This window comes from Spirosoma validum, from assembly GCF_014699035.1.
GTDB lineage: Bacteria > Bacteroidota > Bacteroidia > Cytophagales > Spirosomataceae > Spirosoma > Spirosoma validum.
Genome location: NZ_JACXAA010000001.1, coordinates 1037737 through 1225383 on the forward strand (window position 1 = coordinate 1037737; position 187647 = coordinate 1225383).

The 187647-nt window shown below is 47.7% G+C and carries 152 protein-coding genes, 1 tRNA gene and 1 rRNA gene (1 of these 154 only partly in view); 94 read left to right on the forward strand and 60 right to left on the reverse strand.

Annotated features, from left to right (window positions below):
* Nucleotides 1-973, reverse strand: partial view of a 4-alpha-glucanotransferase gene (gene malQ / locus IC230_RS04120; RefSeq protein ID WP_394355465.1) — the 5' portion only. It extends 632 nt beyond the left edge of the window; only the first 973 of its 1605 coding nucleotides appear in the window; the start codon lies at nucleotides 971-973; the stop codon falls past the left edge of the window.
* A 277-nt stretch (nucleotides 974-1250) separates the two neighbouring features.
* On the opposite strand from malQ, the gene atpD reads away from it, so the two are divergent.
* From atpD to udk, 4 genes are all read left to right on the forward strand, one after another.
* Nucleotides 1251-2777 carry a F0F1 ATP synthase subunit beta gene (gene atpD, locus IC230_RS04125; protein ID WP_191037683.1) on the forward strand — a complete coding sequence of 509 codons (1527 nt, stop codon included), beginning with the start codon at nucleotides 1251-1253 and terminating at the stop codon, nucleotides 2775-2777.
* A 111-nt stretch (nucleotides 2778-2888) separates the two neighbouring features.
* Nucleotides 2889-3575 (forward strand): hypothetical protein, encoded by a 687-nt coding sequence (locus IC230_RS04130; RefSeq protein WP_191037684.1) that lies wholly within the window; start codon nucleotides 2889-2891, stop codon nucleotides 3573-3575.
* A gap of 84 nt (nucleotides 3576-3659) precedes the next feature.
* A complete protein-coding gene (gene atpC / locus IC230_RS04135) occupies nucleotides 3660-3905 on the forward strand; it encodes an ATP synthase F1 subunit epsilon (RefSeq protein WP_191037685.1) in 246 nt (81 codons plus the stop codon).
* 138 nt (nucleotides 3906-4043) lie between these two features.
* Nucleotides 4044-4664 carry a uridine kinase gene (gene udk, locus IC230_RS04140; protein ID WP_191037686.1) on the forward strand — a complete coding sequence of 207 codons (621 nt, stop codon included), beginning with the start codon at nucleotides 4044-4046 and terminating at the stop codon, nucleotides 4662-4664.
* A 102-nt stretch (nucleotides 4665-4766) separates the two neighbouring features.
* On the opposite strand, the gene IC230_RS04145 is transcribed toward udk, so the two are convergent.
* Nucleotides 4767-5810, reverse strand: a complete 1044-nt coding sequence (locus IC230_RS04145; protein ID WP_191037687.1) for a 2Fe-2S iron-sulfur cluster-binding protein — start codon at nucleotides 5808-5810, stop codon at nucleotides 4767-4769.
* Nucleotides 5811-6004: 194 nt separating this feature from the next.
* Here IC230_RS04145 and nadA point away from each other — a divergent pair, with 194 nt between their 5' ends.
* Both nadA and nadB read left to right on the forward strand, forming a co-directional pair.
* The gene (gene nadA, locus IC230_RS04150; RefSeq protein WP_191037688.1) at nucleotides 6005-6994 is read left to right on the forward strand and encodes a quinolinate synthase NadA; all 990 of its coding nucleotides are present in this window, start codon (nucleotides 6005-6007) and stop codon (nucleotides 6992-6994) included.
* 95 nt (nucleotides 6995-7089) lie between these two features.
* A complete protein-coding gene (gene nadB, locus IC230_RS04155; RefSeq protein ID WP_191037689.1) occupies nucleotides 7090-8700 on the forward strand; it encodes an L-aspartate oxidase in 1611 nt (536 codons plus the stop codon).
* Nucleotides 8701-8916: 216 nt separating this feature from the next.
* Here the strand turns inward: nadB and IC230_RS04160 are convergent, their stop codons facing one another.
* From IC230_RS04160 to IC230_RS04190, 7 genes are all read right to left on the reverse strand, one after another.
* Nucleotides 8917-9600 (reverse strand): LytR/AlgR family response regulator transcription factor, encoded by a 684-nt coding sequence (locus IC230_RS04160; RefSeq protein ID WP_191037690.1) that lies wholly within the window; start codon nucleotides 9598-9600, stop codon nucleotides 8917-8919.
* A 1-nt stretch (nucleotide 9601) separates the two neighbouring features.
* Entirely contained in the window at nucleotides 9602-9787 is a 186-nt protein-coding gene (locus IC230_RS04165) for a hypothetical protein (RefSeq protein ID WP_191037691.1), read from the reverse strand.
* A 5-nt stretch (nucleotides 9788-9792) separates the two neighbouring features.
* The gene (locus tag IC230_RS04170; RefSeq protein WP_191037692.1) at nucleotides 9793-10893 is read right to left on the reverse strand and encodes a sensor histidine kinase; all 1101 of its coding nucleotides are present in this window, start codon (nucleotides 10891-10893) and stop codon (nucleotides 9793-9795) included.
* A 535-nt stretch (nucleotides 10894-11428) separates the two neighbouring features.
* Nucleotides 11429-11731, reverse strand: a complete 303-nt coding sequence (locus tag IC230_RS04175) for a hypothetical protein (protein WP_191037693.1) — start codon at nucleotides 11729-11731, stop codon at nucleotides 11429-11431.
* 12 nt (nucleotides 11732-11743) lie between these two features.
* Nucleotides 11744-12925: a sensor histidine kinase gene (locus IC230_RS04180; protein ID WP_191037694.1), complete on the reverse strand. Its 1182-nt coding sequence runs from the start codon at nucleotides 12923-12925 to the stop codon at nucleotides 11744-11746.
* A gap of 14 nt (nucleotides 12926-12939) precedes the next feature.
* Nucleotides 12940-13692, reverse strand: a complete 753-nt coding sequence (locus tag IC230_RS04185; RefSeq protein WP_191037695.1) for a hypothetical protein — start codon at nucleotides 13690-13692, stop codon at nucleotides 12940-12942.
* Nucleotides 13693-13740: 48 nt separating this feature from the next.
* Complete coding sequence (locus tag IC230_RS04190) at nucleotides 13741-14076, reverse strand: hypothetical protein (protein ID WP_191037696.1); 336 nt, start codon at nucleotides 14074-14076, stop codon at nucleotides 13741-13743.
* 335 nt (nucleotides 14077-14411) lie between these two features.
* On the opposite strand from IC230_RS04190, the gene IC230_RS04195 reads away from it, so the two are divergent.
* The 7 genes from IC230_RS04195 to IC230_RS04225 all read left to right on the forward strand — a co-directional run bounded on the left by IC230_RS04195 (nucleotide 14412) and on the right by IC230_RS04225 (nucleotide 22554).
* Nucleotides 14412-15785 (forward strand): glutamine synthetase family protein, encoded by a 1374-nt coding sequence (locus IC230_RS04195; RefSeq protein ID WP_191037697.1) that lies wholly within the window; start codon nucleotides 14412-14414, stop codon nucleotides 15783-15785.
* Nucleotides 15786-15828: 43 nt separating this feature from the next.
* The gene (locus IC230_RS04200; RefSeq protein ID WP_191037698.1) at nucleotides 15829-16869 is read left to right on the forward strand and encodes an aminoglycoside phosphotransferase/kinase family protein; all 1041 of its coding nucleotides are present in this window, start codon (nucleotides 15829-15831) and stop codon (nucleotides 16867-16869) included.
* 335 nt (nucleotides 16870-17204) lie between these two features.
* Complete coding sequence (locus IC230_RS04205; protein WP_191037699.1) at nucleotides 17205-18053, forward strand: TIGR01459 family HAD-type hydrolase; 849 nt, start codon at nucleotides 17205-17207, stop codon at nucleotides 18051-18053.
* 203 nt (nucleotides 18054-18256) lie between these two features.
* On the forward strand, nucleotides 18257-18496 hold the full coding sequence (locus IC230_RS04210) for an acyl carrier protein (protein ID WP_018617787.1): 240 nt from the start codon (nucleotides 18257-18259) through the stop codon (nucleotides 18494-18496).
* A gap of 151 nt (nucleotides 18497-18647) precedes the next feature.
* Entirely contained in the window at nucleotides 18648-19898 is a 1251-nt protein-coding gene (gene fabF / locus IC230_RS04215; protein WP_191037700.1) for a beta-ketoacyl-ACP synthase II, read from the forward strand.
* 3 nt (nucleotides 19899-19901) lie between these two features.
* Nucleotides 19902-20663 (forward strand): ribonuclease III, encoded by a 762-nt coding sequence (gene rnc, locus IC230_RS04220; protein ID WP_191037701.1) that lies wholly within the window; start codon nucleotides 19902-19904, stop codon nucleotides 20661-20663.
* A 367-nt stretch (nucleotides 20664-21030) separates the two neighbouring features.
* Nucleotides 21031-22554, forward strand: a complete 1524-nt coding sequence (locus tag IC230_RS04225) for a Do family serine endopeptidase (RefSeq protein ID WP_191037702.1) — start codon at nucleotides 21031-21033, stop codon at nucleotides 22552-22554.
* 93 nt (nucleotides 22555-22647) lie between these two features.
* Here IC230_RS04225 and gmd read toward each other — a convergent pair whose 3' ends face one another.
* Together gmd and IC230_RS04235 are read right to left on the reverse strand one after the other, a co-directional pair.
* Nucleotides 22648-23760, reverse strand: a complete 1113-nt coding sequence (gene gmd / locus IC230_RS04230) for a GDP-mannose 4,6-dehydratase (protein WP_191037703.1) — start codon at nucleotides 23758-23760, stop codon at nucleotides 22648-22650.
* Between the two features lie 83 nt (nucleotides 23761-23843).
* Nucleotides 23844-24275, reverse strand: a complete 432-nt coding sequence (locus IC230_RS04235; protein ID WP_317171756.1) for an SPOR domain-containing protein — start codon at nucleotides 24273-24275, stop codon at nucleotides 23844-23846.
* Between the two features lie 284 nt (nucleotides 24276-24559).
* On the opposite strand from IC230_RS04235, the gene murB reads away from it, so the two are divergent.
* Nucleotides 24560-25585, forward strand: coding sequence for a UDP-N-acetylmuramate dehydrogenase (gene murB / locus IC230_RS04240; protein ID WP_191037705.1), 1026 nt, complete (start codon nucleotides 24560-24562; stop codon nucleotides 25583-25585).
* Between the two features lie 69 nt (nucleotides 25586-25654).
* Here murB and IC230_RS04245 read toward each other — a convergent pair whose 3' ends face one another.
* Nucleotides 25655-26569, reverse strand: coding sequence for an ROK family protein (locus IC230_RS04245; RefSeq protein WP_191037706.1), 915 nt, complete (start codon nucleotides 26567-26569; stop codon nucleotides 25655-25657).
* Between the two features lie 149 nt (nucleotides 26570-26718).
* Nucleotides 26719-27393 carry an SDR family oxidoreductase gene (locus IC230_RS04250; RefSeq protein WP_191037707.1) on the reverse strand — a complete coding sequence of 225 codons (675 nt, stop codon included), beginning with the start codon at nucleotides 27391-27393 and terminating at the stop codon, nucleotides 26719-26721.
* Between the two features lie 164 nt (nucleotides 27394-27557).
* Between IC230_RS04250 and IC230_RS04255 the strand changes: the two genes are divergently transcribed.
* Nucleotides 27558-28289, forward strand: a complete 732-nt coding sequence (locus tag IC230_RS04255) for an MlaE family ABC transporter permease (protein WP_191037708.1) — start codon at nucleotides 27558-27560, stop codon at nucleotides 28287-28289.
* Between the two features lie 65 nt (nucleotides 28290-28354).
* Entirely contained in the window at nucleotides 28355-29101 is a 747-nt protein-coding gene (locus tag IC230_RS04260; RefSeq protein WP_191037709.1) for an ABC transporter ATP-binding protein, read from the forward strand.
* Here IC230_RS04260 and IC230_RS04265 read toward each other — a convergent pair.
* From IC230_RS04265 to IC230_RS04275, 4 genes are all read right to left on the reverse strand, one after another.
* Entirely contained in the window at nucleotides 29079-30710 is a 1632-nt protein-coding gene (locus tag IC230_RS04265; protein WP_191037710.1) for a hypothetical protein, read from the reverse strand. The two genes, IC230_RS04260 and IC230_RS04265, sit on opposite strands and share 23 nt — an antisense overlap.
* Nucleotides 30711-30782: 72 nt before the next feature.
* Nucleotides 30783-32351 carry a helix-hairpin-helix domain-containing protein gene (locus IC230_RS04270; RefSeq protein ID WP_317171757.1) on the reverse strand — a complete coding sequence of 523 codons (1569 nt, stop codon included), beginning with the start codon at nucleotides 32349-32351 and terminating at the stop codon, nucleotides 30783-30785.
* Nucleotides 32352-32420: 69 nt separating this feature from the next.
* Entirely contained in the window at nucleotides 32421-32876 is a 456-nt protein-coding gene (locus IC230_RS34575) for a ComEA family DNA-binding protein (RefSeq protein WP_317171758.1), read from the reverse strand.
* Between the two features lie 171 nt (nucleotides 32877-33047).
* Nucleotides 33048-34382: a hypothetical protein gene (locus IC230_RS04275; protein ID WP_191037711.1), complete on the reverse strand. Its 1335-nt coding sequence runs from the start codon at nucleotides 34380-34382 to the stop codon at nucleotides 33048-33050.
* Between the two features lie 197 nt (nucleotides 34383-34579).
* Here IC230_RS04275 and IC230_RS04280 point away from each other — a divergent pair, with 197 nt between their 5' ends.
* From IC230_RS04280 to IC230_RS04295, 4 genes are all read left to right on the forward strand, one after another.
* Nucleotides 34580-35209 carry a thymidine kinase gene (locus IC230_RS04280; RefSeq protein ID WP_191037712.1) on the forward strand — a complete coding sequence of 210 codons (630 nt, stop codon included), beginning with the start codon at nucleotides 34580-34582 and terminating at the stop codon, nucleotides 35207-35209.
* Nucleotides 35206-37503 (forward strand): type IX secretion system anionic LPS delivery protein PorZ, encoded by a 2298-nt coding sequence (porZ, locus tag IC230_RS04285; RefSeq protein WP_191037713.1) that lies wholly within the window; start codon nucleotides 35206-35208, stop codon nucleotides 37501-37503. The genes IC230_RS04280 and porZ overlap by 4 nt, the downstream gene beginning before the upstream one ends.
* 180 nt (nucleotides 37504-37683) lie before the next feature.
* Nucleotides 37684-38664, forward strand: coding sequence for a pyruvate dehydrogenase complex E1 component subunit beta (locus tag IC230_RS04290; RefSeq protein WP_191037714.1), 981 nt, complete (start codon nucleotides 37684-37686; stop codon nucleotides 38662-38664).
* Nucleotides 38665-38909: 245 nt separating this feature from the next.
* The gene (locus IC230_RS04295; RefSeq protein ID WP_191037863.1) at nucleotides 38910-39230 is read left to right on the forward strand and encodes a hypothetical protein; all 321 of its coding nucleotides are present in this window, start codon (nucleotides 38910-38912) and stop codon (nucleotides 39228-39230) included.
* Between the two features lie 11 nt (nucleotides 39231-39241).
* On the opposite strand, the gene nadC is transcribed toward IC230_RS04295, so the two are convergent.
* Nucleotides 39242-40075, reverse strand: coding sequence for a carboxylating nicotinate-nucleotide diphosphorylase (gene nadC, locus IC230_RS04300; protein WP_191037715.1), 834 nt, complete (start codon nucleotides 40073-40075; stop codon nucleotides 39242-39244).
* Between the two features lie 76 nt (nucleotides 40076-40151).
* On the opposite strand from nadC, the gene IC230_RS04305 reads away from it, so the two are divergent.
* From IC230_RS04305 to IC230_RS04325, 5 genes are all read left to right on the forward strand, one after another.
* The gene (locus tag IC230_RS04305) at nucleotides 40152-40538 is read left to right on the forward strand and encodes a hypothetical protein (RefSeq protein WP_223860259.1); all 387 of its coding nucleotides are present in this window, start codon (nucleotides 40152-40154) and stop codon (nucleotides 40536-40538) included.
* A 124-nt stretch (nucleotides 40539-40662) separates the two neighbouring features.
* Complete coding sequence (gene secDF / locus IC230_RS04310) at nucleotides 40663-43746, forward strand: protein translocase subunit SecDF (RefSeq protein ID WP_191037716.1); 3084 nt, start codon at nucleotides 40663-40665, stop codon at nucleotides 43744-43746.
* Nucleotides 43747-43888: 142 nt separating this feature from the next.
* Entirely contained in the window at nucleotides 43889-45388 is a 1500-nt protein-coding gene (locus tag IC230_RS04315; RefSeq protein ID WP_191037717.1) for an APC family permease, read from the forward strand.
* 110 nt (nucleotides 45389-45498) lie between these two features.
* Complete coding sequence (locus tag IC230_RS04320) at nucleotides 45499-46296, forward strand: sulfite exporter TauE/SafE family protein (protein WP_191037718.1); 798 nt, start codon at nucleotides 45499-45501, stop codon at nucleotides 46294-46296.
* A gap of 24 nt (nucleotides 46297-46320) precedes the next feature.
* A complete protein-coding gene (locus IC230_RS04325) occupies nucleotides 46321-47721 on the forward strand; it encodes an MBL fold metallo-hydrolase (protein WP_191037719.1) in 1401 nt (466 codons plus the stop codon).
* Nucleotides 47722-47814: 93 nt separating this feature from the next.
* Here IC230_RS04325 and IC230_RS04330 read toward each other — a convergent pair whose 3' ends face one another.
* From IC230_RS04330 to IC230_RS04340, 3 genes are all read right to left on the reverse strand, one after another.
* Nucleotides 47815-50655 carry a M16 family metallopeptidase gene (locus tag IC230_RS04330; protein WP_191037720.1) on the reverse strand — a complete coding sequence of 947 codons (2841 nt, stop codon included), beginning with the start codon at nucleotides 50653-50655 and terminating at the stop codon, nucleotides 47815-47817.
* A gap of 122 nt (nucleotides 50656-50777) precedes the next feature.
* The gene (locus tag IC230_RS04335; RefSeq protein ID WP_191037721.1) at nucleotides 50778-51173 is read right to left on the reverse strand and encodes a hypothetical protein; all 396 of its coding nucleotides are present in this window, start codon (nucleotides 51171-51173) and stop codon (nucleotides 50778-50780) included.
* A gap of 140 nt (nucleotides 51174-51313) precedes the next feature.
* A complete protein-coding gene (locus IC230_RS04340) occupies nucleotides 51314-52288 on the reverse strand; it encodes a phytanoyl-CoA dioxygenase family protein (protein WP_191037722.1) in 975 nt (324 codons plus the stop codon).
* A 157-nt stretch (nucleotides 52289-52445) separates the two neighbouring features.
* Between IC230_RS04340 and IC230_RS04345 the strand changes: the two genes are divergently transcribed.
* From IC230_RS04345 to IC230_RS04360, 4 genes are all read left to right on the forward strand, one after another.
* Complete coding sequence (locus tag IC230_RS04345; RefSeq protein WP_191037723.1) at nucleotides 52446-53291, forward strand: AraC family transcriptional regulator; 846 nt, start codon at nucleotides 52446-52448, stop codon at nucleotides 53289-53291.
* Between the two features lie 255 nt (nucleotides 53292-53546).
* Nucleotides 53547-54608, forward strand: a complete 1062-nt coding sequence (locus IC230_RS04350) for a glycoside hydrolase family 43 protein (protein WP_191037724.1) — start codon at nucleotides 53547-53549, stop codon at nucleotides 54606-54608.
* Between the two features lie 116 nt (nucleotides 54609-54724).
* Nucleotides 54725-56263, forward strand: a complete 1539-nt coding sequence (locus tag IC230_RS04355) for a TolB family protein (RefSeq protein WP_191037725.1) — start codon at nucleotides 54725-54727, stop codon at nucleotides 56261-56263.
* Nucleotides 56264-56300: 37 nt separating this feature from the next.
* A complete protein-coding gene (locus tag IC230_RS04360) occupies nucleotides 56301-56939 on the forward strand; it encodes a hypothetical protein (protein ID WP_191037726.1) in 639 nt (212 codons plus the stop codon).
* 94 nt (nucleotides 56940-57033) lie between these two features.
* Here IC230_RS04360 and IC230_RS04365 read toward each other — a convergent pair whose 3' ends face one another.
* From IC230_RS04365 to cobA, 6 genes are all read right to left on the reverse strand, one after another.
* Nucleotides 57034-57507, reverse strand: coding sequence for a nitrate reductase associated protein (locus IC230_RS04365; protein WP_191037727.1), 474 nt, complete (start codon nucleotides 57505-57507; stop codon nucleotides 57034-57036).
* Between the two features lie 53 nt (nucleotides 57508-57560).
* Nucleotides 57561-59018: a rubredoxin domain-containing protein gene (locus tag IC230_RS04370; RefSeq protein ID WP_191037728.1), complete on the reverse strand. Its 1458-nt coding sequence runs from the start codon at nucleotides 59016-59018 to the stop codon at nucleotides 57561-57563.
* Nucleotides 59019-59092: 74 nt separating this feature from the next.
* Entirely contained in the window at nucleotides 59093-62620 is a 3528-nt protein-coding gene (locus IC230_RS04375; protein ID WP_191037729.1) for a nitrate reductase, read from the reverse strand.
* A 108-nt stretch (nucleotides 62621-62728) separates the two neighbouring features.
* A complete protein-coding gene (locus IC230_RS04380) occupies nucleotides 62729-64033 on the reverse strand; it encodes a NarK family nitrate/nitrite MFS transporter (RefSeq protein ID WP_191037730.1) in 1305 nt (434 codons plus the stop codon).
* A gap of 165 nt (nucleotides 64034-64198) precedes the next feature.
* Nucleotides 64199-65731 carry an alginate export family protein gene (locus IC230_RS04385; protein ID WP_191037865.1) on the reverse strand — a complete coding sequence of 511 codons (1533 nt, stop codon included), beginning with the start codon at nucleotides 65729-65731 and terminating at the stop codon, nucleotides 64199-64201.
* A gap of 276 nt (nucleotides 65732-66007) precedes the next feature.
* Nucleotides 66008-66766 (reverse strand): uroporphyrinogen-III C-methyltransferase, encoded by a 759-nt coding sequence (cobA, locus tag IC230_RS04390; protein WP_191037731.1) that lies wholly within the window; start codon nucleotides 66764-66766, stop codon nucleotides 66008-66010.
* A 279-nt stretch (nucleotides 66767-67045) separates the two neighbouring features.
* Here cobA and nirB point away from each other — a divergent pair, with 279 nt between their 5' ends.
* From nirB to IC230_RS04410, 4 genes are all read left to right on the forward strand, one after another.
* Nucleotides 67046-69565, forward strand: a complete 2520-nt coding sequence (nirB, locus tag IC230_RS04395; protein ID WP_191037732.1) for a nitrite reductase large subunit NirB — start codon at nucleotides 67046-67048, stop codon at nucleotides 69563-69565.
* 131 nt (nucleotides 69566-69696) lie between these two features.
* A complete protein-coding gene (gene nirD, locus IC230_RS04400; protein ID WP_191037733.1) occupies nucleotides 69697-70050 on the forward strand; it encodes a nitrite reductase small subunit NirD in 354 nt (117 codons plus the stop codon).
* A gap of 151 nt (nucleotides 70051-70201) precedes the next feature.
* Nucleotides 70202-71680, forward strand: coding sequence for an ATP-binding protein (locus tag IC230_RS04405; RefSeq protein WP_191037734.1), 1479 nt, complete (start codon nucleotides 70202-70204; stop codon nucleotides 71678-71680).
* Between the two features lie 2 nt (nucleotides 71681-71682).
* Nucleotides 71683-72354, forward strand: a complete 672-nt coding sequence (locus IC230_RS04410) for a response regulator transcription factor (protein ID WP_191037735.1) — start codon at nucleotides 71683-71685, stop codon at nucleotides 72352-72354.
* A gap of 16 nt (nucleotides 72355-72370) precedes the next feature.
* On the opposite strand, the gene IC230_RS04415 is transcribed toward IC230_RS04410, so the two are convergent.
* From IC230_RS04415 to IC230_RS04445, 7 genes are all read right to left on the reverse strand, one after another.
* Nucleotides 72371-73525, reverse strand: a complete 1155-nt coding sequence (locus tag IC230_RS04415; protein ID WP_191037736.1) for an acyltransferase family protein — start codon at nucleotides 73523-73525, stop codon at nucleotides 72371-72373.
* Nucleotides 73526-73572: 47 nt separating this feature from the next.
* The gene (locus tag IC230_RS04420; RefSeq protein WP_191037737.1) at nucleotides 73573-74346 is read right to left on the reverse strand and encodes a hypothetical protein; all 774 of its coding nucleotides are present in this window, start codon (nucleotides 74344-74346) and stop codon (nucleotides 73573-73575) included.
* A gap of 131 nt (nucleotides 74347-74477) precedes the next feature.
* A complete protein-coding gene (locus IC230_RS04425; protein WP_191037738.1) occupies nucleotides 74478-75140 on the reverse strand; it encodes a transposase in 663 nt (220 codons plus the stop codon).
* A gap of 67 nt (nucleotides 75141-75207) precedes the next feature.
* Nucleotides 75208-77190 (reverse strand): glucosamine-6-phosphate deaminase, encoded by a 1983-nt coding sequence (gene nagB, locus IC230_RS04430; RefSeq protein WP_191037739.1) that lies wholly within the window; start codon nucleotides 77188-77190, stop codon nucleotides 75208-75210.
* 144 nt (nucleotides 77191-77334) lie between these two features.
* Entirely contained in the window at nucleotides 77335-78477 is a 1143-nt protein-coding gene (locus tag IC230_RS04435) for a Gfo/Idh/MocA family protein (protein ID WP_191037740.1), read from the reverse strand.
* Nucleotides 78478-78552: 75 nt separating this feature from the next.
* Nucleotides 78553-79152: a GNAT family N-acetyltransferase gene (locus IC230_RS04440; protein WP_191037866.1), complete on the reverse strand. Its 600-nt coding sequence runs from the start codon at nucleotides 79150-79152 to the stop codon at nucleotides 78553-78555.
* Between the two features lie 13 nt (nucleotides 79153-79165).
* On the reverse strand, nucleotides 79166-79573 hold the full coding sequence (locus tag IC230_RS04445; protein WP_191037741.1) for a ketosteroid isomerase-related protein: 408 nt from the start codon (nucleotides 79571-79573) through the stop codon (nucleotides 79166-79168).
* Nucleotides 79574-79757: 184 nt separating this feature from the next.
* Between IC230_RS04445 and IC230_RS04450 the strand changes: the two genes are divergently transcribed.
* The 7 genes from IC230_RS04450 (at nucleotide 79758) to IC230_RS04480 (ending at nucleotide 86440) form a co-directional block, all read left to right on the forward strand.
* Nucleotides 79758-80264, forward strand: coding sequence for a (2Fe-2S)-binding protein (locus tag IC230_RS04450; RefSeq protein ID WP_191037742.1), 507 nt, complete (start codon nucleotides 79758-79760; stop codon nucleotides 80262-80264).
* Nucleotides 80261-82480, forward strand: coding sequence for a molybdopterin cofactor-binding domain-containing protein (locus tag IC230_RS04455; protein ID WP_191037743.1), 2220 nt, complete (start codon nucleotides 80261-80263; stop codon nucleotides 82478-82480). The genes IC230_RS04450 and IC230_RS04455 overlap by 4 nt, the downstream gene beginning before the upstream one ends.
* Before the next feature lie 131 nt (nucleotides 82481-82611).
* Entirely contained in the window at nucleotides 82612-83778 is a 1167-nt protein-coding gene (locus tag IC230_RS04460; protein ID WP_191037744.1) for an XdhC family protein, read from the forward strand.
* A 4-nt stretch (nucleotides 83779-83782) separates the two neighbouring features.
* Nucleotides 83783-84394 (forward strand): nucleotidyltransferase family protein, encoded by a 612-nt coding sequence (locus tag IC230_RS04465; protein WP_191037745.1) that lies wholly within the window; start codon nucleotides 83783-83785, stop codon nucleotides 84392-84394.
* A gap of 97 nt (nucleotides 84395-84491) precedes the next feature.
* The gene (gene ruvX / locus IC230_RS04470; protein ID WP_191037746.1) at nucleotides 84492-84905 is read left to right on the forward strand and encodes a Holliday junction resolvase RuvX; all 414 of its coding nucleotides are present in this window, start codon (nucleotides 84492-84494) and stop codon (nucleotides 84903-84905) included.
* Nucleotides 84906-84982: 77 nt separating this feature from the next.
* Nucleotides 84983-85555 carry a peptide deformylase gene (def, locus tag IC230_RS04475; protein ID WP_191037747.1) on the forward strand — a complete coding sequence of 191 codons (573 nt, stop codon included), beginning with the start codon at nucleotides 84983-84985 and terminating at the stop codon, nucleotides 85553-85555.
* 99 nt (nucleotides 85556-85654) lie between these two features.
* Nucleotides 85655-86440 (forward strand): amidohydrolase, encoded by a 786-nt coding sequence (locus IC230_RS04480; protein ID WP_191037748.1) that lies wholly within the window; start codon nucleotides 85655-85657, stop codon nucleotides 86438-86440.
* On the opposite strand, the gene IC230_RS04485 is transcribed toward IC230_RS04480, so the two are convergent.
* Nucleotides 86424-87125, reverse strand: coding sequence for an HAD family hydrolase (locus IC230_RS04485; protein ID WP_191037749.1), 702 nt, complete (start codon nucleotides 87123-87125; stop codon nucleotides 86424-86426). The two genes, IC230_RS04480 and IC230_RS04485, sit on opposite strands and share 17 nt — an antisense overlap.
* 167 nt (nucleotides 87126-87292) lie before the next feature.
* On the opposite strand from IC230_RS04485, the gene IC230_RS04490 reads away from it, so the two are divergent.
* Nucleotides 87293-88825: a DUF4301 family protein gene (locus IC230_RS04490; RefSeq protein WP_191037750.1), complete on the forward strand. Its 1533-nt coding sequence runs from the start codon at nucleotides 87293-87295 to the stop codon at nucleotides 88823-88825.
* A gap of 91 nt (nucleotides 88826-88916) precedes the next feature.
* Here the strand turns inward: IC230_RS04490 and IC230_RS04495 are convergent, their stop codons facing one another.
* On the reverse strand, nucleotides 88917-89378 hold the full coding sequence (locus tag IC230_RS04495; RefSeq protein WP_191037751.1) for an RrF2 family transcriptional regulator: 462 nt from the start codon (nucleotides 89376-89378) through the stop codon (nucleotides 88917-88919).
* Between the two features lie 491 nt (nucleotides 89379-89869).
* Here IC230_RS04495 and IC230_RS04500 point away from each other — a divergent pair, with 491 nt between their 5' ends.
* Nucleotides 89870-93097, forward strand: a complete 3228-nt coding sequence (locus tag IC230_RS04500; RefSeq protein ID WP_191037752.1) for a TonB-dependent receptor — start codon at nucleotides 89870-89872, stop codon at nucleotides 93095-93097.
* Between the two features lie 123 nt (nucleotides 93098-93220).
* On the opposite strand, the gene IC230_RS04505 is transcribed toward IC230_RS04500, so the two are convergent.
* The 3 genes from IC230_RS04505 to crcB all read right to left on the reverse strand — a co-directional run bounded on the left by IC230_RS04505 (nucleotide 93221) and on the right by crcB (nucleotide 97999).
* Nucleotides 93221-95734: a DUF5686 and carboxypeptidase-like regulatory domain-containing protein gene (locus IC230_RS04505; RefSeq protein WP_191037753.1), complete on the reverse strand. Its 2514-nt coding sequence runs from the start codon at nucleotides 95732-95734 to the stop codon at nucleotides 93221-93223.
* Nucleotides 95735-96138: 404 nt separating this feature from the next.
* Nucleotides 96139-97563 (reverse strand): M14 family zinc carboxypeptidase, encoded by a 1425-nt coding sequence (locus IC230_RS04510; RefSeq protein ID WP_191037754.1) that lies wholly within the window; start codon nucleotides 97561-97563, stop codon nucleotides 96139-96141.
* Between the two features lie 46 nt (nucleotides 97564-97609).
* The gene (gene crcB / locus IC230_RS04515; RefSeq protein WP_191037755.1) at nucleotides 97610-97999 is read right to left on the reverse strand and encodes a fluoride efflux transporter CrcB; all 390 of its coding nucleotides are present in this window, start codon (nucleotides 97997-97999) and stop codon (nucleotides 97610-97612) included.
* A gap of 136 nt (nucleotides 98000-98135) precedes the next feature.
* On the opposite strand from crcB, the gene IC230_RS04520 reads away from it, so the two are divergent.
* Both IC230_RS04520 and IC230_RS04525 read left to right on the forward strand, forming a co-directional pair.
* Nucleotides 98136-99434 carry an APC family permease gene (locus IC230_RS04520; protein WP_191037756.1) on the forward strand — a complete coding sequence of 433 codons (1299 nt, stop codon included), beginning with the start codon at nucleotides 98136-98138 and terminating at the stop codon, nucleotides 99432-99434.
* Between the two features lie 4 nt (nucleotides 99435-99438).
* Complete coding sequence (locus IC230_RS04525; protein WP_191037757.1) at nucleotides 99439-100518, forward strand: GNAT family N-acetyltransferase; 1080 nt, start codon at nucleotides 99439-99441, stop codon at nucleotides 100516-100518.
* A gap of 16 nt (nucleotides 100519-100534) precedes the next feature.
* On the opposite strand, the gene IC230_RS04530 is transcribed toward IC230_RS04525, so the two are convergent.
* From IC230_RS04530 to msrB, 3 genes are all read right to left on the reverse strand, one after another.
* A complete protein-coding gene (locus IC230_RS04530; protein ID WP_191037758.1) occupies nucleotides 100535-101806 on the reverse strand; it encodes a D-alanyl-D-alanine carboxypeptidase in 1272 nt (423 codons plus the stop codon).
* A gap of 46 nt (nucleotides 101807-101852) precedes the next feature.
* Entirely contained in the window at nucleotides 101853-104471 is a 2619-nt protein-coding gene (locus tag IC230_RS04535; RefSeq protein WP_191037759.1) for a T9SS type A sorting domain-containing protein, read from the reverse strand.
* 176 nt (nucleotides 104472-104647) lie between these two features.
* On the reverse strand, nucleotides 104648-105055 hold the full coding sequence (msrB, locus tag IC230_RS04540; protein WP_191037760.1) for a peptide-methionine (R)-S-oxide reductase MsrB: 408 nt from the start codon (nucleotides 105053-105055) through the stop codon (nucleotides 104648-104650).
* A 168-nt stretch (nucleotides 105056-105223) separates the two neighbouring features.
* Between msrB and IC230_RS04545 the strand changes: the two genes are divergently transcribed.
* The 24 genes from IC230_RS04545 to IC230_RS04660 all read left to right on the forward strand — a co-directional run bounded on the left by IC230_RS04545 (nucleotide 105224) and on the right by IC230_RS04660 (nucleotide 128521).
* Entirely contained in the window at nucleotides 105224-107137 is a 1914-nt protein-coding gene (locus tag IC230_RS04545) for a RecQ family ATP-dependent DNA helicase (RefSeq protein ID WP_191037761.1), read from the forward strand.
* 231 nt (nucleotides 107138-107368) lie between these two features.
* Entirely contained in the window at nucleotides 107369-107836 is a 468-nt protein-coding gene (locus IC230_RS04550) for a DUF2141 domain-containing protein (RefSeq protein ID WP_191037762.1), read from the forward strand.
* A 202-nt stretch (nucleotides 107837-108038) separates the two neighbouring features.
* A complete protein-coding gene (locus IC230_RS04555) occupies nucleotides 108039-108905 on the forward strand; it encodes an SDR family oxidoreductase (protein ID WP_191037763.1) in 867 nt (288 codons plus the stop codon).
* Nucleotides 108906-109022: 117 nt separating this feature from the next.
* Nucleotides 109023-109628: a gluconate 2-dehydrogenase subunit 3 family protein gene (locus tag IC230_RS04560; RefSeq protein WP_191037764.1), complete on the forward strand. Its 606-nt coding sequence runs from the start codon at nucleotides 109023-109025 to the stop codon at nucleotides 109626-109628.
* 73 nt (nucleotides 109629-109701) lie between these two features.
* Nucleotides 109702-111246, forward strand: a complete 1545-nt coding sequence (locus IC230_RS04565; RefSeq protein WP_191037765.1) for a GMC family oxidoreductase — start codon at nucleotides 109702-109704, stop codon at nucleotides 111244-111246.
* Between the two features lie 71 nt (nucleotides 111247-111317).
* Nucleotides 111318-112658 (forward strand): family 1 glycosylhydrolase, encoded by a 1341-nt coding sequence (locus IC230_RS04570; protein ID WP_191037766.1) that lies wholly within the window; start codon nucleotides 111318-111320, stop codon nucleotides 112656-112658.
* Nucleotides 112658-113455 carry an alpha/beta fold hydrolase gene (locus tag IC230_RS04575; protein ID WP_191037767.1) on the forward strand — a complete coding sequence of 266 codons (798 nt, stop codon included), beginning with the start codon at nucleotides 112658-112660 and terminating at the stop codon, nucleotides 113453-113455. The genes IC230_RS04570 and IC230_RS04575 overlap by 1 nt, the downstream gene beginning before the upstream one ends.
* Before the next feature lie 30 nt (nucleotides 113456-113485).
* Nucleotides 113486-113578 (forward strand) — tRNA-Pro (locus tag IC230_RS04580).
* A 181-nt stretch (nucleotides 113579-113759) separates the two neighbouring features.
* On the forward strand, nucleotides 113760-115193 hold the full coding sequence (locus IC230_RS04585; protein ID WP_191037768.1) for an anthranilate synthase component I family protein: 1434 nt from the start codon (nucleotides 113760-113762) through the stop codon (nucleotides 115191-115193).
* Between the two features lie 89 nt (nucleotides 115194-115282).
* Entirely contained in the window at nucleotides 115283-115849 is a 567-nt protein-coding gene (locus IC230_RS04590; RefSeq protein ID WP_191037769.1) for an anthranilate synthase component II, read from the forward strand.
* A 3-nt stretch (nucleotides 115850-115852) separates the two neighbouring features.
* Nucleotides 115853-116839, forward strand: coding sequence for an anthranilate phosphoribosyltransferase (gene trpD, locus IC230_RS04595; RefSeq protein ID WP_191037770.1), 987 nt, complete (start codon nucleotides 115853-115855; stop codon nucleotides 116837-116839).
* A 108-nt stretch (nucleotides 116840-116947) separates the two neighbouring features.
* Nucleotides 116948-117766, forward strand: coding sequence for an indole-3-glycerol phosphate synthase TrpC (gene trpC / locus IC230_RS04600; protein ID WP_191037771.1), 819 nt, complete (start codon nucleotides 116948-116950; stop codon nucleotides 117764-117766).
* Between the two features lie 3 nt (nucleotides 117767-117769).
* The gene (locus IC230_RS04605) at nucleotides 117770-118414 is read left to right on the forward strand and encodes a phosphoribosylanthranilate isomerase (protein WP_191037772.1); all 645 of its coding nucleotides are present in this window, start codon (nucleotides 117770-117772) and stop codon (nucleotides 118412-118414) included.
* A 48-nt stretch (nucleotides 118415-118462) separates the two neighbouring features.
* Entirely contained in the window at nucleotides 118463-118678 is a 216-nt protein-coding gene (locus tag IC230_RS04610; protein WP_191037773.1) for a hypothetical protein, read from the forward strand.
* Complete coding sequence (locus IC230_RS04615; RefSeq protein ID WP_191037774.1) at nucleotides 118675-119067, forward strand: PIN domain-containing protein; 393 nt, start codon at nucleotides 118675-118677, stop codon at nucleotides 119065-119067. The genes IC230_RS04610 and IC230_RS04615 overlap by 4 nt, the downstream gene beginning before the upstream one ends.
* Before the next feature lie 5 nt (nucleotides 119068-119072).
* Nucleotides 119073-120272, forward strand: a complete 1200-nt coding sequence (trpB, locus tag IC230_RS04620) for a tryptophan synthase subunit beta (RefSeq protein ID WP_191037775.1) — start codon at nucleotides 119073-119075, stop codon at nucleotides 120270-120272.
* Between the two features lie 68 nt (nucleotides 120273-120340).
* The gene (gene trpA, locus IC230_RS04625) at nucleotides 120341-121126 is read left to right on the forward strand and encodes a tryptophan synthase subunit alpha (protein WP_191037776.1); all 786 of its coding nucleotides are present in this window, start codon (nucleotides 120341-120343) and stop codon (nucleotides 121124-121126) included.
* Between the two features lie 31 nt (nucleotides 121127-121157).
* Nucleotides 121158-121460, forward strand: coding sequence for a DUF6922 domain-containing protein (locus tag IC230_RS04630; protein WP_191037777.1), 303 nt, complete (start codon nucleotides 121158-121160; stop codon nucleotides 121458-121460).
* A gap of 8 nt (nucleotides 121461-121468) precedes the next feature.
* Complete coding sequence (locus IC230_RS04635) at nucleotides 121469-122029, forward strand: nucleotidyl transferase AbiEii/AbiGii toxin family protein (RefSeq protein WP_191037778.1); 561 nt, start codon at nucleotides 121469-121471, stop codon at nucleotides 122027-122029.
* An 8-nt stretch (nucleotides 122030-122037) separates the two neighbouring features.
* Nucleotides 122038-122640: a bifunctional phosphoribosyl-AMP cyclohydrolase/phosphoribosyl-ATP diphosphatase HisIE gene (gene hisIE / locus IC230_RS04640; RefSeq protein ID WP_191037779.1), complete on the forward strand. Its 603-nt coding sequence runs from the start codon at nucleotides 122038-122040 to the stop codon at nucleotides 122638-122640.
* Nucleotides 122641-122722: 82 nt separating this feature from the next.
* On the forward strand, nucleotides 122723-123058 hold the full coding sequence (locus IC230_RS04645) for a phage holin family protein (RefSeq protein ID WP_191037780.1): 336 nt from the start codon (nucleotides 122723-122725) through the stop codon (nucleotides 123056-123058).
* A 234-nt stretch (nucleotides 123059-123292) separates the two neighbouring features.
* Entirely contained in the window at nucleotides 123293-123667 is a 375-nt protein-coding gene (locus tag IC230_RS04650; RefSeq protein ID WP_191037781.1) for a RidA family protein, read from the forward strand.
* 104 nt (nucleotides 123668-123771) lie between these two features.
* The gene (locus tag IC230_RS04655) at nucleotides 123772-125016 is read left to right on the forward strand and encodes a GDSL-type esterase/lipase family protein (protein ID WP_191037782.1); all 1245 of its coding nucleotides are present in this window, start codon (nucleotides 123772-123774) and stop codon (nucleotides 125014-125016) included.
* A gap of 10 nt (nucleotides 125017-125026) precedes the next feature.
* Nucleotides 125027-128521, forward strand: coding sequence for a PVC-type heme-binding CxxCH protein (locus tag IC230_RS04660; RefSeq protein WP_191037783.1), 3495 nt, complete (start codon nucleotides 125027-125029; stop codon nucleotides 128519-128521).
* 71 nt (nucleotides 128522-128592) lie between these two features.
* Here IC230_RS04660 and IC230_RS04665 read toward each other — a convergent pair whose 3' ends face one another.
* Nucleotides 128593-135036 carry an alpha-2-macroglobulin family protein gene (locus IC230_RS04665; RefSeq protein WP_191037784.1) on the reverse strand — a complete coding sequence of 2148 codons (6444 nt, stop codon included), beginning with the start codon at nucleotides 135034-135036 and terminating at the stop codon, nucleotides 128593-128595.
* Nucleotides 135037-135183: 147 nt separating this feature from the next.
* Here IC230_RS04665 and IC230_RS04670 point away from each other — a divergent pair, with 147 nt between their 5' ends.
* On the forward strand, nucleotides 135184-135771 hold the full coding sequence (locus tag IC230_RS04670) for a peptidylprolyl isomerase (RefSeq protein ID WP_191037785.1): 588 nt from the start codon (nucleotides 135184-135186) through the stop codon (nucleotides 135769-135771).
* 166 nt (nucleotides 135772-135937) lie between these two features.
* Here IC230_RS04670 and IC230_RS04675 read toward each other — a convergent pair whose 3' ends face one another.
* The 4 genes from IC230_RS04675 to IC230_RS04690 all read right to left on the reverse strand — a co-directional run bounded on the left by IC230_RS04675 (nucleotide 135938) and on the right by IC230_RS04690 (nucleotide 141736).
* Nucleotides 135938-136405: a GNAT family N-acetyltransferase gene (locus tag IC230_RS04675; protein WP_191037786.1), complete on the reverse strand. Its 468-nt coding sequence runs from the start codon at nucleotides 136403-136405 to the stop codon at nucleotides 135938-135940.
* 87 nt (nucleotides 136406-136492) lie between these two features.
* Complete coding sequence (locus IC230_RS04680; protein ID WP_191037787.1) at nucleotides 136493-137452, reverse strand: gliding motility protein GldB-related protein; 960 nt, start codon at nucleotides 137450-137452, stop codon at nucleotides 136493-136495.
* 177 nt (nucleotides 137453-137629) lie between these two features.
* The gene (locus tag IC230_RS04685) at nucleotides 137630-140788 is read right to left on the reverse strand and encodes a PVC-type heme-binding CxxCH protein (protein ID WP_191037788.1); all 3159 of its coding nucleotides are present in this window, start codon (nucleotides 140786-140788) and stop codon (nucleotides 137630-137632) included.
* A 90-nt stretch (nucleotides 140789-140878) separates the two neighbouring features.
* Nucleotides 140879-141736: a sugar phosphate isomerase/epimerase family protein gene (locus IC230_RS04690; RefSeq protein WP_191037789.1), complete on the reverse strand. Its 858-nt coding sequence runs from the start codon at nucleotides 141734-141736 to the stop codon at nucleotides 140879-140881.
* A gap of 160 nt (nucleotides 141737-141896) precedes the next feature.
* On the opposite strand from IC230_RS04690, the gene IC230_RS04695 reads away from it, so the two are divergent.
* The 9 genes from IC230_RS04695 to IC230_RS04735 all read left to right on the forward strand — a co-directional run bounded on the left by IC230_RS04695 (nucleotide 141897) and on the right by IC230_RS04735 (nucleotide 149310).
* Nucleotides 141897-142451, forward strand: a complete 555-nt coding sequence (locus IC230_RS04695) for an RNA polymerase sigma factor (RefSeq protein ID WP_191037790.1) — start codon at nucleotides 141897-141899, stop codon at nucleotides 142449-142451.
* Between the two features lie 15 nt (nucleotides 142452-142466).
* Nucleotides 142467-144053, forward strand: a complete 1587-nt coding sequence (locus IC230_RS04700) for a hypothetical protein (protein WP_191037791.1) — start codon at nucleotides 142467-142469, stop codon at nucleotides 144051-144053.
* Between the two features lie 160 nt (nucleotides 144054-144213).
* Nucleotides 144214-145464, forward strand: coding sequence for a serpin family protein (locus IC230_RS04705; protein WP_191037792.1), 1251 nt, complete (start codon nucleotides 144214-144216; stop codon nucleotides 145462-145464).
* Nucleotides 145464-145910 (forward strand): META domain-containing protein, encoded by a 447-nt coding sequence (locus IC230_RS04710; RefSeq protein ID WP_191037793.1) that lies wholly within the window; start codon nucleotides 145464-145466, stop codon nucleotides 145908-145910. Before IC230_RS04705 ends, IC230_RS04710 begins: the two co-directional genes overlap by 1 nt.
* Nucleotides 145911-145918: 8 nt before the next feature.
* Entirely contained in the window at nucleotides 145919-146374 is a 456-nt protein-coding gene (locus tag IC230_RS04715) for an META domain-containing protein (protein WP_191037794.1), read from the forward strand.
* 2 nt (nucleotides 146375-146376) lie between these two features.
* Nucleotides 146377-146808, forward strand: a complete 432-nt coding sequence (locus IC230_RS04720; protein WP_191037795.1) for a hypothetical protein — start codon at nucleotides 146377-146379, stop codon at nucleotides 146806-146808.
* Nucleotides 146809-146941: 133 nt separating this feature from the next.
* The gene (locus IC230_RS04725) at nucleotides 146942-148237 is read left to right on the forward strand and encodes an LVIVD repeat-containing protein (protein WP_191037796.1); all 1296 of its coding nucleotides are present in this window, start codon (nucleotides 146942-146944) and stop codon (nucleotides 148235-148237) included.
* An 8-nt stretch (nucleotides 148238-148245) separates the two neighbouring features.
* Complete coding sequence (locus tag IC230_RS04730) at nucleotides 148246-148824, forward strand: hypothetical protein (RefSeq protein ID WP_191037797.1); 579 nt, start codon at nucleotides 148246-148248, stop codon at nucleotides 148822-148824.
* Between the two features lie 294 nt (nucleotides 148825-149118).
* A complete protein-coding gene (locus IC230_RS04735) occupies nucleotides 149119-149310 on the forward strand; it encodes a hypothetical protein (protein WP_191037798.1) in 192 nt (63 codons plus the stop codon).
* An 87-nt stretch (nucleotides 149311-149397) separates the two neighbouring features.
* Here the strand turns inward: IC230_RS04735 and typA are convergent, their stop codons facing one another.
* Nucleotides 149398-151212 carry a translational GTPase TypA gene (gene typA, locus IC230_RS04740; RefSeq protein WP_191037799.1) on the reverse strand — a complete coding sequence of 605 codons (1815 nt, stop codon included), beginning with the start codon at nucleotides 151210-151212 and terminating at the stop codon, nucleotides 149398-149400.
* Nucleotides 151213-151407: 195 nt separating this feature from the next.
* Nucleotides 151408-151614, reverse strand: a complete 207-nt coding sequence (locus IC230_RS04745; RefSeq protein ID WP_191037800.1) for a hypothetical protein — start codon at nucleotides 151612-151614, stop codon at nucleotides 151408-151410.
* 81 nt (nucleotides 151615-151695) lie between these two features.
* On the opposite strand from IC230_RS04745, the gene IC230_RS04750 reads away from it, so the two are divergent.
* Entirely contained in the window at nucleotides 151696-152109 is a 414-nt protein-coding gene (locus IC230_RS04750; RefSeq protein WP_191037801.1) for a gamma-glutamylcyclotransferase family protein, read from the forward strand.
* A gap of 81 nt (nucleotides 152110-152190) precedes the next feature.
* Here the strand turns inward: IC230_RS04750 and IC230_RS04755 are convergent, their stop codons facing one another.
* The 9 genes from IC230_RS04755 to recF form a co-directional block, all read right to left on the reverse strand.
* Nucleotides 152191-152514, reverse strand: a complete 324-nt coding sequence (locus tag IC230_RS04755) for a hypothetical protein (RefSeq protein ID WP_223860264.1) — start codon at nucleotides 152512-152514, stop codon at nucleotides 152191-152193.
* An 87-nt stretch (nucleotides 152515-152601) separates the two neighbouring features.
* The gene (locus IC230_RS04760; RefSeq protein WP_191037802.1) at nucleotides 152602-153036 is read right to left on the reverse strand and encodes a hypothetical protein; all 435 of its coding nucleotides are present in this window, start codon (nucleotides 153034-153036) and stop codon (nucleotides 152602-152604) included.
* Between the two features lie 144 nt (nucleotides 153037-153180).
* Complete coding sequence (locus IC230_RS04765; protein ID WP_191037803.1) at nucleotides 153181-154056, reverse strand: dienelactone hydrolase family protein; 876 nt, start codon at nucleotides 154054-154056, stop codon at nucleotides 153181-153183.
* 166 nt (nucleotides 154057-154222) lie between these two features.
* Nucleotides 154223-155521 (reverse strand): metallophosphoesterase, encoded by a 1299-nt coding sequence (locus tag IC230_RS04770; RefSeq protein ID WP_191037804.1) that lies wholly within the window; start codon nucleotides 155519-155521, stop codon nucleotides 154223-154225.
* Between the two features lie 124 nt (nucleotides 155522-155645).
* On the reverse strand, nucleotides 155646-159080 hold the full coding sequence (locus IC230_RS04775; RefSeq protein ID WP_191037805.1) for an efflux RND transporter permease subunit: 3435 nt from the start codon (nucleotides 159078-159080) through the stop codon (nucleotides 155646-155648).
* Between the two features lie 67 nt (nucleotides 159081-159147).
* On the reverse strand, nucleotides 159148-160275 hold the full coding sequence (locus IC230_RS04780) for an efflux RND transporter periplasmic adaptor subunit (protein WP_191037806.1): 1128 nt from the start codon (nucleotides 160273-160275) through the stop codon (nucleotides 159148-159150).
* Nucleotides 160276-160293: 18 nt separating this feature from the next.
* Entirely contained in the window at nucleotides 160294-161949 is a 1656-nt protein-coding gene (locus IC230_RS04785) for a TolC family protein (RefSeq protein WP_191037807.1), read from the reverse strand.
* A complete protein-coding gene (locus tag IC230_RS04790; protein WP_191037808.1) occupies nucleotides 161936-162568 on the reverse strand; it encodes a TetR/AcrR family transcriptional regulator in 633 nt (210 codons plus the stop codon). Before IC230_RS04790 ends, IC230_RS04785 begins: the two co-directional genes overlap by 14 nt.
* A gap of 172 nt (nucleotides 162569-162740) precedes the next feature.
* Nucleotides 162741-163856, reverse strand: a complete 1116-nt coding sequence (recF, locus tag IC230_RS04795; RefSeq protein WP_191037809.1) for a DNA replication/repair protein RecF — start codon at nucleotides 163854-163856, stop codon at nucleotides 162741-162743.
* Between the two features lie 167 nt (nucleotides 163857-164023).
* On the opposite strand from recF, the gene pdhA reads away from it, so the two are divergent.
* The 8 genes from pdhA to gldJ all read left to right on the forward strand — a co-directional run bounded on the left by pdhA (nucleotide 164024) and on the right by gldJ (nucleotide 173961).
* Nucleotides 164024-165082 (forward strand): pyruvate dehydrogenase (acetyl-transferring) E1 component subunit alpha, encoded by a 1059-nt coding sequence (gene pdhA / locus IC230_RS04800; protein WP_191037810.1) that lies wholly within the window; start codon nucleotides 164024-164026, stop codon nucleotides 165080-165082.
* Nucleotides 165083-165253: 171 nt separating this feature from the next.
* Nucleotides 165254-166192, forward strand: a complete 939-nt coding sequence (locus IC230_RS04805; protein ID WP_191037811.1) for a ring-cleaving dioxygenase — start codon at nucleotides 165254-165256, stop codon at nucleotides 166190-166192.
* Nucleotides 166193-166291: 99 nt separating this feature from the next.
* Nucleotides 166292-166936 carry an alpha/beta hydrolase gene (locus tag IC230_RS04810; RefSeq protein ID WP_191037812.1) on the forward strand — a complete coding sequence of 215 codons (645 nt, stop codon included), beginning with the start codon at nucleotides 166292-166294 and terminating at the stop codon, nucleotides 166934-166936.
* A 22-nt stretch (nucleotides 166937-166958) separates the two neighbouring features.
* Nucleotides 166959-167255 carry a muconolactone Delta-isomerase family protein gene (locus IC230_RS04815; protein ID WP_191037813.1) on the forward strand — a complete coding sequence of 99 codons (297 nt, stop codon included), beginning with the start codon at nucleotides 166959-166961 and terminating at the stop codon, nucleotides 167253-167255.
* A 196-nt stretch (nucleotides 167256-167451) separates the two neighbouring features.
* Nucleotides 167452-167895 carry a barstar family protein gene (locus IC230_RS04820; protein WP_191037814.1) on the forward strand — a complete coding sequence of 148 codons (444 nt, stop codon included), beginning with the start codon at nucleotides 167452-167454 and terminating at the stop codon, nucleotides 167893-167895.
* 97 nt (nucleotides 167896-167992) lie between these two features.
* Nucleotides 167993-169129 carry an ATP-binding protein gene (locus tag IC230_RS04825; protein ID WP_191037815.1) on the forward strand — a complete coding sequence of 379 codons (1137 nt, stop codon included), beginning with the start codon at nucleotides 167993-167995 and terminating at the stop codon, nucleotides 169127-169129.
* Between the two features lie 101 nt (nucleotides 169130-169230).
* Nucleotides 169231-172584, forward strand: coding sequence for a transcription-repair coupling factor (gene mfd, locus IC230_RS04830; RefSeq protein WP_191037816.1), 3354 nt, complete (start codon nucleotides 169231-169233; stop codon nucleotides 172582-172584).
* A gap of 117 nt (nucleotides 172585-172701) precedes the next feature.
* Nucleotides 172702-173961 (forward strand): gliding motility lipoprotein GldJ, encoded by a 1260-nt coding sequence (gene gldJ / locus IC230_RS04835; protein WP_191037817.1) that lies wholly within the window; start codon nucleotides 172702-172704, stop codon nucleotides 173959-173961.
* Nucleotides 173962-174106: 145 nt separating this feature from the next.
* Here gldJ and IC230_RS04840 read toward each other — a convergent pair whose 3' ends face one another.
* Nucleotides 174107-174817: a ComF family protein gene (locus tag IC230_RS04840; RefSeq protein WP_191037818.1), complete on the reverse strand. Its 711-nt coding sequence runs from the start codon at nucleotides 174815-174817 to the stop codon at nucleotides 174107-174109.
* A 66-nt stretch (nucleotides 174818-174883) separates the two neighbouring features.
* Here IC230_RS04840 and IC230_RS04845 point away from each other — a divergent pair, with 66 nt between their 5' ends.
* The 5 genes from IC230_RS04845 to IC230_RS04865 all read left to right on the forward strand — a co-directional run bounded on the left by IC230_RS04845 (nucleotide 174884) and on the right by IC230_RS04865 (nucleotide 183822).
* Nucleotides 174884-175228, forward strand: coding sequence for a hypothetical protein (locus IC230_RS04845; protein ID WP_191037819.1), 345 nt, complete (start codon nucleotides 174884-174886; stop codon nucleotides 175226-175228).
* 19 nt (nucleotides 175229-175247) lie between these two features.
* Nucleotides 175248-178556 carry a DUF4175 family protein gene (locus IC230_RS04850; RefSeq protein ID WP_191037820.1) on the forward strand — a complete coding sequence of 1103 codons (3309 nt, stop codon included), beginning with the start codon at nucleotides 175248-175250 and terminating at the stop codon, nucleotides 178554-178556.
* 154 nt (nucleotides 178557-178710) lie between these two features.
* Entirely contained in the window at nucleotides 178711-180570 is a 1860-nt protein-coding gene (mnmG, locus tag IC230_RS04855; RefSeq protein ID WP_191037821.1) for a tRNA uridine-5-carboxymethylaminomethyl(34) synthesis enzyme MnmG, read from the forward strand.
* Nucleotides 180571-180586: 16 nt separating this feature from the next.
* Complete coding sequence (locus IC230_RS04860) at nucleotides 180587-181525, forward strand: class I SAM-dependent methyltransferase (RefSeq protein ID WP_223860266.1); 939 nt, start codon at nucleotides 180587-180589, stop codon at nucleotides 181523-181525.
* 488 nt (nucleotides 181526-182013) lie between these two features.
* A complete protein-coding gene (locus IC230_RS04865) occupies nucleotides 182014-183822 on the forward strand; it encodes a tetratricopeptide repeat protein (protein WP_191037822.1) in 1809 nt (602 codons plus the stop codon).
* Between the two features lie 74 nt (nucleotides 183823-183896).
* Here the strand turns inward: IC230_RS04865 and thrC are convergent, their stop codons facing one another.
* Nucleotides 183897-185207 (reverse strand): threonine synthase, encoded by a 1311-nt coding sequence (thrC, locus tag IC230_RS04870; protein ID WP_191037823.1) that lies wholly within the window; start codon nucleotides 185205-185207, stop codon nucleotides 183897-183899.
* A gap of 205 nt (nucleotides 185208-185412) precedes the next feature.
* Here thrC and pruA point away from each other — a divergent pair, with 205 nt between their 5' ends.
* Both pruA and IC230_RS04880 read left to right on the forward strand, forming a co-directional pair.
* Nucleotides 185413-187044: an L-glutamate gamma-semialdehyde dehydrogenase gene (gene pruA, locus IC230_RS04875; RefSeq protein WP_191037824.1), complete on the forward strand. Its 1632-nt coding sequence runs from the start codon at nucleotides 185413-185415 to the stop codon at nucleotides 187042-187044.
* Between the two features lie 339 nt (nucleotides 187045-187383).
* A 16S ribosomal RNA gene (locus IC230_RS04880) occupies nucleotides 187384-187647 on the forward strand; the annotation flags it as partial.

Here is a 187647-nt window from a genome sequence, read left to right on the forward strand (position 1 = left end):
GTGACATTTGATGCCGCAACCGATGCATCCACCAGGCAAAGCCAGTACGTTCGTGTTCAGTCCAGTCGTAGATAGGATTACCCCAACGCTGGCCGTATTCACTAAAATAATCGGGCGGGGCTCCAGCGACAAACAGCGGCTGTAGATTCTCATCGAGCTTGAATAAGGTTGGATTTGCCCAGACATCAGCGCTGTTGAATTGAACATAAATCGGAATATCACCAACCATATGAATTTTCCGCTCAAAACAATAAGCTGTTAGTTCATTCCACTGACGCAGAAAAAAATACTGAAGCACTTTTACTACGTCAATTCGACTGTGCAGCAGTTTAGCCTGACGAGCCAGCGCTACCGGGTCTCGACGGACGAGTTCCGTTGGCCAACGTATCCAGTTTGGTTCGCCGGTTTCTTCCTGCAAAGCTGTGAAGAGAGCATAGTCGTTTAGCCAGTCGGCCTGCCAGACACAAAAACGATCGTAATCACTACGTTGGGCAGGCGTTGCGTCGCGCAGGAAAGCTTCTGCTGCCTGCTGGAGAAGCGGCCTTTTTTTTATCCAGGCCGCATGCATCGTGTTAGGAGCCAGTATGAGCGGCCCGGCCATGATTGCTGGCGTTGTATCGCCCGATGTGGTGGGGGGTTCGGTTATCGTTACGTCCTGGATGGGTTGTTCGTTAAATACGTCCAGTTCATCCTGAGTCAGCAACTTTTCCTCGACCAGTTTTTCCAAGCTGATCATCAGAATATTGCCAGCGAAGGCCGATGGGCTGCTATACGGGGAGAAACCGGCACCAGGATCAACGGGAGTCAGTGGTAAAATCTGCCAGTACGTTTGGCCAGACGCTTCCAGAAAATCAGCGAAACGATACGCTTCGGGTCCTAAATCACCGATGCCATGCGCCGATGGAAGCGACGTAATATGAAGCAATAAACCGCTTGAGCGTTGTTGAAGCATGTAAAGAAGTCTTGAGTAAATAACTGCAGGTTGCCAGTCGATAGCAATCAATACGTATAAGCCATCCGCTTACTATTGAATGAAGACTAGCGACTAGCAACCGTCAACTAACTTTTGTACAAATCCGCTCCAGACGGTTTTTGTTTACTTTTTGCCGTAAAAACCTAATTGCCAAAGGTATTCTGTCCGTATTCAGTCGGAAAATGAGTAACATGTTCCTTGACCTTACGCTGTTTTTCTCCTAATTTTGCAGTCCCAAACAATGGGCAACTTTTCAAATAAGCTACAGTATATACAAATGACAACGGCAACGGCAGTCAATACAGGTAAGATTACGCAAATAATCGGGCCGGTTGTGGACGTGAGTTTTGAGGGCGAAGGCTCACGAATTCCCGCCATTCTGGACGCTCTCAAAGTAACGAAAGCTAATGGACAGGTAGTAATTCTGGAAGTTCAGCAGCACCTCGGCGAAGACCGCGTTCGGGCTATCGCTATGGACTCAACGGACGGATTGTATCGTGGTTTAGACGTAATTGACCTTGGCGCTCAAATCACCATGCCTGCGGGTGAAGGCATCCGGGGGCGTCTGTTCAACGTAGTTGGCGAGGCCATTGATGGTATTCCTCAACCAAAATCTACCGGCGTTGGTCTGCCCATTCACCGTAGCGCGCCAAAATTCGAGGATTTAGCTACGTCCACCGAAGTACTTTTCACGGGTATCAAAGTCATTGACCTGCTTGAGCCTTACGCAAAAGGTGGTAAAATCGGTCTTTTCGGTGGTGCCGGTGTTGGTAAAACCGTATTGATTCAGGAGTTAATTAACAACATCGCGAAAGCGTATTCGGGTCTATCCGTATTTGCGGGTGTAGGCGAACGTACTCGTGAAGGAAATGATCTGCTACGTGAAATGATCGAGGCCGGTATCATCAAATACGGTGAAGGCTTCAAGCATTCGATGGAAGAAGGTGGCTGGGATCTGACCAAAGTCGACCTGGAAGAAATGACGAAAAGTCAGGCAACTTTCGTATTCGGTCAGATGAACGAACCGCCGGGAGCCCGCGCTCGCGTTGCTCTGTCAGGTCTGACGATTGCAGAACACTTCCGCGATGGGGATGGCGAAGGCGCTGGCCGTGATATCCTGTTCTTCGTTGATAACATTTTCCGCTTTACGCAAGCAGGTTCAGAGGTATCGGCTCTGTTAGGTCGGATGCCATCGGCCGTAGGTTACCAACCAACGCTGGCTACCGAAATGGGTGTGATGCAGGAACGTATCACGTCGACCAAACGGGGTTCTATTACGTCGGTACAGGCGGTTTACGTACCTGCCGATGACTTAACTGACCCAGCTCCAGCAACTACGTTTGCTCACTTGGACGCGACAACGGTATTAAGCCGGAAAATCTCTGAGTTAGGTATCTATCCTGCGGTGGACCCACTTGATTCAACCTCACGGATTCTGAGCGCTGAAGTCCTGGGTGATGAGCACTACAATACGGCTCAACGCGTGAAAGAGATTCTGCAGCGTTACAAAGAATTACAGGATATTATTGCTATTCTGGGTCTGGAAGAACTTTCTGAAGAAGATAAACTTATTGTAAGCCGCGCTCGTCGCGTACAACGCTTCCTATCGCAGCCGTTCTTCGTGGCCGAGCAGTTCACTGGTTTGAAAGGCGTTCTGGTTCCGATTGAAGATACCATCAAAGGCTTCAATGAAATCATCGATGGCAAATACGATCACCTTCCCGAGGCCGCTTTTAACCTGGTTGGTACAATTGAGGATGCCGTTGCGAAAGGAGAGAAACTGATGAAAGAAGCTGGTCAATAACAAAATTTCTGGTATACGATTATGGAATTTAATCTTTCGTTAATCGTATACCAGAAACTTGTATTCTTATCTTAAGTCTAATAGTTTGACAATAAAAACGTACTTAGTTTTATGAAAACGATTCGATTTAGGGTAGGAGTTGCCCTTACTTCACTCAGCTTGGTAGCCGCAACGATCTCGTCGGCTCAGGTCACAACGCCATCCGAGTCAAATACGCTGGCAAAACCTACTGTAATAGGGGCTATCAAAGACACGTCTATTACACCAGGTGCGTCGGCAACGACAGGACAGGATAATACAGCAACCGCTCATCTAGACAATGCTGTAGCAGCTCTGAACAAAGGTGATAAAGCAGCAACAACCGAGGAATTAAAGTCGGGTATTGCGGGTCTGGAAGCCGAAGCGCAAAGCAAGCCAACGTCATTCAAGGACAAGATTTTAGCTCAGGCGGGTAAGCTAAAAGCATTATTACCATTGATTCCCACAGGTGCTTTAGGTAATGGCGTGTTAGGCAAAGCAGTTAGCTTGGCTAAACTAGCTTCAGGCGGCAATCAACTTGAAGGCATTCTGGCTGCTGGCTCCTTACTTGGCAAAGGCAGTCAATTAACAAGTGGTCTGTCAGGGATTGGTAGTGCTCTGGGTGCCTTGGGAGGCCAGTCCTCGGGTCAATCGCTGATTTCGACTGCCTTATCAACGGTTGGCAAACTCGACCAGGGAGGCTTAGTGGCTAAAGCTGCCGAACCCGCTGCCAAAACACAAATTGGCAGCGTTCTGAACATGGTAAAAGGAATTTTATAAAATGATGAGTTATAAATGATGAATGTAGTTACTAGTCATTTATAATTTATCGTCGCACCGGCGACCCGGTCATCATTAGATAGCATGACACTAGATATTATTACTCCCGATCGTAAGGTATTTTCCGGCGAAGCCAGTGCTGTTACGTTTCCGGGCAGCGAGGGCCAATTTCAGGTTTTAAACGACCATGCGCCCATGGTTAGCACATTGGATCGGGGACCGATTATTGTTCAGACGTCTTCGGGGCAGCAAACCTTTACTGTTGACGGGGGCGTAGTGGAAATTCTCCAAAACAAAGTGCTGGTATTGGCTGAAGCCATAGTAGCGTAAACTGTAGGGTTAAAATCTGCTTATTTGCATTAAGAGCGGTTTGTTCGTTAGGAACATGCCGCTTTTTTATTAGCTATCCCTACTTGTTTTCTCATTTCGTACTTTCCTGTTTTCTTTGTTCTTTCAGCTTACTTCATCATGGCCACTAAACCATTTATTGTCGGAATCACGGGCGGTAGTGCTTCCGGTAAAACTTCATTTCTAAAAGACATTTTAAATGCTTTTTCAGAAGAGCAGATTTGCCTGATTTCGCAGGATAATTATTACCGAACGCTCGATCTTATTCCAATTGACCAGAACGGCGTTTATAATTTCGATCTGCCCGGTACGATCAACCATGAGCTGTTCGCAGAACATTTAAGCCTGTTACACGCTGGAAAAACAGTCGAAACACCAGAGTACACATTTAACAACCCAAACGCTGTTGCCCGAACGTTAACGTATCGTCCGACACCTATCATTATCGTTGAGGGCTTATTTGTTTTTCATTTTCCAGATGTCGGCAGTCAGTTAGATCTGAAGGTGTACATTACCGCTAAAAACAGAATCAAACTGGATCGACGCCTTAATCGGGATCAGGCAGAGCGAGGATTAACCGAAGAGATTATTAACTATCAATGGAAGCACCATGTTCGCCCGGCTTACCGTGAATTTGTAAAACCCCACAAAGACGAAGCGGATATAGTCATCCCTAACAATCATAATTACCAGAGAGGACTGGACGTACTACTGGCCTTTTTGAAGACGAAAGTGATGTAGCATGGACAGCCATGTCCGCGTAGCCTTAGGCTGCTAGGTTGTATCTGTATTTTTTAGCCCGTCGTACCTTAACCTACGGCTACGCAGGCATGGCTGTCTACGCTACGTTAGTTCAATCACTACGCCATCACTTTCCGGATAACCTGTACAGGTAAGAACCCAGCCTTCGGCGAGGTCGTGGTCGGTCAATACGTCGTTGATAGTCATGTGAATACGGCCAGACACGCATTTTGCAGCACATGTAGAGCAGCGCCCACCCCGGCAACTGTAAGGCAAAGCGACACCTTCGTCCAGAGCCGCTTGTAGAATGGATTTATAAGCTGGAACCTGAATCTCGATTTCACGTCCCCGGTAATGTAATAAAACTGCCCGGTCTTCTGCCGAAGCAGGTGACGGAGCCAGAAAAATTGGCTCAACGACAAAATTCTCGCGACGAATCTGATTCAGTTGAAAACCACTGAACACAAGCGTAAACTGAACCATTCGCATGTAGTCGCCAGGACCGCATACATAAAAGCGTAACGTTTCTGGATTTGAGGCTCCTATCAAGTCTGGTAGCAGTCGTTCAAGCATTACGTTATTTAATCGACCTCGCAGGCCGTTCCATTCGTCAGAAGCATTGCTCAATAAATACAGCAATCGGAATCGATCCGGAAACTGGCTTTGAAGCGCATCCAATTCTTGCCGAAAAATAATGCTACGTTCATTCGGGTTACTATACAGCAACGTTACGTGCCGAGTAGGCTCTTCGTATAAACTCTGTTTAAGCAAGGCAAATAAAGGTGTAATGCCGCTTCCGGCGCCGAGCAACACTACGTCGCCTGCTTGATTTTCATCGAGCGTAAATCGCCCGGCGGGATGCAAACTCGTTAAAACATTGCCAACACGTAACGTATCGTGCAGATAACGCGAGATTTCTCCGTTCTGAACACGCTTTATCGTTAATCGCAGTATTTCGCCGGGAGCCGAGCTAAGTGAATAAGATCGACGCACTTCGTGACCATTATGTGATAAGATCAGCGTTAGAAATTGACCAGCGCGATACGTAACAGACTGTCCGTTGGTAGGTTCTAAAAAATAACTATTGGCATCGGACGATTCTGGCTGAATCCGAACGATACGTAATCGAAGAAAATCATCAGTCATGAATACTATTGCTTTTTGCCAAAACTAATTAAATAGCGTACGTTGTTTGAAAGCATAAGACGTTTCCTGAAATTCGCTCCGCGTGGATTCGCCCGGCGTGGATTCGTTCAGCAAAGCATTTCATTAAACACCCTGACGTAGTGACATTTCGTACTTTACGTCGTTACTATATATAAACTGCCACTACACAACCAATGGAAGCACTCCTTGACGAAGTTCAGCGCGTGGGTTACGTTAATAAACCCGTTGCTGAGGATATAGATTTGGTAGCCGAAATCAACCGGCTCAAAAAAGAGAAAAATGCCGTTATTCTGGCGCACTACTACGTTGATGGAGCCATACAGGACTTAGCCGATTACATTGGCGATAGCCTCGGACTGAGTCAGCAGGCAGCCGCTACGCCCGCTGATATGATTGTCTTCTGTGGCGTGCATTTCATGGGCGAAACGGCTAAAGTGTTGTCGCCTGAGAAAAAAGTTGTCATCCCTGATCTCAATGCGGGTTGTTCGCTCGCCGATTCTGCTCCGGCGGATAAATTCGCAGCCTTCAAAGCGCAGTATACTGATCATATTGTGCTTTCCTATATCAACTGCTCGGCGGAGATCAAAGCCTTATCGGACATCATCGTTACGTCGTCGAATGCGCTGAAAATTGTTGAAAGCCTACCAAAAGATCAGAAAATAATCTTTGCTCCTGACGCTAACCTAGGCCGTTTTGTCTCGAAAAAAACGGGACGTGATATGGTACTCTGGGATGGTGCCTGTATCGTTCATATTGATATTTCGCTCGAAAAACTGCACAAGTTGCGGACAGACTATCCAGAGGCAAAGTTCATTGCCCACCCCGAATGCCAGGAACATATTTTGAGTGAAGCCGATTTTGTGGGTTCGACAACAGCGCTGCTGAAATACGTAGTAGATAGTCCTGAACAAACCTTTATTGTAGGAACTGAAGCGGGTATTCTGCATAAAATGAAACAGGCGGTGCCGCACAAGAAAATTATTCCGGCTCCGGCTACTCAGAACAACACCTGCGCCTGCTCAGAATGTCCGTATATGAAGATGAATACGCTCGAAAAAGTGTACAATTGCATGCTCTACGAACAGCCGGAGATTATTGTACCAGAAGACGTTCGGGTAAAAGCCTATGAGTCGGTAGCTCGAATGTTGGAATTAAGCAAATGATAAGTATTTGCTGCTATTCACGATTAAGTTAGAAAATTAGCTCTCATTTGCTTTTCGATATTTTAAAAAGTTGAGTTCTTTCAATTGATATTCTAATGCCCCACCAATTCGATTTCTTGGTTATTGGCTCCGGTATTGCGGGCCTGAGTTACGCTACCAAGCTGGCAATGCACTTCGAAAAATTGCAGCAGACGATACGTATCGGTGTCATCACGAAGGTACAGGCTGACGAAACCAACACTAAATACGCACAGGGTGGTATTGCGGCTGTCTGGTCGGAAGATGACTCGTTCGAAAAGCACATCGAAGACACGATGATAGCGGGTGATTTCCTGAGCGATCGGCATATTGTGGAGATTGTCGTTCGTGAAGCGCCCGGCCGGATTCAGGAGTTAATCGATTATGGCACCCGTTTCGATAAAGAACATGGGGGTACGGATTATGACCTGGCAAAAGAAGGTGGGCATTCTGATTATCGAATTCTGCATTTTAAAGACATTACCGGGGCAGAGATTGAGCGGGCTTTACTCGATAAAGCTAATTCGCTGAAGTCTATTGAGATTTTTACGCATTTCTACGCCGTTGAACTCATTACACGCCATCAACTTGGTGAAACCGTTCATCGCTACGATACCGATAACAAATGCTTCGGGGCATACGTACTGAACACACAAACGGGTCAGGTAGAGCAGTTTCTGGCTAAAACGACGCTGCTGGCAACGGGTGGTATTGGCAATATCTATCAGAATACAACTAACCCCAGCATTGCTACCGGCGATGGCATTGCGATGGCTTACCGCGCTAAAGGAATCGGTAAAGACATGGAGTTTATTCAGTTTCACCCGACGGCTTTGTATGAACCGGGCAAGAAACCAAACTTCCTGATTTCGGAAGCCGTACGTGGTTTTGGGGGCGTATTACGCACCCGAAAAGGCGAGACATTCATGGAAAATTATGACCCTCGCTTATCGCTGGCTCCACGCGATATCGTCGCTCGCGCTATTGACTCTGAGATGAAAAAATCGGGTGATTCGTGCGTGTATTTAGACGTAACGCACTGCGATTATGAGCGATTCGTTGAACACTTCCCAAACATAACAGCCTATTGCCGCGATCATCTGGGGCTGGATTTACGGAAAGATTATATTCCAGTCGTACCGGCGCAACATTATCTATGTGGGGGTGTTCGTGTGAATGAATGGGGGCAAACGAATATTCAGTTCCTGTACGCCGTTGGCGAGTGTTCCTGTACCGGACTGCATGGCGCTAACCGACTGGCCTCTAATTCGTTGCTCGAAGCGGTCGTCTTTGGCCACCGAGCTTATGAAAAAACGGTTGAATTACTCGATCAGGCCGTTATACCTGATAATATTCCTGCCTGGAACGATGCGGGTACGACGCACCCTGAAGAATTGGTTCTGGTGACGGAAATGAAGAAGGAGCTAGAGTCAATTATGTCGAACTACGTCGGGATCGTCCGTACGAACCGACGGTTGAAGCGGGCAATGGACCGGCTTGAACTGATTTATTTAGAGCACGAAGAACTTTACCGCCAGTCGAAAGTCTCGGTACCGATTTGCGAACTACGTAACATGATTGAGGTATCTTATCTGGTTATTCGAATGGCGATGGCCCGACGTGAAAATACAGGACTACATTTTAATCTGGATAATGTAAAGCAGGATGACGCAGTGCCCCAAGTGTAGCTCTACTAACATTATGGCTCCGCTGAAGCCAATCACATCAGACGCCGGAGTAACGTATATTAAGATAACTGAGCCTAAAACTGGAACTCTGCAAATTAGAGCTACAGAAAGCGCTGAATTCCGGGTGTCGATTTGTGGGAACTGTGGTTATGCTGAACACTACGTTGAGGACGTAGCACGACTTTGGAAATACTGGCAAAAAGGGTATCGATAGTCTTACTTCACTCGTTCCAGTAACTCATCACGATAGGACCCACTAAGCGGCACCTGTACCTTACCAATGGTAAGCTGGTGCCGCTCTATTTTCTCAATGCGGTTAAGCGCAACGATATAGGATTTGTGAATACGCATAAATTGGTCGTTGGGCAGCATTTCGGCGGCTTCGCTGATTGTCATGCGGGTAAGCGCTTTCTTGCCAGTCTCCTGAAATGTTAAATAATTTCCCTCTGACTCAACGTATTGCAACTCATCGAGATTAATCCGAACCCAATCGTAACCATCTTTCACGAAAACGTAGGGCGACTTTTTAGAATCGTCAGACAACCGTTCGTACGCTTTGTTGGCGGCTTGCATAAATCGGCCAAAGGCGATAGGTTTTAAGAGGTAATCCAGCGCACTGAGTTCAAAACCCTGCAAGGCATACTCCGGGTAGGCCGTCGTAAAGACAACCAGCGACTTATTCCCTACAACCTGGGCGAAATCCAGCCCAGTCAGATCGGGCATGTTAATATCCAGAAAAATCAGATCGATTTGCTCTGTTTTCAGAAACGTCAGCGCTTCAATGGCATTAACGAACGTACGTTTCAAATCCAGAAATGGAACTTTACGGGCGTGAGCTTTAATAATGTCGAGCGCAATAGGCTCATCATCAATGGCAATGCAACGGAGCGTTGAGGGCATGTTATTCAATAGGTGATTTAATACGTAGCAGACCAATTCCGGTCAATAGTGAACTGGCGCTGATTACATACATTCCCCAGTCCGTTGGCTCATTGTGCGTGTGTTTGTAGACTATTGCGGCAAGTATAACGATACCGGCAATAATGGTTATCATTCCCAAAAAACGGGGATTAGTAAATTGCCTCATACAAGTTAAAGGTTAATTGTCAAATCAATTAAAAATGTGCCGTTCCCTTCCTCCACACGTAGCGTATGCCGTTCAGGATAAGCCAGCGCGAGCCGTTGACGAACGTTGACCAGCCCTAAGCCTGTTCCTTTCTCTAATCGCGTTCGAGGCAAAATACTGTTCTCTACTGTGAGATAGAGCGTACCGGTCTTTACTTGTAATCGGATATGTACGAAGCACGGATGCTGAATGCTAATACCATATTTAAAGGCATTCTCGATGAGCGGATTCAGGAGCAGCGGCACAATCTGAGCGGGTTGCTCATCCCAGTCGATTTCTGTTTTAATACGGATGGTGTCGGTACGAGGCAGACGCATCTGATGTAGCTCGACAATATCTCCGACAAAACGCAATTCCTGATCTACGGGAATAAAATCCCGATGCGACGCTTCGGTAACGTGGCGCATCACAGATGAAAGCTGCTCAATGCCAGCAGCGGTACGATCCGCGTCACCCGACAGGGCCGTACCATACAGGTTGTTGAGCGTATTGAACATAAAATGCGGATTAACCTGTGCTTTTAGCGCCTGAAGTTCAGCCTGTATTTTCTGCTTTTCCAGATCACGCTGCCGACGCCGATTCTCACGATAAGCACGAACGGTAATAAATACCAGGGTGTATGCCCAGATTAAAAAAATAGTAGCAAGCGCTTCTTCTCTCTCCAGAGGTAAGCTAAAGTAGCCCACTACCATCCCGGTTAGAACGGATAAAATCAAAGCGTAACTAATAAAATAGAGCACGAATAGCACGATGCTCCACGTTTTCCCCTTTCCAATCAAAACCTTATACAGCCAATAGCTGGCATGAACAGGCAGAACGTACAGAAGATCAGCGATTAGAGATAGTCTCACATAGCCGCCCCAATCGTTTCGATATTTTACTATTGTGGGACTTATTTTTTGAAGTGTATCAGCGGATAGATACGTAGACTCGAACCAGACGAATAGAAGGCTGACCACAACCCAGATTCCATAATGAATCAGGAGGAGTCTTAATTCACGATTCCAGAACCAGCGTGTTAACACAGATGACCAAGAAGATGATGAAATAGCCGAAGCAGATGGCATAGGTTTCAGTAGAGTAAGCATTTTTGTTCGGCCCGTTTTTGAAGCATTAAGCGGATGGCATAGCCAAGCCCCATACTGAAAATCGGCAGTAAGGCAAAGGGTATAAAAGAGTCGGTTTGATGTGCCCGAAGGCAAACAAGCAGAAAAGCAAGGAGCAACCCAGTACCTCGGCCTTGTTTCTCATAGCTCTCTTTCGATTTAAGATAAAAGGCTTTTTTCTGTTTCGCTAATAAATTGGGCGCTCCGCTTGATCAAAAGACGTAGGTGGCTTTGATACTGAAGGCAATCAGAATGCATTTGTTGCAGAATATCATCTAATTTTTTCTCCGTTTCACTGGCGACCGGCAGCGTAGCCAGTTTAGTCAACAAACGACGTAGTACCGGAAATTATAAGGAACCACGCAGTTCCAGATGAATATATTTCTGCTTTTCCTCCAGTGAAGTGAGGTAGTCAAAACAATTTTGTGCAGGCATGATACAGTGGTCTCTTTAGTGGCAATGTTTGACAGAAGCCGCTTTGACTAGACGTAACGCTTTAATTGTCTGTGCCGGGATCTAAGTACTTTTTATATTCTTTTTCAGCACGCTGCCACTGGTATAGCCCAGTGCCCAAGCCCATCGTTAATGAGAATATTACCTTTTTCATCCACCAACTGATCGGCGCTGTGTTTGCTAACACCGTATATAGATCAGCGCTTTTTAGTATAGGCCATAATGGACCAAACAAGATACTTATCAGTAAACAGATAGCTGCTAATTTCAGTGTATACGAGGTAACAAAACGAACTTGACCCTGTGTGCGCTGCCGCTCCCATTTCGATAATTCTTCCGGATTCATAGTTACGTCTGATTACAAATTGATGGTTAATTCTACCCGAAACTGCTTATCATTTTCTTCAACACGTAGCGTATGCCGTTCGGGGTAAGCCAGTGCGAGACGCTGCCTTACGTTTGCTAAGCCCAAACCAGTTCCTTTCTCCAGGTCAGTCCGAGGGAGAATACTATTTTCGGTTATAAGCTTTAGTGTACCTTTCTGAACCTGCAACCGAATACGTACGAAGCAGGGGTATTGAATACTGATTCCGTATTTGAACGCATTTTCAATAAGTGGATTCAACAGCAGAGGAACAATTTGGGCAGGTTTCTCATCCCATTCAATAGTCGTGCTGATGTCAATATTGTCCTGATTCGGAAGTCGAATGCGCTGAAGCTCCACAAAATCATCAATAAACCGCAGTTCGCGCTGAATATTGGTCGTTTGCAAACGCGACTCCTCCATGACGTAGCGTACGATACCCGACAGCTGCTGGATGCTCTCAGCCGTACGTGGACTATCTTCCAGAAGAGCTGTGCCGTAGATGTTGTTGAGCGAGTTGAACAGAAAGTGTGGATTGACCTGTGCCTTCAGCGCATCGAGTTCAGCCTGGGTACGTTGCTGGATAAGAGTGAGCTGACGACGACGCGACTTACCCCACGACATTAGTAAACTATAGCCAATATTAAGTAGAACAAAACTGTTCGCTAATGTCCATTGATATCCCTGTTGACTTCCTTTTTTTCCAATCCATACGGCTAGAAGTACTTCCAGCATTAACCAGATTCCAATCATCAATAACCAATATACTCGCTGGCCAAGTGCGTCCCGCTCAAATAAGACTTGAAAAAGATAGCGATACTGAAGCTGTAAAAGAGCAATCAGTAGCAGAGAAGTAGCTAGTAAAAACAGCGGATTTCCTGTTGCGATTAAGGTCAATTTGCCGAGTGCATAACCCACGCGATAAGAAGAATCTGAATTTGTTTTTGGCCCTACTTTTGATACACTGCTGGCCTCATTAAATCGCTCGATATTTCGATTAACCCTATCCTCTAAAGAGCTTTTTGTGAAGAACCAAATCATATAAGCCGGACTAATAACCAATATAATCCACATCCACCAACGTATCACAAATGGTCTCGCTACTTCTTTGAGCCAAGCCGCAGGAGCGGATAAACTCGTTGATTTGTATTCACTTGTTTCCAACGTAATATTCATCTGTTCTTTCAAAGTTACAGCGTGCGAATCATTTCTACCGCTAGTGGAGTAGCTATCAACAGAATGTGAACCGCTACGGCGTACCAGAAACCATATTTCATGCGGATGTAGCCAAAGTAAAAACCACTTAGCAAGCCCGACAGGAGCAGTATAGGGAGCAATAGACCTTTCCAGTCAGCCAACGTATCGAGGTGATTAACCGTAATTCCAGTAGCGTATAAGAACGTAAAACCATAGAAAATCCAGCGGAAGTTCGTTTGCCAGAACTGATTGATTCGCTCAAACACGACGGGGCGCTTTAGATAACGAACTGCCAGAATCACAGCAACAATCCAGACGGACATCATCACCACTAAGGCCGCCTGCATATTGGCTGATTTATTCAGGCTGTGAACATAGTAACAAATCGGAATACACAAGATCAGAATGCCTATTCCTTTGAGTCGTTTGGGTGTCAGGTACAAAATAGACCGAAAGATTTTTTCCTGAATAATGATGGCCAGTGGCAGAGCAAGTAGTAGTATAATTGGCGATGAGTGCGTGCGTTGCATAAGCAGCGTAAATAGATTCTGGCCAGTGATCAATTCTTCCAGAACAATACTGCCAACCGATAGAAGCAGTAAACCCAACAGCAGCGGATATTCAGTCAGAAATTGACGTAGCGTCGTTGCAATTGATTTATTAGGTTGATTAGCCAGCGGAAGTCGGTATATGGGCCGAAAAATATAATTCTGAAAGTTAGAAAAGCTGGTTGGCAAGGTATTCATGTTGATAGACAAAAATGAGTTTACAATGATTTAGAAAGTGTTGGTGGGTTAGTTGATTCCAGCCTCCAGTTGTTCAATCGGCATTACGTCTAAGTGAGGCTTTGGGTAAGGAGTAGCGATGGGCGCGGTATGCGGAGTTGGTTCTACGATTACTTTGGGTTGAGGAATGTCCTGATTTATCTCGTCACTGATCATCATTTTACCATGCAAACTTTTTCTGGACTGTTGATAGTCTTCCGTAGTGATTTGGCTCGTAGTATCTGGCCGAATAGCGCTGGACTGCGATGGTGTAGTTGGGCGCATAGGTTCGATGGATTGGTTCGTACAGGCGGTGAAAGCAACAGAAGCAACCAGGAGGGCGAGGGATTTGATACTATTTTTCATGGCAATGTGTCGGTTAAGAGTTAGTTTGATTTTTATGACTGACAGTACGTCTGCCGTTCCGATGATTCAAAACAAGCATATGGCTACCGCCCCCTAAAATCGGTGTGACCAACAGGACATACTATGGGAGCAAATGGGCAAAGTTTGGGATTTGACCGTTCAACGTTGGTAGTAATCCGGATGGTTTTCACTGAAATCTAACTTATCTTTTCGCATGGAGATAGCGTAGGAATAAGTAGCTTTACCCGCCAAAATCCGGCGTATATACATTAGCTGATATTAACAAAAGCCGTTGTCGTATTTCGGTCAGCGTTCCGTAGAAGATGCCTCACGCTATGAACCAGCAAGACATTATCGACTTTATCAACCAAAGCGATAGCCCCAAAATCAAATATGCGTTCACTGATATTGATGGAGTGTTACGTGGTAAAATCATCCATCGTCAGAAATTTCTGGACGGACTAACGGATGGCTTCGGGTTTTGTGATGTTGTTTGGGGATGGGATTCGAACGATATGCCGTACGACAATGGGCAAACAACTGGTTGGCAATCTGGCTATCCCGACGCGCCGGTCCGAATCGACGTATCGACGTTCCGACAACTTCCCTGGGAAGATAATATTCCGTTTTTTCTGGCTGATTTTAGTCCCGGTCCCGATGCGCAGCCGAGTACGTATGCGTTAGCCGCCTGTCCACGCAGCTTACTGAAACGTATTGCCAGCCAGTGTCGGGAAATGGGCTTTCACGCGGAATTCGCCCAGGAGTTTGAGTGGTTCAATTTCCGAGAAACGCCCCAGAGTTTGCAACAAAAAGCCTTTCAGCAACTGGAACCGCTAACACCGGGCATGTTTGGCTATTCCATTCTACGACCTTCACTCGAAAGCGCTTTTTACCACGACCTGTTTGATCTGCTGGCTCAATTCGATATACCGCTTGAAGGATTGCATACAGAAACCGGCCCAGGCGTTTATGAAGCGGCCATTATGCACGATGAAGTTGTCCGGGCAGCCGACAAAGCCGCTTTGTTTAAAACTGCTGTAAAGGAAATTGCGTATCGGCATGGCGTGGTCGCTACGTTCATGGCCAAATGGAACGCCGATCTGCCGGGCTGCAGCGGCCATATTCACCAAAGTCTATGGACGCCGGAGCAAACGCAGAATCTATTTTACGACCCCACCAAACCCGACCGCATGAGTGAATTGATGCAGCAATACGTAGCGGGTCAACTGTACTGTATGCCGCACATTACGCCCATGTTTGCGCCGACAATCAATAGCTATAAACGTCTGGTCGAGGGCGCCTGGGCACCAACTACTGTAACGTGGTCGGTAGATAATCGTACAACTGCCCTTCGGGTATTGAATCATAAGGAAGCGTACGCGCGCGTCGAACACCGCGTGTCGGGGGCCGATACGAACCCTTATCTGGCTCTTGCGGCTTCGCTGGCTTCTGGCTTGTATGGTATTCGCCATAAGCTAACCCTCGACATTCCGGCTTCGGTTGGAAATGGATACGCTGACAAGCGAAATGGTACGTTACCTACGGATTTGGACGAAGCCACGCGGGCGATGGCCAATTCGCCGGTTGCCGCCGAACTGTTTGGAACTGAATTTGTTGATCACTTTACGCGTACCCGCGACTGGGAATGGCGACAATACCTGCGCCAGGTCAGCGACTGGGAATTGAAGCGATATTTTGAAATTATTTAATATGTAGAGATGCAAAGTACTACGTCTCTATATACCTTGAATTATGCGTCTCGTTGATTACCCTACTATCATAAAAAAAGCCTGGTCGGAATTTGATGCTTCCATACAGATTCAGCGAATTGAAGACATCAGCGCTCGAGTTTCTACCAATCACGTTTTCAGAGTTACATTTGAAGATGGAAGCCACATTATTGCCAAGCTGTCTTACTTCGGCAAATACGAGCACTTTCTTGAAGATCACCGTATTATCCATGCACTAGCCAACAACCTGTTATATCCTTTTGAGAACGTACTGGCTAAATCGCTGGTGCGTGATGGGCAGGTCTATACGTACCGGTACAAAAACGGCTTTATTGATGCCTGGGTTGTGTTTTATAACCCAATTCGTAGCCAGATGAAGTTACCTCGCCGGTTAGAAGATCATCAAATTCAGATGCTTGGTCGACAAGTCGCTAAATTCCATAAGGCTTGTTCCCGCGTAAGCACGGTACTTCCAAAATCCATCAAAACACTACGTTCGGATATCTGGGATTTGCTTGATATGCTGGATACAGAAGTAGGGCAGTTTGAACACCGTCTGCATATAGAGGAATTAAAACGTCAGTGCGATCTATTTCTCACTAATCGCCAGAAACTCGTAGCCGGTACTGTCGAAACCATGCCTGTATTCGTAGACTGGAATATTGGTAATTTTTCTGTTACGCAGAACTTTGAGCTATACTCGCGTTGGGATTATGACTGGTTCAGAGTCAGTTATCGGGTTCTGGATTTTTACTTTTTTAGCCGGGTTGTTTCAAACATTGGCGACCGAACGGTATTCAGTTATGTGATCGGTCCGTTAATGGAAGACCGCTTTCTCCTGTTTCTGAAGGAGTACCATACCGTGTATCCGCTAACCGAAAACGAAATTCGATTTCTGCCCGAAGCGTACCGATTCTTTATTTTAAACTACGTAATAAAATACGGTCGGTATTTTTTCCATCGCACCTATGCGACTAAGCTTCAGCGCGAGGCCTATCAGACTTACTTTCCGTCTATCGATGAGTTTGATGCGGATAAAATTCTAAAGGTGCTGGGAATATAGTGATCTAACGTTCTAATCAGGCATGAATGACCCCCACACTTATCGGAAAATGAGGCCGAATTTACGAACTCGCTCGTCGTTCGTATTTTTCTGAAGAAGCAATCGGTTTCATAAAGAATTTCACTGATTTTTACATGTAGAGCATGTGCTAGTAGTCAATCAAAACCGTCGTATCCGAGAAGTTTATAATGGCACAGTGGCGCTGGATATTGATAAGCTAATTCTGGATATACAGACACTAGTTAAAGAAAACTGATTGAAAATTCTGCTTCGGTCGTACTTTTACCAATAAAAATATCGGTAAAACCAGTACGTACCATCTATTCATTTCCTCTATGCAGATTGCCGATTTCAAAACTATAGCGGCTGACTATCAAGTAATCTTCTTTGACGCATTTGGCGTTTTGAAAAATTCAGAGGGTATTTTGCCAGGCATTGAAACAACGTTTGATTGGCTTCGGGATAACGGCAAAACTTTTTACGTACTAACTAACGATGCCTCACGCGGTCCACACGAATTGGCCGAATCGTATTATCGGCAAGGTTTCTATGCAATTACGCCGGAACGAATTATTTCGTCAGGAATGCTGGCACGCGAATACCTTGATCTGAAAGTACATCATGGAACAGTGGCTTATTTAGGTACCGAGAAATCAGCCCATTATCTCGAAACTACAGGCTTAAAAACCTTGCCAATTAGTCAGGTAGATCTCAAAGACGTAGCAGATATTAATGCATTGGTGCTACTTGACGACGAGGGTTTCGACTGGAACACTGACTTGACTAAAACAGTCAATCTCCTTCGGAAGCGTAACATTCCGGTTATTGTAGCGAATACCGATGCAACTTATCCTGTCTCGAAGACCCGCATTGCCATTGCCATTGGCGCCGTGGCTAAGATGATCGAGACGATTGTTGGCAAAAAATTTATTCGATTTGGGAAGCCCGACGCTCAGTTATTTATGTTCGCCTATGAGCGTCTGGAAAATGCCGTCCACGTTAGTAAACGGGATATTCTGATGGTGGGCGATACGTTACACACAGATATCTTAGGCGGGAATAAGTTCGGCTTGGATACAGTATTGGTGTTAACGGGTAATACCCAGCCACAGGATGCAGAAATTTTAATCCGAAGTACTGGCATTATTCCCACCTACGTCTGCAAATCCGTTGTGATTCGGTAAATCATGCTGATTTCATCGGTGGCGTATCCGTATTATCCAAGCAGACATAAAGCACCATTTTCTTTCTCAACTAATTGGCTATCAATAGTATATACCTTTAAACAAAAGAACTTGAAACGATTTATACTTCAAAAAATTGTTTGATAATACAAAGGTAAATACGTTTCTTTGCGCAGTTTTTTAATCTACAACGGACTACTAAAATGTCGGACATTGCACAAAAAGTTAAGAATATCATTGTTGAGAAACTGGGTGTTGAAGAGTCAGAAGTGACGCCGGAAGCAAGCTTCACCAATGACTTGGGTGCTGATTCACTCGATACGGTTGAGTTAATTATGGAATTTGAAAAAGAATTCAACCTGCCTATCCCCGACGATGAGGCTGAAAAAATCTCAACAGTTGGTTTAGCCATTGAGTATCTGGAAAAACACATCGGTAAGTAATTTTTTGCTGATGCTCAATTCGGTATGGAAGTCAGTAGACTAAGAAGCCAATCACTACCGTAATTGACTAAGCTATGTAGTACCTGGAAGCCAGCGCCAACAAAAGTAGGCTCGGCGTTGTTTTTCAATTTTCATTACGCAGTTTCGCTGTATGACATTCAAACGAGTAGTAGTGACCGGCCTCGGTGCGTTGACACCTATTGGCAATGATGTAACCACCTATTGGAACAACTTAGCCGCTGGTGTAAGCGGGGCCGGTCCCATTACGAAGTTTGACGCCAGCAAGTTTCGTACGCAATTCGCTTGCGAAGTAAAGGGGTTGGACGTAACGCAGTTCATTCCCCGGCAGGAGGCCCGTAAGATGGATGCGTTCACGCATTATGCACTTATCGCCACTGATGAGGCCATTCGTGACGCTGGTATAAACCTTGATACCATTAACAAAAATAAAGTTGGTGTTATTTGGGGGTCAGGTATCGGTGGTCTAAAGTCCTTCGAGGACGAGATGATCGATTACGCGAAAGGCGATGGGACTCCACGTATCAATCCGTTTTTTATTGTTCGCATGATTGCCGATAGCGCATCGGGGCAAATTTCGATGCGTTATGGTTTTCGAGGGACAAACTACGTAACAGTTTCTGCCTGTGCTTCTACTAACAATGCCATTATCGATGCTTTTAATTACATTCGCTTAGGCCGTTTAAACATGTGCGTTGTGGGTGGGTCAGAAGCTGCCGTTACGAAAGCTGGTATTGGTGGTTTCAACGCGAACCGCGCTTTGTCGGAACGTAATGACTCTCCCGAAACAGCGTCAAGACCGTATGATAAGGATCGTGATGGATTTGTATTAGGCGAAGGTGCGGGATCGCTCATTCTGGAAGAATATGAGCATGCTCAATCACGCGGTGCCAAAATTTATGCGGAATTAATTGGTGGAGGTATGTCGTCAGATGCTTATCACATTACGGCTCCCCATCCTGAAGGCCTGGGAGCTTTTCTGGGTATGCAGGACGCGCTTGATGACGCTGGCATTGCTCCAACTGAGATTGATTACATTAATACGCATGGTACCTCAACACCAATTGGCGATCCACAAGAACTGAAGGCAATCCATCAATTATTCGGTGAGCACTCATTCAATATAAATATCAGCTCAACCAAATCAATGACTGGCCATTTGCTGGGTGCCGCAGGTGCCGTTGAAGCTATTGCCTGTATTAAAGCGCTCGAACACCAGATCGTTCCACCAACGATAAATCACTTCACAGACGACGAAGAAATTGATTCGCGCTTTAATTTAACGTTTAATACTGCCCAATCGAGACCAATGACTACTGTGATGAGTAATGCATTCGGGTTCGGTGGACACAATGCCATCGTCATTTTCCGTAAACTTAGCTGAGCCGTGCAACTCGCTCTGCCTCGTAGTTTGTCTAATCCTTTTAGCTGGTTCCGATCTGGTAATTCTGGGTCGAGTAAGAATCTACGCCGGTCAATTGCTCATATTATTGGAGCACGCCCTTCTAACTTAGGAGTGTATCAATTGGCGCTACGTCATACATCAGCGTCAAAAGCCACGGCTATTGAAGGGTTTCGGGAATCAAACGAGCGTCTGGAATATCTCGGTGATGCGGTGTTAGGTATGGTCATTGCTGAATTTCTCTTCAAAAAATATCCTTATAAAGACGAAGGCTTTTTAACTGAAATTCGCTCTCGAATTGTCAATCGAGAGACCTTGAATGGTATTGCACGTAAAATTGGTCTCGATCTATTGATCGAGTATGACGGAAGCCGGACACGTAGCATGCCTGCCCGTACGTCCATGTATGGCGATGCGCTTGAGGCTCTGGTGGGGGCGGTTTATTTAGACAAAGGATTCCGATTCACTCGTCGGTTTATTCTTAAGGATTTATTATCGCATTACGATATCGAGTCAGTCGTACAGACAAACGGTAACTTCAAAAGCCGTCTGATTGAGTGGGCACAGAGAGAGGGGAAAGAAATTCGTTTCGAAATTATCTCCGAAAAAGGAAATAGCCATTTCCGTGAGTTCATTGCCCAGGTATTAGTCAATGATGAGCCTTTCGCAACAGGCAGCGGTTATAGCAAGAAAAAAGCTGAGCAAGCGGCTGCAGAGAAAGCTTTTGATTTACTTGCTATAAAATAGTCCCCTTTCTGCCTTCAATTTATTCATTTCTGTAGTGTATCCACCGTATTGGTATGGTCTATATATTTCACCTTACTGCAGCTATTCTGGCATATTTCTTTATATTTAAGTAAGGAATAATGACAAACCGTCGTTATTTTAGCTGCTATTATTCTTGGTATAAGAATTGCTCAATCAGTACATAGAATGAACGTTCCACAAGTAATATGGGCGGGAAAAGGTAATGCTAAACCGCGCTAACAAAGCCCTGTTAAATTTTGTTAAGGACTAGCATTACCTGGATTTTTCGGAAGGCACTTTCCGTTATACCAACAGAGTGAAATTTGACTCCAACACAAAAAAAGCAATTAGATTTTCCCAATTAACCATGAAAAGTAACTGGAAATTATTGGCGTTGATGGCACTACTATCGAGTGTAATAACGCTGGCCGCTTACAACCTGTTGGGATTTAACAACCGGGATGTAATTTTTAATGAATCGTCGCCAATACCGACGATTACAGGTCGTCTGGCATCCATGCCGGGTGGACCATCGGCTGTGCCGGGTGATTTCTCTACGGCTGCTGAAGCCGTGACGCCAATGGTTGTTCACATACGTACTACAATGACCCGTACGGTACGTCAACAACAGCAAATGCCCGATATTTTTCGGGAGTTCTTCGGAGATGAGTTCGGTGGTAATCAACGGCAGCCTCGTCGTCAGCAAGGGCAAGCCTCTGGATCGGGTGTTATCATCAGCAAAGATGGCTATATCGTCACCAACAACCACGTCGTTCAGGATGCCGATGAAGTAGAAGTCATCATGACCGACAAACGTAGCTTTAAGGCAAAAGTGATTGGTACAGATCCGTTGACAGACTTAGCTGTTATCAAAGTTGATGCTAACAACCTGCCTTTTATTACGCTTGGTGATTCAGATGCCCTGAAATTAGGTGAATGGGTATTAGCGGTTGGTTACCCTCTCGATCTGGAATCAACAGTTACAGCTGGTATTGTTAGTGCGAAAGGTCGCCGGATTGGTATTCTTGACCAGAATATAAATAAAAACGATGCTAAACCCGACTCACCTGTAGAAGCTTTCATTCAAACGGATGCTGCTATTAATCCAGGAAACTCTGGCGGTGCATTGGTAAATCTGCGTGGTGAATTAATTGGCATTAATTCTGCAATTGCATCAGCAACAGGATATTATAGTGGTTATGGATTCGCTGTCCCTGTGTCACTCGTAAAAAAAGTATCGGCTGACTTGCTCAAATATGGTAATGTTCAACGTGGTTACATTGGTATTCTTCCTATTGAGTTGAACAGCACGGTAGCCAAAGAGAAAGGGGCGAAAATAGGTCGCGGAATCTATGTCGAAAACGTTGTTGAAAAAGGTGCTGCTGAGGCTGCCGGTTTGAAAAAAGGCGATGTTATCGTGAAAATGGAAGGCCAGGCGCTTGATTCTGACGCACAGATGCGTGAAATCATTGGTCGTCGTCGTCCGGGTGATATTGTAAACGTGACGGTAAATCGTGACGGCTCGGAGCGGGATTTCAAAGTTGAACTTCGTAATCGCAATGGTGGCCGTGATGTCATCAAAAAATCGGATATCACCGCAGCGAATACGTCCCTAAATACATTGGGTGCTAGCTTTGAAGATCTTTCTGCTCAAGATGCGAAACAATTGGGCGTGACGGGTGGCGTTCGGGTTAAGAAAATCACGGATGGTAAACTGGCAGAAACCGACGTCGAAGAAGGGTTCATCATCGTTAAAGCGAACGGTAAGAACGTTAAAACGACCAAAGACTTACAGGCGATTATGTCATCAGTAAAAGAGGGAGAAGGGCTCATGCTGATCGGTATGTATCCCAATAGTTCCCGGATGTATTACTACGCCGTACCCGTGTAATTGATCACGGTTTGATAAATGAAAAGGCCCGCCAAAAACTTGGCGGGCCTTTTCATTTATCAAACCGAATTACTTGTTAAACCGTGTCCATTTCTACTCATAATAATTTAACACCTGATGACCACTCTTTACCAACAGTTGGTCACGCCGGAAGAGATCGATATCGGCCGTCATCATATCTTTTACCAGAGCAGCCAGATCGTATTTTGGCTGCCAGTTTAATTGAGTCATCGCTTTAGTCGGATCGCCAAGTAAGAGATCCACTTCTGTTGGACGATAATACCTAGGATCGACACATACTACTGTTTTCCCAACTTCAACCGGGAAGTCTGGGTTCGTTGAACTTGACACAATACCAACTTCCGAAGAGCCTTCACCAGAAAACTCAAGCTCAACGCCGATTTCAGCAAAAGCCATTCTCACGAAATCCCGAATACTTGTCGTTACACCTGTTGCAATGACAAAATCTTCAGGTTTTTCCTGCTGTAGAATCAGGTACATTGCTTCAACGTAGTCTTTAGCATGTCCCCAATCACGTAATGAGTCAATATTTCCAAGATATACTTTATCCTGCAAACCTAAACCGATTCGAGCGGCAGCACGGGTGATTTTACGTGTAACGAACGTTTCACCACGTAAAGGTGATTCATGGTTGAATAGAATCCCATTACAGGCGTACATGTTATAAGCTTCACGGTAATTGACTGTAATCCAGTAGCCGTATAATTTGGCAACAGCGTAAGGCGAACGTGGATAGAATGGGGTCGTTTCGGACTGAGCATGCCCCTGAACACCACCATACAATTCTGACGTCGAAGCTTGATAAATCCGGGTTTTTTCAGTCAAGCCTAGCAAACGAACAGCTTCCAGAATACGTAGCGTGCCAATACCATCAACCTGAGCCGTATATTCAGGCTCTTCAAAACTTACCCGTACATGCGACATAGCGCCGAGGTTGTAGATCTCGTCAGGCTGTACTTCTTGTATAATTCTAATAATATTAGTCGAGTCGGAAAGATCGCCATAATGAAGCTTGAAGTGCACATCTTTTTCATGTGGATCTTCATACATATTATCAATCCGTTGCGTGTTAAAAAGGGAGCTCCGGCGTTTTATACCATGTACTTCATAACCTTTTCCTAATAGTAGTTCAGCCAGATAGGCCCCATCTTGTCCGGTTATTCCGGTAATCAGCGCTTTCTTCATAATGTGCTAACTTGGTCAATACCAAGACATCAAATTGTATAAAACTTATTCAAATGTAAGGTCTGACGACCAATTTATATAATTTATTTTATTAACAGGCTTCGTCTAATATCAACTTTATCGGGCTGTAATTGCGCTGATGAAATCAATCGGCGAATCGAGGTGTAATATCGTTCGGCATCCATTCGGCGCATGAAATCACCAACTTTAAGTTTATACGTTGGCTGATTATAGCTTAAGTAAGGACTTAGTTCCGGAAAATTCTGGTAGATTAATAGTTTGGCAGCATCGACTTCCTGACGTTGATTTCCGACATAAATCTGGACGCGATAGCCGGGAGCATACCGTATAGATCGATTTTGGGTGGCAATGGTATCAAGCACTAAGTCGAGTCGTCGGTTAACGTGCATGGCCTCAACAGGCGCATTCACTTTACGCGTTTCATTTTTACGAGGTGCCGTTGTAGAGGGTTTTGCTGGTGTATTAGAAGCATTAGATTTGCTGGTAGTAGCCATATTGGCCGATGTAGCATTATATACCGGTCTTACTAAAGATAAATCTTCAGTATAGCTGTTGTAATCTACTACTGTCCGACTTGATACAATTGGTTTGTTGCTAGCACATCCGGTCATTATCATCAAGCCTAATACAAAAAATTTAGCTAAGTCTACACGCATGTTTGTTGTTCACCAAGACACAAAAATAACCTTTTTGTCATTTTATTAAGTCAATCTAGTGAAATCGAACACGATGCAGGACTGGATTTTGGTTAATTTTGAGCATTCACTGCGCACAATACATGCTGAATATACAAAGCTACGTATCGCTTAAACCATATAATACATTTAGGATTGGTGCCACCACACGGTATTGGGTTGATATTAATCACGAAGAGGACCTTCAAACGCTTTTACAGTTAACTGAATTTGCTGATTCACCAAAACTGATTCTTGGCGGAGGAAGTAATATTTTACTTTGCCAAAACTTCGATGGCTTAGTCATCAAAATGAATATCCAGGGAATCGAAATGCTTCGAGAAGACGATTCCCATATTTATTTAAAAGCTGGTGCGGGAGTTAACTGGCATGAATTAGTCCAGTTCTGCGTGCAACAAGGCTACGCAGGAATGGAAAATCTTTCGCTCATACCCGGTACGGTTGGCGCTGCTCCTATGCAGAATATTGGGGCTTATGGTGTAGAGCTAGAACAGGTGTTTGAGTCACTTACCGCTATGCATATCGTTACGGGTGAAAAGCAGACATTCAACCACAGCGATTGCGCCTTTGGCTATCGGGAAAGTATTTTTAAGCGAGAATTGAAAGGGCAATACATTATCACCAGCGTTACGTTTCAGTTAGATAAACACCCTACGTTTCATACGCGCTACGGAGCCATTCAGGAAACCCTTTCTGAAATGGGCATAACAGACAGCAATTTGTCCATTAAATCGATTAGTGAGGCCGTTATTCGTATACGACGTAGTAAACTCCCCGATCCCGCTCAGATTGGAAATGCAGGAAGTTTTTTCAAAAACCCAGAGATTTCAAAAGATCAATTCGAAGCAATTCAAAACCAATACCCGACTTTACCCGGTTATCCTATTGGTGATAACATCGTAAAAGTTCCGGCAGGATGGCTGATTGAACAGGCTGGCTGGAAAGGGTACCGCTCTGGCGACGCGGGCGTTCATGCAAAACAAGCGTTGGTTTTAGTGAACTATGGCAACGCTACTGGCAACGAGATTATAGATCTTGCCAAGCAAATACAAGAATCAGTACTTGCGAAATTCGGGATATCTATATCTCCAGAGGTGAATGTGATATAAAAGGGGAAAAGGAAAATCAGCAGTTGAGTATGTATCAACTGCTGATTTTCCTTTTCCCCTTTATACATTTTACTCAAAACAGAGTGAAGCAGCTCCTAACAAGCCCGCGTCGTTTCCTAACGTAGCGCGTTTAATATTCAGGCCATTTTTGTAGTAATCATTTAGCCAATAATCCAGTGTTTTTTCAACAGCTGGCAATATATAATCAAACGAGGCTGATAGTCCACCACCAATCAACACCTGCTTAATATCAAGGATTTTAATAAGGGCTGCCAAACCTTCGCCTAGTATTTCCCCAACTTCAGTCCAAATTTTTATCGCCAGTTCATCCCCTTCAGCAGCAGCGGCTACCAGGCCCGTTGTCGATATATTTCCATCGGCGGGCAGATGAGTTTCTCCTTTGTATTCACTGCGCCGTTCATTGGCCAGATCCAGCAGTTCTTTCTTACCGATGTTGCGCTCCAGCACCCGGCCATTTCGCGAAGGAATGTGGCCTGGTTCCATAGCATTCCCATCACCGCCTGTAAATATTTTTTTGTTGATAATTGCGGCTCCACCTACACCTGTACCCAGCGTAATGAAAATGTAGTTTTCCGTAATTTTTTCTTCCGCAAAATAATACTCCCCCAAAGCAGCTGCGTTAGCATCGTTTTCCAGAAAAAATTGTGTTCCGGGGAAACGTGTCGTCAACTGTTCTACCATAGGTATACCGTTGATTTCGGGAATGGCAGTGATTTCGAGCGGAACAGTACGTTCCCGATTTAGCATGCCCGGCAGACCGATACCGACCTGTTTAACGTCTTTGTTAGCAAGTAGTTGTAAGGCAACAGCGTCGCCAAATCGCTCGATGAAATGTCCCGATTGCCGCCAGCTGATGGTATCGTGACTATAAAAATTGGAGATTTTACCGGTATTGGCATCGACAATGCCCATTTTGACGTTCGTGCCGCCTACGTCAATACCCAGATACTCAACGGAAGCCATTCGTTAGCAATAATTAGTTATCAATGAAATAGTTGTCAGGTCAGGAACGGATGAAGTAGGCCGCAAGATACAAAAAAGTCGTTATGGGGCGGCATTAGCCATCCGATGCCCCGTCGAACAGCCCTTATAAATCATTCGTTATTTTTCCATTAGATGTCGCCCAATTGTGGTCGAATGAGAATTTCTTCCATAACGGCACTCTTGGAAAGAGAATAAGCAGCCCAGGCGCTAGCTGCTACGTCATCAGCTTTCATAAATCGCTCTTCGGGCAAATCAGTACCTTCCCAACTGCCTGTCAACGTAGCGCCGGGTAGCAATGCCGTTACTTTTACACCGTGCGGCTTCAATTCCTCACGCAAAACGCGGCTCATGCCCAGCAACGCAAATTTAGAGATACAATACGATCCACCATTCGTGTAGGCTGTGATGCTAGCGGTTGAGCACATCATAAAAATATGCCCTTTACGGCGGGCAATCATATCGCCAACTAATCCACGGGTTAGATGATAGGCACTCGCTACGTTTGTATTCATCACCTGTTCAAATGTCCCCTCGGCTTCATTGTGAATCTGACCGGGCAGAAATATACCGGTATTGTTAACCAGCACATCAACGGGCCGTTTCAGTGACTGAACGTAATCAAGCAAGTGTATAACACCATCGCGTGTTGAAAGGTCTGCAACAACGGGTAAGAGACCATCGCTTTGTATGCCCTCTATCGAACGGGCACAGACAACGGCCTCGAAACCCTCTGCTATAAATCGGTCTGCTATAGCTCGCCCAATGCCTTTTGTACCCCCCGTGACGACAATTAATGGTTTCATGTGAAGCTTTTCTAGTTTTAAACCTTAAAAAATTTGCACTCGAGATAAGGTTTAATTTGTGGCACAAGTTACGTCAGAAACCATTCTATCTTTACCGGGGTTCTCCCGAGTAGAGAATACCGACCTGACTAAAGCAAAGTCGGTTTGTTCCACTACACGCTTCTATGTCACGATTAGGTAGTTATTTGATTTTTCTGGGCACCCTCTTTCGTAATCGGGAGAAAATCGGTGTCTATCTGAAGCTTATTCTGAACGAGTGTACGTCGATAGGCGTCGGCTCTATTTTTATCGTAGCGCTCGTTAATACGTTCATTGGCGCCGTCACCTGCGTACAGACGGCTTATAATCTGACCAACCCCTTTGTTCCAAAAAATATAATCGCGCTCATTGTGCGTGATAGTTCTATTCTTGAATTAGCTCCTACGCTATCGTGTATCGTTCTGGCAGGTAAGGTAGGCTCTAATATTGCGAGTGAACTAGGTACGATGCGAATTACTGAGCAGATCGATGCGCTGGAAGTGATGGGGATCAATTCGAGTTCCTACCTGGTATTACCTAAGGTGATTGCTTCGGTTCTGATGTTTCCGCTGCTGGTGATTATGGCTGGCTTTCTGTCTATTCTGGGCGGTTACATTGCCGGAACGCTAGCCGGAGTCATCTCTCCCGAGGAGTACGTATCGGGCCTCCGCGTCGATTACAAGCCATTTGGTGTTGTGTTCGCGCTCATTAAAACGGTCGTATTTGCGTTTCTGATCTCAACAATTTCGGCGTATCGGGGCTATAACGTCAGTGGTGGAGCCTTAGAAGTAGGAGCAGCGTCGACGGCCGCCGTTACCAACAGTTGCGTCGCTATTGTAGCCGCTGACTTCATTCTGACGCAATTATTACTCACGTAACGAACGCAGGCGCGGAACTGGCACGTGAGTCATTCGTTCAGTCCTTCGCTCTTTCGATTTTTACAATGATTGAAATTAAAAATATAGAAAAAACATTCGGAGATCGACAAGTGCTGGCGGGCATCAGTGGATCGTTCAAGCCGGGCGACACAAGCCTGATTATCGGTGGCAGTGGTACGGGCAAGAGTGTATTACTGAAGTGCATGATCGGCCTGATCAAACCTGATTTGGGCGAGGTTCTTTATGACGGACGCGACTTTTTGACGACGGACCTGAACGAGCAGAAAACCATTCGTCGCGAAATGGGGGTTTTGTTTCAGGGGTCAGCCTTATTCGATTCAAAGACAGTGCTGGAAAACGTTCGGTTTCCGCTCGACATGCTGACAGACCAGCCAGAGAGCGAAAAAGTAGACCGGGCTCAGGAGTGCTTACGTCGCGTAGGGCTCGAGAATGCTGCCGACCGGATGCCATCGGAAATCAGTGGAGGAATGAAGAAACGGGTTGGTATTGCCCGCGCCATTGTCTTGAATCCCAAGTATTTATTTTGCGATGAGCCAAACTCTGGCCTTGACCCCTTAACCTCCATTAAGATTGATCAGCTCATTTCTGAAATCACAGATGAGTATCAGATTACAACCGTCGTTATTACGCACGATATGAACTCAATGATGGAGATCGGCGAGAAAATCATGTTTCTCTACCAGGGCAAAAAGCTGTGGGAAGGCACAAGTGCTACGTTAACCCATTCAGGCGTAGACGAATTAAACGAGTTTATTAACGCCAATAAGCTTATTCGAGAGATGGAGAAATGATCCTTTGTGTACTTTTTGCTTTATCTTCTGACGACAAATCGGACAATTGTCCGGCTGATGGATTGAATTTATAAATTGTGTAATCTCCTATGGATTTAATGGGACGATAATTGCCCAGATAAACGGGTGGCGATAAGGGGGCGTCTGTTTCTCCATTTCTACTGATCACAAATTGAACGCGACCATCCTGTGCAGCTCGATCAAGGTCGGTATAATCAAACGATCGCAATGGATATGCCGATCCAATCATTAAATCCTGCTGGGGCACAATACAGTGACGAAACAAAAATGCATTCAAATAGCTGCTATTATACAGGGTGCTATATACTAAGCCATTATTATGTTTTGTTAACTCGTTCTTAACGTACTGCGCCACCGCCTGCTCTTGTTGATACTGAGTCATATCAACCGGCTTATTGAACGATCGCTCCCAATTAAAATTCATAGCATTAACTGGTACAACCCAAATAACTGCCAGCAGTAAGGCCAGGCGGCCTACATTCGCCCAATCAGACAATTTGCTTCGAAATAGCCTAATAGTATCGGCAATCAATAAAAAGGATAAACCGGTAAATTCTGTGAAATAATTTAAGGCCGAACCCCACTTTAAACCGGTTGCCATTGCAAACAGAAATAAGCCTAAAACCGACAATCCAATAAACTGGCGAGCTCCTTGTTCAAATATACTATAGCGAATACTAATGGCCAGACTTGGTATAACCAACCACGCGAAAGGACGTAAGTAGTGGTCGACCAGGTTATGCTTAAAGTTAGCTAGATCAATTCCGTTGCTTACACCCTGAATCACATTAGCGTATATAAGTGTAGCGTCTTGCCAAAAGAGGCTATAATAGAGCAACCCTATAAATAATGCGTACCAGCCTAGAAAAGGGAAAATCTGACGGGAAATTGGGCTAACGAAGATGAGATAACCGCCGATAATAATCGGCAGGCAAAGGCCAGACTGTTTAGAAAATAAAGCTAGAGCAGCCAAACAAGCCGTTAGAGCTGCGCCATAGACCAGCGATTTAGCGGAATCAGAACTGATCCAGCCTAATACCGCCCATAGAGTCCAGATAACGAGTGCATTGTATAAACTATCTGGCCTGCCATACGATTGGGGAGGTAGCAGTATAAAAGCCAGAAGACCAACTAGTATGGCAACTGAGGTAGTTAATTGTAAACGCCGGGCAAGCCAGACAATTCCCCAGACATAGAATACATTAGCAACCAGTGAAATGCATCTACCAACGGCATAGACGTCATATACATCATCAGCGGTAAGCCCAACAAGCCGAGATACACCTACGGTCAAATAGTAATAGATTGGACTATACTGCGTGATCGCATACGGCGCTTGTTCAGGGTTTTGGTAAAGAGGGAATCCCGCAAGCATACGTAGTACACTATAAATTACGTTGCTCTCAACACCGCCAATATCAGGATTAACCAAGAAAATTACTTTACTACGAACATATAAAGTAACTAAACTAAAAATCCCGACACTACACCAGATAATTAAATAGGCATTTTTAGTAATTATTTGATATAAAATACGTAAATATTTAACCATTTCGCCGTGATCATATAGTATAAAGAGGATAAACAAATATAAAATAAATTTATCTCCTGTATCGGCTTAGATACGTTGAGTTATTATTCGGTATTGTGGCAAATTGGTTTAGAATTTCCAACGAGTCTGTACCTTTACCTCTGTCTTGTGCGGAGCAGTTATTTGATCAAGATCTGAGCCGACAGTAGCCTGATTCGTCAGATCTGTGCGCGCCCAACGCACCCAAATTGCCAGATGACGACTTGGACTGTACTGCATCAATAGATAGTGACGAATGCCTTGGTTGAAGTAAGCTGGGAACGAAAACGCATAAAGTACGTCCCGTTCGTAAACGTACTGACGGCTGTCGTAATCGTCGGTGCCGAATAAGGCGACTCGTCCGCTTAGACTTAACCGGCGGTAATCGAACGTAGCATCCTGAACAAGCGCAAATCCACGTGAAGGCGTTTGACCGGCATACGCAAATGCTCCCCACTGAGCCCGCGAACGTAGTGAAAGCGATCGTGTTAGTTTATAGTCAGCGTTAAGCGCAAAACTTCGGCGCGTTGTTCCAACTACATCCTTTACTTTCCCAATCGTTAGGTTTTTCTGTTTGTGTTCTTCGTGATAAACTGCATAGAACGCCGTTTGCCGGTTAGGCGTATACCGTGCCTGAAGTAGGTAATCGAATCCACGTGAGGGTTTATCGACCAAATATTTTAACCAGGGGAAGTTGACATAGTCAACGAAACCACCTAAAGTCAACTTACGATAAACGGTATATTTTAAACCGATATAGGTTCCCGATTCATTAATCGTTCGTGTTCCCTCGCTGAACCCATTACTGTAAAAACTATGAAAATTACGATCATAATGGCGACCTACCAGCGCTAGATCAAGCTTTTTCGTCAGGCTGACTAACGCACCAACCACAGCTCCTACCCCGCCCGAATTGGTTTCTGAGCCATTACTCCTGGCTACTTCTCCAAACAAATTCCAGTTACGCCAGACATAACCACCGTGGATACCGATAACCAGGTTATGTTGACCTGTAAACTCATACTGGTTATACGCCTGATCACGCTTGCGAAAGAACGTATCATACGTAGTGTTCAGAACCGTCAACCCGAGTTGTAGCTGGCGACGAGTATGATAAAGTAAGTGCGCGCCAAAATTGGTTTCCAGCAAACTACCTCGATCATCTAATTCTGATAAGGTACGATGCAAACCAGATGTTTGCAGCGATGTAGCAATACGAGTACCTGTGCTATCGGTTGCACTGTTTGCATCTCGTCGGTTATGAGCACCCCATAGCGTTAAATCCAGAGTCGGGCATAGAGCATACGTAGCGGTTGCACCCCGAAAATAGCCATATTCCGTGAGTGAGGTATAAGGGCGGGCACCTAACATTGGCCGTCGGACAGTCTGTACGGTTTCAGCACTTTTACCCAACACAAATCCCGCCGATACTATTAACCCCTGCCCGATCTGTAACTGATAATCGCCCAGTATAATATTCCGCCATTTGCCCCGATTCTGTAGTTGAGCGTGGAAGGAAATATAGTCAGCCCCATATCGACGGCTCGACGGCTGCCAGACCAATTGTTCACCAGGGTCTTTCTCTATGGTTAATCCAAAACTGAAAGCACGGGGGCGACTATATCGGTAGCGGGCATACCACTGTCCGGAATTGCCCAAATAGCGAGTCGGAAGGTTGCCCTTTTTATCAGGTATTGCTTCAGAAAAGCCTTTTTGCTGCTCCAGCACCTACTCATAACGCACGATCAGATAGTTATCCGTCGGTGTTGGTAAGGTCCCAAACAAACCCGACGCTCCTCCTACTGTAACAAAGGGTAATAGTCTACGAATTGTCGGTAAGTCAAAATCGGGTACAGCCTGAAGTTCATAAATGGACAATAGATCGCCAACTTCAGCCCGATACGTAGCTAAACTGCTTAGTTGGCGTTCCGACAATAGATACGTAGCCGCTAACTCATCCCGCGTAGCACGATTGAGATCGAGTGGATTCGCATAAAGTTGGGCTAACGCATCGTACACAGACTCGTAGTCAATCCCTTCGGTTTGTACCGGAAACAAGTCTTGTATAGACCGGCTGATATCAGCGGCCCGATCAGTAGATCGGCCTAATGAAGCGTCTGTCTGGGAAAAGGCGGGAAAAATAGCTAGCCACCCAATCAGAGTCAGGGGGTAAATGGTACGCAATAGTCTCTTCGTTCAAGTGATACAGCTTTGGACGTTGTTCCGCCCAAAACGATACATTCAACGAAGAAACAGACACATAAAAAGACACTTGTGCTTTCAGTACCGTAGTATGAGGTAAGTCGTATTAGTCAATACACTGCCTCGTTAAACCTCTGGTTAAAACTGGATTGCTTATGCAAATCGCCGTTTCAGAATTTCGACTAACTCACTGACTTCATCGCTATCCATATCCCACAGATACTGTGAAGCATACTGATCAGAGATTAAATCGAGTGCTTCGCCATAGCTCTGCAACGTATCAATCTCTTCAACGGCTTGGTTATAAGCGCTTGCATTTCCGTTAAATAACTGATTGATAAACCGAAACTTCTGATTCAGCGAAATACTACGGGCAATACTCTCAATGGGCGCTCGGTGGAATGTTTCTGCAACGGTAGTAACCTGACTGTCTGGAGACTCAGCAGACGCCGTTTCCCGCAACGTATCATTCAACGTGGTAACTGGCTCAACAGAAGTGATTTGTTGAGTTGACTCAGACACGGTAGGCTGCGAAATAGCACCGGTCGGTAACTGCGATGGCTGGCTGATCGGCGCAACGGGTTCCGGCCCCGGTTCTCCACTCAAAAACTTAGGCCCACTCGACGCCGACATATCGGCGGTTTCGGGTTTCGGATGGTCCGAGATTTCTTGAAGGGCTTCGCGTACTTCCTCTTTAGACGTACTCGTTTCTACTATTGGCTCTGGCTGCGGAGGAATAGCAGGCTTACCGGTATCGGGCGTAGCTTCAGCCGGAACCAGGGGAGCTGGTGGAACAGCCGGTTCGGCAACTGTATCAAAAAACGATCGTGTTGGCGCAGTCGGTATACTGTCTGGAACGTGACTCCGCAGTAAAGCCGATACGTCCATTGGTAATTTTTCCGAAAACAGGGCTACGTATTTATCGTAATGTTCTAACTCATGACCCCGCTGAGCCAGCGCTTCATCCAGATAACCAATGGCCTGATTGGCATAGACAAACGGCTTATCTTTAGTACGTTGGGTTATGTGAGCCGGAATAAACTGATTGATTTTTGTGAAACGCGTGATCTGCTTCAGAGCAGCAGCTGTCAGCATAAACTCGGGCTGACTCCGTAGAATTTCATCGAAATATGCCCGAGGATCAAAAATCATGATAATCGTCCGGCGCGTAGCATCCGCTAACAAGGGTTCGAGATGTTCACGCCGAACCGAAATATGCTGCGACACTACGTTCATGAAATGTTGCAGAGCTTCCTGGACGTCGGCGTGAGCAAAATCAAAATAATGGCTACGAAACTTCTCTGCGTCCGCTTTCCACTTGTCTGATAAGCTACTAATAACCAACAGATTTATCTGAGTAATCGGTGTCAGCGACAGAATTTGTTCTCCGTTGATAGTAGCATGCTGCTGATAGAAATCAGTAGCAACCCGACGGGCGTATGACTTGCTATATTCGGTAAGCGCGTTGGCATTAAACTTGTTCGACATCAGGAAAAGCCTTTGTTTTGTATAACAGGACCTTCATTTCGAACCTTTCTAGGATTCTAAGGAAAAGTCTTCGTAAAGATAAAGTTTTCGATCGCAAACCTCTTTTGGCTAATCGATAAATCAAAAAACAAGGCACGATAACGCGGCCTTCTAATTCGTTTCTATCAATTACCGGCCTTTACAACGACCGACATCCGATGTTTATTGAACCCAACCGCCGACGCGAACCGCCCCATCTCCGCACTGGCTGGATCGAAGTAATCTGCGGCTCGATGTTCTCGGGCAAAACCGAAGAATTAATTCGTCGTCTTAATCGGGCACGTATTGCCAAGCTCAATGTTCAGATTTTCAAGCCTGCGTTAGATACCCGCTATCACGAAGAAAATATTGTTTCGCACTCTGCCCTTACCATTCGGTCAACACCCGTGCAGTCAGCCGATCAGATTCCTGATCTGGCTGGTAATTGCGACGTAGTGGGTATCGACGAAGCGCAATTTTTTGATAAAGACATTACGAATGTTTGCAATATACTAGCCAATCAGGGCCAGCGAGTCATAGTAGCTGGCCTGGATATGGATTTCTCCGGGAAACCATTTGGCTGTATGCCCCAGCTTATGAGTATTGCTGAATACGTAACAAAAGTCCATGCGATTTGTGTTGTTTGTGGCGACATTGCCCACTATTCATATCGGCTGGTTCCTTCCCAATCACGAGTTTTACTGGGCGAGACTGACAGCTATGAAGCCCGTTGCCGACGCTGTTTTCATCTCGGTGACCACGCGGGTCCGAAAGAATGGGCTTATGAAGACGTTAAGAATGAGGAATGAGGAATTGTATAAAACATATACAGGAATACTGGTGGCGAACTAGAAAATCGCCTAAGGCTTTTTGGCATTCGTTCTTCCTGGTTTGTTTATCATTCAGCATTCAGCATTCAGCATTCGCCCAAATTGGCATCTGGCAATCACATGTCAGCTACCAATCGGGCCAGTCAGTGGCTGTAGTCGGGAGTAAAGTGTATGCAGCTACACGTAATGGTTTTTTCTACTACGATAAGGCGACGAATGAAACGGTTACGCTTGGAAAAGCCTCGGGATTAAGTGACATTGGCATTAGTCGACTGCTCTATCTCTCTGACCAGAAGCGATTACTCATTGCTTATCAGAACGGCAACCTGGATTTTCTAACGATATCGACCTCCGATGAACCCGGTACGATCAAAAATCTCAACATTATCCGCTCAACGTCAACGCTCCCTTCTTCCCGCGGTATCAATCATCTGAATCGCATTGGCAACAATGCTTATCTCAGTACTGACTTTGGCCTGGTTGTACTGGATGTTGTGAAAGATGAGATTCGGGATACGTATTTCAGCGTACGTCCCGACGGCACTCCATTAGCGATCTATCAAACGACTGTAACGGCTGATAGTCTGTATGCGCTAACGGCCCCGCTACGTTCAACTGACACGGGCAAGCAATTACGAGCGGTGCGTTTTGCCTCAAACGTCAACATCGTAGATCCAGCCAACTGGCGAACCGTGGACGTACCAGGCTTACAAACCGAGTCGATCAGTACCAATCAGGGACGATTATCGGCTACGGTGAATGGGCAAGGCGTTTATGAACGACAAACTGGAAAATGGAATTTAGTCCAGTCGCTAATCAGTACAGTTATTCGGCAATTCCCAACCTCAACGGGTTTGATCACCGCCACAAATCAATCAATTACTTTACCGGGGGCCAGTACATTTACCGGTCCTTTGCTAACTAATCCGCGTGAAGTCGTAGCTGATGCCAATACGGTATGGGTTGCCGACACGCAGAACGGCTTGTTGTTAGGTAATGCGGGTACGTTTCAACGTATTGCGCCCGATGGCCCGACGCAGGATCGCTTTGCCAGTTTATATGCTTATGCACAAAACCTTATAGCCTTGCCGAGCGGTCCACAGGAGGCCACAGCTAGTGTATCACCTTTTGAACTGCTTTCCGTGCCTGATCAGCGCTGGATTAGCCGTCCCGTTTCAGGCACAATGCTTAGTTTTAACTCAGCAGTCTATTTACCGGCCGAACAAAAACTTTATTTCAGCAGCTTTGGCAGTGGTCTCTGGAGTCAAAGCGAAGGTCAGGCCCCCAGCGTTGTTACGCTACCGGGTACGATTGGCAATTATATAACGAGCCTGGCCACTGACATTGAGGGTAATCTGTGGATGGCTACGTCCAGCGTAAATTTTCAGCGGGCTTTACTGCACGTTCGTCGGCCAGATGGCCAGTTTCAGTCCTTTTCGGCGATCAACACGGTTGATATTCGTCAGATTATTCCGGATGAATATGGCTTTTTGTGGCTGCGGTTGGGCAATTCCACAGGCATCCTGGTTTTTGATCCACAAACTAATCGAAGTCGGTCTCTCGGCACAGGAAGTGGACAGGGCGGCTTATTGACCAATGACGTACGCGCTTTAATGAAGGATCGGAATGGAGCAATTTGGGTCGGAACGGCCTTGGGACCAATGGTTTTTGATAATCCTGCGGGTGCCTTCGACAATACTGTTGACGCGCAAACACCCTTAATTAATCGACGGCGGCTCCTGGCAAATGAAGTGATTACAGTTCTTGCCGTTGACGGCGGTAACCGAAAATGGATTGGCACCCAAAATGGACTCTACCACGTTTCCCCCGACGGTTCGCAACTGATCGATACGTTCACGGGCGATAACAGCCCATTACCGAGTAATCTTATTCAGGCATTAGCGATTGAGCCTGTCAGCGGTAACGTATTTATTCAGACCACCTCATCAGATGGCCCTAGGGGTATAATTTCCTATCGAGGTTCGGCAACAGAACCCACCGATGTACTTAGTAAACTGACAATTTTCCCCAATCCAGTTCGTCCGGATTTTGCGGGTACGGTTGGCATCAATGGCCTGACTGACAATGCAACGGTTAAAATTCTTGATGCTGGTGGTCAGTTGGTGTATGAAACGCGCTCGCAGGGCGGCACGGCAACCTGGAATTTGCGGGACTACCGGGGGCGCCAGGCACGAACAGGTATCTATTTAGTGGTTGTTGTTACGTCCGATGGATTAGAGGGATTAGCGGGTAAACTGGCGGTAGTACGATAAAAAGACAATTTTCTGTTATTGATGGTTATATAATCGGAATCAGGCTATAGTTAAAAAAAGCCCTGATTGACAGTTTGATGAATCAGGTCATTTTGCCTAATTTTGACCAGTTTTCCGCCACCTTACCAAACGGGAATAAATCGTTGGGTAAAGTAATTAACCGAAATTAATACACTCAGCATGAGAGAAATACAGTTCCGCGAAGCCCTACGTGAGGCCATGACGGAAGAAATGCGCCGAGATCCACTGGTTTATCTAATGGGCGAAGAAGTTGCCGAATACAATGGTGCTTACAAAGTCAGTCAGGGAATGCTGGACGAATTTGGTCCGGAGCGGGTCATTGATACGCCCATTGCCGAACTAGGCTTTGCGGGTATTGGTGTTGGCTCAGCGATCAATGGCTTGCGGCCTATTATTGAGTTCATGACCTTTAACTTTTCGCTGGTTGCGATTGATCAGGTCATTAACTCAGCGGCTAAAATTATGTCGATGTCGGGCGGGCAATATTCCTGCCCGATTGTGTTTAGAGGCCCAACGGGTAACGCCGGGATGCTGTCTTCGCAACACTCGCAAAACTTCGAGAACTGGTTTGCCAATACGTCAGGCCTGAAGGTTGTTGTCCCCTCTAACCCCTATGATGCCAAAGGCTTATTAAAATCCTGTATCCGCGATAACGACCCCGTTATTTTCATGGAGTCGGAATTGATGTATGGCGATAAAGGGCAGGTTCCCGAAGAAGAGTACCTGATTCCAATTGGACAGGCTAACATAGTTCGGGAAGGTAACGACGTAACGATTGTTTCATTTGGCAAGATTATGAAAGTAGCGCTCGCAGCTGCCGACGAACTGGCTAAAAATGGCGTGTCTGCTGAAGTGATTGACTTACGTTCGGTTCGGCCGATTGATTACGCAACCATCATCAACTCAGTGAAGAAAACCAATCGTTGCGTGATTGTAGAAGAAGCGTGGCCACTGGCAGCGATTTCGTCGGAGCTGACGTACAATATTCAGCGTAACGCGTTCGATTATCTGGATGCGCCGGTTGTTCGGGTAAACAGCATGGATTTACCGCTTCCTTACGCCCCTACGCTTATTGAAGCCATTCTGCCCAACGTGAAGCGTACGTTACAGGCAGTCGATACGGTAATGTACAAAAAATAGGCGTCACAAGTAAAAAGCTGTATAAACAAAAAGCGTCGATCTGTACAGATCGACGCTTTTTGTTTCGCTATAAAAAACGCTTGACTACTTGAAGTGTCTGGCGTTGATTGACGCGATTGTAGGTAAAACGCTGTATCTCCTATTTTAGTTTAGCCAATGAAAAATAGTTCTATTATTTTCCACTAAAAAAGTTTTCTGCATAAACTTGCAGAAAACTACTAAAGACATTGCCTAAAAGTACCGTAATGCGGCCTACGGGTCGTACTATTTACGAAGTCTCTATCCAGTCGGTTGGCTCCTTAACGGCGCTTCGTCATCGCGAACCAACAACCACATTTTTTTCCAATCTTCGCAAGGCAGTAGATGCCATTACGGCCGAATTAGCCTTTAATGGGTGGCCACCGAAGGTTAATTATACCGCCGTTTATCGAGGCATAAAACTTCGGGGCGTTTATGGCTGTGATTTCGACGTAGCCGGAACGCGTGTGTTTCGTATCAAAGTCGTTCCAAGAATTCTAAACCCAGCTCTCCCAAGGTTAGGCATTGACGAAAGCCCCGTTAAATAAACATGGAATGATTAATAGGCTTTCAGGCTCAGATCCAGGCTTTTAATCTGATGCGTCAATGCGCCAGAGGAAATGAAATCAACGCCTGTTTCGGCGTAAGCCCGCAGATTCGTTTCGTCAATCCCGCCCGACGCTTCAGTGATGAATCGGCCATTGATAAGCCGTACCATATCGCGGATGCCGTCGGGCGAGAAGTTATCCAATAAGATTACGTCCACCTGCCCCACACGTAGCACCTCTTCCACTTCGGCAAGATTGCGCGTTTCTACTTCAATACGCAACTGGCGACCCGTTTCACGCAGATACGTAACGGCTTTGGTAATAGCCGCTTCGATTCCCCCGGCATAATCGATATGATTGTCTTTGATCAAAATCATATCATATAAACCAAAGCGGTGATTGACAGCTCCGCCAATTTTCGTTGCCATCTTCTCGCAAATACGAAAGTTCGGCGTGGTCTTACGGGTATCTAATAGCTTAGCCCGAGTTCCTTCCAGCAGGTTGACTAATTCACGAGTATGCGTAGCAATGCCGCTCATCCGCTGCATACAGTTTAGCACCAGTCGTTCGGCAGTCAGGATATTGCGAGCATTTCCGCTGACAGTCAATACAATATCGCCGGGTTTGATGCTGGCTCCGTCGTGCAGGAGAACGTCAACAACAAATGTCGGGTCAACTTCAGCGAAAATGGCCTGGGCCACCTCAACGCCAGCCAGTACTCCAGCTTCTTTGACTAATAGCCGGGCACGTTTCTGCGCGTCAGCCGGAATGGTGGAAAGAGACGTGTGGTCGCCATCGCCGATGTCTTCATCTAAGGCCAATTGGATAAACTCATGTAAATTCATAGGACGAAAGTAGGTAAATATTCTATTTGCTTTCTATCTAAAATGATGCGAAATTTGTCATCCGCTAAGGAAATTTATGAAGCAACCGCGCGTCATCCAACGTCTTTCAAGCCTGATGCTGGCCACCTTACTGCTGTTTACGGCCGTTTGGGGATACAGCAACGTAGCGCAGCAGAAGACTTTGGCGATAAAAAAGGCTGTCGCTGAACAGACAAAATCGGGTAAGACGTCGAATCAGGATTCGGAAGATGTTCAACTAAGCACAGCCCAATTCGAAGCGGTCGTAACCCCTGCGGTTCAGCTAGGTGATTCGGGTCAAACGGCCTTTCTGCTACCTGCCCCCACGCTTCTTATTCTATTACTGCTGAGCACCCCGCTGCTTCGGCATTTTACAATTCCGCATTTCTATTTTTCTTATTTCAAGCACGTTTTTGGGCACCACATAGCCACGAATGCGCCCTAACGCTGTATCAGGCTTTTAGTCGATACGTGCCGGTAGAGATCAAACTCTATCCCCGTCTACTACCGTTTCTTTACTTTTTAAATCCATCAAATTTTCTTTAACGGTCTTCTGACCGTTATCACTCATGCAAAACAGAACCGGAATTCTCATTCTGACGGGTGTCATTGCAGCGATCTGCATTTACTTCCTGTCGTTTACGTTTGTCTCGAGGAGCATTAAGACCGATGCTGAGGCTTACGCGACAAACAAACAAGGTCAGGTTGACCGTGACAAAAAGCAACATTACCTCGATTCGCTCTGGAAAGAACCCGTTTATCTGGGAAGTACGCTTCAGCAGGTTAGCGAACGGGAATTAGGACTAGGCCTTGATTTACAAGGCGGTATGCACGTAGTACTGGAAGTATCACCGGCCGACATTCTGCGTAGCTTATCGGGCAATAACCGTGATCCTAAATTCAATCAGGCGCTGAAGCAAGCCATTGAAGATCAGAAAACGAGCAACACGAGCTTTGTTGACCTGTTTGCGAATGCCTTTAAAAAGCTGGCGCCAGATACCAAATTGGCAACCGTATTTGCCACCAGTGCAAACCGCAGTAAGATTAACTTCCAGTCGTCAGACACAGAAGTACGCAAGTTGCTGAATGATGAAGTAAACGGCGCTACTACGCGTGCCTTCCAGATTATTCAGGCACGGGTCGATAAGTTCGGGGTAGCCAACCCGAACATCCAGCGTTTACCAGGTTCGGGCCGAATTCAGATTGAATTACCAGGGGTTGACAATCCAGAACGTATCCGTCGTCTCTTGACCGGTGCCGCTAAACTCGAATTCACGGAAGTCTATCGCCTGAATGAACTGGCTCCTGCCATTGAAGGAATGGGCGCTTATCTATTACGCGAAGAAGCCGCTCGTAAAGCCGCACTGAAAACGACTACGCCAACGGCTGGCACTGCTGCGAAAGGCACATCGAGCCTCGAATCGCAACTAGCACAAGGGGGCAAAACCGATTCGACGGGTAAAGCTAAAACGGACACGGCTGCTGCAGCGGCTCAGGGTAACGCACTTACTCAATTGTTTTTACCAGTTGGCCAGGATCAATTAGGCGTTTATTTGAAGGATACGGCCCGGGCAAACGAAGTGCTAAATGCTCCTGAAGTACGCAGCTTATTTCCAGCTGACGCTGTATTCTCCTGGGATCGTAAGACCTTCAAAGCAACAGACGGCAAAGAGATTCTACCCCTCTATTTCCTGAAAAAACCATCAGGACGCGCTCCCTTGGAAGGTGATGTTATTACGGATGCTTCTAATGATTACGACGATCGTGGTCGGCCTGAAGTGACGATGAACATGAACCCCGAAGGTGCCCGTAAATGGAAAAACCTGACAGCAGCAAACGTAGGTCGTCCAGTAGCTATTCTCCTCGATAATCTGGTCTACACGGCTCCGAACGTACAGAACGAAATTCCGAATGGTCGGTCAAGCATCTCGGGTAACTTCACGGTCGAAGAAACCAAAGATATGGCCAACGTACTGAAAGCGGGTAAACTACCTGCGCCAACGAACATCGTGGAAGAGAGCGTTGTGGGTGCTACGTTGGGATCAGAAGCGGTTAGTGCCGGGGTTCTTTCCTCGTTGGTTGGTATTCTGCTGGTATTGGGTTTCGTCGTTTTCTATTACAACCGCGCTGGTTTTATTGCCGACATTGCGCTGCTCGTTAACCTGTTCTTCCTGCTGGGTGTAATGGCCTCGCTTGGTGCTGTGCTGACCATGCCTGGTATCGCCGGTATCGTTCTTTCGATTGGTATGGCCGTCGATGCCAACGTACTGATTTTTGAACGTATCAAAGAAGAGCTAGCGGAAGGGAAGACTTTCAAAGTAGCCGTTGCCGACGGATTTAAGAACGCCATGTCGTCGATTATCGACTCGAACGTAACAACTTTCCTGACCGGTATCGTCCTGTTTATGTTTGGTACGGGTCTGATTCTGGGGTTTGCCACAACGCTGATCATTGGTATCCTGACCTCGTTGTTCGCGGCTATTTTCATTACCCGGTTGTTGCTGGAGTATTACATTCGTAATGGCAAAACATTGACCTTTAGCTCGTCCTGGGCTAAGAATTTGTTCGCCGATTCCAACTTCGATTTCGTGTCCCGCCGGAAGCTGTACTATACCGTATCGTCGGTGATTATTGCCGCAGGTATTATCTCGGCTGTTTTCAGAGGATTCGGCTTGGGCGTCGATTTTAAAGGCGGTCGTTCCTACGTAGTACGTTTCGAAAAAGCGGTCAGCACGGACGACGTTCGGAATTCGCTGGAAACGGTATTGGGTTCATCTCCCGAAGTGAAAACGTATGGCGGTACGGGTATTGGCTCGAATCAGGTCAAAGTAACGACGCCATACCTGATTGACGATAATTCACAAGGTGCCGACAAGAAAGCGGAAGCGGCTATTTACAAAGGATTAAGCACCATTCAGGGCAATCTGGCCAAAATTGAAAGTTCGCAGAAAGTTGGCCCAACCATTGCCTACGATATTCTGACATCAGCGCTGTGGTCAATTCTGCTGGCAGTAGCGGTCGTGTTTGCATATATCCTGCTCCGCTTCAAAAAGCTGGCATTTGGCTATGGTGCGGTGGTAGCCATGTTCCACGACGTATTGATCATCCTGGCGATTTTCACGTTCTTCAACGGTATTCTGCCTTTCTCACTCGACGTCGACCAGGCGTTCGTGGGCGCGTTGTTAACCATCATGGGTTACTCGATGAACGATACAGTCGTAGTTTTCGACCGTGTGCGGGAGTATCTGGCGGAGAACAAAGGCAAGAAAGAAAGTATCCCGACAATTATTAACAACGCGTTGAATAGTACGTTGAGCCGCACGGCCGTGACCGGTTTCTCGACCATTCTGGTTCTGTTGGTACTGTTCATCTTCGGTGGTGAAACCATCCGGGGCTTCTCGTTCGCCATGTTGATCGGTGTCATTGTTGGTACGTATTCGTCGCTGTTCGTTGCCACGCCAATTGTGGTCGATGCCCTAAGCCGCGATCAGGAAAACGGAGATCTTGCTGCCATTGCTACAGCTGAAAAGAAAACCGGTTTTGATGCGATTCCAGCCGACTTCACAACGAAAGCGGCTGCTACGCCGGAGGAGTTTACAGCGAAGAAGGAAAAGAAAGAGAAAAAGCCGCTTATTCGCCCCTCTCAGTCCTAGTTGATTAAACCAGAAAAAGCCGGATAGCGTGAAAACTATCCGGCTTTTTCTGGTTCATGTCGCAGAATTTAGTATCTTTCCCAACGTTTTTGCCCAAGATTATTTCTCGGAACGACACTTTCACCAAACTCTGTTTCTCTTCATGGAAACCCAAATAAAGTCAGTTGATACAAGCGTAATGCGCAAAAAGCCGCTCTCGGCCTATGCAGCAGATATGCAAAAGAGCCAACTAAACCGTGTGCTAACCCGCTGGGGCTTAACCTCGCTGGGTATCGGTGCGGTCATCGGTGGTGGCGTCTTCGTTTTGACGGGTATTGCCGCGAACCAATGGGCTGGGCCAGCCCTGGTTCTCTCCTTTATGATGGCAGGTTTAGCCTGTACGTTTGCCGCTCTTTGCTACGCTGAATTTGCCTCCATTCTACCCGTTGAAGGCTCTGCCTATGCGTATTCATATGGTACGGTAGGCGAGATTTTTGCCTGGTTCATTGGCTGGAATCTCGTTCTGGAATACATGATGGGGGCAACAACCGTTGCGGTTAGCTGGTCTGGTTATTTCGAAAAACTGCTGCACCTGTTCCACATCGATCCACCGATCTGGTTAATGAATGACCCCGTAACGGCGCACGAAAAAGCCGATATGCTCCGGGCAGCCGGTCAGGCTGTACCTGATTTTACATTCGCCATGAACCTACCCGCGTTCCTGATCGTGTGGGTCGTTACGTATATTCTGGTAAAAGGCATTAAAGAAGCGGCCAGCACGAATAACTTAATTGTCATGATAAAAGTGGCGGTGGTAATCTTCGTCATTATCGTTGGGGCTTTCTATATCGATACGGCTAACTGGACACCGTTTATTCCGGAAGCCGTCATGAAAGATGGTCAGCAGCATTACGGGTTCAACGGGATGGTTACAGCGGCCAGTATCGTTTTCTTTGCCTACATTGGTTTCGATGCTGTTTCTACCCAGGCGGGAGAAGCCATCAATCCCCGCAAGGACGTACCATTCGCTATTATTGCTTCCCTGATTATCTGCACCGTACTCTATATTCTGGTAACGCTGGTCTTAACGGGCATGGTGAATTACAAAAACCTTGACCTGAAAGCACCGGTTGCTCAGGCTTTTGCTGATATTGGATTGACCTGGGCCGTATATATCATCACGATTGCCGCCATTGCTGGTCTGACGTCTGTAATGCTGGTGATGATGCTTGGCCAGACTCGCGTTTTCCTGGGCATGGCGAAAGATGGTCTTTTACCTAAAGGCTTGTTTGCGTCCATTCATCCGACGTTCAAAACACCCTGGAAAAGTACAATTCTGGTGGGTAGTATTGTCTCGGTTGTCGCTGCCTTGACCCCTATTGATAAAGTGTCGGAATTATGCAGCTCGGGTACGTTGCTGGCATTCGCCATGATCTGCGGTGCAGTATGGTTACTACGTGTCCGCGAGCCCAACCTGGAACGGCCCTACCGAACACCAGCGCTGCCAGTAGTCGCTACGCTGGGTATCCTGGCTAATTTGTATCTGATGTGGAACCTACGGGTTGATACTAAAATTGCCTTTTTGGTTTGGGGTACGTTAGGAATTATTGTATACTTCCTGTACAGCCGTAAGCATAGTAATTTGAATAACCCTGAAGACTAGTTCGTCTGTAAACAGGTGTTATGCACTGAAACCCCTTGGCAATAAGTCAGGGGGTTTTTGCTTATCTATAGATTATACATCTCGCTGGAGAAGTGTAGTTTTGTAACTGAATGAGTATAGAGGAGTTATTTGGATACGTGTCGGCCATTGTGGTTGGCTTAGTGATTGGATTGGCTGGCGGAGGAGGCTCTATTCTCACCGTACCTATCTTTGTCTACGTCTTCCATATACCGACTGTTCTGGCAACCACCTACTCCCTTTTTGTGGTAGGTTCAACGTCCTTTGTAGGCTCCATAAATCATCTCTGGAAAAGGCGTGTTAACCTGCGCGTTACGTTGGCCTTCGCTCTGCCCTCATTCGTATCCGTTTATTTAAGTCGCCGATTTTTGGTACCCTTCCTGCCTGATCCGCTGGTTCAGACTGGAACCTTTGTATTGCCAAAAAGCGACGCTATTCTTTACTTTTTTGCTCTCGTCATGATCATTGCCGCCCGAGCCATGATACGTAGTGACCGGCCGGAACAGGGTGAAGCGGCTGATGGTCGCCCACGCTATAGGAGTCTGTCTCTTGACGGTTTAGCCGTTGGGTTACTGACCGGCACAATCGGCGCAGGTGGAGGTTTTCTGATTGTACCTATGCTTGTTTTAATGGCAGGCTTACCTGTTCATCGGGCGGTGGCTACGTCGGTCTTCATTATAGCCATCAATTCATTCGTCGGATTCTTAGGGGATATTCATCATACAACGCTCGACTGGAATTTTCTGCTGCCCTTTACGGGTTTATCTATCAGTGGTATTTTCGTTGGGATGTATTTGGCAAACTTCGTAGCACCCGATAAACTCAAGAAAGGATTTGGCTGGTTTGTGCTGATCGTGGCACTTTATATGATTTCGAAAGAAATTCTATAACACGGTCAAAAATTCAAATTACGTATGGTTATTGAACAATTGTATACAGGCTGTCTGGCTCAGGGAGCTTATTATATTGAAAGCAACGGCGAAGCGGCTATTATTGATCCGCTCCGGGAAACTACTCCTTATATCCGAAAAGCAGAGAAGGCCGGAGCCCGAATTAAATACGTTTTTGAGACACATTTCCACGCCGACTTCGTATCAGGTCATTTGGATTTAGCCAAAAAAACGGGCGCGACGATCGTTTACGGTCCCAACGCTAATACAAGTTATGACGCTTACCATGCCAAAGACGGGGAGACATTCGGCCTGGGCAACGTAACGATTAAAGTCCTGCACACGCCCGGTCACACGCTTGAATCGACTACTTACTTACTCATCGACGAAACCGGCAAAGCCAAAGCTATTTTTACGGGCGATACGCTCTTTATTGGCGACGTTGGCCGACCGGATCTAGCGATCAAAGGTGAACTCACCGAACATGATCTAGCAGGGATGCTCTACGAGAGCCTGCAAACTAAAATCATGCCGCTGGCCAACGATGTGATTGTTTATCCGGCTCATGGCGCAGGCTCCGCTTGCGGTAAAAATATGAGTAAGGAAACGACCGATACACTGGGCAATCAGAAACGGTTTAATTATGCCTTGAGGGCAACATCGAAAGACGAGTTCGTTGAGAAAGTACTCGACGGACTAACCGAAGCACCCGCTTATTTTGCCGAAAACGCCCGACTTAACAAAGAAGGCTCCGAACCGCTTGATCGGGTACTTCAACGAGGCAGTCAGGCATTATCTCCGGATGCGTTTGAGGTTGCGGTTAATGAAACAGGGGCGTTGGTACTGGATGTACGTAATGCCAATGAGTTCGCCCGGGGATTTATTCCAAACTCAATTAACATCGGCTTAGATGGCCAGTTTGCGCCCTGGGTTGGCGCGCTGGTTCCTGATTTAACCCAACCGATTGCATTGATTACCCCTGCAGGACAAGAGGGCGAAACAGTTTTGAGACTGGCCCGGGTTGGTTATGACAACTGCATTGGGTTTCTGGATGGAGGCTTTTCGGCATGGCAGCAAGCAGACAAAGAGATCGACATGGTTGAATCGATTTCGGCGGAAGAATTTGCTAAACGCTGGCAACAGAACAATGAGCTGGACGTAGTGGACGTACGTAAGTCTGCTGAGTTTGCCGATGAACACGTCGAAGGGGCCCAAAATCTACCTTTAGACGACCTCAATGACCACATGGCTGAGCTTCAACGTAACGAACCCGTTTATGTGCATTGCGCCGGAGGTTATCGCTCCATGATTGCCAACTCCATCCTGAAGGCTCGTGGCTTCGACAATGTCGTGAATGTAGAAGGTGGTATGTCTGCCATCAAAAAAACAAACATACCAATTGAGTCATCTGTTGAGAGCCATTAGTGTTAATGAAATCGGTTAGTGATCAGTTAAGAGTCGTTAGCAATCCACCTAATGAGACACTAACGACTCTTAACTGATTACTGAAAACTCCATTTACTGTTTCTTCTCTGGCATCAGCACCAGCCGAATAAAATTTGTGCCAAAATACGTATTGGCAGCTTCTTTTGTGCTTTCGACGGTTACTTTGGCTAAATGCTCGTTTTCGCGCAGAACTTCGTCGGGCGCATCGCCATTGTAGTACTGATTCTGGAGATAGCCGAGCCAGAACTGATTGTCTTTCAGTTGAACTTCGGTTTCTCGGCGTGTTTCGGCTTTAAATTTGGCAATGTCAGCGGGCAGGGCACCTTTCTGTTTCAGGTCATTGATTAGCTCCTGCGTTTTGGCAATGAGTTTCTCGACGTTTTCTGGCCCACAACCAAAGTTGATACGGAACGTATAGCGTGGCACTGGGTATTTAGCGTAGGCAGCACTGGCGCTAACGCCATATACACCGCTCTCTTCTTCCCGAAGCTTTTCGATCAGCTTGATTTCTAACACTTCCGCTAGTGCATCTAACTGCGTCGATGTCTCAGGTGACCAGCTAATATCCCCGCTATAAATCAATTGCACTGAGGCTTTTGGATCGAGTCCTTTGTAAACGGTTTTGCTAACCTGCCCTTTTGGAGCCCGGATACCCAGATCGTTGAATTTTTCCGAGGTATCCGTTGCGGGTAAGCCGCCGAGGTATTTTTCAACTAATGGTTTTAGCTGCTCTTCTTTAAAGTTCCCAACAAAGTAAAACCTGAAATCTCCGGCGTTGGCGAAACGTTCCTGATAAATTTTCAGCGCACGATCGAGATCAATTTTGTCTAAATCTTCTGGTTTGAGCGGTTGCCGGCGAGGGTTATTGTTGCCCAATGTTACCGTTACCGTATCCTGAAATACCCCCTGTGGTGTAGGCGTATTCAGTCGGTTTTGCAAGGCGCTACGCTGATTGGACAGAAAGCCTTTCACTACGTCGGCATCTTTGCGCGGTTGTGTAAAATAGCTATACAGCAATTGCAACGCTGTTTCCAGATCTTTCGGAGCCGCACTGCCGTTGATGCCTTCGCTCAATTCACCCACAAACGGATACACGCTGACCTGCTTGCCCGACAAAAATTTACCGAGTTGAATCTGGTTGTATTCACCTGTACCACCCATGGCCGCTAAGGTCGATGAAAACCGTGCCGACTGGAAATCCTTTAGGTCGTAAAGCGACGTACCGCCAAAACTGCTGGCCGAGAACAGAATCTGATCGTTCTTAAAATCCGTCGGTTTTAAGACCACGTGAACCCCATTTTTGAGTGTCCACTCCGTTACGCCAATGTCCTTGATTTTCTTCTCATCGACAACTGGGGAAGCCACGGGTTGCCTGGTCAGTAGAGGACTGTCGAGCGTCTTGTCCTCGTAAGCCGTCAGTCCTTTACCAGCGTCATCGACGTAGCTCAGAATTTGTGCGACAGTCGGGAGTTTGGCTTTATCTTTTTCGGGTGCCATCACGATAACGGCCCGGTTATCATTGTGGATAAACTGATCGACTAAGGTATTAACCTCCGTCAGCTTGATACCATCCTGCTCTTTCTTCAGAAAATCGTAATAGAACTCAATACTCGTATAAGGCTCTTTGTTCGTGAAATTCTGAACGTATTCATTCACGAAATTAACCGAGCGGGTTTTGTTACGTTCGCTATAGGCCTGCTCTACGTTCGTCATGAATTCCTGCTTGGCCCGAGCCAGCTCGGTGGGTGTAAACCCAAACTGTTTCACCCTGGCGTTCTCGTCTAAAACGGCCCGAATGGCGCGCTCCACATTCCCTTCCTTCGCTACGGCGATGGACGTAAACGCATCCAGATTACCCAGGAAATCACTGTAGTTGCTATAGCCACCCAGAAATGGCGGATCTGCCCGTTGGGTTAGTTCCTGAATCCGGTTGCCCAGCATCGTGTTGAACAGACCCCGCTTGATACTCTCGCGCAAATCGTTCAAGTTCTTCTCCTTGATTTCCGGACGCTTGTAGATAACCTGAATCACCGTGTTGGGCTGCTCGGGATCGGTTACGATAACTACCTTCGTGTCTTTATGGGCTGGAATGTCAAAGGCAGTACGTGGTTTTGGATTCTTTACGGCTGGAATCCGTGAGAATTTTTCACGAATAATCCCTTCTACTTGCTTTACATCGAAATCGCCAACGGCAATAACTGCCATCAGATCAGGCCGATACCAATCTTTATAAAATTGACGTAGCGTTTCAGGCCGGAACGTAGTGAGGACCTGTTCCGTACCGATCGGCAGTCGTTTCGAATACTGCGAATTATTCAGCAGAAGCGGGAAATACTGATCGCGCATCCGCTGACCAGCGCCACGACCGAGCCGACGTTCTTCCAGCACAACCCCGCGCTCCTTATCGATTTCGGTTGGATCGAGCGTAGCGTTGTGCGCCCAGTCTTCCAGGATCTGAAACGCATTTGTGAATACGTTAACCGAATCAGTTGGAACGGGCAATTGATAAACCGTTTCGTCGAAGCCGGTGTAGGCATTCAGGTCAGCCCCGAACCGGACCCCTGCCGATTGCAGAAAATTTACTAACTCATTCTTCGGAAAATTCTTGGTACCGTTAAACTCCATGTGTTCCATGAAGTGCGCCAAGCCCTGCTGATTATCCGTTTCCAGCACTGAGCCCGCCCGGATGACCAATCGCAATTCGGCCCGGTTCTTCGGCTCCTCATTTTTACGAATGTAGTACGTCAGTCCATTCGGTAGTTTGCCAACTTTTACAGCAGGATCAAGTGGAATCGGGTTACTGAGATTGAGGGAGGTTGGCTTTGCCGGAACTGATTTAGTTTTGGGTGCTGGCTGTGCCAGCACTAACGTTGCGCTGAGCAACAGGCTCAGGCTTAAGGGGAAACGTACCATTCGGTCGCTTGAAATTAGGTTGTGGTTTTACTCGGAACGACGACCGTAAGAGGATGACAGATCCAGGGGTTCTTCTTACGGTCAATATCGTGGATTAATAACGAGTTAGAGTACAGAATCGTTTATCGCTTCCATACCAATAAAATACCGATGACCACCGATACAATAATTGAAAACCAACAGATACCAATAACCCAGCGTACTGGAATTTCCCACATGGGTGCGTGAAGCAATTCTGTTTCGTCGTCGTGCTCCATAACGCCGTAAAAATTACGGTCACAGAAATCATTCCAATCGACGTAATCTGCGAATTGGGCAAGCGTATCCAGAAAAACAGGTGACGTAACCGCTGACGATTTCCAGAACGCCTGCAACTCCTGCGCATCGACGTACTGACGGGTGTGGGTACGTACCAGCTCACTCAGAGATACAAAATCGCGCAACCGCCAGTGCGACGACGGTTCCCAATGAAGGATACGTTCAATTTGCTGTTTGAGATCGTCAGTATATCGGCCCACATCTACCTATTTTTCTCTAATATACAGATAGAATAGAAATTGAAAAACAGACAAAAACGTATCACAAAGAGCATTAGCCGGATAGCACTCTTTATGATACGTCCTTGCGTGTGCTTATTAATTACTTAGCAGTTTACTGATTACCAGTTACGTAATCCTAACAATTTCTCGCCTAATTCGGATAGTTCTGCCCGTTCGTAACGCGTTTGCTCCCAGTTGCGTGGATCACCGGGAAAGGCGTATCCTTCGGGAGCTTTCCGATCCCGCCAGGACGTAATACGCCACTGCCGCAGGGCTTCGTTGTCTTCTTCGGCGGGCATCATCGAAATGTACTGTGCCAGACGAACTTTGTCTTTCGTTAAGTTCGGTCGGATACCGTGGGGTTGCGTACTGTTGAAAATTAATAAATCGCCCGCTTCCATTTTTACTTTCACCAGCTCGAAACCAGTTGTATCGGGCTTGAAATGGTTACGGTCGGCGGGTTGGGTTAGTTTCCAGGTATCATACGTCCGGTACAGTTCGGGAATGCACTGAAAGCCGCCCATGTTTTCGTCGGTTTGATCGGCCAGCGCCAAAACGCCCTGTACGTTCTGCGGCTTGGTTTCCGGATCGTAGTCCCAATGAATGAAGCCTTTAAACTCAAAACCCGGCTGAACAGGTAGATTTACGTTGGCCCGGTCAATGGTCACCCATAATTTTTCGGTTCCCCAGATGTCCACAAACGCATCGTAAACGCGTGGATATTGGCGATTGTCCCATTCATACTGGTGATTGTAAAGTTCAACCATGCCGCTGTTGGTCAACTCCTTCATTTTCATCTCAGCACGAGGTGGCGCATACCAGGTAGCAGGATCGTTAGGATCTTTTTCTTCGAATTCCCACAGAAGTTTGGCCAGTCGTTCGGCGTTTTCCTTAGGTACTGCCTGTTTAATGACGATGTAGCCGTTGTCTTTCCAGAATTTCCAGTCTTCTTCCGACAGCACACGTAACGGTTTCCCACCGGAACGATCGTTTAAGTTGATTTTGCTACTGGTTGCCGTAGAGGGATTACCCGGAATGTCTTTGTGCGCATTATCCGGAATCATTACGGGAGCCATTGTTTGTGTCGCTTCCATTGCCTGATTAGAACTTAAAGATGATTTTGTTGAAACAAAATTAACACGATCAAGCCGACAGCTGTTAGAACAGAAATAGCCAGTTTTTGCACTATATTGCTCTTAAGTTAATCAAAACCTACGTACTACGTCATTTATCAACAAAATAGACGAATCTATGAAGCTTGCCTATGAGCAGATCAGTCCCGATGTGAACAGTTCGTTTCATTTGTTACTAACGCCCCATTTGAGCGATGTTTTCCTCTGGCATTACCATCCTGAATACGAAATCGTGTATATCGAAGGCGCTAATGGCACGCGTCACGTAGGCGATCATATTTCCCGCTACGAAGGCAGCGATCTGGTCTTTATTGGGCCGAATATTCCCCACCTCAATTTCGATTATGGTGTCAAAACCGATCACGAGAAAGTGGTCGTCCAGCTAAAAGAAAACTTTCTGGGTGATGCATTCTGGCAGGCTCCAGAATTTGCCGCCATTACGCAGTTGTTTGAGCGCGCTCGTTCCGGCATTTCATTTCATGGACAAACTAAAAAAATCGTTGGCGAACGACTACGTCAATTGGTTTACCTCCCTCCTTTCGAGCGACTCATGACGCTACTGGCTGTCTTTCAGCAGTTAGCAACCAGCAGTGAATACACACCGCTGCATGGCGAAGCGGTTGCCAGTGCCTATAACATCAAAGAACAGCAGCGACTCAAACGCGTAAATCAGTTCATTGCGGATCAGTATTCCCGTAAAATTGAGATTTCGGAAGTGGCTGCGCTAGCCAATTTGACGGAAGCAGCTTTCTGTCGCTATTTCAAACGCATGACTCGCCTAACCTTCACGCAGTTTTTGAACCAATACCGGGTCAATCAAGCACAGAAATTATTACTTCTGGACAATACCGTAACGGAAGCCTCCTTTGCGTGTGGTTTTGAGAGCTTATCCTACTTCAATAAAATCTTTCGGCGGGTCACGGGCGAAAACCCGCTTGAGTTCAAGAAACGACACCGCAGTTGAAACTCTATTTTTAAAACTTCACTACGTCCCAATCCGTTTTTGGGCTTGTAGATTGATCCCGAATAGGAGATGATAGTCTGCATGAACCGACATCCAGCAAGCAATAGGCGTACGAAATCCAGAATTATCATCAAGGCGAACGGGATAGACTAGCGCTCCAGCGTAACTTACGTCGGCAACGTATCCATGTTGACCTTTTCAGGTATCGATACAGTCTTTCTATTTCAACTAATCAACTTTTTTCATCATAACTCTATGTTTACCAGTAAAAAATTCATGCTTGCCGTTGTCGCTCTGATTGGCTTCGCTGCAAAACCCAGCTTAGCTCAGAGTTCGACAACCAAGTCAGACCCAGATAAACCGAAACCATTAGTCAGCCATATTTATACAGCAGACCCGTCGGCACATGTATTTAACGGCAAAATTTACATTTACCCTTCCCACGATATCGACGCGGGCGTACCGGAAGATGATCAGGGAGCCCATTTTGCCATGCGCGATTACCATATTCTATCGATGGATAATGTCAATGGGAAAATTACCGATCATGGGGTTGCGCTGGACCTGAACGATATTCCCTGGGCCGGACGGCAATTGTGGGCACCCGATGCGGCTTACAAAAACGGCACGTATTATCTGTACTTCCCGGTTAAAGACAAACAGGATGTATTTCGCATGGGCGTAGCGACCAGTAAATCTCCAACCGGTCCATTTAAAGCCGAACCCAAGCCGATTGATGGTAGCTATAGCATTGACCCGGCTGTTTTTACGGACACAGACGGAAAGTCGTATATGTATTTTGGTGGCATCTGGGGCGGGCAGCTTCAACGCTGGGCTACAGGAACGTATAATGCCAGCTTGAAAACGGATCTGGAGAAACCTGATGAGCCAGCGTTGAGCGCTAAAATAGCTCGTCTGAGCAACGACATGCTACGTTTCGATGAAGCCCCGAAAGATGTAAAAATTGTCGATAAGGATGGCAAACCGCTACTCGGCAAAGACCATGACCGACGTTTTTTCGAGGGTGCCTGGATGCATAAGTACAAGGGCACTTACTATTTCTCGTATTCAACTGGCGATACGCATTTTCTAGCCTATGCCACCAGCCAATCACCCTATGGCCCGTTCACGTATCAGGGCGTTATCATGAATCCGGTAAAAGGCTGGACCACGCACCATTCGATTATTGAATTCAAGGGAAAGTGGTACATTTTTTACCACGACGTTGAGCTCTCCGGTAAAACGCATCTGCGGAACATCAAAGTGATGGAATTGACGCGTAGACCAGATGGCTCCTTCGAAACCATTACTCCGTAAGTGACTTTTCGTTTTATGGGTGTTTGATCGGTAGATTATCAACCAACTGACTTCTATAACCAGTTGATTGGTAATCTACCGATCAGCATTTACACAGTCTCCTAAAGACATTTTCGATGAAGACCTCTCCTACTCTTATCCTGGCTTATCTAGTCGGCTTTCTGTTCATAGGCAGCGCTGACAGTCTGGCGCAAAAACTATCGCTTGGTGTCTTTGAAGACCATGGTGATATTGGCAACGTACTGAAGAAAGGTTCAGCCAGCTATAATCCGAAAACTCGGGAATATAATCTATCAGGTTCGGGCTATAATATCTGGTTCGACCACGACGAGTTTCACTTTCTGCATAAACGCATGAAAGGCGATTTCATCCTGTATACGCGGGCAGCACTCGTTGGTAAAGGCGTCGATCCCCACCGAAAAGTTGGCTGGATGGTACGTAGCAGTCTGGATGGCAAATCGCCCCATATTAATGCTGTCGTACACGGCGATGGGCTGACTTCGCTTCAATTCAGACGTACGGCCGGAGCAAATACAGACGAAGTGAAGTCAACGTTAACCCATGCTGATGTGATTCAGCTTGAGCGGAAAGGTAATACGTATACCATGCGCGTCGCCAAATTCGGTGAGCCATTTGTAACAGAGCAAGTCGCCGATCTGAATCTGGGAGAAGAGGTATATGTCGGATTATTTGTTGGCTCCCATAACAAAGATGTACTGGAGCGGGGTGTCTTCCGCGATGTACGGATTAGCGCACCTGCCCCTGAAAGCCTGGTCCCTTATAAACAATATTTAGGCAGTAATCTGGAGATTTTAGACGTAACAACGGGAAGCCGTCAGGTCATCTACAATTCGCCGAAGTCGCTTCAGGCGCCCAACTGGACGCCCGATAATAAAACCCTGATCTACAACAGCGATGGTTTGATCTATGCGTTCAATTTGGCGAAAGGCCAGCCTACGCAATTGAACACGGGCGACGTGAAGAACAATAACAACGACCACGTTCTCTCCTTCGACGGCAAGATGCTTGGTCTGAGCAGTGGCGTACAGGCATTAGGTGGCTCGATCATTTACACCGTTCCAACGAAGGGTGGTACCCCTAAACAGGTTATTCAAAAAGGGCCATCGTATCTGCATGGTTGGTCGCCCGATAAAAAACACCTCGTGTTCACCGGACAGCGTGATAATGAGTTCGATATTTATCGCATGCCGTCGGAGGGTGGTTCCGAAGTGAAGTTGACTGAAGCCAAAGGCCTCGACGATGGCCCCGAATACACGCCCGACGGAAAGTATATCTATTTCAACTCCGCTCGTACCGGCACGATGCAAATCTATCGCATGAAAGCCGACGGCAGCGAGCAGACAGCTATCACAAATGATGAATTTCACGACTGGTTTCCGCACATCTCACCCGATGGTAAATGGATCGTGTTCCTGTCTTTTCTGAAGGAAGAAGTGAAGGCTAACGATCATCCGTTTTATAAGCATGTTTACCTGCGCATGCTCCCAATTTCGGGCGAAGGCCAGCCCAAAGTAATTGCTTATATCTACGGTGGTCAGGGTACAATCAATACGCCATCCTGGTCGCCGGACAGCAAACGGGTTGCCTTTATCAGCAATTCGGAAATCAGCAGCATTAGCCCGGTTGAAAAATAGAAATTTTACCCTTTCATCTCCTTTATTAACCCCATTCATGCGTACTCTGGGCTTTTCGCTTTTCATTGTTGCTACGTTCCTCGCCGTTAGTTTTATGCCAGCCAAACGGATTGGTGATTTTCAGCAAAGTATGGATATTGGCAATCCTAAACTTGCCGGTTCGTCAGAATACAATAAAAAGACAAAAGAATACACGCTGAAAGGCTCTGGCTATAACATCTGGTTTGAACGGGATGAGTTTCAGTATTTATTCAAAAAACTAAGCGGAGATTTTACCGTAACCGCTGACTTCGAATTCGTTGGAACGGGCACCGATCCACACCGAAAAGTGGGTTGGATGGTACGTGAATCGTTAGACGATAATGCCTCACACATCAGCGCGGTAGCTCACGGCGACGGCTTAACCGTTTTTCAATGGCGAGTGACCAAAGGCATGGCCATGCGCGATCCGGAGGACGAAATTTTCAGCAAAGAAAAAAACGTTCAGACCATTCAGATTGAACGGAAAGGAAACGACTATACGATGCGGGCGGCTAAAAAAGGTGAAACTCTGCAAACAATCGGGTCGCACACAATGGATAATTTACCCAATCAGGTTTACGTCGGACTTTACATCTGTTCGCATAATCCGGCCAAAGTTGAGGAAGCGATTGTACGTAATGTTCAGATTAAATGAGATAGCCTTTCACCTCAAACCCCTAAATCCCCTGAAGGGGACTTTGCTCACTCGCAGACAAAGTCCCCTTCAGGGGATTTAGGGGTTTTAACAATCATAAGCTTCCAAAAAACTCCCGAATTGCGCGGGGGAAGTTCCTGCCTTCGTGGCCCGACCGGCTCAGCTTAACCAGGGCGAAGCGTTGCAAAACGTCGAGCTGAAGCCATTGCTGAATTGTTAAGGGGTTACACGCCCATTCAACCGCCTTTTGTTGAACCTCGTCCGGTACCTGATTTAATACGTCCCAGGTAGCGTCGACTACGCCTAGTTCGCTAACCCGGTGCTGACAACGTAGCAAAACAAGCTCAATCAGATCAAGGCGGTACTGATTAATTTCGGCAGATGTATGACAGAGTTGTTCAGCCAGGCGGGCTTTGTCGGCGACGGTGAGTTTAACCCATTCGGGTAGTTTTAATTTGATCCCGCACGTATCAAGTTTATACCGAACCACCATCGGAATACAACGTAATGAATCGACAAAGTCGCTCTCGAAGGCGAAGAAAACAGGGGCAACAGCGACGGGTTTCATTGACTGCACGGTTTATAACGTATCAACTGGTTGTTGGTTGATTTTGGTTTTATCTAATTCGCAAATTCTACCTGTACGGCCCTGAATTCTTCCTTTGGCGCATCGCAGGTAGGGCACGTATACGTAGCGGGTAGATTGCCGAAAGTGGTTCCTGCCGGAATATCATTCAGTACGTCTCCATACTGTTCATCATACACGGTAAAACAATGTGGACATTGATGTACCATAATCAGCTCGTCAGAAACGGGTTCTGGTTTGTCTGGTTCCAGCCGAACCATTTCCGTAATTTCCTGCACTCGTCGGGCGCTGAATTTTCGGCACAGTCGATTGATCTGGTTTGGTACGTGCACTTTAAATAATCCCCGCTCAAACAGGTGATATGTCCGGCTGTTCGGGTTGAAATTCTCCGTGAAGTACAGATCATACACACTGAACAGCGATAACCGGCCAATCTGAACAAGCGGGCGTTTCCGGATCAGTACCGAGCCAAATACCTCCGATTTAGGCAGCGTCTGAACGCCAAAACAAAGACCGAACGTGCGGGTGTCGTTTTTCTCGAAGTACCGCATTACGTAACGTTTGAGTTCAGCGCCGTCGTCGGTGTTATCTTCCGTTTGCCAGGCTAACTCGTTGGCCGCGTGACGAACATTCACATTGTGCTTACCCAGAATATACGACCAGGCCGCACGATCTTTTTCCTCAATCCCTTTGATAATGAGCGATTTCCATGGCGTTGTACACAACTCGCCGATACGTGTCTTTAAACATAAGGCGCAGACATCCAGCAGAAACGCAATCGAGAACTGTTCGTCCCGACGATAGAGGCCAAGCCATGACCGTTGCCCATAGCGGTTGAAACCTTCATAATAAGGCAGCGAAAATTCGGGCAAATCGACCTCCTCCGTAACGGGTTGCGTAATAAATGCCTGACCCGACGTAACAGCTTTGTACAACGATTCTTCCTCGCGATGCCCCTGATCCAGCATGGCTTCTTCAACCGCTCTGGCGAGTCGGCCCAGGTCATTCGTATAAATCAATTCCGGCCAGTGAAATACCGTATTGCTTTGTTTCGGCCGAACATAAAGATGCCAGAAATGAGGGTCTGACGAAGCAATAAAATTGAGGTTTCCGGTAAAGAAAGGCGTAAAACTCTGGTTAGCGTCCGACAGATTGACTTTCAATCGAGGCTGATAATCAAGCTGATCCAACACGGTATGGTATTCACTTTCACGCAACCAAGCACCCGTCCGAAACACTTCTTCGCCACAATACGAGCTGATGATGTTCGGGTACTGCTCCGTGTTGACTTCATACGTAATCTGGTGTTGTTTCAGATCTTTTTCCAGAAAACGCATGTCTTCGTAATGCACCGTCATCAGCAATTGCTGACGTGCGCCAAACCGTACGGTCCTGACTTTAGCCTCAGAAGCCAGTTTTAGTACGTTCTGCAACGTACCAGGCGACACAATCCCGGCAGGCAGGTTGACTTTTACGTTATAGTAATCGCGCATTTTCAGGGAGTGAAGAATTAAGAGTGTAGAATGAAGAATAAAATCTATTGATAATTCTTTTTTTATTCTTCATTCTACACTCTTAATTCTTCACTAATCAAAGCCATTTTCTCCAAAATACTCCGAATTTCTGGTCGGCAGGAGCCACAGCCAGTTCCGGCACCCGTTTTCTGACAGAGTTGGTGAAAATCGGTGCAACCGGCCTGAATGGCACGTTCCAGATTGCCCTGGCCGACGGTGTTGCAGGAGCAAACGAGTTTACCTTCTACGGGATCAATTTTTTTGCTGGAACGTAGCAACTGAAGTCGTTTATCCGACAGTTCGAGGCCACCGGCGATGAGTTCGCGGAATTCTGCAAATTCGTTTTTATCACCGATCAGAATCGCTCCCACCAGTTTATCGCCCTGAACGATACATTTTTTGTAATACCGTTTTGCTTTGTCGATGAAGACAATTTCTTCATAACTGGATGCCTGACCGGCAGGTACTTCACTGATACCGATACTGCACAGGTGTAGGCCTTCCATTTTCAGGATATTCATCGACAGACTACCACGGTAGGGTTGCGAAATATCACCAGCCAAAAAACGGGCGGCTGTTTCGGCCTGTTGTTCGGCCGCCAACGTAACGCCCCACATCTGCCCGTTCCACTGAGCCACTTCGCCAGCCGCAAAAACATCGGGATCAGAGGTTTGCAGGTAATCATTTACGACGATGCCCCGGTTGCAGCTGAGTCCGGCCGTGCGGGCCAGTTCAATGTTCGGCTCCGTTCCGATGGCCATGACAACCACCTGACAGGGAAGCTTTCGACCCGATTTTAACGTAACGCCTTCGAGTTGGGTAATTCCGGCGAACGTCTGAATTTCTTCGTTTAAATAAATATCAATGCCGCGATCCAGCAGTTCCTGATAAAGCAACTCACTGGCCAATGCGTCAAGCTGACGCTCCATAAACCGACCCGACCGATGAATTAGCGCAACGCGAACACCAATCTGACGTAGCGAAGCGGCCAATTCCAATCCTAATAAACCACCGCCCACAACCACCGCACGGGGCGCATCGCGATCAAGGAATGGCAACAGTGAATCGGCATCGAGTCGGGAACGCATATTGAAAATACCCGGCAAACGGGGTACGCCTTTGGGCATAAATGCGCGACTTCCGGTACCTAACAACAACTTATCGTAGTGATGCTCAACCCCGTTGGTATCTGTGACAACTTTAGCCTGCCGATCAATGTGCGCAACGCCAACGCCTTTGTGAACAATGATACTGGCTTCCTCAAACTGATCTTCGCGTAGCTTGACGAGTTGTTCCCACGTCTGCTCACCACTGATATAATCGGGCAATAAAACCCGATTGTAAAAGGGATAAATCTCTTTTGAAAAGACGTGAATTTCGTCCTCACTGTTCAGTGCCCGATACGTATTGATAAAACCTAAACCTGCCGAACCCGCACCGATGATGATGATTTTCTCAACGGGTTTCCGATACGGTACAACCTCAACCGCCGTAAACTTAAAATCCGGCTCTTTCGAGCGCGGGTCCACCAGCGAATTGGTCAGGTTATTGGCCCGATTCAGATTGCTATTCAAGAGTTTACCCCAGTGCATCGGTAGAAAACAGAGTCCGGGTCTGACATCATCAGTCAGTTGCACTTTTACCCGCACTTCACCCCGTCGGCCTCGAATTTCCACTAACTGGCCATCCTGAATACCGCGTGCTTTGGCATCGTCGGGATGCAGGTGCAGGAACGGCTGCGGAATGTGCTGATTCAATTTAGCCACCCGACCCGTCTTGGTCATGGTGTGCCACTGATCGCGAATACGTCCTGTGGTCAACACAAGCGGAAAATCCTCATCCGTTGGCTCTGACGTATTTTCATCAGGTACGGCATGAATCTGCGCCCGCTGATTCGGTGTATAAAACTGATGATCCGTAAACAGCCGTTTCGTCCCCGTTTCCCCTGCTCCCTGCTCCTCACTCCCTGCTGGATACGGCCACTGAACGGTACGTTTCTTTTTCAGCAATTCATAACTAACGCCCATTACGTCGACGTTCGTCCCGGCAGTTATTCGCGTGTATTCCTGATAGACTTCGGATGCATTGGCGTAATTAAAATCGTCGCCGAAACCCATTTTCTGCGCAAACTGCCAGATGATTTCAACGTCGGGCAGGGCTTCGCCGGGTGCATCAAGCACTTTGGGCAAATACGCGATCCGACGTTCGGCATTGGTCATTGTGCCTTCCTTTTCAAGCCAGGCAGCGGCAGGCAGCACGACATCGGCAAATTGAACCGTATCCGCCCGGTTCGATACGTCCTGCACGACCACAAAACGAGCATTTTTCAACGCTTTTTCGGCGACATTTACGTCCGGCATACTCACCAGTGGATTCGTGTTGATAATCCAGATGGCTTTTAATTTATCATCAGCCAATGCCTCAAACATTTCAGTTGCCGTGAAACCAGGCTTTGACGCAATTTTGACCGGGCTGTTCCAGAACGCTTCGACTTCGGCGCGGTGGGCGGCATTCGTTACGTCGCGGTGGGCGGGTAATACGTTCGCCAGCCCACCCGTTTCGCGGCCACCCATGGCATTGGGCTGACCCGTGAGCGAAAACGGTCCGTTTCCCGGTTTGCCGATACGTCCGGTAATCAGATGCAGGTTAATTAGTGACAGGTTTTTGTTCACGCCAATCACGGACTGGTTCAGGCCCATCGTCCAGAGCGACAAAAACCCTTTCGAGCGACCAATCCACTCAGCGGCTGTGCGAATCCCGTCAGCAGAAACGCCACAAATCTCGGCGGCTTCCTCCACCGAACGTAGCATTACCTGGTCACGGTATGCCAGAAAACCATCCGCATGATTGGTAATGAACTCATTATCAATATACCCTTGCTCAATCAGCAAGCGGCCAATGGCATTGTTCAGCACAATATCGGTGCCGGGACGTAGTGGTAAGTGTAGATCTGAGGAACGAGCCGTGTCGGTTTTGCGAGGATCAATGCAAATGATTTTGACGTTCGGATTAGCCGCTTTGTGCGCTTCGATACGTCTCCACAGAATTGGGTGGCACCAGGCTGGATTGGCCCCTTCCACAAAAAACAGATCGGCTTCTTCGATATCGTCGTAACAAACCGGCACGGAGTCTTCGCCCAGCGATAGTTTGTAGCCAACAACCGCCGAACTCATGCAGAGCCGGGAGTTGGTATCGATGTTATTCGAGCCGATGAACCCTTTAATGAGCTTGTTGACCAGATAATATTCTTCCGTCAGGCATTGCCCCGATACGTAAAACGCGACAGAATCGGGGCCGTATTTCTGGATAAAGGTTTTAAAAACAGCGGCAGTACGTTCCAGAGCCGCATCCCAGCTGACCCGCTGCATGGGCATCGACCGGTTCATCCGCATCTGTGGATACAGCAAACGGTCCGACTGGTCCATGACCGTGTAATGCAAATTCATCCCCTTCGAGCAAAGCATCCCCTTGCTGGACGGATGTTGTTTATCACCTTCCAGGCTTAGTCGCCCGTTCTGCTCCTGTTTGACTACGATTCCACAGCCAACGCCACAATAACAACAGGTAGTTTGGTGAGTCATGATTTTAAGGAGAAAGGGAAATAAAGGGAGGAGAGGGAAGAAAGGGACGAAGGGGAGGCAGTAGCAACACGCCTTCTCCTCCCTCTCTTCCCCTTCTTCCTTTCTCCCTTAGTTCAATTGCAATTCAGATTCGGCTGGTTCGACCACGACGGCTTTACCAAAATTAACCAGGAATAGTAAGACACCGACGACCGCTACGATGCAGCCGATGTAAAGAAAAGCCTGTCCGTACGTAATGGATTGCGATTTGAACAGGAAGCCCATCAGCATACCACCAACGTTTCCGCCCGCACCGACAACGCCCGAGATAACACCCACGGCTTTCGGATTCACAAACGGAACGATGGCATACGTACTGCCATTCGACATTTTCAGGAACAGGGCGAAGGTGACCATCGCCAGAATCGCCATCGGCAGGTTGCCCGCCTGGGCGAACAGCATGATGCCGACGCCTTCCAGCAGCAGCATACCGGCTAAAAGAACACCTTTGCCGCGCATACCGTATTTATTTCCCACTTTATCGGCTACGATTCCGCCGAGCGCGCGGGCAAAAATGTTCATGCCACCGAACAACATCGCCCAGAAACCCGCTTCGGTTTCGGCCATCTTGAAGTTATCGAAGAAGTACAGTGCCGCCACACCGTCGAACGTAATTTCCATGCCAAAGCAGCACCCATAAGCCAGCGCCAGCGCCCAGACACGAATGTCAGAAACGGCTTTTCCGAAACTTACTTTCTCGCCTGTTGCAACCGAACGATCAATTTCGTCAAAGTTTCCATTTGGTGTGTCTTTCGTGTAGCGGTAGTAAACAAATGCCATAATGAGCATCAGAACGCCCGGAAAAATCATGGCCAGGCGCCAGGCTTCGGGTTTCGTGTACCCGAATCCAACGATCATGGCCATGATAACCGGCATGGCCAGTTGGGTGATACCACCGCCCAGATTGCCCCAGCCACCGGCTACGGCATTGGCCGTACCTTTGATTTTCGGGGCAAACATCATCGACGTATGAAACTGCGTGATCACGAACGATGCGCCAATAGTACCAATCGCCAAACGGAACAGCAGGAACGTAGTATAATCATGCGCTAAACCAACGAACATGACGGGAATGGAACCCAATACGAGCAGCGCTGTATAGGTTTTACGCGGTCCCCACGTATCGCAGAGTTTACCGACGATTAAGCGGGCAAAAATGGTTGCCGAAACCGCGGCAATGATGATATTACCAATCTGGGGTTTGGTCAGACCGAGATCAGCGCGGATGGCAGGCATCAGTGGTGCTAGGCCGAACCAGCCGAAAAAGCAGACGAAGAAAGTTAACCACGTAATGTGAAAGGTACGCATCTGAATACCTTTGAAACTGAAAATATTCAGGGATTCAAGTGGTTTATTGGTTGTAGTTGCATTCATGATTGTGACAGGTTTGCAAGAGTTGAAAATGAGTTTTTGAATAGTTTTTGTCGTGCTGAAAACACCCCTAAATCCCCTGAAGGACGGTCGGCCGCTGCCGGACTTTGTCTAAGAGTGAGCTTAAGTCCCCTTCAGGGGATTTAGGGGTATTTTAAAAATTCTTGATCACTTCTTCACCGCGAAAAAATCCGGGCGAATGTTGATCATCAGGTAGGCCCACGTACCGATTTTATCTTTCTGGTTCATGGTGCCCTGCTTGGTGTATTCGAGCGTATTAGTTCCGTTCATGATCGCGTAGCCAGCCTCCAGCGTCGTGAATTTGTTGAGGCTGTAGTTCGCGATCAGATCGTATTCCATGCCCAGTTTCGAGGCCAGGGGGGTAGCCGCCGGAGCATCAGGCATTTTGTTGTAGGTTGTACTGGCCAGCGCGAAATAGTGAATATCGAACGTAGTACTCAGCCGTTTACCCGTGTATTTGAACTTCAGATACGCATCTTTCAAGCCACCCGAGGGTGATCCCGTACCCGCGTAGAAATAATCCATCAAACCCCAGAATTTGTGGGGCGTACCGTACAATGGATCGAAACGGCTGGTTTGGCCTGCCTGAATGGTAGCGTCGTTATTGCCCGACAGGATTTCATACCCCGGTCCGGCGCTAAGCGCTCCTTTCTGAATCATGAAGTTCGCCCCGTAGTGATGCGCACTTTTGATTTGAAGGCCGTCGCGGTCTTTGCCGTTCTGCCAATACCCAAATGCCTGCCAAAGAATCTGCGTTGGCTTAGCCGGAACGCCCAGTTGACCTGTCAGCATCGCGCCATACGTAACGCGGGAGTTTGTACCGGCTACGTCGTAACGTCTCCCATATACGTAACCCGCCGTGGCCGAGCCAATCGAGTCGATCCGGTATTTTTGAAAATCATCTTTGAAAACCAGCGCCGAGAATTTCGTCTGCTTAAACTTGCGCGTCAGATACGCCATCTGAAACGATTTGAACTGCTGGTTCTGCCCGTTTGTGCTAACGGCATTCGCAACAACCGGCGCCCCGCCTTTCGTCGCTGTTGGTAGAAAGCCTGACGGAATCGCCAGCGTAACGTTTTGGGTCGATAAAGCAGACGTCGGTACGTTGGCGGGCGTATAATACGTACCGGCTACGCCAAACGCATCGGTGTTCTGGTTGAAGCCAAAGCCTAGATCCAGTGCCCAGCCTTTGTGCTGCGCTTTCAGTAAGGCTGCATCAAATCGGCGTCCCTGCTGGAGCCAGTCCAGATTGCCGATCAGGCGCGAATCGTCGTATACCATTTCCTGACGACCGATTTTCAGGGACAGATAATCAATGGCTTTGGTCGCAATCGTCGAATCGGCCCGGTTGAGCAGCGTAATATCCGCCCAGGCTTCGTGAACCATCAGTTTGTTACCATCGGCATTGGAGATGGTCGAGGCATCCTGCCCCCAGACGCGCACATCCTGAATAGCCAGACCGAACGTAACGCGGTCCATTTTATAGCCAAATGTCAGGCGTGCCCGTTGCGACGTGAAGGCAGCCCGTGGTGCATTCAGCACGGGTAAATTGCCTAAACCGTTACGTAGTTCGGTACGGGTGCGAAGCTGACCAATTAAGGAAAATTGTGCTTTAAGCTGAGTCTGTACACTCAGGAATACTATACCCAAAAGCGATAACCGCGTGAGGTAAGATTTCATCATTGATAGGTTTTTAAACGAGAAAATGAACCGTGTAGACAACAGGTGCCCAACCCACGCAGAGGTGGTATAGCACAGACAGTTAGCGGACGAAGAAGCGAGCGTTGGGCGAAGAAAATCGGAATGTTACGCTGAACATCCAGCCCAATCGGAACGAAAGGCAGATTTGCTTTACGTGTTTTTTTTCATTTTCTTTGAAGCGTTTGTGTTTTTCGCATAAACAAAACCCTGTTGAGCCGGTCCAAAGGTGCCCCCACACCGGATCGGCTTTTTTTGTTAGTAGGCCATGGAAACGTTACGTAAGCACTCCGCCAGATACGACGGATGTAACGAAACGACTTCCCCAATGATCAGCACAGCGGGCGCCCCCACGCCTTGCTCTGCCACCAGTTGCGGAATGTTCCAGACCTGACCTAATACGCACTGTTCATCAACGCGCGTTCCGTTCTGCACGACCGCCATCGGCAAATGACCACGTCCGGCCTGGCAGTACATCGCGCATATCTCACTTACTTTACTAAGTCCCATCAGCACAACCACCGTCGCTTTCGACTGAACCGCCAGCCGTAAATCGTCGGACAGTTCACCGTTACGGGTTGTGCCGGTAATGACCCAGAAACTTTCGCTTACGCCCCGGCTTGTGACCGGAATACCCTGTGAAGCCGGTACTGCAATACTACTCGATACGCCGGGCACTACTTCGCACTGAATGCCGTACTGCCGCGCATACTCATACTCCTCAAATCCACGGCCAAATACGTACGGGTCGCCCCCTTTGAGTCGTACTACGTGGCCATGCTCCTGCGCCAGCCGCACGATTAACGTATTGATTTCGTCCTGCGTGAACGACACTCTCCCTGCCCGTTTTCCAACGTAGGTTTTCAGCGCGTGTTCGGGCGCAAATTCTAATAAGGAGTCATTAGCCAGGTCGTCATATAAAACAACGTCTGCCTGCCGAAGCGCCCTGATCCCTTTTAGGGTGATCAATTCGCCGTCGCCGGGACCCGCCCCCACGAGTGTTAGCTTTGGCTGCATATCGATACTGTCTTGATTGATTAAATAGTGATAATGTACTATTTATAGTTAAATACAACTATGTCATATCTTGGTTCAAAATTAGAGCCTAAATTCTTAAAAACAAGTGTTTTTCAAAAAAATATGTTTCAATATCAACCATTAGCCGAATATAAAGTTAGGAATTAAGAAAAATGCCTTTTAATTTTGACATGTCTTTATCGGGGGAGAAAAGACCAATTTCTTAGATTAGTACAATAATAAAACGGGGTTTTAACAATGTTATAGTTACCATTAACTATGAACACAAACACAAACACGCGTGTCGTCGTCATTGGCAACGGCATGGTCGGCTACAAATTCTGCGAGAAATTAGTAGCCAAAGAAAAAAATAGCGGACGCTTTACACTGACGGTTTTTGGGGAAGAACCGCGTGTAGCCTACGATCGCGTGCATCTGAGCGCTTATTTTGCGGGTAAAACAGCCGAGGATCTTACCCTGGCACCCACAGAATGGTACGCTGAGAACGGCATCAACCTGTACCTGACCGATCCGGTGGTCGACATTGACCGGGATCGGAAAGAAGTACGTTCACACCACGGCGTCGTAGTGCCCTATGACTATCTGATCATGGCTACGGGTTCCGGCGCGTTTGTGCCCCAGGTAGCGGGTGTTGAGAAAGACGGCGTTTTCGTGTATCGTACCATCGAAGATCTTGATCTCATTCAATCGTACGCGCGTAAAGCAAAAAAGGGGGCTGTATTGGGTGGTGGACTGTTGGGTCTCGAAGCTGCCAAAGCCCTGCTGGATTTAGGTCTGGAAGAAGCACACGTAGTAGAGTTTGCCCCGCGCCTGATGCCCCGGCAAATTGACGACGCGGGTTCGGGGATTCTGCAACGGCAACTGGAATCGCTGGGGCTGAATATTCACCTCTCGAAAAGCACGCAGGAAATCACCGGCGACGAGTGCATCACGGGGATGCAGTTTGCCGACGGTTCGTTATTAGAAGTCGATATGCTGGTAATTTCGGCGGGGATTCGTCCGCGCGATGAACTGGCGAAATCGGCTGGTCTCGATACGCATCCGCGCGGGGGAATTATCGTCGATAATTCGCTGCAAACTTCCGATCCATCCATCTTTGCCATTGGCGAATGCGCCGTGGCGCACCATATGATTTATGGGCTGGTAGCACCGGGTTATGAGATGGCCGAAGTTGTGGCGTCGCAGTTGATGGGCGAAACCAAAGAGTTCAAGCCGTACGACATGTCGACCAAACTGAAACTGATCGGTACCGATGTCGGCTCATTCGGCGATCCGTTTGCCAGCGAGCCTGCCTGCCGGACGATTGTCTATGAAAACAAAGCGAAAGGGGTTTACAAGCGGATTAACGTATCGGCCGACGGCAAAGAACTGTTAGGCGGTGTGCTGGTGGGCGATGCCGATCAGTATAACATGCTGTTGCAGACCTGCAAAAACAAAACCATTCTGCCGCCCGATCCGGAAGATGTGATCTTAGGGTCACGCGGTGGCGAAGAAGCGGGTGCGGGGGTAATGAGTCTTCCCGACGATGCGCTGATTTGCTCCTGCGAAGCTATCACGAAAGCCATGCTCTGCCACGAAATCGGCGAAAATGGCCACACTACGGTCGACGCACTGAAAAAAGCGACCAAAGCCTGCACGGGATGTGGGGGTTGTACGCCGATGGTAAAAGACATCATTCAGGGCGTGATGAAGGAGAAGGGTGTCTACGTCCGTAACATTATCTGCGAACATTTCGACTACACGCGGCAGGAACTGCTGGATCTGGTCAAAATGAACGGCCTGAAAACCTACACCGACGTACTGAATACGTTCGGGCATGGTGATGGCTGTGAAGTCTGTAAACCGGCTACGGCTTCGATTCTGGCTGGTCTCTGGAACGAAAATATTCTGGCGAAAGACCGCGCCCCCATTCAGGACTCGAACGACCGGTTCCTGGCCAACATTCAGCGGGGCGGTACGTATTCAGTGATGCCGCGCGTGGCCGGTGGCGAAATCTCGCCCGAAAAACTGATTGTACTGGGTCAGGTCGCGCAGAAATACGGTCTCTATACCAAAATCACGGGTGGACAACGTATCGATTTGTTTGGCGCCCATGTCGGCGATCTACCGAAAATCTGGGAAGAATTAATAGTCCACGGCTTCGAGAGCGGTCATGCGTACGGGAAATCGTTACGTACCGTAAAAAGCTGCGTTGGAACAACCTGGTGTCGGTATGGCGTACAGGATTCCGTTACGTTCGCGATTGAGCTGGAAAACCGGTACAAAGGACTTCGATCTCCCCACAAGCTAAAATCGGGCGTATCGGGCTGCACCCGCGAATGCGCCGAAGCGCAAAGTAAGGATTTCGGGATCATCGCGACCGAAAAAGGCTGGAACGTCTACGTATGCGGCAACGGGGGTACCAAACCGCAACACGCTCAGTTATTGGCTTCCGATATTGATAAAGAAACGGCCGTCAAATACCTCGACCGGTTCCTGATGTTCTACGTCAAAACCGCTGATCCGCTCACCCGGACTGCTACGTGGCTGAACAAGATGGAAGGCGGCATGACGTATCTGAAAGCCGTCGTGATCGACGACGTACTGGGTATCGGCGACGAACTGGAACGCGAAATGCAACTGATTGTGGATACGTACTTCTGCGAGTGGAAAGAAGTGGTCGAAAACCCTGAACTCCGCAAGCGGTTCACGCACTTCGTCAATGCACCGGAAGTAAAAGATCCAACCGTCCAATTCGAACCCATGCGCGATCAAATCCGCGCAAAGGAGTGGGCATAGCAGTCTTTTTGTCATGCTGACGCAGGAAGCATCTTCTGATGTGGCAAACAATTGTAGCTACTGAAGATGCTTCTTTCGTCAGCATGACAAAAGCAGCCTGATAAAAACGGTCAACAAAAGCATTCAATCCAATGGAAACTCTAGCTATAAATACAGACAAACACACCTGGCACGCAGCGTGTCGGGTTGAGGATATTCCCGAAGACGGTGGCGCGTGTGCGTTGATCGAGGGAAAGCAAATCGCCATTTTTAACTTTGCCCGTCGGGGTGAATGGTACGCTACCGACAACGAATGCCCGCACCGCCAGCAAATGGCCCTGGGACGTGGCATGATTGGCAGCCTTGGTGAAGAACCCAAAGTGGCCTGTCCATTTCACAAACGGACGTTTTCGCTCAAAACGGGCCAATGCCTGAACGACGATGGGTATCAGATCAATACGTTCCCAATTAAAGTCAGTGAGGGGATTGTGTATGTAGGCGTGTGATTGTTTTTTGTCATGCTGACCGGTCCGCCGGTGCGGCAGGAAGCATCTTCACTAATAGCAATTATTGCCTATTCCGAAGATGCTTCCTGCCGCACCGGCGGACCGGTCAGCATGACAAAACTATTTTTATTTGTTTCTAATCGTTTTCAGTGTGAATCAACTTGATCAACAGGTAGCCCGCCGGTTAACCCGATTTTACGTGATGGCGCTCACGGTCATTGCCGTATTGTCGATTAGTGGGCTTCTGTTTATCCGGCGTACCATCAGCAATCACGACGACGATAGCCGGGTGGTCAACGTAGCCGGTCGCCAGCGGATGCTGAGTCAGCGACTGACAAAACTCGCCGTGTTACGCACAACGGGACTCTCGGCGGCTGATACCGTTTCGTTCGATTCATTGCTGCATACCTGGAGCCAGACGCACATCCAGCTACGTAATGGCGGGCTCCAGATGGAAAAAAGCTACACGGTTCGTAAAAGTGCTACATTAGACAGCATGTTTACCCGAATCGAGCCGTTTTTCCAATCGATTAATCAGGGCTTTAGCCGCATTAATAACCCGAACGCCACGGAGGCCGACAAAAAAGACGCGCTCCGAATCATTCTGCGCGATGAGTTTCCGTTCCTGCAGCGGATGAACGACATCGTTTTTCAGTTCGATACCGAAAGCTTTGAGCGGGTACGAACGCTCGAACGTATTGAATGGTGGCTAACGATTGCTACGTTGCTGACGCTGTTGATTGAAGGCTTATTTATTTTCAGACCCGTCGTCAGCCACACCCGAAACATCATTCGTCGGCTCGACCGCTCCGAAAAAGCCCTTCAACTGGCCAATAACCATATGGAGATTGCCAATCGGGAGTTGGAAGCTACCAACCAGAATCTGGCCGAATCGAACCGTATGCTGGTTGACACGCAGGCCGAACTGCTACGTGCCACCGAGGAAAAATACCAGCTACAACTTTCCGAAGATACGGTGCGTTCGGCGGCTTTACTCGAAGGTCAGGAAGAGGAACGGAAACGCTTTGCGCGCGAACTCCACGACGGCATTGGCCAGATGCTGACCGGACTAAAACTCCACGCCGAGAAACTGAAATCCACCGCCGTACTGGACGAAAAACAGCGAACGCGCTTTGCCGAGCTCTGCGATTTGATCTACGATATTATCCAGACAACCCGTCAAATTTCGTATAATTTAATGCCCTCGACCTTGGGCGATTTTGGTTTAGGTGCTACATTGCGGTTATTGGCTCAGCAAACTGCCCGTTCGTCGGGCATCAATGTTGTTTTTGACGGGCCACGTGATGGGGAGCGGCTGAGCCCGGCGATGGAAATTGGGTTGTACCGAATTGCGCAGGAAGCCCTGCACAATGCCGTTAAATACGCGGGTGCCCAAACCATACAGATTACTTTACAGCAGGATAGCCGGAAACTTCTCCTAGCCGTTGAAGATAACGGAAGAGGATTTTCTGTAAAGAATTTGCTCAAAGACGGAACACCGTTGGCCATCGTCAATGGTCTTACGAATATGCGAACCCGAGCCCGGTTGCTCAACGGCGAGCTAACGATTACCTCTACCCCCAAAAAAGGAACAACGGTTAAAGTTAGTGTCCATCTATCTGATAATTAGCTATGTCGATACGCATTCTTGTTGCCGATGACCACTCTGTCGTACGAAAAGGGATTCGGATGTTATTGGAAGACGAAGCCGATATGCAAATCATAGGGGAAGCTTCGGATGGCGACGAAGCCATCGAAATGCTTTCCAACATAGAACCCGACGTACTCTTATTGGATATCACCATGCCCCGCATGTCGGGAATCGAAGCGCTAAAAGTTATTTCGCAGCAGTATCCCAAAGTGCGGACACTGATGTTCAGCATGCACAACAATCCGGATTACATTCTGAAAGCCGTACAGAACGGTGCCGCTGGCTATCTGCTCAAGGACACGGGGCAGGAGGAAATATTGCAGGCAGTACGTAGTGTGGTCAATGGTGATTTATATTATCCAGCCAATGCGTCGTCGGTTATCATTCAGCACTTCATTTTACTGAATAATTCTCATAAGAAGGAATCGGTGGTTTTAAGTCCGAAGACGCCATCCGTTTGGAATAAAATTACCTCCCGGGAAGCTCAAATTCTAACCTGTTTAATCGACGGCATGAGCAGTCCCGAAATTGCGGAAAAGTTTGGCATCAGCGCCAATACGGTGGCTAATCAGCGCGCGAGCATTATCCGCAAAGCAGGCGTCAAAAACACGGTTGATCTAATTCGAAAAGCGCTGGAAGATAAAAATCGGTAAAAGTTATTGGCGGCTATTAGACTTTGATGATAACATTCTTCCGATACATCCACCACAAAATTACGAACCAGATCAGCACGAACGTTAACGCTCCCGCCAGCGATGCATTCTTCGGATCGGCGAACGGTGGCGCAATAAATGTTCGATATAAATACTCTTTTGAACCGATTTCACTACCATCGGGCTGGGCAATATGAATCAGGTTCATAATGCGGGGGATTAATCCAGATAGAAAGAAAACGGTAATGGGATTCACCCCAAATACGACGAATAGCGTTACGCCCCGGCGGTAGTTATTGACGTCAATCAGCCAATAGCACAAAGCAAGGCCCAGCATCGCCAATCCACCCGCCAGCAATACGTATGAACTGGTCCAGAGCGCTTTATTAATGGGAAAGAATCCATCCCAGATCAACCCGCCAAGCGTTGTCAGGCAACCCGCTGCAAAGAGCCAGGCTATTTTCTCCGCTGCTGGGCGAGTGCTACGTAACCACGTTCCGGTTAACATTCCGATTAATCCTGTACCAATAGCGGGGAGTGTACTCAGTAACCCTTCAGGATCCCAGACTTTAGCTACTTTGTAAACGTGCGCTGGCGTTATAACTGTCCGGTCAATCCAGGCCGCCAGATTAGTTGTAGGCTCTAAGTTGGCAAAGCCGACACCCGGCACTGGCACAATCGTCATCAGCATCCAATACCCAACGAGCAGCCCGCAAAGGATATAAAGTTGTTGACGTGAGGTTGTCTTCAGGAAGATGAGCGAACAGACCAGATAGACTAGTGAAATGCGCTGTAAAACACCCGGAATACGTACCGTCGTAATATCAAACTTTGGGAAGAAATTCAGGAATAGGCCTAGCAAAAATAGCGTCGCGCTACGCCTTACAATTTTCCCTACCACTCCATGCCCTCTGCCCTTTGCCCCTAACGCAAACGTAATCGACACGCCAACAATGAACAGGAAGAAGGGAAAGATCAGGTCTGTAGGTGTCCAGCCATGCCAGGGCGCGTGTTCGAGGGGGGCGTAAATATGTCCCCAATCGCCAGGGTTATTGACCAGAACCATAGCAGCCACCGTCAGACCACGGAAAAAATCAAGTGAGAGCAGACGCTTCGAAACTGTTTCAGTACGTTGTTGTTGGGGATTATTCGGTAGAACAGACGTCTGCATAGGTTTCGGGAAGGTTTCCCGAAGATACAATAAGTTAGACGTACGAATCAACTAAATACCTTCGCCAGTTTCTTCTCCAGATCCTTCTCTAATTTCAACAAGCCTTCTGCATTGGGCAAATAGGTTAACGCGCGGTGGTGGCGCAAATCGAAAGGAATGTCATTGGCTGATTGCGTGATGGGAACGACGAGTTTTCCGAGCGTGTGGGCAACGCCCGTTTCGTAGAACACATTGGGATTCCGATCCGTAAAGTCGGTGATAACGGCCCTCGACATAAAAATCAGGTCGAACACATCCTGAATCAGAATACTGTTATCCCATATATCATCAGCCCGTTTGCAGTCGATTCCCAATCGGGCGCACACATTACGTATAGCCAGATACGTACCGGAGAATTTACTTTCGAACGGCATCATCACCGATAGAACATTCGTTTCGACGGGCTTATTCGGGATACGAAATACGTCTGGTGCGAACGTAATGACCCGCTCAGGCGCAATGGACTGGACCGTAGAAACAAACTCCGGAACATCCCGAACAGGTCGATTCATCGTCGCTTTTTTCGCTTCGACAAACCGTTCTATTTCGTATAAATTCGTATTGCTTTCGCTAATTAATTTCGACAAGACCTGTAAGCTATTACCTTCATAATCGTCATCTTTAAAATCCAGACTACGTAACAATCGGGGATGGTCTTCGATCAATTCGAGACTATCGGTTAGATACGCCACTTTAATCCAGTCCGATTTCGTAAAATGATCCTGAATAAATTCATGCAACGCAAATAGACGTAGCGTTTTTTGTCTGTTTTGGCCGATCATTAAGAAGACGTTGAATGCAAGTATATAATACAAGTGCAATACTATTCAATTTTTATATTATAGTAAATAAGAAGATACATTTTTTAATAGGTATCACGGACTTTAGTCCGTTCTGTTATCATAAAAACGGACTAAAGTCCGTGATACCGGGGACTTAGGTAAGTATGAGGCCAATCCTGCCAATTTTCTGTTAATCCAGCTTTTACAGGATTTTGAAGCACATAGTTGATAATCCGGTTTAACTCCGCCGAATCACGAACGTAGTGGTCGTAATATTCTGGTTGCCAGAAAGCACCTGTGCGATTAAGAAACAGATTAGCGACCCTTGCGGAGCCGCCTTTGATACGTTTGAGCACGAGAAATAATTGTGTATAATTCTCGGCGTGAATCGCTTCAGAGGGATTAAGCAAGTCCAATTGGATAGCCATATCCACAACAATATGAACATGATTGGGCATGATGCAGTATGCCAATAATTCATAATGGATGTTGTCAAACTCGTGGAGTTTAGTCTTTACTAGATCAGCAACTTCAGCGTGAGCCAACCAGTTGGGTCCGTGTTGGCAAGTATCTAAAATATGATCGACCCGCGCGAAATGGCGTATGTGTTCTTTATAAAGCTGATCAGTGTTGCTGCCTGATTTTTCTATACGGGAAAATGCCAGCTCTTTTTCTTCCTGTAAGCGTTCGTATACGTCATGAGGAATGGCCCCTCTCAGATTAAACGTCACGAAAAAAGTGGCTCCAATGTGTTGCCAGTGTGGGAGTTGTCTGTAATATTCTGTTGTAATCATGCAGGTACCACGGACTTTAGTCCGTTTTTCCTTTGAGACGGAAAAAACGGACTAAAGTCCGTGGTACCTAAAAGCGCCAGCGGACGAAGGCTTCCATGGCTTCGTATTCGGCTAATCCGAGTCGGTTATAAATTTCAGCGGTTCCACGGTTACGTTCTTCGGCACGCTGCCAGAACTCACGAGAATCGGTGCCTTGATACACAACGCCGTCTTTCTGCGACTGGTGCTTGAAAATACCCAAGCGCTTTTTCGTCACCTGATCGGGTGACATTGGTACGGCCATTTCGATTTCGCTGACGTCCCACTCGGCCCAGGCGCCCCGGTAAAGCCAGACCCAGCAGTCTTTCATAAAATCCTTATCCTTCAGGCGACGAACCGATTCCAGCACGGCGTCTAAGCAGACTTTGTGGGTGCCGTGCGGATCGGCAAGATCGCCAGCCGCGTAGATTTGATGCGGTTTGATCTCCTCGATCAGCGCCATTGTAATCAAAATATCTTCTTCGCTCAGCGGTTTTTTCGCTACAGTCCCGGTTTCGTAGAACGGCATGTTCATGAAATGCGCATTCTCGACCGGAATCCCGACAAACCGACAGGTTGCTTTGGCTTCGCCCATCCGAATCAAGCCCTTCACGTAGCGTACTTCGGTGGTGTCCATCTCAGAATCCTTTTTCTCCCGTAAAGAGGCAGCGGCATCCTGGAAAATCCGGGTCGCTTCGGGACTGTCGATGCCAAATTTCGTATTGAAATCCACTACGTAGTCCGCGAAACGTAACGCTTCATCATCGGCAACGGCAATGTTACCGGAGGTCTGGTAACCCACGTGAACTTCGTGGCCCTGATCGCGCAGACGCTGGAACGTACCGCCCATCGAAATGATATCGTCATCGGGGTGGGGGCTGAAAATCAGGCAGCGTTTGTGCGCAGGCAATGCCCGTTCGGGGCGATTTGTATCATCGGCATTCGGTTTGCCACCCGGCCAGCCCGTAATGGTATGCTGAAGCTGGTTGAAAACGTCGATGTTAATATCGTATGCCTGACCGTACTGCGCCAGCAGATCGCTCATCCCGTTGTCGTTGTAATCGCGGTCGGTCAGCTTGAGAATTGGCTTGCTGAGGGCCATCGACAGATACGTGACGGCCTTTTTCTTCATCTTGTTGTCCCACTCAACCGAATCCACCAGCCAGGGTGTTTTCATGCGGGTCAACTCCGAAGCAGCCGCTTCATCAATCACAAACAATGCATTCGGGTGCGTTTGCAGATACGAGGCCGGGTTCAGTTCGGTTACGAGGCCCTCTACAGCACCACGGATCACTGGCGCTTTTCGTTCACCCCAGGCCAGCAATACCACCCGTTTAGCGCTAAGAATACTTGAAACCCCCATCGTAATCGCTTTACGAGGGGTTTTAGGTAACCCACCAAAGTCAACTGAAGCAGCCGCCCGCGTCGAGTTATCGAGCATCATCAGGCGGGTGTGCGAGTTGATCAGCGAGCCCGGTTCGTTGAAACCGATGTGACCGTTCCCACCAATCCCCAGCAACTGAAAATCCAGCCCACCAGCGGCTTCAATTTCGGCTTCGTATTTCTTCGTAAACTCGGCAACTTTATCCGTCTGAAGCGTACCGTCAGGAACGTGGTAATTTCCCTGCGGAATGTCCACATGGTCGAACAATTGTTCCCGCATGAATCGCCAGTAGCTCTGTAGCGAATCCGGCTCCATTGGGTAGTATTCGTCCAGATTGAACGTAACAACGTTATGGAAACTAAGGCCTTCTTCGCGGTGCATCCGAATCAGTTCGGCATAAACCGTTTTGGGCGAAGAGCCCGTCGCTAAACCCAGAATGCAGGGTTTACCTTCGTTTTGTTTCTGACGAATCAGGTCAGCAATTTCCTGCGCTACGGCTCGTGATGCCGCTTTAGCATCCGCGTAAATGTGCGTAGGGATTTTTTCGTACGTAATGGCCGACTGAATCGGGCCGCCTGTCGATACGACACCTGCCGGGGCTTCACTTAATCCGCCTGGGTTGTCGAGTATGGAAGACTCCGTGATCATGCGCTATGAGGAGGAGAGATGGTTTTGAGACAGCAAATGTCGCAAAAAATCAGGGAGTTCGCACAAATTCAGTCAGTCACTACGGCCAAAACGACAACATTTTTAAAATTTTTTATTAATTGGTCTCAAATCTCCCTCTTCTACTTATTGACGGGCCAACTCATCGGCGATCACCGCGGTCTCAAGCGATTCCAAGCCATTCTCTTCGCGAATGATTCGGTGCGTACCGGGATAATGAATCGCGCTAACCTGATCGCGGAACATTAACCGCAGTAATTCGCTGTAGATATGTTGTTTCTCATCGCCAAAGCCGAAGCGCAGTTCAATCTGCTGATACGCTTCAAATTCTTTATGACGACCACGTATTACTCGGTCTTTGCCGCCGATATTGGCCGTTACGTTCAGTTGAGCCGCCGGGAACAGATCCATCAGCGCCCGGGTCGTTTCCTCATCGGCTACGCAACGCAGAATCATCCGGGTTGGCACCCACTCAAACAACGTAATATCACCCCGCTCGAACACCAGCCGCATTTCCTGGCGGTCCATGCGCCCGGTCTGCGTAAACCCGTGGTAGAAGTTGACTAACTTTTTGCCCGTTTCATCGTCACCGTATTCGACGGTTGCCTGTACCTGATCTTCTATATCGTTACTGTCGGGTCGTTTTAAAATCTGGGACGATTTCACTGTTCCCTCACCAAGCCAGCCCGCAAACATGTCGAAGAAGTGAACGCCGTGCTCAATGAAAATACCACCACTTTTGCTACGGTCCCAGAACCAGTGTTCGGGCGAAAGACCTTCGTCACCCGCGTAATTCTCGAAATAACCGTGCAGAAATTCACCAAGCAGTTTTTTATCGATCAGGTGTTTAACGCGGGCATACATCGGGTTGTAGCGCTGCATCAGGTTCGTAACCATCAGCAAGCCCTTTTCTTTCGCCAGCGCGATCATCTCGGCACCCTGTTCGGGGTTCATCGCCAGCGGTTTTTCACAGATCACGTGCTTACCCGCATTCAGCGCCAGCATCGACTGCTCGTAATGCAGAAACGGGGGCGTAGCAATGTAAATCAGATCGACATCTGGGTGATTCACCAATTCTTCGAGGCTTCCCAGTTGCTCGGCGCCAAACCGCTTGGCTACGGTAATGGCTTCTTCCCGCTTAGACCCGGCAATGGCCACTAGTTTTGTATGGGGTGTTTGTAAAAATTGCTGAACCGCGAACAGGCCAAAACCGCCCATTCCGATTACGCCAAGCCCAATTGTCCGATCTTCCGACGCGTTTGCTTCCATGATTTGTGTGTTGTATCCACAGAAACAACCGTCTGCATAGCACTTATGTTGGCAGAAGTTGGCCCCGACGTACCATTAGCTCAGCTGGCGCGTCCAGTAAATCATTGGTTTAGCCGTTTCAACAGCCTCCGTACGGTCGAGCCAGGTAAACGCACTTTTCAGACGGGTATCCTGCTGATACCCACGCTTAATCCAGAATGCATCGAGCGGTTTATAGCCTTCGGGACGTAATGGATGGGTATCGGGCCGCTGAACAGCACAAAAACAAGCGGTCGTATATTGACCAAACTGGCGAGCGTGGGCTTCCCGTTCGTCGAAGAATGTATGCCCTAAACCCATGCCTCGATAATCGGGCAACAGAATACTCTCACCAAAGTAAAAGATCGTGTCCAGATCGTAGCCCCGTTGCTCAAAAGGGTAGCGCACCTCGTCGGTTTCGTCCCGCAAAGGCAAGGCTGTGGTTGCCCCAATCATCCGGTCGCCATCGTAGGCAGCAAACAGGAACGACCGTTCGGAGCGGGCGTAGGTTTCCAGGTAGTTTTTTTCATAGGCCACCGTTCCTTCGTAGAGATACGGAAAGTCATAGAACACGGCGATACGTAGCGCAGCTAGGTCGTCAAAAACAGTCTGGAACGCCCGCCCGGTCAGCCGGACGAACGTAAGGGATGGTGCTATCTCTGCCAAGATTTTATTGATTTCCCAAAACCAGCGATTCCCAGAGGGGCAAATTGTAATACGTAGTGATTCGGGTAATCTGTCCGTCTGCCACTTCAAGAAAAGCACCGGCAGGCAATACGTAAGTTTGACCGGTAGCCGCTGGCAAATCGCCGTCGGTGCTTTTATAGACGCCGTTTACGACGAACTCACAAGCTACCCGACGATCGGTTGGCTCAGTCATGATTACCATGTCGGTCAGCGTCTCGTCGTAGCAGTCGTCCATGTGCTGAACGAACTGGCTGAAGAGGTCTTTGCCAACGCGCGTTGCGCCCTGATTACTATCGTGTTGAATATCGGCATGAACGAGGCTGAGCATAGTAGCCCAGTCTTTGCGGTTAAAAGCGTCGTAATAGCGGGTAACGGTATCGAGCGAAGTCATGAACAAACGTTTTCAGATTGATCGGGCAAAGATAAGCCATCCGTTTGTAGTCAGGCACGTAGCATATTATATCGCTACAGACACATAACGTATCATCAACTGTGGAATTCGGTGAGTATAAGGAGCTTGAGACTGAAAATTCTCGTTTTATCTGATTAACTTTCGGTACTAAAAACCGCTCACCATGGCTTCGGTAAAATTAACGATTAATAATCAGGCGCATACGCTGGACGTCGATCCGGAAATGCCGCTACTCTGGGCGATCCGCGACGTGGTTGGCCTGACCGGCACTAAATTTGGCTGTGGCATTGCCCAGTGTGGTGCCTGCACCGTGCATTTAGACGGCAACCCAACGCGTTCGTGCAGCATTCCCGTTTCGGCTGTGGTTGGCCAAAAAATAACAACCATCGAAGGCATTTCTAAAAATGCCGATCATCCGGTCCAGAAAGCCTGGGTTGAGCATCAGGTGCCGCAGTGTGGCTATTGCCAGTCGGGACAAATTATGTCGGCGGTCGCGCTGTTGAAGCAAACGCCCAAACCAACCGATGCCGACATCGACACGGCCATGCAGGGTAACATTTGCCGTTGCGGTACGTATAATCGCATTCGGCAGGCTATCCACACGGCGTCTGCCGAAATGGGTTCTTCGCCTAAAATGCCTAAATCCAACCCTAAAATCGGTAAGCGATGAGCCAGAAACCACAAAATCAAACAGGTACGTCTCGTCGGGATTTCCTGAAAGCGGCCAGTCTGACCGGAGCCGTTTTTGCGCTGGGTTTGCCTAAAAGCGAAATCCTGGCTAGTCCCATCCTGAATCTGAGTTCCCAGCCTGGATTGGTGCTACCCGAAACGGCTGAACTCACACCCTATATTCTTATCGAAAAATCGGGCCGGATTACGATCATGAATCCCCGGCCTGAAATCGGTCAGGGAACGTATCAATCCGTTCCCGCTTTGATTGCCGAAGAGCTGGAAGTTTCGTTAGATAAGGTAGTTATCCGGCAAACCGGTGGCGAAACCAAGTTTGGCGGCATGTGGTCGCAGGCGGTGGGCGGTAGCGGTTCCATCCGGGGCGGCTACACGCAGATGCGGAAAGTGGGGGCGTCGGCCCGCGAGATGCTGATCAAAGCCGCCAGCGATCAGTGGAACGTACCGGTTGAGGAATGTTACGCTGAAAACGCAACCGTCGTTCATAAACCGACCGGCAAAAAATTAACCTATGGTCAACTGGCCGAGCCAGCCGCGAAACTTCCCGTTCCGAAAGAGCCGAAACTGAAAGATCCAAAGCAGTTTACGATGCTCGGCAAGTCGATGCCCCGTCCCGACGTACCACTCAAGGTATCGGGTCAGGCTACGTTTGGGATCGATGCCAAAGTGCCGGGTATGGTTTACGCGTCCATTGAGCGCTGCCCGGTTCTGGGCAGTAAATTAGTGAGCTTCGATGCATCTCAGGCATTGAAAGTCAAAGGCGTTCAGAAAGCGGTAAAAATTGAGCGGGTCGTTGGCAAAAATCATTACGAAGGTGTGGCCGTGATCGCCAGTAACTACTGGGCTGCTTTACAGGGCCGTAAAGCGCTCAAAGTCAAATGGGATCACCAGGGGCACGATACGTTCAATTCCGCCGATTTCGAAAAAAGCCTACGCGATTTAGCGAAGTCGGATGGTGTCGTCGGTCATAATGCGGGCGATTTCGACAAAGCGTTTGCGGACTCACCCAATCAGCTTGAAGCGTTCTACGAAACGCCCATCGTAACCCACTCAACGATGGAGCCGATGAATGCCCTGGCGCATTACCAGCCCGGCGTGGATTCGCCTGGAAATAAAGTCGAGCTTTGGGTATCTTCCCAGGGTGGCGATTTGGTTAAAGATGAAGTGGCGAAGGCATTGAAAGTCCCTGCCGACAACGTAGCGGTACACATTCTGTTCAATGGTGGCGGTTTCGGTCGGCGGCTCACGCAGGATTTCGCGACGGAAGCTGCGATGTTATCAAAAACCATTGGCAAACCCGTCAAAGTCATCTGGACACGGGAAGATGATACGTTACTCGGGCCATTCCGCCCCATGACCTTCTCGGCCATGCGCGGAGCTTTGTCGGCTGATGGCAAAGCCGTCGCGTTTCAACATAAGGTCATTTCGCCGTCCATCGACGCGACAATGAACGAGAAATACGACAAAACCAAGCCCGACGGCACGATGCTCGAAGGAACGGGTGAACAGAAATACGAAATCCCAAACCTGAACACGCGCTACGTTAACGCCGACATTCATATTCCGCTAACGTACTGGCGTTCCGTAACGAGTTCGACCGTGGCGTTTGCTCATGAGTGTTTCATTGACGAACTGGCGCACAAAGCGGGTAAAGATCCACTGGCATTCCGGCTGGCTATGCTGGCGAAAGACACCGATGCCAAACGCGTACTGACGAAACTGAAAGAAGTTTCGGGCTGGAACAAATCCCTGCCTGCCGGAAAAGGCCGTGGCATTGCGCAATGGGAATTTTTCGCCGGACTGGCCGCTCAGGTAGTGGAAGTATCGAAGAATACAACCGGGGGTGTAACAATCGACAAGGTTTATTGCGTGATTGATCTGGGCACCGTCGTTAATCCAGATACCGTAAAAGCGCAGGTTGAAGGCGCGATTGCGATGGCGATAACGGCGGCCACTAAGGATGGTATTACGTTCGAGAATGGGCAGGCGAAACAAGCTAATTTCGACGCCAATCGGATGCTACGTATCAACGAGATGCCTCAGGTCGAAGTCCATATTCTGGCCGAAGGCGGACCTACTATAAAAGGAGTCGGTGAGCCGGGTTTACCGCCCCTCGCTCCTGCGCTGGCCAACGCCGTTTTTGCAGCCACAGGCAAGCGAATTCGACGGTTACCGTTTGATTTAGAAAAACTAGCGTAGTCCGGGTACCACGGGTTTTGACCCATTTTTTAGTGAATCTTCAGACGGGTTAAAACCCGTGGTACCTATTAACTGATCATAATTGAACAGATTCTTTTGGCTGTCGTTGTAAGAGTATAGAGTAAGATCAGATGAAAGAAATTAGCCGCATTGTTGAGGTTTTTGAGCAGGTCGATTTCACGCAGCGCAAAGCCGCTCTGGCAACCGTTGTGTGGGTCGAGGGTTCGTCGTATCGTCGGCCGGGCGCACGCATGCTCATCACGGACGATGGTCGCTGGGAAGGGGCCATCAGTGGTGGCTGTCTGGAAGGCGATGCACTACGAAAAGCCCGTCAGGTTATGCTCGATGGTCAGCCTATTGTTGTTACGTATGATACGATGGATGACGGCGCCAACAGTTTCGGCGTGGGACTGGGCTGTAACGGCATTATCGACGTACTGATCGAACCCGTTAATCCCGATAACGAGCAGAATCCGGTTGCCTTACTGAAAGAGTTTACCCAGAAACGTGATGTTCGGGTACTGGCTACGGTCCTCAAAAGTGACAACTTTACGGGTCATACCCCCGGAGATCGGTTTATTCTGGTCGACGCCGACACGGACGCCATACCCAACTGGTTGCAGGACGATATGCAGGACGTATTCGCAACCAGCAAACCATTAACCAAAGCATATACTGTTCAGTCGGGAACCGTTGAGGTCTTTATCGAACGGATTGATCCTGGTATTGAACTGGTCATTTTCGGCGCTGGCTACGACGTTATTCCGGTGGCCAAACTGGCTCGTGAACTCGGCTGGCAGGTGACAGTCACCGACGATTGCATCGCGCATCTCTCGCCAAAACGATTTCCGGTGGCCACCTGCGTATTGTACGCCGACCGCGAGGCCGTTCTTGATAAACTGACCATTACCAGTCGAACAGCGGCTGTATTAATGTCGCACAATTTCAACTACGACCGGGCAGTTTTGCAGGAGCTGATCAAAACAGACGTTCCTTATATCGGTATGCTCGGCCCGCGCAAACGATTCGATAAAATGCAGATCGAGTTCGAAAAAGACGGGCAGTACGTTACCGAAGCGGACTTACTACGTGTTCACGCGCCCATCGGCCTCGATTTGGGTGCCGAAACGCCCGACGAAATTGCGCTGTCGATCATTGCCGAAGTGAAAGCGTTTTTCACGAAAGGCGCGGGTGGTTTCCTGAAAGACAAACCTGGCCCAATCCACGAACGACTTTCTGGGAATGCAGCATTTCATAGTCGTCAAGCCGATGCGGCTGACTTAGATGTCCTCGGATAGACGTATGCCTATTGCCACCATCATTTTAGCCGCGGGAAGTTCGACCCGTTTAGGCGGTACGCCCAAGCAATTACTGACGTATCAAAATGAGACGTTAGTCAGACGTATCGCGAATACAGCTTTATCGCTGGAAGTTGGCCCAGTAATCGCCGTATTGGGAGCTAACGAGAATATGATACGTAGTGAACTGGCTGATTTACCAATCCATATCACGGTAAATCCCGATTGGCAGGAAGGCATGGCTTCCTCTTTACGAATTGGTCTGAACGCCTTGTCCGATGAATCAGTCGACGCTTTTTTGGTTGTTTTAACTGACCAGCCCTACGTAACGTCTGATCTACTGCGGCAATTAATTACCACCCAGGAACAAACGGTCAAAGGTATTGTGGCCTGCCATTACGGCGAAAAAGATAATCTTGGTGTACCGGCCCTATTCGATATTCGCTACAAAGCCCATTTCTTAAACCTATCCGGCGATACGGGTGCCCGCAAATTTATTCAGCAATACCGGAACGACTGCGCTGAGGTTTCCTTTCCATTAGCCAACATCGATTTAGATACGTGGCAGGATGTGGAAAAATGGCAGGGAGCAAGGGGTAAGGAGCTGGGGGCATAGAGTAATTAAATTATACGTCATTTTTATTTCCTTGCGCCTTGCCCCATCCTCCGCGCTCATTGCCCCATCCCCTTAACTTCGTACCTTTGCCGTCGAAATGGCGCGACTTTTAGCAATCGACTATGGCATGAAACGTACTGGCATCGCCGTTACGGACCCGCTGCAATTAATTGCGTCGGCGCTGGAAACGGTGCCTTCGCACGAGGTGCTGAAGTTTTTAAGAGCCTACGTAGTGCGGGAACCCGTCGAAGCGTTCATTGTTGGCCTTCCGAAAGGATTGAACGGCGCCGATACGGATAATACACCCCGCGTTCGGAAGTTCGTAACCCATTTGCAGAACGCTTTACCCGACATTCCGGTTTATTGGCATGACGAACGCTTTACGTCCGTAATGGCCTTACAAGCCATGATTGCGGGCGGAAGCACCAAAAAGGATCGACGCGAGAAAGGTAACATCGACAAAGTCAGTGCGGCCATTATTCTCCAATCGTATATGGAAAGCAAAAAGTAGTGAAGAGTGAGGAATGAAAAGTGAAGAATAATTGCTCTTCACTTTTCATTCCTCACTCTTCACTCTTCACTAAACTTATGATTCTCCCAATTATTGCCTACGGTGACCCGGTTTTGCGGAAGCGGGCCAAAGATATTGAACCCGGTAGCCTCGACGTGAAAAAGTTGAGCGAAAACATGTACGAAACGATGTACGCGGCCTCGGGCGTTGGGTTGGCAGCTCCGCAGATCGGGCAAAGCATCCGAATGTTCATAGTCGATGGTGAACCCCTGAATGAAGATGAGCCGGAAGAAGACATCGACCAAACGCTGATTGGCTTTAAGAAGGTATTCATTAACCCCGAAATTATTGAAGAAGCGGGCGACGACTGGGGTTTTGAAGAAGGCTGTTTAAGTATTCCGGGCATTCGGGGCGAGGTGTTCCGGCCCGAAATCATTGTCATTCGTTACTTCGATACCGACTGGAACGAGCACGAAGAAGAGTACGAAGGGATGGCCGCCCGCATCATCCAGCACGAATATGACCACCTCGACGGTAAGCTCTTCACCGATTACCTACCTTCGCTCCGCCGGACGCTCATTAAGAAAAAGCTATCCGATATCTCGAAAGGTAAGACCGATGCCGAGTATAAAATGAAGTTTCCAAAGTAAAGGAGGAAAGGGAGTAAAAGGAAGAAAGGGACAAAGGATTTAACAGCTTTTCCCTTTCCTCCCTTTCCTCCCTTTCCTCCCTTTCCTCCCCTCCTCTCTATGCATATCACCCTCCTCCAACCCAACTTATATTGGCAGGCTCCTGTGGCGAATCGGGCTATGTTGGAGGAACACCTATTTAACCTGCCAGAACCAACCGATTTAATTGTTCTTCCCGAAATGTTTACGACGGGCTTCACAATGGACGCTCGTGCAGTGGCAGAACCGCTGAACCTCACTACGTTTCGCTGGCTGAAACAGATGGCTTCGCAAACAGGGGCTGTCGTAACGGGTAGCTATGTCGTGCAGGAAGGCGGTACTTATTTCAATCGACTCATCTGGATGCAGCCCGATGGACAGTTTGATACGTATGATAAGCGTCACCTATTCCGTATGGCGGGCGAAGATGGCATTTATACTGCCGGAACAACCCGAATCATCAAAGAGTGGAAAGGCTGGCGTATTTGTCCGCTTATCTGCTACGACCTCCGCTTTCCCGTCTGGAGCCGCAACCGTCAGACCGAATCGCCAGATTTTGCGTACGACCTTCTACTCTACGTAGCGAACTGGCCTGCCGCCCGACGTAACGCCTGGAACGTATTGCTGCAAGGTCGCGCTATTGAGAATCTAAGCTACGTAGTGGGCGTTAACCGCGTTGGAACAGATGGTAATGGACATCCCTATACGGGTGATTCAGCCGTTATCGACTTTAAAGGTGACGTAGTATTCCGGCATTCTGATACGGAGATTGTTCATCAACAGACGATTTCGCTGGATGAATTACGGTCGTTTCGGGAAAAATTTCCGGCGAATCTGGACGCCGACGGATTTACGATCCCTGGTTGACCTTTCCCAGGAGTGCCAGTAGTTCTCGTGCACTTGCCAAAGCCATAAATGATTTACCGACCAGTTGTTCATCCGCTACGTGCTCATGCGCCCACGTAATTGCGTACGGAATGTGTATAGCCCGACCACCAATGTGCACGACGGGTAGTATATCAGATTTTAGCGAGTTACCAATCATCACAAAATCAGCGGGTTGCACACCATATTTTTGCAGAATACGTTGGTAGGCCTGTTCATTTTTTTCGCTGACGATTTCGACGTGTTTGAAATACTGGCCCAGCCCTGAGCGCGCAATTTTACTTTCCTGATCGAAAAGGTCGCCTTTCGTTAGCACCATTAAATCGAAGTCCTTAGACAGCGTCTTAAGCACATCCGGGATACCATCAAGCACCTCAATCGGAAAATCCAGCAATTTTCGTCCCGTGTCGATGATCTGCTGAATCTCGGCTCCTGTTATGGCACCATTGGTCAGTTCGATGGCCGTTTCGATCATAGCGAGGATAAAACTCTTGGCCCCATAACCAAACAACTCAAGGTTACGCATCTGCGTCTCATAAAATCGGCTCGATAGCGTCTCCTGATCGATGTGATGAGAGAGCAGCTCACACAATTTTTGCTTAACATCTACGTAGTTTGGTTCGTTTACCCATAAGGTATCGTCGGCATCGAAGGCGATCAGTTTCATGGTAGGTTAGCCAGCTAGTTTGATCGACAAAAATAAGGTAGGTTGCCCTAACCTTCGCAAGAGACCCAAACTTTGACATAGCATAAACTACCTAAAAATTTGATTTGCGTGAGATTACTGAAATACCCAATTTGCCACTTGTTCCTAACCCTGTTTTTTTTATCCCTATGCAATTTACCGAATACGATCAGGACCAGATTTTAGCGCAGGGCGTGTCCCTCGATCAGATCGACCAACAAATAAATCATTTCGTTCAGGGTTTCCCCTATCTCAATGTCATTAAAGCGGCTACCATTGGCGACGGTATCGTGCGCGTGAATGAAGACCAGATACCCACTTATATTCACCGCTTCGACGAAGCAGCGCACCAGCGCGAACTGGTTAAGTTTGTCCCGGCGTCGGGAGCCGCCACCCGTATGTTTAAATCGCTGTTTGCCGCGCTGGACAGCAAATCCGACAAATCGGTCGATGAGGTATTTGCCCGTCTACAGGATTTTGCCTTTTACGAAGATCTTAAAGCCGCTATGGCTGCCAAAGGACAGGATTTAGAGAAAGCCGTTGCCGAGAACGATCGCAAGACCGTCCTGAAATTTATACTGACCGATGAAGGTTTGGACTACGGCAGTTTGCCCAAAGGCTTACTTAAGTTTCATCGGTACGCTGATGGTCCCCGAACACCCGTTGAAGAGCATTTGATTGAGGGAGCGGCTTACGCTAATTCCGATGGCTTGGTGAAAATTCACTTTACGGTTTCTCCTGAACACCGTAGTCGCTTTGAGAAATTAATTGACGAGCAGAAAGCCGACTACGAAGCCTGGCTTGGCGTTACGTTCGACATTAGTTTTTCGGAACAGAAAAAATCGACGGATACCATTTCGGTCAATCCAGACAATTCGCCTTTCCGAAACGCTGATCGCGACGGTCAACCGGGTTCATTGCTTTTCCGGCCAGCAGGTCACGGTGCGCTGATCGAAAACCTCAACGACATCGACGCCGACATCGTCTTTATTAAAAATATTGACAACGTTGTTCCCGATGAGATCAAGGAACCAACCATTACGTATAAAAAGGTATTAGCTGCGGTTCTGCTCGATGCGCAACAACAGATTGCCAGGTTGCAGGGTTTGCTGGAGGGCAGTGAAGTAAGCGACGGTTACCTTGCCGAAGCCGACGAACTCTTCCGACGGACCCTCTATACGTTACCTCCCGAAGGATTTGACAAGTTGTCGAAAGCAGAGAAACTGGATTACTACCGTCGGAAACTAGATCGGCCTGTGCGTGTGTGCGGCATGGTTAAGAACGTTGGTGAACCGGGCGGTGGACCTTTCTGGGCTAAAAACCAGGATGGCTCCGTATCACTGCAAGTAGTTGAGTCGGCGCAGATCGATCTGACAAACGCTGGCCAAAAAGCCATTTTCGATGAAGCGACGCACTTCAATCCGGTTGATCTGGTTTGTGGGCTGAAAGATAATCATGGCAAAAAATACGACCTCCCCGCTTACCGCGATCCACAAACGGGCTTCATCACGGCCAAGTCGAAAGATGGGAAAGATCTCAAAGCGCAGGAATTACCTGGCTTATGGAACGGTGCAATGGCTGACTGGAATACGATTTTCGTAGAAGTGCCACTCATTACCTTCAACCCGGTTAAAACGGTAAATGATTTGCTGCGAAAGGAACACCAACCCATGGAAGAGTAAGCAATAATCTTAAAAATAAGCGAGGTTGTCGAGTTGGCTAGTACGCCTAAAACCCGACAACCCCGCTTATTTTTAATTCGTTACAAACTCGTTATGCCGTTATTTGATTCACGGAGGCATCTTTTGGGGATTCCAACGTAGCCGGATTCTGAAATGTCAACAACGTAGTGTTTTCGTAAACACTGAGATTCGCATCCCGAACGCGCTCCATAATTGGACGTAGTGCACAGGTTACCTCATCGTTACAGTCGTCGCACTTTACATAAAAATTGAACGAAACGCAGGGCGTAGGGGCGATTGGTCCGTCAATAACCCGTAATACCTGTGCCAGATTAACCCGGGCTGGATCAACACGCAACAGATAACCTCCGCCCTTTCCTTTCTGGCTCTGTAGAATACCATGATTGCGTAATTCAAGCAGAATAGCCTCCAGAAATTTTTTCGGAATATTCTCCCTGGCTGAAATATAAGAGATCAACACGGGGCCTTTTCCGTATTCTTCTGTCAAAACTTTGAGGGCTTTGATGGCATATTTGGCTTTCTTTGAGATCATTGTTACGGGGTTTAAGTGCGTTGGTGTTTATAAATGGTGGTGTTTCTTATTTTTTTATTTTATAACCTTTTAGTAAGCAAATTACTAAGTACTAGACAATCAGCCAAGAGATTAATACACCTACTAGAAAAAGCGTTGACTAATTTTCGGTGGTTAATCGGCCAGGATTTATTTTCGAACGTGGGTAAACTACCTAAAAGTTCATCGACTTAGTCGAGTAATAGACGAATGAGCACCATAGAAGTAACGCAGAGTTGACAAATTCATATGAAATAATCGCAGAATTTTACGGCAGGTTGTCGCCGTTGCTTAGTATCGCCTTCGCTCCAAACCAAAAAGTTAGTAGCAGGTCGATTCAGCAATCCGACTGCTTTGTGGAATAATAAGCTTAACAAAAGCTTAACGTATGCTATCCATTTCATAACATTTGCCTAACAGATGGCGCTCGGATTTCGCCCAATTTTGCACCGAAATCACCTCGCTATCAGCAAATGAAGTTTTTTTCCTCGTTATTTTTCCTGGTATTACTTGTCTTGGCTAATTCGTCTGTTTCTCAGGCCCAAGTAACAACTAGCGGTTTGAGCGGCCATATTATCGATGTAAAGAAAGAAGGCTTACCGGGCGCTACCGTTCAGGCCGTATATACCCCAACCGGTACTAAATACGCAGCCGTTACTGACGGCGATGGACGTTTTCGTATTAATAGCATGAATGCGGGCGGCCCCTATCAGGTAGTTGTTACGTATGTTGGGTACACGACTGAAACGCTATCGGACGTAACGCTGCAATTAGGCGAAACGACAAACCTGAATATTACGCTGAAAGATGCCAGCGCCCAACTGACCGAAGTTGTCGTAAAAGGGAACCGCGAAGGTGAGCGTCAGGGAGCAGGGGTTAGCATTGGCAGCGAATCCATTCGTCGGTTACCAACCATTTCGCGCAGCCTAACCGATATGACCCGTCTGTCGCCCCAGGCGAACAATAACAATTCCTTTGCCGGTACAAACTTTCGCTATAACAACGTAACGGTTGATGGTGCTATCAATAACGATGCCATCGGGTTCAGCCCGTCATTGGGCGGAGCAACCGGTTCTTCAGGTCAACCGGGTTCCAGTACACGTACCAACCCAATTAGTCTGGACGCCATTCAGGATATTCAGGTGGCCGTCGCGCCGTTTGACGTACGACTGGGAAACTTTCTGGGCGGTTCGGTCAATGCCGTAACCCGCAGCGGAACCAACGACGTAACGGGTGCGGTATATGGGTTTGGGCGGAACGCTACGTTAACGGGTTCCTGGAATGGCGCTTCAGATGCAAAAGAAAAATTGCCCAGTACGTTCTATGAATACCAGACGGGCGTTCGGGTGGGGTTTCCGTTGATCAAGAACAAGTTGTTTTTCTTTACGAACGAAGAAATCACGCGCCGACAGGACCCGATTCAGTTTCAGGCCGGGTCGCCAAGTTCGCTGATCAAAGATGCGTCGGTGGCGCAGCAAATCAGTACGTTCGTTAAAGAAAACTATGGCTTTGACGCAGGCGCAACCGGCGACTACTCGATCTATTCGAAGAGCACCAAGTTTTTCAACCGTCTGGACTGGAATATCAGCGACAAACATCAGCTGAGCATTCGGAACAACACGGTTTTTTCGGAAGCCACGAATCTGGAGCGTGATGGAGCCAACTTCCGGTTCGGTAGTATGGACTTTAAGCAAACGAACAACCAAAGCAGTACGGTGGTTGAACTAAAAAGCCAGTTTGGCGGTCGGTCGTCGAACAGCCTGATTGTGGGGTATTCCAGCGTTCATGATTACCGAAATCCGTTGTCGAATAACCTGAATTTTCCTCAGGTTGAAATCGGCTACAACGGCGGTACGATTTTCGTAGGGAATGACCGGGAAGCATCGGTGTTTAACCTGAAACAGAAGACGTTTGAGATCACCGACAATTTCACGTTTTATAAAGGCATTAATACGTTCACAATCGGTACGCACAACGAATTTTACGGGATCGATTACGGGTTTGTGAACTCGCCCAACGGTCGGATTTCGTACCGGACACCGGCCGAATTTCTGGCTAAATTACCCAACCGGGTGCGGGGTTCGTATGCCTTCAATGATACACAGAACAATCTGGATTACCAGTTCAACAATCCCTACGCGCACTTCAACGTCAATTTGCTGAGCGTCTATGCGCAGGATGAAATTCAGATCAGCGACCGTGTTAAACTATCTCCGGGTATTCGCTTCGATTATACGGGTCTACCAACTAAACCGACGCTGAATTCGCAGGTTACGTCTTCGACAGATGATCGCAACTACGGCAATACATATGCTTATACGCCCCTACGCCAGATCACGAACAAATACCTGGATAACGTGCAGATTTCGCCCCGCTTAGGCTTTAACATCGACGTGAAAGGCGACAAAAGCGTTGTGATTCGGGGTGGAACGGGCCTCTTTACCGGTCGGATTCCGTTTGCCTGGTTAGGGTATGCGTTCTATAACGATGGTGTGGGCTATGGCGCATACGACTACAACAACAATGCAACGGCCACCCGAAAATTAGTAGGTGACCCGCTTAATCAAGCTACGGGTGGTGCCATTGGCGTGAATGCGAATCCGGCAAACGGTGGTGTTCGGCGAACGCAGGTCGATTTATTGGACAACAATTTCAAGATGCCACAGATGTTCCGCAGCAACGTAGCGGTGGATTACCTAGTGGGTGGCTACAAACTCACGTTCGAAGCCCTGTATACGAAAGTGATCCATGACCTGAAATTTCAGCAGGTTAACACGAAAGATACGATTCGGTATTACAGCTACGACACGCAACGCCAGCAGCCTATCTACGTAGCGGCCAATGGGACGTCGGGGGCGCAGCGGATTGACAATAACTTCGCCAACGCGTATCTGCTCTCGAACACAAACAAAGGCTACCGATATAGTCTGACGGCCCAGATTCAGCGCAATTTTCCGATGGGATTTGGTTTCTCAACGGCCTATACCTACGGCAAATCGTTTGACATCACCAACGGGATTCGGAACTCGATGGAATCGAACTGGCAGTTGAATCAGTCATTGACGCCCAACGATCCGCAGTTGGGTTACTCGAATTTCGATATTCGCCACCGCATCGTGGGTACGGTTAACTATCGGCAGATCTGGAATCCACGGAATGCAACAACCGTTACGTTGTTTTACTCACTGCAATCAGGAACGCCATTCTCCTGGGGCTATGTTAACTCAACGGTGGATGGAACCGGACAGGCAAACAGTCTGGCTTATATCCCCAAAGATCTAAGCGAAGCCCAGCGCCTATTACCAACCGAAACGCAGGCAGCTGATTTCATGGCTTTCGTTGAGGCTGATTCGTACCTCAAAACGCGTAAAGGTGATTTCACCGAACGTAACGCCGGGCGTACTCCCTGGAATAATACGCTGGACCTGCGCTTCCTGCACGAGTTTAAGCTGAAAGGCCGTCAGTCGATTCAGATCAGCTACGACGTGATCAACTTTCTGAATCTGCTGAATAAGAAACTGGGGTATTCTTACTTCTCGCCCAATACGTTCAACTCAACATCGTCGATTGGCTTGACCCGGGCAACCAACCCCGCTACAGGTGACCCAACTTTTACGTGGGGCCGTCCGGGCGTTCCTTATTCCATTGATCCATTGGCATCACGCTGGCAGATGCAACTCGGCGCCCGATACACATTCTAACCTTGGGTACCACGGATTTTAATCCGTTTTTCGGCCAGTTCCCAAACGGGTTAAAACCCGTGATACCCTTCCAGAATCGCCCGGCTGTTTAGTCGGGCGATTCTGTTTGGAAGTAGCTTGTGATTATAAACTAAACTGAAAAGATGCTTTTACAGCAAACGGCGTTACGTTCGGGTTTTCTCGATACGTTAGTCGATACATCGCTTCAAGTCGTAGGAATTTAAAGACATTTTCAACACCATAACCGACTTCAATGTAGGGCGTTTGCTGCAAGGAGTGAACGAATGGCATGGGTTTTCCAGTAGCATCATGCGTAGCAATTAAACTCCGATTTTCACTGCTTAAATGGCCCCAGAGTACTTTGCCCGTTACGAATGAACGCCATCCCCAACGGCGGATCAGCGGGAGTCGGTTTGTGATCAATCCATCAAATTTATGTTCAACGGCTACCGAGACGTATTGGTCGCTGGCAAACTCCGCGTAGTTCATCAGGTTAAATGCGTTGCGGTTGTAAAACAGGGTTTGATTGCCCAGGTGCATTTCCAGCAGAGGGTAAGGCAAAAGCGATGGACTGAAACCGGCTTTAACCGTGTACTGCGTACGGCCCAATAGCCCCCAACGTAGCGCATGATCCAGTTGAAGTTGCCATTTGTGATACGTACCCAGTTGGTTTCCCTGAAGTGAAGACGTTCCCAGGGTATAGCGTAACGTTATGATCGGAGCGGTTTCGGTCGTACGGCGTCGGATTCGACGACCAGCGGTAACCCGGCGGGCGGGTAGTCGGCCCGGTGCATAACGGGTTTCCAGAAAAAACTCCCGGCTTTCCAGATTCGTGACGGTTACTGGATTTGAAACCTCGCCCGATTGATTTGTAGCGAACGGAAACAACGGACTCATAGTGCGAAGCCGAACCCCAGCCGTTTGAGTGAAATCTGATCCTAAATCGCGTTGGGCGGTTAACGCCGTTTCCCGCTGATAATACGCCTGTCGGTACGCTCCGAACCGGCTGGTGACCCGAAAAAATGAATTATCCGCTATGTCTTCCTGCCGATAGCCCAACCGCTCCAATTCATAGCTGTGCCGTAATGTAATCAGTGTTAATGGCCGGCGGCTCGGAATAAAATTAACTTCCCAACCCGTTTTCCAGACTTTGTCCCGGGTACCATAAGCGCTGTAAGCAGATAATTGCCAGCTACGGCTAAACGCATTGTTTGTTTGAAGTCCCAGCCGTAGTCGATTGCCTTCTATGGGATTGTAGGCCCACATAGAAAAGACCGAACCCGCATCAACGCCCCGGATGAGCGGCAGATTGCCGCCGTTGAGCAAAAATTGCCCAATCTTCGTATACGTCTTTACAATCGGTAAACTCCGGACGGTATCCAATAAGGCTCGTGTCTGCTCAAAGGTTTGCGACGGCTGCGATTGTTCTCGTTTGGCAGGCCAATAATCCGCAGGTGCCTGGTCGCGATCATCGGCCAGTTCTATTTCGGTAGTAAAGAAATCCAGCGATTTTGGTTTTCCGACCAGCGGCTGCCGAACTGATGTCAGGTAATCAACCGTAGCGCCAAACGTGTGTGGAACGATCTCGCCAACCTGAACAGTCAGGTGTGTCGTTTCGGGCAACCAGGCTTTGCTGGAGTCAGATGCCAGTTCATAGGTTTGATCGATGTCGATCTGGCTAACAAAGTTGATGTTCGCCACCGACCCGACACGAGCCTCAATTCGAACCAGGGCGTAGGTGAGCGTATCGATCCACATCCGGCCCCGAAACACCAGATCGCGTTCGTTTTTTGGGTCGAAATCAATGCCATAGCAAGTGTGTTCACCAATCTTGACTGTGTCGGCCAGAAAGTAGGTATAGGCTGTACGCCCGCCGGTGGCCAATGGCGAGATAAATTCTTTTTTGAACAGGCTAATCTGGTTTTTATAAAAATTGAGCGTATTAAAGCCCGCACCTGTAAATTGTGCTACGTAGCTGTCATCAGTGATGCCAACGCTACTGATGTTCGTTTTCAGAATCTGTTCTTTCGTGTGCTGCGGATGCTGCCGGGCGTAGAGATGCGAAACGGTCTCGGACAGGAAAACGGGCAGTTCAGAGGCCGTTTTACCGCCCTGTTTCTGTTCAAGTGCGCGTAAGATGGCCCGTACCGGCTTCCGTTGCCGGAAACGCTCATCGAGTTGATTGACACGAATGGCGAGTTGACTGTATGCTTCATACTCATAGCCGTTCAATTGACTAAAATCATTTTGTTTACGGCGCGCGTGAATATCCCGTAAAATCTGGAAAGCCGGATTTTCGCCTGCGCGGATAACGACTTCATTCAACTGCGTAGCGGCAGGTAGTAAGATTACATCAACTGTTGATCCAGTAACAGCCACCTGTGCCGTCTGATAGCCAAGTGCCGAAATCAGTAACGAATCGGCGGGTTGACGTAGCTGTAGCTGGTAGTGTCCTTCCGCGTCAGCCTGTGTACCGGTCGGTTTTCCTTTAACCGCTACTGAGGCAAACGGAACACTTTGCCCCGTGCTTTGGTCCGTAATTTTACCGGAGATGAGCCCTGAATTAGTGGTTGCTTGCCCAAGGGCAGGCAGCCAGCCAAACAGGACGATAAAGAGAGGAAGTAAATGTAGTTTCATGTTGTTTACTGATCTTCAGTACGACCATTCAGAACCGATTTACCCCTACGTGAGAAATCGTTGTCTGCCCGAACGATCTTATTTTCGCTGTTACATCGTCATATTGACGGAGCAAAACTCTGATGATTAGGCTATTCAGGAAAGCGGTTGAGTCGTGAAACGGGAATATCCAGCCTTTAATGGTTTGAATAGGTGGATGAATTGCAAGCCAGTTTGGCTTATCAGAACGGACTGTTCGGATTTATGGCCCGTAAAAGAAAAAGCCAGCGCAAAGCGCTGGCCTTTCTATGCGACACCAATATGAAGTTGAATAATTGTCGTGGATAAAGAACGTAACAAAACTACCGATCGGCTATTATACGAACGTTACGTCAACATTACCGTTACGTTATGTTTAGTGTGGCTTAGTCAATCACTCCGTTTTGTAAACCATTCGGATTTTCTTCCCAGAAACCATTGACGAACCGGTACCGAACCTGCTTGTCTTTCATGAGCAGGAACGTAGGAATCTGCTCTAACTCAAGCGGGTTGGCTGGTAGAGTGCCTTCATTCAAAAGGTGTACGGGCTGAACGAGGAACGTATCGTTAGGCGCTTTTCGTACCGGAAATGCCAGGATGCCCTCGCGTCGAAGCGCTGGTAGATCCAATTTGGCCAAGTCAGAAACGGAATCAAGCGTGTCGGTATGTTGGTAAACGGGGGTCAGCGTCAGACCGGTTGCGTCGATTTCGTCAATACCGAAAAACGTCGAGAGGTCACCGATGTCTTCGATCTGACTCTTGTAAGAAAACGTTCGGGCCGTATTGTCATTGACCTCATTGCGATTAATGCCCACATCAACAATCACAGGACGTCCTTCGCGTATGACTGTTGCGTTACGGATCAGCACATCGAACAAAGGGCGGCCATTTTCAGGAATCGCCTGATACTGGGCAATTACTTGCTCGGCCGTGTTTTCCTGTTTATACGATCCATCAGCAATTTCTTTCAACGCCGATAGAATCGCCACGAAGTTTAACCGCCGGATTGCCATTTTCTCCGAGTCGCCTTTATAACCGCCCGATTCGATCAGAACCAGCGTTGTTCCCCATTTCTGAATATTATCGCCAAATGCCCGTGGTTCAAACTCATCATCAAAACGCGCGATTTGCCCCGGAATAAACTGCTGCAAGACCCGATTCATGCCCACAATCAGTTGCATCGACCGCTGGCGCACATCGTTGATATTCCGATCTTCGTCATAAGCCGTCGCCAGAAACGAAACCACTGCCTGTTTACCGGTTTTCCCAACACTGTACCGTGGATTCTGATCATGCAGATTGAAACCAACCAGCGGCTTGAGCGTCTGTTGCAGGTTTTTGAGGATAGCGCCTTCTGGTGTTTGCAGACGTAACGCATCCCGATTCATGTCGATGTCCGTTGCGGTTCGACGCTGGAATCGTTCGGCCCCGTCTGGGTTGAGCATCGGCACAAAATAAAGCGTCGTATTCGTCAGAATCGCTTGACGCAACTCGTCAAAACCATCGTTTTTCGCCTGTAAAAACTTAAAAATATCGAATAGAGCCATCGTGGCGGTTGCTTCATCGCCGTGCATCTGGCTCCAGAGCAATACGTTTGTTTGCCCCGTCCCGGCTTTAACCTGGTAAATCGCTCGTTTTTCCAGCGATTCGCCCACCTGGCTAATCGACAACGGTGCGCTTAATGCATTCAGCAGAGGGACAATGTCGTGGTGCTTGAATCGGCGATGCGTCAGGGTTTTCTCCTTAAACGTTTCGTGGGCATCATGTAACTGCCGCGCTACGTCCTGAGCAGACGAAAAAGTTGATATCATTAGGAATAAAGAATTACGACTGGGCGGAGGACAATGACCCTATTGATTAAAGTTTCTGTCCGAGCCACAAACCACTAAAGGAAGCCAATAAACAAATCACTACGTTCAGCACGATATTCAGCAAAGCCGCAACAAGCCGACCGTTTTGCAGCAACACAAGCGTATCGTAGCTGAAACTCGAAAACGTACTCAAGCCCCCGCAGAAACCGACGCCAATCAACAAACGTGCCTCCTCCCCTGCCGACCGGGTTATCACCCACCCAACAACGGCCCCCAACACAAAACTGGCCAGAATATTAACGACCAGAATTGCGTTGGGAAACGGAGTTCCCGCAAGTGTCGCCGGAATCAGTCGCCCGGCAACGTAACGGGCCAGGCTACCTATGCCTCCGCCCACAAACACCAGTACGTAGGGGTTTATCAACAGCGCTCTCATACGGGCAAACTTACGAAAAAACGCCAATGAAGCCGGTTCGCAGGTACGTAAGCCATTCCAACAAGCCCTATTTTTTCCTATCATTGTAGGATTACCATTCCACTGATCTGGCATCCTCACGTTCACCTACCGAATAATGGCCCAAAATCAACTCAAAAAATTGTTAGGTGTCGGCTTTGGCGTGGCCGTAACCATTGGTGGCACCGTTGGCACCGGTATTTTACGAAAACCTGGTCCCATTGCGCAGGAGATTGGTAGCCCTACCCTGATTATTGCCGTCTGGCTGATTGTTGGCGTGTATGCACTGGCCGGAGCCTTATCCGTTATGGAATTAGGAACCATGCTGCCCAAAGCCGGGGGCTGGTACGTATTTGCCCACCGGGCGTTTGGCAACTACGTGGGCTTCGTAATCGGAATCAGTAGCTGGCTGGGTAGCGTATCGGCTATGGCCTTTGGAGCAGCCGTTATGAGCGAATACATTGGGTTGCTTTCTCCAGCACTGGTGTCTTATCAGAAAAGTATGGCCATTGGCATTCTGGTGGCGTTTGTGGCCTTCCACTCCGTTGGGGTTCGGTTAGCGAGTCGCGCGCAGGAGGTGATGAGTGTTCTGAAGGCTGTTGGTTTATTAGTCTTCGTAGCGGTTTGCTTTTTCATTACGCCCGATAAACCCGTAGCGGTCGATACGGTACGTCCGTTGGCCGAAGGAGGTATATGGATCGGAATTTTGGCAGCGCTACAGGCCGTTTTTTATACGTATGATGGCTGGCACACGGCGGCTTATTTTACCGAGGAAGACGTTGATCCCAGCCGCAACCTGCCCCGGTCAATGATTCGGGGAGTACTGCTCATTATTAGCATTTACATACTGGTCAATCTGGCGTTGCTATACGTATTGCCTCTATCAACTCTGGCTAATTCAAAACTCCCGGCGGCCGATGCAGTGCAGCTCTTGTTTGGACCGGGCAGTGCGCAGGTCGTTACGTTCCTGCTGATGATCTCGATTATGGGGATCATCAACGCGCAGATCATGTTTAATCCGCGGGTTATTTTCGCCATGGGTCGCGACGGCCTGTTTTTTCCGTTTGTCACACACATTAACGCAGGCGGTACACCCATCAATGCGACGATTCTGACGGCTTCAGCCTCTATACTGATGATTTTGACCAATACGTACAGCAAACTTTCCGACATTGCGACGTTCTTCTTCGTGCTCTGTTACGCATCCTGCTTTGCGGCTTTGATCCGGTTGCGACAAACCGAACCCGAACTTCCTCGACCTGTTCTGGCCTGGGGCTACCCATTTTCAACCTGGACCCTGCTTATTGCGTCGCTGGCTTTTTTACTAGGCGTCGTTATCGGTGATTTTTCGAGCAGTATGTACGCCATCGCCTTTATTGCCGTGAGTTATCCGATTTATCGGCTGATCAAACGCTGAGTTTATGAACGGATTAATTAGCGACAATCAACCGAAGGAAGCCTTGATCTACCAGCAGCAATCTGTTCGTATCGTCGTAAAAAAAATGGCCGATGCAGCCGCGATAGACTTGTTGAAACGTACCGTCTACGGAACCAACGGTATCCAGTATCAGCATACAGGACATGAGGCTAAGATTCACCAGCTCGCCAATCCATTCTTCTTTCATCTATTCAGTAACAAAGAGCTTATCGGCATTTACTGCCTGGATGAACGGAAAATCAACGTATCAGGCGATTCAATCATCAGTGGATTTTACGGACGTTATCTGTCGATTACCGAAACGCAGCAAGGAAAAGGCTACGGCCGTTTGTTAAAAGTTGAAGCCGTCCGGTACGTAGAAACCCACGTCGCTACGTCCTGCATTTTTTATTCCTACATCGAAGAAAAGAACGCACGATCATTACGTATATCCGAACGAGAAGGCTTTACGTCGATCACTACGTTAAGAACGTTTGTTTTCCGGCGTTACTCACCCAAACTAGATTCGCGATTCACCCGCTTGCCGAATTCGGATAAAGCAACTTTGCTGACGAAACTTAGGCGTTTTTATGAAACGTACAGCCTCACGACGTTCGCTTACATCAGCTACCAGAACAACTATTTTGTCTTGAAAGAAGGAGATGAAATTATTGCCGGTGTACAGGCGAATCCAGTTTGCTGGAAATTTTCAGCGATGCCAGGCTTGAGTGGCTGGGTCATGATGAACATGCTGCCCCTTTCTTCGGTAACCCGTCGCTTTTTCGATCCGGCCAACTATCAGTTTGTGACTCTGGAAGGCATCTATCTGAAAGAAGGTCGCGAGGACGTTTTTTCTGTGCTTTTAGAAAGTGTTTTGGCCCACGTCAACTGCCATTCAGCGCTTCTGCAAATCGATACAAAAGATCCTCTCAACAAATTACTGACCGATTCTAAAAGAATGGGGCCGCTCAGTGGCTTTCAGAAGAATATCACGACTCACGTCATGGTCAAAACGAGTTCCGATGAACCAGTCTTGATTAATCCAGACGCCCCTGTCTACGTATCTTCGTTTGATTTTTCTTAATCCGGGTAACGATCCACTAAAACCGTTCATGGATTTCTTTTAATAATTCTGCCGTTCGCTGGCGCATCTGGCTGACAGGTTGCGTGAAATTATTATGCATGATGCTGAAATAAAGGATTTTACCCCTCTGCGTCAGTACGTAACCGCTCAGATTATACACGCCAGTCATCGAACCCGATTTGGCAAATACGTACGGCTTACCATTCATAGCTATACTACGTAACGTACCGGATTGGCCAGCAGCTGGCAAGAGCGCAAACAGTCGTTGCTGGGGTACTTTGGCATAAATTCGGCTTACCAGATCAATCAATACGTTCGGCGTAAAAGCATTGTAGCGCGATAATCCGGAACCGTCTACCCATCTGGCCGAAGTCGCCGGATAATGCAATACGCTGTCTATGATTTTACTACGTTCGGCATTCGGTTCGAGCTGAGATTTGTTCCGTTCGGCTGAAATCATGAACGCAATCTGCTCCGCAAACTGATTGTCGCTGACGTAAAGCATACGCTTGTACAGGGAATCGGTTGGTGAGCCACGTAGCAATCGGGTATTATTCGTCATCGGTATGTTCAGCACACGGACTGGCTGGTGAAGCGTATCCGCTAACAGCTGAGCGGCCAAGTCAGCTGACCACCGAAACGGTACGTCCTGCCTAACGGGTTTTCCATCGGCGGACTGCGTAAACTGATTACCAAACTCAGACCGGTGTATTCCAACAGGCACTTTCGGGTCAGAAGAAACACGAACGCTGTCAACGAATCGACGGGGGCTTTTCTTCCCATTTCGAAAACGCACGACATTGCCATAAATCGGTAGGGAAGCTAACTCAGCTGAATAATCGTCGTTGTAATCATCCCAGGCCCAACCAGGCCCAAAACGGGGTCCATCGTAGTTCGCGGCTGAAAAAAACAACTGCTCCGGCCGACTCCGTAAGAAGGTCAGCGCCGTTGTATCCAGTAAATCAGGATGAAGCAGGAGCGGATTGCCGACACCCCAGAAAATCAGCGAATCGTTACGACTGACATACCGAAGTGCGGGTAGTGAGTCAGGCAGAACTAACAGACCGGCATAGAAACTAAATAATTTGGTATTCGAAGCGGGGGTAAACGGCTTGTCGGCATTGTGCTGAATCAACGCTTTTTTTCGGACAGGATCGTACAGGGCAACGCCCGTAAAATGATCGGTGTAAATTGGTCTGGTCTGTAGATCGCGGCTCAGTTTCCGGGCAGGCGAACAGCCAATCAATAAACCAGCAATAAACAGGGTGCTGATAAACAGTTTATTCATACACTGCAAATTAACTTTCTCGTAGTGCGGACCGCCCGCATCACGGCTACCGAGCGATAACGATTTTTTTTGTTACTACGGTGCCGTCAACGGTAAGCTGCACAAAATACAATCCGGCGGCCAGAGACTGGAGATCGATCTGCTCATTAATTTTTGTACCAACGACTTTCAGTTTCGTCTGATGATACGTCTGCCCGGTCGGTCCAACAATGCGGATATGCGCTTCGGTAACGGATTTCACTACGTTTGCTTCTAACCGTAACAACGTATTACCAACCGGATTCGGTGAAATAGATAGCTGACCGATTGCAGTCGGCTCATTAGCCAGTACCAACTGAGCAGGGGCCTGAATGCGTAGATTATCAATTGCCCAGCCCCAGCCATAGGCCAGTTGATCAGCTAGTAATCGAAAGCGAATCAGAATTTGGTCGCCTGCTTTAAAAGCGCCCCCCGGTTTTAAAATTGGAACATCGCGGTGTCGGAAATAAGCCGGGACAGGTACGGCTGCTGAGTTTTGCTCACGATACAGTCCATTGGTTAAATTACTTTGATAAAGCGTCTGCCAGTCGCTTAGGTCGTTCGAATTATATCCGTCGCGAATGGGGAGCCAGGTACGACCGTTATCTTTTGACCCTTCGATGATGACGTAATCATAAAAATTCGCATCCCCGAACTTGCTTCCAGGCGCTCCCGGCTCGACCAGCACAATCTCATCGTAACGAATCATCGCACTGTCCGGATTTGTACGAACGCGAATGGGAGCTAATAGTGTGTAGTCAAAATTGGCCTGAAACCGAAAGTCTGTCCCATTTCGGTACGGGTGCTCCGAATGAATGGCCGGATCGCCGAAATGATCTGGCGTACTAATGCCAAATCCGTATCCGACGAAATCATTAGCCGCGGTGGCGTCATTGAACGAATTGGTATACTGCTCACGAACAGGCGGTTGGGAAACCACGACAAGTTGATGAAACCCCGTAGACGGGTTAACCGTTTGGTTCCTCGCCTTCGAGCCGTCCTGCGCCACGATCCGATAGGTTATTTTATCCCCAACTTTCAGCGAGTTAGCCGGGAAAGGAATTCGATTCACAAATACACTGTCGTATAGAGCATTGCCGATGGCTTGCCAGGTATACTTTAGCAGTACAGCAGGCTGGGTAATACCGTTAATCTGATAATCAACGTAAGCCGTCGAAATACCCGTTGCGTCGTCGGCAATACGGGCATAGATGGGTAACGTATCAGCCTCAGTTGTTAAAAAAATAGCGCTCTTCGACGGACTGAACAGAATAGCGGGCGCAACCTTGTCAGGACCAATCCAGACCCGATGCCAGGTTTGCGCCCCCGCCTTCAATCGGCCCGGATTCGAGAACGTACGACCAGAGGCATCCTGCGCCTGAAAATAGTACCAGATTTCACCCTGCGCCTGAGCAGCCGGAAGCGTGAACTGGTATTCGTCTGTAGTACCCACCCGTGTGAGCGCAACGCTTGTTGCCACTGTATCGGTTTCGGTAGGTTTGGTTTTGCGATAAACTAATTTAGGCGATCCGGTAAGCAGGGTGGTATCACTGATGATGCGCGTACTGAAAACAAAGTCTTTTACGTCTTCGTCAATGATCGGAGGAGTATGCAGCACAGACGTCGTTCTCCATTCCAGGTCGGAAAAGAAATTCAGTACGAGCGGGCCGGGTGAATGGATCGCTTCGCTCCGGTTCAGATGCGCCCGCATCAGCGAGTTGACGGAACCCGGCGGATACGTAGTGTCGTCCAGATGATAAAGGCTGTACGTTAGATTAAATTTAAATGGGGCATATACTTTAATCCGCTGACCTGTTGTCTGTTTCAAAACGGGACCATTCAGATACAGTCGTTCGCCTGCCAGCTGATACTTCAGCGGGTCCGAATAATTCGGAAAATCGTTTGAGGCTACCAACCGTCTGCCGTCCTCGGATTCAAGAAAATAATCGTAGATCGAGGGAAAGGCTTCTTTGTTAACCCCCTGATCATCTACAAAATCATAGAAGCCAATAAAACCCAGCCCATGCGCCAGTTCATGCAGGGCTACCGTCACCAAATCCATCTGGTCTTTGAGCAGTTTCCCGTCCGTGCCGTAGTACCAGTCGTTGTTTCGGTTAAAATCAGCGACGATATCTGCTTCGTTATCGTTGTTCAGGGGGCGCCGGGCAATTTTTTCGGCTAAGGCAACCGGATAAAAAGCCTGGATTTTCTGCCCTCCATCGAAATTGTATCGGTATGAAGCGGGCCCGGCCGATCCCAGCATATTCGGCTCCATCGACACCCAATTGGCCTGAATACGTATCGGAACCGACGAGGTAATCAGTGACGCCCAAATATCGACGGCGTATTGAAAGGCTCGTCGTGCTTCGGCCGTGAAGTTGGTATACGTAACGATAAACTGCGCTTTCGGAGCCGCCAACCGACCATTCGCGCTACGTTGCCGCAGAAAAACATCGGGGGCCGGTACGTGTGTAAACGCATTGGAATCGGCTTTGTAATACTTGATCTTTGAGCCGGGTATTGACCAGTTTCGTGGATACTGAACCGACGTATTGTCCGTCACTAAGCCTGGTTTCTGAGCAAGCAATGGATTTGCGGATAACAGTCCAGCGACGAAACATACCTTCAATACATGCCAATAGTTCATATCATACTCTCCTATTCCACGCAGCCAGGGTGTTCGTAATGATAATAAAACCCAGCCTTCGAAACCTCTGTTGCCTAAAAATAGCGCAAACAAGCGGACTAGTTGATAGAACCGAAGCAATCCTTGTCGCTACGTATCTACAAACTGTCCGCTTGCCCGAAATTTCTTATAAAAAATTACTTAGAATCTACGGTTCGCTTCAGCACCAGCGCAACGGAATTCAGGCAATAACGTAGCCCATTCGGCGCAGGGCCATCGTTGAAAACATGACCCAGGTGAGCATCACAGATATTGCAGAGCACCTCAATTCGGTACATGCCGTAGCTGTAATCTTTCTCCAAGCGAACGCGCTCTTCCTCAATGGGTTCGGTGAAGCTCGGCCAGCCGGTTCCTGATTCAAATTTGTTTGTTGACTCGAATAACTCCGTACCACAGCAAACGCAGGCATAAATTCCGGGATCATGGGCTTCACAGTATTCGCCCGTAAAGGCTCGTTCAGTACCTTTTTCACGCGTTACCCGGTATTGGTCCGGCGTTAGAATTTTCCGCCACTCTTCGTCAGATTTAATAACTTTTTGAATCATAACTGTTCGTATTAATGGTTGAGTACACTATAAACGCAAAACCGATAAGCTTCCGATTTGTCTTTTCCTCGTCGTAAATTTGTGGAACAGTTGATGGGCAGACACGCCGTTGCCGTTAGCGAACAAAGGCGAAGATTTCCATTGGCTACTGACTAACGACTGATTACCTTGACGATCCGGCAGATTTTACAGCAATTCTGGGGCTACACCACCTTCCGACCCATGCAGGAGGATGTGGTCAACGCTGTGCTGGCTCGTCAGGATGCGCTCGTGCTGATGCCAACGGGTGGCGGGAAATCCATCTGTTTTCAGGTACCGACGCTGGCCATGAAGGGCGTCTGTATTGTGGTAACTCCCCTCATTGCGCTGATGAAAGATCAGGTGGAGCAGTTGAGGAAACGGGGTATTCCGGCAGCCGCCATTTATTCAGGCATGCACTATCGGGAAATCGATTCCACGCTCGACAACTGTATCTACGGCAACACCAAGTTTCTCTACGTATCGCCCGAACGACTACGTACTGAAATTGTCATTGAACGTGTCAAGCAAATGACGGTTTGCCTGCTGGCGGTCGATGAAGCCCACTGTATCTCAGCCTGGGGCTACGATTTCCGGCCACCTTATCTGCAAATCGCGGAGTTTCGGCAACTTACTCCCGATACGCCGATTATAGCGCTGACGGCTTCGGCCACGCCCGATGTCCAGACGGATATTGTGGATAAGCTGGCACTACGTGATCCCCAGATATTCCGGCAAACGTTCGCCCGACCCAATCTGTCGTATTCGGCAGTACTGGAAGAACACAAGGAAGCCAGGCTATTACGTGTCCTGCAAAATGTACCGGGTTGTGCCATCATTTACGTTCGGAGTCGTCGGCAAACGCAGCAGGTCGCTCAGTGGCTTGTTCGGCAGGGCATTTCGGCCGATTTTTACCACGCCGGGCTAACCACGCAGCAACGTACCGACAAACAGGACGCCTGGATTCAGGACCGAACCCGCGTGATGGTTGCCACCAACGCCTTTGGTATGGGTATCGACAAACCCGATGTGCGCGTAGTCGTTCATCTGGATGTACCCGATTCGCTCGAAGCCTATTATCAGGAAGCCGGACGGGGCGGGCGCGATGGTCAGAAAGCGTATGCTGTCATGCTATACACGCCCAACGATCTGGAAAGTTTGCGCTATCGCACCGAGCAGCTTTACCAGCCGGTTGAGATGCTACGTCGGGTTTATCAGGCGCTGGCGAATTACATGGCGGTGCCCGTGGGTGGCGGAGAATTCAACAGTTACGATTTCGATATGGGTGTGTTTACGAACACGTTCAATCTGCCTCCGCAGGAAACGCATTACGCCCTGAAACAGCTGCAACTGGAAGGCTTCATCCAGCTAAACGAAAACTATTTTCATCCCTCGCGGCTGGCTATTGTGCTGGATAATCGGCAATTATATGAGTTCCAGGTGATGAATCCACGCTTCGATTCGTTTCTGAAATTGTTGCTACGTATCTACGGGGGCGAACTGTTCACCGACTTCCTGACCATTTCCGAATCGACACTGGCGCGGACGTTTCTGATGAATCAGCCCGAAATCGAGAATCTGCTTCAGCAACTGCACGAACGGAACGTCGTCATCTACGAAAAGCAGAAAGATAAACCGCAGCTCACGTTTTTAACGCCCCGCTACGACGCGCCTTCGCTGCCCATCAACGTAGCGGAGTTAAATCGGCGTAAGGAACTGGCGTTACGTAAAGTACAGGCCGCTACCATCTACACTGAGCACCCGACGCAGTGCCGCACCCGCCTGCTGCAAGCTTACTTTGGCGAAAAACCAGGGGAAGCCTGTGGAATCTGTGACAACTGCCTCAAAAAAAAGAAGCAGGCGGAGAACGTATCGTCGGCTGTACGGAAACAGGTACACGACTATGTTGCACTCGCTAACGGCCCCGGCGTATCGCCAAAGCAGCTCGCTCATTATTTTGCACAAACCGATGCCGACGCTCTCGCCCGGACGGTGAAGCAGATGCTGGCCGAAGAAGAAATCCGATACACGAAAAGCGGCAATCTGACGCTAAACCTGGAATAATATTTCCTCGTATCGGCGGGCTTCAGCCCGTCTGTCAGGCTATTCCATAGACGGGCTGAAGTCCGCCGATAAATAATACCTGCTCCCAAACGTCCCGAAACGGTTGTTTTTCTCCCCAAACGTACAATTTGTCCCTAAATCATGCAGATTATCCCTCTAGCTTGCAGAGGCTGGTTCGGTACCTGTATGTTTGTGCTGTCGAACGAAAACACAACCAAATCGATACACACGATGAAAACGCTTATCACTACGATCATTACCCTCACTTTGCTTATCGCGAATACGTCTAAACCATGTCTTGCCCAACAAACAACAACGGTTTCGTCGGCTTCAGCCACAGGATCGCTTTCGCTGAGTGTCACGATCTCGAACGTAAATAAACGGAGTGGAAAACTGTATGTTGGACTGGCAACCAGTCAGGCTAATTTTATGGGAGACACTCCGCAGAAAAAATCCGTTGACGTAACGCCCTCAGGCGAAATTACGCTGACATTCGACGGATTAGCACCGGGTAAGTATGCAGTACGTGTTTATCAGGATTTGAACGACAATCAAAAAATGGATTTTACAGGACAGATGCCTAGTGAGCCCTTCGGCTTCTCGAACGTAGCGATGCTCATGGGACCGCCGGATTTCGACCAATCGTCGTTCGAGCTAAAGGAAAATCAAAGTGTCAAGGTTCGTTTACTTGAGATGTAGTACAGGTATCCCGGGTTTTAACCCGTTTTTCAGCTAAATCTCAAACGGGTTAAAACCCGGGATACTTTTGAGTCGCCTGAAATATAGGCGACTCTTTTTGTTTTTCAGGTCTAACAAAAGCAGTGAACCTCGGGTTAGCATTGACGATGCAGCCTGTTCATAAACGAGATGAAACCGGCACCTTATTTTACTCAACACCCTTATGAGTCAAACTGAATTTCGCCCAAAAGCTGAAGAGATCTCCGGTCAGCAACTCCCCTACCCGGCTCGCCAGTCGGATATGGACCCCGCTCCCGATAGCGATCTGTCGAACTACAAGCCATCAGGTAAATTAAAAGGCAAAGTTGCCATCATCACCGGTGCCGATTCAGGTATTGGTCGGGCCGTTGCGATTGCCTTTGCGATGGAAGGCGCGAAAGTGGCTATTGTTTATAACGAAAATACCGGCGATGCGAACGAAACCAAACGGCTCGTCGAGTCGAAAGGCGGTACGTGTCTGGTGATTCAGACCGACGTGCGCAGTTCGGCTAACTGTAAAGACGCGGTGAAGAAAACAGTCGATGAATACGGAAAACTGAATATTCTGGTGAATAATGCCGCTTTTCAAATGGCGCAGGAAAAGTTGGAAGACATTACCGAAGAGCAACTTCGGCGCTCCTTCGACACGAACATCATTGCTTATTTTTTCATGGCACAGGCTGCCCTGCCCCATTTTCAGGCGGGTGATGCTATTGTCAACACAGGCAGTATTGTCGGCATCGTTGGGAACCCAATCCTGGTGGATTATACCGCGACAAAAGGCGCGATTCATGCCTTTACAAAATCATTAGCGATTCAGTTGGGTGAACGAAACATCCGCGTCAATTGCGTAGCACCCGGCCCGGTCTGGACACCAAATATTCCCGCCACCATGCCCGAAGATGAAGTGAAAAATTTCGGTCACGAAGTCGCGCTGGCCCGACCCGGCCAACCTGAAGAACTGGCACCCGCCTACGTACTGCTGGCTTCCAGCGATGGCAGTTTCATGACCGGCAGCATCGTTGAGGTGACAGGAGGGAAACTAGGATAATTTTTTATTTTTTGTCATGCTGACGCAGGAAGCATCTTCTGGTGTGGCAAACAATTGTAGCTACCGAAGATGCTTCCTGCGTCAGCATGACAAAAAACTGTTTTACGAATCAACTGTATGAATTACCACTATCCCGCCGGTACCGTCCGCGCTTTACTCGAAACGGATCAGGTTACGAAACCTACGCGTCAGGCATTAACTGAACGGCTCAAGGCGTCATCTGATCAGCCAGTGTTTTTCTCGACCGAAGAGTTCAGTCTGCTCCAGGCTGTCTGCGACCGTTTGATTCCTCAAAATAACCAATCTGAACGTATCGACATTACCGGAGGTATTGACAAGCGTCTGACGGAGAACAAATCAGATGGGTGGCGATATGACGTAATGCCTGCCGACGGAGATGCCTATAAACTTGGTCTGAAAGGTATTGACGAAAGCGCGCAATTACTGTTTCAGCAGCCATTTCAAAACATTTCGGCTGAACAACAAGACTTTATTTTAAAAGCTGTTCAGACCAGGCAAGCACCTGGCGATACGTGGCAGGAACTTGCTGCTGATCGTTTCTTCGAAGAGTTGCTGGCTGAAGCTGTTTCAACTTACTACAGTCATCCGTTGGCGCAGGAAGACATTGGCTACGTCGGTATGGCTGATGTACCAACCTGGCAACGTATCGGCCTGAACCAGTTAGAAGATCGTGAACCGAAGAGCATAGGGCAAGGGGAATAGGACATAGGGTGTTAGCTAAAAAGCTCGCACTTCTTATACCCCCTGCCCCACCCCCTCTGCCCCATGCAAACCTATGCAAACTTACTCAACTACAGAAATCGTTGATGCCATCGTGATTGGCACGGGGGCAGGCGGTGCCCCTTTGCTGGCGCGACTGGCGCGGGCAGGCCTGAAAGTCGTTGCCTTAGAAGCGGGCAAACACTGGAATCCGATCACCGATTTCGCTACGGACGAAAAAGAACAGGAAAAACTTTTCTGGACCGATGAGCGGCTAAGCGCTGGCAATGATCCGCTCCCGTTTGGAAGCAACAATTCCGGAACAGGGGTTGGTGGTTCCACGCTTCACTATACCGCGTACACGCCCCGCGCTCAGCCTGACGACTTTCAGTTACGTACCGATTTTGGCGTTGGTGAAGACTGGCCTTTGGGGTTCGATCAAATCGAGCCCTATTATAACGAAATCGAGCAGTTTCTGGGAATTTCCGGACCGTCACCATACCCTTGGGGACCAGCTCGCAAACAGAAATACGCGCTCGGGCCACTACCCGTTAACGGAGCGGGACAACTGATGGAACGCGGCTGTAAAGAGTTAGGTATCAAGACGTCTCCAGCAGCCAATGCGGCTTTGTCGGCGGGGTATTATCAGGAAGGTGTCGGACATCGACCAGCCTGCGCGAATCGGGGTTTCTGCCAGGCAGGTTGCAACATCGGCGCTAAAGCCAGTATGGACGTCACGTATATCCCGCTGGCGGTGCATTTTGGCGCCGAAATACGTTCGGAGAGTTTCGTTACCCAGTTAATCAAGGATTCATCCGGCAAAATCAGTGAAGTCGTTTATATCCAGAACGGAGAGGAAAAACGGCAGCGGTGCCGCTACGTCTTTCTCTGCGCCGGAACCGTCGAAACGGCTCGTTTGCTGCTTTTAAATGGTCTGGGAAACAGCAGCGGTCAGGTCGGTCGGAACGTAATGGCGCATCCGGGATTGCAGATCTGGGGTGAATTCGACGAGGACGTTCGTCCCTATAAAGGAATTCCTGGCGCGATCATTTCGGAAGATACGCACCGCCCGGCCAATGCAGATTTCGCGGGTGGGTATCTGCTTCAGTCCATTGGGGTTATGCCGCTTACGTATATGACGCAGATGGCACGGGGACGAGGACTGTGGGGCGAGGAGTTGAAGCAGGCTGCGCGGGCTTACAACCACGTAGCAGGCATCAACATTCTCGGCGACTGTTTGCCTTACGCCCACAATTATCTCGAATTGTCCGACGAAAAAGACATCCGGGGTTTACCTAAACCACGTATCTATTTCACGAACGGTGAAAACGAAAAGCGAATGACTGCACACGCTAACAAAATCATGCGTGACATCTGGGCCGCTGCGGGCGCGAAAAATGTCTGGGCGTTTCCGCGTAATGCGCACGTCATTGGCACCTGTCGCATGGGTGTTAATCCAGATACCGCCGTTGTGAACCCCGATGGACAATCGTTTGACATTCCAAACTTATATATCAGTGATAATTCAACGTTCCCGAGTGCACTAAGCGTAAATCCAGCCCTGACAATCATGGCGCTTGCGCTACGTACCGCCGATCGTTTTTTAGAACAGCACAAGTAAGGCGGACGATCCGCCGTGCGGAGGAAACCCGCTCTAATAATCGCTTGCGGGTTTCCTCCCGCTTCACATGTATGGCACAAAAAGGCTTTTTAGATCTCATAAAGAAGAAGTTCGGCGATGGCAATTACGACGGCGACCAGTTTGGTGGAGCCGGGGGCCACGATGGCAGCGGACTGCCGACGAACTCACCCAGTAATTTCATGTTCGCGACGGGCATTGAATGCTCTTACCCGACGATCCAGAAGGGAAAAATTCGTCGTGATCTGCTACGGGAGTGCGGACACTACGACCGCTTCAAGGAAGATTTAGGACTGGTTAAAGAACTGGGCTTGAATGTACTCCGTTACGGACTCCCCTACTACAGCATTCATCAGGCACCCGGAAAATTCGACTGGAGTTTTGCGGATGAAGCGATGGCTGAAATCAAACGGCTGAAAATTACGCCCATTCTGGATTTGATGCATTTCGGTGTACCCGACTGGGTTGGCGATTTTCAGAACCCGGAACTGCCCATTCACTTTTCGGAATATGCCGGTGCCGTTGCCCAGCGCTATCCGTGGGTACGATTTTATACGCCCGTCAACGAGATTTACGTAACGGCTCGGTTGAGTGCAAAAGAAGGCGTCTGGAATGAGCAACTCAAGAGCGACAAAGGGTTCGTTACGGCGCTTAAGCACTGCGCGGCTGCCAGCATTATGGGTAATCAGCAGATTGCCAAATACCGAAACGACTGCGTGATTGTACAGAGTGAAAGTGCCGAGTATACGCATGAGCTTTATGCAGTGCCCTCGCCAGAGGTAACTATGGAAAACGAGTTGCGTTTCCTGTCCCTCGATCTTTTGTATGCTAAGCCTCCCTGCGCCACCGTTGGTATGTATTTGCTGGATAATGGCATGACCCGTCAGGAATTTGACTGGTTTATGATGGGGAAACCGCCTGGCTATCAGATCATGGGAAACGACTATTATGGTCGGAACGAGCGGATTCGCCTGGCGGATGGCACCATTCAAATATCGATGGACGTGCTGGGCTGGTACGAAATTACCAAGGACTATTATCAGCGGTACCGGATGCCGGTGATGCACACGGAGACGAACGTCTTTGAGGCCGATCAGGCACCCATCTGGATGAATAAGCAGTGGATCAGCATTTTGCGGATGCGTCGGGATGGGGTGCCGGTGATGGGATTTACCTGGTACAGTCTGATCGATCAGCTTGACTGGGATACGCAACTGGGTGAGCTGAACAATCACGTGAACGAATGCGGATTGTATGATCTCAATCGGAAACCCCGTCCAGTTGCGGAAACCTACAAAAGCTTGTTGAAGGAATTCGGTCAGATTACCGTTGTTCCCCACGCTGAAATATTCGAACTAAGTGATCGACCGGCTCAATTAAAAGTTCAGGTCTGATGAAGTACACGGCAAACGGAATCGAACTTAATGTGCTGGAACGGGGACGTGGCGATATAGCCCTTGTTTTTCTGCATTATTTCGGTGGGTCCTCGCTCGAATGGCAGGCGGTTATAGACCACCTGTCGGATCAGTACCGATGTCTCGCCATTGACTTACGAGGCTGTGGTGATTCAGAAGCCCCGGAAACTGGCTATTCCGTAGACGATATGGCCGACGACGTAGCAGCCTTGCTACGCGAACTGCATATTCAGCAATTTGTCTTGATCGGGCATTCGATGAGTGGCAAAGTTGCACTGGCGCTGGCGGCTGGCACGCTCAATCACGGTCAACCCGACGGCCTGAATTCGTTGATACTGGTATCACCTTCTCCGCCCGTTCCGGAACCTATACCTGACGATGAGCGGCAGAAGTTATTGCAGGGCCACGGTCAACGCTCGTCCGCCGAACAGACGCTCAAAAATATAACCGCAGCTCATGTCTCTAAACGGATTCAGGAACAGATCATTCAGGACGATTTACGAACATCAAAACAGGCCTGGGATGCCTGGTTATTAGCAGGTAGTAAGGAAAATATTTCCGATCGCATGACATCCGTTGTCGTTCCGGTCCATATTCTAGCGGGTACAGAAGATCACGCACTTCCTCCTGACGTACAGACTCGATTAGTACTTCCTTATCTCAAGAATGCTACGTTCGATACGGTCGAAGGCATTGGACATTTAATTCCATGGGAAGCTCCTGATACGTTAGTGGATTTTATCCAGAAAAAAATAACCGGGAATTCACCAAAATAAAACAAACACTTTATATTTGTGCTCCCAACGCGGGGTGTAGCGCAGCCTGGTAGCGTGCTACGTTCGGGACGTAGAGGTCGTGGCCGGGTCGCCGGTGCGATTCGAATCCCGCCACCCCGACCAAAGAAAGCTTAGTAAAAGAAACTCATGACTAGTACGGTTAACAACATGATCTGGTGGTGGCACTCTCCTACGTTGGGATGAGGGTTGCCGCTATTGTTGTTTACCAACATATATACTAAGGCTCACCGTCATCTCGGTGAGCCTTATTTTTTTCCGTCAACTCTAACTTATCTAACAGTTCATGATTACCGATTTAAAAGCTACTTACCGCGTTGTCAGCCGCCACAAACGGATGCTGGCCGACATCATTACGCCAGTAAGCATTTACCTGCGCATCCGAGACCGTTTTCTGAACAGCATTTTGCTCGAAAGCTCCGATTATCACGGCAATGATAATAGTTTTTCGTACATCGCCTTTGATCCGGTCGCACGGTTTTCCTACGATACCGGCCGACTGACGGTGAAAATGCCAGGTGAAAGTGAGCAAACGAATGAAGTACCGGTGCAAAGTATGCTGGATGCTCTTCAGCAGTTCAAAGACAGTTTTCAGCACCAAAAGCCACCCTTTCCCTTTATCACAAACGGGCTGTTTGGCTATTTCGGCTTCCAATCTGTGCAGGGTTTCGAGGATATTACGCTTCATGCGCCGATACCAACCGAGAACCAGATTCCGGCAGCTGTCTTTACCGTGTATCGCTACGTACTGGCAATCAATCATTTCAAAGACGAGCTTTACCTTTTCGAACACAGCTATTTGCGTGATGGTGAGGCCGAAGCTGAGAGTACGCTCGATTACATCAGCGATCTGATCACAAGCCGTAATTACCCAACCTACTCCTTCAGCCCGGCTGGCCCCGAAACATCGAACTTCACAGACGACGAATTTCGTGGGGTTATACAGAAAGGGAAAGATCACTGCCAGCGGGGCGACGTGTTCCAGATTGTCTTATCCCGTCGGTTCTCGACGCCGTTTTCGGGTGACGAATTTAACGTTTATCGCGCGTTACGTTCCCTGAATCCTTCTCCTTATCTGTTCTACTTCGACTACGGCAATTATAAACTGTTTGGCTCCTCGCCTGAATCGCAGATTGTCATCAAAAATCGTCAGGCAACCATCTATCCCATTGCGGGTACGTTCCGACGCACGGGCGACGATGTACACGATGCCGAACTGGCTCAAAAACTATATAACGATCCGAAAGAATCGGCGGAACACGTAATGCTAGTCGATCTGGCCCGTAATGACCTTAGCCGGAACTGCAACGTAGTGAACGTTGAGACATTTAAGGAAGTACAATATTATTCGCACGTTATTCACCTCGTCTCGAAAGTTGTGGGCGATCTGACCGCAGACGCTGATCCGCTGCAGATTGTCGCCGAAACTTTCCCGGCCGGAACCCTTTCAGGAGCGCCCAAGCACATGGCCATGCAACTGATTGACCGTTACGAAAACCTGAGCCGAAGTTTTTATTCGGGAAGTATTGGCTACATGGGTTTCGACGGTGAGTTTAATCACGCCATCATGATCCGGACGTTTATGAGTAAAGACAACACGCTTTATTATCAGGCCGGAGCCGGTATTGTAGCTAAGTCAGTCGTTGAAAGCGAATTGCAGGAAGTTCACAACAAACTAGCTGCGCTACGTACCGCCATCGAACAAGCGAAAATAATTTAAATGGAGAAAGGAAGAGAGGAAGGATCGTTACAAACAGGTACCTATAACACCTTCTCCCTTTCGTCCTTCCTCCCACTACTCCCCTTTTTATGAAACTTTTAGTCTTAGATAATTACGATTCGTTCACCTACAACCTCGTGTATATTCTGCGCGAGTTAGGCACTCGGCCTGACGTAATCCGTAATGACAAAATTGCATTGGAAGAAGTCGGCCAATACGACAAAATCATGCTTTCGCCGGGACCGGGCATTCCGTCTGAAGCAGGCATCATGCAGGATTTAGTCCGTGAGTATGGCTCGACCAAAAGCATTCTGGGTATTTGCCTTGGCCATCAGGGAATCGGTGAAGTCTACGGTGCACGATTGGAAAATCTCGGCGACGTACTGCATGGTATTGCCCATCGAGCGACCATTACCGACCCTTCGGAGAAGCTTTTTACAGACATTCCGGATCAGCTCACCGTGGGCCGTTATCATTCCTGGACCGTCGTTCCCGATTCGATGCCCGACGAACTATGTATCACGGCAGTTGACGAGCAGGGCCGTGTCATGGGATTATCACACACCCGCTTTGATGTAAAAGGGCTACAATTCCATCCAGAATCCGTACTGACGGAGAATGGGGTGAAAATGATTGAAAACTGGTTAAAAAACTAACAGGTGAAAGAGATTTTAAACCACCTTTTTGAGTATAAGTCACTTACCAAAGAGCAGGCGCGGGAAGTGCTGTTAGGCATTGGGCGGGGTGAGTATAATTCGGCACAAATTGCCTCGTTTTTAACGGTTTACATGATGCGTAGCCTGCGTTTGGAAGAACTGGAAGGCTTCCGCGATGCCATGCTCGAATTGTGCTTACCCGTCGATTTAGCAGCTTATGATCCGATGGACCTTTGCGGGACCGGTGGCGACGGAAAAGACACGTTCAACATCTCCACGCTGTCGTCATTCGTGGTAGCTGGCGCGGGGCAGCGGGTTGCCAAACACGGAAATCACGGTGTATCGTCGCTCGTAGGTTCCTCCACCGTCATGGAACGGCTTGGGTATACGTTCACGAATGACGTAGGTGAGCTGCAGCGTAAGATGGAAACAGCAGGGATTTGCTTCCTGCATGCCCCTCTGTTTCACCCGGCGATGAAGAACGTAGCACCGATTCGGAAGGATTTGGGCGTAAAGACATTTTTCAATGTACTGGGGCCGATGATTAACCCCGCAAGGCCTCAAAAACAGCTTGTTGGGGTCTTTAACCTTGAATTGGCGCGATTATATGCGTACCTTTATCAGCAGACTGACAAACGGTTTATGATTCTGCATGCACTGGATGGTTATGACGAAATTTCGTTGACGGGTGCTTTCAAAATTGTTAGTAATCAAACCGAACAGGTGCTTATGCCGGAGCATCTAGGTTTCGATACACTGACACCGGAGTCGCTGGCGGGTGGCCATACGTTAGATGAATCAGCCCAGATTTTTCTGAACGTATTGAACGATGAAGCAACCTCCGCCCAGAAACAAGCTGTTTTAGCAAACTCGGCTATGGCGCTGTTAGCCGCCGAGAAAGCAAAAACCAATGAAGAAGCGGTTGCGCTGGCCCGAGAGTCGCTGGAAAGTGGCCGAGCGTTGGCGTGTTTTAAGAAGTTGATTGAGTAACGCGGACTTTAGTCCGCATAGCCGTGAGGCTACTTATGTAGTTATAACCATTAGCCTTACGGCTTAACGGACTGAAGCGGAAGCGTCCGTCCGACCGCGATACATAAAATGACCATACTCGACCAAATCATTGCTCAGAAGCGAATTGAAGTAGAACAGCGTAAAGCCGAAACGCCAGCGTCAGTGCTCGAACAAATGCCTGACTTTAAGCGAATGACCTTATCGGCACGCGACGCCATTCAGGACTTACGTTCAACGGGTATTATTGCCGAATTCAAGCGTAAATCACCGTCTAAAGGCATTATCAATACGCAAGCCGACGTAGCAGAAACCACACAGGGCTACGTAAAAGCGGGAGCAGCGGTTCTCTCTGTTCTGACGGACGAGCCGTTTTTTGGTGGAACTCCCGCCGATCTGCAAGCCGCCCGGTTAGCTAATCCTACTACGCCAATTCTGCGCAAAGATTTCATTGTCGATCAATACCAACTTCTCGAAGCCAAAGCTTGGGGCGCCGATCTCGTGTTACTCATAGCTGCCTGCCTGACGCCCGAAGAGATAGCAGAACTGAGTCTCCAGGCCCACGATTTGAGTTTACAGGTGCTGCTCGAAGTGCACGATGAAGAAGAGCTGGATCGGAGCCTGAACGTAGACGTTGATTTAGTGGGCGTAAACAATCGCAATCTTAAGACATTCACTACCTCTATCGATACGTCGCTACGTCTGGTAGAACGCATTCCTGATACGTTTGCCAAGATTACTGAAAGCGGATTGCACGATGCCGAAATGATGCAAACCTTGTTCCGCGCCGGTTTTGATGGATTTTTAATTGGTGAAGCGTTTATGAAAACGACCGATCCTGCCGCAGCTTTACAAACCTTAGTCACTGATTTTACTTCACGCATGCCCACCTTTATAAACTCGCTTTAGTCTATGAAAATTAAAGTATGCGGTCTACGCGACGCCGACAACCTGAAAGAGATAGCTGCGCTGAATCCCGATTTCATTGGGTTTATTTTCTACGATCAGTCACCCCGTTTTGTCGGCGAAGACTTAGATGAAGAAGCCGTAAAAGCGTTACCCCGGAGTATTCGGAAAGTAGGCGTGTTCGTGAATGCCAGTCCGGATTACATTCTGCGGTCGGTTAAGAAATACGATTTTCAGTACGTTCAGTTACATGGTAACGAGACACCGGAATATTGCCGGAGCTTGCGGAACCGGGGCATTAACATCATCAAAGCCTTTCGGGTCGATGAGTCGTTCAACTTTTCGATGCTCAACAACTACAAAGCCCAGTGCGATTTCTTCCTTTTCGACGCTAAAGGCGATCAACCTGGCGGCAACGGCATTACGTTTGACTGGAGTATTTTAAAGCGATACGATGGTGAAAAGCCCTTTTTCATCAGTGGCGGCATTGGTTTAGACAATCTCGATCAGTTAGCCGCGCTAAAAGGAATGAAGCTCTACGGCGTCGATGTCAATAGTCAGGTCGAAATCGAACCGGGCGTGAAAGACGTAGCGAAAGTGAAGGAGTTGATTGATCGCGTTCGGCCAGTAGAGGAAGAAGAAACGGTGTAAGGCAATCATTCCAGAGACGATCTTGTTAATCACTAAACGACAACGCTAATGGAAACGACGAACGAACAGGAATTAGAGCACATTCCGACCATCAAGGAACGAGGATCGAATGTGTATAAACCCGAAGACATTAAACGCTGGGGAGTAGAGCGATTTTTAGATGCTGTTTCGCCAAAAGAGCCGTTTCACTTTGGAATCGAATTTACCGATGAAGAAAATCGTCGAATGGACGAGGTTTTAGAAGAGGAGAAGAATCGTAAATGATATTTGACACCAACCTTCTAATCAACGTAGTACGCAAGAATTTAACCGCTTCAAACCGGCTGGTAATCCCTATCATTGTCGTAGGTGAACTTGAGGCATTCGCGCTTAAATCTGATTGGGGTGTGCAAAAGGTCAATAGGATGAAGCATCTATTTGCCACATATCCAATTGCGGACATTACGCTACCCGTTACGCGGCTATATTCTCAAGTTGACGCATTTAGTCAGGGGAAATTGAAAGATATTCCGCTAAAATCTTCCGCCCGGAACATGGGCAAAAACGACATTTGGATTGCAGCAACCGCCTTATATCTGGATATGGAATTACACACCACCGACAACGACTTCGATCATTTAACCGCCTTAGGATTACAATTGGTTAAGCACTGATTTTTATGCAAACCACGCTCGAACCCCAAACCTCTTTTGAGGTTACCGATAAAGGATTTTATGGCCACTTTGGTGGAGCCTTCATTCCTGAAATGCTTTATCCAAACGTCGAAGAACTACGTCAGAATTACCTGAAGATCATTGCCGATCCGGCGTTTCAGGCCGAGTTCTGGCAGTTATTGGAAGATTACGTTGGCCGACCAACACCCTTGTTTCTGGCGAAACGATTGTCCGAGAAAATTGGCGCGACGGTTTACCTCAAACGCGAAGACCTCTGTCATACAGGAGCGCACAAAGTCAACAATACGATTGGTCAGATTCTGGTGGCGCAACGCCTTGGTAAAAAACGGATCGTTGCCGAAACCGGAGCCGGTCAACATGGTGTCGCGACGGCAACCGTCTGCGCGCTGATGGGGCTGGAATGCATTGTTTACATGGGCAGCATCGATATGGAACGGCAGAAGCCCAACGTGGATCGGATGCGGATGCTCGGTGCTACGGTCGTTCCAGCTACGTCGGGTAGTCAGACGCTGAAAGATGCGACGAATGAAGCCATGCGCCACTGGATCAACAATCCCGTCGATACGCATTACATCATCGGCTCAGTCGTTGGCCCACACCCCTACCCGGATATGGTGGCTCGATTTCAGTCGGTTATTTCCCAGGAAACCCGAAAACAGCTTTTTGCCAAAGTCGGCCGCGAGAATCCTGATTACGTAGTGGCTTGTGTAGGTGGCGGCAGTAATGCTGCCGGTATGTTTTATCACTACCTGAATGAACCCTCAGTACGTCTGGTAGCGGCCGAAGCAGCTGGACAGGGTGTTACGTCGGGTTATTCTGCCGCAACGACTGCGCTAGGAAAACCGGGGGTGTTGCATGGAAGTCGTACGATTCTGATGCAAACAGAAGATGGTCAGGTTACGGAGCCTTATTCGATTTCGGCAGGTCTGGATTATCCAGGTATCGGCCCACTTCATGCCCATTTGTTCGAATCGGGCCGGGGTGATTTCTACGCCATTACGGATGATGAAGCGTTGCAGGCTGGTTTCCAACTCAGCAAACTGGAAGGCATTATTCCAGCGCTGGAATCGGCTCACGCACTGGCAGCTCTTGAGAAAATGAACCTCAAACCCAGCGATATCGTGGTGGTTTGTCTGTCTGGGCGTGGCGATAAAGATTTAAATACGTATTCAAAGCATTTGTAACGTATCCACGGGCTTCAGCCCGTGATCATCACTGAACAAATCACGGTCTGAAGCCCGTGGATACCTTTATGACCCTAACCCAAAACCGCATCACCGACCTGTTCGCGCAAAAAAGCGAGCGGTTACTGAATGTCTATTTTACAGCCGGATTTCCCCACCTCGATGACACGCTGACAATCCTACGTGGTTTACAGGCGGCTGGCGTCGATTTAGTGGAAATTGGTATGCCTTATTCCGATCCTGTTGCCGATGGCGAAACCATCCAGAAAAGTAATGGGAAAGCCCTGGACAATGGCATGTCGTTAAAAACGCTGTTTGTTCAGTTGGCTGATTGTCGCGAAGAAATTAGCGTGCCCATTCTGCTAATGGGCTATATCAATCCAGTACTGCAGTTTGGCGTAGAAAATTTCTGCAAAAAGTGTCAGGAAGTTGGTGTAGACGGTGTTATTCTGCCCGACCTCCCGCTGGATTTATTTCTTGACGAGTATGCTGAGACGTTTCGTGAATACGGTATTCTAAATGTCCACCTGATTACCCCTCAAACGTCAGAAAGTCGCATCCGGCTTATTGACGACGAATCCGACGGGTTTATTTACATGGTATCGTCAGCTAGTATTACGGGGTCGACAAAGGGCATCAGTGAATCGATGCAAACGTACTTCGAGCGGATTCAGGCGATGAACCTACAAAATCCACGACTGATTGGGTTTGGTATTAATGATCACGAAACGTTTGATACCGCCAGTCAATACGCCAATGGAGCCATTGTTGGGAGTGCATTTATCCGGCATTTGGACGAAAATGGTACGTCGCCCGAGAGCATCCACGAGTTTGTGCAGACGATTCGGGCGTAATGCGCTCCAATCCATTTTAATCCTGCAACCTATGAATGAAACCGACATACCTAGTCTACGCCCGTCACTGTTTTGGGATGTAGATTACTCAAGGATTCAATGGAAGAAAAATTATCGCTTCGTAATTGAGCGGGTCCTCGAACGGGGTACGTTTGAAGACTGGCAGGAAATCAAGCGATTTTATGGATTGGAAACGATTAAAGAAGCAGCTTTACAGGCCCGTTGGTTAGATAACACTACGTTGTCATTTTGTAGTAATTATCTTCATGTACCCAAAGAGCAGTTTCGATGCTACACCCTGAAGTCCTCGAACCCAGCACCCTGGGTATTCTAAGATCAATTTTGGCAATTGAATCATTTGAATCGTTCAACTTGGTGGGAGGTACGGCCCTGGCTCTACAATTCGGTCACCGCTTATCGATATATCTTGATTTTTTTACAATTGATCCCTTTGATAAAGAACTGGCTAAGGCAGAACTGTCTGATATTGGTCTCTGGCAAACCGACAGCGAAAATAAAATAGGTCTTCGTGGCCAGTTGAACGGCGTAAAGATTGACTTTGTTACGTATCGCTACCCATTATTGGAGCCAATTGCTGTTATTGATGGGGTCCGCATGTTGTCGCGAGCCGATATTTCAGCGATGAAGCTATCGGCAATTACGAACCGTGGCGCCCAAAAAGACTTCTACGATATTTTCTTTCTATTACGTCATTATAGTTTTGCTCAACTTTGCAATTGGTATAAGGCAAAGTTTCAAACCAATAATTTATTCATGCTGCTAAAAAGCCTGACGTATTTTGACGACGCCGAACAAACGGAAACGCCTATTTTATTAGTTGACGATGTTTCGTGGGCGATGGTCAAAAATACAATCCTGCAGGAAGTGGCAGCCTATTCGTAGTATTTTTAATGACAATTCATTTCGATAAATCCCCCGACGGGCTTATTCCCGCTGTCATTCAGGATGCCGAAACCGGTAAAGTCCTGATGCTGGGCTACATGAACCGTGAAGCATACGACAAAACGGTCGCCGAGAATATCGTTACGTTCTTTAGCCGCAGCAAACAGCGGCTTTGGACCAAAGGCGAAACGTCCAATAACTTCCTGCACGTCCGGGAAATCATGGTCGATTGCGATGGTGATACGTTGCTGATCAAAACCAATCCGGCCGGGCCCGTTTGTCATACCGGTGCCGATACGTGTTTCGATGAAGTCAATCGGGGGAAAGGGCAGTTTCTGAACTATCTACAGGATATTATTCACGACCGGCGAGTCAATCCATCCGAAAAATCATATACGACAACGCTGTTTAACCGGGGCGTCAACAAGATCGCGCAGAAGGTTGGTGAAGAAGCTGTTGAACTGGTCATCGAAGCAAAAGATGACAATGATGATCTGTTTAAGGGCGAAGCGGCTGATCTGCTATTCCATTTTTTGGTGCTGTTGGAACAAAAAAGAATGGATTTAGACGACATCGTAGCCGTATTACAGTCCCGTCATCAAAAACAATAGATTCGGGTTTGCGGTTTGATGAACGTTGACGGGCACCACGAAGGTGTTTGCGCAATGTTCTCACCAAACACAAACTTTCTTCATGGGACTGATTATCCGTATTCTGATTAGCGCCGTAGCCGTCTGGGTTGCTACATATTTTATTCCCGGTGTGTCCGTGTCAGGCGGACCCGGTACGTATCTGATTATCGCGATTGTTCTGGGTTTTCTGAACGCCTTTATCAAGCCAATTCTAACCGTACTGACAATTCCGATCACCATTATCACCCTTGGTCTGTTTTTGCTGGTACTCAACGTACTGATGGTATATCTGACCTCGTATCTGATTCCGAATTTCCACGTCAGTGGATTTATTGCAGCGCTATTGTTCAGCTTTGTTGTCTCCATCGTGACGGCTCTGATCGACGCGATTGTCTGAACAAGAGAACGCAATACGGCTTACTGCCTTTGTTAAAGAATGCCATGACAATACGTTGTGGCATTCTTTGTTTTTAGGACTGACAGTTTTTGCGTAGGTTTCGCTCAAACCCCGGATAGGACTGACTGCCTTGGTGACGTCAAGATCTCAATCCCAACGAGTGCGAATGATCTACTTTTTTTTGAAACCGAACAAAACCAAACCTAGCATTAAAATAAACACGATAAAACGAATATGACCTTCACCTACACACCTGACGCACCCGTACCGGGCGGACATTATTCGCAGGCCGTCGTTCATAATGGGCTGGTTTTTGTATCGGGCATTTTGCCCATTACACCGGATGGACAAAAATTGACCGATTCAACGATTGCGGAACAGACGGTACAGATTTTAGCCAATCTCGATGCCATTTTAAAAGCGTCGGGCAGCAAACGCGAGAACGTATTGAAAGTGACTGTATTCATCTCCGATATTACTGACTGGGGTACGGTTAATCAGGTTTATACGCAATTTTTTGGCGAGCATCGCCCCGCCCGATCTGTAGTACCCGTAGGAACACTCCACTACGGTTTGAATATTGAGTTGGAAGCCGTTGCGACAACGTAACGTACGTGCCAGGAATTGGGTAAAACAAGCGAGAAACTGCCTTTTGTAAACTGGATAAGCAACGGACACTAATTCGTAAACTGGCTTACCTAAACCGAAAATGCATGCTGACGATGCGAGGATTAACCACGCTTGCTTTTATTCTATTCCTGTTTAGTTATCTCTTTAGTGAATATGCCGTTGCTCAGAGCGTTACCGAAAACCCGAATGCGCCCTTTGAATTGAAAAATGGGGATCGGGTGTTGTTTCTGGGAAATTCTCTCTTCGAGAACGATCTGCAATACGGTTATCTGGAATTGGCTCTGACCACGCGCTGGCCTGACCGGAACGTAACATACCGAAATATCGGCTGGTCGGGCGATAACGTATTTGGGGAGGCCCGGAGCTATGTAACAAACCCACCTACGCCATATGAGCTGCTCATTCAGCAAATCACCAACGCCAAACCAACCGTCGTGTTTTTGGGGTATGGCGGCATCGAAGCGCAGGAGGGCGAATCGGGTCTGGCTCATTTTAAACGAGGGCTGAACCAGTTGTTGGATAAGATTGATCAACTGGGCGCCAAAACCATTCTGATCTCTCCGGTTCCAGTGCTCCTCCCCCCGTCTGACAACGTAACGCAACGGAATGCCATGCTGGAAACCTACGCGTCGGCGATTGCTCAGACGGCTTCCGAACGAAAGAAACGGTACGTTGATGTGTTCAAGCCGATTCTGGACGTGAGCAAGCGAGCAGTTATCACCGAAAACGGTATTCACCTCAACGAGACGGGGTATTATTACCTGGCCACCACGCTTGAAAAGGCGCTGGGACTTGCTCCACGTAATGGCGACATCACCATCGACGTAGCGAAAAATGCCGTTGAGTCAACAGTTCCGGCCAATCTGTTGCCCGTCGATAAAGCAAATACTGACATCCATTTTGTGATCAACGAACCGTATCTGCCTCTACCCTCACCAGAGCAGGATGGGAAATCCATACTTGTTGATAACGGGCGGAAACTGATGATTAAAGGATTGAAAAAAGGATTTTATTCGCTAACCGTCGATGACGACGAAGTCATTACGGCTTCGGCAAACCAGTGGGGCGAGGGCGTAAACATCCGACAAGGACCAGCGTTTACGCACTCCGCAGAAATGCGGCAATTGATTCAGAAGAAAAACGAACTTTTTTTCTTTCAGTATCGCCCACTGAATCAGACTTATATCATCGGCTTCCGATCCTACGAACAGGGCCGCCATAAAAAAGGACTGGAGGAGCAAAGTTTCATCATTACGTGGCTGGAAGGACAAATTGCCGCACTTAATCAGCCTAAATCGGCAACGTATCACCTTACTCAGCTCAAGTAAAACAGCGATTATGCAACGGATCAATTTCGTACGACCTTTATCATTTTTGCGTAAAACCTTACTCATCCCGGTTATTATTCTGACAACCGCACTGGTGAATCAGGACAAAAACGCCGACGTGCCCGACCCGGATGTTCAAAAGGAACTCGAATCATTTCGTCTGGCGGATGGGTTTGAGGTGACTCTGTTTGCGGCAGAACCGCTGGTGGCAAAGCCCATACAAATGAACTGGGACGCCGAAGGCCGATTGTGGGTGGTGAGCAGCACGGCTTACCCGCACCTGAAAACGGGCGAGCAGGCAAATGATAAGATTTTTGTCCTGGAGGACACCAACGGTGACGGGAAGGCCGACAAATCAACTGTTTTTGCCGAAGGCTTGCTGACGCCCACCGGAATTTTACCGGGTGATGGCGGTGTTTACGTAGCCAACTCAACCGAAATTCTGCATTTCGCCGACACCGATGGCGATGGAAAAGCGGATAAAAAACGCCGAATTCTAAGCGGGTTTGGTACCGCCGATACGCACCATCTGATCCACACGTTCCGTTGGGGGCCGGAAGGAACGCTGTATTTCAACCAATCGATCTACATCTATAGTCACGTCGAAACGCCGTCTGGCGTTAAACGGCTGGAAGGCGGGGGCGTGTGGCAACTACGTCCCGAAAATCTTGATCTGAATATTTATGCCCGAGGTTTGGTTAATCCCTGGGGTCTTCAGTTCACCCGCTGGGGCCAAACGTTTCTGACCGATGGAGCGGGGTTTGAAGGCATCAATTATGCGTTTCCGGGCGCTACGTTCCTGACCGCGCCCGGTGCCGACCGAATTTTGCGAGGACTAAATCCTGGCCAACCGAAGCACAGCGGACTGGACGTTATTTCGGGACGCCATCTGCCCGAATCCTGGCAGGGAAGTCTGATTACCAACGATTTTCGGGCTAATCGCATTAACCGATTCAGGCTCGAAGAACAGGGCAGCGGCTATGCGTCCAAGCAGATGGAGGATTTAATGTGGACAGACCACGTAGCGTTTCGCCCGGTCGATATTTCCGTTGGCCCCGACGGAGCCATCTACGTAGCGGATTGGTATAACCCTATTATTCAGCACGGCGAAGTCGATTTCCACGACCCGCGCCGGGATCAGCAACACGGACGAATCTGGCGTATCACGGCTAAGAATCGGCCTCTGGTCAAAAGACCACAACTGGAAAAAGCGACGATTCAGACGCTGCTGGACGCGTTACGTGCTCCGGAAGACTGGACCCGTTTGCAGGCTAAACAGGTATTGAAGCAACGGGGCGCGAAAGACGTTATACCTTCCCTGCAACAATGGGTCAACGGTTTAGACCGGAAAGATCCTGAGTACGAACACCTTCAGCTGGAAGCGCTCTGGACGTATCAAACGCTCAACGTAGTGAATGAACCGCTGCTACTGAGTTTATTAAAAGCAGAAAATCCAAATGCCCGGTCGGCTGCGCTACGTGCTTTTGAGTTATGGCACGACAAAATAAGCAACCTACCGACACTGCTGTCGAAGGCGGTGCTGGACCCTCACCCGCGCGTACGCCTTGAGGCCGTTATTGCGCTACGTAAAGTACAGTCGGCGGAGGCTGCCCGTACGGCGCTGGCAGTATTAGATTATCCGATGGACGAATTTCTGGATTTCGCCCTTTGGCAAACCGTCCGTGAACTGGAACCGCGCTGGGTAAGCCGACTGAAAACCGACCCCAATTTTCTGGGTGATTCCCGAAAAACGGCCTTTGCGCTAAAATCAGTGAACAATCCAGAAGCTATTACGCAACTGATGCAACTCTATCAAAAAGGCCAGGTGCCAGATGAGTATCAGAAGGACATACTGACGTCAATTGCCAAATGGGGCAGCGTTGCCGATTTGAACGCCTTGTTCGATATGACGGTTCTGGGCAATACCCGGCAGGATAAACACACAGCTGGCCGTCTGGAAGCGTTAGCCGAAGCGGCCCGTCAGCGAACGATAAAACCCGATCAGAACCTGACCCGTATCGGTGGTTTTCTCAGTAGTGCTGACGAAGCCGTTACCACCAATGCCATACGTTTGATCGGATTATGGCGACTGGAGAATCTGAACGACCGCCTGACCGGACTTATTCAGCAGGGCGATAAATCGGTTAAAAAAGCAGGATTAGGGGCACTAGCTGCGATGGGTACCGACAATGCTCGCAAACGGTTGATTGACTTAACCGGACCCAAAAACACCCCTGACCTACGGCTGCTAGCAACGGCTCAGTTGGTTTCGCTGGATGCGCCCGAAGCAGCCCGTATCGGCGTAGATCAATTGCGAACGTTACCCCAACAGACCGATGCCTCTGAACTTTTTCAGGCGTTTTTTGCCGATAAGAAAGGCATACAGCCCTTGGCCGACGCGTTAACAGCCAAAAAGATTCCGGAGCATTTTGCTAAAGAAGGCCGGCAATTACTTCAGCGACAATTACCCGGCAACCGGCAAAAAGCTGAGGACGTAGTGCGGCTAAAACAGGCGCTGGAAGCCTCGGGTGGGACGCTTCCAGCCGAGCGTATGCCGCAGGAACTTAGCAGTCAGGATATTACGATGCTGGCCAATGCTGTAAAAGAGTCAGCAGATCCTGTTCGGGGCGAAGCTATCTTTCGGAGAAGTTCATTGTTGTGCTCTACGTGTCATGCGATAGGCGGAGCCGGGGGACGTATCGGACCTGATTTGAGTAGTCTCGGCACCAGTTCACCGGTCGAGACGATTATCCGATCTATTCTCTATCCGACTCAGTCCATTAAAGAAGGCTACGAACTCCAGCGTATCCAAAAAAAAGACGGAAGCGAGATGATGGTGTATCTGGTCAGCAATGGAACGTCGGAAGTTGTGGTAAGGGACGTGAGCGGCTTAGAAATATCCATCCCCAAGAGTCAGATCAGTACGATTGAAAAAACGCCCGGCTCACTTATGCCTTCCGGCTTAACGGCGGGTTTGGAAAAAGAAGAGTTTATTAATCTGGTCGGGTTTCTGTCGAAAATTGGTGAGTCAGGAGCGTTTCGGGTGCCTACAGCCCGCTTCGTCCGACGCTGGACTACCGTTTTGCCCAGTAAGGAACTGAGCCGGAAAATTAGTGAAGCGGGCATGGGATACGTTGTCAGGGATAACAGCAAAATAGACGTCCAGCCCATCTACAGCAACGTATCGGGCGAGCTGCCGGTTGACCAATTACCAATCGTTGACGTAAGTCCGACGAAACGGTACAGCTTTGTCCGGTTTGACATCGAAGCAATCAGCAAAGGCAACGTAGCGCTAGCCATCAATTCAACCGCAGGGCTAACCGCCTGGGTGGGCCAGAAACCGCTTAAACTGACAGAGCAAGGCGTACTCACCGATCTTCCGCAAGGCATCCATTCGATTACGCTGGCCATCGACAGAGCTTTGTTTAAGGAGAAACTACTGGGAATACAGCTCCAGGACGCCCAGCAATCACCAGCACAAATCAGGCTTGTCATGGGCCGATAGACGTAGTACCGGACCATCCCGGTCGGGTGAGAATAACTACCACCCGACCGGGACGGTCGGTACTACAGTCTTTACGGCTTCACTTTCACCCGTTCTCCGGCGGAGTGTGCGGAGAACTCAGGAGCATAAAAGCATTGTACTGTAGCGACACCCGCTGAGAAATCGCCGGTTTGCGCTACGCGTAGGTCATACTCAAACACATGCGTACCGACGGGTAGGTAACTCATAAAAAAATCAGTACTGGCGTCGCGTGGTGATTCATAATAACCTAAGCCATTTTGGTATTTATAGCCCGACAAAGCCGCCACAGGTTCAAAACCTGATGCCCGACTATCTTTCAGGTGAACGTATTCCATTGCCCGGTCGGTCTTCAGAACCAGCCGTACTTTAATCAGATCGCCGGGTTTTAAGGACGTTTTTGGTGAAACCGACGTAATGACCGGGCCGTTTGGCGAATCGCGTTGCATGTAAAGCGTTTTCTGAACAGACAATCCTGCACTGCCGGGCATAACCCGGTCGAGCGGCTCGAAGTGTTGCCAGTACAACGCACCCCAGGCCGGGCCATCGGCTGTTTTTGTGATTTTGATGGCCCCCATTTCCGGTTTGATTTCAGCGGCTGCGTAGGTCACTTTCTCGTACCCCGTAATGGCATCCGCTTTTGTCACTCGACTTTCGATGGGTTGCCCACCCAAACTTACCTGCGTTGTAACGCCCGTACCTAACCAATCGCTACCACGTAGTAACAGCGCATAAATAGCCTCGGTCGTTGCTTTGGTTGATGACCACGACTGGGTTTGTTTCTGACGCAGCAACCAGCGCTTCATGTCATCAATTTCTGTCTGAACCGGCTTGATTTCGCCAAACGCTTCAATGATATAGGCCTGCGTTTCGATCGGTGCCTGATACCAGTATAGACCGCTTTGGTTATCGGGCCAGTATGTGCCCAACTCCTCGGATTTCCGCGACCGTTCACGGAGTGACGCCAGAATACCGTTAGCCGTTTTGTCATCGCCAAACCGGAACAACGCCATCGCCGACAGGGCCTGTCCCTGTAAACTTTGCTTCGTCCATTCATCGACTACGCGCTGTTTCACGTAAGCCATAACCGAGTTTCCGATTGGCTGATTGACGTAAAAACTGCGGGCGTAGAGGTATTGCGTCGCCGAAAAATACCACGGACCGATTATGCCATTTCCCTTCTTCTGAGCGTCCATTTTTTTCTGCTCCTCAATCCAGCGTTTCATTTCAGCATCGGCGTAGCGAATGGCGTTGGTCTGCATCTCGCTAATCTTCGCCTGCATCGCGTCAGGGAAGCGTACACCCAGTTTCTGCAAATGACCAAATCCGCTCAGAATGTGCAGCGTCATAGACAAGTCGGGTTGCATGCCGCCAAACCACCGGAAACCGCCCGATTCAGTCTGTAATTGTTGCAGTTTCTCAAACGCCTGAAGCTGCTCACTTTCCATCCGGTTCGCATCCAGTAACTGACCCAACTTTGCCTGCCGCTCAGTCTCCGAGCGGGCATCAGCCAGCCAGGGCGAATTTTCCAGCGTAACCGCTTTTAATTCTTCGTTATTCTGTAATGGACTCTTTGGCGGAGTTTTTTGCCATTCAGCAATTACCTGTTTGAAGGCGGGTTTGCTCCCAACAATATGAGCGGCCAGGCTATTGGCGTACAAACGACTGAAGAGTTGCTCAGCACACTCATACCGATACTCCATTAAATACGGCAGCGATTGCAGCGCATACCAGCTTGGATTACTCGTTACTTCTACGGTTAGTCGTTCGTGCTGGACAGGCAATTCTGGATTGAGATTCGTTAGCGGTTTCAGCTTAAACTCCTTGGTCTCCTTGCCATTTACCCAGAACGGTTGCGAATCCGTTACCAGCATCCGATTCGGCAGTACAGGAACCGTAAATTCTTCGCCATCAGTGAACGTGCCCGATTGAGCCGTCAGGCGACAGGCTACGGTTTCGAGCCCTGCTGGAACCACCAGCGTCCAGCCCACGGCCTGACCTTGACCAGCCGCTACGTTTACGGATGTTTGCAACGTAGTATGGTTGAGCTTCTGATTGATAGGTTCGCCGGTTAGTGCATCCAGTAGCATCAGACTAGCGGTTACGGGTAAGGCTTTTTCGCTCAGGTTATTGATGTGGGCCGTTACGCGAATCGTATCCCCTTCCCGCAGAAAACGGGGCGCATTAGCCGTGATCATCAGTTCTTTCTGCGTAATGATCTCGCGCTCTAGTGTACCGATTTTCAAATCTTTCGTATGCGCAAAGGCGAGCAGTCGCCAGCGGGTGAGCGCTTCGGGCATCGTGAATTTCAACACTACGTTACCTTTCGCGTCGGTTTTCAGATCGGGCAGAAAGAACGCGGTTTCGTTGAAATTTCGGCGAGGATTGACAATAGGAGCCGGAGTTGGTTTCGGACCGGCTTGTTCCGGTTTTTCTTCATCGGGTTTAGCCTCAGCACCCCCTGCGGCCATATCCATTGCGGCTGGTGCAGCCGTTTTCGCCATACTCATTCGCGCAGCCCCAGGTGATCTGCTTTCATAGTTGAGCGTAGTGTTACCACGCATCCGCACCGCACCACCTTGCCTTGGCGACCCATACCCCGTAACAACCACTTCACTTAATCCCTGTGCATCCGGTTTCATCGAAAATGACAATGGCTCCTGCGCTAACGTCACCTCCTGAGTCTGATAGCCGAAAGATGAAAATACGAGCGTGGCCGACAATACATCGGATTTGCCTTTTAGAGAGAACACCCCCTGGGCATTCGTTGATGTTCCGGTTGATGATCCTTTTATCATGATGGACACGCCTGGTACGCCTAATCCGTAGGAATCTTTGACGATGCCGGAAATAACCTTGCCTTCCCGCGTGATCGAAACGCGAATAACATTATTCTGTACACCACCCCAACTTAACTCGTCATACTGACGCGCTGGAACAGGTTGTTCAGGACGATACCGATAAAACAGTACGTTGCCAGACTGTACATTGAAACCACCCGAACGCCAGCCGTAGAAAATCGGTGAATAAGGCTGATAAACGGATGTCGGCCAATCGAGTTTTTCAAACGCATCCAGCGAAGCATCGTAGAGCGTGGCTACCATCTCGGCCGGCATTTTGTCTAAGCCATTTATGGTTAATGTCCATTCTTCGCGCTCACCCGGTTTAAGTTTAGTCCGGAACGTTTTTGTTTCGATGGTAAGCTGCTTATTCGTAAAAGGTACTGTAACGGTCTGCGATTTCTGGTACAGCCGCCCGTTCTGAATCATGGCAAAATGCACCGCAAAGCCACCCTGTTGCTGTTCCGTAACGGGCAACGTAACGCGACGCGGCTTACCATCCGTTTTTAGCCACTCTTCCCGAACAACTTTCTGATTTTCTTCTACCGTCATTAGCACCCATCCGGGCGAATCCACGCCGGGCTGGCTATTTCCAACCCAGAACACTGCCTCTTCGCCTGGTTCGGCGGTCGTTTTTCGGGCCTGCACCCAGTTGTCCGGTCGGGCCGAAGCGGTCGGTTGTTTATCGTTGACGACCGCGAAAAATGCCCGTTCTTTGGTTGGGTCGCCGGTCGAGTCGGTCACGGTCACTTCCGCTACGTATTCGCCGGGTGTGTATCGGCTCAGGTCGGGCTTGATCAGCGAATCTCCCGGACTGGTGATCGTTTGTTGCTGTACTACCTCTCCTTTTGGCCAGAAACGTGGATCATTCTCGTTTGCAAATACGTCGTTGGGAAATAACTTCTCGAATTCGGCTTTGCTGAGCAACTGACGGTCGGGGCGTTCCCACAAACGATTACGCAGGGGACGCGTCGGCGGTTGCAGCCGGTAAACGGTTAGCTGGCCTTTAGCCCGCACTTTTTCCCCCGATTGATTGGTGATACGTATCGGAAACGTTGCTGACTTATCGTTTTCAACTTGTGGCGGAATGACCAGACTAATCTGCAAGGCCGAGTATCCGATACGTAGCGTTTGTGTAGTGCTGCGCGTTTCCCCCGCTTTATCCGTTACATCGATGGTTACCAGAAAATCAAAAATTGGATTGTCTGAACGCGACTGTTCCTGGTCAGGAGTCGCCGTGAACGTAATGCTGACATTGCCCTGCGCATCCGTTTGCGCAATACCATTCGCTATTTCCGTCTGATTCGTGCGGCCGGGAAAGCCAATTCGGGAATCTCCATTCCGGGAATCTCCATTCCGGGACGTATACCACCAGTCCCAGCGCGGGCGGAGTTGCCGTGTCACCCGGTACCGAACTTCTGCCCCGTCGACAACAGCGCCCGAAAAGGTTTTGGCATCGGCCAGTAACGTAACCGCCTGACCCAGTTTGAACGACTGTTTTATCGGCTTCGTCTTCACCTCAAACGTAGGGCGCTTGTACTCTTCGACCCGAATGCTGGCGCTGCCATACGGCGTTTGCAAACTCATCGTGCCGGTCAGTCGACCGACGGGGGCGGAGAAGCTGGTGCTAAACGTACCAAATTCGTTGGTTTTCAGCGTCTGGCTGGCGATCTGTTCGCCGTTCTGATCCATAAAATCGACCGTTACGTCCTGATTGGCGCGAACCGCAAACTGGTTCGTTTTCCCTTCGTAGAGCAACCCTTTCACGTAAATCTGCTGACCAGGCCGGTAGATAGCCCGGTCGGTAAACAGTTGTTCGTAAGTCTGAGTCTGGTCCGTATTCTGATCGTTCTGGCTGCGGTAATCGTATTGCTGTTCCGAAATCAACGTATCGGCACCGGACGTAATCAGGTAATAAAAGCCTGTTTGCTTAGGTATATCGGTGGTTGGTACCTTCGCCCAGCCGTTTACATCCGTTTTCAACGGCTTGTAGTTCCTGAGCCACGATACATCAGCCATACTGACCAGCGATACGGATGCGTTTTTGAGCGGTTCGCCCGTTTGCCGATTGGCGACCAGAACTGCCCGGGTATCGGCGACAGTCGGGTTTGGTGGCGTCAGATAGCTTAGCGCCGATACGGCAAAACTCGTATACTGAACCGACTCGTTTTTATCGCCGAATTTCTCATCCGTCGTTACCAGCAGCAAGTAATGCCCGACCGGTAAACCCATCAGCGGCAGTTCAATGGAATGTCGGTTCAAATCACCGTCTTCCGGCAACGTAACGGTATTTTCGGCTACATTGGGGCGTTTCAGCCAGGCTGCGTACCGTTTTTTCCGGTCGTCATCCGTAAGGCCGTAATTGTCGCGGATGGTTCTGGCTTCTGAGGCCCTTAACCGGATCAGTCGGTAATGGATTTTCCCGACGTTCTGATAGCCGACCAACACCCGGAACGGTTGCTGCGGCAGGTTAACCTGTTCGACCTGCATTGAATAATTCTGTGACAGCAATCGGTTCAGCAATTGAGTCGCCTGCTGCGCCGAACGGGTTTTTGGAAACCGTTTGATCAGGCCCCGGCAAATGTCAGCGGCCTGCTTATTGTTCCACTTTTTTGGATTAGCGGTTTCTGACGGTTCGTCATTCGCATCAAGCGGACGTATCGGGCCGTTGTAATTGGTCAGGAATTCGGCTAATTGGTAGGCATATACCGCTTCGGCTGGCTGATTCTTATAGCGGGTAATTTGCGTTTCGAGGCCTTGCCGATACAACGTATCCCGATTCGGAACCACGCTACGCCGGTGCACAAATTCTAACCGTAGTACGTCAGCGTCAGCCAGTGCGTCCGGCGTAGTATCGGGCAGATGAAAGGCGAGCAACTGCTGGTAGAGCCGCAGGGCCTGGTAGCGGCCCGAAAGCGAATCGCGGCTCTGGATCGTCAGTTTGGTAAATACATCGGGCGAAGTGAAGTAATCGGCCTGGTCCAGTTCAAATTTAAAAACGGGCTTTAACAGATCGGGCTCTGTATTCTGAAAGAATGCAATGGCCCGGTGCGCCAGTAAGTCATACAAGGTTGGTCGCAGCGGACGTGCGTCGGGATCGCCTTTTTCCAACAGCGCATCGTACGTAGCAACCGGTATTTTTTGAAGAGTCTCCTTCAACCGGACCGAGGCCAGATAAGCCGTCGTGATGGCGTCGACCAGTTGATGCGCATCCCAGGTTGTGAAATCAGCCCCACTATCCGACGACGTCGATGCTGCCGTGTTCACCGCAGTGCGGTTATAGAACTTATACCGGTTTTGCTGAAAATATTGCCAGTAAATGTCGCCTAGTACGGATTGCAGGACTGACTTAGCCGGTTCGGGGGTCTCGGCAATATCGGTCCGCAGGGAACGTATCAGTTCTTTATACGTATCTTCGTCCGAAGTCGCCCGATACGTCATGCGCGCGATAGCTGCTTTAGCCACCTGCGGGTAGTTTTTCTGTATTTTGGCCTCGGTGTAAATCCGGTTAGCAATCGCCAGTGCCGATTTTGGTAAGCCTTTAGCTGCCAGTGAGTCCGCTCGTTTCCAATCCCGGGCGTAATCGGGCTGAGGCTTATTTTGTGCTGATGCGGCCAGAGTAAATAGAATAAGAAAGATAGTCAGAAACGGATGCATAGTTGGTAGGGAAAACAATCGTTGGGATAGATGCGTATGAATGTGTTTTTCCACAACGCTTATTCCTATGACTCTGGTTTATACCAAAGGGTTTAATACGTATCATTCAGTATCTTTAGCCATACCTACCAGTTAACTGCTATCGATATGCCAAACTTCATTCTGCTACTAACCTTATTAGTTTCGTTGACAGTTTCACCCAAAACAGAGAAAAAGTACCCGATTGGTCAGATCAAAACCGATAAAGGCGAGATCCTCTTTTGGCTTTACGATGAAACACCTAACCACAAAGCGAGCTTTATGAAGCTTGCCAACCAAAACTACTGGGATACACTTACTTTTAATCGGGTCATTAACAACTTTGTCGCACAAGGCGGTTGCCCCGACACGCCTGCTGGTTTCGCGGATTCGCCCTATTTACTCAAACCCGAATTCAGACCGAACATCCGTCACGTGTATGGAGCGGTAGGCGCAGGACGTGACAACAACCCTCAAATGCTTTCGGCCGGATGCCAGTTTTACATTGTTCAAAACAAAAAAGGCGAGCACCGGCTTGACGACAAATACACGGTATTCGGGCAGGTTTTTAAAGGAATGGACGTAGTAGACGCTATTGTCTCGGTCAAGACAGATTCGACCAATACTCCTCTGACACCCATCAAATTAGACGTGAACGTATTGAATCTTACTGCTGCGGAATTAAAAAAACAAGGCTATTCGGTGAAGCAACCTTAACTGGTTGATACGTGACTGGACTAGTACCAACTGGGTAGAAGCCTGGCTATTTGATTCCAACGGCTTTTAATAAAGTACAATAAACTGATCCATAGCAAGTTATCACTATTCCTAAATCAGTTGAATAACTAAATTTATGTTATGTGGATATTCTCAGAAAGGATAATCAGAGATTCAATGACATATCTACGTAATGTTCACGCTTCAATTGAAAACCTAGCCTTTCATATAGTCTAGTAGCTGGAATATTGTAGCGGTTGACAGTTAATTTGACTTGTTGACAATTTCTAGCTTTAAGCCATTTCAAGCTTTCTTCTAAAAGTGCTAGTCCAATCTTATTGCCTCTTTCACTAGGAATGACAAATAACTCATTAATGGAAGCCACGCTTTTCGGACTTTTCTCGATACTTAAGAAGCTGTAACCTATAATTTGGTCTTCCTTTTTACAAAGCACATAGTTAGAATCTGAGTCCACCAAATATTTCCTTAAATACTTCCTATTACGAGCCTGGTCTTTTTTGAGATCAGATGGCTGCTTTTTTTCTATTGAAAGTGATTGGTCAAAATCATTCACTAATAGAATAAGCTTATGAAAATCGTCTAGGGTAGCACTTCCAAATTTCAATTCCACCATTTGCTGTATAAGTGTGATGATGCTATATGAAATAAAAGCGAGTGTAAACAGACAGAGATTAGGTGGCTTTGTTAGCTATATTCCATTTTATCTGGCCATAGCCATCTTTTTCTCATAGCCGCTTTGGGTGAATAGCATTCCATAATCGGCCATCGTTAACATATCTTGAATGGCCTGCTTTTTATCCGTGGCTTGTTCATAGTACGCTTTTACAATCTCATAGCCCTCGTAATAACCCAAGTCCGCAATCCGATCCGAACGCTTGGGCAACTCCTGAAGCCAACCTTTTGGCTCAGCTTCATTCATATCTTGTTTGAACTCCTGCCAGAGAACTCGCTCTTGTGGCTTAGCCCACTGATAGATGTGGTCGCTTGGATTCTTACCAGTAGCTAACTCCGTTAAGAAGTCAGCCATACCTTCTCTGATGGCCATTTTCAACAACGTTCTCTCCCCACTGGGCCGAGCTTGAAGGGTATGAATCAATTCATGAACCACCACGTCTGGTAAATAGCTAGCTGGTTTGTAAGCTAATCGTTGCCAGTCGACCAATTCGTCCGTTGGAACAACGGCTGATTTACTGAGCATATCAGCACTCAGTAAGAGACCGTTATCCGAAACGGTTCCACCTGAATTCCAGCGTCCAACGACTAAATAAACATTGGGGAAAGCAGCTTGTGGATACAACTCTTTGAGCTTTTGTAAGCCTTTACGGATAGCTGGTTTTTGCTGGCTAACCTGTTCCAAGGCGGGTACGATGGCTGCATAGAATTTAGGTTTCTCATCCTGATTTTTGACAAAGGCTTCAACCGATTGTATTCGACGCTGATAATAGTCTTTTAAGCCAATTGATGCCTGGTCAATGTATTCGCGTTGGTAAATTTGATTTCGTTGAGCTGGTTCTTTTTGAGTCATTTTGTAGGCTTTCAAGTAGTGGTCAATATCACTAGTGATAATCTGAACACTATCTAAATCAGAGTGAAAGCCAGTCGACTTTTGGGCCGTAGCTAGTTGAGCTGTTAAGACAAGTAGGGTGAATAGAACTCGCATTAAAAGTTGTTATGTAAGTGGCGCTATGTTAATTATCATCAAAAAAATATCATTGATTATTTATAAGATACAACAACTCTCATTGGTCACGTACTAAAAGATAACGATCTGCTTCACTTGGTCAATAAAACCTGTGCACATGCCTATAGATGTTTCCGTAATCGTTTGTTTCCATACTTACTGCTTCAGTAAAAAGGCAGCTAGATCAGCTAATTGCTGCTGATTCAGACCCAGCGCATTTGGATCGGGCATCAGGCTGTTTTTATACTGTCGACGCGATGAAATCTTATCCGCAGGAATTGTGTGCCGAATGCCTTTGATCCCCTTAATAACCACTGACTGCTCACCGTCGCTCACCAAAAAACCATAATAGGTCTGACCCGTTTTGGTCATGATCATATACGGTTCATAGCCAAAAGCAATACCGGCGTTTGGATAGACAATAGCCTCCAGAAGCCCACTCTTATCAAGCTTCTGGTGAATCTTACTTAAGTCGGGACCAATGTCTTCGCCTTGCTGGCCGTGACGGTGACACGTAGCACAATTCGTTTTAAAAAGCGTTCGACCGTTTCGCTCATCCCCCGTCAGCATCGCAATTTGGCTAATAGGCGAATTAGCGTCGGGCTTCGTAGTCGCCATTGCGGGTTTAGCCGGGGGCGTTTCAACATTGGTAGCCTGCACCGGAACGGTCGATACGGGAGGGGTTTTTGTAGGTTCTTTCGCTACTGTCTCTACGGGCGTGGCAATTTTTTCGCTACTTGGCTGCTGCGTTGATGTGGTAGAAACAGAAGCCGTTTCGGTATTAGTAGCCGTTGAATTCGGCCGTTTCCAGGGAAAATCTTCTTTACCCATCATTCGAACCGTCTGATCTTTGTTGGTACGGATACCCGGCCCGGCGGCCTTGATCAAATCGTCTGACAATTTCTTCTCTGCAGCTAACCCAATCAGGATTTTTGCCCCTTCAGGGTCTTTAGACATTTCGATGGCCAATTTTCGTTTTTCGGCTTCCGTTTTGATGTCATCCAGCAACTCTTTCCGCTTAGCGAGCATTCGTTGCTCTTCAGACGATACAGCTACCGGCTTCACCTCATCCCAGTTCAGGAACTTAGCCCAATCGTTGCCGCGTCGGAAATCCAGCCAATAATTTGCCTGATCGGCTACGTCTTTATCGGATGACTTCGACAGATCCAACATCGCTTTCGCGGCCGACTGATTTTTAATGAACGCCAATGACGTAATGGCCTGTCGGCGAGCGTCAGCTGAGAGCGCTTGCGATTCAGCTCGTTTTTTGAACAGGCCAACAGCCGCAGCCGGATGAAATTCCCACATCAAATCAGCCGTTCGCTGGTCCCATTGAATTGGATCGTCGGGTAAAGTCAGATCAGCAAAAAGATTTTCTTCTTTACCATCAGCAGCCTCACTGAGCGCATTCAGGTACCAGCGGTCCTTCCCATCATAACTATTTACCAAGTTCTTCAGCATAACCCGGCATTCGGCGTATGGAATGTCCCGGAGCGCAACCGCCACCTCGCGCCGAACGGCCGCATTTCGGTCGAGAGACAAATTACCTAATAAGGGTAGCAATGCTTCCTGAGACGTGGTTAGTCCTGGATTCGATTTATTGTTTTCGGGAGTAATGCTACGTAGCGCCCGGAGTGCTGTAATCCGGGTCATTGGATCGTCGGACTTAAGCAGCCGCTCAACCTCAAACTGCCCTTCACCACCCAACTGAACCAGCAGGAAAATTGCCCTGGCCCGATGATAGGGATTTGGTGATGTTAAAAGCGCCATAACCGGTGCGATAACCTTTTCACCTTGTTCCTGAAGGGCATCGAAACCCAACATCCGGACGTTCACAGCGGGGTTCAGCAGCGCAGCAATTTGTCCTTGAGTGCTACGTAGATCAATTTTGGGTGCCTTAAGATTTTTGCCTTTGGGTGTAATGCGATAGATGCGTCCATAGCCCTGACGATCCTTCATCTGGTGACCACCCACGATTGGGTCATACCAGTCGGCCACGTAAATGGCTCCGTCAGTACCTACCGTTACGTCACTCGGCCGAAACCATTTACGAGAATCGTTATTCACGTCGTTCCACTTGTAATTTTCATCGACTTTCGGGAACGTACTGATGAAGTCGGTACGAGGCATACGATAGCCTGCCCCCGACAATTCAGGCTTATAGCCAAAAATTACGTTTCGGCCTGCTTCGGCACTTAACAGCATGCCCCGGTATGGCAGCCCGAGTTCATCGCCTTCATACACGACCATACCCGTAGGTGAACCCGCACCTGTGAGATCGCCAACAGGCATAACGCCAGGGTCTTCCTGGTGCCAGTGGGCCGTAGGAATCGACTGGCCCGGACGCTGATCGCCTTTCCAGTTACGAGTACCATCTGCGCTGAAATAGCCCGCGTTTGCCCCTTCCATCAACCAGCTCGTACGACAGGCCATGACCTCATCGTCGTTGTCGTTCTGCCACATGTTGCCATACGAATCAAGCGCCGTTTCGTAATTGTTACGAAAGTTCTGGGCCATCACTTTCAGGTTTGAACCGTCGGCGTTGATACGTAGCGCCAGTCCTCCTACCCACACGCGTCCGTCGTCGCTGACCTGGTTGCCGTGATTGATTTTATTATAGGGTGTGCCGCCAACGTACATGCTACCAGACCGGAGCGTCCAGCCGTCTTTGTCACTGACGACGTGCGGACCGGCATTACCCGTATTGAAATAGTACTTCCCATCGGGGCCGGCCACTACCGAATGCAGGGAGTGATCGTGATCCGTTCCCCCAAAACCCGATAGCATAACTTCCTTTTTGTCGGGCTTGTCATCGCCATTTTCGTCGATATAAACGACAATGTTCGGGGCGGCTGATACAATCACTTTATTCCCAATAACGGCAATTCCCAGCGGTGAGACCAGGTCAGGGTCTGTTACAAATACCTTACTGTCGTCGGCTTTGCCATCGCCATTCGTATCTTCCAGAATCACGATCCGCTCCCCTTCCGGATGATCAAGACGCCCTTCGGCTTTATTATTGAATTTGCGATAATTAACCGCTTCCGTAATCCAAATCCGGCCTTTGGCGTCGATGTCCATGTTGGTCGGGTTGTAAAACATCGGAGATTCGGCCCAGAGCGTCGCTTCCAGATCGTCGGGCACGTAAAGCTTGCTGGAGTCACTGCTAACCACATTACGTTGCTGATACGTCTGAGTGGCATTCGGCAACGTAGCACTCACTTGCTGAAGTTGCAATGGTTGGCCAGTCAGGTATAAAAAGCCAATCGTTGTCAAAGCGACGGGCAAAGGACTCAAAGAAAAAATAGACTTCATTATGTATGCCAGGTTCTTATTCCAGGTTTCAAGTTGCGTGTCTCACATGCTGCGCCAATTAACTTGCAAGCCGGATCTCTAAAACGATTGTTAACTAAACAGCGACCGTACAGTCTTGGCGTTCTCAACGTAACTTTCCAGCATCGGCTTATCTTTGGGAACGGCGCCTTCAATCTGTAACCATCCTGAATAGTCAATGTCGTACAGGACTCGTCTAACTTTTACCAGATCAACTTTACCCTTACCAAGCAGATAACCGTTCTCTTTCAGATGCACTTCGCAGATTCGATCTTTACCGAGATCACGAATTTCCTTAAAAATATCGTAGCCACCATCGGTTGAGTTACAGACGTCATAATAAACCTTTACAGCCGGTGATCCCACCGCATCCAGAATAGCGAGATGTTCAGGACCTGATAACCAGGATTCGATACCCAGTACGACACCCGCTTTCTCGGCTTTGGGGGCTACAGCTTTCAATCGGTCGATAACAGCCTGCGTTCCTTTCTGGTCATTCCGTAAGTCGTTGTTTGAAAAAAACGCCAGCAGTACGTTCTTCACACCCAGGGCATAGGCTACATCGACACTATCCTGCACCCACTGTTCCGTTCGGGGATCGGATTTATAGGGAATTTCGTTCAACAAACCAATGGCCAGTCCCCCGATAGAAACGCCCGCCTGTTGGGCCGCTTCTTTAATGGCTTGTTGCGTTTCTGGGCGTCGAAGGTGTTCCTGATCCGCTTTTGTGTTTAAACTAACCTGCACACCATCGAGACCAATCTGTTTTGCAACGGCAAAGCTCTTGATATCGCCCGCCGGACCAATTGACCAGTCGCAGGCCCCTATTTTGAAGCGGGCGTTAGCAGCAGAAGCCCGACCATACGTCGACTGGGTAATGGCTGCCAGCCCTAAACCCAGCGAACAACGTAATGCATCCCGACGATTCATGTATAAATTATGTTGTTTGGTGTATCAAAGGTACGTATCTATCAGGCATCTAACATTAATTATCGTATACGGTATATACTTTTGGAAAGAATATGATTTTTTTTCCTTTGGCTTACAACGGTTTGTTTATAAATGAGGTCATTGGAGTGTCAGCGTTGATATGCAGGATGAATACGCATTAGTAGAAGGATGCCGAAGGCAGGACCGGATTGTACAGCGACAGCTCTATGAGCGGTTTGCCGGAAAGCTCTTTGTCTTGTGTAAACGATACATAAAAGACCCCGATGAAGCCGAAGATGTTTTGCAGGATGCGTTCGTGAAGATTTATCGAAATATTGATTCATTTCGATTCGAGTGCCCACTGGAAGCCTGGTTGAAACGGATAACGATCAACACAGCCCTTAAACAGCTGAGAAAAGAGAAACCGTGGGATAATACCGCCGATGTTCAGGATCTGGCTCCCATATTGCCACAGGCCGATGAAAGTTTACCGACACTGAATTATAAATACCTGCTACAGCTTATTCAGGAATTGCCGCCCGGTTGCCGGACGGTGTTCAACCTGTATGCTATTGAAGGCTATAACCACCCGGAAATTGCCGAGATGCTCGACATTGCCGAGGGAACCTCTAAATCGCAGTATTCCCGTGCACGGATGCTGCTGCAACAAAAACTACAGTCGGATGGCCACCCTGCGCATGGTCACCCTCTATGAAGAATACGAAAACCTATGGATGAATTAGATAAAAACGTACCGGATGACTTTTGGCGAAAGGCTTTTGACGAAGCCGCCGAAACGCCACCCGCCCGCGTATGGGATACGATAGAGCATCGGCTGGATGAATCGAACGCTCCTAAGATTATTCCGCTTTGGGGCTTAGGACCCGCTTCTTCGCGACCAATCCTTTGGGGAACGGGTCTGGCAGCTGCTCTGGCGTTGCTAATAGTCGGTTGGTGGGTTATGAAAACACCTACAGCGAATCCATCCATTGCGCAGATTCAACCATCCAATTCAACAGAGAACGTAGCGATGGCACCCGCTACGCCGGAAAAATTGTCTGCAACAAAATCAGCTGATCAATCTGCCGACGTAGCAACATCGCTGAGTAAATCGTCAAAACTAGTAAAGCGTCCAGCCACTACGTCTGCCAGCCGGATGACCATACAAGTGCCATCTGTTAGCGGGACAAACGATGTGGGTGTGGCACAGATCATGGCATCGTCTAATCATAAACCTAACCCGTTACGTACGCAGCCAACGGCGGTTGCTACGTTTCATAATCCATCCATGCCAACCGTGACGGATGGATTCACGTCAGCAGTTAATCGTTTAGCCGTTAATTCGTTAACGACTGATCAGATTGCTGTTTCGGGCGATATGCAGGCACGCCAGAACGAGGCACAGGTTATTGAACAGCTAACCGGAAAACCGTTGCGGATGCGATCACAGGGACCAATCCAGCGAATTGTGTGGTTTCAACCTGCCGAGGAATTAGCAATAGAGCCAGAGCTTACGAAAGAAACGCGTAAGAAACGGGAGATGTGGGCTTCAGTGAGTGCCATGCCTAACGCGTTCAATCCTATGGTATCGGTACATTCCCCACCAAGTGCACTTAAGACGGTAGCTTCCAACGCGAATCAGGGATCGGTTAATAGCCGGGCGAGCTTTTCGATGGCTTACCAGGCTGGGGCAGGCGTTCAGCTCAATGAACACTGGTCGGTCGAGTCAGGGGTTGGGTATTTGGTCGGTCATTCAACCGTTGAAGCGCCAACTCAATCGGCTTCCTATGGTCTGATTGCCGGGGCAAACACGGATCGGAGTGCAACGGTGAGTAACTTATACGTGGACGCGCTACGTAGTAGTTCCAAGGCCTTGAGTGACGCTGCGCCAGCAAACTATGATGTACTTTCTACTAACAATGCGTACTTATCACAAAGTAGTAATTACACTAGCCAGGGACAGCAAATGCTGACCAATGACTACCAATATATGCAGATACCCGTTCAGCTGGGTTATCAACTACGGCCTCGGAAACGACTAAGTCTGGCGGTATTAGGTGGTTTGCTAACCAATATTTTTGTCCGTAATACCGTAGGCAGCGACGTAGTGGTTACAGCTAAAGACGGCGTTTATCGGCCAGTTTCTCTGGCGGCTACTATGGGGGCTCGTTTCCGTTATCGTCCACCGGGTCGCTGGTCGGCCTCGCTGGCCGGTATGTATCAGCCTTCCTTAGGATTGGGCACACAGACCGAGTCGCAGGTGCAAAGCCAGCCTACCTCAACAGGCATGAGTTTTGGCGTCGATTATCACTTTTAGGGTGCTCATGCCGACTAAGTAAAAAACTATTTTTTGTTAGAATATAAATACCTTTTCGATTGTTATCAGTTGATAGTTACATACCTCAAGAAAGAATAAGAAGATGATTTAACCTTTACACGCACAGGAGTGCTTTTTATTAATCTTATTATTCTGTGTTATGAAAACGACACTTTTTTCAACGTTAACGGCAGTCACAGCCAGCGTTTTGTTACTCGCGGTTAGCTGCAAAACATCGAATGTAGCACCTGACTCAACCCAAAATACGGGTACGGCTGGTGAGTTGCGGGTATCGGCGCCTTTTGCGAACCAAACCACCCAGTTTGCTTTTGACCTTACTAAGCGGGTGAGTACACAGGAAGGGCAGAATAACAATCTCTTTATCTCTCCACTCAGTTTGCATATCATGTTAGGGATGCTTCTGAATGGCGCCAACGGTCAAACACTTCAGGAAATCCAAAAAACATTGAAGCTGGATGCTCAAACACTGGCCGAAGCAAACCAGACGTATAGGAACCTAATGGAGAATTTACCGGGAGTCGATCCGCAGGTAACGCTAAATCTGGCTAACTCCGTCTGGTACCGAAATACGTTCACGGTTGAGAATTCATTTCAGGATTTACTGAAGCAGACCTTCAAGGCAGACGTATCGGCACAGAATTTTGACGACCCGGCAACGGTCGGCAAGATCAATAACTGGGCCAGTGAAAAAACCAATGGCAAAATCACCAAAGTGATCGATCAGATTCAGTCCGATAACGTCATGTTCTTACTGAACGCGCTGTATTTCAAGGGCGACTGGAAAACCCAGTTTGACCCTGGCAAGACAATCGATTCGCCTTTCAAACTGGCATCGGGTGGAACACCTACGGTACGTATGATGCGACTCAACACGACGCTGAAGCGTGGTTTTCGGTCGAATTATACCGCTTTTGAATTGCCCTATGGTTCAGACAAGTATGCGATGACGGTGTTGCTACCCGCAGAAAATACAACGGCGGATGCCTTGATCAACAGTCTCAGTAGCACTGAATGGGAGCAACTACAGAAGGATATGACCCTGGGGTCGATTGATATTGGTTTGCCTAAGTTTACCCTGAAGTACGAAATCAAACTGAACGATGCGTTGAGCACACTAGGTATGCCAACGGCGTTTACCAACCAGGCTGACTTTACGAAAATCAACGCAAAAGGGGGTTTAACCCTTAGCTTTGTGAAGCAAAATACGTTTGTTGCGGTAGACGAAAAAGGTACGGAAGCTGCTGCTGTCACAACAGGTGGCGTTTCAGTTGTATCTGTACAGGAACCAACGCTTTGTAACCGGCCATTTGTGTTCGTTATTCACGAAAAAACAACGGGAACAGTTTTATTTGTCGGTAAAATTGCGGACCCAACAAAAGGAAGTAACTGATGAAAGCATTGCTGCTAATGGCTGCTCTATTCGCTTCAACCGGTTTTTCGGGCTGTGAACGCGAGAAACCGGTGGAGCCTACACCTACCAGTGTTCAGGATCTGGTTGGAACCTGGACGTTAGTGGAGCCAAATGCGTACAAGGTAACGTTGGTAATTGATCCGATTCCTCAAACAACGCAGTTACCGTCTCCCTTGCCCACGTTCAACTTATCGGGGGAATCAGCAGTTAATCAGTACAACTCCGTTCTTACGTATCAGGCGTCTAATCAATCTCAAATTGCTATTTCTCCAATCGGTAGTACCAAAAAGGCGGGTCCATCAGAAGCGATGCAATTTGAACAAACGTATTACACGAACCTAAAAGCAGTGAATCGCTACGAACTGACGAACCAGAACCGGTTGAGATTTTACTACGACGGCGGTGTATTAGTGTATGAAAAATAAATAAACGAATGATTTTATCCCGCCTGCTAAGCGTCAGTATTGCTTTATTATTTCTAGGTTTAACAACCCGATGTGGAAAGAAAGAATCGGTTGTTGCTCCGAACATTGCCGCTCTAGTGGGTACATGGCAGCTCATTGAACCAGACTCGACTAACGGGGTAACCTTGCAGTTTGCATACGATAGCCGCAATCCACCCCAGGATATTACTCCATTTAATGTCAGTGGAAGAGCGGCTGTTAATGGCTATACACTACGATTATTCGCTACGCTAGACGGTACGATGTCAGCCGATAATTTAGGGTATACCGATATGGCTGGCTCACCCCAGGCTATGCAGTTTGAGCAAACGTATTTTGCCAGCTTGAATGCCGTTGCCCGTTTTGACTTACCAACTTCAGGACGACTTCGATTGTATCATGGCGGTAGTCAACCAGGGGTACTGACGTATAAAAAAGTAAATTGATTATGAAAACCTTACGCCTTAGTTCCTGTATCGTTTTTCTGATTCTACTGGTTTTTAGCTGTGAAAAACGTATCTGTGGCTGTGATTTCCCACCATCACCTTTAGTCGGCGACTGGACGCTCAACACCGTTACGTATGGTTTAACCCAAAAGACCGTTACGGCTGCTGAAGCAGGTTATAGTGAAAGCTTGTTTTACGATGGTATTATGAATAGCGGTACGTATCGCCAAACGCGTAACGGATTACCAATCCAATCTAGTTCTTATACACTTTCCTTTCCCAATGGAGGAAGCACTCAGGGAATTATTTATTACAAGCAGGATTCAACCGAGCAGTCGTTTCGCTTAGCGGATGGTAAATTGTATTTAACGGAGCGAACCCCGCAGGGAACTACTCTGGCTGATGGATCAACGTATGCGTATAAAAAACAATAATCAATTGCCCCTTTTTGTGTAAGATCAACATTGCCCGGCCGTAATCAGGACAGCCGGGCAATTTTTTTTAAACTCTTTCCAACGTTTTCATACGTGTAAGAATCTCGTGTATTACACCTCAACTCTTACGCGTATGAAAACCAATTATTTACTTCTTTTTCTTTCGTCTATTTTATGGCTGGCTGGTTGCACAGATAAATGCAAAGAAACCCGGACGTATCGGCGTTACACACCCGTTAATTATACCCTCGCGCAACTCAGACAGGGTGTTCACGTAGAAAATGCCCAGACGCTGGTTAATCCAGGGAAAATTTACACGAAAGATCAGTTTCTGTTCATTAATGAGCTGAAACAGGGGATTCATATCATCGATAACCGCAATCCGTCATCTCCCAAACCAGTGGCTTTCATCCGAATCCCAGGCAACGGCGATATGGCTATTCGCAACAATACGCTATATGCCGATAGCTATATGGACCTGGTTACGTTCGATATCAGCAATCTGGCTGCGATTAAAGAGGTTAGCCGCGTACCGAACGTATTTCCCAATGGCTCCTTTGAAGGTGGTTGGTGGAGTATGGACGCTACGAATCAGATAGTATACGACCAGAACGTTAGTTACGTAACCGAAACCATTGAGACAAACTGCGAGGAAAATGTTACGCCAACAGGCGGTTGGGGGTGGTTTACCACGGCTTTATCATCCAATGCCCAGTTCAGCTCGGCTGACAAAGCTGGCGGTTCGACAACGACCAATGGGGTCGCTGGTTCAATGGCGCGGTTTGCACTTTACAGTGATTACCTCTATACGATCAGTCAATCAACTATGCAGTTGTTCAACATAAAAGATCCGGCTAACCCCAAGATTGGCAATCAAATACAGTTGGGTTGGGGAATCGAAACTATTTTTCCCTACAAAGACAAGCTGTTTATTGGGTCCCAGTCGGGTATGCACATTTACAATAATTCCAATCCGGAGAAGCCTGAGCGTTTATCTGTTTTTCAGCATGCTCGTGTCTGCGATCCGGTCGTAGTGCATGATCATACAGCCTACGTAACACTACGTTCTGGTAATCAATGTGGTGGTTTCACCAATCAGTTAGACGTTGTTGACATTACCGATCTCGTTAACCCACGCTTGTTGAAAAGCTATCCAATGCGTAATCCACACGGGTTAGGTGTTGCTTATCCAAATCTATTCATTTGCGAAGGTGCTTATGGCCTTAAATCATTCAATATAAGCGACGTCATGAATATCGATCGTAATCTGCTTGATTACATTGAAGACCTGAATGCCTATGATGTAATTCCGCTGGAGAAATCTCTACTACTCATTGGCAAGGATGGTTTCTACCAGTTCGATGCCAGCAATCCGCGTCAGTTGCGCCAACTGAGTCATATTCCAATCAGCCGTCCAACCTATTACTGATCATCACTATGAAACGGCTATTGCTTTACCTGATCATGGCGTTCTCCGCTGGAAACGCTTCTGCCCAACTGTTTCCCCAACGACCCACTTACGTAAATTATACAGAAGTAGGGGGTTTATTCGGACGAGTACTATCAGGCCCTTCGACTACTCAGATCGTTGAAAATAAAGTTAGCTTAACCGCGCAGACCTTCAACGGCGTTCAGTTGACTCAGCGAGTAGCCGTAGGTGGTTTAGTAGGCATTGACTGGTACAAATCGGCTTTGCTGATGCCCGTTGGTGCAGGAATCCGCTACGACTTGATACGTTCAGAGCAGAATGTACGTTTGCTGGCTGTTGTGGATGGAGGCTACGGATTCGCCTGGCTTCATACGAATTCAACGGGCTATGATCTTAAGGGTGGCTGGATGATAAATCCCGGAATTGCTCTACGGGTCGGCAAACCATCATCATCCGCTTTTGTGATGTCGCTAACGTATAAGCGCCAGACCGCCGACGTTCAGAAGCCAATCGGGGGAAATGATATTCAGCGCGACGAAGCACGAATTTATAATCGCATGGCTATTCGTCTTGGCGTTAGCTTTTAAATGCATAGTCTATACCATGATTGGCTAATATATCGAACTAAATTTCGTTTTGGCTTGCAGATAATTCGGTTTCGTACAAACCATTGTGCATCGTTTTTGTTATCTTTTTAATAGTCATGTTCAATTTCTAAAATGGCATGGTATTAAGTTAAAGAGGTCGAGATTTTTTTAACTTAAAAAGAGTTCAGGATTTTATCTATAACCGTTTGATAATAAGTCGATAGAATGTAACGCTAGAGTTAATAAATTGGCATTGAGATTATCACACCTGAACAAAAAAATAAGCTTAACAATATGAAAAAAATTATTGTAGTTGTTATCGGTAGTTTGCTATTCATTGCCGGATATAGCTATACCCGCCGACAGGCTGAATACGCTGCTATTCAGAATTCAGTTATTAAACCTACCCAGGCTAAAATACCAGTATTACTCCCGTTTAAGTCACTACCTACTTTCGGAATTTCTACTGAACGAGGTCACGTTTAAAGTTAATTTACAGCGTAATCAACCAAAAAGACCCGTCGAGTGATCGACGGGTCTTTTTGGTTGATTATTGCCTAAGGACAGCATTCATTACGCCATCGCAAACTTGCTCGCATTACGTTTCCGTTCGTTCTCATCCAGGAAAATTTTACGAATACGTAACGCTTTTGGTGTTACTTCAAGGTATTCGTCTTTCTGGATATATTCCATGCATTCTTCGAGTGAGAACGTGATTTTCGGTGCAATTTTCACGTTGTTATCCGAACCGGAAGCCCGCATGTTCGTCAATTGTTTCGCCGTTTGTACGTTTACGACGATGTCATTCTGACGATTGTGTTCGCCAATTACCTGACCTGTGTAAATTTCATCTCCAGGCTCTACAAAGAATACGCCCCGATCCTGAAGTTTATCAATCGAGTAAGCTGTGGCTGAACCACTGGTCATCGAAATCAGTGAGCCATTGATCCGCTCAGGAATTGAGCCTTTGTACTCCTGGTATTCTTTGAACCGGTGACTCATTACGGCTTCACCAAACGTAGCAGTCAGTACGTTCGAGCGCAGACCGATCAACCCACGCGATGGAATCTCAAATTCAAGGTGCTGTAAGTCGCCTTTTGGCTCCATAATCAGCAATTCACCTTTACGCTGCGTGGCCAACTCAATTACTTTACCAGCTGTTTCTTCCGGTACGTCGACAACAAGCGTTTCGATCGGCTCTAACTTATGGCCATTTTCGTCTTCTTTGAACAATACCTGTGGCTGGCCAACCTGTAATTCGTAGCCTTCACGACGCATCGTTTCAATCAGAACCGACAAGTGAAGAATACCCCGTCCATAAACCAGGAAGCGGTCTTCACTATCGGTATTTTCGACACGGAGAGCCAGATTCTTTTCAATCTCCTTGTAAAGACGATCACGCAGGTGACGCGAGGTCACGAACTTGCCTTCTTTACCGAAGAATGGCGAGTTATTGATCGTGAACAGCATGTTCATCGTTGGCTCATCTACCGAAATACGGGTGATGGCTTCCGGGTTGTCGTAATCTGTCAGTGTATCACCGATCTCGAAATCTTCCAGACCCGTAACAGCGCAGATATCACCACACATGACTTCGGCCACTTTTTGCTTGCCAAGTCCTTCGAACGAATGCAGTTCTTTGATTTTTACCCGCTTTACCGAACCATCCGACTTAACTAGGCCCATGTTAGCGCCTTCTTTCAGCGTACCACGATGAACACGACCAATAGCAATCCGGCCAACGAACGCCGAATAATCAAGTGACGTGATTTGCATCTGCGGCAAGCCTTCATTCATAGGAGGGGCCGGAATGGTTGCAACAATCGTGTCGAGTAGATAGGTAATGTTATCGGTTGGTGTTTGCCAATCAGGCCCCATCCAGCCTTGCTTCGACGAACCATATACGGTTGGGAAATCCAGCTGATCTTCGGTTGCGCCGAGGTTGAACATCAAATCGAAAACCTGCTCGTGCACTTCGTCAGGGCGGCAGTTTTCTTTATCAACCTTATTTACGATTACGATTGGCTTCAGGCCCAGTTGCAGGGCTTTGCTCAACACGAAACGAGTTTGCGGCATAGCGCCTTCAAAAGCATCGACCAGCAAACAAACGCCGTCGGCCATTTTCAGTACGCGCTCTACTTCCCCACCAAAGTCACTGTGGCCTGGTGTGTCAATAATGTTGATCTTAACGTCTTTGTAACGAACCGATACGTTCTTCGAAACGATGGTAATACCCCGCTCGCGTTCCAGGTCGTTGTTGTCCAAAATCAGGTCGCCGAATTCCTGATTGTCCCGAAAGAGTTTGGACGCGTGAATAATCTTGTCAACCAGTGTTGTTTTGCCGTGGTCAACGTGGGCGATGATTGCTATATTGCGAATTGATTGCATACAAATGAAGCCTTAACAGTCTCTGGTTGAGTTATTGGTTTTGAGTTGTAACAGCCAGAGTCTGTTACCGCCATCTTTTCAAACCGCAAAGGTACGAAAAAATACACTGAAACACAGATTTTTACAACTAATTAAACGAAAAAAGGCCCGTCTAAGGGCCTGACTCTGATATAAATACAATTTCTTAACAATTGCTTAATGATTCGGGCAGCCGCAGGGGTTTTTCTTCCGAAAAAGACCAGTGTTAAACAACCCTCCGCGCTTTTGTTTGTACCCTTTTTTCTTACGACCAAAGATCGATGTTTCCGAAGCTTTGCTAGATGAAGAAGCCATCGTTTCCAGGGGAATCTCAACCAGCACAAGTGATGCGGCAAGCAGCAGAAGAATCTTTGTCTTTTTCATGTCCAGAACCTGTTTCTTTAGTAACGCAGAAATCGCTCTATTAGTCAGACCAAAATAGAAGATTTTTAGTTCAAAATCGATATGCTTACAGATTCAGACTATCTGATTGTTTATGGTACGTTACGTCCGGCATTTACAAATTCCTTTGCGCGCTATCTGCGTCAGCACAGTCAATACGTGGGTGAAGGGTCCTTTCCGGGTCAGCTCTTCGATTTAGGTAATTATCCAGGAGCCATTTATCAGCAGGATAGTCTTCAACTCGTTTGGGGAACAATGTATGACATCAGGCAACATAAACATACTTTACTGCCTTATCTGGATGATTATGAAGGCATCAATGAGCCGATTGGTCAATCCCATGAATATATCCGGACAATAATACCCGTTAGCTGGTCAGAAGGCTCATTTAATTGCTGGATTTATTTATACAACATGCCTGTTGCAGGGAAAAAAATTATTGGTTCTGGTGATTATGAGCATTACGTAGGTAGTTGATTATTGCAGGAGTTAGCCTATAACTAAAAGTACCGACCCTTGTAAGAGTCGGTACTTAATCCACCAGACTTAACTGGTCTTTTATCTTGGTCCGCGTGAACGGCCACCACCGTTATAACCTCCACCATATCCGCCACGAGCGCGTGGAGCACCACCACCGTAATTACGGGGTGAGGGCGAGTAATAACGGGGACGAACAACCACGGGCGGGCGATTTACGATCACGGGCGGGCGGTAATACCCATACGGACGATAGCCGTAGCCGTAATTGTAACCATACGGACGAGCCCCATAATAGCCAGGGCCATAGCCGGCACCTGTACTAACATAAGCAGGACCGCAACTCGCCAAAAGAACGACCAGCATCGCGGCCGTGAGCAAAGGCATTAATTTTATCGTTTTCATTTTACAGAATCATTACGTTGAACCATCTACTTATATAACGTCTAAACAAGGCTACTTGATAGCTGTTTAGCGAACAATTTACTTTTCCTACCAACGACGCCAGCCATTACCGTTACGTCCTCCACGGTGTCTGTAACCGTATCCATAACCCAGATAGGGACGAACAATTATTGGTGCGGGTGCTACGAAAACTGGCGGTGGGGGTGGAGCGATTACCACCCGGGGAGGTACAATGATTACCGGTGGCTGAGCAGGATAGGGTCGACCATACGGGTAATAACCATTGTAACCATTCGGATAATTGGGTCTGTAGCCGTTGTTGTATCCGTTTGGATAACGCTGGTCATAGCCATTCGGATAATTGGGGTCGTACCCATTCGAGCCATTCGGATAACCTGGATTATAGTTCGGATTCCCATTCGGGTATGTCTGATCGTAACCAGGGCCATACTGCCCGAAACTGACCGTAGCGATACCCAAGATCAAGCCAGCTAGTAGTCCACTCCATTTAACCGTTTTCATCGCTGTCGTAGGTTTTTAACCGATTTGTGATTTAGACAGATTATGAACCGAAACGTTTAATGGAAACGAGAAGAAAGCTGTTAAAGTTTAATTAAAAAGCCTGACCATCAGATAGTCAGGCTTTTATAATCAGCAGGATAAGTACTACGCTTTCAATTTATCTTTCAAATAATTTAGTGACAATTTGTAAGCGTCGGCGGTAGCTTCTTTGTTATAGACCGGGTTACTGGGATTAGCAAAACCATGCCCGGCATCATACATTTTTACCGTTACTTTTTTGCCGGCCTTCTGCATGTTTTCTTCAAACGTCTTGACCGACTCGGGCGTGATGCCTTTATCCTGGCTACCGAAAATTCCCAGAACATCTGTACTCAGCGTCTTCAGTTTCTCAACATCCTGCTCTGGACGTCCATAGTACATCACACAACCTTTTGCCTGTTTCCCTTCCATAATCGCCGATTGGAGCGAAAGCATACCACCAAAACACCAGCCGACACTGGCGAACTCAGCCTTTGGGCCAGCATAAGCAATGGCTCCTTTTTGAATACTGGTAAGCCGGTCTTTACTAGCAGCCTGCATTAGTTTTCCAGCTTCGGCAGGTTCAGTAGCTACCTTGCCATCATACATATCAACAGCCAGTACGTTCACATCCTTTAAGTCGTTGTAGAATGTTTCAGCCTGTTGCTTAATGTTGTCGTTTAATCCCCACCATTCCTGATAGACCAGCAGCCATTTGTCGGATGCTTTCTTAGATTTCAGCAAGAATCCATTAGCCGACTGTCCGTCGGGCGTTGAGAATTTGATCATTTCGCCCGCACCCGTATAGGTAAACGGGAGAGGAGCCGCGTGTAATTGCTGGAATGCCGGATCAGTAGCCATTGCCGACATGTCATTCGCAGAAAGCGGCCCGGCAGGCTTATGGCAGAGAGGAATGCTCGTCGCCTGAGGTTTTTCCATCGGCTTTAGATAAGACAGCAAAGACATAAAGAACGAAAGACCCGTAATAAAGATGATTTTCATGCGCGCTTGATGGTTAGTTGATTAACGTAACGGATTGCTTAGGTTATTGGTTAACGGACTGGCATTAAAAAGATAATTGGGTAAACTGTTGCTGTTCGCTTACAATTTACCCAATTACGTGATCAATCCGTAGCCTGGCCGGGCTGGCGCACCAGCGGCCAGGCTACTATGCTTTTACCAGTTCAAAAATTGTAATCTCCGGCAAAATTCCGACGCGACCGGGGTAGCCAATATAGCCATACCCACGGTTAACGTAAAGCCGTTGATTGCCTTCCTGATATAAACCCGCCCACTGTCTGTAAAAATACTGGGCTGGACTCCATTTTATGCCGGGCACTTCAACGCCAAACTGTGCTCCGTGCGTATGGCCACTAAACGTTACGTCGATATCGCTGTATTTCGGGCGTACTTCGGCATCCCAGTGCGTAGGATCGTGGGAAAGAAGAAGTTTTACGGGGTAATCCTGCGTACCCTGATATGCTTTCGCCAGATTGCCGGCACGTAATGCCGCTGGACCGAACCCGAGATTCTGAACGCCAATCAACGCAATCTTGTCGCCGTTCTGCTCCAGAATCTTGTTTTCGTCCATCATAATATTCCAGCCCATTTGTTTATGAGCTGCCACTACGTTCATCACATTCTGGCGTTCGGCCTGCGCGCTGGGCCACTGTACGTATTTGCCATAGTCATGATTGCCAAGGATTGAGTAAACACCCATTGGCGCTTTCAATTTATCAAATACGTCGATATAGCTGTTTACTTCCTCCGCATGAGTGTTGACCAGATCGCCGGTGAAAAATATAATATCAGGCTTTTGACCCAGCAGCATTTCCACGCCACCTTTCACCGCCGTTTTGTTGAAAAAACTACCTGAGTGAATATCCGAAATCTGGGCAATGGTCATGCCATTGAAACCAGAGGGCAGGTTTTTTAGCGGGAGTTTGATACGTCGAATCCGGTAATCGTGAGCACCCGACAAAATGCCCCAGGTGAAGCCAACTAACGGTACAGCACCAACGACTAAGGCCGTTTTCATTAAGAAATCAGACCGGGAGATCGCATCCTTCGGTATGCCATCCGCTGCGTTAGGAATGGTCTGCTGCGTGTTATCGACTACCGCTTCACGGACTTCCGGCTTGTAGAACAGCGAGACAACCCAGCGGAAAAACCGGCCGAGATCATCAATAAAAATGATTAGTACAGCAAAAACCTTTGAGAAATAAGGAATGGCAATCGCTGCCCAAAGGAAGGTGCGGAGCTGACGACTAATAGAATCGGGAGGCAAAAATTGCATGATTACGTACAACAGTAACGATACCACCGTAAAGCCCCAAAAAACGATAGCAATGATACGTTGCGTGCTTTCGGTAGCCGACCGACTCAACGTTTTAATCGCCTGAAAAACGTACCAGTCAATCAGGAGTAGAATAGCGGGAAGAATGAAAAACAACGCAGTACGATTCATTATGTGCAGTTTGAATAAGGAAATTGGATAACAGGGGGATTGCGTAAAAAGTTGATAAAAGAAATGGGTAATTAGGTATCTGTCAGACACCTTAATTACCCATTTCTTTCAAGTAAGCATTTTTCTATACCAGTTCTTCTTCCGGCTCTTCGACGTATTCCAGTGCAGGGTCTTTTTTACCAAACCACTTCATCCGGATACGTTCGTTGATCCAGTACATACACGGTACAATGACCAGGGTAAGGATTGTGGAGAACGTCAGGCCAAAAATGATCGTCCAGGCCAGAATATTCCAGAACACCGAACTATCGCCACCGACAATAATGTGCGGATCAAAGTTGCGGAAGAGGCCTACAAAATCGACGGTTATACCCAATGCCAGCGGAATCAGACCCAGTACGGCGGCCGAAGCAGTCAATAATACTGGTGTCAGACGAATACCACCGGCTTCGATGATGGCTTCCCGTAGCGGAATGCCCCGTCCCCGTAGCTCCTCGATAAATTCGATGAGCAGAATCCCGTTTTTCACTACGATACCGGCCAGAGCAATAATCCCGACACCCGACATGATGACTGAGAAATCTTTGTTGAAGACAACGAACCCAAGCAGTACACCAATCAGCGAGAACAGGATGGTTACGAAGATAATCAGCGGTTTTACCACTGAGTTAAACTGCGTGGCCATAATCAGGTAAATCAGCAGCATGGCAATACCAAAGGCCGACACCAGGAAGTTCATCGACTCGGCCTGATCTTCCTGTTCACCACCCATTTTAACGGTGTATCCGTTCGGAACATCCATCTCTTTGATAACGTCCTGAATCTGCGCCACAATCTGGTTGGCATTGAAGCCCGGCACTACGTCGGAACTTAACGTAACAAGCCGCTCCTGATTCTTCCGGTTAATCTGGCTGAAGGTTGTCGAATAGCTGATGTTCGTTACCGACGTAATGGGTACCTGCCGGAGCTGACCACCCATAACCATATCGCGGTATACTACGTTCAGACTCAATAACCGATCAATCTGGCTACGGTCGTCGGGTTTCAGACGAACCATAATCGGGTATTCATCCTTTGCATCCCGGAATTTTGATACTTCAAGGCCGAACAACGCCGTCCGAATCGCCAGAGCAACCTGACCCGACGAAATGCCTTCACGTTCAGCTTTGTCGCGGTCAATATCGACCACAATTTCGGGCTTGTTCGTAATCAGATCCGACTTCAACTGATCGATACCCTGAATACCTGCCTGACTGATTCTCTGCCGAACCTGTTTTTCTAACTTTTTCAGTTCGTCAAACTCTTCACCCGCAATCTCAATGGCAATTGGCTTACCGGTTGGAGGTCCGTTAGATTCCCGTTCTACCGAAATTTCGCTTCCTGGCAAGCCGATCATGGCTGACCGAACTTTAGCCAAAATTGAATCCGTCGAAATACCATGTCGCTCTTCGTTAGGTTTAAACGCAATCGTAACCTTCGATTTCTGCGGAGTCGCCGACCGGTCGGGATTCATTGGATCGCCCGCGTTTTTACCAACGTTTGAGATAACTGAGTTAACAATATCGGTAGCCTTCGTGTCGTCCAGCACCTTAAATACGCGCTTTTCAATCACTCTTGTCACCGAATCCGTTACGCGCGCATCAGTGCCAACGGGCATTACGTTGTAGACATAGACGTAATCCGGTTCACCGCTGGGGAAGAACAGAACTTTCGGTTTGGCAATACCAACAATGATAAATGTCAGGATTAACAGGCCAAATGCGCCGACAATAGCCAATACGGGACGCCAGCCGGTCAATATCCAGGAAATTAACCGACGATAACCATGCTTAAGCGCCGGTAACCAGCGATTCTGGAAGGGCACGATCAGTTTTGGCGTCAATACGTAGTGATTGAATACGTATAGAGCAATGAACAGTACGAACAGGTTGCCGATACCCCGGTCAATAACGTAGCCAATACCCGCCAGAACGGTCATGATAATTAGCGGACGTCTGATTTCGGCAAAGGTCTGTTTGTCTTCGTGATTGTCGTCTTCGTGCCGTTTCATGAACGTAACGGCGAACACCGGGTTAATTACATACGCCACAAACAATGAGGCAAACAGCGTCAGAATAAGCGTTAGCGGTAGGAATTTCATGAATTCACCCACAATACCCGGCCAGAAAAGGAGTGGGAAGAACGGTGCAATCGTGGTCAGCGTTCCTGATAACACCGGCACAAATACCTCACCCGCAGCGGCTTTTACCGCTTGTTTGATATCCCAGTCTTTGTTTTCATTGAACAGTCGGTGTGAGTTTTCGATAACCACAATGGCGTCATCAACAACCAGCCCTAACCCGAGCAGGAAGGCAAACAGCACCATGGTGTTTAGCGTGAATGAGGCTCCAACCATTGGTCCCAGAACAGGCATCAGCACGAAAGCCACCAGCGCCGAAAGCGGCACCGATAAGCCAACGAAAATGGCGTCGCGAACGCCCATGAAGAACATGAGCACCAATACCACGAAAATGAAGCCCAGCACAACCGTATTAATCAGGTCATTGACGTTTTCACGGGTACGTTCTGATTGGTCGGCCGTGATTTTAACGTCTAAGCCTTGTGGGAATCGCGTTTCTCTGTACTCTTCAATAGTTTTTTCGATACGGTCAGCAGCCGAAATTAAGTTGGCCCCGGCCCGTTTAATCACGTTCAGGGTTACAACCGATTTGTTGTTCAACCGGGCAAAATCCTGCTGCTCTTCAAAGTTATCGCGTACTTCCGCAATATCGCCCAACCGAACGGTAGCACCTGTGGCGGTACGTACCTGCAGGTTCTGAAGTTGCGTAACGTCCGTAAACTCGCCTTTCACACGTACTGTCCGGCGAACACCGTCCACATTCAATTCTCCGCCTGATACGTTAACGTTTTCGCCCTGAATAGCCTGCTGAATATCACTAAAGGCCAGCCCTGCCGACTGCATACGTGGCAAATCGACGTTGATCTGAATTTCACGCTCCAGGGCGCCGACAATATCCACGCGCCGAATTTCGGGCATTCCTTCAATGACATCCTGCAAATCTTCCGCGTATTCTTTCAGTTGCTTCAGCGAAAAATTACCGGCCATGTTGATATTCATGATCGCCATTTCTGAAAAGTCTACATCCTGCGCTGTAGGCCCAGAATCCAGTTTTTGTGGCAGATCGGGTTTGGCTTTATCAATCGCATCACGAACGCGCTGCAACGCTTCAGCCGATTGTACGTCGGGGTTAAACTCGACGAGAATGACCGATACGTCCTGTAAAGCATTCGATTTGATCCGTTTAACACCCGAGATCGACTTTAACTGCTTCTCGATCTGCTTGTTAATCGTATTCTCGATATCGGCAGGAGCCGTGCCAACATACACGGTGTTGATATACACCTGTGGTATCTTGATGTCGGGGAACTGCTCCTTCGGCAGGTTATTGTACACGAACAGCCCACCGAGTGTGATCAGGAAGGTGAAGATGTAAATCGCCGTCCGGTTTTCAACGCACCAGTTGGTGAATCCGAGGGTTTTATACTGTTCAAATTTCATAAAATAAGTCGTTAGTTATCAGTCGTCAGTCGTCAGCCACTAATGACTATCGACTGACGACTATTGACTAAAAATTGATAGGTTGCCCGTCCACTAAATCCTGATAACCAGCCGTAACGATCTGATCGCCCGACTGTAACCCTTGCGTCACTTCAATTTTACCGCCGTATGACTGACCGGTTTTAATCGGCTTCGCCTTCGCTACTTTCTTACCACCTTCATTGACGGCTACGTAGACCAGCTTGCCATTTTCCGTATCCTGAATCAGGTTTTCGTTGATGACAATCGCTTTAGCCTGCGTCTTGTCGTTGATTTTGATGCGAGCCAGCATATTGGGTTTCAATACGTTATCGGAAGGTAGTGGCGCTTCGATGGTAAAGGTCCGGGTGGACGGGTCCACGATGGTGGCCACGAACGATATATGCGAGTTGAGTTTCTTGTTCAAATCGGGAAAATCGATGGTTACCGCATCCCCTTTATGAACACTGCCCGAATACGTATCGGCCACTTTTGCAACGACTTTCAACTGCGACAGATTCACAACCCGAACGAGGCCCATACCCGGTGCTGCGGATTGACCAACCTTGATAATTACCTGATCGACAACGCCCGAAATGGGCGCCGTTACGGTCGACTGACCCAATTGCGCGTTCAATGTTGATAATCGGCGTTCGAGCGATTCTTTGTTGTTTTTCGCCTGCAGGTACTGAATCTCTGTACCGATCTGCTGTTTCCACAGAGTCGCCTGTTTTTCAAAAACCGTGTTGGCCAACGAAAGCTGCGTTTTTACTTCCGAAACTGACTCGCGCAGAAGCTGATCATCGACTTTGGCAATGGGTTGTCCAGCCCGTACATTATCGCCTTCTTTCACATAAACCGCCGTGACAACACCACCCGATTTAGGCGATACCTGTACGTTGTTTTTCGCGTCAATCGTGCCCTGTAATTCCACAAAGTGTTTGAACGTACTGGACGATAGGGGAGCAACCGTTACCTCTTTCACGCGGGCATCTTCAGCCTTTTTCGGATCAAGTTTCGCCAACTCGCCTTCCAGCGTTTTAACCTTTGTATTCAGTTCGGTTTGCTGCGATTTCAACTCGGCGAGTTCATCACGTTTGCTTTGTAGGTCGTTCTTCTTTTCCTGTGAGCAGGCAGCTAAAAGGCTCACAAGGGCAATAGCGTAGTATGGTTTCATTTTGACTGTTTTTATATTTTAGTTTCCTACATAGAGCCGGCCAAGAGACCGATCCTGATCTACTTTCGCGATTAAAAAATCATAGAGCGATGAGAAGTAGTTGGTTTGTGCCTCGCGGAGCGATGCTTCTGCGTTCTGCACTTCAATACTTGAACCAACGCCTTCTTTGTATTTGATCTGCGATACACGAACAATTTCCTGCGCCAGATCGCGGTTACGTTGCTGGGTTTGCAGCGTTTGCAAACCGTTGTTCAGGGTAATGCTCGCCTGCCGGATTTGCAGATCGATCGAGTTACGTAACAGTTCACCATTATTTTGAGCCTTCTGCAACGTAATGCGCTTCTGCGCGATTTGATACCGCTTCTGAAACCCATCAAAAATGGGTACCTGTAAACTCAGACCTACCGTTCCGAAGTTAAGCCAGGGAGCAGTAATCAGCTGGCTGAAAACGTTACGGCCACTATTATAGCCGTAATTGGCAAATCCAGACACCGATGGGTAATAGCCTTTCTGTGTCAATTCGATATCCTGTTCAGCCAGTTTGATCTGCGTTTCCAATGTGGAATATTCGATCCGGCTTTGGTACTGAAATGTGGGATCAGGCGAAATCAATGGCCGCAAATCCTCAACAGAACGATCCTGAAGTTGCTCCGACAAGGCGATTTCATCATTAACGCCCAAACCCATCTGGAACTTTAGCAGGGTGTAACTCAACTCAATCAGATTCTGTACGTTCTGCCGTTCGGCGCGCAGGTTGTTAGCTTGCACCTCCAGCCGTTGCACATCCAGCTTTTCGACGAATCCCTGCTGGTTCATCGCCTTCGTTTCATTGAACAATGTATCCAGACGGCCAATGTTGTAATCCAGCAATTTAGCTCGTTCTACGGCAACCAACACTCCGTAATAGGCTTTGGCGACCTGCTCAGCCACGGTTACCTTGCTAGACTGCAGATTCCGCTGAGCCAGTTCACGATACGTAGCGGCTGCCCGCAAACCAACATTTAAGCTGGCGCTATAGATAACCTGATTTAAGTTGACGGTTGCATTACCTGCATAATTCACTCCAAACTGAACCGGTACGGCAGGCGCATCCGGTGACGCATTTTGATCGAAAAAGTTAGCTGGTAAAAACGCCCGCTGGATAATTAGGTTATCGGTGAGCGAAGCACTACCGGCAACCTGAGGCAAGGCCCCAGCTTTCGTTTCCTTGATACGTGCTTCGGCGCTTATAGCATCGAGTTGACTGTTCCGTACATTAACATTCTTTTGAATAGCAAAGTCAATTGCTTCCTGTAATGTAAAGGACTTACCATTAGATTGTTGATTTGACGGACGTAGTCCCGTTGGTGCAAGTCCTAATCCCGAATTGAAATTCGAAATAACGTTAGGCTGAAGATTCACCGGCCCAGTCGCTGGATTCAAGGAAGGAACTGCACCAGCTGCACTAGTATTTGGCTGCCCAGGTACGACAACACCCGTTCCTGGCGTAACACCCGGCTCTGCTACGACGGCACCCGTACCAGCGGGCTGCTGTGCTCCAGGTTGCTGACCACTCCCGGCCGCTCCCGTCGGCTGCTGCCCAACCGAGGGTTGTGTGGGCACCTGTGCCACCACCCTTAGCCAACTTGTCGACAGACAAAGCGCAGCAATCAAGAGTGTACTATTTCTTTTCATAGACAGATAGATTGTACTCATTATTCGGGTTAACATACTGATTGTAAATGGTGAAGCCTTTCTCGGTCAGCATACCTCGTATGAAATGATGCATCAGTTCATACTGAATTTCGGGCATGGTGTACTGATCCGTTGGAAAGATGTCGTTATTAAATGCCAGCTCTATTTGTTCGACGCGTAGCCGAGCTAAAATAGCTGGATTTATGTCAGATCGATATAGTCCTTGAGAAACACCTTTTTGGATATTTTCAAGAATAGATCGCATAATTTCGCCTTCTTTATATTGTCTAAACTGTGCAAAAGCCTGTGGATAATGCCGTTTCAGATCAATCAACAGATTCGGGCTGACCTGGTCGGCATGTTTCTGTATCATCGCTATCACGTGCATGATTTCTTCTATGGGATTGTCGGCTTCGATAGCCATACACATCATTTCTGACTGATCTCTACCCATTTTAGTCTCGATCACTTGGGATAAAATCTGCTCTTTGTCGCTGAAATGCTGATATATTGTCTTCTTTGAAATACCCAGCTGTTTAGCAATGTCTTCCATCGTTACAGAACGAATCCCATATTTCCAGAACAAGCGCTCAGCCTCTGCTAATATTCTTTCCTTCATTAAGTAAAATAGAACTTTTGCAGGATGAACTTCGGAAACTCAAATATAGTTCTGAGTTTCCTATACATTTTAACATTAAATGATGAACGGCCTAAAAACTGGCGTGAAACGACCGATTATGCCGATGAACCTGTGAGGCTTAAAACCCGAATTGGGTCATTTGAGGGGTTGATTAACCGCCAATCTCATAAAAGCGGACATCGGCTTTCACGGAGTTGAGCAGTTCACGAGTACGCTCCGGACGGGCGTCTGTAATAAAGAGCTGGCCAAACGCACCTTCTTCCATTCGCTGGATCAGCTTGCTAATACGTCGGTCATCCAGCTTATCGAAGATATCGTCTAGCAACAGAATGGGTTTAATTCCCTTCTCAGATTCCAGAGAATCGAACTGGGCTAGTTTCAGCGCAATGACAAACGTTTTTTGCTGCCCCTGCGACCCAAATTTTTTCAGTGGTACAGATTGGCCGCTGCCATCGCCGATCAGAAATGAGTAATCATCTTTATGAATACCCATGGTGGTACGTTGCAGCACCGTATCGCGTCGACGAAAATGCCGGAATTCCTCCGCAAAATTCGGGTCACTCACTTCCGACTCATACACAATACTCACAATCTCGCGCTCATTGCTCAAATAGGCGTAGTGCTCCCGAAAGCCCGGTAAGAATTCTTCGACAAACTGTTTCCGACGGTCGTGGATTTTCTGTCCCAAGTCGAGTAGAGGAATGTCATACGTATCAAGCATGTCATTGTCGACCTGATTCCGCTCCGCAAAAAGTTTGAGCAGACTGTTACGTTGCTTCAGCACCTGCTGATACATCAGGTAATCCCGCAGATAATTTGGATCGAGTTGTGAGAGCACTCCATCGAAAAAATGCCGCCGGTCTTCACTGTGTTCGCGGACAAGATCGGTATCGTTCGGTGCAATCAGTACGACCGGAAACCGACCAATGTGTTCGCTGATTCGTTCATAGGGCTTTTTATCAGCCATAATCACTTTGCGCTGACCACGTTGTAGACTGATGGTAATCTGTACCCGGGTTGGCTGACTATGGTGTTCGTCTTCCTCGAAAATGCCATCAATGATAAAATAGTCGGCATCATGTAAAATACTGAATGCGTCCTGGTTCTGGAAAGCACTTTTACTAAGCGCCAGAAAATAAACAGCGTCTAACAAATTGGTTTTACCACTGCCATTGGGGCCTACAATTACGTTTATCTGCCGCCCAAACACGTATCGTCCGTCCTCATAGTTCTTAAAATTGGTCAGGCTAAGTTTTTCGAGATACATAGATGTAGCGGATAACGCGATAATGCGTAATTTCGCGGCAGTCCAATACAGAAGACTCTGTATTAACTAACGTTTTGGTATTGGCAACAAAGATACGGTCGGTTTGTTAGGTTAATAGGCCTAAGGGCAGTACAAGCGATTGCTGATTTTATCGAACTTCATTCCTCATGGCAAGCGTCAAAGAGAAATCTGAGCGGGGAACCGCCAAACAAAATGGAAAGGCTCCGGAAGCCGCGAAAACGCAGCATTCGAAAGAGCGGTATATGTACTGGTATGAATCCATGCAGCTGCAACGGAAGTTTGAAGAAAAAGCCGGGCAGTTATATGGTCAACAGAAAATCAGAGGATTCTGTCACCTTTACATTGGTCAGGAAGCCTGTTCATCGGGCTCCTATTCGGCTTTAACAAAAGACGACAAATGGATCACTGCCTATCGCGATCACGGCATCCCGCTTGCGCTGGGCTCCGATCCAAAAGCTATAATGGCTGAGTTATTTGCCAAACAGACGGGTTCGTCGAAAGGCAAAGGCGGTTCGATGCACATCTTCGATAAGTCGGTAAACTTTGTGGGTGGCCACGGGATCGTTGGTGCTCAGATTCCGATGGGCGCTGGAATTGGTCTCGCTGAGAAATATAACAAGACGGGTAATCTCTGCATTACGTTCATGGGCGATGGGGCCGTTCGCCAGGGCGCTTTGCACGAAGCTTTCAACATGGCTATGCTCTGGAAAATACCGGTCATTTTCGTTGTTGAGAATAATGGCTACGCCATGGGGACATCTGTTGCTCGCTCGTCGAACGTAACGGATTTGTACACGATTGCCGAAGCGTATGACATGCCTTCCGAACCGGTTGATGCCATGAGTGTCGAAGCGGTTCATGAAGCCGTCAGTCGTGCTGCTGAACGGGCTCGTGCTGGCGAAGGTCCAACTTTCCTGGAGTTCCGCACGTATCGCTATCGCGGCCATTCGATGTCTGATCCTCAGAAATACCGCAAGAAGGAAGAAGTTGAAGAGTATAAAATGCGCGATCCGATCGAGCAGGTGAAAGCCGCTATTTTGGAAAAAGGTTATGCCTCGGAAGAGGACCTGGCTGCTATTGATCAGAAAATAAAAGGTATTGTGGACGAGTCTGTTCAATTTGCAGAGGAGTCTCCCTATCCACCTGCCGAAGAAGCTTACAAAGACGTGTACATGCAGAAAGATTATCCATTCTTAACTGAGTAGATAGCACCCTTTGTTGAGTTTTCCTTTTTTAGGTTCAATTACTTTGAGGTAAACAAAATGTCCAGGATAAATTTCCTGGACATTTTTATTTGAACTATTCGCTATTATTAGATGTATGTACATTAAATGTTGATACAATAAATTAATTTAACCTTTTTCACTTTCAAGATTATGGAAACGCTCATCAATGGTCTTCATCACGTAACGACGTTAGCTGGCGACACACAACGTAACGTTGATTACTACACCGATATTCTTGGTCTTCGTTTGGTTAAGAAAACCGTCAACTTCGATGCACCGGATGTATACCATCTTTATTATGGTAATGAAACGGGTTCGCCCGGTACGATTCTGACGTTCTTTCCTTATGGAAATTTACCCCGCGGTCGGAAAGGCGTTGGTCAATTGACGTACACCGCTTTTTCTGCACCGACGGCTTCGCTACGTTTCTGGATGGATCGACTGCACGAACGTAACATTCCGTATGCTGGTCCTTATAAGCGGTTCTCCGAAACGTATGTGCGGTTTGAAGATTTCGACGGTATGGGTATTGAGCTTGTCTTTACCGACGATGACCAACGTCCCGGTTGGGAGAACGGTCGAATTCCGGCGGAGTTTGCCGTTCGCGGTTTTCATACCGTTACGTTAAACGAACTGAATCCTGATCGGACGGTGAAACTATTGACGGAGATTATGCAGCATACGCTGGTAGGGGAGGAGGAGGGCCGGTTCCGGTTCAAAGCTGGTAACGGTGGTCCGGGAAATTATGTAGACGTGTTGCATTCGCCGAAAGATGTACACGCTCTGCAAGGCGCAGGTTCAGTCCACCACGTTGCTTTCTCGACTGATTCAGATGATACGCAATTGATTATCCAACAACAGCTGGCAGAGTCGGGTTATCACGTAACGCCGGTTCAGGATCGCAATTATTTCAACAGCATTTACTTCCGCGAACCGGGTGGAATTCTGTTTGAAGTAGCCACGAATCCACCCGGTTTTACGGTCGATGAGCCGCTTGCCGAATTGGGAACAGCGCTGAAATTGCCTTCTCAATATGAACCTCGACGGGCAAAAATTGAAGCTGAGTTACCCGAGATAATCGTTAAATAAATAATGATACTGTCTTGTCATTCCGACGAAGGAGGAATCTTCTGGTGAGGCAATAACTGTTTATCTACGAAGATTCCTCCTTCGTCGGAATGACAAAAAATGATACATAATCCCAATAATATCCGAACGGCTGGTAAGCCTTTAGAAGAAGCCAATAAGGTGATGGTGATGGTTCACGGCCGGGGTGGTTCGGCGAATGATATCTTGTCGTTATCACACTATATTCAGGATAAAGATTTTGCTTTTATTGCTCCCGAAGCGCAGGGTAATACGTGGTATCCATACTCATTTCTTCGACCGCTCCAGGAAAATGAACCTTATCTATCCTCGGCGTTGGAAGTCATGGCAAGCCTGCGTGCCCGCTTACAATCGGACTTTAATTTTAAAATGGCCCAGATTTATTGGCTTGGTTTTTCGCAGGGTGCCTGTCTGATGCTGGAATACGCAGCACGTAATGCGGTCGAGTACGGAGGAGTTTTTGGCCTGAGTGGCGGGCTAATTGGACCGACTGAAACACCCCGAAACTACGAAGGTTCGTTCGAAAAAACACCTATTTTTCTGGGATGCAGCGACCGTGATTCGCATGTTCCGAAAGAGCGGGTTTTGGAATCGGAGCACGTATTTCAGAAGATGGGAGCAAACGTAACGACGAAATTATATCCAAATTTTCCGCACACGATTAACGAAGATGAGCTAAACATCGTTAATTTGCTGATAGCAGGAGAGCAACAATCAGTCTCCTGATCTGTACTTAACAGTAATGCTTATGAGCCAATACATGGTTGAATTTGACCTTCCGGCTGTACTGGATGAAGGGTTTGAGAACCGCATTCCCGCCCAACGGCTCAAAGTGGAAGAACTCATGGAGAAGGGTTTTTTATTGTCCTACTCCCTTTCGGTAGATCGCCAGAAGCTTTGGTGCATCTTCAAAGCCGATTCAGAATTAGAAGTGATGGAATCAATTTCGGAATTTCCGCTCATTAAATACATGACGCCGATGATTACCGAGCTTATGTTTCACAACATGATTGCCGCTCGAATTCCGCTCTTTTCATTGAATTAATTGTCGTGAAAAACCCTCCTGAAAAGAGGGTTTTTTTATTGCTCACAAATTGTACTTTTGCAGGTGTGATTTCAGTAAATATAGCTATGTAACCGGGTTTTCGCTGGTTACATAAGTATACAATCGCTTGATAATCAGTTTCACGTGGAACTTTACCCTACGCAAGTCTCGTACTGAAAAATATATAAAAAATCGAATGAGTCCCAATATTCTTATCTGCCAGTCGGAGCGCGAGTTGGAAACCCTTTTCGCCAACTATTTTATCGCTCATATTGACGGCAAAAAAGTCATTACACTACGTCAGTTTTATGAGGAAATAGCCGACCTTCTTGAGATTCCTGATTTTGGGTTCAGTCTGGATGCGCTAAATGACTCGCTAAATGATTTGCAATGGCTTGATGATGAGCGAATTGTGTTATATTTTACCAATACCGATGAGTTTATCAGCAAAGAACGTGATCCAGCTAAAATTGGGAGCGTGTTAAACGTACTGGACGCCACCGCCGAAGACTGGAAATGGACGGACGATGAGCTGGAAGACAAAAAAGAAATCGTAATCGTTTTTGAGGATAGCCCACGTATACGCAAGCTGCTGGATAACGAAACTATAGCGTATAAACTGATCAGCGAAATACAGTAGCTGCTGGATTAAAAAGAGCAAAAGCTATCATTTTATATTAAAATTGCGATTCAATACGCAAAATTAATACTATTATTGCTGCGACAATCGCAGATTTATGATAAACCGCATACTACGAGAAGAACTAATTAAGCGGGCAACAAGCTCCAAAACGGTTAAATCAATCATCATAATAGGGCCTCGACAGGTTGGTAAAACTACCTTAATTAAGGAATTAGAGACCGAATTAGAGACCCCAATAACGTGGTGGAATGGCGCTGACGCCGATATAGGCGAACTACTTCAGATGCCTACCCCCGCTCGTTTACGACAGTTGATTGGACAAACCAGTACGCTCATCATTGACGAAGCTCAGCGGATCGAAACGATTGGTCAGTGCCTAAAAGTCATAACCGACAATCTTAAGCAGGTAAAGGTGATTGCCATTGGCTCATCGGCCTTTAATCTGGGCGCTAAAACGAACGAGCCGTCAGGCCGGAAAGGAGAGTTCTTACTGTTTCCGTTTTCGTTCGGCGAGATGGTCAATCACCACGGGCTGCTTGAAGAGAGCAGGCAATTAAACCAGCGATTGTTATTTGGCTATTACCCGGACGTGATCAACAATCCCGGCGATGAACAGGCAAAGCTGCGACAGTTAACGGACAACATTTTGTACCGGGACGTAGTGCGTTCGGAGCGAATACTAAAGCCGGAGAAATTAGAAAAACTGGTTCAGGAACTGGCCTGGCAAGTGGGCAAGGACGTATCGTATTATGAGCTGGGTCAGACCTGCGGGCTGGATAACCAAACCGTAGAAAAATACATCCTGGCGCTAGAGAAAGCGTTCGTCATTCATCGCCTGCCATGCCTCAACCGAGCCTTGTCTAACGAACTCAAAAAAAGTCGGAAGATCTATTTTTATGATAACGGAATACGTAACGCCGTCGTCAATCAGTTCAACCCTATCGAGCAACGAAATGACGCCGATCTGCTTTGGGAAAACTTCCTGATCAATGAACGTCGCAAATACATTACGTATCAAAATCTACAAGGTGATCGGTATTTCTGGCGCACACACGCCCAGCAGGAAATCGACTACATTGAGGAACGTAACGGAGCCTTATCAGCCTTCAATTTCAAATGGAATCCGAAGGCCAAAGCCCGATTTTCTCAATCATTTATTAAAGCTTATCATCTAATCGAAACCCAGGTTGTGTCAAGAGATAACTTTTTCGGATTTATTGGAATCGAGTAAGTCCGTAAGCAACAAATTTTTAAAACCTGCTGTTACCCTTATGTGCCGCCGGAATGTTCTTCCAGCGGCTTTTGGTGTTTGACTTACAACCTGAATTTCGCTTGAAACCAGCTGAATTACTCGGCCTTTATGCCGACGATAGTTTTATAAAATTACTGGCTGAACCCTTTAGCCGAAAGCCTTCTGCCGAACCTCAGCGGTTGCAAATTAAAGGACTGGCGGGTAGTCTGGACGCTGTGCTGGCATCCTCTATTTTTAAGTCCGTCGGCGGCAATCACCTTTACGTTCTGACCGACCGCGACGAAGCGGCTTACTTCTTCAACGATCTGCAAAACCTGCTTGGTCGGGAAGTGTTGCTGTTTCCAATGTCGTACAAAAAGCCGTATCTGTACGAAGAAGTTGAGAATGCGAACGTATTGATGCGGGCTGAAGTGCTGAACAAATTGAATCCAGCACCGAAGGATGGTTTGCTGATGGTCACGTATCCCGAAGCCTTATCGGAGAAAGTTATCAACAAACGTTCTTTGCAGGCCAATACATTGACGATTCGGATAGGAGAGAAGCTGGACACAAACTTTGTGGCTGAACTGCTCAATTCATACGAATTCGAGAAGACCGATTTTGTCTACGAGGCTGGGCAGTTTTCGGTACGTGGGGGAATCATCGATGTGTTTTCATTCGCCAGTGAATTCCCGTTTCGGATTGATTTGTTCGATGACGAGGTCGAAAGCATCCGCAAGTTTAATCCCGAATCGCAGTTATCAACAGACCCGGTTGAGTTCATCAACATTATTCCGAACATCCAGACCAAGCTCGTCGAAGAAACGCGCGAACCTTTTTTCGATTTCCTGCCCGAAGCCACAACCATCTGGGCCAAGGACATTGAGTTTACACTTGAAATTATTGAGAAGTGTTACGAAAAAACCGAACAGAGTTTTGCGACGATCGTAGCCAATAGTGGGGGAATTCAGATTATATCCGATCCCGGCGCTTTATTCGAGACACGCCGGACATTTCTGAATGAGCTGAAAAAGTTTCGGACGGTTGAGTTTGGACGTAAATTTTATTTCAAGACGGAAGGCCGGCAGCAGTACAATTCAAAGCCGCAGCCGTCATTCAACAAGGATTTCAAACGCCTGGTCGATACGTTAGGCGATAATCAGGCCAAAGGTTTTACCAACATCATTGCGGCTGAATCTTTCAAACAACTTGACCGACTCCGAACGATTTTCGAGGAACTTGACCCATTCGTTACGTTCCAGCCGATGAATATCGGACTCCGCGAAGGGTTTATGGACGATGCGCTGAAAATCGCCTGTTTTACGGATCACCAGATTTTTGATCGCTATTACAAATACCGCGTTCAGGACAAGTTTTCGAAGTCGAAAGCTCTAACGCTACGTGAATTAAAGACCCTCCAGCCCGGCGATTACGTAACGCACGTCGATTATGGTATCGGTCGGTTTGCGGGTTTGGAAAAAGTCGATCACGCCGGAAATCTGCAAGAGGCCATACGGCTCATCTACCGCGATAACGACATCCTGTTGGTCAGTATCCACAGTTTGCACAAGATCGCTAAATACAGCGGAAAAGAAGGGGGTCCACCGACCATGAGCAAGCTCGGCTCGCAGGAGTGGGAGCAGAAAAAGTCCCGGATTCGCAAACAGGTCAAAGATATTGCCCGTGAATTGATTGCGCTCTATGCCAAACGCAGAACCGCTCCGGGTTATGCGTACAGCCGCGATAGCTTTTTACAGGCCGAACTTGAATCGTCGTTTATCTACGAAGATACCCCCGATCAGGCGAAAGCAACCAACGACGTAAAAGACGACATGGAACGGCCGCACCCAATGGATCGGCTCGTTTGTGGCGATGTGGGCTTTGGTAAAACGGAGGTGGCTATTCGGGCCGCTTTTAAAGCTGTAACGGACAACAAGCAGGTTGCAGTGCTGGTCCCGACAACGATCCTCGCTATGCAGCATTTTAAGACGTTTAGCGAACGTATGGCGGACTTTCCCGTGAAGATTGAATACATCAACCGATTTCGGTCGACGGCTCAGGTAAAAGAGATTCTGAAGGGCGTAGCATCGGGCGAAATCGGTATCCTGATCGGCACCCACCGGATTGTTAACAAAGACATCAAATTCAAAGATTTGGGCTTGCTCGTCATTGACGAAGAGCAAAAGTTTGGCGTAAAAACGAAAGATCGCCTGAAAGAAATGCGTGTTGAAGTGGACGTACTGACGCTCACCGCTACGCCAATTCCTCGTACGCTGCACTTCTCGCTTATGGGCGCGCGCGACTTGTCTGTCATAGCGACACCTCCACCCAATCGCCAACCTGTAACGACAGAAGTTCATCCGTATAACGAAGCCACGATTCGTGATGCAGTAAGCTCAGAGGTTCGACGTGGGGGGCAAGTGTTCTTCGTACACAACCGCGTGAACGACATTGAATCCATTGGTAATCTGATTATGCGTCTAGTGCCAGAAGCGCGCGTGGGAATCGCACATGGTCAGATGGAAGGCGACCGCTTAGAACGTATCATGACGCGCTTTATCGAGGGCGATTACGACGTACTGGTATCGACCAACATTATCGAATCTGGACTGGACATTCCGAATGCGAACACGATTCTGATCAATAATGCCCACTATTTCGGCTTGTCGGATCTTCACCAGATGCGCGGTCGGGTAGGGCGCTCAAATCGAAAAGCGTTCTGTTATCTGCTGACGCCACCGCCTTCGATTCTAACAGCCGACGCGCGCAAACGACTCCAGACTCTTGAAGACTTTTCGGACCTCGGAGAAGGCTTTAAAATCGCTATGCGTGACCTGGATATACGAGGTGCCGGAAATTTACTGGGTGCTGAGCAGAGTGGTTTCGTGAATGACCTCGGTTTTGAGATGTACCATAAAGTGCTCGATGAAGCTATTCAGGAACTGCGCGAAAGTGAATTTAAAGACCTATTCGAGACCAAACCCGGCGACCTAAAACTGGCTCTTCCTGACACAGTTATCGAGACTGACTTACAGGTTGTTATTCCCGAACGCTACGTCTCCAATATATCCGAACGACTGGCGTTATATACTCGCCTGGACAGTCTGCAGAACCCGGATGAGCTGCAGACATTCCGGCAGGAAGTACTCGACCGGTTCGGTCCGTTGCCCGAAGAGGTAGAAAACCTGATCAAAATGGTCAACGTTCGCTGGAAAGCGGAACAATTATACCTTGAAAAACTAACCCTGAAGAATAATATCCTGAAAGGGTACTTCGTTTCTAACGGGAACGACGAGTTCTTCAAGTCTGATCAGTTTGGCAAGGTAATTGACTACATCAAGCGCAACCCGGCTAAATGTTCACTGAAAGAATCGAAGGGACGGCCCATTTTCACCCATACCGACGTGTTTTCGGTTGAACAACTGGATGAGATTCTGGGCGCGATGACGAAGTAAGACCAACGAAGTATGATACAAGATTTTCAGAGAATTTAGCCTGATTATGAAGTCCTTCTTCTAAAGTCTTATATCTTTTATCTAATTTTGCACCTACGTTTTACACAAAATAGAACAATGATTCAAAAGTATCACCTGCAACGAGCGGCTTATGTGCTGCTAGCGATGGCGGCCCTGGCATCCTGTAAGTCCAAGCACCCGACCAGTGTGCAGCCCGGTAAGAAGAGTACGGCGACGGGGATTGCTTACAACCAGAAAGACGGTTTCCAGGTTAAGAAATTTGCGGGACAGAAAGCTGGTCCGAACCTCGTTTTCATTGAAGGTGGCCGGTTTACGATGGGCGCCCTTGAAGAGGACGTAATGAATAGCCGCGATAACCGCGAACGTACTGTTTCGATTCAATCCTTTTATATGGATGAAACCGAGATGGCCAACGTTCACTATCTCGAATACCTAAACGCAATTACCCGCGATTCATCGGAAGAAGTCGTTAAAGCTGCTTTGCCTGACACGACTGTTTGGGCAAACCCCATGTCGTTTAATGACTCTTACGTAACGCAGTACATGCGTTATCCGGCTTTCCGTTATTATCCGGTTGTAGGTGTATCGTGGGTGCAAGCCAGTGATTATGCTGTTTGGCGCTCAAATGCCGTAAACAACGAAATGGCAAAAGGTGGTGCTCCTAAGAAAAAAGGTGGTGGTTTCTCACTAAAGCGTAAATCAAAAGCAGTTGAAGAACCTGCTTTAGCGGAAGCTACGTCAGCGGCTCCAGCAAAACCAAGTCTTGAAAGTGGTATGATTCTGCCTGATTATCGTCTGCCAACCGAGGCTGAGTGGGAATACGCAGCGAAAGCCCTTATAGGAACACAATATATGGACGAGAATCAAATCAATCAGCGGATTTATCCGTGGGATGGTTCATCGGTTCGGAACCCTAAGAAAGGCCGGAAACAAGGTCAGATGCTGGCGAACTTCAAACGGGGTCGCGGTGACTACGCTGGTATCGCTGGTCGCTCGAATGATGGTGCTATTATCACAGCTGAAATCTACGCGTATCCTGCCAATGATTTCGGTCTGTATAACATGGCTGGTAACGTAAACGAATGGGTGTATGACGTGTATCGTCCTCTTTCGTATCAGGATGTAAACGACTTGAACCCGATCCGACGGAATGGGTATATGGATGATGCAAAAACTTATGACACCAAGAACAAGCAATCGCTGATTGACGACAAACTGCGCGTTTATAAAGGCGGTTCCTGGAACGACGTAGCGTATTGGTTATCGCCCGGTACACGTCGGTTCTTAGATCAGGATTCAGCTACGGCCATGATTGGTTTCCGTTGCGCCATGATCGGTGTAGGCCGTAACAAATAAGAAAAACGATTTTCGATTATATAAGCGGTCATTCAGAAATGGATGGCCGCTTTTTTGTGGTGTCCTCGGCCGGGCTGGCGTTCCAGCTTTAGCCCGTTTTGAGTTATAAATGGAATTATTAAAACGGACTAAAGCCCGTGATACCTTATTTCGTTGTTGCCAATGTCAGTACGCCAACTGACTTGCACCCCGCCTTGATTAATTCAGCAGCACAGGCCTCTATTGTAGCACCCGTAGTTAGTACGTCATCCACAATCACTACGTTCTTGTCTTTTACTTCGTTTTGATTAACGACGGCGAAAACGGTGCTCACATTTTCCCACCGTTCCAAACGATTCTTGTGAGTCTGCGATTCTTTGAACCGGCTGCGAATTAAGATGTCAGCACGTACTGGTACGTCCAGGGCTTCTGCTAATCCTTCTGCTATCAAATCAGCCTGATTGTAGCCGCGTTGCTGTAGGCGACTCCTATGCAACGGTACGCCAATTACTACGTCTATTTCATCGGTTAGCTTGCTTTCCAATTTTAACTGATGACCATACCAACCGGCAATTTCTTTAGCCGCTTCTTTTTGGCCTTTGTATTTAATTCCATGAATTAGTTTTTGAACAATGCCGCCTTTGGTAAAGTAAACGTAAGAGGATAAAAAGCGGATAGGCACTTTACCAGCAAACTTATTCAGGAGATGGTTTTGGTCATACGGATCGCGATGTTGACCCGTTTCTGGCAAGCTTATTCGGCATCGGGTGCACAAGACTTTTTCGTTTGCGCTTAACGACTGACTGCAACCCAGGCATAAGGTAGGGAACAGAAGATCAATAAAATCGACAATAAACGCTCGAATAAATCGAAACATCGTTAACGTTCGTTAGATAACTATAAAACGTTGTAATTTAGGGAGAAGAATAATTTAGCGAACGTTGTGGAAGAAAAAAGTATAGATAAATCCTGGGAAGAGTTACTTAACCAATTGCAGCAATTGGTTGGTAAACGACCCGTTGATCTCAACGCTGTTCTGTTTTTGATTGGCGTGCAGGAGTTGGGTACAGGCCCCAAACGCTTCTCTAAGGAAGCGAAACAGGATCTGATGCATATTGCGGTTTGCCGGGTGTTGAGTCAGTCCGGCTATTACACATTTGATGGGTATGACAAGGACGGGTGGCCTCAATGGACGTTGGCTAAACCGCTCCCATACGGAGACCTGCTGGCCCAGGAAAATTTCTTGAAGCAACACGTTATTCAGTATTTTGAAACGCTCTTAGTTTAACTCGATCAATCTGAATTCTATGCAATCATCAACTGCTTACTCAACGCTGTTGCAACGCATCGACGAGTATAAAAAACGCTACTTCCAGAACCAGTTGGTGAAGGGGAGTTTATTTTTTGTCGCCTTGCTTGGCACGGGGTATCTCTTTATCAACACGGCTGAATTCATTGGTCGATTCAATTCCGCTGGTCGAGGAGCCTTGTTTTTTGGCTTTCTGCTAACGGCTCTGGTCGGCTTGTATTTGCTGATTGTTCGCCCGCTGATGAGTTTGTACGGACTCAATAAACCGTTGTCGAATGACGAAGCTGCTCAGCAGATCGGTACGTTTTTTCCGGAGGTAGGTGATAAGTTACTGAACACGCTTCAGCTCCAGCGTATCTCATCTGACCAGAGTGATTTGCTCCAAGCAAGCTTGAATCAGCGGTCGCAGCAACTCCTTATTAATAGGTTTGCCAGCGCTATTCAGATCAGCCGGAACCGGCAATTTCTGAAATATGCCATTCCGCCATTGGCGTTGATTCTCCTAATTCTCTTAATCAATCCTGCCTTTTTTACGAAGTCATCGACACGGCTGGTTAACTACAATCAGGAGTTTGTCGAGGAAGCGCCGTTTCAATTTGTAGTTCAGAACAAGTCGATGAAAGCCTTCCGTAATGAAGATTTCCCGTTATCCGTGAAGCTTACTGGCGACGCACTTCCTCAGGCTGTATACGTAGTGGCGAATGGTACACGCTTCAAACTGGATCAATCAGGAGATCGTTTCACCTACAATTTTGACAACCTTCAGCGCGATCTGGACTTTCATCTGGAAGCCGCCGGGTTCAATTCGCCTACCTACAAAGTCTCATTAATTGACCGTCCAGCCGTTCTATCTTTTAACGTAAAACTCAATTATCCGGCTTATTTAAACAAGCCAACTGAGCAACTTTCTAACGTTGGTAACCTACTCGTACCCCAGGGAACAGTCGTTAATTGGGAGTTTGCCGCCGACCATACTGACTCGCTTCTATTTCGATTTAATACCGATCCAAGACCTACACCAGCTCGTCTGATTGAGAACAATACGTTCTCGTTGAATCGTCGGGTTATGCAAAATTCGGCTTACACCGTATCGCTGAAGAACGGGCAGATTGCGGCTCCTTCGACCATTCAATACAACGTTCAGGTCATTCCAGATCGCTATCCGCAGATCTCCGTTGACCGGATTCAGGACACGGTTACGTATAATTACATTGCCCTTTCTGGTTTGGTTTCGGACGATTATGGCTTCTCTAAACTTCGTCTTAATTACAAGATTAGCCGTAATGGAAAGGCATCTCCTTCGTATGTAAAAGACATTCCCGTCAACCGTTCCACTACGTCCCAGAACTTCGTTTACAACTGGTCGCTCGATAGTTTGAAGCTTGGGCAGGAAGATCGGCTCGAGTATTTCGTGCAGGTTTGGGACAACGATGGCGTCAATGGTCCTAAGTCCAGCCGGTCGAATCAGTTGAATTTTGTTATTCCCTCAAATGCCGAAATTCAGAAACAGGTCGATGAATCGGCCAATAAAACTGAGCAGCAGATTGACAATGCGCTGAGCAAAACACAAGCCATTAAGAAGGAATTGACCCAGATGGAAGACCGGATGCGAACCAAAAAATCATCCGATTTTCAGGATAAAAAACAACTTCAGGACGTACTGCAAAAGCGGGAAGAGCTGCTGAAAGAGATCCAGAAATTGCAGGAGCAGTTCCAGAAAACGAACGATACGCAGCAACGTTTTGCCGAAAAAAATCAGGCGATGCAGGATAAAATGGAGCAACTTCAAAAGTTATTCAACGAACTTTTGGACCCTGAATCAAAGCAATTGTATGAGCAATTGAAGCAGCTACTCGAACGTAAGCAGGACGAGAAAGCGTCGGACATGCTCGACAAATTGAGCAAAAAAGAACGTAACATGGAGCGGGATTTGGACCGCGCTTTGAAGCTGTTCAAGCAAATGCAGTTGGAGCAGAAGGTTAATAACATAGCCGAGAATCTGGAGAAACAGGCCGAGAATCTGGAGAAGCAAGCCGAAGAAAGTGCGAAGAAAGATGAGGCTTCTCAAGAGCAACAGAACCAGCAAGAGAAGTCTCAGGAGGATTTTAAGAACACGCAGGACCAGCTTAAAGAGATTGAGAAGCAAGCTGAGAAAGATGATCTGAACAAACCCGAAACGTCCGAAAGCGATCAGAAGGATATTGAGAAGGACATGCAGGAAGCGGCCAAAGATATGAAGAGCAAGCAGAGTAAACAGGCTTCTTCCAAGCAGAAAAAGTCGGCCAAATCGATGCGTGCTATGAGCAAAGCCATGAAGGAATCCATGCAATCTTCGGAGATGGAAGAGATGCAGGAAAACATGGACGACCTTCGTAATATCCTCGATAATCTTATTACGTTGTCTTTCGGACAGGAGCGGGTGATGAAAGATTTTCGGGGAATGAGCTTGCAGGACCCCCGCGTTACGAAGCTTTCACAGGAGCAGTTGAAGCTTCAGGACGACGCTAAAATCATTGAAGATAGTCTGAATGCACTGGCCAGTCGGGTCGTCCAAATTCAATCATTCGTTACGCGTGAACTAACGAACATGAAGTCTTACATGGACGAAAGCGTTCAGCAGTTACGGGATCGTCGGTTGAGCATGGCTTCTTCTAAACAGCAATTTGCTATGACGTCGATCAATAATTTAGCACTCATGCTGAGTGATGTGCTAAAAAATATGCAGCAGCAAATGAACGCGATGGCCATGCCTGGGAAAGGGAAAGGCAGTAAAAAAGGGAATAAGCCAGGTGAGGGGGAAATGGGCGAGATGCAAAAAAAGTTAAATGGCAAAATGCAGCAGATGCAAAAAGGCGGCAAGACGGGTAGGGGCCTTTCCGAAGAGTTGTCACAAATGGCGGCTGAGCAAGCCATGATTCGCCAGATGTTAAAGAAGATGGAGGAGAATGCGAAAGGCACCGAAGCGGGTAAGCAGCAGGAAAAACAGATTAAAGACTTGCTCGAGAAGATGGATGAATCGGAAACGGATCTCGTGAACAAGCGTGTGAATCCAAATCTTATCAATCGTCAGAACGAAATTTTGACCCGCCTTCTTGAATCGGAAAAAGCACTGAAGCAGCAGGAAGAAGATCCGAAGCGGCAGGCCGAAGCAGCTAAATCAACGAAACACAGTACGCCCGCTTTCTTTGATTCAACGAATCTACAGAACAAAACTAAGCAGGTTGAGGTGCTACGTTCCGTCACTCCCAACTACAATCTATTTTATAAAAAGGAAGCGAATCAGTATCTGCAGAAGGTTAGCAAGTAAATCTAACCCTCATTTTAAACCGCTCACCTGGCACGAAGGTGAGCGGTTTTTTGTTGCTAACGTATCAGATTTCGATCACGTTTTATCTTTTCAACAACTTTCAACAATTTTGTGAAAAGTTTCCACGTGAAACATTTTTCAAAAGTTATCAAAAATGTATTCTTCTTACGATGTCATTGTAGTTGGCGCAGGCCATGCCGGTTGTGAAGCAGCAAATGCTGCGGCAACAATGGGTTCTCGTGTTTTGCTGATCACAACGAATATGCAAACCATTGCTCAAATGTCGTGCAACCCTGCCATGGGCGGTGTCGCGAAAGGGCAAATCGTTCGCGAAGTTGATGCGCTGGGTGGCCTATCTGGCATAATCAGCGATAAAAGCATGATTCAATTTCGCATGCTCAACCGCTCAAAAGGTCCGGCCATGTGGAGTCCACGTTGTCAAAGCGATCGGAATGTATTTGCATGGGAGTGGCGGAAAGCGTTAGAAGAAAACAAAAATGTTGATTTCTGGCAGGATACAGTTAATGAGGTAATCGTTAAAGATGGTCATGCTGTTGGCGTAAAAACAAGTCTGGGCGTTGAGTTTTCGGCTAAAGCGGTAGTGCTGACAAATGGTACGTTCCTAAATGGCCAGATGTTCATCGGCGAAAAAGTCTTCGGAGGAGGACGCACAGCCGAACGTTCAGCGACAGGTTTAACTGAACAATTAGTGAGTTTAGGTTTTGAAGCCGGCCGAATGAAAACCGGTACGCCACCGCGTGTGGATGGTCGTAGCCTAAATTATGACTTGATGGAAGAACAGCTTGGTGACGAAAATCCAGGCAAATTTTCCTACACCAATACGCCAGCTCTGACCAAGCAACGTAGCTGTTGGATAACGTACACCAATCAGGAGGTGCACGATGAGCTGAAAAAAGGCTTTGAAAAATCGCCCATGTTTACTGGTCGTATCAAAGGATTAGGGCCACGTTACTGTCCGTCAGTAGAAGATAAAATCAATCGCTTTGCTGATAAAGATCGGCATCAGATTTTTGTAGAGCCAGAAGGTTGGGATACGGTAGAAGTATATGTAAACGGCTTCTCAACATCATTGCCTGAAACGGTTCAATATAATGCATTACGTAAGATTCCAGGTTTTGAGAACGTTCGCATGTTCCGCCCAGGCTACGCTGTAGAGTATGATTTCTTTCCACCAACGCAATTAAAGCCGACTTTAGAAACACAATTAGTACAAAATCTTTTCTTTGCCGGTCAAATTAATGGCACTACAGGCTATGAAGAAGCCGCTTGTCAAGGCTTGATGGCGGGCATCAATGCACACCGAAATGTGGCTGAAGAAGCTGAATTTACCATAAAACGATCAGAAGGGTATATTGGCGTGTTGATTGACGACCTCATCACAAAAGGTACAGAAGAACCTTATCGGATGTTTACGTCTCGAGCTGAATACCGAACATTGCTACGTCAGGACAACGCTGATTTACGACTGACTGAAAAAGGATATGCCATTGGCTTGGCCTCACAGGAGCGTTACGATGCGATGGTCGAAAAGAAAAACGGTGTTGCTCAACTAACGGAAGCAATCCGGGCTGCGAAAGTAAAACCCGAAGAAGTTAATAGCTGGCTTGAAGATAAAGGAAGCGCCCCATTACGTGAAAAAAGTAGTTTGTACACGTTAATGAAGCGCCCTGAAGTTGAACAGGACGATGTTAAAAACCTGTTGAAACTGTTGCCTAATATGCCAGAAGTAGGGGAGGAGATCATCGAGCAGACTGTGATCGAAATTAAATACGAGGATTATCTCAACCGTGAAAAGCAAAATGCGGAGAAACTGGATAAATGGGAGAGTCTCTCCATTAATCCGACTTTCGATTATGATCGTTTAAAGGCGCTTTCTTTCGAAGGAAAAGAAAAATTGAAACGTCTACGCCCGTCTACAATTGGCCAGGCGTCGCGAATCAGTGGTGTCAGCCCGTCTGACGTATCAATTCTGCTGGTATATATGGGTCGATAATATTTAAACACTAGCCATGAATTCGTATGAGTTTATGGCTTTTTTTGTCTTCATTCACTTTTTAGTCGTGGTTTTGGAAACTGTAAAAGAATGCCCTGTTTGCGGCAATGATACGTTTATCCCCTTTTTAATCTGTAAAGATTACTTAGTTAGTCAGCAGGATTTCTCCATTCAGCAATGCCAGAAATGCGGTTTTCGGCTAACCAATCCCCGCCCGGACGTTAATTCAATTGGTTCGTATTATAAATCTGAACAATACGTATCACATAATGATGAGAGTAGCGGCCTAATTAATACGGCCTACCGATTAGTTAGGAACTACACGTTACGTTCCAAACTCAATCTGATCAACGAATTAAATGGTGGAAAAGGGCGAGTTCTGGACGTAGGATGCGGAACAGGGGCTTTTTTGGAAAGTTGTAGGGCAGGGGAGTGGCAGGTAACAGGCATGGAACCCGACGCTGATGCGCGCGCCATAGCAAAAAAAAAATTACAAGCTGACATACAGCCAAATCTAGACGCGTTAGCAGGGGCCGCTCCATTCGATATTATTACGCTCTGGCACGTACTGGAGCATGTTCCGAACTTGAGTGAAACCATTGACCAACTCTACAAACTACTTGCGGACAAGGGTACCTTGTTAATTGCCGTTCCTAATTCAGATTCCTACGACGCTCACTTTTTCAATCAATACTGGGCGGCTTATGATATTCCGCGTCATTTGCACCATTTCACACCTTCGACCATTGAGCCGCTCTTTAAGAGACAGGGATTCATTTTGGCAGATAAAAAGCCAATGGTCTTCGATGCTTTTTACATAGCCATGCTCAGCACCCGTTACCAGACGGGTAAAACAGATTACCTGAAAAGTGTTCGAATAGGTTTGGCGTCCAACACAGAAGCCAGACGCACCGGTAATTCTTCCAGCCTCATTTATCTCTTCAGGAAGGCATAATAATTGTACTAATTAGTATATAGATAGGCCTTTTGCAGCAGGTAGGTAAACAGGTCAATTCTAAATTAAAAAAGTGAAAGTTTTGTGTGAATAACCATGTGCATAACTCGTTCTCGCACGTGGAAAACATGTTTATAAGCGCTTGTATAGATGTGGACGAATCCTCAAGTAATCCACATTGGTTTCTAGACAGCTAGATTGTGTGGAGAAATAGCAACATATCACAATCGGTTCCACACATTTTCCCCACTCAAAATTGTGTATAGATTTTATGCACAAATCCACAGAAGTTCAACACACAAATTGTGGATAAAATGTTATTTACTTAATTATAAGCTAGTTAAAAGTGGATAACTAAAGTAATGCTTGTGGATATAGTGTTCGTTTTATCCACAATTACTATCTTGTAGAGTGGACAACTTATTTGTTCACATATCCACACAGCTAATGGTTATAATAACGTTTCTTTAAAAAAGCTTTTATATAAAATGTTAATAAGGTCAAAAGTCATTATTGCATTGCTATGGCTGTCGTCAGTCGGGTTAGTGTATGGGCAGGCCGGGGCGACGTTGGCCGACGAATATTATAAAGCTGGTGAATTTGAAAAGGCGGCTAACGAATATGCCAAGTTGCTGAAGACGGAGGTAACCTGGGTAAGACTGTCACGGTACGTGACCAGTCTGCAAAAAAGCAATAAAACAGAAGACGCGCTCAAATATCTGCGCAAGCAACAACGTAGCGATGAGCCCAACCGGGCCTACTACGAATTGTTGACAGGTCAGATGGCAACGCAACAGGGCGATACGGTGCAAGCCAAGACCCAATATGCGGCAGCAGTGCAATCGAGTAAATCCTCAACCGCTAAGCTCGAAAAAATTGCAACTGCCTTCAGCGAAGCAGGAGAGACCCGCTGGGCGATCCGCGCGCTCGAAACGGCCCGAGATGTCAGTAAGGAGCCAACGGCTTACAGCGAGGATCTAATGGCCCTTTACCGGGCGACGGGTCAAACCGAAAAAGCCATCGACGAAATTATCACGACCAGCAAGCAGTCTGATAAAAAAGAAACGGTTTTAGCCGCATTACAGGGATTTATCAACACAAAGGACGAACCCCTTGTGGAAAAAGCCTTATATACGAAAATTCAGCAGGAACCGAATGAATTAGCGTACAATGAACTCTTGATCTGGTATTTCGTCCAGAAGCAAAAGTTCAGCCGGGCGTTGTTGCAGGAAAAAGCGACGGACAAACGATTAAAACTGAGCGGTAGCCGGGTCTATGATCTCGGGATGCTGGCGATGAATAACAAAGAATATAAAACAGCGGCCGAATCGTTTGAGTATATTACCACTACGTATCCTCAGGGCCAGCTTTATCCGTTTGCTCGTCGTCTGGTCATCAATGCTCGTGAGGAACAGGTGAAAAATACGTACCCAGTCGATAAAGTTGAAATTCGTAAACTCATAAGCGATTATCAGCGGATGTTGCAGGAAATCGGCACAAACGTTAAAACGCTGGAAGCCCTACGTAGTACCGCCAATCTGTACGGAAATTACCTCGATCAGAAAGACACGGCACTAACAGTGCTGGATTTAGCTATCGATTTGGGTAAATCAGACAAAAACTTCGTGGATCGCTGTAAACTCGATAAGGGAGATATTTACCTGCTTAAAGGCGAGCCCTGGGAGTCGACATTGCTCTATTCTCAGGTAGAAAAATCGCAAAAAGAGGAGTTGTTGGGATACGAAGCAAAGCTAAAGAACGCCAAGTTGCAATATTACAAAGGCAGTTTTGCTGTAGCGAAAGATATTTTGGACGTACTAAAACTGGCTACCTCGCGCGAAATCGCTAACGATGCCGAACAATTGAGTCTTATCATTGTGGATAACACAGGCATGGACAGCACCGAAGCAGCTATGCGGGAATATGCCTCGATTGATTTATTGCTTTTTCAGAATAAAACGGACGAAGCTGTGGATAACCTCAACCAGATGTTGACAAAATATGCTGACCACAGCATTGTCGATGAGGTTCTTTGGTTACGAGCCAATACGTATCTGAAACAAGGCAAGACTGCCGAAGCGCTTGAGGATTTGAAAAAAATCGTGGCCAAATACCCAAACGATATTCTGGGTGATGATGCGATGTTTAATCAGGGGAAAATTTACGAAGAGCGACTAAAGGATAAACAAGCCGCTATGGATGCCTATCAAAAGGTTTTAACGCAATATCCGGGTAGTATTTACGGGGCTGAAGCTCGTAAGCGTTTCCGGGCACTACGTGGAGACACAGTGAATTAGTTATTCACATTGGTAAATAGTTATCCACAAAAAAGGGCCGAATTAACGTTAATTCGGCCCTTTTTTGTGGATAACTAGGCAACTGTTTGTAAAAGAGACTCTTTAAAGGCTTCATACTGAGCAGGAATAGGAATGCTCTGTTTGGTTCGATTCGCTAAAATAGCTAACCGTTCGGGCACGTCAACCGGCATTTCCAATACATCTTCGACCAACGGTTTAAACTTGGAAGGATGAGCCGTTGCCAAGGTAACACCCACTACGTCTTTTTCTGAGGCTCGGAGGTAAGCCTGCAAACCCACAATACCAATAGCTGTGTGTGGACAGGCAACGTAGTCATACAACTCGTGAATTCGTTTCATACCCGCCCGCGTTTGTTCGTCGTCGTAGAAATAACCCGAAACGTTGGCTTTAAAGCGGTCGTAATCGTCACCATACAAGTGTTTAAGCCGAACAAAATTGCTCGGGCTACCAACATCCATAGCGTTTGAAATGGTTGCTATGGATGGCTTAGGTAAATAATTACCCGTTTCGAGGTACGTTGGTACTACGTGGTTCAAATTGGTTGCAGCAACAAAATGTTCTACAGGCAAGCCCATTTGCTGAATCATAGCACCCGCACTCAAATTACCGAAATTCCCGCTTGGGGTTGAAAAAACGACAGGTTTACCATATTTTCTCACCTGACCATAAGCCCGAACATAGTAAAATCCTTGTGGAATAAGCCGGAAAATATTGATTGAATTAGCAGATGAAAGCGATAGATGAGCGTTTAATTCGTCATCAACAAACGCTTGCTTAACAATGGCCTGACAATCGTCGAATGTACCATCTACTTCAAACGCCTGTACGTTTCCGCCAAGCGTAGTCAGTTGCTTTTCCTGTAGATCACTAACCCGACCACTTGGATACAGAATCGAAACACGGACGCCCGGTACGTTATGAAAACCCATTGCCACAGCTCCACCCGTATCACCCGACGTTGCTACCAGAATATTAACTTCTTTATCACTACGTTTCGAATAGTAGGACATTAAACCGGCCATGTAACGCGCACCAACATCCTTGAATGCTAATGAAGGACCATGAAACAGTTCCAGAACGCCTATTTTTCCGGGTTCTACCTCAACAACCGGCGTGTCGAACGGAAATGCCCGATGGGTGAGCTCCTCTAAATCGGCCTTGCTGATTTCATCCCCGAACAAAGCTTTACTAACAGCAAAACCAATCTCAGCCAATGACTGATCGGCTATATTTTCAAAAAAGTCAGCGCCTAACTGAGGTAAGGGCGTTGGCATATATAAACCCTTATCAGCAGGCATGCTGTGGAAAAGAGCCTGCTCGGCAGTTACGCTTGTTTGAGGATTGTTTGTACTGTAAAAACGCATACGTAAAGTCGGAATAAGAAGACAAAGTACGGTAAATCAGCCCAATGAACCGAAACGTAATAGTTGAAATGTGGAAAACTCGTGTGAATTAGTGGATAAGTAGCGCAATCCGTAAATTTGTGAAATCAAACACTTCTCAACAGGCGGAGTAATAGATTACAAGTAGAACTAAATTGTAATCAGACTTCGCAAATCATACGTCAATATGTCTTTTGGAATTTTCAACGTACCAACACCAGTCAATGAACCGGTAAAAGAATATCGTCCCGGTTCACCTGAACGTGAGGCTGTTAAACAAGCCTTACAGGATTTTCGAAGCCAGGAAACGGACATTCCGATGTACATCAATGGTCAGGAAATACGAACGGATCGTAAATTTCGGGTGGCACCCCCTCATGATCATCAACATACGTTAGGCTACTTCTACGAGGGTGATGCTCAGCATGTTGAACAAGCCATTGAAGCTGCTTTATCGGCGAAAGATGCCTGGGCGAGTTTATCGTGGGAGAATAGAGCCAGCATTTTCCTGAAAGCCGCAGACCTTCTTGCTGGTCCATACCGCTCTCGCATCAACGCGGCTACAATGCTTGGTCAGTCGAAAAATGCGTATCAGGCTGAAATTGATTCGGCTTGTGAACTGATTGATTTTCTGCGTTTCAATGTTCATTACGCGGATGAAATTTATCGGCAGCAGCCCAATTCATCCCCCGGTGTCTGGAATCGTCTGGAATACCGTCCGCTCGAAGGATTTGTCTTCGCCCTAACGCCCTTTAATTTCACGGCCATTGCTGGTAATCTACCCACTTCCGCAGCCATGATGGGTAATACCGTGGTTTGGAAACCTGCCTATACACAAGTGTTATCGGCTAAAGTGATCATGGAAGTATTGCAGGTTGCGGGATTACCAGATGGCGTCATTAACCTGATTTATGTCGATGGACCGGTTGCTGGAGAAGTCATCTTCAACCATCCAGACTTTGCAGGTATTCACTTTACCGGCAGTACGGGCGTTTTTCAACAAATCTGGGGAACAATCGGAGCGAATATCCACAAATACAAAAGTTATCCACGTATCGTGGGAGAAACCGGTGGAAAAGATTTCGTTTTAGTGCATGAATCGGCCGATGCGGATGAGGTAGCTACAGGTTTAGTACGTGGTGCCTTTGAATATCAGGGGCAAAAATGTTCTGCTGCATCACGCGCCTATATTCCATCGACGCTCTGGCCAGCTGTTGAAGCCAAAATGAAACAGTTCTTAGGAGCGATTAAAATGGGCGTGACGGAAGACTTTACCAATTTTATTAATGCGGTTATTGACGAACGGGCGTTCAAAAAAATCACCGCTTATATTGACGAAGCGAAAAAGAGTGATCAGGTGAGAATTGTAGCCGGTGGCAACTACGATGGATCGAAAGGGTATTTCATTGAGCCAACCGTTTTACAGGTTAATGATCCAGCTTATCGGACTATGTGTGAAGAAATTTTTGGTCCTGTTTTATCCGTTTATATCTACGAACCAGCTGATTTTGAGGAGATTATTCAAGTTGTAAACACTACGTCTCCTTATGCCCTAACAGGCTCAATTTTTGCCAAAGATCGATACGTAGTTGAACAGGTTACTAAACAACTTCAGAATGCCGCCGGTAACTTCTATATTAATGATAAACCCACTGGAGCCGTAGTAGGGCAACAGCCTTTCGGCGGAGCACGTGCATCGGGTACAAATGATAAAGCTGGATCAGCATTGAATTTATATCGCTGGGTTTCAGCACGTACTATTAAAGAAACATACGTATCGCCCAAGTCTTTCGAGTACCCATTTTTGCAGGCTGAATAATTTTTAAAAAAGTTTTGAACAAAACTTGCGTAAAGAAATAAAATAGCATAATTTTGCACTCCCAAATCAGAGGAAAGTAATTAGACTAACAGTGTAATTGCCTAATAATCAATAGCTTACTGATGAGGAATACAAAAAGTTGTTCAAATATTTTTTCAACTTTTTCTTGACAAAACAAATTGAGTGCTGTACCTTTGCACTCCCAAATATAAGAAAGGCCAACAACGGTTGGCCACAATCTCGAAAGAGAGACAGTTCTTTGACGTTTTGACATTAACAAGTTAGCAATAATAAGGCTAAAAACACAGTGGTTAGATTTATCTGATCACGCAATTATTTACGATGGAGAGTTTGATCCTGGCTCAGGATGAACGCTAGCGGCAGGCCTAATACATGCAAGTCGAACGGTCCGCAAGGACAGTGGCAAACGGGTGCGTAACGCGTAAGCAACCTGCCCTCAACTGGGGGATAGCCCGGCGAAAGCTGGGGTAAACCCGCACGGTCCAGTAGAATCACCTGGTTTTACTGGTAAACATTTATGGGTTGAGGAGGGGCTTGCGTCTGATTAGTTAGTTGGCAGGGTAACGGCCTACCAAGACGGTG

What these genes read in the sequence shown, in the direction of transcription:
- recF (WP_191037809.1), bottom strand. Translation starts at nt 163,856, where the DNA reads ATGTATCTCGAAAAACTTAGCCTGACCAATTTTAAGAACTATGAGGAC.
- IC230_RS04235 (WP_317171756.1), bottom strand. Translation starts at nt 24,275, where the DNA reads ATGGCTACTACCAGCAAATCTAATGCTTCTAATACACCAGCAAAACCC.
- def (WP_191037747.1), top strand. Translation starts at nt 84,983, where the DNA reads ATGATTCTCCCAATTATTGCCTACGGTGACCCGGTTTTGCGGAAGCGG.
- IC230_RS04420 (WP_191037737.1), bottom strand. Translation starts at nt 74,346, where the DNA reads ATGATCGGCCAAAACAGACAAAAAACGCTACGTCTATTTGCGTTGCAT.
- IC230_RS04550 (WP_191037762.1), top strand. Translation starts at nt 107,369, where the DNA reads ATGAAAACGCTTATCACTACGATCATTACCCTCACTTTGCTTATCGCG.
- IC230_RS04160 (WP_191037690.1), bottom strand. Translation starts at nt 9,600, where the DNA reads ATGCCCTCAACGCTCCGTTGCATTGCCATTGATGATGAGCCTATTGCG.
- udk (WP_191037686.1), top strand. Translation starts at nt 4,044, where the DNA reads ATGGCCACTAAACCATTTATTGTCGGAATCACGGGCGGTAGTGCTTCC.
- IC230_RS04500 (WP_191037752.1), top strand. Translation starts at nt 89,870, where the DNA reads ATGAAGTTTTTTTCCTCGTTATTTTTCCTGGTATTACTTGTCTTGGCT.
- IC230_RS04590 (WP_191037769.1), top strand. Translation starts at nt 115,283, where the DNA reads ATGAAACTTTTAGTCTTAGATAATTACGATTCGTTCACCTACAACCTC.
- IC230_RS04445 (WP_191037741.1), bottom strand. Translation starts at nt 79,573, where the DNA reads ATGACTTCGCTCGATACCGTTACCCGCTATTACGACGCTTTTAACCGC.
- IC230_RS04250 (WP_191037707.1), bottom strand. Translation starts at nt 27,393, where the DNA reads ATGAAACCATTAATTGTCGTCACGGGGGGTACAAAAGGCATTGGGCGA.
- IC230_RS04260 (WP_191037709.1), top strand. Translation starts at nt 28,355, where the DNA reads ATGATTGAAATTAAAAATATAGAAAAAACATTCGGAGATCGACAAGTG.
- IC230_RS04665 (WP_191037784.1), bottom strand. Translation starts at nt 135,036, where the DNA reads ATGCATCCGTTTCTGACTATCTTTCTTATTCTATTTACTCTGGCCGCA.
- hisIE (WP_191037779.1), top strand. Translation starts at nt 122,038, where the DNA reads ATGACAATTCATTTCGATAAATCCCCCGACGGGCTTATTCCCGCTGTC.
- IC230_RS04730 (WP_191037797.1), top strand. Translation starts at nt 148,246, where the DNA reads ATGAAACGGCTATTGCTTTACCTGATCATGGCGTTCTCCGCTGGAAAC.
- IC230_RS04325 (WP_191037719.1), top strand. Translation starts at nt 46,321, where the DNA reads ATGGTTATTGAACAATTGTATACAGGCTGTCTGGCTCAGGGAGCTTAT.
- IC230_RS04675 (WP_191037786.1), bottom strand. Translation starts at nt 136,405, where the DNA reads ATGGTGGAATTGAAATTTGGAAGTGCTACCCTAGACGATTTTCATAAG.
- IC230_RS04375 (WP_191037729.1), bottom strand. Translation starts at nt 62,620, where the DNA reads ATGACTCACCAAACTACCTGTTGTTATTGTGGCGTTGGCTGTGGAATC.
- IC230_RS04320 (WP_191037718.1), top strand. Translation starts at nt 45,499, where the DNA reads ATGAGTATAGAGGAGTTATTTGGATACGTGTCGGCCATTGTGGTTGGC.
- IC230_RS04185 (WP_191037695.1), bottom strand. Translation starts at nt 13,692, where the DNA reads ATGAATACCTTGCCAACCAGCTTTTCTAACTTTCAGAATTATATTTTT.
- IC230_RS04725 (WP_191037796.1), top strand. Translation starts at nt 146,942, where the DNA reads ATGAAAACCAATTATTTACTTCTTTTTCTTTCGTCTATTTTATGGCTG.
- IC230_RS04520 (WP_191037756.1), top strand. Translation starts at nt 98,136, where the DNA reads ATGGCCCAAAATCAACTCAAAAAATTGTTAGGTGTCGGCTTTGGCGTG.
- IC230_RS04410 (WP_191037735.1), top strand. Translation starts at nt 71,683, where the DNA reads ATGTCGATACGCATTCTTGTTGCCGATGACCACTCTGTCGTACGAAAA.
- trpB (WP_191037775.1), top strand. Translation starts at nt 119,073, where the DNA reads ATGCAAACCACGCTCGAACCCCAAACCTCTTTTGAGGTTACCGATAAA.
- IC230_RS04690 (WP_191037789.1), bottom strand. Translation starts at nt 141,736, where the DNA reads ATGAATCGTCGGGATGCATTACGTTGTTCGCTGGGTTTAGGGCTGGCA.
- IC230_RS04715 (WP_191037794.1), top strand. Translation starts at nt 145,919, where the DNA reads ATGATTTTATCCCGCCTGCTAAGCGTCAGTATTGCTTTATTATTTCTA.
- IC230_RS04585 (WP_191037768.1), top strand. Translation starts at nt 113,760, where the DNA reads ATGATTACCGATTTAAAAGCTACTTACCGCGTTGTCAGCCGCCACAAA.
- murB (WP_191037705.1), top strand. Translation starts at nt 24,560, where the DNA reads ATGCTGAATATACAAAGCTACGTATCGCTTAAACCATATAATACATTT.
- IC230_RS04565 (WP_191037765.1), top strand. Translation starts at nt 109,702, where the DNA reads ATGCAAACTTACTCAACTACAGAAATCGTTGATGCCATCGTGATTGGC.
- IC230_RS04195 (WP_191037697.1), top strand. Translation starts at nt 14,412, where the DNA reads ATGAACCAGCAAGACATTATCGACTTTATCAACCAAAGCGATAGCCCC.
- nirD (WP_191037733.1), top strand. Translation starts at nt 69,697, where the DNA reads ATGGAAACTCTAGCTATAAATACAGACAAACACACCTGGCACGCAGCG.
- IC230_RS04385 (WP_191037865.1), bottom strand. Translation starts at nt 65,731, where the DNA reads ATGAAATCTTACCTCACGCGGTTATCGCTTTTGGGTATAGTATTCCTG.
- nagB (WP_191037739.1), bottom strand. Translation starts at nt 77,190, where the DNA reads ATGATCACGGAGTCTTCCATACTCGACAACCCAGGCGGATTAAGTGAA.
- IC230_RS04495 (WP_191037751.1), bottom strand. Translation starts at nt 89,378, where the DNA reads ATGATCTCAAAGAAAGCCAAATATGCCATCAAAGCCCTCAAAGTTTTG.
- nadC (WP_191037715.1), bottom strand. Translation starts at nt 40,075, where the DNA reads ATGAATTTACATGAGTTTATCCAATTGGCCTTAGATGAAGACATCGGC.
- IC230_RS04370 (WP_191037728.1), bottom strand. Translation starts at nt 59,018, where the DNA reads ATGCGCGATTACTATAACGTAAAAGTCAACCTGCCTGCCGGGATTGTG.
- IC230_RS04615 (WP_191037774.1), top strand. Translation starts at nt 118,675, where the DNA reads ATGATATTTGACACCAACCTTCTAATCAACGTAGTACGCAAGAATTTA.
- IC230_RS04490 (WP_191037750.1), top strand. Translation starts at nt 87,293, where the DNA reads ATGCAATTTACCGAATACGATCAGGACCAGATTTTAGCGCAGGGCGTG.
- IC230_RS04760 (WP_191037802.1), bottom strand. Translation starts at nt 153,036, where the DNA reads ATGAAAACGGTTAAATGGAGTGGACTACTAGCTGGCTTGATCTTGGGT.
- IC230_RS04290 (WP_191037714.1), top strand. Translation starts at nt 37,684, where the DNA reads ATGAGAGAAATACAGTTCCGCGAAGCCCTACGTGAGGCCATGACGGAA.
- IC230_RS04765 (WP_191037803.1), bottom strand. Translation starts at nt 154,056, where the DNA reads ATGAAAATCATCTTTATTACGGGTCTTTCGTTCTTTATGTCTTTGCTG.
- IC230_RS04570 (WP_191037766.1), top strand. Translation starts at nt 111,318, where the DNA reads ATGGCACAAAAAGGCTTTTTAGATCTCATAAAGAAGAAGTTCGGCGAT.
- IC230_RS04275 (WP_191037711.1), bottom strand. Translation starts at nt 34,382, where the DNA reads ATGTCGAACAAGTTTAATGCCAACGCGCTTACCGAATATAGCAAGTCA.
- IC230_RS04280 (WP_191037712.1), top strand. Translation starts at nt 34,580, where the DNA reads ATGTTTATTGAACCCAACCGCCGACGCGAACCGCCCCATCTCCGCACT.
- IC230_RS04860 (WP_223860266.1), top strand. Translation starts at nt 180,587, where the DNA reads ATGAATTCGTATGAGTTTATGGCTTTTTTTGTCTTCATTCACTTTTTA.
- atpC (WP_191037685.1), top strand. Translation starts at nt 3,660, where the DNA reads ATGACACTAGATATTATTACTCCCGATCGTAAGGTATTTTCCGGCGAA.
- IC230_RS04850 (WP_191037820.1), top strand. Translation starts at nt 175,248, where the DNA reads ATGCAATCATCAACTGCTTACTCAACGCTGTTGCAACGCATCGACGAG.
- IC230_RS04810 (WP_191037812.1), top strand. Translation starts at nt 166,292, where the DNA reads ATGATACATAATCCCAATAATATCCGAACGGCTGGTAAGCCTTTAGAA.
- IC230_RS04770 (WP_191037804.1), bottom strand. Translation starts at nt 155,521, where the DNA reads ATGAATCGTACTGCGTTGTTTTTCATTCTTCCCGCTATTCTACTCCTG.
- IC230_RS04865 (WP_191037822.1), top strand. Translation starts at nt 182,014, where the DNA reads ATGTTAATAAGGTCAAAAGTCATTATTGCATTGCTATGGCTGTCGTCA.
- IC230_RS04245 (WP_191037706.1), bottom strand. Translation starts at nt 26,569, where the DNA reads ATGGCTTCCGTTGAGTATCTGGGTATTGACGTAGGCGGCACGAACGTC.
- IC230_RS04350 (WP_191037724.1), top strand. Translation starts at nt 53,547, where the DNA reads ATGTTTACCAGTAAAAAATTCATGCTTGCCGTTGTCGCTCTGATTGGC.
- IC230_RS04560 (WP_191037764.1), top strand. Translation starts at nt 109,023, where the DNA reads ATGAATTACCACTATCCCGCCGGTACCGTCCGCGCTTTACTCGAAACG.
- IC230_RS04485 (WP_191037749.1), bottom strand. Translation starts at nt 87,125, where the DNA reads ATGAAACTGATCGCCTTCGATGCCGACGATACCTTATGGGTAAACGAA.
- pdhA (WP_191037810.1), top strand. Translation starts at nt 164,024, where the DNA reads ATGGCAAGCGTCAAAGAGAAATCTGAGCGGGGAACCGCCAAACAAAAT.
- IC230_RS04650 (WP_191037781.1), top strand. Translation starts at nt 123,293, where the DNA reads ATGACCTTCACCTACACACCTGACGCACCCGTACCGGGCGGACATTAT.
- pruA (WP_191037824.1), top strand. Translation starts at nt 185,413, where the DNA reads ATGTCTTTTGGAATTTTCAACGTACCAACACCAGTCAATGAACCGGTA.
- atpD (WP_191037683.1), top strand. Translation starts at nt 1,251, where the DNA reads ATGACAACGGCAACGGCAGTCAATACAGGTAAGATTACGCAAATAATC.
- nirB (WP_191037732.1), top strand. Translation starts at nt 67,046, where the DNA reads ATGAACACAAACACAAACACGCGTGTCGTCGTCATTGGCAACGGCATG.
- IC230_RS04415 (WP_191037736.1), bottom strand. Translation starts at nt 73,525, where the DNA reads ATGCAGACGTCTGTTCTACCGAATAATCCCCAACAACAACGTACTGAA.
- IC230_RS04720 (WP_191037795.1), top strand. Translation starts at nt 146,377, where the DNA reads ATGAAAACCTTACGCCTTAGTTCCTGTATCGTTTTTCTGATTCTACTG.
- mnmG (WP_191037821.1), top strand. Translation starts at nt 178,711, where the DNA reads ATGTATTCTTCTTACGATGTCATTGTAGTTGGCGCAGGCCATGCCGGT.
- IC230_RS04575 (WP_191037767.1), top strand. Translation starts at nt 112,658, where the DNA reads ATGAAGTACACGGCAAACGGAATCGAACTTAATGTGCTGGAACGGGGA.
- IC230_RS04205 (WP_191037699.1), top strand. Translation starts at nt 17,205, where the DNA reads ATGCAGATTGCCGATTTCAAAACTATAGCGGCTGACTATCAAGTAATC.
- IC230_RS04840 (WP_191037818.1), bottom strand. Translation starts at nt 174,817, where the DNA reads ATGTTTCGATTTATTCGAGCGTTTATTGTCGATTTTATTGATCTTCTG.
- IC230_RS04180 (WP_191037694.1), bottom strand. Translation starts at nt 12,925, where the DNA reads ATGAATATTACGTTGGAAACAAGTGAATACAAATCAACGAGTTTATCC.
- IC230_RS04670 (WP_191037785.1), top strand. Translation starts at nt 135,184, where the DNA reads ATGCCAAACTTCATTCTGCTACTAACCTTATTAGTTTCGTTGACAGTT.
- IC230_RS04295 (WP_191037863.1), top strand. Translation starts at nt 38,910, where the DNA reads ATGCGGCCTACGGGTCGTACTATTTACGAAGTCTCTATCCAGTCGGTT.
- IC230_RS04255 (WP_191037708.1), top strand. Translation starts at nt 27,558, where the DNA reads ATGTCACGATTAGGTAGTTATTTGATTTTTCTGGGCACCCTCTTTCGT.
- IC230_RS04210 (WP_018617787.1), top strand. Translation starts at nt 18,257, where the DNA reads ATGTCGGACATTGCACAAAAAGTTAAGAATATCATTGTTGAGAAACTG.
- IC230_RS04145 (WP_191037687.1), bottom strand. Translation starts at nt 5,810, where the DNA reads ATGACTGATGATTTTCTTCGATTACGTATCGTTCGGATTCAGCCAGAA.
- IC230_RS04340 (WP_191037722.1), bottom strand. Translation starts at nt 52,288, where the DNA reads ATGGAAGCGACACAAACAATGGCTCCCGTAATGATTCCGGATAATGCG.
- IC230_RS04315 (WP_191037717.1), top strand. Translation starts at nt 43,889, where the DNA reads ATGGAAACCCAAATAAAGTCAGTTGATACAAGCGTAATGCGCAAAAAG.
- gldJ (WP_191037817.1), top strand. Translation starts at nt 172,702, where the DNA reads ATGATTCAAAAGTATCACCTGCAACGAGCGGCTTATGTGCTGCTAGCG.
- secDF (WP_191037716.1), top strand. Translation starts at nt 40,663, where the DNA reads ATGCAAAACAGAACCGGAATTCTCATTCTGACGGGTGTCATTGCAGCG.
- IC230_RS04460 (WP_191037744.1), top strand. Translation starts at nt 82,612, where the DNA reads ATGAAAGAAATTAGCCGCATTGTTGAGGTTTTTGAGCAGGTCGATTTC.
- IC230_RS04735 (WP_191037798.1), top strand. Translation starts at nt 149,119, where the DNA reads ATGAAAAAAATTATTGTAGTTGTTATCGGTAGTTTGCTATTCATTGCC.
- IC230_RS04305 (WP_223860259.1), top strand. Translation starts at nt 40,152, where the DNA reads ATGAAGCAACCGCGCGTCATCCAACGTCTTTCAAGCCTGATGCTGGCC.
- IC230_RS04695 (WP_191037790.1), top strand. Translation starts at nt 141,897, where the DNA reads ATGCAGGATGAATACGCATTAGTAGAAGGATGCCGAAGGCAGGACCGG.
- nadA (WP_191037688.1), top strand. Translation starts at nt 6,005, where the DNA reads ATGGAAGCACTCCTTGACGAAGTTCAGCGCGTGGGTTACGTTAATAAA.
- gmd (WP_191037703.1), bottom strand. Translation starts at nt 23,760, where the DNA reads ATGAAGAAAGCGCTGATTACCGGAATAACCGGACAAGATGGGGCCTAT.
- IC230_RS04700 (WP_191037791.1), top strand. Translation starts at nt 142,467, where the DNA reads ATGGATGAATTAGATAAAAACGTACCGGATGACTTTTGGCGAAAGGCT.
- IC230_RS04355 (WP_191037725.1), top strand. Translation starts at nt 54,725, where the DNA reads ATGAAGACCTCTCCTACTCTTATCCTGGCTTATCTAGTCGGCTTTCTG.
- IC230_RS04380 (WP_191037730.1), bottom strand. Translation starts at nt 64,033, where the DNA reads ATGAATGCAACTACAACCAATAAACCACTTGAATCCCTGAATATTTTC.
- IC230_RS04680 (WP_191037787.1), bottom strand. Translation starts at nt 137,452, where the DNA reads ATGCGAGTTCTATTCACCCTACTTGTCTTAACAGCTCAACTAGCTACG.
- IC230_RS04345 (WP_191037723.1), top strand. Translation starts at nt 52,446, where the DNA reads ATGAAGCTTGCCTATGAGCAGATCAGTCCCGATGTGAACAGTTCGTTT.
- IC230_RS04465 (WP_191037745.1), top strand. Translation starts at nt 83,783, where the DNA reads ATGCCTATTGCCACCATCATTTTAGCCGCGGGAAGTTCGACCCGTTTA.
- IC230_RS04330 (WP_191037720.1), bottom strand. Translation starts at nt 50,655, where the DNA reads ATGGTACGTTTCCCCTTAAGCCTGAGCCTGTTGCTCAGCGCAACGTTA.
- IC230_RS04775 (WP_191037805.1), bottom strand. Translation starts at nt 159,080, where the DNA reads ATGAAATTTGAACAGTATAAAACCCTCGGATTCACCAACTGGTGCGTT.
- IC230_RS04785 (WP_191037807.1), bottom strand. Translation starts at nt 161,949, where the DNA reads ATGAAAAGAAATAGTACACTCTTGATTGCTGCGCTTTGTCTGTCGACA.
- typA (WP_191037799.1), bottom strand. Translation starts at nt 151,212, where the DNA reads ATGCAATCAATTCGCAATATAGCAATCATCGCCCACGTTGACCACGGC.
- IC230_RS04815 (WP_191037813.1), top strand. Translation starts at nt 166,959, where the DNA reads ATGAGCCAATACATGGTTGAATTTGACCTTCCGGCTGTACTGGATGAA.
- trpC (WP_191037771.1), top strand. Translation starts at nt 116,948, where the DNA reads ATGACCATACTCGACCAAATCATTGCTCAGAAGCGAATTGAAGTAGAA.
- IC230_RS04510 (WP_191037754.1), bottom strand. Translation starts at nt 97,563, where the DNA reads ATGATATCAACTTTTTCGTCTGCTCAGGACGTAGCGCGGCAGTTACAT.
- IC230_RS04365 (WP_191037727.1), bottom strand. Translation starts at nt 57,507, where the DNA reads ATGAAACCCGTCGCTGTTGCCCCTGTTTTCTTCGCCTTCGAGAGCGAC.
- IC230_RS04710 (WP_191037793.1), top strand. Translation starts at nt 145,464, where the DNA reads ATGAAAGCATTGCTGCTAATGGCTGCTCTATTCGCTTCAACCGGTTTT.
- IC230_RS04435 (WP_191037740.1), bottom strand. Translation starts at nt 78,477, where the DNA reads ATGGAAGCAAACGCGTCGGAAGATCGGACAATTGGGCTTGGCGTAATC.
- IC230_RS04605 (WP_191037772.1), top strand. Translation starts at nt 117,770, where the DNA reads ATGAAAATTAAAGTATGCGGTCTACGCGACGCCGACAACCTGAAAGAG.
- IC230_RS04805 (WP_191037811.1), top strand. Translation starts at nt 165,254, where the DNA reads ATGGAAACGCTCATCAATGGTCTTCATCACGTAACGACGTTAGCTGGC.
- IC230_RS04685 (WP_191037788.1), bottom strand. Translation starts at nt 140,788, where the DNA reads ATGAAGTCTATTTTTTCTTTGAGTCCTTTGCCCGTCGCTTTGACAACG.
- IC230_RS04750 (WP_191037801.1), top strand. Translation starts at nt 151,696, where the DNA reads ATGCTTACAGATTCAGACTATCTGATTGTTTATGGTACGTTACGTCCG.
- IC230_RS04505 (WP_191037753.1), bottom strand. Translation starts at nt 95,734, where the DNA reads ATGAAACTACATTTACTTCCTCTCTTTATCGTCCTGTTTGGCTGGCTG.
- IC230_RS04450 (WP_191037742.1), top strand. Translation starts at nt 79,758, where the DNA reads ATGGCTTCGGTAAAATTAACGATTAATAATCAGGCGCATACGCTGGAC.
- IC230_RS04175 (WP_191037693.1), bottom strand. Translation starts at nt 11,731, where the DNA reads ATGAATCCGGAAGAATTATCGAAATGGGAGCGGCAGCGCACACAGGGT.
- IC230_RS04660 (WP_191037783.1), top strand. Translation starts at nt 125,027, where the DNA reads ATGCAACGGATCAATTTCGTACGACCTTTATCATTTTTGCGTAAAACC.
- IC230_RS04525 (WP_191037757.1), top strand. Translation starts at nt 99,439, where the DNA reads ATGAACGGATTAATTAGCGACAATCAACCGAAGGAAGCCTTGATCTAC.
- IC230_RS04780 (WP_191037806.1), bottom strand. Translation starts at nt 160,275, where the DNA reads ATGAAACCATACTACGCTATTGCCCTTGTGAGCCTTTTAGCTGCCTGC.
- cobA (WP_191037731.1), bottom strand. Translation starts at nt 66,766, where the DNA reads ATGCAGCCAAAGCTAACACTCGTGGGGGCGGGTCCCGGCGACGGCGAA.
- porZ (WP_191037713.1), top strand. Translation starts at nt 35,206, where the DNA reads ATGAGGAATTGTATAAAACATATACAGGAATACTGGTGGCGAACTAGA.
- IC230_RS04190 (WP_191037696.1), bottom strand. Translation starts at nt 14,076, where the DNA reads ATGAAAAATAGTATCAAATCCCTCGCCCTCCTGGTTGCTTCTGTTGCT.
- IC230_RS04755 (WP_223860264.1), bottom strand. Translation starts at nt 152,514, where the DNA reads ATGAAAACGATAAAATTAATGCCTTTGCTCACGGCCGCGATGCTGGTC.
- IC230_RS04225 (WP_191037702.1), top strand. Translation starts at nt 21,031, where the DNA reads ATGAAAAGTAACTGGAAATTATTGGCGTTGATGGCACTACTATCGAGT.
- IC230_RS04425 (WP_191037738.1), bottom strand. Translation starts at nt 75,140, where the DNA reads ATGATTACAACAGAATATTACAGACAACTCCCACACTGGCAACACATT.
- fabF (WP_191037700.1), top strand. Translation starts at nt 18,648, where the DNA reads ATGACATTCAAACGAGTAGTAGTGACCGGCCTCGGTGCGTTGACACCT.
- msrB (WP_191037760.1), bottom strand. Translation starts at nt 105,055, where the DNA reads ATGATTCAAAAAGTTATTAAATCTGACGAAGAGTGGCGGAAAATTCTA.
- IC230_RS04535 (WP_191037759.1), bottom strand. Translation starts at nt 104,471, where the DNA reads ATGAACTATTGGCATGTATTGAAGGTATGTTTCGTCGCTGGACTGTTA.
- crcB (WP_191037755.1), bottom strand. Translation starts at nt 97,999, where the DNA reads ATGAGAGCGCTGTTGATAAACCCCTACGTACTGGTGTTTGTGGGCGGA.
- trpA (WP_191037776.1), top strand. Translation starts at nt 120,341, where the DNA reads ATGACCCTAACCCAAAACCGCATCACCGACCTGTTCGCGCAAAAAAGC.
- IC230_RS04455 (WP_191037743.1), top strand. Translation starts at nt 80,261, where the DNA reads ATGAGCCAGAAACCACAAAATCAAACAGGTACGTCTCGTCGGGATTTC.
- IC230_RS04530 (WP_191037758.1), bottom strand. Translation starts at nt 101,806, where the DNA reads ATGAATAAACTGTTTATCAGCACCCTGTTTATTGCTGGTTTATTGATT.
- nadB (WP_191037689.1), top strand. Translation starts at nt 7,090, where the DNA reads ATGCCCCACCAATTCGATTTCTTGGTTATTGGCTCCGGTATTGCGGGC.
- IC230_RS04165 (WP_191037691.1), bottom strand. Translation starts at nt 9,787, where the DNA reads ATGAGGCAATTTACTAATCCCCGTTTTTTGGGAATGATAACCATTATT.
- IC230_RS04130 (WP_191037684.1), top strand. Translation starts at nt 2,889, where the DNA reads ATGAAAACGATTCGATTTAGGGTAGGAGTTGCCCTTACTTCACTCAGC.
- IC230_RS04630 (WP_191037777.1), top strand. Translation starts at nt 121,158, where the DNA reads ATGAATGAAACCGACATACCTAGTCTACGCCCGTCACTGTTTTGGGAT.
- IC230_RS04610 (WP_191037773.1), top strand. Translation starts at nt 118,463, where the DNA reads ATGGAAACGACGAACGAACAGGAATTAGAGCACATTCCGACCATCAAG.
- IC230_RS04200 (WP_191037698.1), top strand. Translation starts at nt 15,829, where the DNA reads ATGCGTCTCGTTGATTACCCTACTATCATAAAAAAAGCCTGGTCGGAA.
- IC230_RS04820 (WP_191037814.1), top strand. Translation starts at nt 167,452, where the DNA reads ATGAGTCCCAATATTCTTATCTGCCAGTCGGAGCGCGAGTTGGAAACC.
- ruvX (WP_191037746.1), top strand. Translation starts at nt 84,492, where the DNA reads ATGGCGCGACTTTTAGCAATCGACTATGGCATGAAACGTACTGGCATC.
- IC230_RS04655 (WP_191037782.1), top strand. Translation starts at nt 123,772, where the DNA reads ATGCTGACGATGCGAGGATTAACCACGCTTGCTTTTATTCTATTCCTG.
- thrC (WP_191037823.1), bottom strand. Translation starts at nt 185,207, where the DNA reads ATGCGTTTTTACAGTACAAACAATCCTCAAACAAGCGTAACTGCCGAG.
- IC230_RS04480 (WP_191037748.1), top strand. Translation starts at nt 85,655, where the DNA reads ATGCATATCACCCTCCTCCAACCCAACTTATATTGGCAGGCTCCTGTG.
- IC230_RS04170 (WP_191037692.1), bottom strand. Translation starts at nt 10,893, where the DNA reads ATGCCATCTGCTTCGGCTATTTCATCATCTTCTTGGTCATCTGTGTTA.
- IC230_RS04645 (WP_191037780.1), top strand. Translation starts at nt 122,723, where the DNA reads ATGGGACTGATTATCCGTATTCTGATTAGCGCCGTAGCCGTCTGGGTT.
- IC230_RS04360 (WP_191037726.1), top strand. Translation starts at nt 56,301, where the DNA reads ATGCGTACTCTGGGCTTTTCGCTTTTCATTGTTGCTACGTTCCTCGCC.
- IC230_RS04705 (WP_191037792.1), top strand. Translation starts at nt 144,214, where the DNA reads ATGAAAACGACACTTTTTTCAACGTTAACGGCAGTCACAGCCAGCGTT.
- IC230_RS04745 (WP_191037800.1), bottom strand. Translation starts at nt 151,614, where the DNA reads ATGAAAAAGACAAAGATTCTTCTGCTGCTTGCCGCATCACTTGTGCTG.
- IC230_RS04825 (WP_191037815.1), top strand. Translation starts at nt 167,993, where the DNA reads ATGATAAACCGCATACTACGAGAAGAACTAATTAAGCGGGCAACAAGC.
- IC230_RS04555 (WP_191037763.1), top strand. Translation starts at nt 108,039, where the DNA reads ATGAGTCAAACTGAATTTCGCCCAAAAGCTGAAGAGATCTCCGGTCAG.
- IC230_RS04790 (WP_191037808.1), bottom strand. Translation starts at nt 162,568, where the DNA reads ATGAAGGAAAGAATATTAGCAGAGGCTGAGCGCTTGTTCTGGAAATAT.